The organism is Actinacidiphila oryziradicis (assembly GCF_005047355.1).
In the GTDB taxonomy this organism is placed as follows: domain Bacteria; phylum Actinomycetota; class Actinomycetes; order Streptomycetales; family Streptomycetaceae; genus Actinacidiphila; species Actinacidiphila oryziradicis.
Genome location: NZ_SUMC01000003.1, coordinates 1 through 223,708, shown reverse-complemented (window position 1 = coordinate 223,708; position 223,708 = coordinate 1). Strand labels below are relative to the sequence as shown.

The window sequence follows — 223,708 nt, the reverse complement described above, 5'->3', positions numbered from 1 at the left end:
CATGCGCACCCTGGACCGTCCGAACTTGCGCAGATGACCGCGGGGCCGGCCGTCGGCGCTGTCGCGGTTGCGTACCCGGGTGGCACTGGCGTTGCGCGGCTGGCGGCGTAGCTCCTGGAGAGCGGCCAGGCGTTCGGCCTCGGGGGTGGCGGCGCTGCGGATGATCTTCTTCAGTTCCGCGCGGCGTGCCGCGTACCGCTCGACGGTCGCCTTGCGCTTCTCGTTCTGTGCGATCTTGCTCTTCTTCGCCATCAGACCTTCCCTCCGCGCGCTCGGATCCGGGCCACGGCGGCCTCGATCCCGATGCTGTCGATGGTCTTGATCGCCTTCGCGCTGAGAGTCAGCCGTACGTAGCGGCCCTCACTGGGTACCCAGTAGCGCCTGCGCTGGATGTTGGGGTCGAAGCGGCGGGGGGTGCGCCGGTGGGAGTGGGAGATGGCGTTGCCGAAGCCGGGCTTGGTGCCGGTCAGTTGGCAGTGGGCGGACACGGGTGACCTGCCTTCGCTGTCAGGGATCGTATTGGAAACGGATGTCATTTCCAATATAGTGCCATCATGGCTCGCAACGAACTGCGCCCGATCATCAAGCTCCGGTCCACGGCGGGGACCGGCTACACGTACGTCACCCGCAAGAACCGCCGCAACGACCCTGACCGCCTGACCCTGCGCAAGTACGACCCGGTGGCCCGCCGGCACGTCGACTTCCGCGAAGAGCGCTGAGGAGGCCCCTGAATGAAGCCCGGAATCCACCCCGCGTACGGACCTGTCGTCTTCCGCGACAAGGCCGCCGACTACGCCTTCCTGACCCGGTCCACCGCCACGGGCGACAAGACGATCGACTGGGAGGACGGCAACACCTATCCGGTCATCGATGTCGAGATCTCCTCGGCGAGCCACCCCTTCTACACCGGCACGGCACGGGTCCTGGACACCGCCGGACGCGTTGAGCGCTTCGAACGGCGCTACGGCCGGCGCGAGGCCCGCTGATGGAGGCGACCGGGAAACTGCCCGTCGTCATCGTCGGCGGCCTGCATTCCGAGGCCCGCGGGGAGGTCGTAGAGCGGCTCCTGCGGAGCGTCCCCGGCAGCATGGCCCTGCACCACGACCTGTCCACGGCGGCCGAGGGCACAGTGCGGCGCACCGTGCGCGACGCCTCGGGCGAGCTGAGCGTCGGTGAGACCGAACTCGTCAACGACTGCGCCTGCTGCGCGCTGCGCGAGGACCTGGTCCCGGAGCTGGAGCGGCTTGCCGCCGACGGCTTTGCCAGGCTCGCCGTCGTCGAGCTGTGGGACTCCGTCGAGCCCCAGACAATGGCCGAGGTCATCACCGCCCACGGCGGTGACGCACTGGACCTCACCTGTGTGATGACGGCCGTCGACCCCGCACTGCTCCTGCCCTACCTCGGCAACGGCGACGACCTGGCGGAGGTCGGGCTCGCCACTGCCCGCATCGACCGGCGGACCGTCGCCGACACCTGGGCACGGCAGTTGGAGTACGCCCCCGTCCTGGCCCTCGTGGCCGGTGAGGAGGCGGACCAGGCGGACACCGCGCTGCTGGCGCAGCTGCATCCGACGGCCCGTCACGTGGCCGTCGGCTCGGGCGCACTGGCGGAGGCCGCCTTCGCCGGATTCGATGTCCAAGCCGCCGCCGGCCGGCAGGATCCGGCGTGCGCTCTCCTGCCGCAGGAGGCGGACGATTGCGGGGTCAGCACATTCGTCTGGCGGCGGCGCAGGCCCTTCCACCCGGAACGTCTCTATGCGGCGCTGGAGGATCTGGCCTGCGCCGCCGCCCGCAGCCGGGGCCGCTTCTGGCTGGCCGACCGCCCGGACACCCTGCTGTCCTGGGAGGCTGCGGGCGGGGCGCTGTGCGTGGAAAGCGCCGGCCCGTGGCTGGCCTCACTCCCGGACGCGGCCTGGGAGATGGTCCCGCCCCTGCGCCGGGCGGCAGCGGCACTGGACTGGCATCCCGAGCACGGGGACTGCTGCCAGCACCTCGTCTTCACTTCCCCCGGACTCGACCGCCAGGGCCTGGCCGAGCTCCTCGACTCGTGCCTCCTGACCGACGCCGAGTACGCCGGAGGACGCACGGCATGGCAGCACCTGCCGCCCGCCTTCGACTCCCTCCTCGACCCAGTCCCGTAAAGGCTCTCGTAAAGGCAAGGACCCCATGGCCCAACACGGCAACCGTTCCGTCAAGCCCCGTGCCACCAGGCCCAACCCGCTCGACGCGGCGAGGATCACCTATATCGACTACAAGGACATTGACCTGCTCAGGAAGTTCATCTCCGATCGCGGCAAGATCCGCAGCCGACGGGTGAGCCGCGTCACCGCCCAGCAGCAGCGGCAACTGGCCCGCGCTATCAAAAACGCCCGCGAGATGGCACTGCTGCCCTACTCCTCCGCGAAGTGAGCGTCCGATTACCACCCGGCAGGAGGTGGCACTCGGACCATGGCTCCCCGGGAACAGGAAGGCGACACAGCCAGGGCCCCAACGCGGGCTTCGACCGTCCGGGTCGCCGTCGTCCAGGAGTTCAACGACGGTGACCCGCCGAACCGGGCCGGTGGTGGCCAACGCCGGCCCGGCCGCGCTGCTCGCCAAAGACGGCCTGGTACCTGGTACCTGGCACCTTGCCGGCTTCTTCCGGCTGCAGCTACCGGCGTCAGTTGAGGCGAGCGACTGCTCGGGGCGGCGGGGCGGCCCGCAGTCGCTCGGGCAGGGTGCCGTCGTCCGGCAGGCCCGCGCGCAGCCAGGCCCCGACCGCCGCGGCGTCGGCGGGGCCGGTGATGGGGCCCAGCCGGGTGGGCATTCCATGGGGGCGGCGATCGGTGTCGCAGGGCTGCGCCACGGCGAAGAGTCCGCGGGCCCCGCGCCCGTACGGGCCGAAGGCGTCGCAGCGCAGGACACCGTGGAGGCACGAGGTGATGACCAGGACACCGTGGGGAGTGGTCCGCAGTGCGTCCCTGAGGGTTTCCATGACGGCCGAGGCGGCCGGTCCGTCGCATCCGGCGCGGCAGACGATCAGCGTGAAGGGACGGCTCATCAGTTGCGCCTCCTTGGGGGCGGCTCAGGGCTGCAGCGCGGCGGCTGCTGGGCGCGGACTGTGTTCGGACAGGTGATGTTCGTGCTCGCAGGTGTCGTCGATGCCGTAGTAGATGTACCGGTTGGTCATCTGCACCAGGCGCTCCTCGGTGGGCGACAGGGCTCCGGCGCCCCTGCGCACGAGCGCTGGATCGGTATTGACCGCGCTCAAGTCGTTGGCGATGACCGCGACACGCAGGCCCTCGCGGTTGCTGAGGAGATCGTTGAGCAGGTTGGTCTTGCCCGAGCCCAGGAAGCCGGACAGAACGGTGACGGGCAGACGGTCGACCATGGCGCAGTCAGCCCTCCGGGGCCAACAGGCCACGCTGATAGGCCTTCACGAGTCTGCGCGGCACCTGGTACACCGAGCCGTCGACGGCGATGGGGACCAGGGCGGGCGGGCTGGCCTTCCACTGCGCGCGGCGGTGCCGGGTGTTGCTGCGGGACATCTTCCGCTTGGGTACAGCCATGGCCTCGGGGCCTCCTCGGTTCGGGGAATCCCAGAGTATATGAAAACGGAATCCATTTCCATTGGGGCCGCGAGGAGTGGCTGCGGCTGCCCAAGGGGCCTGCCGGGCACGCCCCGCGTGCCGGGCGACTGGAGGAGTTCCGGACTTCGTTGCAGCACGACTTCCTGCATGCCGGGGGCTTCCTCGCCGTCGGGGCGGCAGCAGCGGCGACCTTCAATGTCACGGTGCCCCACTCGGCGCTGCGGACGTTCACCGACTCGCCGTGGCTGGCCGTGCCGGCACTGGCCGGGCTCGCGGTGATCCTCGCGATCTGTTCCGAGGCCGATGCCTTCGTCGCCGCTTCGCTCACCGGGTTCTCGCCCACCGCCCGGCTCGCCTTCATGGTGGTCGGGCCGATGATCGACCTCAAGCTCATCGCCCTGCAGTCCGGCACCTTCGGGCGGGGTTTCGCGCTGCGCTTCTCGACGGCCACCTGGTTCATGGCCGTGGGATGCAGCGTGCTGGTGGGGTGGTGGTTGCTGTGAAACGCAACTTCCAGGTGCTGCTGGCTCCTCCTCACCGGCGCCGGGCTGCTGCACATCGCCCTGTTCAGCGACCTCTATCTGCGCTACGTCAAGGCCGGCGTGCGGCCTCTGCTCATCGCCTCCGGCGTGCTGTTGGTCGTGCTCGGCGTGATCGCCGCCGCCCGTGACGGTTTCCCCTTCAGCCGCGACGAGCCCGGACACGGCGCGCACCCCGACCACGACGACCACGGGCACGACCACACCAAGGGCCCGCGTATCGCGTGGCTGCTCTACGTGCCCGCCCTCCTGCTGCTGCTCTTCGCCCCTCCCGCTCTCGGCTCGTACACCGCCTCCCGCGACGACACCGCGACCACCTCCGGCGCCGGGACCTTCCCCGCCCTGTCGGCCGAGGACCCCCTTGCCCTGTCGGTGAGCGAGTTCAGCTCCCGTGCCGACTGGGATACCGGCACGTCGCTTCGCGGCCGCACTGTACGGCTCACCGGCTTCGTCACCCCCGGCTCACACGGCACCTGGTACCTCACCCGGCTGATCGTCACCTGCTGCGCCGCCGACGCCACCGCTCTCAAGGTCGAGATGCACGGCGCCACCGCGCTGCCCTCCGACGCCTGGGTGACGGTCACCGGCACCTGGCGCCCCACCGGCAAGATCGGCACGGACTCCGCCCGCCCGGCCCTGGACACCGCCACCGTCGAGCGCATCGCCGAGCCCGGCGACCCCTACAAGGACCTCGCGAGAATTACGACGCCCTGATCCAGCCGGAGGCGCCCCGCTACTCCTGGGCGTGCCGGATCGCGTCGAGGACGATGTGGGCGACGTGGTCGTCGGTGAGGGAGTACTCGATCTCGCGCGCCTGGCGGCGGGCGGTGACGATCCGCGAGGCGCGCAGCACGCGCAGGTGCTGGGAGACCAGGGGCTGGCTCACGCCGAGGGCGGTGACGAGTTCATGGACATGCTTACCGCCCCCGGACAGCTCGCGGACTATGCCCAGCCGAACGGGCGAGGCCAGGGCCCGCAGCAGTTCACTGGCGGCATGCAGGGCCTGTATGGGTTCGTCCGGGGATGAAATCATCGTCACATGCGCACGTTAGCATGTGACAACGAATTTCACTTAGGGTTGAGGTGGTCAGTGGTCGTCCCAGTGACCCTCGTGGGACGCGTGGCGGTGCCCGTCGTGCACGTAATCCGTGTGGTCGTCGTGCGGCACGGCGACGTGCCCGCACTGCGGGCCGTGCTCATGGGCGTGCCGGTCGTGCACCGAGTGCTCCGACCCGGCACATTCGTCGACGTGGTCGGCGTGCGCGCGGTGGATGTGGCCGTCGTGCGCGTAGTCGGTGTGGTCGTCGTGCGGGATCGCGACGTGGCCGCAGCCGTCACCGTGGACGTGCTCATGGCCGGCATGGGGGCAGTGGTCAACGGCAGTGGACATCACTTAACTCCTCACTCGCACCGCCAGGAGAACTGGCGGTCGGTCAATTCATGGCGACATTAGCATATAGCGATTCCTGCATGTATTGCCACCGCGTAGCCCTCGAAGCACTTTCGGGTAGGTGGTCAAAAAACGGCAACGATTTTCATATCTACCAACTGATCTATGGTTTTGAAAGTCATTGCCATCTACCGTGGGAGGTGTCCCGAAGTGCCGGTATCGCTGTCGCGGCCCGGCTTGGTTGAGGAGATCCCGCTTCATGAGCGCTGCCCCGTCCCGTCCCGCTGTTCGCCGGTCGTCCCGGTTCGCCCTCGGTGGTGTCGCGGCCATAACCGCGATAGCGGCCACCGCCTGCTCCACCTCGTCCTCCTCGGGCAGTGCCTCTTCCACTGCCTCGTCCGCCGGCTCCGGAGGCGGGAAGACGATCCAGGTGGTGGCGGCGGAGAACTTCTGGGGCAGCATCGCCTCCCAGCTGGGCGGCAGCCATGTGAAGGTCACCAGCATCATCAACAACCCCGACGCGGACCCGCACAGCTACGAGCCGACCGCGTCCGACGCCCGCACCGTGGCCGGGGCCCAGTACACGATCGTCAACGGCATCGGCTACGACACCTGGGCCGACAAGCTGCTGGCCGCGAACCCCGTCAGCGGCCGCAACGACCTCAACGTCGGCGACCTGGTCGGCATCAAGCCCGGCGGCAACCCGCACCGCTGGTACTCCCCGGACAATGTCCACCAGGTCATCGAGAAGATCACCGCCGACTACAAGAAGATCGACCCGGCCGACGCCGCCGACTTCGACAAGCTGAAGAACACCTACGAGACCACCACCCTCGCCCCGTACAACCAGCTGATATCCGGCATCAAGGCCAAGTACGCGGGCACCCCGATCGGCGCCTCCGAATCGATCGTGTCGCCGCTCGCCGCCGGGCTGGGGCTGAAGATGCTCACCCCGGACACCTTCCTCACCGCGATCAGCGAGGGCACCGACCCCACCGCCAAGGACAAGGCGGCCATCGACCAGCAGATCGCCAACAAGAAGATCAAGGTCTACGTCTACAACAGCCAGAACGCCACCCCGGACGTGCAGGCCCAGGTGAAGGCCGCCCAGGCGAAGGGCATCGCGGTGGCCACCGTCACCGAGACCCTCACCCCGGCCGGCGCCAGCTTCCAGGCCTGGCAGGTCCGCCAGCTCCAGGGCATCCAGCAGGCCCTGGCCAAGGCCACCGGGAAGTGACCATGAACCCGATAGCGCGGGCCCGCGAGGCCGCCCTCCACCACCCGGCCCCGCGGTCCCCGGCGCCCGCCCCCGCGCAGCCCGCCGCCAACACGGTGGTGGCGCTGCGCGGCGCGGCGGTGCGGGTCGGCGGCCGCACCCTGTGGTCCGGGGTCGATCTGGACGTCGGCGCCGGGGAGTTCGTCGCCGTACTCGGCCCCAACGGAGTCGGCAAATCCACCCTGGTGAAGGTCCTGCTCGGGGTGCTGGCACCGGCCGACGGCGAGGTGCGAGTACTGGGCGAGCGGCCCGGCCAGGCCGGGCAGCGGGTCGGATACCTCCCGCAGCGCCGCAGCTTCGACGCCTCCCTGCGCATGCGCGGCACCGACATAGTGCGGCTCGGCTGGGACGGCGACCGCTGGGGCGTGCCGCTACCGGGGCGGTCCGGCGCCCGCCGCAAGGCCGCAGGGGAGCGGATCGCCGAGGTGATCGAGCTGGTCGGGGCGTCCGCGTACGCGAACCGGCCGATCGGACAGTGCTCCGGCGGCGAACAGCAGCGGCTGCTCATCGCCCAGGCCCTCGTACGCCGCCCGGAACTGCTGCTGCTCGACGAGCCGCTGGACAGCCTCGACCTGCCCAACCAGGCCGCCGTGGCCGCGCTCGTCGGCCGGATATGCCGGGAGGAAGGAGTGACCGTGATCATGGTCGCGCACGATGTCAACCCGATCCTGGCCCGCCTGGACCGGGTGGTGTACCTCGCCGAGGGCGGGGCCGTCGCCGGCCACCCCGAGCAGGTCATCACCTCCGAGACGCTGTCCCGGCTCTACGGCACACCCATCGAGGTACTGCGTACCTCCGACGGCCGCCTCGTGGTCGTAGGACAGCCCGAGGCCCCCGCCCTGCACACCGACCGGCACGCCGTGCCGGGGCAGGGAGGCCGCAGTGCTGCCGGCTGACCTGGCGAATCTCGCTGACGCCTACCCTGCCTGGTCCTGGAACCCGGTGACCGACCTGCAGCAGATGTGGGCGTACCCCTTCATGGTCAACGCCTTCCGGGCCGGCACGGTTGTCGCCGTCGCGGCCGGCGTCATGGGCTGGTTCATGGTGCTGCGGCGGCAGAGCTTCGCCGGGCACACCCTGGCCACCGTCGGTTTCCCCGGCGCCGCCGGCGCGACGCTGCTCGGCGTCAGCGCCACCTACGGCTACTTCGCCTTCTGCGTCACCGCGGCCCTGGTCATCGCCGCGATCCCGCGCGCCGGACGGGACGCCGAAGGGCACGAGTCGGCGCTCACCGGCACCGTCCAGGCGTTCCTGCTCGCCTGCGGCTTCCTGTTCGCCGCCCTGTACAAGGGGCTGCTGGGCGGCGTCACCTCACTGCTGTTCGGCAGCTTCCTGGGCATCACCACCACCCAGGTCTGGATACTGCTCGCCGTGGCGGCCGCCGTCCTGGCCGTGCTCGCCGCGATCGGGCGCCCGCTGCTGTTCGCCTCCGTCGACCCCGATGTCGCCGCCGCGCGCGGAGTGCCGGTGCGCCTGCTGTCCACGGCGTTCCTGGTCCTGCTGGGAGCGGCGGCCGCCGAGGCCAGCCAGATCACCGGCACCCTGCTGGTCTTCGCCCTGCTGGTGATACCCGCCGCCACCGCCCAGACCCTCACCGCCCGCCCCGCCGTGAGCCTCGCACTGTCGGTGCTGATCGCCCTCGCCGTGACCTGGCTCGGCCTGATCACCGCCTACTACTCGCCCTATCCCATCGGGTTCTACGTGACCACCTTCGCATTCGCCGCCTACGTCCTGGCCCGGCTCGGCCGGCTGGCCGCCCGGCGGCGCCCCCGCCTCGTACCGTCACCAGTGCCCGCAGGAGGCCAAGCATGAGCCCCGGCACGAGCCCCGGCATGAGCTCCGGCATGACGACGACCGTGCTGGCCGCCGCCCCCGGGTGGGCCGCCGCGTTCGGGCACCCCTTCTTCCAGCACGCACTGCTCGCCGGTACCGCCATCGCCGCGGCGGCAGGCCTGACCGGCTACTTCCTGGTGCTGCGCGCCCAGGTCTTCACCGGCGACGCGCTCAGCCATGTCGCCTTCACCGGCGCCCTGGCCGCCCTCGCCCTCGGCTACGACCTGCGCGTCGGCCTGTTCGCCGCCACCATCGTCATCGCCCTGCTGCTCGGTACCCTCGGCAGCCGGGGCCGGACCGACGACGTGGCCATCGGCAGCGTCTTCTCCTGGATCCTTGGCCTGGGAGCGTTCTTCCTCACCCTCTACACCACCTCCCGCAGCGCGGCCAACGGCAGCGCCGGCGTCAACGTACTCTTCGGATCGATCTTCGGCCTGTCCGCCGCCCAGGCCCTGACCGCCGCACTGGTGGCGGCCGGAATCTGCGTGGCGATACTGGCCATCGCCCGGCCGCTGCTGTTCGCCTCCGTCGACGAGGCCGTCGCCGCCGCCCGGGGCGTGCCCGTACGGATCCTCGGCTTCGGCTTCCTGGCCCTGGTCGGCGCCTGCGCGGCCGAGGCCACCCAGGCCGTCGGCTCCCTGCTGATCCTCGGCCTGCTCGCCGCCCCCGCCGGAGCCGCCGGGCGCCTCACCGACCGCCCCTACCGGGCCCTGGCCCTGTCCGCCGCCCTCGCGGTGGCCGAGATGTGGACCGGACTCGGCATCAGCTACGCGGTACCCAGCATGCCGCCCAGCTTCGGCATCCTGGCCGCCGCCACCGCCGTATACGCCGCGACCTTCGCCACCGGCCTCCGCAGGCGTACCCCTGCCCCGGCGGTCTGACATGAACGACGACCGCACCGCCGCGGACCTGATCGGACGCCGGACCCAACAGCGCGCCACCGTACTGACCGCCCTGATCCACAGCGACGACTTCGCCAGCGCCCAATCCCTGCACGCCCGGCTGGTGGCCGCCGGCAAACGAGTCGGGCTGAGCACCGTCTACCGCACCCTCACCGCACTCGCCGAGGCAGGCCGCGCCGACATGGTCCGCGACCCCAGCGGCGAACGGCTCTTCCGCTACCGCCCCAGCGAACAACACCAGCACTACCTGCTGTGCCGCACCTGCGGCCTCGGGCAGCCCGTCGACGCCACCCTCATCGAGTCATGGGCCGCCCAGATCACCGAGGCATCCGGCTACGCCGACGTCCAGCACACCGTCGAACTCACCGGCACCTGCCCCGACTGCACGCACGTCAGGCACACCACGCACACCGACAACACGACCTGACCAGACCACCCGCCCCCGCCCACCACCTCGCCGACGGACAAACGCTGCGGATGACCCACCCGCCTCGATGGGCCTGAGCCCCATACCGACAGTCCTTTGGCCGAACTGCCCACCGCCTGGCTGACAACAAGTGAGCTACCTCCAGGGTTCAGCCACAGCAGTCGCACCCGGGACGACAGCCGCATGCGTCGGTCCCGGTGGCCGGCGCGGACGCGGCGGTGCCGCCGGGTGCATATTGCGCGCCCGGCGGCACCGTCGGTGATCGTACGAGGTCAGATCAGGAGTTCCAGACCTGGAACTCCGAGAGCTGGCCGGCCGGCCAGCCCGAGTTGGCGGTGACGTTCACCCGCAAGTAGCGCCGGGTGGTCGCCGGGAAGGTGATGGTGACGGTGTTGTTGGTGGTCGGGTCGAAGGTGTAGCTCGCCGACGCCACGAGGGTGGTGAAGGTGCTGTTGTCGGTGCTGCCCAGGACGGACAGCGTCTGGCTGCGAGCGCCCCAGCCGGCGGGGAGCTGCAGGACGATCCGGCTGACGCTGTTCGAGGAGCCGAGGTCCACCTGCACCCACTGCGGAAGGGCGTTGTTGGCGCTCTCCCAGTAGGTACTCTGGTTGCCGTCCGTCACGTTCGACGAGACGTACGTCTGGGTGTAGCTGGACGCGCTGGTGGCCTTGCCCGCCGCCAGGTTGGTGTTCGTCGGGGCGCCGGTGCCGGTCAGCGCGACCGTGGTCGGGCTGTTCGACGCGTTGCTGGTGATGGTGAGGTTGCCGGTCCGGGTGCCGGACGCGGTCGGGGTGAAGGTGACGTTGACGGCGCAGGAGGAGCCCGCCGCGATCGACGTCCCGCAGTTGTTGGACTGCGCGAAGTCACCCGTGGTGGCGACACCGGAGACCGACGCGGACGCCGTGCCGGTGTTGCTCACCGTGATGGTCTGCGCGGTGCTCTTGGTGTTGACCGTCTGGCTGGCGAAGGTCAGCGAGCTCGGGCTGGTCGACAGGGTCGCCGACGACGTGCCGCCGCTAGCGGCGGGGTACACCGCGAAGTCCGACAACTGGCCCGCGTTCCAACCTGAGTTGGCGGTGATGTTGGCCCGGACGTACCGCGCGCCGGTCGCGTTGAAGGTGATGGTGACGGTGTTGTTGTTGGCGGCCGGGTCGAAGGTGTACCCGGCCGAGCCCACTATGGTGCTGAAGTTGGTGCCGTCCGTGGAACCCAGCAGGGACAGGGTCTCGGTACGGGCCGACCAGGACGTCGACGGCGGGAGCCTGAGGACGACCTTGCCCACGCTGTAGCTCTTGCCGAGGTCGACCTGCGCCCACTGCGGGAAGCCGGTCGCGCTCTCCCAGTACGTCGAGGCGTCCGCGTCGGTGAGGTTCGCGGGCACGTACGTGCCGTTGCTGGAGCTCGCCGACGTCGGCGTGCCGGCCGCGAGGTTGGTGGTGCTGTCGATGCCCGCGCCGGTGAGGGCAACGGTGGTGGGGCCGTTGTTGGCGTTGCTGGCAACGCTCAGGGAGCCGGTACGGGTCCCGCCCGAGGTCGGGGTGAAGGTGACGTTGACCGTGCAGGACGCGCCCACCGCGATGGTGGAGCAGTTGTTGGTCTGGCTGAAGTCACCGGTCACCGAGACGCCCGAGACGGTCGCCGAGGTGGTGCCGGTGTTGCTGATGGTCACCGCCTGCGCGGCGGCCGACGAGCCGACGACCGTACCGGCGAAGGACAGGCTCGCCGGGTTGGCGTTCAGTACCGGACCGGGCGCCGTGCCGGTGCCGGTGAGGCTGACGGGGTTGTTCGATCCGCCCGCGTTGACGGTCAGGGTGCCGGTACGGGTACCGCTCGCGGTCGGAGTGAAGGTGACACTGACCGTGCAGGAGCCGTTAGCCGGGATGGACGATCCGCAGTTGCTGGTCTGGGCGTAGTCACCGCTGACGGTGATGGAGGAGACGGGTACGGCCGAGCCGGTCGGGTTGTTGACCAGCACGTTCTGCGCGGCGCTGGTCGCACCCGTGGCGACGGCACCGAAGTCCAGTGCGGAGGGGCTGACGTTGACCGAGTCCTGGTAGGGCGGGTAGATCGGGGCCGGCCACGGGCCGCAGAACGAGCCGGTGAGGCCGGAGTTGCCGCCGCCATCGGTCACCACGAAGTTCGATCCTTCGCAGTTGTAGGCCGCGGACGACGACGTCGCCGACTCCGAGGATGTGGCGACGCCGGTCGCCGTGACGTTGTTGAACGTCGCCGCGCCGCCGGTCTGCTCCTGCAGGGCGAAGGTGCCGGTGCCGGAGATGGTGACGTTGCTGAGGTTGACGCCGCTGATCGTACCCTCGACCCACTGCACGGCCTCGTACGGGCTCTGCTGGATCACCATGTTGGTCACGTTGATCGGGCCGGTGATCGCGCCCTGGCTGGCGTCGAACCACAGCGAGCCCACGCCGAACTGCCAGTTCGGGTCGAGGCTGCCGTTGCGGATCAGCGTGTTGCCAGTGATGTTCGTGGTGCCGACCGGGGTGGAGTTGAAGCGCTGCCCGACGTGGATGCCGCCGCCCTGGGCGATACCGGTGTCCCGTACCAGGTTGCCGCTGACGGTGTTGTCGTGGCCGCCGTAGATCGCGATGCCGTTGGCCAGTATCTGCAGTTGCACGGTGTTGTTGGAGATCGTGTCGAAGGCGTCTGCGCCGAGGCTGGAGTCCGCCCAGGTCGCGATGCCGTCGTCACCGGTGTTGCGGAGATCGCTGTTGGTGACGGTGGAATTGGTGACGCCGCCGTGGAAGTTGATGCCGTCCGCGGTGGTGTCCCGGATGCGCACGCCGCTGAAGGTCAGTTTGTCCATCGGCCCGTCCATCCAGGCGCCGACCTTCATGTGCTCGATCCAGACGCTCGAGACGCTGGAGTTGCTCATCGCGCCGCCGATGCCGTTGACCTGCGCGCCGTCGTTGCGTTCCTGGACGTTGCCGGAGATCGCGAAGTTCTGCAGGTGCACGCCTGTGCTCGGCGACGGCGCGGAGTTGCCGTAGAAGCCCGGTGCCGTACCGGTGACCGTCGAGTACCACATGCCGGCGCCTGCCACCGTCACATTGTTGACGGCGATGTGGCCGGGGATGTTGAACGAGCCCGGCGGGATCCACACCGTGCCGCCGGGGCCGGCCGCACTGATCGCCGCGTTGAAAGCGCTGGTCGAGTCGGCCACACCGCTGGGGTCCGCGCCCTTGCTGGTCACCGACACCGAACCCGAGGGCTGCGGCAGCGCCGCGCCGACGTTCTCGAAGTCCGCGAAGTCGATGGTGTAGGAGGACGCGGTGTCCTCGGAGTCGACCTGCAGCTTGAAGGTGGTGCCGGCCGGATAGGTCGTGCTGAACAGCCGGTGCACCTCGTCGTAGAAGTGGTGCGGGTTGCTGCCCGGGGAGTTGGTAAACGGGTAGCTGCCGTAGTACCAGCTGTAAGCGTTGGTGAGGCTGAAGTTCGTCTGCTTGGTGCCGTTGACGTACAGCGACAGCGGGGCGCTGTAGACCGAGCCGTCCGCGGTGTCCGGGATGCTGTACCGGAAGTCGATCGAGTTCGTCGCCACCGGCGTGGTGAAAGTGACGTACTTGCCGGTGCCCTGCAGAGTCACCGCCTGGCGGCGCGACGCCTCGTCGGCGAGCTGGCCCTGGGTGTAACTCGGGCCGATGGCGGCGCCGTTGGTGGCGGAGTTCTCCGCCTGCACCTCGGCGTACGGCAGGCTCGCGCCGCTGCCGCCGGTGGCGGTGGAGGCGGCGGCAGCGGGCGTTGCCGTCAGGGCGAGTACGCCGGCGGAGGCCAGCAACGCACTGGCACCTCCCACGGCGACCGCTCGCCTCAGCCTTCTCATGGGTTGGAACACTTCTTGCTCCCTTCGGCACGGGATGCCGGATCTGCGTTTCCGGCGCCCCACGGTTGATGAGGGTGAGGAGTGACGCGGCGCACAACTGCGGTTCGGTGCGCGGTGGCGTGGTGACGCCGGGCACGCGAAACCTCCCACCGGCGGGTGTGCGGGCAGGCGACGACGCCTGGGGCGGCGCGACAGGTGTCCGCGGTATGGCCGTGCGGTGGGGCTCGTTGGGTGGGGGATCAGGTGAGGGGGTGGGGAACTGCGCTTCGCGACATGGGGAGTTCAGGGGACATCAGCGGAAGGCAACGTAACCCGTACGACTTGGGCCCGCAATATCTAGACGCATCTCTGTTAAAAGCGAATGGTTTTCTGCAAGATTCCATGTGAGAAGGCGAGGATTTCTGGCAACTCACGATCCCGGGAAGCGGACAGGGCGTTCCGGTGGCCGGACGCGCAACAGCCGGAACGGCCTCGGCAGGTGCACCGAGGCCATCGGCTGCGATGAGATGTGCGCCGAACTCCGGCCAGGCGCCGTAGCGGTCACTCCAGCGCGCCGCTGATCAGGCCCGCCGCCGCGCACTTGGCCGGCGCGGGCGTCACACCGGCAGGAGAGCCCGGAGTGCGTCCGGGTCCTGCTCGTGCCGTCGGCGCACCAGGCCGCGGAGGCCGCCGGAGTGCCGATTTCGCCCACCACACGCGACTTAGGGGAGAACCGCTCTGCCGACAGTGCCCATGCGGGCAGCAGGCTGCACCGGTGGTGTGCATCGCAGCGGTCGACTGGGACGCACCTGGACTATATGCCCTGCTTTGTGGGGCTGGTTGCGTTCAAGCCCTCGGGTCATCACACTGCAGCAGCCGTTCATCCGAAGGGCGAATTCTCATCGGATGGACGGCAGTTGCCGGTCGAGGCCAGCGGGTTCGGTACGTGTGGTCTCTGTGATGCCGCCAAGCTCCGGCGGCCCGGCCGAGGAAGTTGACCGTGTCGTTCTGGAACGCGGGATCGTCGTCGAAGGGCGCGGGCGTCGGTGCGGCCGCCCTTGTCCTCGGACTAGGGGTTGTCATGGCCTCTGTATATCCGGCATTCGCGATCAACTGGTACAACGCCACGCCCGCGCCCGAGCGGACCGAGGTGGGGCCCTGATCGCGCGGTGGGACGACGACGCGAACCCGGCGACGCCCGACCGGCTGGCAGCACCCACCTCACCACCGCCTCCAACAGGCACCGGCTGGGACGGCCCCACCGGCCTCGGCACCCCCAACGGCACCGGGGCCTTCTAACGCCCGGCTGAATTGCGGCCGGGCCGGAACCCCTTCCGGCCCGGCCGCCCCCAGGACGCGGACCGGATGGTTGGCGGGCTCGATGACGGCGAAAGATACACAGTCGCGCCATTCAGGGCCGCGGCGGCAAAGACACAGGCCAGGATCGCGTGGGCCTGGCCGAGCAGGAAAGAGGCCCAGGGCTGGAGGCCGCGATCTCAGGCGAACCGGTCCGGGAACGCCCCACGGCGCCCGGACCCATTGACCCATTGGTCCATACCAATTACGATCCCTGACACACGGTGACCGTGTCATGCCCAGGTCTTCTTCTGCCCCCATCCCGGCCGGACCCGACGTGAGGAATTCCCTTGAAACCTGACAGTCACAGATCACGGCATCGGCTGACCCTTCTTCGGCGCCTCGTCGCCGTCTGCGCGATCGGCGCACTCGCCGCCGTCGGGCTCACGGCCCAGGCGCACGCCGCGGACACGAACATCCTCACCAACCCCGGTTTCGAGTCCGGCCTTACCGGATGGACCTGCACGGCGGGCAGCGGCAGCACCGTGTCCAGCCCCGTGCACGGCGGGTCGTCCGCCCTCAAGGCGGTGCCGACCGATTCCGACAATGCCCAGTGCTCGCAGACGGTGGCCGTCCAGCCCGGCTCCGCGTACACCCTGAGCGGCTACGTCCAGGGCGCCTACGTCTACATCGGAGCCACCGGCACCGGCGGCACCGACCCGTCGAACTGGGTCACGACCACCTCGTACCAGCTGCTCAGCACCAGCTTCACCACGGGCGCGAGCACGACCTCGGTCACGATCTGGGTCCACGGCTGGTATTCCCAGGGGGCGTACTACGCCGACGACTTCTCCCTCGTCGGCCCATCGGGCGGCGGCACGACGGACAGCCCGCCATCGGCGCCCGGCACACCCAGCGCGAGCAACGTCACCAGTACCTCGCTGACCCTGAACTGGACTGCCGCCACCGACGACCACGGCGTCCAGAACTACGACGTCTACCGCGGCACCACCAAGATCGCCACGGTCACCGGCACCACCTACAACGACACCGGACTGACCGCCGCCACCACCTACACCTACAGCGTCAAAGCCCGTGACACCGCCAACCAGGTCGGCCCCTCCAGCGGCGTCCTGACCGTGACCACCGCAGGCAGCGGCACGGACAGCCCGCCCTCGGCGCCCGGCACACCCAGCGCGAGCAATGTCACCAGTACCTCGCTGACCCTGAACTGGACTGCCGCCACCGACGACCACGGCGTCCAGAACTACGACGTCTACCGCGGCACCACCAAGATCGCCACGGTCACCGGCACCACCTACAACGACACCGGACTGACCGCCGCCACCACCTACACCTACAGCGTCAAAGCCCGTGACACCGCCAACCAGGTCGGCCCCTCCAGCGGCGTCCTGACCGTGACCACCAGCGGAACCAGCAGTGGCGGCGGTGGCAGCACCGTGAAAATGGGCTACTTCGCCGACTGGGGCGTCTACGGCCGCCAGTACTTCCCCAAGAACATCGAGACCTCCGGCAGCGCGTCGAAGCTCACCACGATCAACTACGCCTTCGGCAACGTCACCAACGGCCAGTGCGCCATCGGCGACGCCTACGCCGACTACCAGATGACGTACACCGCCGCGAACAGCGTCGACGGCACCGCCGACACCTGGGACCAGCCGGTGGCCGGCGCGATCAACCAGCTCCGCGAACTGAAGAAGCTGCACCCGGGCCTCAAGATCATCTGGTCCTTCGGCGGCTGGTCATGGTCCGGCGGCTTCGCACAGGCCGCGGCGAACCCGGGCGCCTTCGCCACCTCCTGCTACAACCTGGTCGAGGACCCGCGCTGGGCGGATGTCTTCGACGGCATCGACATCGACTGGGAGTACCCGAACTCCTGTGGCCTGTCCTGTGACACCAGCGGCCCGGCGGCGTACACGAACCTGATGTCCGCGCTCCGCGGCAAGTTCGGCAGTGACCTGGTCACCTCTGCCATCACCGCCGACGGCTCCTCCGGCGGCAAGCTGGACGCCGCCGACTACGGGGGCGCCGCCCAGTACGTCGACTGGTACAACGTCATGTCGTACGACTACTTCGGCGCCTGGGCCGCACAGGGACCGACGGCCCCGCACTCCCCGCTGTACTCCTACAGCGGCATCCCGACCGCGGGCTTCTACTCCGACGCCGCCATCCAGAAGCTCAAGTCCAAGGGCGTCCCGGGAAGCAAGATGAACCTGGGCATCGGCTTCTACGGCAGAGGCTGGACAGGCGTCACCCAGGACGCGCCGGGCGGCACCGCGACCGGACCCGCGGCCGGCACCTATGAACAGGGCATCGAGGACTACAAGGTCCTCAAGACCAAGTGCCCAGCCACCGGCACCGTCGCCGGCACCGCATACGCCCATTGCGGCAGCGACTGGTGGAGCTATGACACTCCGTCCACCATCGCCGGCAAGATGACCTACGCCAAGAACCAGGGCCTCAGGGGCGCGTTCTTCTGGGAGTTCAGCGGCGATACGAGCAACGGCGAACTCGTGACCGCCCTCAGCAACGGTCTCGGCTAGGAAGCACTGAAGCCGTACCGGGCAGGCGGGGTCGCCCCCGCCTGCCCATCCGCCGCACCCAACTACTAGGCGGCCCCACCAACGACCACCGGCAAGTAGCCCAAGCAGTGGGCCTATGAGGCCCGCCTCACCACGGCCCAGACCGAGAGCCTGCGGCCGCGGCAGCCGAGGGACGTGCCCCGTGCGGTCGACGCCGCCAAGCAGGCGTTCCCCGGGCTCTGACAGCCACCGCACAGAAAGCACACAGATCACCACGCCCTGAGTTCATACCTGGTACAGCGTCATCAACGCGCAAGTTTTTGACCCAGAATCTGGGCCGTAGGCAAAGGTTCCGCCGCCAGTCTTGTTGGCGTGAGCCCGTCACCTCTAGGTTCTCGGCGAATCCCCTTCTCCCACCCAATCCGCCTACCCGGTACGGAAGTCACCCCGGCCCGCACCGGCCGCGCCCCCGCACGGCTTCTGAACCACCCACTTCTGGAGGCAGTACGTTGCGCAGATCCGTCCTCTCCTTCGCCGCCGCGGCCGCACTGGCGCTCTCCGGTTTCGCAGTCGCCACCCCCGCCAGCGCGCACTCCGCACCCGCGACCGCCCACCACGTGAGCACCGCCCGTGCCTGCGCCCTGCCGACCCAGCGGAACGTCATGGCGTGTAGCGCCCTACAGGTCACCAGCGGCCCTACGGTTGCAGCGAACACGACCAAGACCGCCGGCAAGCCCGTAACCCCCGCCGCCACACCCTCCGGACTGGGCCCGAGCGATCTGCAGAGCGCCTACGCCCTGCCGTCGTCCACCGCGGGATCCGGCCGCACCGTGGCGATCGTCGACGCCTACGACGACCCGAGCGCCGAGTCGGACCTCGCGGTATACCGCTCGCAGTACGGCCTCACAGCGTGCACCACCGCCAACGGCTGCTTCAAGAAGGTCGGACAAACCGGCAGCACCACCTCCCTGCCGCGCGGCAACTCCGGCTGGGCCGAGGAGATATCCCTCGACCTGGACATGGTCAGCGCGGCCTGCCCCCAGTGCCACATCCTGCTGGTCGAGGCCACCTCGGCGACCATGACCAACCTCGGCACCGCCGTGAACACCGCCGTCTCGCTCGGCGCTAAGTACGTCTCCAACAGCTACGGCGGCTCGGAGTCCACCTCCGACTCCACCTACGACAGCAGCTACTTCAACCACCCCGGCGTGGCGATCACCGTCAGCTCCGGTGACAACGGCTACGGCGTGGAGTACCCGGCCGCCTCCAAGTACGTCACCGCCGTCGGCGGCACCTCCCTCACCAAGGCCTCCAACACCCGCGGCTGGACCGAGACCGTCTGGAGCGGCGCCGGCTCCGGCTGCTCCTCCTACGACGCCAAGCCCACCTGGCAGACCGACAGCGGCTGCGCCAAGCGCACCGTCGCCGACGTCTCCGCTGTCGCCGACCCCAACACCGGCGTCGCGGTCTACGACACGTACGCGGCCGGCAGCGGCTGGATGGTCTTCGGCGGCACCAGCGTCTCCTCCCCCCTGATCGCCTCGGTCTACGCCCTGGCCGGCACCCCCTCCTCCGGCTCGACCCCGGCGTCCTTCCCGTACGCGCACACCTCCGCGCTCAACGACGTGGCCAGCGGCTCCAACGGCACCTGCTCGGTCACCTACCTCTGCACCGCCACCAGCGGCTACGACGGCCCCTCCGGACTCGGCACCCCGAACGGCGTCAGCGCCTTCACCGGCTGACAGCGCCGATCCGTCCGCAGGGCGGGCCGCCTGAGCACCATCCAGGCGGCCCGCCGTGGCGACCGCGCGCAGTACCGCCGCCCGCGCCGGATTGGTCCCGGACGACCCGCCGACCACCCCCCGGGTTCTCGTACGGATCCCGCGCATGCGAATCAGCATGGACTGATCGCATCCCCAGGCAGCCGGCCCGGCTGCGCTCCGTGAAAGCCGGGCCCGTACGTCAGGCCGTTGTCGGCGACAGAACAACGCATTCCAGCCCTCGCCATAACGCGCCTCGTCGGTCCACAGCTTCACCAGGGGCCGACCGGCCCTCGTCCCGGACGAGGAGGCCCACACGGGTGGACCGGGCCCGGTGCCACCGGGCGGCTACACCTCCGCCGCCATCATCCAGGCCGCCCGCGCGCAGGGCATTGACCTGGTCGGCCCGCTCCCACCTGCAAGCGATCGGCGGACCCGCGAGACCAGGGGCTTCGCGCTCACCGACTTCGCCACCGACTGGGACGCGAAGTCGGCAACCTGTCCGCGTTACTGGGGCATCACACGTATGAACGGGCACCCGCGCGTCGTGGTCATCTTCCCCGAGTACGGCTGCCGCATCTGCCTAGTCCGCCTCTCCTGCCCCACCGCCTTCACCCGGCGGCTGACCCTGCACCCCCATGAGGAACCGCAAGTGCGCTGGCGTCGAGGGAACATTCTTCCAAGCCGTCCACACCACCAACATCCGGCACAGCCGCTACCGCGCAGGCCAAGACCGGCCTCGCCCACGTGCTCAGCGCCGCCGCGATCAACCTCCACCGCATGGAAGCCCACCTGGGCGGCGGCCAGTTCGTCGTAGGTGCGCTGGTCGCTGGGGGTGATGAGGATCAGGCGGCCGTCGGTGGCGACCCGCCATTGCGGGTCGGCCTGCCCAGTGGCCGGGTCGAGGACCTGTCCACCTGCTATGTGCCACCCGGACGGGATCTCGTCGGCGCGGGGTGCGGGTACCAGTACCTGGTGGCCGTCGCGGACGACGACCACGGCCTTGCTGCGGTGCTCGGCCCTCCTCTCCAGGGCCTCCCGATACCTCGCCCGCTCGGCCACATGCCGGGCTTTGCGCGCGGCGGCGGTGCCCGTCGTGCCGCAGCGCTCGGCGATGTCGTCCCAGCTCTGTGGAGGCGTCTCGCTAGAGGGCGGGTCGGTCGTGGGCGACTGGCCGATGCCTTCCAAGGCGCGGGGCGCCAGGCTTCCCGATGAGCTTCCGTGAGGTCGAGGAGCTGCTGCTCGCCCGAGGGATCATCGTCTCCCATGAGACGATCCGGCAGTGGTGCGCCAGGTTCGGCCCCCAGTACGCGGCCGGACTGCGCCGCCTCAAGCCCCAGGCCGGCGACAAGTGGCACCTCGACGAGGTCTACCTGAAGATCAACGGCGTGCGGCAGTACCTGTGACGCGCCGTCGACCAGGACGGCAATGTCCTGGACATCCTCGTCCAGAGCAGGCGCAACGCCAAGGCCGCCAGACGGTTCATGGCCAAGCTGATGAAGAGGCAACGCCGAGTGCCCCGGGTGATGGTCACCGACAAGCTCAAGAGCTATGGCACCGCCCACCGCGCGCTGATGCCCTCGGTGGAGCACCGCTCCCACAAGGGCTTGAACAACCGCGCCGAGAACTCCCAGCAACCCACCCGCCAGCGAGAACGCGCCATGAAGGGCTTCCGCTCACCCCGGGCAGCCCAACAGTTCCTGTCGGCGCTCAGTCAGATCTCGCCACACTTCCGACCCCGACGCCACCTGCTTACCGCCACCGACTACCGCACCGAGATGCTCATCCGCTTCGCGATCTGGGACCGAATCACCGGCACTACCGCCCTGCCCACGGCGGCCTGACCCAAGACCGACACCGACCCCACCACCCCCCGACACACCCTCAACCAGCCACACCCCAGCCAACTTGACAACGCCTCTCCGCGTCCGGGTGCCCTCCCAACCAACCGTCACGCGTTGGATCCAGGCTTACTCCTTGTCCCGCCGTTCGCCGACAGACGGCCATCCGAGTGAAACCCTCCGGCCAAGGTGAACATGCCGAAAGTGTCCGTTAGATTCCTTAATGTTCGACGATGACTCAGGCGACCGACGCCAGGCGTCATCGATCACGCCTTCAAGAATGCGTGCCTGCAGTCGCAGGAGGTGGCCTCAGCACCGCGAAGGACAGGCGCTGCTCTCGCCAGCGGCCTTTGATAAACGCAGCGCCTTGTCCCTGTCGCAACCTCTTACGCCGCGCGGCGTAGCCGCCAAGCGCAGGAGGCAGCTCTCGACGCGGTCGTCTGCGGCCGCGACGTGACCACAAGGAGCGAGCATGCATGCAAAGTCCAGCTCAGCCGGCGCGTTCGTGGCGGCGGTCGTGTACGCGTCGATCGCGGGGTGCGCGACGACCGGGACGCACGAATCCATGACCTCCCACCCGGGTCCGGTGCCGAGAGCCGCGGTGGGGTTGAACGCCAGCTCCTCACCGCATGGCACGCTGATCCCAGCCCCGGCGCTGCCGGGGGCGCAGCCGATATCGGGGAACGACCGGGTGTACACCGCCGACCAGGCCTCCAACACGGTGAGTGTCATCAATCCGGCGACGAACACGGTGCTGGGCACCATACCCTTCGGCAAGCCGCGGCTGAGTCCCAGCGCGGACGTGCTGGGGGCGATGTACGACGGGCAGATCGACGTACACGGCCTAGGCTTCTCCCGGGACGGAAAGTGGCTCAACGTGATCGACGTGACCACCAACGCCGTCCACGTCATCGACACCGCAACCAACAAGGTGGTCCGTACCGTCTACGTCGGCCGGGCGCCGCACGAGGGATTCTTCTCGCCCGACGGCACCCGGATTTGGGTGGCGGTGCGCGGCCAGGACTACGTCTCGGTGATCGACTGGCGGGCCGGCAAGGAGGTCGACCGGATCCACACCGAGGACGCGCCGTCGAAGGTGGTCTTCAGCCCCGACGGCAAACTCGCCTACGTCAACCACCTGCGCACCCAGGTGCTCGACGTGATCGATGTGGCCTCCCGCCGCATCATCAGGCGCGTGCCGATCCCCGCCGAGGCTGGCGGGTCCTCCGACGAGGCCATCTCACCCGACGGCCGGGATGTCTGGCTCGGCATGCCCGAGAACGGCCGGACCACCGCTGTCGTCAACACAAACACCAGCCGCGTGGAAGCGGTGCTGTCCACCGGGCCGCGCACCAACCACCCCAACTTCGTCACGGTCGGCGGCGTCGACTACGCCTACCAGACCGTGGGCGGCCTCAACGAGACCCTGGTGTACCGCCGGTCGCACAACGGGACGCCGCCCACGCTGGTGAAGACCATCCACAACAACGGCTATGGTCCCCACGGCATCTGGCCGAGCCCCGACAACACCAGGATCTACGTCGCCCTGCAGAACTCCGACGCGGTCGACGTCATCGACACGCACACGAACTCGGTGATCAAGACCCTTCACATCGGCCAATCGCCGATGGCGCTGGTGTACGTGGCGCGCAGCACTCCGGCCACCAGCACATCCAACCTTAGCCGGCAAGGTCTGGACATGCGCACGCAGCACTTCGCCCTGCGCATCCTCGGTAGCTCGGGCCGGGGCACGGCCCTGATCCGGGCGCTCCCGGGCATCGACGAAGTCACCATCGGTGCCGACGGGTTGACGCCCAACCAGCAGGTCACCGCCTACGCCAGCGACGGCACCCGCACGACCGCGCTGATGACCATGAAGACCAACGAGTTCGGCAACATCGACGAAGGCCTGTCCTACTCGTACTTCTTCGCCAACCACTACACCTCCGTCACCCTCAAACCCGGAACTCCGCCCCAATCGGAGCCGACCGCTCGCGGGAGCGTGCTCGCACCGAAAAAACCGAAACCAGCCGGAGTTTCCCAGTCGAAGTGATCAAGCAGCCGACCAGCTTCGACAGGCGGCCCGCGTCTCCTCCGTCAACCTAACGGCGCGGGTCGCCGTCTCTGCCCTGAGGCCCGACGCGACCAGTTCCGGCCGGCATCAGCGCTTCCTTGTGACGCCGCCCGCCCGAGTGCGCCGTCGGTGCGCCCTCGCCACGAAGGCGGGCAGCGCGGTTCCATGAACTCGGTCCCGGCACCACGGACGCCGGGAAGCACCACCTCGGACCGCAGGAGGAACCACGGCCGAATCCCCCACGCCCCGCACAACCGATCCCCGGCAGGAGACCCCCACGCCAGCTGACAAAGCGGTCCACGACCGATGTGCAGGGCCTCAGCGTAGGAGTCTGCCCTCTGCGGGGTGTGGTCGTCGACGATCATGGCTTGCCGCCGTTGCCGGGCGGGGACTTCTCCTCGTTGGCGCGGGCCGCCCGGTGGATGCGGCGCAGCTTCAGCGCGAGGGCCAGCGCGAAGGCGCCGAATAGGACAGCGGTAATGATCAGCCAGCGGCCGAGATAGATGTCGTAGGAGAGTCCGGTGGCGCCCGGGTAGGGGCTCGGCAGCCGGAAGGCGAGGGGGAACCACACCAGCAGCAGCACGCCGGAAAGGAACGCCGGCACGCGCAGGTAGTTGATCAACGGAACGGCCGGCACGGCGTCACCACGATGTCGCAGGACGGAACGCGCCGAGAGGTCGGCGAGGGAGTAGAGGGGCAGCAGGATCAGGTCGTGGAGGATCGCCGCCCCCACGAACCAGATCGCCACTTCGAGGGGCCGCGTGGCGAACAGCCGCACGCCGGCGTACGCGGTGACCGCGAACGAGCAGACAAGGACCAGCAGGTGCAGGGGATTCGAGCCGTACCAGCGGGCGAGGCGGGCCATGGTCACGTCCTGAAGGTGAGCCGGTGCACCCACTTGGTGTTGTTCACACCGGGGTTGGCCGGGACCATGATGCGCGCCGGGAAGCCATGGTCGAGCGACAGGTCAGCCCCGTTGACTTGGAGGGCGAGCAGGGACCGCGGGTCGTGGATCTGGTTGCCCCGCAGCATGACCGAGCTGTAGGGGCCCGGCTGTTGCACCGACTCCACCAGGACGCTTCCGCCGTCCGGAAGGCCGGCCAGGGCGGCGAGGTCGGCGAGGCGCAGGCCGCTCCAGAGCTGGTCCTCGGTGGACCAGCCTTCCACGCAGGCGATCGGCAGCGCGGCCGCGTGCCGGGGCATCGCCAGCAGCTGCCCGCGGGTGAAGACCAGGGCCGGTCCTCGGCCGTGCACTTCCAGCCGCCAGACGGGGCCCACGAGGGCCGGGGTGACGCCGACGGAAGCGGCGGTCTTGTTGATCTGGAATCCGTTCGGCCCGCTGCCCGGATTGCGATTGTGCGGGGCGAGCAGAGCGGTGCTCCGCAGGCGGCCGCCGATGCTCTGGCCGACGGTGACCACGAGCAGGGCCAGCGATCCCGCCCCCACCAGGCCCACGGCGCCGCGCCGTGACATGGTCGGTGCCGCCGGTGAGGCCGGGACCAGACCGTCGGGGTCGGGCGGCTCGGGCCGGGTGTGGGCGAGGTCAGTGCGCAGCTCCGCGAGCAGGTTGCGGGAGCGCAGCGCTCGGGTCATCCGGCCGAGCTTGAGGCTCACATGGACGGCGAACGCGGCGATGAACACCCAGGCGCCGTAGAAGTGCAAGGTGTAGAAGGAGCCGGGGAAAATGTAGAAGAGCTGGATGTTGAAGATCCCGGTCACGAACTCGAAGATGGCCCCGCCCACGAGCAGCAGGAGGGAGAGCCGCTCAAGTCCGTGCGCGATCGACCGCACCGGCAGCCACTCGAAGAGTTTCGGGATGACCGACCACAGCTTGGCCAGCAGTACGGGTACGAGCACCGCGCCCAGCGTTACATGAACGCCCTGGGTCAGCCGGTAGAGCCAATACGGGTGGGTGGGCCAGTCGAACAGGTAGAAGCCCAGCAGGCCCTTGTCGGGGGTCTGGTCGTTGAGCGGGCCCAGATCGGGGTTGTAGGCGGCGTAGGACAGCGCGCCGGTCACGAAGAGCACCGGGATGCCGACCAGCAACACCAGGCCGAACACCGACGTCAGCCACGGACCGCGGATCGGACTGCGCCAGAACCCGCGCCGAAAGGGCCCCGGGGGCGGGGGCGTCTCGCTGATCCGCCCCACCGTCGTCTTCATCCGTGCTGCCGCGGCTGCGGCGATCTGCTGGAATCGCCGCCGTGAAGGCGTCTCGCCGTCTTTCGGGGGCTTCGGTGTCCCCGCTGAACCGGAGGCCGAAGGCCGTCCGCCGCTTCCCACCAACCGTCTCCTCCGCACAGAGCCGCGCCCTGAGCGGGATTCAGGCGGCCGCGATCACCCTGCTATTCATAGACCGGGGTGCCGGTCGGAGCTCTCAGCACCACCGGCGATCGCACTGCGTACCGCACAGATTGCACTCGTCCGGGCGCATCCCGGCGGCCGCGGGGTCGGTGATCGCCATGCCGGTACCGGCGTCCGGTCCGGCAAGGACGGTCGTGGATCGCTCGGCGGCGTCAGCGGCGTGTGACGCGTGTTCACCATGTTGGGCTACGCTGTCGTCTTTGGCCTGCCGGCCCGGGCGGCGAGCGCGGATACGCCGAGTGCCGCCTGAATTCCTTACGGACCGCTGACGACCGGGCACGGAACACTCTGCGAGGCGGCGCGGGTCCGTAATGTCGGCCTCATGCTGGTACTTGTCACTGGAGGGGCGGGCTTCATCGGCTCGCAGGTCGTCACCGCTCTCACCGCGGCGGGGCACGGCGTTCGGATCCTGGACGCGCTGCTGCCCGCTGCGCACCGTACGGCGCCGCCCGTTCCGGAGGGGATGGAATGGCGGCAGGCCGATGTCCGTGACCGGGCGGCGGTCGAGGAGGCCCTGAGGGATGTGGACGCGGTCTGCCATCAGGCCGCCATGGTTGGGCTGGGCAAGGACTTCGCCGATGCGCCCGACTATGTGGGGTGCAATGACCTCGGTACGGCGGTGCTTCTGGCGGGCATGGCGCGGGCGGGAGTGCGGCGGTTGGTGCTCGCCGGTTCGATGGTGGTGTACGGCGAGGGGCGGTACGAGTGCGCGCGGCACGGCATCGTGCGGCCGGGGCCGCGCCGGGGGGCCGAACTGGACGCCGGCCGCTTCGAGCCGCCGTGCCCGCGGTGCGGCGAGCCGTTGGCGCCGGGGCTGGTGGACGAGGACGCGCCTGCCGATCCACGCAATGTGTACGCGGCCACCAAACTCGCCCAGGAGCACCTGGCCGCCGCCTGGGCGCGTGCGGTGGGCGGGCACGCGGTGTCGTTGCGGTATCACAATGTCTACGGGCCCGGAATGCCCAGGGATACCCCGTACTCGGGGGTCGCGTCTCTGTTCCGTTCGGCGTTGGCGCGGGGAGAGGCACCGCGGGTGTTCGAGGACGGCGGGCAGCGGCGGGACTTCGTGCATGTGACGGACGTCGCCGCCGCGAACGTCCTGGCGCTGTCGGGTGCGGGCGAGGTCTCCGAGGGTTGCTTGCGCGCGTACAACGTGGGGAGCGGCGAGCCTCACACGGTCGGCGAACTGGCCGCCGCGCTGGCGCGTGCCTGCGGGGGCCACGCACCGGTGACGACCGGGGAGTACCGGTTGGGGGACGTCCGGCACATCACGGCGTCATCGCGGCGGCTCCGGGACGATCTGGGCTGGAAACCGGAGGTCCGGTTCGTGGACGGGGTGGCGGAGTTCGCGTCGGCGGCGCTGCGGGGCTGACCGCACCGCAGGCCGGCACCGGCCCTCACACCGCGACGGGGAGGGCCGCGCCAGCCGGTATCGAAGACCCGGGGCAGTTCCTCCGGCGGGATGCCGCCGCAGCCGTCGGACCACCGGAACGCCCTGTTCCTGCCGGATGCGGCGGCACACCTCGAACCCGTCCAAACCGGGCAGCATCAGATCCAGCACGACCAGGTCAGGCCGGATCGCGGCGGCCTGGGCCACGGCAAAGGGGCCGTCGGCGGCCCGGTCCACTGTGAAACCGGCACGGTCCAGGTAGGTGGCGACGACCTCCGAAACGGTCGGGTCGTCGTCCACCACAAGGACGCGGGCCTTGGGCTCTCCTGTCGTGGTGCTCACGGCGTCGAGTCTCGCACCGGGGTCGCGGCAGGACCGACGGGCGTTTGCGAATGTCCGCGTTTCGTAAGAGTCCGCTATCCGAAATGCCCGGTTCGCGTTCGTAAGGTGTCAAGGGTGATCGAGCCTTCCTCACCTCCGGCCGACGTTCCCGTCGGCTTTCCCGATCTTCCTGTCGATGTCGTGCTGCCGTGCCTGGACGAGGCCGCGGCCCTGCCCTGGGTGCTGGAACGCGTCCCTCGCGGCTGGCGCGCCATCGTGGTCGACAACGGCTCCACCGACGGCTCTGCGGAGGTGGCCGCATCGCTCGGCGCGTACGTCGTCCACGAGCCGCGCCGGGGTTTCGGCGCCGCCTGCCACGCGGGGTTGACCGCCGCAACGGCGAACGTGGTGTGCTTCTGCGACTGCGACGCCTCGCTGGACCCGGGCCTGCTGCCGTCCGTCGCACGGGCGGTGCTGGACGGCAGCGCCGACCTCGTGCTGGGACGCCGGCGGCCGACCGTGCGTGGGGCGTGGCCGGCGCACGCGCGGCTGGCCAACTGGGAGCTGGCCCGCATGATCCGCCGCCGTACCGGCCTGCGGCTGCACGACCTCGGTCCCATGCGCGTCGCCCGGCGCGAGGCCCTGCTCGGCCTTGGGCTGACGGACCGGCGCTCCGGTTACCCGCTGCAGATGCTGGTACGGGCCGCCGACGCGGGCTGGCGGGTACGTGAGCTGGACGTGCCTTACACGCCACGCATGGGCCGTTCCAAGGTCACCGGCACCTGGCGCGGCACCTGGCACGCGGTACGCGACATGCGGGCAGTGCTCGCCGAGCCGGTGCGGGGACAACAGCCGCAGCCGACGGCGCAATCCGCCGACGCGGCCGGAGCGGCACAATGAACCGGCCGCACCGGCGCCCCGCCCCGAGGCCGGACGGCGTCGGCCGCGCGACGCCCCCGCACGCCGGGCCGTCGGCCCCTTCGGCTTTCGCCTCCGCCGGACGTCCGCCGCCGGCCCAAGGCGCGGCCGCGGGTGACCCGACTGGCGGGGAGCACGCCATCGGCCACCGCGCTGCCGGTCCCGACGGCGCGACGAGCGGAGTCACCCTGCTGGTCATCGCCAAGGAGCCGGTTCCCGGCCGGGTCAAAACCCGGCTCACGCCCCCGTACGCCCCCTGGCAGGCCGCCGCCCTCGCCGAAGCGGCCCTGGCCGACACCCTGGACGCGGTGCTGCGGACCCCGGCCCGGCGCAGGGTGCTGGTGCTGGACGGCGCGCCCGGGCGCTGGCTGCCACCCGGCTTCGAGGTCGTACCGCAAGTGGCGGGGAGACTCGACGAACGGCTCGCGGCCGCCTTCGCCGGCTGTCACGACGGGCCCGCGCTGCTGATCGGCATGGACACTCCGCAGGTCACCCCGGAACTCCTTGCCCCCGCACTGGCGCCCGGCGGATGGGACGACTGCGACGCGTGGATCGGCCCCGCGGCCGACGGCGGATTCTGGGCACTGGGCCTGGCCGGCCCGACGCTGGCCCCCGGGCTCATCAGGGGCGTACCGATGTCCACCGACCGCACGGGTGAGATCCAGCGGCGCCGCCTGACAGACGCGGGCCTGCGGGTACGTGACCTGCAGACACTACGGGACGTCGACACCGCGGCCGACGCCGCCGAAGTCGCGTCGGCCGCACCGGACTCACACTTCGCGGCGGCCCTGGCCCGGTTCGCGGGCAGTGCCGGGCTGACGGACGCCGCGCGATGAGCAGTGCCGAACTGGCCGAGCCGACCGAGCTGCGGGACGAGCCCGCTGAGCCATGGGTCGACGACCCGTACGGGCGGGCGCTGCGCACCGGGCGCGGACCGCTGTTCCTGCGGCGATCCGACGGATGGCTGCTGCCGCTGGACGTGGAGCGGTGGTGCGCCGAACCGGACGCGGCCGACACCGCCTTGCTCGACCGCTGCCGGGGCCCCGTGCTGGACATCGGCTGCGGTCCGGGCCGACTGGTCGTCGCCCTCCCCAGGCACGGACTGAGCGCCCTCGGCGTGGACGTCAGCCCGGCCGCCGTCGCCCGTACCCGGGATGCGGGCGGACCGGCGCTGAGGCGCTCGGTCTTCGACCGGCTACCGGCCGAGGGACGCTGGGGCACCGCACTGCTCGTCGACGGCAACATAGGGATCGGCGGCGACCCGCACGCCCTGCTGACCCGGGTCCGGGCACTGGTCGCCCCCGGCGGACGCCTGCTCGCCGAGGCGGCCGCGCACGACGTCGACGAACGCCTCACCGTCCGGGTCCAGGACGCCCGGGGACGTCACGGCCGCGAGTTCCCTTGGGCCCGCCTCGGGCCTGCCGCCCTGGTGCGTACCGGCGCCGTCACCGGCTGGACCCCGGCCGACCAATGGACCGTCGACGGACGCACATTCATCGAGTTGCAGGCTGATGCCGGATCATCCTGGTCCGTCGCGCCCGGCGAGGGCGCCGCGGCAGGCCCGCAGGAGCCGCCTCAGGGCGTGCCAGGCCACGGTGAGGGCGGTGACGGCGCCGAGGGCGATCAGCAGGTTCCGTCCGTAGTCCAGGGGCAGGACGGAGGCGTTGGCCCGGGGCCCTGGGCGTAGCAGTACGGGGAGGGCCACTGCTGTGAGGCAGGCGGCGGTGACGAGTGCGCCACGGGCGGAACGCCGCAGCCGGGGCGGCAGGAGGGCACCGGCCGCGAGGGTGACGGGCACCAGTACGCCGTCGTGCAGGAGCACTGCGCCGCCGAGCCACCACAGCACGTCGAGCGGCTTGCCCACCTGCGGCGCCGTCAGGAACACGGCGCCCAGCGCCATCGCCGCGACCCCCGCCGCACCCGCCGCGAAGCGCAGCGTCTTCATCACAGCACCTCCAGCCGGGCGACCCACTTGGTCTGCAGGACGCCCGGCCGGTTCGGGGCGATGACGCGGGCCGGGAATCCGTGGTCGGCCGAGAGCGGCTCGCCGTTCAGCCGAAGGGCGAGCAGGGTGAGCGGATCGCGGGCGTACGAACTGCCCATCTCCGTGACCGCGTATGCACCGTGCCGCTGCAGTGAGGTCACCCGCACCCGTGCGGCACGCGGAGCGCCAGCCCGGTCCAGAAGATCCGTGATCCGTACGCCCGTCCAGTGCGCGCTCTTGCTCCAGCCCTCGACACACGCGATCGGCAGCACAGCCGAGTGCTGCCGCATCGCCCGCAGTTCCTCCAGCGTCAACTCGTACGGTCGGGGCCCGTCCACCCGCAGCCGCCAGCCCGCCAGGCGTTCGGCGGTGATTCCGGCGGCGACCGCGGTGCGGTTGACCGGCAGGCCCTGGGGTCCGTGGTCGGGGTGGCGGGGCGCGAACAGGTCGAGGTCCTTCAGCGGGGTGAAGGACTGCCCGACCGTCGTCAGCGTCACGGCCCCGACCGCCGCGCCCACCGCCGTGAAGAACGCCCGCCGGTCCGGCCCGTCGGCGTCCGGCGCGGGGCGCCGCCAGTGCGCGGCGATCTGCGGCGCCTTGACCGCGAGGTGCAGCAGCAGTGCCCCCACCGCCACCCAGGCCAGTGCCCAGTGGGCCTGCTTGAAGTCCCACGGCCACGGATACCACTGCACGGTGTTCAGCAGGCCGGTGACCAACTGCAGCAGCACGCTGCCCACCAGCACCCCGATCGAGGCCCGCTCCAGCGCGTGCACCACCGAGCGGACCGGCGGCCACTCGAACAGCCGGGGGTAGACCGTCCACAGCTTCGCGAACAGCAGCGGGATCGCCGCGATACCGCTCGCCACATGCACACCTTGGGTGACCCGGTAGCCCCACGACGGCCGGCTCGGCAGCAGATTCACCGCCCACCCGGGCGGCTGCTGAAGGCAGTGGCTGACCAGACCGGTCACGAAGGCCACGACGATGGCCACGCCGAGCAGCCGGCCGATCACCGTGGCCGTACGGGCGTCGTGCAGCCGCCCCCTGAACACGGGAAGCGGCGGGCGCGGAAGGCTTCTTCTCATACCTTCCATCACACCCCGCCACCCCCGCTGAACAGGGCCTTGAACTCCTTACGGAATGCGGACGAAGCGGCCGCGCATGATCCCGCCCAGGCCACTGGGATGTCACCGTGGCGGCGTGGGAATCCGTCTGCGCACCGCCGTCACCACCGCTCTGCTCACCGCGCTCACCACGTCCGTGGTGGCCGCCGTCCATACCGGCGGCGTGCTCGCCGACCCGGGCCGCATCCTCCTCTGGTACGGCGTCGCCTGGGCCCTGTTCGCGGCCGCCGCCTGGGCAGTGCGCAAGGTGCCGGTGCGCGCCGCCACCACGCTGGTTCTGGCCGGTGCCGCGGCTCTGGCCGTCGCCGCGCTGACCGCGCCGCCGAGCACCAGCAGCGACATGTACCGCTACGCCTGGGACGGGAAGGTGCAGGCCGCCGGGGTCTCCCCGTACACGTATGCGCCTGTCGCACCGGAACTGGCGCCGCTGCGCGAGAACTGGCTCTTCCCGCCGGAGGCCACCTGCCAGGACCCCACCCTGGTCCGGAAACGGGAACTGCACGCCGCGGGCGACGTCTGCACCCGGATCAACCGCCCCACCGTGCACACCATCTACCCGCCGGTCGCCGAAGGCTGGTTCCTCACCGTGCACGAACTGTCCCCGGGCGGCAGCCGCCACAAGGCCATCCAGACCGGCGGCGCCCTGCTGTCCATGGGCACCACCGTCGCGCTGCTCACCGTGCTGCGGCGGCGCGGCCGCGACCCGCGCACGGCCGCGCTGTGGGCCTGGTGCCCGGCCGTCCCCGTCGAGGCCGTCAACAACGCCCACATCGACACCCTCGGCGTGCTCCTGACCGTCCTCGCCCTCGGCACGGCCACCGCCGGCACCCGGCGCGGGGCACTGCTCGGTGCCGCCATCGCCGTGAAGTTGTACCCGGTGCTCGCGCTACCGGGCGCCCTGTCCGGGCTCCGGCCCCGCCGGGCCGCACGGGTGCTGCTGCCCGCAGTCGCGGTCATCGCGCTCGGCTACCTGCCGTACGTCTCGGCCTCGGGAGCCGGAGTACTCGGCTACCTGCCCGGCTACCTCCACGAAGAGGGCTACGAATCCGGCAGCGTCCACCGCTTCGCCCTGCTGCGCCTCATCCTGCCCGACCCGGCCGCCGGCCCCGCCGCCATCGCCCTGCTGCTCCTCGCGGTCCTGTGCGTGCTGCGCCGCGGCGACCCGGCCCGGCCCTGGAGCGGAGCCCTCCTCGTCACCGGTACCGCCCTGCTGATCACCTCGCCCGCCTACTCCTGGTATGCCCTCCTCGTCGCCGCCCTTGTCGCCCTGGACGGCCGCTGGGAATGGCTTTCCGTCCCGGCCGCCGGTGCGGCCCTCTACCTCGGCGGTGCACTGTGGGGGAAGGGCGTCGACCTGCAGTCACTGTCGTACGGCACCGCCACGCTGGCCGTGCTCGCCGGTGCGGCCCTGCGCGCCCGCCGCGCCCCGGTCGGCCCGGCGTCCGGCGGGCAGCCGCGTACGGAGCAGGCGACGACGCCCAGCCCACCGGCCATGCCTTCCCGACCCCTCTGATGCATCACCCGACGCCTGGCCCGCGACTACGAGACCTTCCCCGCCAGTTCCGAAGCCATGATCCACAGCGCCTCCATCGACAACCTCGCCAAGCACATAACAGACGAGACCACACCCACCTGGCGAGGAACCTACTAGGGCATACAGGGCGATCTACCTAAACCAAATGCTCTCTTAAGCCCCCACCTCGTCGGTCTTCGGGGCGCGATTGCCGGCTCTCCAGGTGCACCGACAGGCGTGCGAGCAGCGGAACGCAGGCTTCCAGCGTGTCCCGCTCTTCCGGTGTGAGTACCGCTGCGATCGCCGAGCCCAGCCAGTCCGCCCGTCGTTGACGCTCTTGCTGCAGCCGGAGCTGTCCGGCAGAGGTGAGGTGCAGCAGGGCCTTACGGCCATCGCTGGGATGTGGTTCGGTCCACAACAGGCCCTGCGCAAGGAGTTCCTTGACGGATTTCGCCGCCGACTGGTGGCTTACGCCCCGCTGTCCCGCAACGTCTGCGGTGGTCTGCGGGCCGTCGCGGTCCAAGTAGCCCAGCACGGCTGCTTCACCTGCGGGCATGGTGTCGGCCGCGCGAACCGCGCGGACCAGATGTCCCACGGTCAGGCGGAGCTCTTCGGCGAGTTCGCTGTCGTCCACGGCTCCTATCGTACCCGCATATCCACAGTTGAGTTGTACAATTTGATTGTATAGTTCGGTTGTACAGTTTGTTTGGGGAGTAGGGAGCCCGCCGCTGCGGCCGTGGTCAGGCGAAGTCGCCCGTTTCGAGCGTGAACGAGAAGGGGGCGGGGAGCTCGATCGGCTTGCCGAACGGCCGTCGGCAGTCCGCCTGGTAGTCGTCGCCCTCCGGTTCGGCGAAGAGAGTCACGGTCTCGTTCTCGCGGTCAATGAGCAGATACAGCGGGATGCCGCCCCGCGCGTAGCAGTGGCGCTTGGCCGTGCGGTCCCGTTCCGGCTGGCCCGATGTCACTTCGACAACCATGGCTACGCCGTCGCAGGGCATCCATGACTCATCGTCGTCGAAGAGGTCCAGCTCAAGCCGGGCAAAGACGACGTCCGGGATCACGTGGTTCTTGGGGCACAGCCCTCCGCGCGGCACCTCCAGGCCCCGATTGCCGGAGGCGTCCATGACCACTTCGGACTTGCGGGCCACTTGCAGGGCAATCCGGCTGAGCCAGCGCTCGTGCCTCCCAGACGGCGGCGGTGTCACGACGATTTCCCCCTCGATCAACTCGGCCCTGAACCCCTGGGGGGTTTCCAGGGCCAAGAAGCCCTCCAGCAGCGTTTCTTCCTGCGAGAGCGGCTCGTGTGCCATGGCGCTCATCTCACGCCCCTTCCTTGTCTGGTCGCGAGCATATGGATCAAGGGGGTCAGTACCGGCCGGACCGGAGGTTCCTCACTCGATCGTGGCACAGAACCGGTCGCCGTAGGCTGTCCCGGGCCGCTCGCCCCGCCGTACATACGAAGGAGAACCGCCGTGCTCGTCCTGCTTCCGCCGTCCGAGGGCAAGGCCACCGGGGGTGAGGGCCCGGCTGTGGACCTCGGGGCACTGTCGCTGCCGGGGCTGAGGGGGGCGCGGGAGGCGGTGCTGGAGGAGCTGGTCGGGCTGTGCGCGGGGGACGAGGAGAAGGCGGCGGGGGTGCTGGGGCTGAGCGCGGGGCTGCGGGGGGAAGTGGCGAAGAACGCGGGGCTGCGGGAGGCTCCGACCCGGCCTGTGGGGGAGATTTATACGGGGGTGCTGTACGACGCGCTGGGGCTGGCGACGCTGGGGGCGGCGGCGAGGATGCGGGCGGAGGAGTCGCTGCTGGTGTTCTCGGGGCTGTGGGGGGCGGTGCGGGTGAGGGACGCGATCCCGTCGTACCGGTGCTCGATGGGGGTGCGGCTGCCGGGGCTCGGCGGCCTGGGCGGGTACTGGCGGGGGCCGATGGCGGAGGTGCTGCCGGAGGCGGCCGGGGAAGGCCTGGTGCTGGACCTGCGGTCGGCGGCGTACGGGAGCGCGTGGCGGCCGAAGGGGGCGGTGGCGCGGCGTACGGCGACGGTCCGGGTGCTGCAGGCGGAGACCCGGAAGGTGGTGAGCCACTTCAACAAGGCCACGAAGGGACGGCTGGTGCGGGCGCTGCTGGAGGACGGGGCGCGGCCGCAGGATCCGGTGGAGTTGGCGGAGGCGCTGCGCGACCTGGGGTTTGTGGTGGAGGAACAGTCGCCGGGGAAGCTGGATGTGCTGGTGACGGAGGTGCATTGAGCTCCTCGACCGGGGTAGGTAAGGCAAGCCTTACCTACCTTCCCCTGGAATGCTTGTGCGTCCCATCTTCCGTCTGGTCTCCGCCCTCGCCGTGGCCGCCGCCCTCGCCGGGTGCTCGGCGTCCGCCACCGACCCGGCCGCCAAGCCCACGACATCCGCCCCGGCCAAGGTCGCCGGCCTCGGCACGCGACAGGCCAACGGCACATTCCCCCGTAGTGCACGTCCTGTCCGGGGCCGCTTCCGCCCGGTCGGACGGACGGAGGCGGGCCCGGACAGCCCTTGCGGACCTCAGCGGAGGTGGCTCGTGTCGTTGAACAGTCTCAACGACGCGTTCCCGTCCGCGTAGTAGGCCACCGCCGACAGCGCCGCCGCCGACAGCTCCATCCGGTACAGCGACTCCGGGGGCGCGCCCAGCGCGAGCCGGACCAGCAGCTTGACCGGGGTGACATGGCTGACCACCAGCACGGTCTTCCCGGCGTACCGGGCTAGCAGCTTGTCGCGGGAGAGGGCGACCCGGCGGGCGACCGCCGCGAAGCTCTCGCCGCCGGGCGGAGCGACCTTGGGGGAGCCCAACCACGCGTCCAGCTCGGCCGGGTAGCGCTCCTTCACCTCGGCGAAGGTGAGCCCTTCCCAGGCGCCGAAGTCGGTCTCGCGCACGCCTTCGTCGATGCGGACGTCGAGTCCGAGCCGCCGGCCCACCGTCTCGGCGGTCTCCCGGCAGCGCTTCAGCGGCGAGCTGACGACCGCCTGGATCGTGCCACGGGCAGCAAGCGACTCGGCGACGCGCTCCGCCTGCCAGCGGCCCTTCTCCGACAGCTCGGGATCGGTGCCACCGCTGCCGGAGAACCGTTTCTCGGGCGTGAGGAGGGTCTCGCCGTGCCGGAGCAGTACGAAGGTGGTGGGCGGCCCCATGTCGCCGCCCCACCCGGCGGCGGCGGTCTCCTTCGGCTCGTCGAGGAGCTCAGGATCAGGAACGGTGGCGGCAGCGGTCGCGCTGGCGAGAGCGGCGGTGGAGCGGCTGGGCTCCCACTTCTTGCCCTTCTTGCCGGCGTCCATGGCCTCGTTGGCGAGCCGGTCGGCGTGTTTGTTCCTCTCGCGCGGGATCCATTCGTAGGTCACCTGGTCCGCCGGGAAGACGGTCTTGGCCTCGGCAGCGAGCGGACGCATGTCCGGGTGCTTGATCTTCCAGCGGCCCGACATCTGCTCGACGACGAGCTTGGAGTCCATCCGCACCCGGATCCGCGCGTCCGGGTCCAGCGCGTGGGCCGCACGCAGCCCGGCGATGAGCCCCCGGTACTCGGCGACGTTGTTGGTCGCGGTGCCGATGTACTCGGCGGCCTCGGCCAGCGGCTCCCCCGACGCCGGGTCAAGGACGACAGCGCCGTAACCGGCGGGCCCCGGGTTGCCCCGGGAGCCGCCGTCCGCCTCGACGACAAACGTACGAGCCGCCATTACAGACCGGACTCCGGCGTGCGGACCAGGATGCGCCGGCAGTTCTCGCACCGGACGACCGAGTTCGCGGGGGCGGTCCGGACCTCGTTGAGCTCGGTGATGTTGAGCTCCAGACGGCAGCCCTCGCAGCGCTTCTGGTAGAGCCGGGCGGCACCGATGCCGCCGGACTGGGCGCGCAGCTTGTCGTAGAGCTTGAGCAGATCGGCGGGGACGGCGCCGGCGACGATCTCGCGCTCCTTGGCGGCGGTGAAACTCCCGGCGTCGAGTTCCTGGACGGCCTTGGCCTTGCGGATCTCGGCGTCGGCGGCCTTGGCCTCCACGGATCCGAGGCGGCCGCTCAGCTCGCCCACCCGCTCCTGCATGGACTCGCGGCGCTCCATGACCTCCAGTACGACGTCCTCCAGGTCGCTCTGCCGCTTGGCGAGGGAGACGATCTCGTGCTGGAGGTTCTCCAGGTCCTTCGGCGAGGTGACGGCGCCGGAGTCGAGCCGCTGCTGGTCGCGGACGGCGCGCTGGCGGACCAGGTCGACGTCCTGCTCGGCCTTGGTCTGCTCGCGGGCGGTGTCGCTCTCCTCCGTCTGGGCGGCGACCAGCAGGTCACGCAGCTGGGTGACATCGGCGTTGAGGCGCTCGAGCTCGGCGTGCTCGGGGAGATTCCTGCGCTTGTGGTCCAGCTGCCCGATGCGAGAGTCGAGGGCCTGGACTTCGAGAAGACGGATCTGGTCGGCGGGCTCGGCGTTCAGCGGGGGGCTCCTGGGTTTGAGTTCGTGAATTCGGTGGAGACGGCGTGCGCCGTCCAGGGATCGGTGACCGTGCGCGACACGTATGTGCGGAGGGCCCAGCCGTGCCGGTCGGAGATCTCGTCGAGCTGGCTCGCGGCCTGCTCGCACCAGGGCCATTCGGTGGCCCAGTGCGCGGCGTCGACGAGGGACGGCCTGCCCTCGTCGAACAGTCCCGCTTGCTGGGCCTCGGAGGCGGGGTGGTGCCGCAGGTCGGCGGTGAGGTAGACGTCCACACCCGCCCGCCTTACGTCGCCGAAGAGACTGTCGCCGGAGCCGCCGCACACGGCGACGGTACGGACCGCCTGCTCCGGGTCGCCCGCGACCCGCAGCCCGGTGGCGGTGTGCGGCAGGCCCTTCGCCGCCCGCTGTGCGAACTCCGCGAGGGTGAGCGGGGCGTCCAGTTCACCGATCCGGCCCAGGCCCCTGCGCCCCGCCGGGTCGGTCCGGTCGGGCACCAGCGGGCCGGTCACGCGCAGCCCCACGGCTGCCGCGAGGGCGTCGGAAACCCCCGGATCAGCCCGGTCGGCGTTGGTGTGGGCGACATGCAGCGCGACATTGTTCTTGATCAGGGAGTGCACGACCCGGCCCTTGAAGCCGGTGGCCGCGACCGTCGTCGTGCCGCGCAGATAGAGGGGGTGGTGGGTGACCAGCAGATCGGCTCCCGTCCGTACCGCCTCCTCCGCGACCTCGTGCACCGGATCCACGGCGAAGAGCACCCGCGACACCTCGGCGTCCGGATCGCCGCACACCAGGCCGACGGCATCCCACTCCTCGGCCCGCTCCGGGGGCCAGAGGGCTTCGAGCGCGGCAATGACAGCGGACAGTTTGGGCACGGGTCGAGATTACCCCGCTGGACTGGGGCTTACGGAATCACTCGGGCGGAGCACACCGGCTCGTCCGCCTCCCCCAGAAGGGGACAAGAGCCACCCTTACAGGTGAATCACATCCACTCGTGGCGATCGGTCGCAGTTGCGAAAACTAGCGTCTGCTGCCGGAGGTGACTCACACACCATGACAGCCTGCGCCACCGAGCCCACCGCAGACGCCACTGGCAGCACTGTGCGGCGGGCCGGGTTCACTATCGCGGCGGACGGCTCGTACGCCGCCTGCCTCGCCCAGGCCTCCGGCGGAGGCAACTGGTTCCCCGAGCGCTGGACCCTCGACAGCACCGAGCCGTACACCGTCCCCCTCCCCGGCAACCAGCCCGAGGAGCCCAGCTCCGAAGTGCTCCCGCTACCCGACGGCCGGGTCCTCATCCGCCGACGCGTCGCCTACCGGCACGACCTCTCCCTCCTCTACCCCACCGGCCCCGGCACCGGCGAGGTGTGGCTCGGGTCGCTCGACGGGGGCATCGACGACGTCAGGCTGCTGCCGCCCTCCGCCTCCGGGGACGCCCTCGCGCGCTCCTACGACGCCCAGGCCGACGTCACCGCCGTATGGCTCGTCCACGGCGGCAGCCAGCTCCGCCGGCTCGCCATGGTGAGCGGCCGCTGCACCGGCGGCGTCTGGCTGGACGATACGGGCCGGATGCTGGCCCTCGACCGCGAGGCGGACGGGCGGACGAAGGCCGTCGCCGTCGACCTGGAGCACGGCGACGTCAGCCCGCTCCTCCAGATCACCGATGACAGCAACGACCGCCTCCTCCTCGCCGACCCCGACAGCGGTCTGCTCGTCCTGCGCAGCGACGCCCCCGGCGAGGACCGGCTCGGCTGGGGCATCCTCGGCAGCCGGCTCCCCGTGCGCTTCCCCGAGGCCCTACGGGTGCCGGACGCCGTCCTCACCCCCTTCGCCGCCCAGCCCGGCCAGATGCTCGCGCCGGACGCCTGCGCGGTCGCCCTGCGCGCCGACGGCCCACAGGGCACCTGCATCGCTGTCTGGCGGCCCGGCGGCCGGCGCGCCCTCTGGCTCACCGGCCCGGACGGCTGGCTCCCCGGCACCGGCATGTGGACGGCACGCGGGGTGCTGCGGCTGCCCTACGCGTGCCCACACTGCCCCTGCGGCGTCGTCTCCTACGAGGCGGCCGTACCGCCCACCGAACCGGCGGCTCCCGCCCAGGAGCCGCCCACTCAGGGAGCCCCCGCCCAGGAGGCTCCCGCGCAGGAGCCGCCCCACAATCGCGTCCTTCCGCTGCAACAGGCGCCGCTGGGCGGGGTCTGAACACGCCGCCGCCCCAGGGGCGCTTTCACCAAGATCTCGCCCTTGGCTAGACTCCTGCCGGGGGCTGTGCTGCCGTGTGCCGGGGCACCGTCGGGGATGTATTGGCGTACGTGCACGGCGCGTTGGGCCACTCCGCCCGCTCCGCCCCCGCAAGCCTGTACGCGAACGACAGAGAGATCCCACCATGTCCGAAGCCCGGAACGACACTGCCGAGGCACGCCTCCAAGCCGATGCCGCCGCGGGCGCGGCCGAAGGACGCCACCGTGGTCCGGCCATGCCGGACGAGCACGAGACCCCGGCCCATGGCCGTCACCGCCGGGAGGGCTACCAAATGCCCCGCAGCCGCGACTGACCGCGCCCGTCGGGGTCAGTACGGCCGGCTCCGCTTGAGGCCGAGCACCTCCGTCGCCGCGAAACTCTCCGCCGGATCGCGGCCCGCGAAGTAGCCGGTGAGCAGTTCGTCCAGCTCGCCGTACGTGAAGGCGTCCTTGGCCGTGTCGAACTTCGCGGTCACCCGTGGCCGGTCCACCAATGCGACCATCCCGCCGTGCACCACGAAGACCTGGCCGTTGACCCGCTCGGCGGCGGGCGACGCCAGATAGCCGACGAGCGGCGCCACATGCTCCGGCGCGAGCGGATCCGGACTCCGGTCCACGGCGGGGCCGGCGGGCCCGAACACGTCGTCCGTCATACGGGTCCGGGCGCGGGGGCAGATCACGTTGGACCGCACCCCGTACTTGGCCAGCGCCGCTGCCGTGGAGGTCGTGAGCCCAACTATGCCGCCCTTGGCGGCGGCGTAGTTGGGCTGCCCCGCCGAACCGGCGAGGAACGCCTCGGACGAGGTGTTGACGATCCGCCCGAACACCGGACGGCCGTTGTCCGCCTTGGCGCGGTCGCGCCAGTGCGCGGCGGCGAAGCGGGTCATATTGAAGTGGCCTTTCAGATGGACGCGGATCACCGCGTCCCACTCCTCTTCCGTCATCGAGAAGACCATGCGGTCCCGGAGGATGCCCGCGTTGTTGACCAGGATGTCCAGCGATCCGAACGTCTCCAGGGCGAGCCCGGCCAGCTCCTGGGCCTGCTTGAAGTCAGCCACGTCTCCGTGGTGTGCCACGGCCCGGCCGCCGGCCGCCACGATCTCCGCGGCCACCTCTTCCGCCGGAGTCGCGGACGCCTCCCCCGAGCCGTCCCTGCCCGGCTGCCCGTAGTCGTTGACCACGACCGCCGCTCCCAGCCGGGCCAGCTCCAGTGCCTCCGCCCGCCCCAGGCCCCTTCCGGCGCCGGTGACGATGGCCGTCCGGCCCGCCAGCACGTCCATCCCCATGTCCCCTTCCCTCCCGGGCCGCGTCCTCAGACGGTCACGCAGGTGCGCAGCGCCTCGCCGCTCCGCATCTGGTCGACCGCGTCGTTGATCTCCTCCAGCCGCACCCGGTGTGTGATCAGCCCTTCCAGGTCGATCCGCCCGGCGCGCCAGAGCCGGATGACCCGGTCGTAGGACCTGAGCACATCCCCTCCCCCGTACAGGGAAGGCAGGATCCGCTTCTCGTCGAAGAACAGCTCGAACATGCTGATCTGGAGGTTGTCGTCCATCGCGCCCGCCCCGACGACGCACAGCGTGCCGCCGCGCCGGGTGGCTTCGTACGCCGTACGGGCGGTGCTGGACCTCCCGACGACCTCGAAGACGTAGTCGAAGCCCTCGCCGCCGGTGAGCCGCCCCTTCACATCGGCGAGCTCCTCCGGTGCGACGGCATCGGTCGCCCCGAGTCGCAGGGCGGCATCGCGCCGCGACTGCACCGGGTCGACGGCGACGATCTCGGCGGCGCCGGCCGCCCGTGCGCCCTGGATGGCGCTGATGCCGACGCCGCCGCAGCCGATGACGGCGACCGACGAACCGGCCTCGACCTTGGCGGTGTTGAGCGCGGCACCGATCCCGGTGGTGACGCCGCAGCCGATGAGAGCGGCGATCTCGAACGGAATGTCATCCGGGATCGGGACGGCGCAGGGCGCGGAGAGGACGACTTCCTCGGCGAAGGTGCCGGTGCCGGCGAAGCCGAAGATGTCCCCGCCCGGCCGGCGGTAGTTGGCGGTGCCGGCGTTGAGGAACCCGGCGAGGCACAGGTGCGACTGGCCGCGCTTGCAGGCGGGACAGGCCCCGCAGGCGGGCAGCCAGCAGACGAGTACCCGGTCGCCGACCGCGAGGCCGTCGACGCCCTCGCCGACCTCGGCGATCTCACCGGCGCCCTCGTGCCCGGGGATGAAGGGCGCGGGCTGCGGCAGGACGCCGCTCATCGCGGACAGGTCGGAGTGGCAGAGCCCGGTGGCACGGATGCGGACGCGCACCTTGCCGGGGCCGAAGCCCACCGCCTCGACATCGTCGAACACTTCGAGTTTGTCCTGGCCAATCTGGTGCTGTACGGCTGCGCGCATGGCGGGCTCCCCTTCTCATCCGTACTGACTCGTATTCGTACTCACTCGTACTCGACGGTCGTGTCCGCGAGGACGGCCGCGTCGTCCCGTTCGACGGCCGTCACAGCGACCCGGATACGGCCGGCGGCGGCCCACATCCGGATGCGCAGGGTCTCGCCGGGGAAAAAGATCCCGGCGAAGCGTGCGGAGTAGGCGCGCACCCGCGTCTCGTCGCCCTCGAGAAGCGTGTCGACGACGGCCTTGAGGACGATCCCGTAGGTGCACAGGCCGTGCAGGATCGGCCGGTCGAAGCCGGCCAGCTCGGCGAACTCGGGATCCGCGTGCAGCGGGTTCCAGTCGCCGGACAGCCGGTAGAGCAACGCCTGGTCGTCGCGGGTGGTTCGCAGGACCGTACGGTCCGGCTCGCCGGCCGGCGCCTCCGTACGCGCCGAAGGCCCCCGTTCGCCACCGAAACCGCCTTCGCCGCGTACGAAGATCTCGGTGTCGGAGGTCCACAGCGGGCCGTCGTGGTCGGCCACCTCGCTACGGAGCACGATCACCGCCGCCTTGCCCTTGTCATGAACGGCGGCGATCCGCGCGCTCTGGACAGCCTTCCCCTCGACGGGGATCGGCCGGTGCAGCCCGATCCGCTGCCCGCCGTGCAGGACGGCGGCGAGGTCGACATCGATTCCGGGCATGGACAGCCCACCGACCGCCTCGATCGCGCCGCCCGCGACGGTGGCGAAGGTGGGCAGGACGCGCAGCTGGGTCTCCAGGGCGTAGCGCAGCTCGGTGGCGCCGATGCCGAGGTGGTAGAGCTGGACGTCCTTGTGGCCCCAGGCCAGGTCGGCGACGCGAGGCTCGGCGGTGGTGGCCTTGGTGACGTCGATGGGCATGTAGCTCCTCGGGACTTCGGATTTCGGCGCCGGCAACCCCGGCCCGACCGGCCGCACCGTCGGCCGCGCCGGGGTCGATCACGTACGGCTAGAACGTGTTCTAGCGGTGGCCTCCTGTATAACGCATCACTCCGACCCCCGGAAGAGCTGACGCACAGTCAGACACCGCGACCGTGACAATTGTCCTGCCCAAGCCCGTACATTCGCCTCTGCCGCAGCCTGAGGACCACTCCGTACCGTCATGCATGATGAGCGACGGACACGGGGGAAGGGACGACCGACATGGCAAGCGGGGCCTAGGCCAAAACCACGGACTTCGGCGAGGAGATCGAGAATCTCTGCGCCCGCCCGCCGGGCGCTCCGCCCCGACGGACGGAGTCCGGCGCAGCCGTCCGAAGCCCGCGAAGCGGCGCGAGGGCGGCAAACAAGAGGTGCGCCCGTCCGGCGCTTGTAGGGGCACCTCCTGGGGGGGCACCTCCCGGCCGAAGGCTGGGGGAGGTAGCTGGGGGAGGATCGGCACCCCCGCCCGGCCAGGGCGAACGCACACCCGGCGCCCCCGGTGCAGGCAACCCCCGCCCCAACCACCGTGGGTGGGCAGCAGCCCGCCGCAGGCGGTACGGCACCATGGAGCCCATGACAGAGCCACGGCCCACCGACGCGATACTCGCGGCCTTCGAGGCCGCCAAGGGCTTCATGCCGCTGGACGAGGGCCTCGCCCTGTACGCGGCTGCCACCGACGCGGCCGGGCGGCTGGGTCTGCCGGTGCTGGAGGTGGGCACGTATTGCGGCCGGTCCACGATCCTGCTGGCGGCGGCGGCGCGGGAGGCGAAGACGGTGGCGGTCACCGTCGACCACCATCGCGGGAGCGAGGAGCAGCAGCCGGGCTGGGAGTATCACGACACGGGGCTGGTCGACCCGGAGGTCGGGCTGATGGACACGCTTCCGGCGTTCCGGCGGACGCTGCACGCCGCGGGGCTGGAGGGGCACACCGTCGCGGTCGTCGGCCGCTCACCGCAGGTGGCCGCGTTGTGGGGCAAGCCGCTCGCGCTGATCTTCATCGACGGCGGCCACACCGATGAGCACGCCACGAAGGACTACGAGGGCTGGGCCCCGCACCTCGCGCCGGACGGCCTCCTGGTGATCCACGATGTGTTCGCCGACCCGGCGGACGGCGGCCAGGCCCCGTACCGCGTGTACCGGCGGGCGCTGGACTCCGGGGCCTTCGCCGAGATCGCGGCGACGCGCTCGCTGCATGTCCTGAGGCGTACCGGGTCAGGGATCTGAGGCGGGGCGGATAGCATCGCTGACGTGTTCAGCACCAGTGCAGGTGAGACGCCAATGTCGGGCCGACGGGGCGGCGTGCTGTTGATCGCCGCCGCCGCGCTGATCGCGACGGCCTTCGCGGGCTGGCTCGTATGGGATTCGCTGCGCGACCCCGGGGGCGGGGGAACGCCTCAGCGGGCCCTGGCACTGCCGTCGGCGGCGGCGGCAGCATCGCAGCTGGACAGTGGCGACAGCAAGGCCGCCCTCCCGCTGACGGGCAAGGTCGTCGTTCTCGACCCCGGCCACAATGCGAACAACCACAACCACACCGCCGAGATCGCGAAGCTGGTCGACATGGGGACCGCCCGCAAGGCCTGCGACACCACGGGCACCGCCACCAACAGCGGCTATTCGGAGGCGGCCTACACTCTCGACGTGTCGCGCCGGGCGCGAGCCCTCCTCATTAAGCGCGGTGCGACCGTCAAACTCACTCAGAACGGTGATCGCGCTTTCGGCCCGTGCATCAACGAACGGGCCGGGATCGGCAATGCCGCCCACGCCGACGCCGCCGTCTCAATCCACGCCGACGGCTCGGCGACCGGCAACCGCGGCTTCCATGTCATCCTGCCCGCAGCCGTCCACCAGGGCATCGCGGACACCCGCGCGATCGTCATCCCCTCGCGCCGTCTCGGCACCGCCCTGAAGGCGCATTTTGCCGCCGCGACCAAATCCGCGCCCTCCAACTACATCGGGGGCGGCACGGGTCTGAAGGTCCGCGACGATCTCGGCGGGCTCAACCTCTCCACCGTCCCCAAGGTCTTCATCGAGTGCGGTAACATGCGCGACCCGCAGGACGCCGCGCACCTCACGGACCCCAAGTGGCGTCAGCGCGCGGCGCAGGGCATCGCCGACGGCATCACGGCCTTCCTGGAAGGCCGCGGCTGAGGCAGGCCCCGAGCCGGGCAGAAGCGCCCCGTGCGGGGAGTCGGTCCCGATCGTGCACCAGACTGCGCACCCGCCGTAGCAGTCCCTGGTTACACCCGTACGATGGTGGACCGTCCGCGCCCCCGTCACCGAGACGACTGACAAAGGACCTCCACAACGTGAACATCCGCTCCCTCACAAGAGGAGACGGCGCGGTGATCGTCGCAGCGGTGCTGCTGCTGATCGCCTCATTCCTGCCGTTCTTCACCTACCCCATCACCACAGGGCAGGACGAGTCGGTCAACGCGTGGGACGCGGCGCTGTTCCCATTGCTGCCCACCGTGCACCTCGCCGCCCTGATCGCCGCGGGGCTCTTTGTGGCCGCCCGCATGCTGCCCGAGGGCCGCAAGGTCGTGGGGCTCACCCTCTCCCAGTGGGGCATCGCGCTCGCCGTCTTCGTCGGCTGGTCGGCCCTCTGGTCGTCCTTCTCCAACCTCCTCCCCGCAGGCGGTGACGGCAACCGGGTCAGCCTCGGCGCCGGCGCCTGGCTCACCGTGATCTTCGGCCTCGCCCTCGCGGTGGTCGCGGTCCTGTCCACGACCCTCGCCGCGTTCAAGCCCCCGCTCCTGCCCGCTCCCCGCCCGCGGCAGCCGCAGGCCGCCCCGTACGGCCAGCAGCCCTACCCCGGCGCCCCGCAGCCCGGCGGCTACGGCTACCCGGGCGCCCCCTCCCCCGCCATGTCCTACGGCGGCCAGCCCCAGTCCGCCCCGTACGGTGCCCCGGCCCCCCAGGCCCCGCCGCAGCAACAGCAGCAACCCCAGCCCGCCGCCGCGGACTTCACGGCCTTCTGGTTCGCCGTCCCGGTCGCCCGCCCGCTCTTTCCGGAGGATGGTTCGCCCTCCCCCATCGCCGAACTCGCCCCCGGCACCTGGTACCTCGCCGTCGACCAGCGCGGCCCCTCCCTCATCGCCCAGACCCAGGACGGCCGCCGCGGCGTCCTCCAGGACACCAGCGGCATCCAGCGCGGCTAGGGCCTGTCCGGCCGATCTCCGCGGCGTCGCGGGGTCTGGCACCAGCGCTCGCGGCGTTGTCGTCAGTCGACGACTCCCCCAAGCTCTCGGCTCCGCTCGAGCAGGGGGGACCCCCATCGCGTCGCCTCCCTCCTCCGCCTTGCGATCACAGGCGCCAGACCCCCCTCCTTCTCCCACGGAGATCGGCCGGACAGGCCCTAGCGCGGCCGGCACAAGCCGCCTCCTCTTCCGGGCGAGGGGCTGTTGTCGTACAGTCCCGCCTGGCTGATGGTTCGTCAGCCAGGCGGGAGGACTCCATGCGGCTCGGACTGGCACTCGGATACTGGGGCCGCGGGCCCGACCCGGATCACGTCGCACTCGCGCGGGAAGCCGAACGGCTCGGCTACGACTCCGTATGGACCGCCGAGGCCTGGGGCTCGGACGCCTTTACGCCGCTGACCTGGCTCGCGGCGCACACCAGCCGTATCAAGCTCGGCACCGGCATCGCGCAGATGGCCGCCCGCACCCCTGCCGCCACCGCGATGCACGCGCTGACCCTGGACCACCTCTCCGGCGGCCGGGTGATGCTCGGACTCGGCCTGTCCGGACCGCAGGTGGTCGAGGGCTGGTACGGCCGCCCGTTCCCCAAGAGCCCGCTCACCGCGACCCGCGAGTACGTGGCGGACATCCGGCAGGTGCTGCGCCGCGAGCGCAGCCGCCCGTACGAGGGGCCCGACGGTACCGGCCTCGGCAAGCCACTGAGATCGATCACCCACCCGCTCCGCGCCGACCTGCCCATACTGCTGGGCGCGGAGGGCCCCAGGAACATCGCGCAGACCACCCGCATCGCGGACGGCTGGATGCCGCTGTACTGGTCGCCGCTGCGCACCGGCGTGTACGAGGCGTCGCTCGCCGACACGCCGAAGGACTTCGTCATCGCGCCCATGGTGCGGGCGAAGGTCTGCGACGACCCGGCGGAGGGGCTGCTGGCGGTGAAGGCGATGCTGGGCTTCTACATCGGCGGAATGGGGACGCGGGGCCGCAACTTCCACGCCGACCTGATGGCCCGGATGGGGTACGAGGAGGAAGCGCGGCACATTCAGGCACTCTTCCTGGACGGCCGCAAGGAAGAGGCGGTGCTGGCCGTCCCGGACGCTTTCGCGGACGAGATCTCCCTGGTCGGGCCGCGTGAGCGGATCGCCGAGCGGCTGGCGGCGTGGCGGGCGGGGCCGGTCACCGACCTCCTGGTGACCGCGCCCGACCGGCACACAATGCGCGTGCTCGCCGAACTCAACAGCTGAGCCGCGTATCGGCAGCCACCGGCGTACGCCGCTTCGTGGCGGTGAGCGCGGTGGTGCCAGTCGGCCCGGTGCCGGAGGGCGAGAGCTTTGCAAACCGCCGCATTGTGCTGCCGTCTTCAGTGCCCTGCTGCGGGACGCGTACGCGGACCTGGCCGCGATGGAGGACGAGATCCGGCGCAGCACCACGCAGTGCCGGCGGATACCGGAGCGTCGTCGGCGGGAATGTGCCGCGCGACTACTCGATCTCGCGCGCCGATACGGCCCATGCGATGCTCGCCGCGCTGGACGATCCGGCGACGCTCGGGCAGGCGGTCGCAGTCGCGTACTGACCGCACGGCTGGACAGCCGCAGCGGCAGCTATCAGCTATGCGCGGGCAGAGTTTCAAACACTTTATCGAGGCAAGACGCCAGGCATGTCCAGACGATACGGCGGGAACCATGCAGCAACCACCATCGCGATCATCGCCGACGCCGCGGCGCTCATCCTGGGTGTGTGGATCGTGATGTATCTCCTCGACGCCAACCAGGCCAACGAGCTGGTCAACTTCATCCATCGCGCCGCCAACTGGCTCTCGGGATGGTCCCGTGGCCTGTTCACACCGAATGAGGCCTGGCTGCGCACCGTCCTCAACTACGGCCTGCCCGCGGTGGTTTACCTGTTCATCGGCCATGTGCTGGCCGGCCGCGTCAACCGCGCCTAATACCCGCTCCCAGCGCGACAACACAGACACCACACCCGCCCGGCGACCGCGCCGGCGACTGCTGTCACGCCTGACAGCACCCCGCGGCGTCGGGCGCCAGCCCGACCGGCAGCCGTTCGCCGCCGAAGACGGCGGTGGTCGCCTCGTCCCCCCCGAGGGCGGCCACCGCAAGCAACAGCGCGGCGGCGGTCCAGGAGGTGCGCTCCCGGGGCCAGACGGCGTCGTCGTCGAAGACGTAGCCGGTCCAGTACATGCCGTCCTCGTCGGAACGCAGATGCTGGATGTCGGCGAGGATCTGGACGGCACGGTCCGACTCGCCCATGGCCCACAGGGCCAGGGCGAGTTCGGCGCTCTCGCCACCGGTGACCCAGGGGTTGGGCAGTACGCAGCGCACACCGAGGCCGGGGACGACGAAGCGGTCCCAGGACGCCTCTATGCGTTGCTTGGCCGCCGGGCCACGGAGGGCGCCCCCCAGCACCGGGTAGTACCAGTCCATGGAATAGCGGTCCTTGTCGAGGAACCGCTCGGGGTGGTACTGGACGGCGTGGCCGAGGGAACCGGTGGCGAGTTCCCAGTCCGGCTGGGGGTCCTCGCGGTGTTCGGCGATGGCGAGGGCGCAGCGCAGCGCCTGGTAGATGGAGGAGGAGCCGGTGAGGAGGGCCTCGGGGGGATACGTTCCGTCGTCGTCGCGCTTCCAGGCGATCTCGCCGCCGGGGAGCCGGAGTTCCAGGACGAACTCGACGGCGGAGTGGATCACCGGCCACATGTGTTCGAGGAAGGTGTCATCGCCGGTGGCGAGGTAGTGGTGCCAGATGCCTACGGCGATGTAGGCGCAGAAGTTGGTCTCGCGGGCGCGGTTGGTGGGCTCGCCGTCGTGGCCTTCGGCGTACGAGTAGGCGGCGTACCAGGAGCCGTCCGGGTTCTGGTGGTCGGCGAGCCAGCGGTAGGCGGCCTCGGCGCGCTCGTGCTCGTCCCCGGCGTCGAGCGCCATGGCGGCCTCGACGTGGTCCCAGGGGTCGAGGTGTCCGCCGTCGAACCAGGGTATGGCGCCGTCAGGGCGCTGGATGGCGGCGATCGCGGCAACGGTCCGGTCCGCCTGTTCGGCGGTGAGCACGCCGGGCAGGATGAGGTGCTCGGTGCGGTCGGGCCCGCGGCTGAACGCGGTCACTCTGCCTCGGCCTCCGCCTCGGGGGCGAGGGGCTTGGCGGTGTGCGGCTTGGCCGCGTAGGCGACGAAGCTCTTGCCGATGAGGGGGTTGAGAGCCTGTTCGGCGACCCGGGTGGCCAGCGGCTTCTTCATGATGTCCCACACGAGGAGCTGGTGGTAAAGCTTCACCGGCAGCGCCTGGTCGTTGTCGACGCCGACGGCGCATTTGATCCACCAGTACGGGGAGTGCAGGCCGTGCGCGTGGTGGGTGCCGTACGGGCGGAGCCCGGCCTCGCGGATCTTGCCGAGGAGTTCGTCGCCGCGGTAGATGCGGATGTGGCCGCCCTCGACCTCGTGGTACGCGTCGGAGAGCGCCCAGCAGATCTTCTCGGGAAGATATCGGGGCACGGTGATCGCGATGAGGCCGCCGGGGCGCAGCACCCGCACCATCTCGGCGAGGACGCCCTTGTCGTCGGGTATGTGTTCCATGACCTCGGAGATGATGACGCGGTCGAAGCTGTCGTCCGGGAACGGCAGACTGAGGGCGTCACCCTCCATGGCGGTGGCCGTGGCACCGGCCGGGGCCTCCCCCGCCTCCTCCATCGCGGCGAACCATCGGGCGACCTCGCGGATCTCGTCGCCGTTTCTGTCGAGGGCGACGACCTGGGCGCCTCGCCGGTAGCACTCGAAGGCGTGGCGGCCGGCGCCGCAGCCGAGGTCGAGCACCCGGTCACCTGGGGCGAGCGGGAACCGGGAGAAATCGACGGTCAGCACGGGGCCTCAGCTTTCGTCCGGAGGGTCGGGGCGGGGGTGGGGCCTTGCGCCTCGATCGCCGCGCGATAGCGCTCGACGGTGCCGATGGCGGCCTGCTCCCAGGTGAAGCGGCTCAGCACCCGCTCACGGCCGGCTGCGCCCAGCCGGCGGCGCAGCCCGGCGTCGTCGAGCAGCCGGCCGAGGGCGTCGGCCAGCGCCCCGGCGTCGCCGGGGGGCACCGCGAGGCAGGTCTCACCGTCGGGTCCGGCGACCTCGGGTATGGCGCCGCCGGTGGTGGCGACGAGCGGGGTGCCGGTGGCCATGGCCTCGGCGGCGGGCAGCGAGAACCCCTCGTACAGGGAAGGTACGCAGGCGATCTGGGCGCCGCGCACGAGGCCGACCAACTCGGCGTCGCTGATGCCCTTGACGAACTCGACGGCCCCCGCGAGCCCGTACCGCTCGATGGCGGCGGCGACCGGCCCGTCGTCCGCCCGCCGGCCGACCACGACGAGGTGTGCCTCGGGGTGCTCGGTACGGAGCTTGGCGAGGGCGTCGACGAGGTGGACCAGGCCCTTGAGCGGGACGTCGGCGCTGGAGGTGGTGACGATCCGCCCCGGTACCTCGGGTACGGACGGGTCCGGCGAGAAGAGCCGGGTGTCGGCGCCGATGTGGACGACGTGGATCCGGTCCTCGGGCACCGCCAGGTCGTCGATGATCTCCTGCCGGGACGAGCCGGAGACGGTGAGCACGGCCGGCAGCCGGCGGGCGACGCGCTTCTGCATCGCTGTGAAGCCGTACCAGCGGCGGACCGAGGCGCGGCGCTTCCAGCCGGCAGCGGCGTCGAGGTCCAGCCGCCGGTCGACGGTGATGGGGTGGTGGATGGTGGTGACCAGCGGGGCGCCTATGGCGCCGGTGCCGCCGAGCAGCCCGTAGCCGAGCGTCTGGTTGTCGTGGACGATGTCGAACTCGCCCCGGCGGGCGGCCAGATGGCGGCGGGCGCGCAGACTGAAGGTGAGCGGCTCGGGAAAGCCGCCGGTCCACATGGTGGCGACTTCGAGGGCGTCGATCCAGTCTCGGTACTCGCGCCATCCCGGCGTGCGGAACGGGTCCGGCTGCCGGTAGAGGTCGAGGCTGGCCAACTCGGTGAGGGTCACGCCGCCGTCCAGGCTCCCGCCCAGCGCTTCCGCGTCCAGGACGGGGTACGGTTGCGCGCCGATCACCTCGACGCTGTGGCCGAGCCGCGCGAGTTCCCGGGACAGATGGCGTACGTAGACGCCCTGGCCTCCGCAGAAAGGATTCCCTTTGTACGTGAGCAGCGCGATACGGAGCGGCTGCGCGGCGTGATGTGTGGCCCCAGCCGTCACTCCCGGCCCCCTTCTCGCTGCGCTTTCGCCGGAGCGTAACCGCTCACGCTAATCTAGAACAAGTTTCAGACCGCGCGGTCCAGACGTTGAATCTACCGGCAGCCGGTCGGCCCGAAACCGGCGGACCGGGTGATGCGCGCCACGGCGCGGGCCATACCGCATAAAGAGAACGAAACGGGGACAGATGGCTACAGAATCCAAACCATCCGCCCTTCCCCTGACGGAACGCCAGGCAGCCCGCCGCGGCCGCATCCTCCACACCAGTGCCCAGCTGGCCTGCCAGGGCGGCTTCGACGCCGTACAGATGCGGGAGGTCGCCGAGCAGTCGAATGTCGCCCTCGGCACGCTCTACCGCTACTTCCCCTCGAAGATCCATCTACTGGTCGCCACCATGCAGGACCAGCTCGACCATCTCCACGACGCGCTGCGCAAGCGGCCGCCGGTCTCCGCCTCCCCCGGGGACCGGGTCGCCGAGACCCTCATGCGGGCCTTCCGCGCGCTCCAGCGCGAGCCGCATCTCGCCGACGCGATGGTGCGGGCGCTCACCTTCGCCGACCGGTCCGTCAGCCCCGAGGTCGACTCGGTGTCCCGGTTGACGACCGCGATCATCCTCGACGCGATGGGCCTTCCCGGGCCGCCGACGGCGCAGCAGCTCTCCGCGGTCCGGGTCATCGAGCACACCTGGCACTCCGCGCTGGTGACCTGGCTGTCGGGACGGGCCTCCATCGCCCAGGTGAAGATCGACATCGAGACCGTCTGCAGATTGATAGACCTCACCGCCCCCCGCGACAGCACCGGCACCGGCTGAACGTCCCGCCGGGCCAGGGCCTGTCCGGCGGATCATGGGGCGCCCGCCGCGCTGGGGGCACCTCCCGGCCGAAGGCTGGGGGAGGCTGCTGGGACATCAGCTGCTCCGCACCGGGCACGCGGCCGCGAAGAGCCGTTCGTGATCCGCCGGACAGGCCCTACTCCTCCGGCGGGAACACCGGCTCCCCGGTATCGGCCAGCGTGATCGCGATCGCCTCCACCGGGCACCCCTCCGCCGCCGCCAGCACCGCCTCGCCGGCATCCGCGTCTGCGGCACGAGGATGCGACTGCCGGGCGGCGTCCAGCCGGAAGCCGAGCGGCGCGGCGTTGACGCACATGCCGGAGCCGATACAGACGGAGTGGTCGACCTCGATGTGCCAGCGGTCGCCCATCCGGCTAGGCCCCCGCCGGGAGGTGGATCATCTTGTGCTCCAGGTACTCGCCGTAGCCCTCGGGGCCGAACTCCCGCCCGAGCCCGGAGTTCTTGTAGCCTCCGAAGGGGCCGAGCATGTCGAGGCTGAAGGTGTTGACGGAGTACGTACCGGTGCGCACCCGGCGGGCGATGTCGATGCCGTGCTCCACATCCGCCGCCCAGACGCTCCCCGACAGTCCGTAGTCGGAGTCGTTGGCGATACGCACCGCCTCCGCCTCGTCCTCGTACGGGAGCAGGCAGATGACCGGCCCGAAGATCTCCTCGCGGGCGATCCGCATCGTATTGCTGACGTCGCCGAGGAGCGTCGGCTCGACATACCAGCCGGTCTCCAGGCCCGCCGGACGGCCGCCGCCCATAAGGACCTTGGCGCCTTCCTGCTGCCCGATGGCTATGTAGTCGAACGAGCGCTGCTGCTGGCGCCTGGCGACGAGCGGGCCGACCTGGGTGGCCGGGTCGAGGGGGTCCCCCACCACCAGAGCGGAAGCTGCGGCGGCGAAGCGCTCGGCGATCTCGTCGTAGTTGGCGCGAGGCGCGAGGATACGGGTCTGGGCGACGCAGGCCTGGCCGTTGTTCATCCAGGCGGCCTGGACGATGCCGGGGACGGCGGACTCCAGGTCCGCGTCCGGCAGGATCACCGCTGCGGACTTGCCGCCCAGCTCAAGGGTGACCCGTGTCAGGTGACGTGCCGCGACCTCCATGACGCGCTTGCCGGCCGCGACCGAACCGGTGAAGGAGATCTTGTCGACTCCGGGGTGGCCCACGAGGTACTCGCTGACCTCGCGGTCGGCGGGGAGGACCGAGAGAACCCCGTCCGGCAGCCCGGCCTCGCGGGTGATCTCGGCGAGGATGTACGCGTCGAGCGGGGACTCCGGGGACGGCTTGAGGATGACCGTGCACCCGCTGAGCAGCGCCGGCCCGAGCTTGGCCGCCGCCGTGAACTGCGGGACGTTCCAGGGGACGACGGCCGCGACGACGCCGACCGGCTCGCGGCGCACCAGGATCGGCCCGAGGGCGCCGGCCCGCCGCTCCTCGTAGACGAAGTCCCTGGCCACGGTGATGGCGGCGTCCCACACCATCACCGCGCCCAGCGCCTGGGCGAGGACGCTCCAGGAGTACGGAGAGCCGTTCTCACGGCTGATGAGGGTGCCGATCTCGTCGTAGCGGGCGGCGATGGCGTCCTTGATGCGGGTGACGACGGCGATCCGTTCGTCCAGAGGCGTACGGGGCCAGGGGCCGTCGTCGAAGGCGCGGCGCGCCTCGGCCACGGCGCGGTCCACATCCTCGCGGGAGGCGTGCGGTACGCGGCCGAAGATCTGCTCCGTATGGGGAGAGACGACCTCGATGGTGGCGGATGAGAGCGGGTCGACCAATCGCCCGCCGATGAACAGCTGTCCGTGCTCGATGAGGTCGGTCGTCATGGCCCGGCACCCTCCCTGACACCTTCTCTGACACGCCGTCAGGATAACGTCGCTTCAGAACTGATACCAGTTCTAGTTAGGGTGGGCAATGCGTACGACCGACCCGGCGAAGGGGAAGACCATGCGGCAGGTGACCGATCACGGTGACGGGGTCTGGAGCATCCCGGTCCCGATCCCCGACAACCCGCTCGGCCACACGCTGGTGCACCTGCTGGACACCGGTCGCGGGCCGGTCCTCATCGACACCGGCTGGGACGACCCGGCGTCGTACGACACGCTCCGGCGCGGGCTGGAGGAGATCGGCACAACCGTCGCCGACATCCACGGCATCCTCGTCACCCACCACCATCCCGACCACCACGGCCTGTCCGGCCAGGTCCGGGAAGCCTCCGGCGCCTGGATCGCGATGCACACGGCGGACACCGACGTCATCCGGCGCACCAGGGCCGCCGACCCCGCCACCTGGCTGCACTACCTCGCCGCCAAACTCGCCGCCGCCGGCGCACCGCCCGAACACCTCGCCCCACTCCAGGGCAGCGGCCTCCGCACCCTCCCCGGGCTGCACGCCGCCCTCCCCGACCGCGAGATCCTCCCCGGCGAACTGGTGGACCTCGCCGGGCGCCGGCTCCGCGCCATCTGGACGCCGGGCCACACACCCGGCCACGTATGCCTCTACCTCGAGGAGTCCCGCCGGCTCTTCTCCGGCGACCACCTGCTGCCGGAGATCTCCCCGCACATCGGCCTCTACGAGGACCCCGAAGACGCGACCGTCACCGACCCGCTCGGCGACTACCTCGACTCCCTGGAACGCATCGGACGCCTCGACCCGGCCGAAGTGCTCCCCGCCCACCAGTACGCGTTCGCGGACGCGGGTGGCCGGGTGCGCGAGCTCCTGGCACACCATGCCGCCCGGCTGGCCGGACTGCGGCAGTTGATCACCGGCACCGCCCGCACGCCCTGGCAGCTCGCCGAGGTGATGGAGTGGAACCGCCCCTGGGCGCAGATCCCCTTCGGCTCCCGCAACATCGCCGTCGCCGAAGCGGAGGCGCACCTGCGCCGCCTGGTCAAAGCAGGCCTCGCGGAGCCCGTCCCGGGCACGGACCCGGTGGCATACCGCGCCGCGTAGCCCTCGCCGGGCCGGCCGTGGCGGCGCCGGGCGCCCCCGGTACGGCCCCGCCTCCTCTGCCGGGGGTGCCGAGCCTCCCCCAGCTACCTCCCCCAGCCTTCGGCCGGGAGGTGCCCCCAGGAGGTGCCCCCACAAGCGCCGGACGGGCTGGGTTTGTCCTGCTGAGCCAGCGCGGTTGCGTCCCCTCTACCGGGGTTGCCGATCCTCCCCCAACGGTAGCTGGGGGAGGATCGGCAACCACCGCAGACGGGAAGGGCCCACGCCGGAGGCGCCCGGTGCAGTCAGACCCGCTGAATGATCGTGCCGGTCGCCAACGCGCCGCCCGCGCACATCGTGATCAGCGCGAACTCCTTGTCCGCACGCTCCAGTTCGTGCAGCGCCGTCGCGATCAACCGGGCGCCGGTGGCACCCACAGGATGCCCGAGGGCGATGGCGCCGCCATTGACGTTGACCTTGTCCAGGTCCTGGTCGAAGACCTGCGCCCACGACAGCACTACGGAGGCGAACGCCTCGTTGATCTCGACAAGATCGATGTCCTTCATGGACATCCCCGCCTTCCCCAACACCGTCCGGGTCGCGTCCACCGGCCCATCCAGGTGGTAATGCGGATCGGCTCCGACCAGCGCCTGCGCGACAATGCGGGCCCGGGGCCGCAGCTTGAGCGCCCGTGCCATCCGCTTGGAGGCCCACATCACCGCGGCGGCGCCGTCGGAAATCTGGGAGGAGTTGCCGGCGGTGTGCACAGCGGTGGGCATGATCGGCTTGAGCCCGGCAAGCGCGTCCATGCTGGTGTCGCGGAGCCCCTCGTCGCGGTCGACGAGGCGCCACATGCCCTGCCCGGAGAGCTGCTCGTCCTCGGTGGTCGGGACCTGCACGGCGAAGGTCTCGCGCTTGAAGCGCTCCTCGGCCCAGGCCTGGCCGGCCCGCTGCTGGGACAGCACCCCTAAGCGGTCCACGTCCGCACGGGAAAGCCCGCGCCGCCGGGCGATCCGCTCGGCGGCCTCGAACTGGTTGGGGAGGTCCACGTTCCACTCGTCGGGGAAGGGCTTGCCCGGCCCGTGCTTGGAGCCGCTGCCCAGCGGCACGCGGGACATCGCCTCGACCCCGCAGCCGATGCCGATGTCGATGACGCCGGCAGCGATCATGTTGGCGACCATGTGGTTGGCCTGCTGCGACGACCCGCACTGACAGTCCACGGTCGTCGCGGCCGTCTCGTACGGCAGGCCGACCGCCAGCCAGGCGTTGCGCGCGGGGTTCATCGACTGCTCCCCGGCGTGGGTGACCGTGCCGCCGACGATCTGCTCGACAGCGTCGGCCTTGATGCCGGTGCGGCCGAGCAGCTCGCGGTAGGTCTCGCCCAGCAGATAGGCGGGGTGCAGATTGGCGAGCGCGCCACCGCGCCTGCCGATGGGGGTGCGTACCGCTTCGACGATGACGGGTTCTGCGGCCATGACCTCGTCCTCTCGTAGGCCGCGGGGCGTCCCGGCGCCCACGGCAGAACTAGTACACGTTCTAGTTCCACCTGCAGTCTGCTTACCCGCGGTACGGGGGCGCAAGAGTCGTGCACGCATACCTCTTGCCACTTGTAGGTCCTGGAACTACCTTCCGCAACAGATCTGATGGACCGTCAGAGATGGAGCCGTCGATGCCCAGCTGCCCTGCCCTCCCCGAGGGCTTCGACTTCACCGACCCGGACATCTACCAGCAGCGGGTACCGCTCCCGGAACTCGCCCAGCTCCGCCGGACCGCCCCCGTCTGGTGGAACGCCCAGCCGCACGGCATCGCCGGCTTCGACGACGACGGGTACTGGGTCGTCACCCGGTACTCCGACGTCAAGGCCGTCTCCACGGCCCCCGAGGTCTTCTCGTCCCACACCAACACCGCGATCATCCGCTTCAACGAGCACATGACCCGCGACCAGATCAACGCCCAGCAGCTGATCATCCTCAACATGGACCCGCCCGAGCACACCCGGCTCCGCCAGATCGTCCAGCGCGGCTTCACCCCCCGCGCCATCCGCGCGCTGGAGGACGCCCTCCGATCGCGCGCCCAGCGCATCGTCTCCGGCGCCGCCGCCCGCAGCGAGGGCAACTTCGTCACCGAGATCGCCTCCGAACTGCCGTTGCAGGCGATCGCCGAACTCATCGGCATCCCCCAGGACGACCGCTCCAAGATCTTCGACTGGTCCAACAAGATGGTCGCCTACGACGACCCCGAGCTGGCCATCACCGAGGAAGTCGGCACCGAGTCCGCCATGGAACTCATCGCCTACGCCATGAACATGGCCGTCGACCGCAAGACCTGCCCCGCCCACGACATCGTCACCAAGCTTGTCGCCGCCTCCGACGAAGGCAACTTAACGACGGACGAATTCGGCTTCTTCGTCCTCGTACTGGCCGTCGCCGGCAACGAGACCACCCGCAACGCCATCACCCACGGCATGCACGCCTTCCTCACCCAGCCCGAGCAATGGGACCTCTTCAAAGCCCACCGCCCCGCCACCACCGCCGACGAAATCGTCCGCTGGGCCACCCCCATCTCCTCCTTCCAGCGCACCGCCACCAGCGACACCGAGCTCGGCGGCGCCAAGATCAAGAAGGGTGACCGGGTCGGCATCTTCTACTCCTCCGCCAACAACGACCCCGAGGTCTTCGACCACCCCGAGCTCTTCGACATCACCCGCGACCCCAACCCCCACCTCGGCTTCGGCGGCGGCGGCCCGCACTTCTGCCTGGGCGCCAACCTCGCCCGGATGGAGATCAACCTCATCTTCAACGCCATCGCCGACGTCATCCCCGACATCCGGCTCACCGGCGAACCCCGGCGGCTGCGATCCGCGTGGATCAACGGCGTCAAGGAGCTGCGGGTCGCGTACACGTAGGGTCAATGGGCGTCTACCACTTCGAGTTCCGCTCCAGCGGGCCAGGCCAGGGCCTGAAGCAGGTCATCAACCCAGGAATGCTGCAGTGGTCGTCACGAACCGGTCGGCGTCGTCGAGCCAGGGGTAGTGACCCGCCCCCAACTGAACCACGAGCGTGGCGTCAGGGAACAGCCCCGCGAACTCGGCTGCCGACTGAGGGGGGCTGTTCAAGTCGAACTCCCCGGCGAGCAGCAGGACGAGGGCCTCGCAAGCGGCGAGCGCCGCACGAGTGGTCTCCGGCTCGAAGGCACCCTCGGCCGCGAAGAGAGCGACAGCCTCCTTGTTGCTCGGCTGGCTGGCTGCATGGTGCTTCTGTGCTGCGGCGTCCCACCGGCCGCAGAAGAACGGAGTGATGACCTCCCAGTCACTGCCCGTGCCCTCAACGATCGCCTCCAAGGCGGCGAACGCAGTCGGGAACCACGGCTCGTTCTTCCGAAGCTGCGCGAGCTCGCGCCGCGTCTCCCCAGTGATCGCTATACCGACAGCTCGGGTACCCGGGCCGATCAAGGCGAGCTTGCTGACGTTCTTCGGATACCGGGCCGCGTATTGCGTCGCAATATTCGTGCCGGCGGAGTGGCTGAGCAAGTCCATCCGGGGGAGCCGGAGGTGTTCGCGCAGCGCCTCGACGTCGTCGACCAGGCGATCGCAGCGGTAGGAGGAGAGGTCTTCGGGAATCGCGGACCGTCCGGTGCCGCGAAGGTCCAAAACGATCAGCTGGCGGTGCGTGGACAGGCCGCCGAGGTCGCCGAGGTAGAGGGAGTCCGTTGGACCTCCCGGGATGCAGACGACCGGGTCGCCGTCTCCGTGTATGCGGTACGTGAGCAGGGTTCCGTCAGGTGCGGAGAAGGTAGGCATGACATAGATCCTGTCAGCCATAACTCGGTTATACAACCTGGTTATAATGGCGAGACTCGGGTGTATAACCGAGCTATGGCAGGCGAAGAGGACGCGCATCAGAACCCCGAGACGCTGACCGAGGAACAGGCCGAGCGGATGCTCGCCGACATGAACGACGTCATCCGTGCAGGCGAGGAGATGCGGAAGCTGCGCACGGAAATGATCAAGCTGTTCGCCGGCTTCGGCTGGACCCAGGACAGAATTGCCCAGCTCGCCGACATGAGTCAGCCCGCCGTGTCCAAGCAGGTGACGAAGTACAGGATTGGCGACCCACTGCCCCTGATGGGGCTCTCCCTCGACCAGCACGACGTGCCCTGGCTCGAAGGGCGCCTGTGGGGCCTCGCCGAGGAAATCTCCGACACCTTCTACGACACCGCCCGCTGTACGCGCTCCGTCAACGCCATCGCCCGGGGAAAAAAGCGCTTCACCCCTCAGAACGTCGACGAGCTGCGGCGCCTCGTCGAAGAGGACCTGATGCTGCATCAGGCAGAGATGCCCGGCAGCTATCGGGACGCGTACGACGAGATCAGCCGTGGTCTCGACGTCCCCTCGAAGGTCACCACCACCGCATCAGCCTCTGTGCGTCGCGCCCTCGCTTACCAGATCCAGCGCGACCGGCTCAGGAGCGACGCGTAAGCCTCTGGTCTTGGGTGCGTAGCTCGTCAGACAGCAGGTCAGCAGGCCGGAGCCTGTCCAGCCCGGTCACCTCTGCGCCGACCGTCTACTGGCTGAACCTCCCGCTCCGTACCCCCTGGACGAAGGACTGCCAAACAGCCCGTTCCATCAGCAGGGCCGGACCGGCCGGGTTCTTCGAGTCTCGGACCGCGTGCAGGCCACGGGGCAGGGCGGCGGCCTGGATGCAGTCATTGCCCCCACCGCTGTACGAGGAGGTGACCCACTGCGCTTCGAGGATCTCCGCGTTGGGGGCGTGTATCGTCATGTGAGTTCCTTGATCGCCTTCTTGAGCATGGTCACGGCCGTACGCGGTGACGCGGCCATCGCCGTAAGCCGATCAAAGGCCCACTGGTAGCGCCCCAGCTCGCGTTTGTCCTCGAAGTAGAGGCTACTGGTCAGGTTCTCCGCGAGCACAACATCCGGATCACCACCGGCCGCGAATCCCAGCACCGTGAACGGATCATTGAGGCCGGGATGCGCACCTGCGGCATGGGGCAGTACCTGCAACGTCACATTCGGCTGCCGCTCGACCTCAACCAGCCGCTGCAGTTGTGCCCGCATGGTCTCCCTGCTCCCGATGCATTGCTGGATCACCGACTCGCACAGGATGACCTTCAACTCGATCGGGTCGTCCCTGGTCAGGAGGCCCTGGCGCATCGTACGCACCTCCACCAGCCCAGGCACCGCCGAATCGAGGCATTGGAGCGGTACATTCCATGTGGTTACGAGCCGAGCTCTTGAACTCGGTGCGTTGGGGCTGGCACGTTCCCGCTCGAACAGGGTCTCCGCAAGGTGCGCGAGGAGTTGCTCGCGGCGGGCGGCCCTGCGGGGAATCGCGGTCAGCCGGCCCCGGGAGAAAAGCGCGGCCACTGAATGTGCGTCGACGTCGGACATGGCTCTCATACCTGTGTGGGAGGCATTGCCGCCTGAGCGTCCCACAAGGGGCGCGGCGTCCACACGCCATTTACCGCCGGCGGCGGGCCACCCCAGCCAGCGGCCTGTGTGGTGCTGCGGCAGGATGGACACATGAGTATCGTCAAGATCAACGCCCTGACCGTACCCCCGGAGCAGCGGGAAGTCCTTGAGAAGCGCTTCGCCTCGCGTGCAGGCGCCGTGGAAGGCTCCGATGGGTTCGAGTGGTTCGAGCTTCTTCGTCCGGTCGAGGGAACCGACAAGTACCTCGTCTATACCCGGTGGCGTAGCGAAGAGGACTTCCAGAACTGGATGTCCGGCCCCATGCAGGCTGCCCACCGTGGCGGGGGCGACGCTGGGGGCGAGCGTCCCAAGCCCGCTGCTGCCGACTCGGTCCTGTGGTCGTTCGAAGTCGTCCAGCAGGCGGCGCCGAAGCAAGGCTGACGCGCGAGGTGGAGCCCGACGGCGCCGGACCGGCCGCGTCGGGCTCCAGGGCCGTGACTCAGGCGTGCAGCAGTCGCTGCACGAGATCGCGGTAGTCGCGCAGGGCGATCCGCATTTCCTCGGTGCCGTTCTTGGCGGCGTCGCCCTCCCAGGCCGCGCGGAGGGCGCGGCGGCGGGCGGTGATGCCTTCGGTGAGGCGTGCGGCGGCCGCTTCGAGGACGGAGTCGGCCTCCTCGACCGCCTTGCGGGGCTGGTCGACAAAGCCGCCGACGGCCTGTTGCAGCCGCAGGCCGAGCTTGTCGCCCTCGCCCCGTTCGAGCAGGACATCGCTGTTGCGGGTGTTGGCGGCAGCGCCGTTGCTGGTGCTCGCGGCAGTGCCGTTACGGCTGCCGGTGCGGGCCGAGTCGTCCTGGCCGCTCTGGGGCGTGTACCGGGGCTTGTCGGGGCGGACTTCGCCTTCGCGGATCGAGGTCGAGGTGTCGGTCCGCGTGCCGGGCCGGGCGTCAGCAGTGGTGCCGGTGCGGCTGTCAGCCGTGGTGTCCTTGCGACCGTCCGCCGTGGTGCCCGTGCGGCTGTCGGGGCGCGCGTCGGGCCGGCTGAAGGCCACGGCCTGCCGGGCCTGGGGCTCCTGCTTGCCGGGGGCGCCGGGCGGGGGCGGGACCTGGGTGTCGCGCTTGCGCAGGCGGGAATCGGAAGCGGCCTGGGCGTCGGTGCCGTCGGTGTACGGCCGTTCCTGGTCTTGGTCTTGGCGCTCGGTCATGGGTACTCACTCCGTAGCTAGTCGTCCTGGGCAGCTCGTCGCTCGTCGCTCGCCCTGTTACGCGGTTACGCGCCACCGCGGTGCAGGGCACGCAGGTTGAGGCGGCCGGCGCCGTGCTTGGCGGTGTCCCGGCTGTTGGCAGGGTCCCCGTCGGGGTGGGGGCCGGCGGCGACCAGTTCCTCGAACAGGCTGCGGGCGTGGAGCAGCGAGGAGCGCAGCTCCTCGGTGGAGGTCTGGTCGTCGTCTGCGCGCCGCGCGATGGCGTGGGTGTCGCGGTAGGCCTCGACGTGCCGGGGCTGATGCACTGACAGGGCGGCGACCTGCTCGTCGTACTCCTCCACGGCCGGGTAGCCGCGCTCGCTCACGAGTCGGGCGAGCAGTTGGTCGGCCTCGGCCACCGCCTTTGCCGGCGATTCCACGAAGTGCTCCTGGATAACGGCCCATTGGGCCGTGTACTGCTCGCGGGCCCCGGCGGGCAGCGGACGGGGCTTCAGATCGCCGTGCCGCTGCAGCCGCTCCTGGAGCTCTTCCGTGGCCGCCGCTTTGTCGCCACCATGGCGGGCGACGGTCCGGTCGTACTCGGGGCCGAAATGACGGCGCATGTTACTGCCGCCGAGAGTGGGCCGCCGAGACAGGGCGACAATGACCGCGGCGATCACGAGGACGGCCGCGACGATAACGATGATGGTCGTGCCAATGGACATGGGCGTGCCTCCCGAAGGTTAATAGCCTTGGTGCGCACGTGCGTTCGGCTACTTGGTCGGCTTGCCGAATTCCGCGTGCCCAAACCGGTCCGGCCGGTCGGAGTCGTGGCCGCACAGCTCGCCGCTGAGCCGGTTGAGGAGCTCGGCCACTTCGGCGTAACGCTCGGGCTGCCAGTCACCGAGGAGCTCGGCGAGGACTTTGCGGCGTGCCGCGGCGAGCTGCGCGGCGACCTCGCGACCTCGGTCGGTGAGGACCAGCGGGTTGCCCTCGCGGACGGCGAGGCCGCGGGTCTCGATCTCGACGGCGGCCTTTTCGATGAGGCGGGAGGGCACGGTGGCGCGCCGGGCGAGCTCGACGGGATCGACGGGGCCGGTGCGGGCGAGCTTGAGGAGCAGCCAGCTGGAGGTCGGATGGAGGTCGAGGCCGGCCATGGCGGTGATGCGTGTGTAGAGGTCACGCCGTGCCTCGCGGGTGCCCAGGACGGACAGGCCGCGGGCGACCTCGTCGGCCGAGGACCGCTGGACGGGGTTGGTGCCGATCGTCTCACTGGCGTCAGGGACGGTGACCGATCCCCGTAGCGGCTGCTCCTTCAGGAACCAGGCCAGGACGAAGGCGAGGCACGCGACGGGCGCGGCCACCAGGAAGACGGTGGTGATGGAGGTGGAGTACGCGTGCAGCACGGGCCCCCGGATCGCGGCGGGCAGTTGGCCGATGGCACGCGGGTCGGCCTCCGCCCGGCCGGGATTGAATCCGGCGACCGCGCGCAGCGAACTCAGCTTGTCGGTCAGCAGGTGGTTGAAGATGGTGCCGAAGATGGACACGCCGAAGGACGCGCCGATCGACCGGAAGAAGGTCGCGCCGGAGGTGGCGGCGCCGAGGTTCTCGTAGCCGACGGCATTCTGCACGGCGAGGATCAGCACCTGCACGACCAGGCCCAGGCCGAAGCCGAAGACGAAGAGGTATGAGCTCATCACCCAGGTGCTGGTCGACGCGTCGAGCCGGTGCAGCAGCAGGAGCCCGATGGTGGTGATCGCGGTGCCGAGGACCGGGAAGATCTTGTAGTGGCCGGTACGGGCGACGATCTGGCCGGAGCCGGTGGACGCGATGAACAGGCCGATGACCATCGCGATCATATGGATACCGGACAGGGTCGGCGAGTAGCCGTGTACGACCTGCAGGAAGGTCGGCAAGTAGGTCAGCGCGCCGAACATCGCGAAGCCGATGATGAAGGAGATCATAGAGCAGAGCGCGAAGGTGCGGTTACGGAACAGCGCCAGCGGCAGCACCGGTTCGGCGGCGCGCCGCTCGATGGCGACGAAGACGGCGATGAGCAGCGCGCCCAGCACGGCGAGACCGGTGATCTGCCAGGAGTCCCAGGGCCACGTCGTACCGCCGAGTGAGGTCATCAGCACCAGTGAGGTCGCGGCCGCGGCGACGGCGGCCATGCCCCAGTAGTCGATGCGGTGGGTGGTGCGGCGGACGGGGATGTGCAGTACGGCGGCGATGACGGCGAGCGCGATCAGCCCGATGGGGAGGTTGATGTAGAAGACCCAGCGCCAGCTGAGCTGCTCGGTGAACACCCCGCCGAGCAGCGGCCCCAGCACACTGCTGGCGCCGAACGCCGCACCGAACACGCCCTGGTAGCGCCCCCGGTCACGGGGCGGCACGATGTCGCCGACGATCGCCATCGACAGCACGATCAGGCCACCGCCGCCAAGGCCCTGAAGGGCGCGGAAGGCGATCAGCTCGCCCATGTTCTGGGCGATGCCGCAGAGCGCGGAGCCGATCAGGAAGATCACGATGACGGACTGGAAGAGCTTCTTCCGGCCGTACATGTCGCCGAGCTTGCCCCACAGCGGGGTGGCGGCCGTCGAGGCGAGCAGATACGCGGTGACCACCCAGGACAGGTGCTGTATGCCGCCGAGGTCGCTGACGATGGTGGGCAGCGCGGTGGAGACGATCGTCTGGTCGAGCGAGGCAAGCAGCAGGCCCAGTGCGAGCGCGCCGACCGCCACGTTCACCGACCGCTTGCTGCTGAACTGCCCCGGCACCGCCGTGGGGGCCGTGGTGTGCTGCGCCATGGGGACCAATATTCCCCCTTTTCATACGCTCCGCGCGCCAAGGATATGAGAACAAGCGTTCCGGAAGCGGCTGGTTCTGGATAATCAGTGTGATCAGTAAGGAGGTTCCGTTGACGACTTGTGAAGTGTGCGGCGCACCGGAGGCGGACGATGAGGGCCGGCCGGGCTGCAGGTGCGCGACGCGCGCGGCGGAGCGGGAAGCGGCCATCGAGAGTGACCCCCAGTTGTGGGTACGGCCATACGTGACCGGGCCGGCCGGGCTCGTGGAGCCCGTGGAGCCCGCGGAGCCCGCCGGTTCGGTCGGGGACGCCGGGCATGCCGCGGACACGGAGCCGCTGCCGGCGTCCCCCCTGCCCGTCATGCTCGCCGTCGAACAGCTGCCGGAGGACGACCGCGAGCCGATACCCGGCGCCAACCGGTGGCGCCGCCCCGGGCGGATCGCCCTCGTCACGGTGACGGCAGGGGCCGCTGCGCTCGTCCTCGCGGGCGCGGCAGCGGTGACAAACGCGCTGGTCGCCGATGAGCACCGCAGCAGCGGCACATCCGCCGACGACATCCCCGGTCCGGAGGCCGTACTTCCCCATGCCAGCGCCTCCCCCTCCCACACCGGCACCGGTGCCTCCCACGGCTACTCCGCCGCTCCCGGCCGGGTCTCGCTGAGGCCCTCCTGGAGCCCCCTGCCCGCCGTCTCCCATGCCTCCCCCTCGCCGACAGCGACACCGACCGCGGTCGGTGTCGCCTCGGTGAGCCCCTCCGGCAGCGCCGGCACGAGTACGACGCCGCTGGTGCTGAGCGAGGGCGACTCCGGGCCCGAGGTCGTCGAGATGCAGGCGCGCCTGAAGCAGACCTGGGCCTACACGGGCGCGGCCGACGGCGACTTCGACGCCGATACGCGCGACGGCGTCGCCCGCTACCAGCTCTGGAACAACATCCAGGGCGACCCCAAGGGCGTCTACGGCGCGAACACCCGCCGCGTCCTGGAGGCCGCCACCAAGCAGCCGTAGGCGCGCCACCAGGCTGGATGCGTGGTCAGCGAGCCGCCACACGGCTCCCGGCCCGAAGGCACGGAGCCTCGCCCTGGTTGACTCGGCGGGGCTTCTCGCAGCCCGTCATGAGAGCGACGACGATCCCATGAGGTCACGGCCCGCTTCGGGCTGCCCGAAAACGACGCACGGGACAGGAGGCCGCGCGAATAGGTGGGGCGGCCTCCAAGTCTCAGGGCCGCCGCCGGATACGGTGCAGCAACACCCCCGGGGCCTGGCGGGTCCGGGTGTAACGGTCGAACTCCGTCGCCAGCCAGTGCGATCGTTTCTCGACGTCCAGTTCGTCCAGCAGCCGGTCGATGTTGGCCAGCAGGGCTCCGTGCAGTTCCCAGCGCTCGACGTCCCGGTCGGTTTCGGAGCGCAACAGCCGTGCGACGCGCGCCCGGGCGGCGCGCCCTTCGGTCAGGGCCCGGGCGAGTTGGGCCTCCGCGCGCTCGGCGCCCGCGGTGACCTGCGCGGTGATCAGGCGGCCGAAGTTGTCGACGGCGTCGGCCACGTGCCGCAGCACCTCCTGGAGGCCGGCGGCGATCTCCTCGTCGTACAGCGGCGGGTATCCCTCGCGGGGGCGGGCGAGGTCGCTCAGCGAGCGGCACAGGGTGCGCAGGACGACGGCGCAGATCTCGAGGGTGTCCAGGCCGCTGCGCAGCACGATCCGCACCTGCATGCCATGGCGGACCCGTGGGTTGAGCCGGGTGCTCTCCTCGGCCCGGGACAGCTCCGCGTCCACTCGGGCGATCTCGCTGTTGAGCCGGCGTGCCTCGTGCAGCCAGGACTCGGCCTGGTCCGCCGTCGCGCCCTGGCCGAGTTCCTCGCCGATACGTTCCAGCAGCAGGCGCATTTTGCAGGCCAGGTCCTCCACCGCCTCGCCTGCGGGCCGCAGGAAGACCGGCGGCGCGAACAGCGCGTTCAGCAGTACGCCGACAGCTGCGCCGATCAGCGTCTCCAGGACCCGGTCCCACGCGGCCGCGGCCTGGTGGGCCACTCCGAGCACCAGCATGGCGCTGATCGCGACCTCGGCCACGAACTCGTCGACCTTGAGAAAGTGGCCGGTGACCAGCGAGGCGAGGATGAGGATGCCCAGGCTCCACCACGTCAGTCCCACGAGCGCACCGAATCCGATGGCGATCAGCACTCCGCCGACCACGCTCACCGCTCTGCGTACCCCGGTGGTGAGCGTCGCGTAGAAGGTGACCTGTACGACGAGCAGCGCGGTCAGCGGGGCGGTGAGCGGGGCCGGCTCGTTGGTCAGCCACAGCGCCGCCTGGTACGCGATTGTCGCGCCGACCGCGGAGCGGACAGTCTGTACCACGACCGGATCGTGGCGCCGTTTGAGCAGAGGGATCAGCTGCGCGGGGACTGCTGGCATTGTGCACGTATCCCCAGCGGCGCCCGGATAACACCCGTGCCGGCCGCCACACGGGTGATACAGGGCCCCAGGCGTAAGCCGCGCCTCGGGCGCTGAGCGTGCTCCGGGCCGCCCGCGCGTTTACCTGCGGCGGGGGCGGGCACCCGGCGTACGGCGCGCCGGTCAGGCGCACCCGAGCCCGCAGCCGTGGGAGGAGCACCCGCGATGACCACCCAGCACGTCCACACCCATGTCGACGTCCTTCTCACCACTTCCGCGCGGCAGGATGTGGACGCCGTGTACGACGCTCTCGCCACCGCTTTCCCCGCTACGGCCGGCCGGGAGCCGGCGCAGGAGTCCTCGGCGGCGGCCGGGGGCGCGCCGGGGCATCCGAAGGTGTGGGCCATCGATGTCGATGCCATGACCCGTGCCGCGGCCGAGTCCCGGCCGTCTCCTCTCGCCGGTGCCGTCAGCGTTGGCCTCTCGGGCTGCCCCGTGTTCGTCCACCAGGTCAGGGACGTACTTGAGGATGTCTTCGAGGCGGAGGAGCTCGGCCATGTGTCGGGCGACCAGGAAGAAGAGGTACGCCTGCGTCTGATCCCGCGGGCGCAGTAGCGTGCGCCGGGACAGGACCTAGGATCGGGGGGTGCCGATTGACGGCTTCGGGCCGCTTGAGTTCCAGCTCGTGCTGCTGCGCCGGATGGCGGACCACCAGCCGGAGCTGGTCGGGGACGCGCTCCGAACGCTCGGGGCGACCCGGGCCGGGTTGCGTGAGGCGCACCGCCGCTGGCAGGCCTGGCAGCACTCGCGCACCTTCCCGCGCGGCGAACGCCGCTACCGCGTGATCCTCGGGCCGCCGGAGACCACGGCCGTCCGGCAGGTCGGCGATCTGTCGTGCCGGGCACTGCTGTGGCCCGTACCGCTCTGGCCCGGTCTGCGCTTCGAGGTGTTGGTCGCCCCGGGCGGCGGCGGGGCCGTCTGGAACGAGTGGCTCGTACGGGCCCCCGGCGCGTCCTCTCCCGAGCTGCGCACGGCCGCCGACCTCGCGCCCTGGTGCTGCGTGGTGGACGAGGTGGCCGCCGCCTTCCCGGCGGTCGTCCCGATGGAGGGCGACGCGCCCACCCGCTGGCGGCTGGCCTTCACCGACCCGGCGGACGGCGCGCGGCGGGTGGCGCACTTCACGTGGGGCCTCCTCCAGTACGTGGCGGACTGACAGCATCCGGAAGCCGCTGGCGCGAAGCGCCCCGGTTTTGTATCGTGTAGGAACAAAGTGGTTCCGCCCGCTTCCCCTGACCGGCGGGCGGGGCCACTGAGTACCTCCGAGGAGCATGCATGCCGTCCACGCTTACCGCCCGCGCTCTCCTGCTCGACATGGACGGCACCCTCGTCAATTCCGACGCGGTCGTGGAGCGCGTATGGCGCGCCTGGGCAGCGGAACACGGCCTGGACGGCGACGCGGTCATCGAGGTCGTACATGGCCGCCAGGGCTACGCCACCATGGCGCTGCTGCTCCCGGACCGTCCGGTCGAGCAGAATTACGCCGACAACCTCCGCCTCCTGGAGCAGGAGGTCACCGACACCGAGGGCGTCGTGCCGATAGCCGGGGCGCCCGCCTTCCTGGCCTCCCTGCGGAAACTGCCGCACGCCCTGGTGACGTCCGCCACCGAGACCCTGGCCCGGGTCCGGATGGGCGCGGCGGCGCTTCCGCTGCCGGAGGTGATGGTGACCGCGGAGTGGGTGAGCGCGAGCAAGCCGGACCCGGAGGGATTCTTGAAGGGCGCCGCGGAGCTGGGCTTCGAGCCGGCGGACTGCGTGGTGTTCGAGGACTCAGAGGCGGGCATCGCGGCCGGCCGGGCAGCGGGGATGCGGGTCGTGGGGGTCGGCTCCAGGGCGGCCGCGCACGCCCCGACCGCGCAGGTGCAGTCACTGGAGCAGGTACGGGTCGAGGCCGCCGCGGACGGCAGCCTCGTCCTGCACATCGCTTAGGGCCTGTCCGGCCGTCCGTGGAGGAAGGAGCGGCCCGCCGCGCTGTGAGATGCCCCCAGCGCCAGGGCACGCGACCCCGCGGCCACATCGCGTCAACGGCCTGTCAGCCGCAACGGCCGGACGGGCCCTGCGGCCTGTCCGGGCCCGAGCCCGCCGGAATGACACTGACCCGGCACCCCGGCCTCGCTGTGAGGTTTCGCTGACACGCCTTTATTCCGGATGACATCGATCGGTAACCGTATCTGGCTGAAGTAGTTCTCACGAGCAGCGGCGAAGTCCTCTCAAGACCTCGCCGCCCTGCCTGGAGGACCTGATGCCCGAAATGCATTTCCGGGTGCGCTGGCCGGACGGTGAAATCCAGCGTTGTTATTCCCCGTCAACCGTAATCGAGGATTTCTTCTCCCCGGGAACCGCCTATCCGCTGGCCGACTTCGTCGACCGGAGCAGGCAGGCGCTGGGTATCGCGAGTGAGAGGGTCAGGGCGAAGTACGGGTTCGTGTGCACCGGAGCGTCCGACCAGCTGGCCGCGATCGAGAGCACCGCCGCCGCGTACGCCGCCGTACCGGACGCGACAGTGACCGTGGAGGCCCTGCTCGCCGCCGACGGGAGCATCCGGTGACGGTGACCACGGAACTCGCCGGCGCCCACTACCCCGTGGCCGTCGTCGGCGGCGGTCAGGCGGGGCTGTCCGTCAGCTACTGCCTGCGCGAGCGCGGCATCGAGCACATCGTGATCGAGGCCAACCGGGCCGGGCACGAGTGGCGCGAGCGCCGCTGGGACTCCTTCTGCCTGGTCACCCCCAACTGGCAGTGCAAGCTGCCCGGTTTCCCCTACCGGGGCCCGGACCCGGACGGCTTCATGGTCCGGGACGAGATCCTGCGGTATCTGGAGGACTACGTGTCCTTCTTCCGCCCGCCGCTGGTGGAGGGGGTGAGCGTCACCAGGCTGCGGCGCGCCGCCACCGGCGTGTTCGAGCTCTCCACGACGGCCGGTGACCTGACCGCGGACCAGGTCGTGGTGGCCACGGGCCCCTACCACACGCCGTCGGTGCCCCGGATGGCCGAGCGGCTGCCGGCCGGGGTGACCCAGCTGCACTCCTCGCGGTACCGCCACCCCGGCCCGCTGCCGGAGGGCGCCGTCCTGGTGGTCGGCACCGGCCAGTCCGGCTGCCAGATCGCCGAGGACCTGCACCTCGCGGGCCGGCAGGTGCATCTGGCCGTCGGCAGCGCACCGCGCGTGGCCCGGTTCTACCGGGGGCGCGACTGCGTCGCCTGGCTGGACGAGATGGGCCACTACGCCAAGGGCATCGACAGGTTCGGCGATGCCGACGCCGTAAGGATGCGGGTGAATCACTACGTCACCGGCCGGGACGGCGGACGCGACATCGACCTGCGGGCCTTCGCACGGGACGGCATGCGGCTCTACGGCCGGCTGACCGGCGTCAATGGCGCGACGCTGGAGTTCGCCGACGATCTGAAGGCCGCCCTGGACCACGCCGACTCGGTGGCCGAGGGCATCAAGGACGCCATAGACGCCCACATCACCGCCCACGGCATCGACGCTCCGGAGGAGCCCAGGTACGTACCGGTGTGGGAGCCGTCCGAGCAGCCGCACGACGTCGATCTGGCAGCGGCCGGAATCACCTCGGTGATCTGGTCCACCGGCTTCGCCCGCGACCACCGCTGGATCGAGATACCCGTCTTCGACGGCCGTGGCTACCCGATGCACCGGCGCGGCGCCACCAGCTGCCCGGGGCTGCACTTCCTGGGCCTGCCCTGGCAGTACAGCTGGGGGTCCGGGCGCTTCGAGGCGGTGGGCCGGGACGCGGAATTCCTGGCCGGGCACATCGACGCCTCGCGCCGCCTCGCCGATGTCTGCGGCACGCTCACCGGTGCGCCCATGGCGCTGGCCGCCGCGCTTCCGGTGGGCTGAGGGGATGTACCAGTGACCGAACGCCAGATCTCCGACGCGCACCGCCACCTGGGTGTGCTGCCCGCGTATCCCTTCTACGGCGGCCCGGCCGTCCGCCCCGACAGCACCGCCCGCGCCACCGTCAAGCAGCTCATCGCCGACCTCGACGCCGAGGGCACCGAACGTGCCCTGGTCATCCCCAACTACGGGGTGCCCGACCCGGAGATCGCCTTCTCCTTCAACGAGCTGGTCATCGAGGCGGCCCAGAGCGACGACCGGATCCGCGCCGGACTGTGGGTCTCCCCGCGCCCCGAGGACGAGCACCGCACCGCGCGCGCCCTCGCGCTGGCCGGCGAGGACGGCGTACGGGCCCTGAAGCTCAGCTTCCTGCTCGGCGGCCGGGCCACCGACCCGGCCTGCCGCCCCCAGCTGGACCGGATCTTCCAGGAGGCCGAACGCCTCGGCCTGGTCGTCCATGTCCATACCTCCCCCGGTGCCGCCTCCGACATAGACGAGGTCGGCAACCTGGTGGAGTGGTACGCCGACCGTGTGCCGGTGCACCTGGTGCACTTCGGCGGCGGGATGAGCGGCCACATCAAGCTTGTCGGCTCCCGGTTCTTCGACTGGATCGCGGCCGGCAAGCGCGTCTACACCGACCTCTCCTGGGCCATCGGCTTCGCGCCGTACTGGCTGGCCCGGGAGATCGAGCGCCGCGGTATCGGCCACGACCGCGTGCTCTTCGCCAGCGACCAGCCGTGGGGCGACTTCAGCGGGGAGTTCGCCCGCCTCAGCGCCGCGGCCGGCGGTGGTGAGCTCGGCGAGCTCGTCTTCCGCGACACCTTCGCCACGCTCTACGACTGACTCCCCGTCAACCCTCAACCCATTCCCGCAGGAGGAGAACCAGCCATGACCGACACCGTGGAACTCAGCGACATCGAGAAGCAGAGCCTCACCGAGATCCCGCACCCCTCCCTCCCCGAGGGCTCCACCATCTACGGCAGCACCAAGGTCTTCCCGGACTACAAGGCCGAGGACGGCGAGACCTACTTCACCCTCGTCCACGGCATCGCCCACGAGTCCTCCGTCAGCTTCGTCGCCGTACTCCAGGCCACCCGCGCACTGCGCAAGGGCTTCGAGACCGCCATCTACTTCTACGGCCCCGGCTCTCTCAACTGCCTCGCCACCCGCGGCTTCCCCACCACCGGCAACTCCGCGTTCCCCGGCGAGCACAACATCAACAACCAGCTCAAGACCTTCATCGCCGAGGGCGGCAAGGTCTACTGCTGCCGATTCGGCCTCTCCCTGCACGGCGCCCGTGAGGAGGACCTGATCGAGGGCGTCATCCCGACCCACCCGCTGGACGTACAGGACGCCCTGATCCACTACGCCCGCAAGGGCGCGATCATCAACTCCACCTACCAGCTCTGAGGGGAACGACATGAGCGTTGGCACCGTCCCCCCCACCGGGGAGGCTCAGCAGGACACGCCCCGCGCCGGCAGCGGCTGCGCAAGCGGCGGCTCCGCGCCGGCCAGGACCGATGTCAGGATCCTCACCCGCGCCGAACTCGCCCTGCACGGCGTACGGATGGAAGCACCCGTACGGCGGCCGGAAGGCGCGGGACCGAGTGACGACGGCCACTTCGTCATGGGGAGCGGTTCCGCCGACGGTGCCAACGCCGCCCTCCCCACCAACCCCGACAGCCCCTACACCGTCCGCGACGGCAGGGTCTGGCTCGGCGAGGAGGACACCGGGCTCACCCTGCGGACCGTCCGCCGGCCGAAGTTCTACGACCTGACGACCGCCGACGGCGTCCGGTACGAGCAGATCGCCCGCCTGCACGGCGCCGACGTGCTCGCCACCACCGTCGTCCAGACCTGCATCCGCTACGCCGAGCCCGACCGCTGCCGCTTCTGCACCATCGAGGAGTCGCTGCGCTCCGGCGCGACGGTGGCCGCCAAGACCCCGGCACAGCTCGCCGAGGTCGCCGAGGCCGCGGTCCGCCTCGACGGCGTCAAGCAGATGGTGATGACCACCGGCACCACCACCGGCCCCGACCGGGGCGCCCGCGGCCTGGCCCGCGCCGTCCGCGCCGTACTGGCCGCCGTACCCGGCCTGCCGATCCAGGTGCAGTGCGAGCCGCCCGGTGACCTGTCCTGGATCCGCGAACTGCACGACGCCGGGGCGACCGCCATCGGCATCCATGCCGAGGCACTCGACGACGAGGTGCGCCGCCGCTGGATGCCGGGGAAATCCACCGTCCCGATGGCCGGCTACGAGGCGGCCTGGGACGAGGCCGTGCGGGTCTTCGGGCCCAACCGCGTCTCGACATACCTGCTGGTCGGCCTCGGTGAGGATCCCGACGAGCTGATCGCGGGGGCCGGACGGCTGATCGACCGCGGGGTGTACCCGTTCGTCGTGCCGTTCCGCCCGATGCGCGGCACCCTCGCCGCCCGCGACGGCATCGGCGCCCCGGACCCGGAGCTGCTGCGGTACGTCACCGAGCGGGTCGCCCTGAAGCTGCGCTCCGCCGGGATGTCCGGCGCCGACCAGAAGGCCGGCTGCGCGGCGTGCGGCGCATGCAGCGTGCTGCGGACGGCGGGCGGATGAGTACGATACCGGCTCCCCACGCCCAGACCGGGCTCGACGGAGGAGTCCTCGCCCCGGCGGGTCCTGCGCTCGGCGACATCCTCGCCCTGCTCGGCGACCGCAGCACCCTGGCGCGGCAGCCCCGCTTCCGCATCGAGGAGGCCGACGGTCCGGCCGCCCTGGACCCCTACCGCCGGCTGCGGCGGCAGGCGTTCGTCGAGGAGCAGGGGCTGTTCGACGGCCATGACCTCGACGACCGCGACGACGATCCCCGCACCCTCGTCCTGGTGGCCCGGGACCGCGACGGCTGCGTCGTCGGCGGCGTCCGGCTCGGCCCCGCCGACGACGGACCGGACATCGGCTGGTGGACGGGCGGCCGCCTCGTCGTCGCCCGCCACGCGCGCGGCCCGCAGGGGATCGGCGCGGCCCTCGTCCGCGCCGCCTGCGCCCGCGCCGAGTCGGAGGGCGCGCTGCGCTTCGAGGCGACGGTCCAGGCGTGCAACGAGCCGCTGTTCCAGCGGCTCGGCTGGCGGCGGGTACGGCCGGTCGCGGTCGCCGGCTCACCGCATGTGCTGATGCGCCGGCCGATCGGCCGGATCGGCGCCCAGGCCTCGGCCACCAAGGCCGCCCTGGGCCCGCTGCTGGCCGGGCTGGCCCCTGGCGGCAGCGGCTTCGTCGGGGACGACGGCGCCCCCGTGCCCGGCAGCGATCTCGTCGCCGCCTGCGACGCCATCGTCCCGTCCATGGTCGAACGGGACCCGGAGTGGGCCGGCTGGTGCTCGGTCCTGGTCAACGTCAACGACCTGTCGGCGATGGGCGCGACCCCGGTCGGGCTCCTCGACGCACTCGGCGCGCCCGACGCCTCGCACGCCGCCCGGGTACTGGCCGGACTGCGGCGCGCGGCCGTGGCATACGGGATACCGGTGCTCGGCGGCCACACCCAGCTCGGCGTGCCGGCCGCCCTGTCGGTGACCGCACTCGGCCGCACCGGCCACCCCGTGCCCGGCGGCGGCGGACGTCCCGGGCACCGGGTCCGGCTCACCGCCGACCTCGGCGGCGGCTGGCGGTCCGGATACCGGGGCCGCCAGTGGGACTCGACGACCCGGCGCCGTACGGACGAACTCCGGGCGATGCTCGGCGCGGTGGGCGCCACGAGGCCCGCCGCCGCGAAGGACGTGTCCATGGCAGGCATCGCCGGCACCCTCGGCATGCTCGCCGAGGCGAGCGGCTGCGCGGCGGTCCTGGACATCGCCGCCATGCCCCGGCCGCAGGACGCCGCCATGGGCGACTGGCTGACCTGCTTCCCCGGCTTCGCGATGCTCACCGCAGACATCCCGGGCCGGGCACCGCTGCCGGCCGGCCCCGCCACCGGTGCCGTCTGCGGGGAACTGGTCAGCGGGCAGGGCGTCGGGCTGCGCTGGCCCGACGGAGAGATCACGGAAGCTGTCACCGGCCCGGTGACCGGAATGGGGACGGCATGAGTATGGGTACGGTCCGCATGGCCGCCGTCGCGGCGGAGTTCGGCCGCGAACTCGAGGAGGACTTCGCGATCGTCGAACGGCTGGTGAAAGAGGCCCGCGCCGAAAACGTACAGCTCCTCGCCCTGCCCGAGGCCTGCCTCGGCGGATACCTGCTGAGCCTCGACACCGAAGAAGCGGCGCTGGACGCGGGGCCGCCCGCCCTCGCCCTCGACGGACCCGAGATCCGCCGCCTCGCCGCCCTCGCGGGCGGGATGACCGTCGTCGCGGGCTACTGCGAGGCGGGCCAGGACGGCCACCGCTACAACAGCGTGGTCTGCGTCAACGGCGACGGCGTCCTCGGCAACCACCGCAAGGTCCACCAGCCGCTCAGCGAGGACGCCAGCTACGCCTCCGGCGACCGCTTCCGCGCCTTCGACACACCGGTGGGCCGGATCGGCATGATGATCTGCTACGACAAGGCGTTCCCCGAGTCCGCCCGGGCGCTGGCCCTGGACGGCGCGCAGATCGGGGTGTGCGTCTCCGCCTGGCCCGGCTCCCGTACCAACGCGGCGGCCGACCTCGCCGAGGACCGCTGGAAGCGCCGCTTCGACCTGTTCGACCGGGCCAGGGCGCTGGAGAACCAGATCGTCTGGGTATCCGCCAACCAGTCAGGAACCTTTGGGTCGCTACGCTTCGTCGGCAGCGCCAAAGTCGTCGACCCCGGCGGCGACATCCTCGCCGACACCGGAGTCGACGCCGGAATCGCTGTCGCCGAACTCGACGTGACCAAAGCCCTGGAGACCGCCCGCCGCTCCATGGGCCACCTACGGGACCGCCGCCCCGACGCGTACCCGGCAGAAACCCGAAACCCCACCCCGTCCGGCGTCTGAGGACCCGCACCCACCCCGTCCCCCCAACTCCAGCCCTTCCGGCCCACTCCAGCCCGTCCCGCCCACCCCAGCCCGTCCGGCGTTCGAGGACCGGGATCTGGGGCGGAGCCCCAGCAACAAACCAGCCCGTCCGGCGTTCGAGGACCTGGGGGTCTGGGGGCGGAGCCCCCCCCACGCGGCGCCAGCCGCATATGGGACGCGGCCGGGAAGGGGCGGGGTGGGGAAGGCCAGCCGCAGGCGCCCCCGGACGCCCCCGGCACACCGAGAAAGGCAGAACGCACGTGACCCGCATAGCGGCCGCAGCCGCACACTTCGGCCGCGACCTCGAATTCGGCCTGGCCAGAATCGCCAAGCTGATCGCCGACGCCCGCGCCGAGGGAGCCGGCCTGCTGGTCCTGCCCGACGCCACCCTCGGCGGCTACCTCGCCGACCTCCGCCACCCGGACCCCGACGCGCTACCGCCCGCGCTCAAACCCGACGACCCGCTGATCATGCGCGTCGCCGCCCTCGCCGCCGAGATGGTCGTCTGCTTCGGCTACTGCGAGGCCGCCATCGACGGCGAGGACCCCGACCGCTACAACGCGGCCGTCTGCGTCAGCGGCGACGGCGTCCTCGGCCGGCACCGCAAGGTGCACCTGCCGGCCGGGGAGGTCGCGGCGTACTCCCCGGGCGACCGCTTCGACGCCTTCGACACCCCGGTCGGCCGGATCGGCATGCTCATCGACTACGACAAGACCTTCCCCGAGTCGGCCCGCAGCCTCGCCCTGGACGGAGCCGAGATCCTGGCCTGCCTGTCCGCCTGGCCGACCAGCATCACCAACCGCGCGCCACGGATGGCCCAGGACCGCCAGGCCAAGCTCTTCGACCTGTACGACCAGGCCCGCGCCGCCGAGAACCAGGTGTTCCTGGCCTCCTCCAACCAGACCGGCGCCATGGGCGGCATGCGCTTCCTCGGCCAGGCCAAGGTCGTCAGCCCCGGTGGTGACATCCTCGCCCGCACCTGGGCCAAGGCCGGGCTCGCCGTCGCCGAGGCCGACATCGCCGCAGAGATCGACCGCGCCCGCCGCGTCCTGCGCCACCTCCACGAACGCCGGCCCGACGCCTACCGGGGAAACGGGGGAACCGTATGACGCCGCCGCTGTCCATCGCCCTGCTCAGCTACTCCACCAAGCCGCGCGGCGGCGTCGTCCATACCCTCGCCCTCGCCGAGGCACTGGCCGCCGCCGGCCAGCACGTCACCGTATGGACCCTGGGGCGCGGCGGCGACAGCGGGTTCTTCCGCGAGGTCGCCCCGGCCGTCCGGCAGCGCGTCGTGCCCTTCCCCGACCGGGCCGGGGAGAGCGTCGGGGAGCGCGTGCTGCGTTCCATCGCGGCCCTTCGCGAGGCCTTCTGCCGGTCGGACACACCCCCGTACGACATCGTGCACGCCCAGGACTGCATCAGCGCCAACGCCGTCGGCCACTGCGTCCGTACCGTCCACCACATCGACCGCTTCACCACCCCCGAACTGGCCGCCTGCCACGAGCGGGCCATCACCGCGCCGTACGCGCACGTGTGCGTCTCCCGCTCCGTGGCCGATGAGCTCGCCACCGGCTGGGGCATCAAAGCCCAGGTCATCCCCAACGGCGTGGCATACGAACGGTTCGCCTCGGCCGCGGCGGACACCGGAGCCCAGGCGGAATGGAAGGCCCGGCTCGGCCGCTACATCCTCACCGTCGGCGGTATCGAGCCCCGCAAGGGATCGCTGGACCTGCTGGAGGCGTACGCGCTGCTCCGCGCCAACCGTCCCGGTGTACGCCTGGTCATCGCCGGGGGCGAGACGCTCTTCGACTACCGCGACTACCGGGCCCGTTGGGAGGCCCGTGCGGCGGAGCTGGGCGTGCAGCCCGTGGTCCTCGGGGCCGTTCCGGACAGCGATCTGCCCTCGCTGGTGGCGTCCGCCGCCGCCTTCGCCTTCCCCTCCGCCAAGGAGGGTTTCGGCCTCGCCGCCATGGAGGCCCTCGCCGCCGAAGTCCCCTTGGTGGTACGGGACCTGCCGGTGCTCCGCGAGGTATTCGGCCCCGCGGCCCTCTTCGCCACCGGCCCCGGCACGCTCGCCGCCCAGCTCGGCCGGGCCCTGGACGTGCCGGACCCCGATCGCCGGTCGGCGGGCCGGGCACTCGCGGCCCGCCACACCTGGGAGGCCGCGGCCCGGCAGCACCTCGATTTCTACCGGGCCCTCCATATGGCGGCTCAGCCGGCGAACGCCTCATAAAGGCTGAAACCGGCCAGCGCCAACATCACCGCCGCCGCGATCCGGGTGATCAGCCGGAGCGGCACCCGCTTCATCAGTGCCCGGCCGCCCACGATGCCTAGCCCGGCCACCGCCCAGAGGCCGAGCACCGCGCCGAGGCCGACCGCGATGGGGTCGTTGTAGCGGGCGGCGAGGTTGGCGGTCATGATCTGGGTGAGGTCGCCGAACTCGGCGACCAGGATGAGCATGAAGCCGGTGCCGGCGACCTTCCAGAAGCTCTGGTCGGCGGGCTCACGGACCGCTTCCTCGTGATCGTCGTGCTTGAACAGGAGCATGGCCGCGCCCGCCAGGAAGAGCAGGCCCACGACGCCTTGCACCCAGTGGCGCGGCAGCAGCGTGAGGACGCTGCCGGCCGCGATGGCGAGCGCGACATGGACGAGGAAGGCGGCCGCGACGCCGCAGAAGACGTAGGACGCGCGGTAGCGGGTGCCGAGCATCAGACCGGCGAGGGCCGTCTTGTCGGGGAGTTCGGCGAGGAAGATCACGCCGAAGACGATGGCGGCGACTGTGAGGCTGAACACGGGACTTGGGTTCCTCTTCGGGACGGGCGGCCGTACCGGGAACCTCGTAAAGGGGTCACTTCGGCACGGCAGCGTCGGACACTGCGGCCGAAGGTCTCGCTGGCTCAGCGCAAGACTCTGCGTTGGCCTCCGGGCGCCGGCTCAGACGAGCTGAGCAGTATGTCGACGGTCCGGCGAAGAGCTACTCCCCTTCTGCGTCATTCATCCTACAGGACGGGTTATCCGGCCCCTGGCGACGAGTTCGAGGACCACGGCCACCGACACCGCCTGCACCATCTGCAGCGCGACCAGTACGAAGAGCTGCACCACGCCCGCCGTCAGCGGTGACGCGCCGCCCAGCAGCATGCCGACGAAGGCCCCGGGGAGGGTGACCAGGCCGGCGGTCCGGGTCTGGTCGATGCCTGGGACAAGGGCGGTGGACGCGGCCGGGCGGGCGATCTCCAGGCGGGCCTCCCGGTCGAGGAGGCCGAGCGCCATCGCGGCCTCGACCTCGCCGCGCCGGGCGCGCAGCTCGTCCAGGGCGCGGCGGCCGGCGAGGACGGTCGAGCTGAGCGCGCCGCCGATGAGAATTCCGGCAACGGGGATCAGCGCGATGCCGTCGAGCGGGAGGAGCCCGGTCAGGACGAGCAGGGCGACGACGGGGAAGGCCCCGGCGGCCATCGGGACCGCCGCCCACCACCAGGTGCGGTCGGCGGTTATCCGGCGGCCCGCGGTACGCACCGCGACCGCATACATCAGGATGACGAAACCGAGCAGCGCGGCCTGGTGGCGGACCACCCAGCCGATGAGCAGCGCGACGGCGCCGAGCTGGACCGCCGCCCGCAGCCCGGCGGTGAGCATCGGACGCGCGTAGCTCTCCCGCTCCTCGGCGAGCCGGGCGTACGCTGCGACGCCCGCGGCCGCGACGAGCAGGGCGGCGAGGACGATGCCGAGCGTGCGGTTGACCGGGAGCAGGGTGGAGGCGACGATCACGCCTCTCACCCTAGGCCGGAAAACGGCCGGATTTGACCGTACCAAGACCTCGACATGACATGAACATGACGTCAACCTGTAACCCGGCAGCCCTCGCAAAGAAACGTTAAAGCGCCACGATTGCCAAGGACCCAAGGTGGTCCAACAACCCCCACAATTCAAGGAGTCCACATGCTCCGAATACGCACCGCCCTCGCGCGGCCCGGTATCTACGCGCGTCGACGACTGAGTGTGCTCGCCGCTCTCACCGGCCTGATGGCCATGCTCGGGATCATCGGCCCGGCCCCCACAGCCAACGCCGCGCTGCCCACCCCCGTCAGCGCGGCCACGGCCCGCACCTACCTCGCCTCGCTGACCGTCGCGACCGAGGACCGGACCGGCTACGACCGCGCCCTCTTCCCGCACTGGATCACCATCAGCGGCACCTGCAACACCCGCGAGACGGTCCTGAAGCGCGACGGCACGAACGTCGTCACCAGCTCCGCCTGCGCCGCCACCAGCGGCAGCTGGTACTCCGTCTACGACGGCGCCACCTGGACCGCGGCCTCCGACGTCGACATCGACCACCTCGTCCCGCTCGCCGAGGCCTGGGACTCCGGCGCCAGCGCCTGGACCACCGCCCAGCGCCAGGCCTTCGCCAACGACCTGGTCCGGCCGCAGCTCATCGCCGTCACGGACAACGTGAACCAGTCGAAGAGCGACCAGGACCCGGCCGAGTGGATGCCGCCGCTCACCGGCTACGCCTGCACCTACGTGCGCGCCTGGGTCCAGGTGAAGTACTACTACGACCTCTCGATCGACACCGCCGAGAAGACCAAGCTGACCAGCGTCCTCAGCGGCTGCTGAATGCCTTCCCGGCCGGCCCCACACGGCCGGGAACCCGGGCCTCCCCCTCCGTCGTCCGTAAGCTTGCGGGCCTGAGCCCGCGAGCCTGCGAGCCCGCGACGGAGGGGAGGCCGCAGCCATGGCCGGAGCAGAACTGCGGCTCGGACCACTACTGCGTTACGTGGACGAGCACACCGCCACCATATGGGTCGAGACCGACCGGCCCTGCGAGGCCCGGGTCGTGTGCGACGACGGCACCGCCACCGGCGCCGCCCGCAGCTGGCAGGTCGCCGGGCACCACTACGCCCTCGTCACCGTTACCGGACTGCGCCCCGGCACTGCCACCGGCTACCGGGTCACGCTCGACGGCCAGGACGTCTGGCCGCTCCCCGGCTCCCCCTTCCCGCCGAGCCTCATCCCTACGCCGTCCGCCGAGGACCACCCGCTACGGGTCGCCTTCGGCTCCTGCCACTGGGCAGCCCCCGGGCCGGACGGCGACGACCCCGCCGGACCGGACGCCCTCTGCGCCCTCGGCCGCCGGATCGCCGCCGAACCGGACGGCGCCGCCCGACCCGACGTCCTGCTGCTGCTCGGCGACCAGATCTACGCCGACGAGACCTCCGCCGCCACCCGCGCCTGGCTCGCGGGGCGCCGTGACACCAGCAAGCCCCCGGGGGACCAGGTCGCGGACTACGAGGAATACACCCACCTCTACGACGAGTCCTGGCTCGACCCCGAAGTGCGCTGGCTGCTCTCCACCGTCCCCAGCCTCATGATCTTCGACGACCACGATGTCATCGACGACTGGAACACCTCCCAGTCCTGGCGCGAGGACATCCGCGCCACCCCCTGGTGGCAGGAGCGCATCGTCAGCGGCCTCACCTCGTACTGGGTCTACCAGCACCTCGGCAACCTCTCCCCCGCCGAACTCGCCACCGACACGCTCTACGCCGCCGTCCGCGCCGCCGAGGACGGCACCGACGCCCTACGGGCTTTCGCCACCCGCGCCGACGCCGACCCGGCCCAGGCCCGCTGGAGCTACCGGCGCGACTTCGGCCGCGTACGCCTGCTCATGGTCGACTCGCGCGCCGCCCGCGTCCTGGACGAGGACCACCGCGCCATGCTCGACCGCGCCGAATTCGACTGGCTCCGCGACAACGCCCACGCCGACGGCAGCTTCGACCATCTCCTCATCGGCACCTCGCTCCCCTGGCTCCTCCCCCACTCCGTCCACAACGCCGAGGCCTGGAGCGCCGCCCTGACCCAAGGTGCCCGCGGCCCCCGCTGGGCGGCCCGCGGCGAACGCCTCCGCCGCGCCGCCGACCTCGAACACTGGGCGGCCTTCCCCGGCTCCTTCGCCGCCCTCGCCGACATCGTCGCCGCCGCCGGCACCGCCCCCGGCGCCCCCGCCACCGTCCTCGTCCTCTCCGGCGACGTCCACCACGCCTACGCCGTCGAGGCCGGCTTCCCCGGCCGCCCGCTCCGCTCCCGCGTCCTCCAGCTCACCTGCTCCCCCGTTCACAACGCCTTCCCCGCCCACCTCCGCGCCGCCTTCCGCTTCGCCTGGAGCCCCCCGGCCCGCCTTCTCGGCCGTCTCCTGGCCCGCCACGGCCGCACCACCCGCCCACCCGTGACCTGGCGCAAGCGCGGCGGCCCCTGGTTCGGCAACCAGCTCATGACCCTTGTGCTCCACAACCGCACCGCCCGGGCCCGCCTCGACCAGGCCCGCCCCGCACCCGGCGGGGCGCACCTGGTCACGGTGCTGGACACGGACCTGCTGGCCGACGGATAGCGAGTTGCCGAGCATGGCGTCCGGCACGGTATTCTGGCGTCTCATGTTCAGCGGGCGTGTAGCTCAGTGGTAGAGCGGTGCCCTTACAAGGCATAGGTCGGGGGTTCGAAACCCTCCGCGCCCACACGACACAACGGCCGGTCTTGAGTGAGCTCAGGAGCGGTTGACGAGATCCCGCCGGTCATCATGACCGGTCGGGATTTTTGTTGTCCCGGGACGGTGTGCGGTCGGTGGTCAGTGGTCACGTCGGGCCGTACCTGACGACCTGATGGCACCTCCCGCCAGTGTCCGAGCCGGGCCCCACCAGTTGCCGTACGCGGGGGCCGGTCGCCGGCTCATCGCCTCATCGGCCACCGACCAGCCCCAGGATCAGCACGCGGCAGAAGCGCCGGACCGGGCGGTCATCGCCGCAGCGGTCACCGGTGCGGTGACCTGTGTGTTGATGGAGTCCCACAGCCGGCGGTTGCCGAGAGCGCAACCGCCGTGGAGGCGGGGAGAGCTACGGACTCACTTGCCCGCGGCCGCCTTCAGCGCTGCCGCCGGGACCGGGATGTCCGTGCTGCTGATCGTCATCGGGGTGGGGGTGAAGACCCGTAGCCGGAGGCGCTTGCCGGGGTTGGCGATGAGGTAGCTTCGGCCCGGGGGCTGGAGGACGTAACGGGCTTTGCCGTGCGCGGGGATGGCGGTGGGGCCGTTGAGGACGGTCCAGAAAGCTGAGGTGCCCTGTCCGGTGCTGACGGCGAAGTGGGGGGTGAGAGCGGAGCCGGTGCTGTTGGCGGCGTAGAAGGTGAGGGTGCTGATCTTGCGGTGGGCGCGGTCCTTCGTGTGGACGGCGGTGATGTCGAGGTGAAGCGGCGGCCCGGAGAAGGCGGCGATGGCGACGCAGGCGGTGGCGGGGGTGAGGACGGCGGCGGTGACGGCGGCGAGCCGGGGGGTGCGGCCGCGGATGGCGGAGAGGCGGGGCTGCCAGGCCGAGGCGAAGGCGGACGAGGGGACGGTGGCGGCGGCCGCGACCCAGAGCGGCGTCATCATCAGGTAGTAGCCGTCCTGGGAGCGGGTGGCGAAGTAGAAGGCGCACCAGGGCAGGACGGTGGCGGCGGGGCCGAGCCGGCGGATGAAGAGGACGGAGAGGGCGATGAGCCCGAGCAGGAGCAGGGAGCTGCTGTAGGAGTAGAAGTCAAGACGGCCGCTGCCGTTGGTGAAGTAGAAGGAGATGTCGACAAGGCCCTGGCCGTGGATGAGGGCGCCCTGGGTGAGTGGCAGCGCTATGCCGCCGAGCCAGGTGCTGGGCTCGGTGACGATGAAGTAGGCGTTGATGGCCAGCCAGGTGGCGGCGGCGATGCCGGCGAGACGGGCGACGACGGCAAGGGCCGGGCGGGCACCGAGTTCACCGCGCCGGACGGCGTAGATGCCGACGAGCAGGAACGGCGTGAGGAACCAGGGGAGCTGCTGGGCGGCGCAAGCGGCGCCGAGGCAGATGGCGCGGGCGATGCCGGGGCGGCCGAGGCGGCCGCCGGCGCCGATGGCGGGCCAGCGGATGACGACGGGGATGAGAAAGGCGAGGGCGACGATAGCGGGGTAGCCCAGGCGGCCGTAGCTGGCGAGCGTGCCGAAGCCGAGGCAGACGGCGGGGGCCGCGGAGCGCCATGGGGCGGGCAGCATGACCCAGAGGGCGATGGTTGCGGCGATGATGGCGACGGTGCCGACCACGGTGGCGGACAGCATGCTGTGCGTCACCAGGTAGACGGGGGCGGTGAGCAGGGGGGCCAGCGGCGGGTAGCCGTAGGTGTAGTCGGTGCCGCCGGACATGGTGGGAGTGACGGCGATGATGTTCGGGTTGTTGAAGAGCCAGGGCCAGGGCTGACCGTAGACGGCGTGACCGCTCACGATTTCGCGGGCTGCCTGCGAGGTGAGCACGGATTCGTCGCTGCCGGTGTGGCTGAGGACGTACGCGCAGACGGCGAGGGTGATGGCGAGGATCAGTACGGCGAGGTCGACGCGCCCCAGTGACTTGCGGCTGCGGACGGTGAGGGTGAGGACGCCGAGGACCAGGATGGCGGCGTAGCAGACTGAGATGAGGCCGGCGACGAACGGGTTGATCGCCATGGCATGGGTCCACATGGACCGGGTGCCGATGAACATGCTGATGACAGCGAGCACCGTGATGCCGCGGTGCCATTGCGGGGGCGCGGCAGCCAGGGGTGGGGGGGCCTCCGTAGGCGGGGGCGCCTGGGGGGTGGTGGAGGCTTGGAGCATCTCTTCCATGCCGGAGCTCGTCCTTTCCTGATGGGCGGGCAACCTCATCGCCGTCGTCTACATCTATGTAGATGGCGGATCGATGGGTTCCGTTGCATGGGAGAGAGAGGTATCGCGCGGATGGGTAACCGGATTCTGGTGATCGTCCCCACATACAACGAGGCGGAGAACATAGCCTCGATCGCCGCCCGGCTCCGCACGTCGGTGCCGGATGCGGATCTGCTCATCGCCGATGACAACAGCCCCGATGGTACGGGTGCGATCGCCGATGAGTTGGCCGAACAGAACCGGGACGGCCGGGTGCATGTGCTGCACCGGGCGGGCAAGGACGGCCTGGGCGCGGCTTACCTGGCGGGTTTCCAGTGGGGCCTGGAGCGCGGTTACGACGTGCTGGTGGAGATGGACGCCGATGGTTCGCACCGGCCGGAGGAGCTGCCGCGGCTGCTGGACGCCCTGGACGAGGGGGCCGATCTGGTGCTGGGCTCGCGCTGGGTGCCTGGTGGACGGGTGGTGAACTGGCCGAAGTCGCGGGAGGTGCTGTCACGCGGCGGCAGCCTCTACGCGCGGATCATGCTCCGGCTGCCGGTGCGGGATGTCACCGGCGGCTACCGGGCCTTTCGGACCCGGACGCTGCTGGGGCTCGGCCTGGACGAGGTGGAGTCGCAGGGCTACTGCTTCCAGGTCGACCTGGCACGCCGGGCGGTACGGCGCGGCTTCAAGGTCACGGAGGTGCCGATCACCTTCGTGGAACGGGAGCACGGGGTGAGCAAGATGAGCCGGTCCATTGTCTTCGAGGCGTTGTGGCGGGTCACGGTATGGGGGTTGCGACCTGCCAGGTGAAACGCCCAGGTGCAGGGGACGGGTGGGGGTGGCTCTTGGTTGTGTCCCATGTGGCAAAATCTTGACCATGACTTCTACGCATCCGTAGAACTTCTACATGATGGTAGATGAGCAGGGGAGGAGAACCGCCATGGAATCGCAGACGCCCCGACGGGCACACGGAGTGCTCGAGTCGGAGATTCTCGCCGCCCTGTGGGCCGTGGGCCGGCCGCTCACACCCGGCGAGGTGCAGCAGCACATCGCGGGCGACCCCGCGTACTCGACGGTCGTGACCACGCTGTCACGGCTGTACGAGAAGGGCACCCTCAGCCGGGTGCGCAACGGCCGCGCCTACACCTACGAGCCCATAGCCGACGAGGCCGGACTCGCCGCGCGCCGCATGCGGCAGGTCCTGGACGCGGAGGCGGACCGCCGGACGGTCCTGGCCCGCTTCGTCTCCGACCTGTCGGCGGACGACGAGCGGGAGCTGCTGAGGCTGCTGCAGGAGGCGTAGGCCCTTGCGCCGCGGCGCAAGGGCCTGTCCGGCAGGTCAGAGCGCTTCAGCGACCGCCGCACGGTCGGTCGGCACGCCCTGGGCCGGGATGGCCACGGTGGCGAGGGCGCCGTCGGCGGCGTCGTAAGTACGGTTCTCGCGGCGGAATACGTACGCGGCGACGGAGCCGGAGACTATGAGGGCGGCGACCGAGATGCAGGTGCCGAGCCAGCTCGCACCGAGCCACTCACCGCCGACATAGCCGAGGCCCACGCTGTACGCGGCCCAGATCAGGCCGGCCAGGGCGGACCAGGGCAGGAACTCCTTGGCGCGGCGGTGTGTGGCCCCTGCGCTGAGGCTGACCACGGAGCGCCCGGCGGGGGCGAAGCGGGCGAGGACGACGAGGGCGCCGCCGCCGTGGGCGAGGACGGCGCCGAGGCGTTCCTGGGCGGTGGTGAGGCGGCGGGATTGAGCCAGCCGGTGGTCCAGCCAGTCTCCGCCGCGCCAGGCGAGCCGGTAGGCCGCGATGTCGCCGAGGATCGAGGCGGCAGCCGCGCATCCCAGCAGGATGATGACATCGAGCAGGTCGCCGGTGCCCGTCGTCCCGGCCGTCGCCGCCGAAATCAGCAGAACGCCGCTGGGCAGTACGGGAAGGAACACGTCGAGCACGACCGACGCGGCAACCAGCACAAGAATCCATGGCCAGTCGAACAAGGAGCCCAGCCCCTGGAGCACTGCGCCTCCTGTCCGCGGAATGCGCGGCGCCCCCTGGGGTTTGTGGCCTGCGCGCAGGAGACGGAGTCCTCATCCGCCCCACAGCCGTACAGCGTACGCCAGAGGCCGGACAGAGATCGGGCGGGGGCAGGTGACGTTCCACTCACGATTGGACCGGCATGGCCGGAATACTACGGCGGACGGCGGATCAGCCCGGGTGGGAGCCCGTCCCCACCCGTCGCGGAGCCGGCCGGTCGGGCCACGTCGGCCCCGTCCCGCTGGGCGTCATTCCGTCCGGCGCCCTTCCGCTCGGCATGGCGCGCCGCCAGGTTCCGGCCGTAACGGCTGCGGTCGAACAGACCCTCGACGGACCAGGCGCCGGGCCCGGTGACGACGAGCAGCAGGAAGGCCCAGGCGTAGAGCGCGGAGAGGTCTCCGTTGTTCTGGATCGGCCAGAGGGCCTGCGGCTGGTGCACGGTGAAGTACGCGTATGCCATCGAGCCGGAGCAGATCAGCGCGGCCACCCGGGTGCCCGCTCCGAGCACCACCAGGCCACCGCCGATGAGCTGGATCACGGCCGCGTACCAGCCGGGCCAGGTGCCGGGCGGAACGGTGCCGGTGATGACGGCTGGGACCCCGAAGAGCGAGGACACGCCGTGGACCGCGAAAAGCAGACCGACGACCATCCGGAACAGCGCGAGCACATGGGGTTCGATCGCTTTCCTGAAAGGCATGGGAATCTCCTTCGGTCGGCGTAGGAGACAGGCCGATTTGCCAATGCCACTTCGAACGTAGCCAGACCGAACTTGAAATACGCGACTTTCGAGCGTCAATTTCGAGCAAACGATCGAACATCCGAACCGACCCGTCCCACCATCGCCCGCAGCGCCGCCCGCGCCACCGCGTCCGTATCCGCCAGGGTTACCGAATTCACCCCCGGCCGGGCGCCCGCCGCCGTCGCCCAGCGCACCCCCTCCGTCGGCACCCCGACCGCGAACCGCCGGGCGTGCGGCCGCCCCAGCCGGTCGATCAGCCGGTACGGCGGCCCGGTCACCGCCAGTCCGCCGGTCTCGTAGTCCCCGACCCGGTGCGGCCGGCACGCTCCGCTCTCCAGCAGCCGCACCAGCAGTGGATCAGCCGTCCGGCGCAGATCCGGCTCCGGCAGCCGCGCCTCTATCAGGGTCCTGACCCGGACCCGCGACCCCGGCACCACCGGTGAGGCGGCGGCGAAAACGGCGTCCGGACCGGCCCCTTCCGTACAGACCTCCAGACGCGGACCGAGTATGTCCACGATGCCCGCCTCCACCAGGGCCACCAGCTCCTCGGTCCGGCGGCGCGGCGGACCGATGGAGAGAAAGGCGTTGAGCGGGGTGTACCAGCGGTCCAGGTGATCGCGGTGCGAGCCGCCCGACAGCCCGCCGTGGTCCACCACCTGCCGCAGCTCGTTGCGCAGATCCCGCAGCACGTCCAGCGCCGCCTTCAGCGGCCCCGTCGCATTGCCGGCGGCCGCCTGCTCCGCGTCCCGCCGCAAGTACGCCAGCAGCCATTCCCGGAAGGCCGGCTGCCCGCTGAACGCGGTGTCGCGGTACGGGTGGGCGAGCCGCTCCCAGTCCCACCGGTCGTCCGCCGGGATCCCGAACCCGTCCAGTACGGCGGTCTCCTCCCGGCTGCCGTAGGGGGCGAGCAGGTACCGGTCGCGGAAGCAGTCCGCCGACGCCGGAGCGAGGGACCGCAGGAGGGCGGTGTAGTAGACCGTCTCGGTCTCCTTCGCGACCAGCGGCCACACCTCCCGCAGAAAGTCCGGTCTGTCGCGGTCGTACTCCGGGTCCGGGTCCCGGTCGCGGTCACAGCCGTGTTCGGCCGGCTCCGCGCGCTTGCGGAATTGCTCGATCACATCCGGAGTGAGCAGCAGCGGCTCGTGCCGGCCGTGCGCGCCCTTCTCGTTGTCCCCGCGCGCCTGGTACGGGACCGCGCGCCGCGAGCCGGCGAGGATCCGCGGCTCCCGGCCCGACGGGCGGTAGACCAGACCTCCGCCGTCGCCCCGGCGGAACGTTCCGCCACGGCCGACGGTCAGCAGCGCCATGTGGTCGAAGAAGTTCAGGCCGAGCCCACGCAGCAGCACCGGCTCCCCCGGCGGGACCACCTCCGGGCCCAGCTCCAGGTCGGCGGGGTTCGCCGGCGGGAAGTACCGCAGGCCGTGGGCGGCCGCGTACGAGGCGAAACGGTCCTCCTGTGCCGTCGCCACCGCCGGAAGGTGCCCCTGGGCCAGCACCACCGCGTCCAGCCCGCGCAGCTCCCGGCCGTCGTCCAGGACGACCCGCTGACGGCCGCCCGCGTGGTCCTCCAGGCCGACCGCCCGCGCCTGGTGCACCCGTACGGTGACCTCGCCGGGGGCCGTCCACAGCGTCCGCCGGAACACCCACTCCAGGTAGTGGCCGTAGAACGCCCGGCTCGGATAGTCGTCCGGGCCCAGCGCCGCCGCCTCCGCCCGCACCCACGGCTCGTACGCGGCCGAGCCCCCGGAGAGATCCAGCTCCGCCGCCCACGCGTACAGGCTCGGGCCGGGGCATATCGGTCCCTCGCACTCCACACTCGCGTCCGTGAAGAGCGTCACCTGCGAGGCCACCGTGTTCATCAGCAGCTCGCGTGGCTGCGCCGTCCGCCACACCCGTCCCGGGCCGGGCGGCGACGGGTCTATCACGTGCACCGTCAGCGCCGCCCCGGGCGCCAGTTCGGGTGCCGCCGCGCAGATCCGCTCCAGCACGCTGGTGCCGCGGGGACCGGCGCCGACGATGGCCATGGCGTATTGCGGGACGTCTGGCGACACGTGTGGTCTCCCGGGGCAGGTGGAGGCTGCGGCTCAGCGCAACATCATCTCCTCCGCCGATGGGGTGTCGGCGCCGGGGGCAGAATCTTACTCTCCGGTGTGGGAGGGATCACCCTCAGGCCGGTGCGGACCCGGCGGCCGGCCGGGGAACTTCCTGCTCCGTTTTCCCATCTACAACTGCATAGAAGCTAAAAGGTTCTATGCAGTTGTAGCAGATGGCGGAAACCGATGAAGATCCCTTTTCTGATCGCGGATTGCGTGATCGAAACCTCCGGTGACATACGAGTGCGGGTCGCGCCGGAAGCCGGCATGCCCGTGCACAGCATGTTCCTCTCCGCGAAGGAGGACTCGGACGTGCAGGGCGGCAATGTGGTCCGGCTGCCGCTGACATCCGACGGCGCGGTGCTCCGGCGTACCTACGGACGGCTGACGGAGGGCCGCTGGAACCTGTTCGCGGAGTACCCGGGGGCGTCGGGGATGATCCAACGGCGGCTGCGGGCCGGCGTACAGGACCTGCGCAGGCTCCTCGATCCGCTGTGCCCGAGGCCGGCGCTGCCGCTGGTGTCCTGGATTCCGTACCGCACCGCGGACGGCTGGCTGGCCATACGGTCCTGGGAGCGGAGCGGACACGCGGAGGCCTCGGACATCGAGGTGGACGGCGACGACATCACCGTCGGGGGATGGCTGCTCGGGCCCTCCCCGGCAGCGGGGCCGGAGCTGGAACTGGAGCTGCGCAGCCGTGTCGACCCGGCGCGGACGATCACAGCGGTGGCGAAGCCCGCGCCGGCCCCGTACCCGGCCTGGGAGGGGACAGGGCAGGGCTTCCGGTGCACGTTCCCGGCCGGCGACCTGGCGCTGGGGAAGGCGCCGGGCGACGAGCTGTGGGACGTGTACGCGCGCCCGGGCGACGGCCGTGAACCGGTGCGGGTGGCCCGGCTGCTGGACGACATCGCGGACAAGAAGGAAGTGTGCACCTACCCGTCGACCGAGGTCCGGACCACCGCGCGCGGCCCGGTCCGGGTACGGCCGTTCTACACCCGCGACAACGCGCTGTCGGTCAGGGTCGCCGATATGGCGCCGTAGCCGCCGCCACAGGGCTCACACCTGGTGGGCGCCGGTGGCGGTGACGGTGGGAGTGGTCTCGGTGGCCTGCGCGGCTTCCGTGACGGGCGGCGCGGCGCTCTCCTCCTTCATGGCGCGGGCCTCGGACTTGAGGATGCGCATCGACTTGCCCAGGCCCCGGGCGGCGTCGGGCAGCTTCTTGGAGCCGAAGAGCAGCAGGAAGACCAGGACGGCCAGGGCCACGTGCCAGGGCTCGAGTCCGTTGCGCAGCATGAGGGCCTCATTCCGGGTGTGCGGGGGGCGGGGTGCGGGTTCCCGCGGATCAACTGTTGCATTGTCACTCGCTTCAGGGACCTATTCTGCCTCCGCGCTGTCAAAAGCTGGGCAAAACGTCGGACGGGGGGCTAGCCCTACCCCGGGTCCGGGTGCGGTCGGATTCCGGGACCTCTCCAGCGGCGACGCCCGGATCCTGGCGACGGGCGTGACGTCCGGGTGTCGGCGCAGACCGGGACGGCCATGTGTCGGTAAACGTGCCGCGTGGCGAGGCCGGCCCCCATACGGTGACGGTGCACACCGGCGACGGAGCGGTCAGGATCCGGACCGGCTCGGCGGACTGAGACAGCGGCCCGCGGCGGGCCCGGCCGGTGTATTCGACATCCCCGGGTGGGAGACTGGGGTCGATAAGTGGCACCGGCGGCGGACCTGCGGGAGAGACCGACTGTGACGACGGCACGCTCGTGGTGGCGGCGCGGCGACGACAATCTGCGTGCCGACGCCCAGGCTGCGAAGGATGCCGCCGCTCAGGCCTTCTACGAGCTCGACACCGCCCAGCGCGATCTGGTGATCTCGATAGAGACGATCACCGCGGTGGACAACTCCCCCGCCGCCCAGCGTGCCGCTGCGGACTTCCATGCCCTCGGGATACGTATCGACCAGGTCAGCGGCGCTTACATCGCCGCCGTCGATGCCCATGACCTGGACCGGGATGAGCTGGACGCCTCAGCGGCGGGGCGGGCCCGGACGGAGCTGACCCGGGCCAAGGACGACCTGGCCCGCGTCAAGGGCGAGCTGGACCGGTTCGCCGAGGGGCTCGGCCCCCTACTGGGCAAGGCGGAGACCCAGCTGGCCAAGCTGGCCCCAGCCGTGGAGCGGGCCCGGCAGGCGCTGCTCGGCGCGAGCAACGCGCTGGACGCCGTACGGGCGGCGGGGCTGCGGGCGGACGACCTCGCGGCCCGGCTGGCGGCCCTGGCGCCCGAGCTGACCAAGCTCAACCAGGGCGCGGGCACCCACGGCGTGCCGGAGACCCTGAAGCGGGCCGAAGAGGTCCTGCGCGGCGCCGAGGCGGTCCGCACCGAGGCGGAAAGACTGCCCGAACGGACCCAGGAGATCGACAAACGCCTGGCCTCCCTCCGCACCCGGGCCCAGGCCCTCTCGACCCGCGCCGAGGGCGTCGACCCGATCCTCAGCGAACTCCGGCGCCGCTTCAGCCTCGCCTGCTGGCAGGACCTGCAACACGTCCCCGCCCAGGCGGGCACCACCGTGGCCCAGGCCGAGGCCAAGCTCACCGAGGCCGCGAAGGCCCGCGACGAGCAGCGCTGGGCCGACGCCACATCCTTGCTGAGCGCCGCCCGTGCCCTCCTCGACGACCTCGACGGCACGGTCTCCGCCGCCGGCGACCGGCTCCGCAAGCTCAACGAGGTCCTCAAGGACCCCAAGGCCGAGATCGACAAGACCCGCTTCGCCATCCGCGACGCCCAGCGCCTGGCCATGCAGGGCCGCACCACCCCCGAGCCCCGCCACGCCCGCCCCCTCGACGACGCCGTCGGCCGCCTGGACCGGGCCATCGCCGCGCTCCACGGTCGGCACCCCGACTACTGGCACTTCCTCACCGAGACCGCCGCGGTACGCGAGACCGCGTCCCGCGTCGTCGCCAACATCCGCGAAGACCGCGCGGCGGGCCGATAGGCGCGACTCCGGCCGCGCCTACCCGCAGCACCCGCCGCCGCAGCAGCCACCGCCACCGCCGCTGGGTACCGGGGCCGCCGCGCTGCCGCCCACCGCGACGGTGGAAAGCAGCTTGACAGTGTCGTCGTGCCCTTCCGGGCACGCGGCGGGCGCGGCGGACTCGGCCATCGGCCGGTTCAGTTCGAAGGTGGTCCCACAGGAACGGCAGCGGTACTCGTATCGGGGCATGGCACCAGGTTAGCCATGACTTGAAGGCTGCGGCCCACGGGCGGATGCTGGAACGGGAGGGACGGGAAGCTAAGGGGACCTCTTATGCTGCGACTTCATGAACATCTGCCCGTCGATCACCCGCTGAACCATGTCTACCGGTTCGGTGCCGGTCTGATGGGCCTGGCGCTGCTGGCGTTCGGGATTCTGGGGCTGCTCGGCCACGTGGGTGCCTTCTCCGTACACGGCGACAAAGTGGCCGGGCTCAGTACGAACGGCGCGCTGAGCGTGCTGTCCATCGCCGTCGGACTGTTGCTCTTCGTCGGTATGGTGATCGGCGGGAATTTCGCCTCGAACCTGAACATGCTGCTCGGTGTGGCGTTCCTGCTGAGCGGCTTCGTAAATCTGGCCCTGCTGGACTCCTCGCGCAATTTCCTGGCGTTCCGGATGCCGAATGTGCTGTTCAGCTTCGTTGTGGGCCTGGTGCTGATGTTCTTCGGCATGTACGGGCGGGTGAGCGGCGGCCTGCCGCACGACAACCCGTACTGGCAGCAGCGGCACCCCGAGGCGGCGGAGCACGAGGCGGCGGTACGAGCGGCGCTGGCAGCCCGCGCGGACCAGCCCGGCGCACTGCCGCAGCACAGCGCTCAGCAGCGCCCGGCGCTCAGCGCTTCCGGGCCAGGGTCAGGCCGTCCGCGACGGTGAGGAGCACGGCCTCGACGCGCTCGTCGGACTGGACACGGTCGTTGAAGGCGCGGATGCCAGCCGTGGCGCCGTCGGCTGTGGGGTCGGTGACGCGCCCCTGCAGGAGGGTGTTGTCGGCGACGACGACCCCGCCGGGGAGCAGCCGGGGCACGAGCTCCTCCCAGTAGTTGACGTAGTTCTCCTTGTCCGCGTCGAGGAAGACGAAGTCGATCCAGGGGTCCGTCGGCAGCGCCCGGAGGGTGTCCAGGGCAGGGGCGATGCGCAGGTCGATGCGGTCGGCGACGCCGGCCTTGGCCCAGGCCTGGCGGCCGATGGCGGTCCACTCCTCGGAGATGTCACAGGCGATGATCCTGCCGTCGGCGGGCAGGGCCATGGCCATGGAGAGGGTGGACAGGCCGGTGAAGGTGCCGACCTCCACGATGTTCCGGGCGCCCAGGAGCCCTACCAGAAACGTGAGCAGCGGTGCCTGCTCCTCGGCGGTCTGCATACCCGCCTCGCCGGCGAGGCGGGTATGGGTGATGTCGACGAGTTCCCGCTGGACTGGGTCGAGCGGCGGATTGTGGGCCAGCACGTAAGCGTAGAGCTCGGGGGTGAGGGGCGGGTTCTTGGTCTCGTACACGTTTCGTCGTTCTCCTGGATCAGCACCTAAGGTGACGGACATGCTCGTCGATGACGCCATCGCTCTAGTACCCAGCATCTCAGGCCGCCGGATGCTGCTCGGGATTTCCGGGCCGCCCGCCGCCGGGAAATCCACGCTGGCCCGCACCCTGGTGGACGGCGTCAACGCGCGCCTGGGCGCGGATACGGCGGCGTACGTGCCGATGGACGGTTTTCACCTGTCCAACGCCCAGCTGGACCGGCTCGGCCTGCGCGGCCGCAAGGGCGCCCCCGACACCTTCGACGCCGACGGATACGTACACCTCCTGCGCCGGCTGCGCTCCGAGCACCACCGGCCGCTCTACGCCCCCGGGTTCGACCGCGCCCTGGACGAGCCCGTCGCCGCCGCGCTCGTCGTCCTCCCTGACACCCGGCTGGTCGTCACCGAGGGCAACTACCTCGCCGACGACGCCCTGGGCTGGGAGCCCGTACGCGACCTGCTCGACGAGCTCTGGTTCATCGACACCCCCGAAGCGGTGCGCGAGGCGCGCCTCCTGGACCGCCATGTCACTGGCGGCCGCACCAAGGAGGAAGCCCTCGCCTTCATCGCCGCCAGCGAGCGGCCCAACGCGGCACGCGTCGAGGCGGCGCGGGACGCCTGCACCCGCGCGGTGTTCGTCCCGTAGTCCTGCCCTCGCCGAGCGGGCCTGAGGACCGGCCCGGCGCACCCCCGCCGCATGTGGGTGGTCAGGGCTGGATGAAGTCGCCGGACTTGATGGCGCGTATGAAGGCGCTGAGCCGGGCGGGCGTGGTGGTGAGTATGAGCGTGGGGTCATCGCTCTCCCGGAGGTATGCCCCCGTCGGCGGAGGCGGCTAGCTCGACGCAGGCGTTGCCTTCGCCGCCGCCGGAGAACGACGACTTCTGCCAGCTCACGTCGCGACCTGCGACAAACCAACGACCGCGCATACCCGGGGCCGCCTGATCCGTCAGCGAGCGATTGCTGTCATCGGTCGAGGGCGCCGCAGCAGCCACTGCCAGAAGCTGCGGCGGGGTGGCCTGGGCGGTCGTACCGTGATGCTTCCGCTGCGCACCTTCCCCGTCACATGGACGCGCAGCCGGACCGGCGTCGCGGGGGCGGGTTGCGCCCGATTGTGCACGCTGCCGCTTTTCACCGCCACATCATCGACGTCCACGAAAACGTCCGGCGGAACGACCAGGGTCACCGACCCGCTGCGCACCGATGCCTCGATCTCCAACGTGGGCAACGCGATGATGGCACTGGTGAAATCAAGCACGACAGAGCCGCTCTTGGACTCGATCCCCATACGCTGCGGTACCACCCAAGGACCGTCTCGCTTCGCGCTCGCGCTGTCGACCACGATCCGCGACATGTCCTTCGGCGAAACGGCCGCGACACCGCCCGCCGGCGCCGGTCCATCCGCCGGCAGATCCACGAACAGCGCCTCAAGCTCCCCGTACGTACGGGCCTTCAGCGCCACATCAAGCCGTTCGTCCAGCTCGTCCAGGGTCAACCGGCCGTCTCCGGCAGCGACCCGTAGCCGCTCCACGGCCCAGTCTCGATCCTCGTGAGACGCGCGCAGCTCGCCGCGATCGGGCACCAATTCACCGGGCATGCCTTCACTTTAGTGGTTTGGGCGACTGCTCCGGTAGAGCCCTCTGATCGGCAAGCTTTGTCCCGATACGTTCCACGCTGCCGGACAGACCGTCCGCGACGCCACACCCGGGCCAAGCCCCGCCCCGGGCGCCTCAACTCACGGCTGCTCGAAGTCGCCGGACTTGACGGCGCGTATGAAGGCCCGGAGTTGGGCGGGTGTGGTGGTGAGTATGAGGGTGGGGTCGTCGCTCTCGCGGAGGTGGATGCCAACGCCACCGGGGGCGGCGGCCAGCTCGACGCAGGCGTTGTTGTCGCCCCCGGCGGAGAACGAGGACTTCTGCCAGTTGATGAGTGGTGTGGACATCTTGAGGCCTCTCATGTCTGCTGCGCCATGCGGTGAATGAAGTCCCTGGCCCCTTCGGCCGTAAGCGACATCTTCTCCATACGGTCGAGGAGGTTCCGGTACTTTGCGAGTTGAGCTTCGGCGTCCAGAAGAAGGATGTCGTGCACGGCGTCGAGTTGCACTGTGTCGAGTTGAGGAACGGGGCCGCCCACGTACATGAGCGGGTTTCCGGCTCCCATGAACCCTTCGGCGTCGTACGCGACCACCCGCACGGTCACGTTCTCGCGGTGCGACAGCTCCAGGACGCGGTCGAGTTGCGCGCGGGCGACCTTCCGGCCGCCGAAGCGCATGTGGAGCGCCGCTTCGTGGATGATCGCCAGGTGGGGAACCCGGACCTCCGGCTCGATGATCCGCTGGCGCCGCAGCCGGTGCTCGATCTGGGCGTCACGGTCAGCAGCAGAAAGCTGCGATGCCGAGAGGTTGAAGACGGCACGCATGTACTCCTCGGTCTGAAACAGCCCGGGGATGTGCACGACTTGATACGTGCGTACGAACGTGGCGTGATGTTCGAGCTCGGTGAGATCCAGAAGGCTCTGGGCCAGGATGCCCCGGGACTCCTCCCACCATCCCTTGCCCCGCTCGTTCGCCATGGCGGCCAAGGCATCGATGAGAGCGTCATCGTCACAGGAATAGACACCCGCGAGCCGTCGGATACGGTCCTCGCTCGTACCACTACGACCTGCTTCTTGATGGCTGAGCATCACGTGGTTCGAGCTGATCCGAATGGCCGCCTCCCGTGCGGTCATCCCGGCTCGCTCACGCATCTTGCGCAGCTCCGCGCCCAGTCGCGCCTGACGTGCCGTGGGGTTGTTCCTCGGCGGCATGGATCCCGGTCCTTGTCCTGCGGCGGAGTGTGACGGCTCGTGACAAGTGGATCCCGCAGTACGACGTGCGGGTCATGCCCGCCTGAACTGGCCCGGCGCCGCCCGGCGCGCCCGGGAACCCCCTCGCGCGCCGGTGCCGTGTTCGGCTGCGGCTCAGCGTTCGGACGCCGCCAGCATCCGGCGGAGGATCTCCTCGCCCGCCGCGACGCCGGCCGTGTCCAGGGCGTGGATGTGGGGGGCGGACCAGCCTGCGTCGGCGAGTTCGCCGTGGCCGGGGCGCCAGCCGGTGTGGGCGGCGAGGAGGAGATCGGCGTCGAGGAGCGAGTCGCCGGCGGCGAGGACGTGTTCGGCGCCGGTGCGGCGGACGACTTCGGCGAGGGCGGCGCTCTTGGTGAGGGGCTTGGGGACGGCGTAGATCTTGCGGCCCTGGAGGGAGACGCCCCAGCCGCGTTCGTCGGCCCAGTCGGCGAGCTCCTTGACCCAGCCTTCGGGCAGGAGGGAGCGTTCGACGACCAGGTAGACGAAGAGATCCTCTGCGATGCGCTCCTTGCGCAGCCAGAGAGGGTCGGCGGTGCGGGCGAGGTACTCCTGGATCTCGCCGAGGGGGGCGGAGCCTTCCGCCAGGCGGCGGCGCATCTCGGCGTGCCACTCGTGGTCGGTGCGGCCCTTGACGAGGATGTGGCCGCCGTTGGCGGTGATCGCGAAGCGGGGTACGGGGCCGGGGAGATTGATCCGGCGGTACTGCTTGCGGGTGCGGGTGGTCGCGGGCACGAACTCGGCCGCGGCGGCGAGCCGGGTGAGCAGCCAGGCCGCGGTCTCGGTCATGAAGGAGAGCGGTCTCGCCTCGTTCACCTCGACGCAGAGCAGGCGTGGGGCGTGCTCGTCGGGCATGGTGAGGGCGAGGGCGGACGGCGAGTAGATCAGCGTACGGTCGAGGTCGCTGGCGGCCAGGACGCGGGGCGGGACGGTGGTCACTTGGCCGCCACCGCCTTGCCGTCCGCACCCGTCGCGCCACGCGTACCGCCCTCTCCCGGGGGACGACCCCCGTACCCCCGCTCCGCCGCGAGCCCGTCCGCACCCGTCGCGCCACGCGTGAAGCGCGGGTGGATCAGGCCGACGCAGGAGTACGGAAGGCCGTCGACCTCGTCCACGGGGACGCCGCGCTGCTCGGCGAGGAGCCTGACGTGGTCGAGGTCGGCACCGGCGCCGCGCTGGGCGAGGATGCGCCAGGGGACGCGGCGGAGCAGCACGCGGGTGGTCTCGCCGACGCCGGGCTTGACGAGGTTGACGTCGCCGATCCCGTACTCCTCGCTGATCCGCTCGACGGCGGCCCAGCCCTCCCAGGTGGGGGTGCGGTCCTGCGACTGGAGTGCCTTGACGTCCAGCGCGACATCGGCGGCGACGGCGGCGAAACGGGCCGTCACGGTGTCCAGGAAGAGGCCGGACACATCGGCGTCGGTGAGCTCGCGGTAGAACTTGGCGCCGTGGAACTCGTCCGGGCCGATCAGGTCGGCGCGCAGCACGGTGCGGGAGACCAGGCCGGAGACGGTGGAGTTGAGGCAGGCGGAGGGGATGAGGAAGTCGTCCCGGGTGCCGTAGGTGCGGACGCAGCCGCCGGGGTCGGCGAGGACGGCGATCTCGGGGTCGAAGGCGCCGAAGGGCTTGACGGCCGCCGCGAGCTCCCGGGTGATGGCGCCCTTGCCCGTCCAGCCGTCGACGAACACCACGTTGGCCGGGTCGTGGTTGGCGGCCAGCCAGCGCAGGGCGGTGGGGTCGATGCCCCGGCCTCGCACGATGGAGACGGCGTAGTGGGAGAGGTCCAGGCCGTGGGCGTGCTGTGCCCAGCGGCGCATCAGGACGCCTACCGGGGTACCGGCGCGGGCCAGGGAGACCAGGACGGCGTCCGGGCCGCGTTCCGACAGCACAAGCTCTGTGACGGCCCCTACGGCGCGGGCGATGCGGTCCGCGGAGGTGTCGAGCGCGGCGCGGAACAGGGCCTGGTAATCGGCGCTGGGCTGGTATTCGACCGGCAGTGATTCGGCGTAGTGGGCGCCGCCGCTCTGGATCGCTTCCTCGCGCTCCTCGGTGGGTGCCTCCAGTTCGGTACCGGACAGGTCCTTGAGCAGCCAGCCGACCTCTTCCGGGGCGTACGAGGAGAACGTGGGTCCTCGGAGGGGGGCGGGTAGCGCGCGGGTCTGGGTCATGTGTTCAGGCCTGTCCGTTGTTCGGGGTGTACGCGGGTACGGGGGCGAGCAGCACCCGGCCGGTGTGCGCGGCGAGGCGGTCGAGCAGACCGCCGGGGGCGTGCAGCCCGGGGGTGTCCCCCGCCGAGTCCACGACGGCGACGACCGCGTCGAAGCCGGCGCCCGCGACGTTGTACGCGTAGCGCTCGCCGGGCGGTCCGTGGACGGGATCGTCGGCCGGGCTGTCGTGCGCGGGGAAGGAGATCCGGGTGCGGATCGCGTACCCGGGGTCGTCCACCGCGAGCACCGGCGACCGCGTTGTGGTTGAGAATCGCACGTCAGCGCCGTCCAGGACGCTCTCCAGGGCCCCGGCGAGCCGCAGTGGGGCGTACATCAGCTCCTCGTTGCCGAGGACGAGCACCCGGCCGCGGCGCGCCTCGGCCGGGAGGGCGGTGGCGATACGTTCCGCCATGCCCGGCAGCGCGGCCTCCAGCCGGTCCCGGTGCGCGGAAGTGAAGCCGTGCCGGCCGCCGTCGGGCAGCCCCTCGGGCCAGCCGAGGTCGACGCGTACAGCCTGCGGCGTCTCGGGGGCTGTGTCGCGGGCCCGGAGACCTCCCGGCATGCCGAGTTCGACCCGTGCGGCCTGCCGCGCCTCCAGTTCGTCGTCGTCATCGCGTGGGCCGTAGCCGGAGAACCGGCCGGTGGCCTCGGTGGCGGCGGCGGCGAGCTCGTAGACGGCGACCAGGCCCTTGCCCCGCTCCAGCACGTCCTCCGGCAGCGTCACCGTGCCTGTGGCGAGCGCCACCACGTCCACCCGGGCGCCCAGTTCGGCGGCGAGCTTGGCGAGCCGCTCACGATCGGCGGCGGACCGCATGTCGACCAGCGCGACCACCACGTAGCGGTCACGGCTGTGCCCGGTGTGCAGCGCCCGGATGGTGTTCAGGACGGTCTGCCCGGTGGAGAACTCGTCGTCGACGAGCACCAGCGGGCCGTCCCCGGCCAGCAGTCCCGCGTCCTCGGGCAGCAGCAGGTGCGAGGTGGCGTGGCTGTGTTCCTCCTCGAAGCCGCCGACGGGCTCGACGCCCGGCACGGGACGCCGGGTGGAGTGCAGGTAGGGCGCGAGGCCCGTCCCGTCGGCGACGCATTGGCCGAGGCCGGTCGCGGTCTCGGCGTACCCCAGCACCACGGCCCGGGCGGCCGCCTCCTCGCCCAGCAGTTCGCGCACCCGGCGGCCGAGGCCGTACCCGGCGTCGCGGACGACGTGGGGCCGCTGCGGCACATGCTTGCCGAGCACATTGGAGACCAGCAGGTGGGCGCGCTTGGGGTTACGGCGCAGGGCGAGGCCCAGCAGGTCGGTGAGGCCGTCGCCTTCGAGGCCGACGCCGAGCCGGTCCGAGACCCATTGGCCGGACCAGGGGCGTGTCGATGCCATGCGGTGGTGGTTTCCGTTCTGTCGGGTCTCTGTCGGGTCAGGACGCCGGTACGCAGGCGGCGAGGAGCTCCACGAAGCCGATCTCCTCGCGGGCGACGCCGAACACCTCGGCGCGGCGCAGGGTGCGCTCGGCCCAGGCGCGGTGCGGCTTCACCTCGTTCATCTTGTTGGTGTACGAGGACCTGAGCACCCCTCCCCCGCTCCGGTCCTCGTGGAGGATGTCGGCGGCGTCGCTGTACTCCTCGTGGGACACGACGTTCAGCGCGTGGACCGGCGCGACGTGCGAGGGGTGGATGCAGGTCTTGCCCTGCAGTCCGTTGGTGCGGTCGAGCGCGATCTCACGGAGCAGGCCGTCCATGTCGTGCTCGATGAGGGAGGTGCGCAGGTCGACGGCCTCGGGGACGAAGGGGCTTTGCCGCAGCAACGGCTTGAACATACGTTCGGCGTGCTTGAAATACTCCCATACCGGCCCGGTGATGGTGAAACCCGTTCCATCGGAGCGACCGAGAACATTCACGACATCCGCGATGACGGAGGCGACGATCCGGACGTCGTAGGCCGTCATGTCGGGCGCCCTGCGCAGCCCGTACGCGGAGCAGAAGTCGGTGACGCCGAGCCGGAGCGCGAGGACCCGCTCGCGGTACTTCTCAACGGTGCGGGAGATCCCGTAGAGGGTCTCGTTGCGGCTCTCCAGGTGGAGCAGGCACGGTGATTCGAGGACCGGCATGGCGAAGAGCCGGCGCCCGCAGCGGGCCTCGGCGTCGGTGAGGGCCTCCAGGAAGGGGACGCCCGTCTCCTCGGTGAATTTGGGAAGTACGAATCCGGACAGAAGTCGTATGCTGTCGCCGAGCCGGTGGGCCAGATCGGTGATCTGTCCGGGGGTACGGACCCGGATGAAGAGCAGCGGCGGGTCACCATCGGCGATGCGGGCGGCGAGCTCGCCGAACTGCCGGACGAGATTGGCCTCGGCGGCCTCCACATCACGGTCGTCGATGGAGTCCTCCAGGCAGAGGACCATGGACACCACGCCACGGCCGGCCTGCTTGATGACATCGCCGGCCAGGGTCGTCCGGGTGGCCGGGCTGTAGAGCGTGGCGCCGAGCGCCACGGCGAGCGTGGCGGCGGGCGATTCCGCGGTGAAGGCCTGCGGCTCGCGGTAGAAGAGATCATTCCGTACGTCTGGCGTGAGGTGTCCGAAGTGGCGCATGCGACTCCCCGTAGTGGTGTGGTGGAAGATGGCGGGGAGTCGGTTCCCGACGCCATCTGGCCGATTATCGTACGTGCGGGTATACAACACAGGTTCCTGTGCGCGTGAAAATCAGGTAACTCACGTGGGTCATCCCTGTGTCAGCCCCGCCCCTGCGTTGTGGCAGCGCCTTCCGGGAGGGCAGGATGACCGGTATGACGCGCACGATGGTGAAAGGCTCGAACATCCCCCTGGAAGCTTCCGGCGTACGGGCGGTACTGCGCTGGAGCCCCGGCGCGGGAGTGCCTGATGTCGACGCGTCGGCGCTGCTGCTCGGCCCGGACGGACGGGTCCGCACGGACGAGGATTTCGTCTTCTACAACCAGCCCCGGCACCCGTCGGGCCTGGCCCGCCATCTGCCGAAGCGGAGCGTGCCGGAAGGGCTGACCGACGCGGTCGAGGTGGACCTGGCGGGGCTGGACTCCGGCGCCGACGGCGTCGACAGGGTGGTGCTGGTCGCCTCGGCGGACGGCAGCCCCTTCGCGCTCGTACCGGATCTGCGGGTGATGCTGTACGACGCGGCGGGCGCGGTCGCGCAGCCGGTGGCGGTCTTCGACGTGGAGCCGGACACCGGTGACGAGACGGCGCTCATATGCGGGGAGCTCTACCGGCGGGGCGACCAGTGGAAGTTCCGGGCGCTGGGACAGGGGTACGCGGACGGGCTGATCGGCCTCGCCGCGGAGTTCGGGATCGCCGTGGAAGCCCCTGCCACCGGTCCGGAGACCACCTCGGCGCCGCAGCCGGTACCCGCGGCCGGGCCCGAGCCGGACCTCGGCTACCCGCTGCCGGCCCCCGCACCCGCCCCCGCACCCGCCACGACGGCGGCCCAGCCGGCCTACGGCTACCCGCAGCCCGCGTACGGCTACCCCCAGGAGGCGCCGACCCAGCCCGCCGCGGCGTACGGCTATCCCCAGGAGGCACAGCCCCAGGCTCAGCCGACCGCGGCCGCGGCGGCCACGGCCCAGGCCGCCTACGGGTACCCCCAGGCCGAGGCCTCGACAAGCTTCCGGCTGCCGCCGCAGGGCCCGCAGTTCCAGAACCGCTGAGGCTGAGGGCCGCCGCCGGACGGCTCTCAGACCTTGCTCTTGTAGCCGCGCCCCCACTGCAGGCCCCACCCGTAAAGCCGGTCCAGCTCGGACTGGAAGCCGTAGACGTACTTCACCTCGCGGCGCACCAGCAGTTCGCCCTTCCGGTTCTCGATCAGCACCACGGCGCAGGAGCGGGCCTGCGGCTCGCGCTCGCTCAGGGGTATTTCGATCCGCGGGCCGGAGGTGGGGAAGATCTCCACCTTGGCGTGGGTGCGATCGAAGGCGGGTGTGCCGTCGTAGATGTAGACGAAGATCAGCAGCCGTTTGAAGTGCTCCCGCTGATCGAAGTTAATGAAGATCGTCTCGCCGGAGGAGCCGCCGAACCGGTCATCACCGCTGAGCTTGATGTACGGCGGGTCGTCGAGGTCGCCCAGGAAGTTGCCCAGCGGCTGGACGACGCCCTTGGTGCCGTCCACCAGCTCGTACATGCAGGCGAGGTCGAGGTCGACATTGACCATGGCCGGTCCGGCGGCCTGCACCGGCTCGGGCCGGAAGAGCTTGAGCTGGCGCTGGAACCAGCTGCCGCCGCCCTGGGTCCAGCCGCCGGTGTCGGAGGTGCGCATCGACCAGGAGAGGTTGATCCGCAGATTGCCGGCGGCGGCGCCCTGCTTGGTCAGCGATACGACAGGGTGCCGTTTGGTGAGCTCGACGACATGCGCGTTGGCCACATCGAACTGCGCGGACCCGCTGGGCCGGAGGAACTTCCACATGACACCCTCCCCTTCTGGACATACGCCGCCCCCCGCAGGCGGCGGGGGGCGGCGTTGGACGGCTGGCCGGTCAGACCCCCGACGTGACTTCCGCCTTGTCGTTCGACTGCTCGGAGCTTTCCCCAAGACGGCGGTTTCGCACCACCGAGGACCAGTACGAAGTAGCGATCAGGACAACCCCGACGAGGCCGGTGATGACCTCGTTGATCTGGAACTTGATCGTGACGAGGAGGATGACGGCGAGGGCGCCGATCGCGTAGTGCGCGCCGTGCTCCAGGTACACGTAGTCGTCCAGGGTGCCCTTGCGGACCAGGAAGACGGTGAGGGAACGGATGTACATGGCGCCGATGCCGAGGCCGAGGGCCAGCTCGAAGATGTCGTTGGTGATGGCGAAGGCGCCGATGACCCCGTCGAAGGAGAACGACGCGTCGATGACCTCGAGGTAGAGGAACATGAAGAAGGCGGCCCGGCCGGCCAGGCCGACGGCCGACGCACCACTCGCGGCCTTGACCGGGGACACTCCGGCGCCGGCCTCGTCCGCGTCATCGGCCTCGTCCGCGTCATCGGCCTCGTCCTCCTCGTCGTCATCCTCCAGCCTGTCCTCGAAATAGCCGGAAACGCCTCCGACGACGAGGTAGGTGACAAGGCCGAGGACCCCGGAGAGCAGCACGGTGGCGCTCTTGTCACCGCCGTGGTGGGCCACATTGGTGGCCAGCGTGGTGGAGGTGACGACCAGCAGGGCCAGGCTGATGACCACCGAGAGCATGTCCAGCTTGCCGAGCTTGGCAAGCGGGCGCTCCAGCCAGGCGAGCCACTGGTGCTCGCGGGCCTCGAAGATGAAGTCGAGGAAGATCATCAACAGGAAGATGCCACCGAAGGCGGCGATCGCCGGGTGGGCGGCGGTGACCAGTGACTGGTAGCGGTTCGGGTCCTGGATCGCGACCTTCACCGCCTCGACCGGGCTGATCTTGGCTGTGATGGCGACGATGACGATCGGGAAGACCAGTCGCATGCCGAAGACAGCAATCAGTACGCCGACGGTCAGGAAGATCTTCTGCCAGAAGGCGTTCATCTTCCGCAGGATGCCGGCGTTGATGACGGCGTTGTCGAACGAGAGCGAGATCTCCAGGACGGAGAGGATGGCGACGATCGCCATCCCCTTCAAGCCCCAGAGGACGCCCGCCAGGGCCAGGCCGACGACTGTGATGCCGAACGACCAGCCGAATGTCTTCAGGAGCACTGGCTACCAATCCCTCTGATCTTTTTACGAAACGTTGACTCCGAAGTCTAGGGCGATACCCCGGAGTCCTGACGCGTACCCCTGACCTACGGCTCGGAACTTCCACTCGCCGTTGTAGCGGTACAACTCGCCAAAGATCATGGCCGTCTCGGTAGAGGCGTCCTCGGTCAGGTCGTAGCGGGCCAGCTCCGCCTGGTCGAATTGATTGACCACGCGGATGAACGCATTGCTGACCTGGCCGAACGTCTGGCCACGGCTGTCGGCGTCGTAGATCGACACCGGGAAGACGACTTTGTCGACATTGTCCGGGACCTTGGTGAGGTCGACCAGGATCGACTCGTCGTCACCCTCGCCCTCACCCGTGAGATTGTCACCGGTGTGCTCGACGGAGCCCTCGGGGCTCTTGAGGTTGTTGTAGAAGACGAAGTAATCATCGCCCAGCACCCGCCCGGAGGCACACAGCAATGCGCTGGCGTCGAGGTCGAACGGCGCTCCAGTGGTCGAACGCGCGTCCCAGCCGAGCCCGACGAGTACCTGGGTGAGATTGGGTGCGGCCTTGGTGAGGGAGACATTGCCCCCCTTGGCGAGAGTGACGCCCATGTGCTTCCTTCCTCCCCGGCAGGCGTACGGCACCGCGCCCCCGGCACGGCACCGTACGGGTGGATCAGACGTTGACGCCGAAGTCCTGCGCGATGCCGCGCAGGCCGGACGCATAGCCCTGGCCGATGGCCCGGAACTTCCACTCCGGGCCGTGCCGGTACAGCTCGCCGAAGACCATGGCGGTCTCGGTCGAGGCGTCCTCGGTGAGGTCGTAGCGGGCCAGCTCGTTATTGTCCGCCTGGTTGACCACGCGGATGAAGGCGTTGCGGACCTGGCCGAAACTCTGCTGCCGGGACTCGGCCTCGTAGATCGAGACCGGGAAGACGATCTTGGCGACATCAGCCGGGACACTGGCCAGATTGACCTTGATCGCCTCGTCGTCGCCCTCGCCCTCACCGGTCAGATTGTCGCCGGTGTGCTCGACCGAGCCGTCGGGGCTCTTGAGGTTGTTGAAGAACACAAAGTGCTGGTCGGACAGGACCTTGCCCTCGGTGTTCGTCAGCAGGGCGCTGGCGTCGAGGTCGAAGTCGCTGCCGGTCGTTGTCCGCGCATCCCAGCCCAGGCCGACGATGACGGCCGTCAGGTTGGGTGCCTCCTTGGTCAGCGAGACGTTTCCGCCCTTGTTGAGACTGACTCCCACGATTCCTCCCGTTTGTCGTACGTCGGGTATTCCGGGCCACCTGATCAACGTGTCCAGCCTAGTGAGGGGTTCCCGGCGATACAGCTCTTGACGATTACAGCGCTTCGAGCGCCTTGAGGTACTCGTTCAGGTCACGCGCCTCGGGCAGGCCGTTGACGATCGTCCACCGGACCACGCCCTCCTTGTCGATGACGAAGGTGCCGCGGACAGCGCAGCCCTTCTCCTCGTCGAAGACGCCGTAGGCGGTCGAGACGGCGCCGTGCGGCCAGAAGTCGGAGAGCAGCGGGTACTCCAGGCCCTCCTTCTCGGAGAAGACGCGCTGGGTGTGCATCGAGTCGTTGGAGACCGCGAGCAGCTGGATGCCCTCGTTCTGGAAGGCCGGCAGCTCGTCGCGGAGTGCGCTCAGCTCACCGGTGCACACACCGGTGAAGGAGAAGGGGTAGAAGACCAGCACGACGTTCTTCCCGCCGCGGAAGCCGGAGAGCCGCACGGTCTGGCCGTGCTGGTCCCTCAGCTCGAAGTCCGGGGCCTTGTCGCCTACGGCGATCGCCATGGATCACACCTCTCTGGTGACGGATCTGGTGACGGAACGTGTCCCGCGCTCAAGTCTGTCACTGCTGCCCCTGGCCGGGACAACGAGGCCGCGCGGCGCGGCCCGGCCGACGCGAGGCGCCCCCGCGACTGGTGTCGCGGGGGCGCATGGGGATCGATGGCGACCGTCGGATTCGGGTCACCCGGCCTCGGGGCTGCCCGGCCGGTCTCCGCGGCGTCGCGTCGGAGACCGGCTTGACAGGCCCTGGGGCCTACCGCTTGGCGGGGCGGGCGGACTTCGGAGTGACCAGGCGGCTGCCCGTCCAGTCCTTGCCCGCGTTGAAGCTGCTGGTCTGGGCCAGACCCGCGGTTTGGGCGGCCTCGTTGATGTCGCTGGGCTCGACGTATCCGTCACGGCCGGTCTTGGGCGTCAGGAGGATGATCGGGGCGCCGTCGTCGACGAGGGATGTGGCGTCCACCAGGGCGTCCGTCAGGTCGCCGTCGTCCTCGCGGAACCACAGCACCACGGCGTCCGGGACGTCGTCGTAATCTTCGTCAGCGAGCTCCGTGCCCGTGAGTTCCTCGATACTCTCCCTGAGATCTTGGTCAGAGTCGTCATCGTAACCAAGCTCCTGGACCACCTGTCCGGGCTGGAACCCCAACCGGTTCACCAGGTTGGTCCGCTCCTCCGCGTGGCCCGCGGTCGCGCTCACGGATTGCCTCCTGTCGTTCGGATGTCGCCCCGCACCAATGCGAGGTTATTGGCGGTAGTCCACACGGGCGCGGCGGATCGCGCAAGTACCCGGCTGTCGATACCGCCCAAACGTTGACGTGTTACCGCAAGCCGCACGCCTGATCGTGACGCCGCTCACGCCAGTTTGCCGGGTTTCCACCCGAATCCACAACGGGCCCGGGCAGGGGTCGGTCGTGCGTCCGACTGGGCGTAGAGTTGCGATTTGGCCGACCGGCCACCAGGTCACGTAGGGGTTCCGCAAGGGGCACGTCTTACTACGTGGCAGTTACCGCTCAGTAGAGATGACGTATTCAACGGTGCGGTACACGATGGAGGCGGCGCGACCCAGCAGAGCAAGACCTAGTAGCGAAGGAACAGCGTGGCTTCCGGATCCGATCGCAACCCGATCATCATTGGTGGCCTTCCCAGCCAGGTCCCGGACTTTGATCCCGAGGAAACGGCGGAATGGCTCGATTCGCTAGACGCGGCCATCGACGAACGCGGCCGTGAGCGTGCCCGCTACCTGATGCTCCGCCTCATCGAGCGCGCCCGCGAGAAGCGTGTCGCAGTCCCCGAGATGCGCAGCACGGACTACGTCAACACCATCGCGACCAAGGACGAGCCTTTCTTCCCCGGCAACGAGGAGATCGAGCGCAAGGTCCTGAACGCGACCCGCTGGAACGCGGCAGTCATGGTGTCGCGCGCCCAGCGTCCCGGTATCGGCGTCGGCGGCCATATCGCCACCTTCGCCTCCTCCGCCTCCCTCTACGACGTGGGCTTCAACCACTTCTTCCGGGGCAAGGACGGCGGCGACGGCGGCGACCAGATCTTCTTCCAGGGCCACGCCTCCCCCGGCGTCTACGCCCGCGCGTTTCTCCTGGACCGGCTGTCCGAGCAGCAGCTCGACGCCTTCCGTCAGGAGAAGTCCAAGGCCCCTTACGGCCTGTCCAGCTACCCGCACCCGCGGCTGATGCCGGACTTCTGGGAGTTCCCGACCGTCTCCATGGGCCTCGGCCCGCTCGGCGCGATCTACCAGGCCCGGATGAACCGCTATCTGCAGGCGCGCGGCATCGCCGACACCTCGCAGTCGCATGTGTGGGCCTTCCTCGGCGACGGCGAGATGGATGAGCCCGAGTCGCTCGGCCAGCTCTCCCTGGCCGCCCGTGAGGGTCTGGACAACCTCACCTTCGTGGTCAACTGCAACCTCCAGCGCCTCGACGGCCCGGTGCGCGGCAACGGCAAGATCATCCAGGAGCTGGAGTCGCAGTTCCGCGGCGCGGGCTGGAATGTCATCAAGCTGGTCTGGGACCGCAGCTGGGACCCGCTGCTCGCCCAGGACCGCGACGGCGTCCTGGTGAACAAGCTGAACACCACCCCCGACGGCCAGTTCCAGACGTACGCCACCGAGACCGGCTCGTACATCCGCGAGCACTTCTTCGGCGACGACCACCGGCTGCGCCGGATGGTCGAGGGCCTCACCGACGACCAGGTCCTGCACCTCGGGCGCGGCGGCCACGACCACAAGAAGATCTACGCGGCGTACAAGGCGGCCAAGGAGCACGAGGGCCAGCCGACCGTCATCCTCGCCCAGACCGTCAAGGGCTGGACCCTCGGCCCGAACTTCGAGGGCCGCAACGCGACCCACCAGATGAAGAAGCTGACGACCGAGGACCTCAAGCGGTTCCGTGACCGGCTGCACCTGCCGATCACCGACAAGCAGCTGGAAGAGGGCTACCCGCCCTACTACCACCCGGGCGCGAAGTCCGAGGAGATCCAGTACATGCACGACCGCCGCAGCTCGCTGGGCGGCTACGTGCCGACCCGCGTGGTGCGGGCCAAGCCGCTGAACCTCCCGGACGACAAGGCCTACGCCGTCACCCGGAAGGGTTCCGGCAACCAGGCCATCGCCACCACCATGGCCTTCGTCCGGCTCCTGAAGGACCTCATGCGGGACAAGGAGATCGGCAAGCGCTTCGTGCCGATCGCCCCCGACGAGTACCGCACCTTCGGCATGGACTCGCTCTTCCCGTCGGCCAAGATCTACAACCCGCTGGGCCAGATGTACGAGTCCGTCGACCGCGAGCTGCTCCTCGCCTACAAGGAGTCGCCGACCGGCCAGATGCTGCACGACGGCATCTCCGAGGCCGGTTGTACGGCCTCGCTGATCGCCGCCGGCTCCTCGTACGCCACGCACGGCGAGCCGCTGATCCCGGTCTACGTCTTCTACTCGATGTTCGGCTTCCAGCGCACCGGCGACCAGTTCTGGCAGATGGGCGACCAGCTCGCCCGCGGCTTCGTCCTGGGCGCCACCGCCGGCCGTACCACCCTGACGGGTGAGGGCCTCCAGCACGCCGACGGCCACTCGCACCTGCTCGCCTCGACCAACCCGGCAGCGGTCGCCTACGACCCCGCCTTCGGCTTCGAGATCGCACACATCGTCAAGGACGGCCTGCGCCGGATGTACGGCCAGCCCAACGCAGGTGAAGACCCGAACGTCTTCTACTACCTCACCGTCTACAACGAGCCGATCGTCCACCCCGCCGAGCCGGCCGACGTCGACGTCGAGGGCATCCTCAAGGGCCTGCACAGATACCGGGCCGGCACCGAGGGCGCCATCCCCGCACAGATCCTCGCCTCGGGCGTGGCGGTGCCGTGGGCCCTGGAGGCGCAGCAGATCCTCGCCGCCGAGTGGGACGTACGGGCCGACGTCTGGTCCGCCACCTCCTGGAACGAGCTCCGCCGCGACGCCGTGAGGGCCGAGGAGCACAATCTCCTCCACCCTGAGGAGGAGCAGCGCGTCCCGTACGTGACGCGCAAACTCACCGGCACCGAGGGCCCCGTGGTCGCTGTCTCCGACTGGATGCGCGCCGTCCCGGACCAGATCTCCCGCTGGGTCCCCAACCAGTACCAGTCCCTCGGGGCGGACGGCTTCGGTTTCGCCGACACCCGGGGCGCCGCACGCCGCTTCTTCCACATCGATGCCCAGTCGGTCGTCCTCGGCGTGCTCACCGAGCTCGCCAAGCAGGGCAAGATCGACCGGTCCGTCCTGAAGCAGGCCATCGACCGCTACCAGCTCCTGGACGTGACCGCTGCCGACCCCGGCGCGGCGGGCGGCGACGCCTGACGCCTCTCCGGTCCTCGCCGGTCCCACGGTGGTCCTGGTGGCCCGCATCACCTCGGTGGTGCGGGCCACCAGCCGTCTGCGCCGTAGGCGGCTACTGCATCGCGTAGAGCACCGAGACCACTGTGTCCAGTGCCCCCAGAAGCACCGCGCCCACTGCGGTTATGGGCTTGGAGCCGCGCCAACCGCGCCCCATCGCCAGCCAGCCGAGGACGACGGCGACCGGCCCCAGCACGATGCCGAGGGCCCAGAAGCCGATCACCGCGCTGATCAGGCCGACGATGCCCAGCGTGGACTTCTCCGTCTTCGCGGTCTTCTCGGCCATCGCGCCTCCCTGAGTCGTATTATCCATTTGCCCGGCGGCCGCGTGGCCATGCGCTCAGCGCTCCCAGATCTTGAACGCCCGTACTGTATACGGGGATTCGGGCACCAGGGTGCCCGACGGGTAGGTGTCGAACTCGGCCTCGGAGGCGCACGTCGCGCTCTGATAGGTCGTCACCGGGCGGCCGGTGCGGTTGACGAAGGAGCGGGCCGGCTCACTCTCCGGGAGGACGACACAACTTTCGATGGCAGTGCCGTCCAGCTCGTGAAGCTGGCGAGGGCCGCCGAAGTTGGTCCTGCCCCAGAGACAGAACTCACCGGCATTGCACTTGTCGGCGGCGGAGCCCGCGGCGGTGGCCGGCGCGGCGGCCACCGGAATGATGGCGGTCGCGGCGAGGGCGGCGGCGGTGAGGACCTTGCGCATATGGATCACTTCCCCGTGTGTGGTGCTCGGTAGGTACGTGATCAGCTTTGCCGCAAGAGCCGCCCGGCAAAAGGGGGTTCGGGCGCTTTCACCCTGATAGGGAGTTGACAGACCACGGCGCCTGTGACGCGTTCCCGGAACCGTCTTTTGACGTATGACACCAGCGGCGGCAACGGCGCCGCCCACCGCGAGAGTCGGGCCTATACCCGAAACGAGGGACGGCCGCCCGGTCAATGGGATGAGCGTCCGGTTTCGTCCGCTTCTAAACGTGACTTGAGTCACCAGTGGCATGGGAGGGCGTCTACGTCCCCTACGGTGGCTCGTGGTGAACCTTTTCGATGAGCGTTTCAGCTCCCCCTCCCTCCGCGCCCTGCTCGCGCTTTCGGTGGTCTTCATCATGCTGGGGACCACCGGCTGGACAGCGATGCGCAGCTACGCGTCGGCCCCCGATCCACGGGCCGCCGCGATGTCCGCATGGCTGCACGGGTCCGTGGGCGGACGAAGACTGCCCAACCCGGCACTCGGCAGCGACGCCGTGGCGCACTTCCTCGCCAGCCTCACCCCGGTCCAGCGCGAACGCCTCGCGGTCCGGTACCCGCTCGTCGTCGGCAATCTCAACGGCGCCCCGGTGCCCCTGCGGTTCGAGGCCAACCGCCTCTCGCTCGTCGCGGCCCGCGTCGCGGAGACCAAACGCTCACACAGCGCCCTGCTCACCCCAGCGGGACGCCAGCAGGCGTCCGACCGGGTCCAGACCTACGACTCGCTGCTCAGCGGCAAGCGCCAGATCCTCACCTTCGACCCGACCGGCAGCGGCCGGGTCGCCGAGGTGCTCGGCAACCTGGACACCGCCAGCCGGGTCGCGATCGTGGTCCCCGGTGTGGACACCGACCTCCTGCACTTCGAGCGGACCGACCAGCCCTACCGGGCCCCGCTCGGCATGGCGCAGGCCCTGTACGCCTCCGAGCGGGCTGCCGCACCGTCCGCCCATACCGCGGTCATCGCCTGGGCCGACTACACCACCCCCTCGGGCGTCGGCCTGGACGCGTCCACCGGCGAGCTCGCCGAACTGGGTGCGGCCCGGCTGAAGGCCCTGGTCAGCGCGCTGCCAGGACACGCTCCGGTCTCACTGTTCTGCCACTCCTACGGCTCCGTGCTGTGCGGAGTGGCCGCTCCCGGCCTCTCCGCCGGCAAGGTCGCCGACATCGCGGTCTTCGGCAGCCCCGGCATGCGGGTCGAACGCGCCGCGGATCTGCACACCCAGGCTCGGATCTGGGCCGCCCGGGACCGAACCGACTGGATCAGCGACGTACCGCACTTGGAAATCGCCGGCCTCGGCCACGGCGCCGACCCCGTCTCCAAGGCCTTCGGCGCCCGCGTCGTCACCTCCGCCGGGGCCGACGGCCACGCGGGGTACTTCGCCACCGGCACCGCGAGCCTGGCGAACTTCACCCGGATAGCCTTGGGCCGGTACGCCTCGGTGCATCTGGCCTAGGACGGTCCAGGACCCGTCCGGTCGAGTTGCGACCCGCAACGTCTGCGCAACCGGGTAAACATCGCCGGGGGGCACCACGCTGCGGATTTCCGGTTCAGGACAGTGGCGACGCGCGTAGCTCGGGAACGGGTCCTGTCGCTTGACCGACGCCTACGATGGCCCGTATGGGTGAGGAATTGGCCGGATCCAATGCCGTATGGGAGTTCGAGACCGATGCCGTGGTCATCCGGTACGAGCGGGGGATGCGCAATTCCCGGCTGCTGCAGGCGCTCGGCGAGCGGCGCATTCCGTACGCAGCGCTGGCGGGAGTGCAGCTCGGGTCCGGGCGTCGGGGCAGCGTCGTCCTGCGAACGGTGCCCAGGCAGGGGGCGGACCCCCTGATCGAGGCCGCGAACGGCCAGCTCAAGGAAGCCGCCGACCCGTACCGCCTGGTGCTGCCGGCCGACAGTCGGCTACTGGCCGAGTACTACGCCGACGAGCTGCGGACGGCGATCGGCAACCTCCCGGAGGAAGCCGCCGACCGCTATCTCGTCTCCGCGCCCGCCGCGCCGCAGTCCTTCAAGGCATACGACGCGAGGGCGTCCTTCGACGGCGAGACCGTGTCCTTCCGCTGGTCCCGGACCGGGGCCTCGTCGGCCAAATGGAAGGCCGGCGACCAGCACTTTCCGATCACCAGCCTCTACGGGGTCGAATGGCGCGCCCCGGAGAAGCTCGGCGGCTACCTACGGCTGCTCCCCCGTGACAACGTTGGTGGCGGGGCCGCCGGAGCCGTCAGCGCCGCCGGGGCTCCCGAGGACGACCCCACCGCCGTTGTGTTCGGGCTCGGCTACGGGCTGGTGCACGAGTCGCTGCCGCTGGCGGCTTCGGTACTCGGCGCTGTGCAGCGCGCCGTACGGAAATAACGGCCCGGGCCGCCCGGGGGCCGGGGTGCCTGCCGCGCTGTCCCCTCCCCGCCCCTCCCGGCCGCGTCCCATATGCGGCCGGCGCCGCGTGGGGGGCTCCGCCCCAGACCCGCCTCCCACGCCCTGGCGGGCGTGGCAGGGACCCGCCCCCTACGCCCTGCGGGCGTGGGGGGACCCGCCCCCTACGCCCTGGCGGGCGTGGGAGGGACCCCCAAGGTCCTCAAACGCCGGACGAGCTGGATTTACCCACGTTGTGGGCAGGCGTGCCGCAGGGCGAAGGGGGCACCTCCCATGCCCTTAAGGCTATGGGGAGGGTGGGCACAACACCGGCCACCGGCCCGGAGGGCTACTCGCGGGCGGCGGAGGTGGAGGACATGTCCGGGTAGCGGTCGCCGGCGACCTGCCCGGCGATGGGTTCCAGCTGCTCCAGCTCGGCCGGGCTCAGGGTGATCCGGGTCGCGGCGGCGTTCTCGCGGACGCGCTCGGCCTTGCGGGTGCCGGGGATCGGCACCACGGTGAGCCCGTGCTCCTGGGACCGCTGGTGCACCCAGGCCAGCGCGATCTGCCCGAGGGAGGCACCGTGTGCCTCGGCGATGGCACGGACCGGCTCCAGGAGATCGGCGTTGCGCTTGGCGTTCTCGCCGGTGAAGCGGGGCTGGAACCGCCGGAAGTCGCCGCCGGACAGATCGGCGGAGGCGTCGGTGAAGGCGCCGGTCAGGAAGCCCCGGCCGAGCGGCGAGTACGGTACGAGGGCCACGCCCAGGTCGGCGGCGGCGCCGACCGCGGACTTCTCCACGTCACGGCTGAACAGCGACCACTCCGACTGGAGCGCCGAGATCGGGTGTACGGCGTGCGCCTCGCGCAGCTCGGCGCCGGTCACCTCGGAGAGCCCCAGGTGCTTGACCTTGCCCTCCCGTATCAGCTCGGCCATCGCGCCGACCGACTCCTCGAAGGGCACCGCGGGATCGCGCCGGTGCATGTAGTACAGGTCGATCACATCGACGTCCAGCCGCCGCAGGCTGCGCTCCACGGCCGCGCGGATGTAGGCGCGGTCGTTGGCTATCCCCCGGTAGCTCGGGTCGTCGGCCTTCCGTACGAGCGCGAACTTCGTCGCCAGCGTGATCTCGTCGCGGTGCGCCTTCACGAACGGCGCCAGGAACTCCTCATTCGCGCCCTGGCCGTAGGCATCGGCGGTGTCGAAGAGAGTCACCCCCACGTCCAGTGCCGCGTCCAGCGTGGCCCGGGCCCCGGCCTCGTCGGTTTCCCCGTAGAACTCGCTGATGCCCATCGCACCGAAGCCCTGCACGCCGACCAGCGGGCCGTCCGTCCCGAGTACGACCTTGGCTATCTTCTCGTTGCTCATCAGGGTCATGCCCTCTCCGGCGTCAGACAGGCGCCAGCATAGAAGTCGATCTTGTAGTCGAGGACCGCGAGAGTGTCCTGGAGCTCGGCGATCCGGCGCCGCACATCCTCCCGGGTGGCGGCCAGCAGCGCCTGCCGCTCAGGCATGGTGTGCGCGCCCTCACGCGCCATCTCGGCGTAGCGCACCATGTCCGCGACCGGCATCCCGGTCAGCCGCAGCTTGCCGACGAAGACCAGCCAGTCCAGGTCCTTGTTGGTGTAGCGGCGCTGCCCGGTGTTCGAGCGGTCGACCTCCGGCATCAGCCCGATCCGCTCGTACCAGCGCAGCGTGTGCGCACTGAGCCCGGTGAAGCAGACCACCTCACTGATCGTGTAGTGATCTCGCCCGTCCGGCTTGCGCCGGCCCACCTGGCCCGCCTGGGCCACCTGCGTCACGGTCATAACATCGAGGCTAATTCCTTGGAGTGCACTCCAGGCAAGTGACTTCGGCGGCCGGCTTACGGCAGACCGCGCAGCCAGTCACCAATCCGCTCGCCCGCCCGGTCCACCAGGGCCCCTGGGCGCCCCGGACGCCAGTAGGTGCGACAGCGGGTGCTCGGGACCATGAAGCGCTGCAGGACGTCGACCTTGATCATCCCGCTCCTCCCAAGGGCCGTACGCCACCATGAACCAAGCGGTTCACGGACCGTAGGTCCGCTGCGTTTCCACGGCGTCGCCTGCCCTGAGCCACCCCGTTACACCCCGTCAACGGCAGGTAATGTGCTGGCCATGCCCGATTCCCCGGACCTGCCCGAACGCGACCGTCTGCTGCGGCTCACCGCCGACTACGTACTGGAGTACGGGGTCGCGGAGATGACCCTGCGCCGGCTGGGGCAGGCGATCGGCACCAACAACCGGATGCTGCTCTACTACTTCGGCTCCAAGGAGGAACTGATCTCGGCCGCGCTGGTCGAGGCGGGCGGCCGCTTTCCCATACTGGCGCGGGCGTTCGCCATCCTGGACGAGCAGGACCGCCCGCTGGCCGAGCGGATCATGGCGGCGTGGGACGCGGTGGCGGCGGCCGAGAATCTGCCGTTCCACCGGACCTTCTTCGAGGTGCTCGGCCTTGCCGCGCACCGACGTGGTCGCTTCGACGCCTTTCTGGGGTCCGTCGGCAGCGACTGGCGGGACCAGGTGGCGGCCTCGCTGCATGGCAGTGGGGTGCCGGAGCCGGCGGCGAGCGATCTGGCGCAGGAGTTGGTCGCGCTGTGGCGCGGTCTCCAGTTGGACCTGATCACATCGGGCGACCGGGCTGCGACCGACCGCGCGAATGCGGCGGCCGCGCGGTCGCTCGCGGAGCGGGCGCTGGCCGCCGCCGTCGGCTAGGCCCGTGCCGGGGGCGGGGTGTCGGCCGCCTGCGGCGCCGTCCCCTCCCCGCCCCTTCCCGGCTGCGTCCTATATGCGGCTGGCGCCGCGTGGGGGGCCAGCCGCCCCGGACCCGCCCCCTACGCCCTGGCGGGCGTGGGAGGGACCCCCAAGGTCCTCAAACGCCGGACGGGCTGGATTTACCGACGTTGTGGGCAGGCGGGCCGCAGGCGTGGGGCTCAGCTCGCGAGGGGGATCTTCGGCACGACGATGTCCAGCGGCCCATCGGGGACGGCGACCGCGTCCGTGCTCCAGCCCCAGATCGAACAGACCTTGCGCAGCGGGTCGTTGTAGCCGTCCCGGCCGTGGAGTACGCGGTAGTTGTCGACGCAGATCATCTCGCCCGCCTGGGCACGGAACATCGGCCCGGTGTCGCGGACCGCGTTGACCACGGTCTCCCAGCGGCGGACGAACGCCCAGTGTGCCGCCTCGGCGGCGCCTTCGACCGGCGCGAGGTAGGGGTGGTAGCGCCCTTGGAAGCGGCCGGAGGGGGTACGCCGGGCGATGGGGGCGTAGGTGCCCTGGGGGTAGTTGGGTTCGGAGTGGTCGATGTCGACGGTGCGGCAGAAGTGGGCGAGGTCGGCGCTGGCGGAGTCGGCGGCGAGCAGGTCGAGCAGCCGGGCGGTGTCGATGAGGAAGGAGTCCCCACCCCGTGCGGCAGGCCGTTCGCACCAGAGGAAAAGGTGGTCGGGGGCGTAGTCGCCGAAAGCGAAGCCGTCGTTGTGGGCGACCATGCGTTCCTCGGCGGAGCCGAAGTTGCGCTTGCGGCCGCGCGAGTCGGCGGGCTGGGCGTCGACCATCATGGCCTCGCGCCGGCCGCCCGCCTTGGTCGCCTCGAACTGGGTGCCGCAGCGCAGGGCCCGCTCTCCCATGATCCGCCGGCCGAGGGCCACCGCCGCCGCCTCGTCCGCCACCCCGGTCACAACGACCGCGCCCTCCGCCGCGACGACTTCTCGGGCCTCTTCGGCGCTGGTCACCTTACGGGGGATGAAGCTCGCGGAACTGACGTCCATCACTCTGCCTCCTCGCGATTGAACCGACCGGTTCAACCACCGTAGGAACCCAGTGTTTCACCGCCGTGTCCGGCCCGCACAACTTCCGTTACCTCGCCCCGGTGACGGCAAGCCCGGCGGAGAATGCCCCCGCAGCCCCGCCTGCCGCCGGGCCATCTAAGCTCGGCCGCATGCAGAGCCTGACCCTGATGCAGAACTGGCCGGTCCCCACTGCCGCGGCAGCCGTCGTCCGCCGTGACGGCACAGTGGCGGGCCGATACGGCCCGGACAGCCATCCTTTCCGGCTCGCCTCGGTCACCAAGCCGCTCTCCGCCTACGCCGCGCTCGTGGCCGTCGAGGAGGGCGCCGTTGAGCTCGACGAGCCCGCGGGGCCCGAGGGCTCGACCGTAGGGCACCTGCTGGCGCACACCTCGGGGCTCGCCTTCGACGAACACCGCACGGTGGCCGCGCCCGGCACCCGGCGGCTGTACTCCAACGCGGGCTTCGAGGTGCTGGGCGACCACATCGCCAAGGCCACGGAGATCCCCTTCCCCGAATACCTCCGCCAGGCCGTCCTGGAGCCGCTGGGCATGGGGTCGACGTCCCTGACCGGCTCCCCCGCGGCGGGCGGCATCTCGACCGTCGGCGACCTGGTGCGCTTCGCGGCGGAGTTGCAGGCACCGAAGCTGCTGGCCGCCGGGACGGTGGCCGAGGCGACGAGCGTCGTCTTCCCCGGGCTGAAGGGCGTGCTGCCCGGCTACGGCCATCAGAACCCCAACGACTGGGGCCTGGGCTTCGAGATCCGCGGCACCAAGTCCCCGCACTGGACGGGCTCGGCCTCCTCGCCGCGCACCTTCGGCCATTTCGGCCAGTCCGGCACGTTCTTGTGGGTCGACCCGGATGCCGGGGCGGCCTGCGTTGCGCTCACCGACCGCGACTTCGGCGAGTGGGCGCTCCCGCTCTGGCCGGCGTTCACGGACGCGGTGCTGGGGGAGCTGCGTTCGGCGTAGACCGCCTGCGGCGTTTCCCCTTCCCGCCCCTTCCCGGCTGCAGGACCGCAGCCGGGAAGGGGCGGGCCAGGGGAGAAGAAACCTCAGCCCGGCGCCGCCGTAACCAGCACCAGCGGGATCTCCCCGCACGGCACACCGGCCACCGGCCCCTTGAGCAGCGAGCCGGCCAGGCGCCGGGCGTCGGTCGAGGCGGCGACCCGGCCCCGGGCGTTCACCAGGCACGCCGGTCCGGGCAGCCGCCGCAGCAGCGGCATCACGACCGCCTCGAAGTGCCGCAGATAGACATCGGCGGCGGCCACTCCGAGGAAGCGGCCGTTGTCGTACACCGGGACGGAGAGCGTGAGGCTGTACTCGTCGGAGCAGAGGTAGTCCACGTACGGTCCGGCCACCGCCCGCTGCCCGTTGGCGCGGGGCAGTGCGAACCAGTCCCAGTGGGTGTAGTCGGAGTAGGCCGACGTAGCCGGGTCCAGGTCGAGCAGCAGCGGGCGCAGCTCACCGTCGCGGCCGGTCTGCCACCACTCCAGCCACGCGGGTACGTCGCCGAGCAGCCCCGGCTCGGCGATGAACCCGGCGCCGGAGATCAGGTCGCGGTGCGCGGACAGCTGGGCGTGCAGCAGCGGCCGTAGCGCCGCCAGGTCGGCGGTAATGAGGGCGCGTCCGGCGGTACGGGCCGTGGCCGCGAGCGGGGCGGTGCGGTCCCGGGCCGCGGCGACGGCCTCGAAGACGTCCTCCAGGGTGCGCCGGACGCCTTCGACCACGTCCGCCGCGGTCGTAGTCGTAGTGGTGGGCACGTGGGCTGCCTCCGGGGTAGGGACGGGCGCCTTCCGCCGGGGGCGGAGGGTCAGCCGGAGTCGCTGAGGCGCAGCTCGATCAGACGCCCCATCGCGTCCTGCACACGCCCCTCGGCCAGGGTCCTGGCCTGCTCGCCTTCGCCGTCCGCCACGGCGCGGAGCAACGCACGGTGCAGCGCCGCGACTTGAGTACGGTCGTCGGCCCCGCCGAGTGCGAGACAGATTAGCGCCCCGATCTCGGCCTGGATACTGACCTCTTCGCGGGTGAGCCGGGCGGACTGCGCGGCGGCGGCCAGCTCGACGTGGAAGCGGCCGTATATCCGGCCCCGGGCCGCGGGGTCGCCGGCCGCCTCGAACTCCTCCAGGGTGCGGTGCAGCGGGGCCAGGTCATCCGGTTCGGTGCGTTCGGCGGCGAGCCGGGCGGCGGCGCCGGAAACGGCGGCCCAGTGATCGGCGAGGTCGCGCAGTTCCTCCGTACTCCAGTCGGCGAGCCGGGTGCCGAGGCGGCCGGCGGCCGGCCGGTCGCCGCCCGGGGCGGTCACGAAGCTGCCGCCGCCACGGCCCCGGCGGGTGGTGACCAGGCCCTGCTGGCGCAGCGCCATGAGTGCTTCGCGCAGGGTCACGGTGGAGACGCCGAGCAGCGCGGCGAGGTCGCTCTCGCCGGGCAGCTGTTCGCCGTCGGCGAGCAGCCCCAGCGCGATGGCGTCGCCGAGGCGCCGTACGACGGCGTCGACGCGGCCCAGGCTGCCGCCGACAGGGGCGAAGACGGCATGTCGGGCACCGCTGGAGACTCTGCTCACCAGGTCACCTTCTCAGTTGACGAAAGCTTTACCTCAACCGGGCCTTGCTCATAGAACTATAGCTTCATAGGTTTACGGTCAACGTCCGACAGCGCCAGAAAGGTTCCGCCCATGCCCGGGGAAGGAACAGCCATCCGGCTGCAGAGCCTGCACAAGTCCTTCGGCCAGGTGGAAGCGATCTCCGGGGTGGACCTGGAGATCCGCGACGGGGAGTTCTTCTCCATGCTCGGCCCCTCGGGCTCCGGCAAGACCACGGTGCTGCGCATGATCGCCGGGTTCGAGCCCCCCACCGGAGGCACCATCGAGCTGGCGGGCAAGGACGTCACCCGCCTCGCGCCCTTCGAACGGGACGTCAACACCGTCTTCCAGGACTACGCGCTCTTCCCGCACATGACGCTCGAACAGAACGTCGCGTACGGCCTGAAAGTCCGCAAGGTCCCCAAGGCCGAACGCCTGGAACGCGCCCGCGAGGCGCTGGCAGGCGTACGCCTGGAAGGCTTCGGCAAGCGCCGCCCCTCGCAGCTCTCCGGCGGTCAGCGGCAGCGCGTCGCGCTCGCCCGCGCCCTGGTGGGGCGCCCCAGGGTGCTGCTGCTCGACGAGCCGCTGGGCGCCCTGGACCTCAAGCTCCGCGAGGAGATGCAGGTCGAGCTGAAGGAGCTGCAGCGCGGCGTCGGCATCACCTTCGTCTTCGTCACCCACGACCAGGAAGAGGCGCTGACCATGAGCGACCGGATCGCGGTCTTCAACCGCGGCCGGATCGAGCAGATCGGAACCCCCGCCGAGGTCTACGAGCGGCCCGCGACACCCTTTGTCGCGGGCTTCGTCGGCACGTCGAACCTGCTGACCGGCGAGGCCGCCGAGCAGATCGTCGGCGCGGCCGGGACCTACAGCGTCCGCCCCGAGAAGATCCGGCTGGTGGACGCCGCCGGGCCGGAGGCGGACGACGAACACCGCTCCGCCATCGGCACCGTCGCCGAGGTGGTCTATCTGGGCGACGCCACCCGCTTCATCGTCGACCTCGACTCGGGCGGCCGGCTCACCGCCCTCCAGCAGAACCTGGATTCCGGATCCGCCGAGGTCGGCGCACTGCGCGGCACCCGGATCCGGCTCCAGTGGCACCAACGCCACAACTTCCGCGTCGCGTAACCGAAGTCAAGTCCCCTGCTCCCGCGCTCACCACGGAGACATCGTGCGTCTGACTCGTACCCTCGGCTGTACCGCCGCGATCGGTGCCCTCGCCCTCGCCACCGCCTGCGGCGGCTCCTCCTCGACGTCCAGCGGCAACGGCACCTTCACCCCGCCCAAGCTGACCGCCCAGAAGACCCTCGGCAAGGGCGAGGGCCAAGTGAATCTGATCGCCTGGGCGGGCTACGCCGAGGACGGTAGCAACGACAAGTCCGTCGACTGGGTCCACCCGTTCGAGAAGCAGACCGGCTGCAAGGTCAACACCAAGACCGCCGGGACCTCCGACGAGATGGTCAGCCTGATGAAGACCGGCCAGTACGACGCGGTCTCCGCCTCCGGCGACGCCTCGCTGCGGCTGATCGCCTCCGGTGACGCCGCGCCCGTCAACACCGGCCTGGTGCCCAACTACAAGGACATCTTCTCCAGCCTGAAGACACAGAAGTGGAACTCGGTCAACGGGGTCGCCTACGGCATCCCGCACGGCCGGGGCGCCAACCTGCTGATGTACCGCACCGACAAGGTCTCCCCCGCCCCCACCTCCTGGTCGGCGGTGTTCGACAAGGCCGCCGCCTACAAGGGCCATGTCACCGCGTACGACTCCGCGATCTACATCGCCGACGCCGCCCTCTACCTCAGCAAGTCCAAGCCCTCGCTGGGCATCAAGGACCCCTACGCGCTCGACCAGAAGCAGTTCGATGCCGCCGTTGCCCTGCTGAAGGCGCAGAACGCCGACATCAGCGAGTACTGGAGCGACTACCTCAAGGAGATCTCCGCCTTCAAGAGCGGCGACTCGGTGATCGGCACCACCTGGCAGGTCATCGCCAACCTCGCCGAGTCCGAGAAGGCCAAGGTCAGCGCCATCCTGCCGACCGAGGGCGCGACCGGCTGGTCCGACACCTGGATGATCTCCGCCAAGGCCAAGCACCCCAACTGCGCCTACCAGTGGATGAACTGGATCGTCTCCCCCAAGGTCAACGCCCAGGTCGCCGAGTGGTTCGGCGAGGCCCCGGCCAACTCCAAGTCCTGCGCACTGACCTCCGACAAGAGCTTCTGCTCCACCTACCACGCGGCCGACGAGCCGTACTGGAAGAAGGTCCACTTCTGGACCACTCCGATCCAGCAGTGCCTGGACGGCCGCACCAACGTCAAGTGCGTGCCCTACGTCAAGTGGGTGCAGGCCTGGACCTCGATCAAGGGCTGAGCACCGATGACCCCCTCCGCGCCCGCCGCCGTCCCGGACCTGAAGACGGGTCCGGTCCGGCGGCTCGCCGGGACCCTGCACCGCCGCCCGAGGCTGCGGCTGTCCCTGCTCCTGACCGCACCGATGGCCTGGCTCGTCGTGGCCTACCTCGGCTCCCTGGCCGCCCTGTTCATGTCCGCGTTCTGGACGACCGACCCGTTCACCTCGGATGTCGTCAAGACCTGGACGCTGGACAACTTCACCACCCTGCTCACCACCGACGTCTACCGTACGGTCGCGCTGCGCAGCATCGGCGTCGCCCTCGCGGTCACCGCCGTCGACATCGTGATCGCCTTCCCCATCGCCTTCTACACCGCCCGGGTCGCCAAGCCCAGGTACCGCCCGCTGCTGGTGGTCGCGGTGCTCACCCCGCTGTGGGCCAGCTACCTGGTCAAGGCCTACGCCTGGCGGATCATCCTGTCCGAGGGCGGGTTGCTGGACTGGGCGCTGAAGCCCTTCGGCCTCACCGGTCCGGGGTACGGGCTCACCGCCGTGATCATGGTGCTGTCGTACCTCTGGCTGCCGTACATGATCCTGCCGATCCACGCGGGACTCGAACAGCTCCCGGCCAGTGTGCTGGACGCCTCTGCGGACCTCGGCGCCCGCACCTGGCGGACCTTCCGGTCGGTGGTGGTGCCGATGGTGCTGCCGTCGATCGCCGCCGGTTCGGTCTTCACCTTCTCGCTCAGCCTCGGCGACTACATCGCCGTACAGATCGTCGGCGGCAAGACCCAGCTCATCGGCAACCTCGTCTACTCCAACATCACGCTCGACCTGCCGCTGGCCGCCGCACTCGGCACCGTACCGGTCGCCGTCATCGTGCTCTATCTGCTCGCAGTGCGCCGCAGCGGCGCGCTCGCCGCGCTGTGAGCAAGGTATGGAACTCTCCCGTCCCGCACGGATAGCCCTGCGCTGCGCCGCCGCCCTCGGCTTCGCGATCATCTACATCCCGCTGCTGCTGGTCCTAATCAACTCCTTCAACCTCGACCGCACCTTCGGCTGGCCGCCCTCCGGCCTCACCCTGCGCTGGTGGGGCGACGCCTGGCACAGCTCCGGCGCCCGCGCCGCCCTGTGGACCTCGGTCCGGGCGGGTCTCGGCGCCACCGCTATCGCCCTGGGGCTGGGCACGCTGATCGCGTTCGCCGTGCAGCGCTACGAGTTCTTCGGCCGGGAGAGCGTCTCGTTCCTGGTGGTACTGCCCATCGCGCTGCCCGGCATCGTCACCGGTGTCGCCCTCAACACCGCCTTCCGTACGGTGCTGGAGCCGCTCGGTGTCGGCCTCGGGCTCTTCACCGTCATCGTCGGCCACGCCACCTTCTGCGTCGTCGTGGTCTTCAACAACGTGGTCGCGCGGCTGCGCAGGCTGTCGGGCTCGTACGAGGACGCCGCGGCGGACCTCGGCGCGGACACCTTCCAGACGTTCCGCGACATCACCTTCCCGCTGGTGCGTTCCGCCCTCGTGGCGGGCGGCCTGCTCGCCTTCGCGCTCTCCTTCGACGAGATCGTGGTCACCACCTTCACCGCCGGGCCCGGGATCCAGACCCTCCCCGTCTGGATCTTCTCCAACATGGCCCGGCCCCAGCAGGCCCCGGTGGTCAACGTCGTCGCGGCCGTCCTGGTGCTAATGTCCGTCGTCCCCGTCTACCTGGCCCAGCGGCTGTCGTCCGACACCGCGGCCGGCAGCAGGATTTAGAGCGCCCGGCAGTAGGCGGGGCGGGCCCGCGGCGGGCGGCGCCGAAGACGCCGTGACCAGTCTGAGAAGCTTGTCCTGTGCCTCAAGCCTCCCGGAACGCCTGCGACCCGAAACGCGACCACCCACACGCGGCGACGCTGCGACGACTGGAGAAGTCCGCTGGACGGCTCGCCCAGAACGCGATCACGCGGATGGACGCGCAGCTCCCGTGGTACCGGGCGATGCCCCCGGAGAACCGGTCATGGATCGGCCTGGTCGCCCAGGCCGGTATCGCCGCGTTCACCGAGTGGTTCCGGCACCCCGAGTCGACGCAGGCCATCAGCACCGACGTCTTCGGCACCGCGCCCCGCGAGCTGACCCGGGCGATCTCGCTCCGCCAGACCGTCGAGATGGTGCGCACCACCTTCCAGGTGGTCGAGTCCGAGATCGGCACGCTCGCCGCCCCCGGCGACGAGTCGGTACTGCGCGAGGCCCTGTTGGTCTACGTACGCGAGATCGCCTTCGCGACCGCGCAGGTCTACGCGCAGGCCGCCGAGGCGCGCGGCGCGTGGGACGCCCGGCTGGAGTCACTCGTCGTCAACGCGGTGCTCTCCGGCGAGACGGACGAGGGCGTACTGTCCCGGGCGGCGGCACTCGGCTGGACCAACCCGGACCGTATCGTCGTCCTCCTCGGCACCGCGCCGAACGGTGACAGCGAGCTGACCGTCGAGGCGATCCGGCGGGCGGCGCGTCACGCGAAGCTCCAGGTGCTGACCGGGGTGTTCGGCGACCGGCTGGTGGTGGTCGCCGGCGGCGAGGGCGACCCGATCCGGGTGGCGAAGGCGCTGATCGCACCGTTCGCTGCCGGCCCCGTGGTGGCCGGGCCGGTGGTCGGGGACCTGCTGTCGGCGACCCGTTCCGCGCAGGCCGCGGCGGCCGGGCTGAAGGCCTGCGCGGCCTGGCCCGACGCGCCGCGCCCGGTGCTCTCCGACGATCTGCTGCCGGAGCGGGCGATGGCGGGCGACCGGTACGCCCGTGAGCAACTGGTGGAGGAGATCTACAGCCCGCTGGCGGAAGCGGGTTCGGCCCTGCTGGAGACACTGTCCGTATACCTCGAACAGGCCTCCTCGCTCGAAGGGGCCGCGCGGATGTTGTTCGTTCACCCCAACACCGTCCGCTACCGGCTACGACGTGTGACGGACGTCACCGGTTGGTCACCGTCGGATGTACGCTCCGCGTTCACGCTGCGCATCGCTCTTATCCTGGGGCGACTCTCCGAAGCAGGCCAGACACCTTAGGTGTTTGTGGGACACCCACAAATCACCAGTCTGTTCTTGGTCCCTGTCCCCACCGGCGGGGACAACCCCGCACAAGAGAGAGTGAAAGCGTGCTCGTACTCGTAGCTCCCGGCCAAGGCGCCCAGACGCCCGGCTTCCTCACCCCCTGGCTCGAACTCCCCCGAGCCGCCGACCGCCTCGCCGACTGGTCCGATGCCGCGGGGATCGACCTCGTCCATTACGGCACCAAGGCCGACGCGGACGAGATCCGCGACACCGCCGTGGCCCAGCCGCTGCTGGTCGCCGCCGGTCTGCTGTCGGCGGGCGAGCTCGGCGCGACCGGCGCGGCGGGCGCGCTGGCCGGCCACAGCGTCGGGGAGTTCACCGCCGCCGCGCTGGCCGGGGTGCTGTCCGAGGAGGCGGCGCTGGGCTTCGTGGCCGCCCGTGGCCGCGCGATGGCCGAGGCGGCCGCCGTGACCGCGACCGGCATGTCGGCGATCCTCGGCGGCGAGCCGGAGGACGTGGTGGCGCGCCTCACCGAGCTCGGCCTGACCCCGGCGAACATCAACGGCGCCGGGCAGATCGTCGCGGCCGGCACGATCGAGCAGCTGGCGGCGCTGGCCGAGAACAAGCCCGAGACGGCCCGGCGGGTCACCCCGCTGAAGGTGGCGGGCGCCTTCCACACCCATCACATGGCCCCGGCGGTCGCCACACTGGAGGCCCTGGTGCCGGGCTTGGCCGTGAGCGATCCGGGTACCCGATATGTGTCGAACACCGACGGCCAGGTCGTCGGCAGCGGCGCCGAGATCGTCGGACGGCTCGTCACCCAGGTCTCCAACCCGGTCCGCTGGGACCTCTGCATGGAGACGTTCCAGAAGCTCGGCGTCACCGCGATCATCGAGGCCGCTCCGGGCGGCACGCTCGTCGGCCTCGCCAAGCGAGCTCTCCCAGGCATCAGGACACTGGCACTCAAGACCCCGGATGACCTCGAGGCGGCCCGCGCCATCGTCGCCGAGCACGCCAACCAGGCCGAATAGGAGCCCCGCAGACATGACCGCGCAAATCAAGCCCAGCAAGGGTGCCCCATACGCACGGATCATGGGCGTCGGCGGGTACCGCCCGGTCCGGGTGGTACCCAACGAGGTGATCCTGGAGCACATCGACTCCAGCGACGAGTGGATCCGCTCCCGCTCCGGGATCGCCACCCGGCACTGGGCGGGCCCGGAGGAGACCGTCGCCGAGATGTCAATAGCGGCCGCGGGCAAGGCCCTCGCGGACGCGGGCATCGCCGCCTCGGACATCGGCGGCGTCGTCGTAGCGACCGTCTCCCACTTCAAGCAGACCCCGGCGATCGCCACCGAGATCGCGCACCGGATCGGCGCGGGCAGGCCGGCCGCGTTCGACGTCTCCGCCGGCTGCGCGGGCTTCGGCTACGGCCTCACCCTCGCCAAGGGCATGGTCATCGAGGGCAGCGCCGAGTACGTCCTGGTCATCGGCGTCGAGCGGCTCAGCGACCTCACCGACCGCGAGGACCGCTCCACGGCGTTCCTCTTCGGCGACGGCGCGGGCGCGGTAGTCGTCGGCCCGTCCGACGTACCCGCCATGGGCCCCACCATCTGGGGCTCGGAGGGCGACAAGTCCGACACCATCACCCAGACGGTCTCCTGGGAGGCCTACCGCCACGCGAAGCCCGAAGAGGTCCGCTTCCCGGCCCTCACCCAGGAGGGCCAGGCGGTCTTCCGCTGGGCGGTCTTCGAGATGGCCAAGGTGGCCCAGCAGGCGCTGGACGCCGCGGGCGTCACCGCGGACGAACTCGACGCCTTCATCCCGCACCAGGCCAATATGCGCATCATCGACTCGATGATCAAGGCCCTCAAGCTGCCGGAGCACGTCGCCGTCGCCCGCGACGTCGAGACCACCGGCAACACCTCGGCCGCGTCCATTCCGCTCGCCATGGAGCGCATGCTCGCCAGCGGCCAGGCCAAGAGCGGGGACACGGCCCTGGTCATCGGCTTCGGGGCGGGTCTCGTCTACGCCGCGACAGTGGTTACCCTCCCCTAGTCACGTATCCGCGCGGCGTGGCACTCCCGCACCGCCGCACAATCCCCCGCTACACATCAAGGAGCGCCGCATGGCCGCCACCCAGGAAGAGATCACCACCGGTCTCGCTGAGATCGTCAACGAGATCGCCGGCATCCCGGCCGAGGACGTCCTTGCGGACAAGTCCTTCACCGACGACCTGGACGTCGACTCGCTGTCCATGGTCGAGGTCGTCGTCGCCGCCGAGGAGCGCTTCGACGTCAAGATCCCGGACGACGACGTCAAGAACCTCAAGACCGTCGGCGACGCCGTGGACTACATCCTCAAGAACCAGGGCTGATCTTCCAGCCCTGAGCGCCCCTTTGGGACGACGCGTCTGTCGCCCACCCTTCTAGACGTGGAGTGAATTCCTGTGAGCCCGACCAATCACACCGTGGTCGTCACCGGTATCGGAGCAACCACACCGCTGGGTGGCGACAGCGCGTCGACCTGGGAGGCCCTGGTCGCCGGGCGCTCCGGCGTCCGGCTGCTGCAACACGAGTGGGCCGCCGAGCTCCCGGTTCGTATCGCCGCCGAGATCGCCGTCGAACCCGGCGAGGTCATCCCCAAGCACCAGGCCCGCAAGCTCGACCGCTCCGCCCAGTTCGCCCTCATCGCCGCCCGCGAGGCGTGGGCCGACGCCGGTTTCACGGGCAGGGCCGGCGGGGCCTCCGGCACAGAGGGGCCGGTGGACCCCGACCGGCTCGGCTCCGTCGTCGCCTCCGGCATCGGCGGGGTTACGACGCTGCTCGGCCAGTACGACATCCTCAAGGAGCAGGGCGTCCGCAAGGTCTCCCCGCACACCGTGCCGATGCTCATGCCCAACAGCCCTTCGGCCAATGTCGGCATCGAGTTCAACGCCCGCGCGGGCGTCCACACCCCTGTCAGCGCGTGCGCCTCCGGTGCCGAGGCCATCGGTTACGCCATAGAGATGATCCGCACCGGTCGCGCGGACGTCGTTCTCGCCGGCGGCACCGAGGCCGCCATCCACCCGCTGCCCATCGTCGCCTTCGGCAACATGATGGCCATGTCCAAGAACAACGACGACCCCGCGGGTGCCTCGCGTCCCTACGACTCCGGCCGCGACGGCTTCGTCATGGGTGAGGGTGCGGGCGTCATCGTCCTGGAGTCCGCCGATCACGCCGCCCGGCGTGGCGCCCGGGTGTACGCCGAGGCTATCGGCCAGGGCATCTCCGCCGACGGCCACCACATCACCCAGCCCGAGCCGACAGGCCGCGGCATCGGCGCCGCCCTGAAGAACCTGCTGGACGGCAGCGACCTCAAGCCCGCCGAGATCGTGCATGTCAACGCGCACGCCACCTCGACCCCGCAGGGCGATGTCGCCGAGATCAAGGCGCTCCGCAATGTCTTCGGCGACGACGTGGACCACTTCGCGGTGTCCGCGACGAAGTCGATGACCGGTCACCTCCTCGGCGGCGCCGGCGGCATCGAAACGGTCGCCACTGTGCTGGCCCTGTACAACCGGCTCGCTCCGCCGACGATCAACCTCGACAACCCCGACCCCGAGGCGGACGCCGACATCGTCCGCGGCGAGGCCCGCGCCCTGCCGGACGGCACGATCGCCGCGCTCAACGACTCCTTCGGCTTCGGCGGCCACAACGTGGTGCTGGCCTTCCGCAGCGTCTGATCCGGCACAACTCAGGTGCGGGGCGGCCGTTTGGCCACCCCGCACCTTTTTGTCGCCTTTTTCTGTGTACGTTTCGTCAACGTTTTCTTCGGCAGCCGTGGGCGCTCTCCGAACGGTTCATCACTTCAGTACCATGGTCAACTCCAGCACCAGTGGGCCCAGGCGGCCGCACCTATACCCGCGCCCGTACACCTCCGGGTCGCTTCGCGTCGTGGCGATCCATCCCGTCGCACACCGGAAGTGCGGCGCCAGGGTGCCCCACTCCCTCCGACGCAGAACGCCCACGAGGACCTGATCAGATGTCAGCACACATAGCCGTACGCCCCTTGGCGGAGCGTCCGCCATTGTTCAGGACGCTGCTCGTTCCGCTGATCACGGTAGTTGTCACGGGTGGAGCCGCGCTGGGCGCGACCGCCGGGGCACCCGCCGGCGGACGGACCCTCATGGCTTGGTACAGCGGGGTCACGGCGGTACTGCTTTGCGCCGCGGTCGCAGTGGCGGCATACCTTACGCGTACGGTGCGCGGGCTGCGGGCACATATCGCGGCGACGGACGCCGACACCGCACAGCTGGCCGGTAACACGATACCCGATCTGGTGACGCGGCTGAGGGAGGGCACGTCGGCGGAAACCGCCCTCGCCGCCATCGACAAACCCGGCAATGAGCTGCACCGGCGCATTCTCGCCACCCTCGCCCAAGAGGTGGCCCGGAGCGAGCGGATGCGGTCCGCCGCGATGTCCGCGTGCGCCAACGCGGCGGGGCGTGTCCAGGCGCTGGCCACCAGCATGCTCGCCGACCTGCGCGAGATGGAGGACCGGTACGACGACGAGGACGTCCTCAGCGACCTCCTCCACCTGGACCACCGCACCGCACAGGCAGGCCGCCTCGCGGACAGCATCGCCGTACTGACCGGGGCCCGTTCGGGCCGGCGCTGGACCAAGCCGATCGTGATGGAGTCGATCCTGCGCGGTGCGATGGGACGGATCAGTGCCTACCAACGGGTGCGGCTGCACTCCGCCAGCACCTCGGCGGTCGCCGGGCACGCGGCGGAAGGCGTCATGCACGCCCTGGCCGAACTGATGGACAACGCCGCCAACTTCTCCCCGCCCACCGCCGAGGTGCACGTCTACGTCGAAGAGGTCCACACCGGCGTCGTCATCACGGTCGACGACGGCGGCCTGATCATGAGCGAGGCCGCCCTCGCCCGGGCCGAGAAGTCCGTGTCCGGCACACCGCTCGACCTCACCGCCCTGTCCGGCACCCGTCTCGGCCTCCCGGTCGTCGGTGTCCTGGCCCGCAAGCACGGGCTCACGGTCACCTTCCGCCCGTCGTCGCGCGGCGGCACAGGTGTGGTCATGATGATCCCTCAGCAAATCATCACCCAGCCCAAACAGGACGCCGGCCTGGTGATGTCGCTCCCGGTCGAGGCCCCGGCACCGTCCCGCCCCACCACCCTGGCCGGCGCCACCACCGCCACTCCCGCTGCCCCGGGCGGCCCCGCTGCCCGGTCCGGTGCCGCGCCCAAGGACGTCGGTTCCCGGGGACTGCCCAAGCGGCGCCGCGGACAGACCCTGGCAGCGGCTTCCAAGGCCGTGACCCCACCCAAGCCGGCACCCGCGCGCCCGCGCCCCGCCGATGCCGGAAGCCGCTTCGGCGCCTTCCGCCGAGCCAGCCGGGGCGATGACACCGGCACCGGCACCGATGCTCCCGCTCCGCCCCCGGTCCCCACGGCCGGGCCGGACAAGACCATAGGATCCTGATGAAAAGCACAGACCGAGACCTCGACTGGCTGCTCGACAACCTCCTGGACAAGACGCCGGGCGCCCGCCACGCCCTGGTGCTCTCCAGGGACGGCCTCAAGCTCTGCCACACCTCCGCGCTGACGGTGGACCAGGCCGACCAGCTGGCCGCCATTGCCTCGGGAATCCAGAGCCTCTCGCACGGCGCCTCAATGGAATTCGGCGACGGCACCGGAGGGGTGCGGCAGGCGATGACCGAGTTCTACGGCGGGATCCTGTTCATCGTCGAGGCGGGAGAGGGCGCCCACCTCGCCATAATCGCCGACGAGGAAGCCGATGTCGGCACCATCGGCCACAACATGAGCGAACTGGTCGAGCAGATCGGCGACTACCTGGTCTCCCCGCCGCGCCTGGACGGCAGGGGAGGCCTGCCGGAATGAGCCGTCGGCCAGTGGACAAGGAAGACCCCGACCGGCTGTACACCGTCACCCGGGGCCGCAGCCGGTGGGCCGGGAACGCCTTCGATCTGGTCACGCTCATCGTCAGCGAATCCGAGCCCACGCCCGGCATGCAGTCCGAGCATGCCAAGATCCTGCGAATGTGCCACCGGCCGTTGGCCGTCGTGGAGATCGCCTCGAATCTGGGCCTGCCGGTCAGCATCGCGAAGATCCTGCTGACCGATCTCCTCGACATGGGCAGCATCACCGCCCGCCATCCGCGTTCGGCACCGGAGAGGGCGCAACTGCCCGATCCCGACACCCTTAAGCAGGTGCTCCTTGGACTCCACCATCTCTGAACCGGCGCTCCTCCCGGAGCGCGCACCGCTGCTCAGCACCGCCAATGACGGCATGAAGATCGTGATCGTCGGCGGTTTCGGGGTGGGCAAGACAACCATGGTCCGCTCGGTCAGCGAAATACGCCCGCTGAACACCGAGGAGACCATGACGCAGGCGGGGGTCGGGATCGACGACGACGCCGGCGTGGAGAGCAAGACCACGACCACCGTGGCCTTCGACTTCGGCCGGATCAGCCTGAACGCGAGCATGGTGCTGTATCTGTTCGGCGCACCGGGCCAGGAGCGTTTCTGGTTCCTGTGGGACCGGCTCTTCTCCGGCACCCTGGGCGCGGTCGTCCTGGTGGACACCCGCAGGCTGGCCGATTCCTGGTACGCCATCGACCGTCTCGAACATCACGGAACACCGTTCATCGTGGCCCGGAACAACTTCGGCGAGCCCGATTTCTCGCTGGAGCAGGTGCGCGAGGCGCTCGATCTGTCCGCCGACATTCCGCTGATCGACTGCGACGCCCGGTCACGCGACTCCAGCAAAGCCGTGCTGATCGCCCTGCTCAACTATTTGTACGCTCTGTCCTCCGCCGCCCGGGAGACCACTCCGTGACGCAGACCCATCACTCCTCCGACGGCCCGGTACCGCCCCCCGGCTGCCCGGCACACTCCGGGCCGGCCGGCTCCGGGAAGGAGCCTGGAGCCGTCCCGCTGTACGGGCCGCGGTTCCGGCACAACCCGGCGCAGCTGTACCGGGACATCAGGCGGGAGCACGGTCCGGTCGCCCCCATCGTCCTGGAGGGCGGCGTACCCGCATGGCTGGTTCTCGGCTATCGCGAGGTCCACCAGGTCACCACGAACTCCCAGCTGTTCGCCCGTGATTCGCGCCGCTGGCACGCCTGGGACAACATCCCGGCGGACTGGCCGCTGATGCCGTACGTCGGCTACCAGCCCACCGTGCTCTTCGCGGAGGGGGCGGAGCACCAGCGACGCGCCGGGGCCATCAGCGATGCTCTCTCCGCCGTTGACCAGTTCGAGCTGCGGGCGCTGTGCGAGCGGGTCTGCGACGGGCTGATCGACACCTTCGCCGGCCGCGGCCAGGCCGACCTGATCGCCGAATACTCGCACCAGATCCCACTGCTGGTCGTCGCCCGGCTGTTCGGTCTCCCCGACTCGGATGTGCCGGCCCTCGTACAGGACATCGCCGCGTCGCTCGACGAGGGCGACGACGCCATCAACGCGCACATGCGCAATGTCCTGCGGATGCAGCAGCTGGTGGCGGAGAAGCGCAAGGAACCCGGACCGGACATCCCCTCGCGCATGCTGGCGCACCCCGCCGGGCTCACCGACGAGGAGACCGTCATCGACCTGCTCATGGTGATGGCCGCGGCCCAGCAGCCCACCGGCAACTGGATCGGCAACACCCTGCGGCTGATGCTGACCGACGACCGCTTCGCGGTGACGCTCGCGGGCGGCCGGCGCAGCATCGGCCAGGCCCTGAACGAGGTGCTCTGGGAGGACACTCCCACCCAGAACTACATCGGCCGCTGGGCCGCCCGGGACACCCAGCTGGCCGGCCGCCGCATCCGGGCGGGTGACCTGCTCGTGCTCAGCCTGGCCGCCGCGAACGCCGATCCCCAGGTGCGGCCCGACTCGCATGCCGACTCCGCCGGCAACCGCGCCCACATGTCCTTCAGCCACGGCGAGCACTCGTGCCCGTATCCGGCGCCGGAGATCGCCGAGGTGATCGCCCAGACGGCGGTGGAGGTGCTGCTGGACCGGCTCCCGGACGTGGATCTGGCGGTCGCCCCCGAGGCGCTGGTGTGGCGCCCCTCGGTGTGGATGCGGGGCCTGTTCTCGCTTCCGGTCGAGTTCATGCCCGGCTACAGCCACGCCGTATAGCAGTACAGCCGTACAAGCGGCCGGGCGGTGTCCTACGACGTACCTTCCCGTCGGGCACCGTCCAGATCAAGCCACGCCACGTCACACCGCCGGGGTGAACTCCACCGGCAGGGCGTCCGGTCCCCGGGTGAACACCCCTTGCTCGGCCGGGGTGAAGCCCTCCTGGAGCCTGAGGTCCGGCATCGCGTCCAGCAGTTGGCCGACGCCGGCCTCGACTTCGGCCTTGGCCAGCAGCGCTCCGACACAGAAGTGCCGGCCGAGCGCGAAAGCCAGATGGTCGGCCGCCGCCGAGAAGGCGGTGGTCGTCGCCAGGTCCTCGCGGAAGATGTCAAAAGTCTCCGGGTCGGCGTACCGCTGCCCATCCCGGTTGGCCGCGCCGATCAGGCAGGTGATGGTGGAGCCTGCCGGGACGACCCCGCCGCTGAGAGTGACGTCCTCGGACGGCTGACGCATGATCATGTGAACCGGGGGCGAGTAGCGCAGGGTCTCGGCGAACGCCCGCGGGATCAGGCCACGGTCGGCGCGCACCGCCGAGAGCTGCTCGGGGTGAGCCAGCAGGTTCTTGAAGATGCTGGCGATGGCCTTGTCGGTGGTCTCGCCACCGGCCGCGAGCAGCAGACTGCAGAACGCCTTGATGTCCTCGTCGCTCATCCGGGTGCCCTCGACCTCGGCGCGGCAGAGCGTGGAGAGCAGATCGCCGCCGGGGTTCTCCCGGCGCTCCCGGATGATCGGCAACATGTACGCGGCGAACTCCTCACGGGTCCGCAGACCGGCCTCCGCCACCTCCGCATCCTGGCTCAGGTTGCCGAGGAACGCGATGATCGACGTGTACCACCCGTGGAACTTCTCGAAGTCGCTCTTGTCCAGGCCGAGCATGTCCGCGATGACATTGACCGGAAACCGTGTCGCGAAGTCCGCGACCAGGTCGGCGGAGCCCGAGGCCCGGAAGCCGTCGATGAGTTCGCGGGCGTTGCGTTCGATGACGGGCAGGAACTGCTCGTCAAGTGTCCGGCCCCGGAAGGCCGGTGCCACCAGCGCTCGGCGGACGGAGTGCTCGCGCCCGCTCATCTGCAGAATCGTCCGGCCGTGCACCGGCTCCAGTTGCCAGTCGTAGTTGTCGCTGGTGAAGACCGGCTCGCGGAAAGCCCGTTCGACGTCCTCGTAGCGGGAGATCAGGTAACTCTGCATGGGTTCATGCCATATGAGCGGGAATTCATCCCTCATGATGCGGTATGCGGCATATGGATCGGCTGCGAATGTCGATGACAGGATGTCAGGTGCTTGGTGAGCCGTGGTCATGACACTCCATCAATGTCGGGATACCGATCAAGATTACGGAGCCCCCCACGCCCCGGTCCAGAGGCCCTCGGTGACTCGACCGGAACCGATCGTTCCCCCCCGGGCCATGACGCACCCCGGCCCATTGGCCGTCACACCCGCCAGGACGGGCATAAACGGATACATCAGTGTTTCGCTTGAAAATCATCCGATTGGGGGAATCTACTCATTCCGGCAAATGAAGGGGCCCTGACCGGCGCAGTCTGTTTGTCGTGAATCGATGGCTCACGGGAGGGCTGCGGGCGTGCCGGGCTGGGACCGTCGCAGCGATGGTGGCGGTGCTGTGCTCGGCGGGGACAGCGGCAGCGCGCGACAGGCCTGACGACGGCACGGGCGTCGCAGTGCAGGTGCACGGAGTGCAGGTGGAGGTGGAGGTACGGCTGCCATGGCTGTGGCTGTGGCCCTGGACCTGGACGTGCCCGCCGACGCCCACACCGACGCCGACACCGACGCCGACACCCACGCCGACACCCACGCCGACACCCACGCCAACGCCCACGCCTACGCCGTCTCCGGCTCCCAAGCCGCCTCCGAAGCCGGTACCACCGCCCCGGCCGGCACCCAAGCCCAAGCCGGCTCCCAAGCCACCCGTCCGGCAGCGCGCCGTACGACCGGTCGCGCCGCCACCGGCCCCACCGAGCACCCCGCCCCCGTCACCGACCCACCGGGCCCCGGCCCCGCCGCGTCCGGCGTACCCCCGGACCTATGCCAAAACCCTCGCCAAGAAGCGCGCCGGCGGCACCTCGCTGGTCACCCTGACCCTGACGATCATGGCTCCGGCCATCCTCGCCGCCGCCGCTCTGCGCCCGCGCGGCTCGAGCGGCGGCCAGCGGCGTCGGTGATGAACTCCCCTCGCCCACTGGCCCACTGGAGGTTCCTTTGTCGGAATGGCTCGTTCTCACCCTCGCCATGGTGGCGGCCTGCGCGGTCGTCCTCACCGTCACGGTGCTCAACCAGCGCCGGGTGGGCGCTGACGACGACCCCTCGGAGACGCCCGACGTCATCGAGTACATGACCATGATGATCGGGGTGGTCTACGCGATCGTGCTCGGCCTCGCCATCGCGGGCGTCTGGGAGGCACGCGGCGCCGCCCAGGACGACGTACGCCGCGAGGCCCAGGCTCTGCATGAGGTGAGCGAGCGGTCGCAGGTCTATCCGGCGGCGGTAAGGGACCGGATCCGCGCCGACATCACCACGTACACGCACTATGTGGTCATCAAGGAATGGCCGCACATGATCAAGCACGGCGACCTCACCGATCGCGGTACCGCCCTGCTCGAGAAGGTGCGGGCCGATGTCACCGGGTATGTGCCGGCCAACGACCACGAAGCACAGTCGTACCAGCCGCTGGTCGACCAGGTCGCCATCGCCGACGACGCCCGCAATGCCCGCGGCCAGAACGCCGGGGCGACCATGCCGGGAGTGGTGTGGTTCGGGCTGATCGGCGGCGCCCTGGTGGCGATCGGGTTGATCTTCACCCTGCAGATCCGCCGCTCGGGGCGCGAATTGCTGCTGGCGGGGCTCTACAGCGCGCTGATCGCCTTCCTGCTCTTCCTGATCTGGGACTTCGACTCGCCCTTCGGCCACAGCGGGAGCGATACGGCGTCGGTCTTCACCGACCTGTTCCCCGGGTCCGGCTGACCTGCGGTCAGCCTTTCACCTGCGGCGCGGTGCGGCACAGCCGGACCGCGCCGCCTCCTCCGGTCGGCCGGGGCCCAGCCGTCAGTCGTCGAAGCTGGCGAAGTACGTCGCCGCCATGTCCTCGTCGCCGTGCCCCTTCTCCACCGCCCGGCGGAACCGTTCGGCGCCCGCGGCGGCCACGTCGAGCCGTACGCCGACCGATTCTCCGGCCGAGACGATGAGGCGGGCGTCCTTCTCGGCCGTCTTGACCGAGAAGCTCGGCTCCAGGTTGCCGCTCAGGATCGCGGCGGACTTGGCGCGCATGTAGGCGTTGTCGAGGGGGCCGCCGTCAATGGCGTCCAGGAAGGCCTGGAAGTCGACCCCGAGTCCCTTGGCGAGGGCCACGGCCTCGGCGGTGCCATGGGTCAGGACCAGGACCCAGCTGTTGCAGACCAGCTTGAGGCGGGTGGCGGCGCCGGTGCTGCCGTCGTCGGCGACCCAGTTGGTGCGGCTGCCGATGGCGTCGAAGACCGGGGCCACGGCGGCGCGGGCCTCTTCCGGCCCGGCGGCCAGGATGACCAACTGACCATTCTCGGCGGGCTGCCGGGTGCCGAGGACGGGCGAGTCGAGGAAGATCAGATCGTGCTGGCGCGCGAAGTCGGCGAGGGGGCCGATGGCGTCCAGCCCGGCAGTGGTGGCCTGGGCCCAGACGGCGCCCGGGCGCAGCCCCGGGGCGGCGTCGCGCATGGTCTCCAGGACGGCCGGGCCGTCGTAGAGGATCGTCAGTACGACTTTGGCGTCGCGGACGGCCTCAGCGGGCGTGTCGACGACGCGGACGCCGTCTGCGGCGAGGGGTTCGGCTTTGGCGCGGGTGCGGTTCCAGGCGCGGACGTCGAGACCGGCCTTGGCGAGATTGCGCGCCATGGCGGCGCCCATGATGCCAGTACCGAGCACCGCTACGGATGTCGTTTCAGCCATGGATTCACGCTACCTCGCCACTCTGTCGGACGCCTTCCCGCCCTGCCTCCCTTTTGCGGGCGAGCGGCCCGGCAGCGCTGCCCTCGGAGTCAGACGACCTGGTGGAGCCAGCGGACGGGGGCGCCCTCTCCCGCGTACCGGAAGGGCTCCAGCTCGTCGTCCCAGGGTTTGCCGAGCAGCTTGGCCACCTCGGCCTCCAGGTCGGCCTCACCCTTGCGGGCGCGGGCCAGGGCGGCACGGAGCCGGTCCTCGGGGATGAGGATGTCGCCGTGCATGCCGGTGACGGCGTGGAAGATGCCGAGTTCCGGGGTAGAGCTGTACCGCTCGCCCTCGGCGGTGGCGCATGGCTCAGCGGTGACCTCGAACCGGAGCAGGTGCCAGCCACGCAGCGCCGAGGCGAGTCTGGACGCGGTGCCGACCTGGCCCTGCCAGGAGAACTCGGCGCGCCAGGTGCCGGGCGAGGCGGGTTGGCGGATCCAGTCGAGGCTGACGCGCACGCCAAGGACGCCCGCGACGGCCCACTCTACGTGTGGGCACAGCGCGCGCGGCGCGGAGTGCACGTAAAGAACTCCACGTGTCGTCACCGGGACCTCCAGTGTGGGACGAGGTTCGCCTTCCCCAGCGGCCTCACGCCCATATTGGTGCCATCCGGGACAGCAATGGACATTCTGCACCATTAACCACTTCGATCAACCACCGGCCTCTCTTCGCGGGGCTGTCAGGGAAAAGCTACCGCGCCGCGTCTTCTGACGAGTGACGTACTGTCGGGATCGATCCGATCTCACCCGCTCGTCGGAGAGGATTGTTGGATGCGCGATTCTCTCCGACGCCGGCTGGCCGGTACCGCCGTCGCCCTGTCCGCAGCGGCCTCGCTGGCCGGCTGCTTCGGCGGAGGCCAGCCCTCGCAGGCCAAGGCGGCCGCGAAGGAAGCGGCCGCCAAGCCTTCGCCCTCGGCGAAGCCCACTCCGAAGTGGGACACCCGCCCGGCGTCGCTCGCGGCGCTGGGCGATTCGATCACCCGGGGTTTCGACGCCTGCGGGGTGCTGAAGGACTGCCCGGACGTGTCATGGGCGACCGGCAGCAGCACGAGCGTGGACAGCGTGGCGTCGCGACTGCTGGCCAATCCGGCGGACAGCTGGAATCTGGCCGAGAGCGGTGCCCGGATGTCGGGCCTGACGGCGCAGGTGGAGCAGGCGGTCGCGAAACAGCCCGAACAGGTGACAATCCTGATGGGCGCCAATGACGCGTGCCGGCAGTCGGTCGCCGCCATGACGCCGGTGACGGACTACCGGCGCGAGTTCGAGGACGCGATGGCGGTGCTGCACCGCAGGCTGCCCAAGGCGCAGGTGCTGGTGGCGAGCGTGCCGGATCTGAAGCGGCTGTGGTCGGTGGGCCGGGAGAATCCGCTGGGCCGGGAAGTGTGGAAGCTCGGGATCTGCCAGTCGATGCTGGCCGACCCGGTTTCGGCGAGCGCGGCGGCGGATGCGCGGCGGAACGCGGTGCGGGACCAGGTGGTGGCGTACAACGCGGTGCTGAAGGACGTGTGCGGCCAGTACGCGAAGTGCCGGTACGACGGCGGGGCGGTCTTCGACTACAGCTTCACGATGGGCGAGCTGAGCGCCTGGGACTGGTTCCATCCCAGTGCCCAGGGACAGGCGCAGCTCGCCCGGATCGTCTACCGGGCGATCACCTCCAGCACGGTGACGGAGTAGGGCGGGAAGGTGTGCTGGACCAGGGGTCCGGGCCGCGGTGCTTTGCACAAGGGGTAGTGAGTTGTTGGCCGTTGAGTACGAATGCGTGTGTACGAGTTCCCTTGAGTGAGTGTGCTGGTATCGGGGTGTGTGATCGTGTCGCCCGGTCCATTGGCGCTGGGGGGACTCGTTCGGGTGAACGGGGTCGATTCCGTAGTGGGGTGTGGGGGTGACTTGCGGTCGGTGGCCGCCCCGTTCGCGGCACCGAGACCTTCCGGGGTCTCGATCCGCACCCGGCTGCGGCTGACCGCACTTCGCAAAGATACGTCCCTTTACGCCATGTTTTGCTCCTCAACTCGAAGTATGGTTCGAAATCTCGGACGTCGTACGGCATTTCGCATGGCGGAGCATGGCGACACTTTCGTAACTCCGTCAGCACCTCGGGGCAACAAGCATTGACACCCCCGGGCTGCGTGAATACGTTCCCTTCAGCATTTCGAACGGGCGACGAAATACCGAACGAACGATGTGAGAGGGTCAGCCTCCGTGCGTATTACCGGCATCTCCACCCATGTGGTCGGCACCCCATGGCGCAACCTCACCTACGTCCAGGTCCACACCGACGAGGGCATCACCGGCGTCGGCGAGACCCGGATGCTCGGCCACACCGACGCGCTCCTCGGCTATCTGCGCGAAGCGGCGGCCAACCACATCACCGGGTCCGACCCCTTCGCGATCGAGGATCTCGTCAAGCGGATGAAGTACGGCGACTACGGGCGGGCCGGCGAGATCGTCATGTCCGGGATCGCGGTCGTCGAGATGGCCTGCTGGGACATCAAGGGCAAGGCCCTCGGTGTCCCCGTCTGGCAGCTGCTCGGCGGCAAGGTCCATAACCGGATCAAGGCGTACGCCAACGGCTGGTACACCACCGAACGCACCCCTGAGGCCTACCACAAGGCCGCCACCAAGGTCGTCGAGCGCGGCTACCGCGCCCTGAAAATCGACCCCTTCGGCACCGGCCACTTCGAGCTGGACCACGCCGCGACCAACTACTCCATCTCCCTCATCGAGGCCGTACGGGACGCCATCGGCCCCGACGCCGAACTGCTGGTCGAGATGCACGGCCGCTTCAGCCCCGCCACCGCCATCCGCGTCGCCAAGGAGCTGGAGCCCTTCAAGCCCTCCTGGCTGGAGGAGCCGGTGCCGCCGGAGAACCTCAAGGCGCTCTCCAAGGTCGCCGCCCACACCGATCTGCCCATCGCCACCGGCGAACGGATCCACGACCGCTACGAGTTCCGTGAGCTCTTCGAGCTCCAGGCCGCCGACATCATCCAGCCCGACGTGGGCCACATCGGCGGCATCGGCGAGACCCGCAAGCTCGCGGCCACCGCCGAGACGCACTATGTGCTGATCGCCCCGCACAATGTGGGTGGCTCGGTGCTCACGGCGGCGAGCCTGCAACTCGCTTTCAGCACCCCGAACTTCAAGATCCTTGAGCATTTCAACGATTTCGCCGACTCCGAGATCAAGAGGGTCGTAAAGGGCGCTCCCCAGGTGGTCGACGGTTACTTCGACCTCTCCGACGCACCCGGCCTCGGCGTCGAGCTCGACACCGACGCCGCCGCCGAATTCCCCCAGCAGCAGGCCCGCTTCGATCTCTGGGCCGAAGGCTGGGAGCGACGCCAGCCGAAGGCAGCCCAGTGACCCGGAGTTGTGGGCAGGCATTCCGCAAGAGTTGTGGGCAGGCGTTCCGCAGGGCCGAGCGGAGCGAGACGGTGGCACCTCCTGGGGGCACCTCCCGGCCGAAGACTGGGGAAGGTAGCTGGGGGAGGGTGGGCACAACCCGACCACCGGCCCGCACATGGCCGGGGTCCAGGGGCTCAGCCCCTGGTTTCGGGAAGGGCCGGGCCTGGGGAACAACGCTGCCGTCCACCCGCCCCCGCCCCCGCACAAGAACGGAGCAACCGTGAGCGCCATCGTCCTCGACGGCCCCGGCCACCACCGCATCATCGGCACCGACCCGGCCGAACCCGAACCCGGCCCTGGCCAGGCCCGGATCCGGGTCTTCGCCTCCGGCATCTGCGGCAGCGACCGCGAGGTCTACCAGGGCACCCGGCCCGAGGGCTATGTCCGCTACCCGGTGACCCCCGGCCACGAGTGGTCCGGCACGGTCGAAGCGGTCGGCGCCGGGGTACCGGCCGGCCTCGTCGGCCGGAAGGTCGTCGGCGAGGGCTTCCGCAACTGCCAGGTGTGCGATCGTTGTCATGCCGGGGAGACGACCCTGTGCGCGGCACCGTACGAGGAGACCGGCTTCACCCAGCCTGGCGCCTTCGCCGACCATCTGACCCTCCCCGCACGCCTGTTGCACGTCCTGGACGACGCGGCCGACCTGCGCGACGCCGCCCTCCTGGAGCCCGCAGCCTGTATCGCCGCCGCGCTGTTGAAGGCCCCCGCCCTGCCGGGCGAGCGGGTCGCGGTCGTCGGCACCGGCACGCTCGGGATGCTGGCCGTGCAGTTCCTGGCCGCCGGTTCCCCGGCCGAGCTGCTGGTCGTCGGCTCCCGCCGGGACCGGGAAGAGCTGTCCCGGCAGTTCGGCGCGACCAACTTCCGTACCACCGACGATCTCCCGGAAGCCGACTTCGACCTGGTCGTCGAGACCGCCGGCTCCCCCTCCGCCGCCCAGACCTCCGCCGCCCTGCTCCGCCGGGGCGGCCGGCTCGCCCTCACCGGTATCCCGGCCGACGGCACGGCGCAGGGTCTGGACCCGACCGACCTGGTCGTCCGCCAGCTGACCGTGCACACTGTGTTCGGTGCGCCGCCGGCCGCCTGGGCGCACACCGTAAGGGCGTTCAACGCCGGGATCCTGGCCCCGGCCCCGCTGATCACGCACGAGCTGCCGCTCGCCGAGTACTCCACCGCCCTCGACCTGCTGGCGAGCCGGGACCCGAAGGTCGGCAAGGTCCTGCTGCGGCCCTAGACCCGGGTGGAGCCCGTTGGTTGCGCGCCCTCCCCCGGGGATCCCACCCGCACATACCGCCACGAACGTCGTCCGAGATATCGACCAAAGGACCAAGGAGCACCGTGTCTGCCCCTCACCATCCGCAGGATCCCCAAGCCGCCAACGGCCCCCGCCGCCCGGGCGAGTACGCCCTCGCGCTGCTCGGTCACGCCGCCCCCGCGGACGACCCGGCCGACGCCTCCCCGCACTCCTTCCCCGACGGCGGCACCTGGCGCACCGAGATCCCCTCCGTGGAGGGCCCTGAGGCGCTTCAGGCCGTCCTGGAGGAGAGCGAACGCCTTGCGGTGCCCGTCCACCGGATCAGTCAGGGCAGCGGCATCTGGATGCTCACCGACGCCGAGATCACCGAAATGGTCCAGGCCGCCGCAGAACGGGACATCGAACTCTGCCTGTTCACAGGGCCGCGCGGCACCTGGGACATCGGCGCCGCGACCCGCACGCTCTCCGGCGGCGGCGGCCTGCGCGCCCGTGGTCACGATCAGGTTGCAGGATGCGTAGAAGACGCCCTCCGGGCTACCGCGCTCGGCGTACGCTGCCTACTCGTCGCCGATGAAGGGGTGTTGTGGCTGCTGCATGGCCTACGTCAGCAAGGTGTGCTGCCGTCCGACACCACTTTCAAGGTATCCGCCCTGGTGGGCCCGGTGAACCCGGCTGCCTATGGGGTATGGGAGCGGCTCGGCGCGGATTCCATCAACATCCCCTCCGACCTAACTCTCCAGCAGATCACGGAAATCCGGCGTACCAGCCGTGCTCCGATCGACTTCTACGTCGAGGCACCCGACGACCTGGGCGGCTTCGTACGCATGTACGATGCGGCCGAGCTGATACGGCGTGGTGCCCCGATCTATCTGAAGTTCGGACTGAGCAAGGCTCCCGCCATCTACCCTTACGGTCGGCACCTGCGCGACGTAACCCTGGCAACGGCCCTGGAGAGGGTCCGGCGCGGTCGTCTCGTACTCGACCTGCTTGGCCGGCTCGGCGCGGACGGCGGTCTGTCGCCACTCGGTGCCCGGCTGCCAGGGCCGCTTAATCGATTCCCCCTTGACCCAACTGACGCAGTACTGAGCTTTACCCCTGAAAGGATCTGATCACCGAATGTCCCGCCCAAGAGCCGCCCGCCTGCGCGCCACCACCGCCCTCATAGCCGTCCTCGGCCTGGGCGCCACCGCCACCGCCTGCGGACAGAGCAGCAGCAAGTCCGACAGCAGTGGAAGCAGCAACAAGGGCGCCACTATTGGCATCTCCATGCCGACCAAGGTCTCCGCCCGGTGGATCGCCGACGGCGCCAACATGGTCAAGCAGTTCAAGGCGCTTGGCTACAAGGCGGACCTGCAGTACGCGGACAACGACACCAGCCAGCAGGTGTCGCAGATCCAGAACATGATCACCAAGGGTGACAAGGCGCTCGTCGTCGCCGCCATCGACGGCACGACCATGACGAGCGTCCTCGCTCAGGCGGCCACCTCGAAGATCCCGGTCATCTCCTACGACCGGCTGATTCTCGGCACCCCGAATGTCGACTACTACGCCACCTTCGACAACGCCAAGGTCGGTGAGCTCCAGGGCGGCTACATCGTCGACAAGCTGGGGCTGAAGAGCGGCAAGGGCCCCTTCAACATCGAGCTGTTCGCCGGTTCGTCCGATGACAACAACACCAAGTACTTCTTCAACGGCGCGATGAGCGTCCTGCAGCCGTACATCACGTCGGGCAAGCTGAAGGTGCTCAGCGGCCAGACCAAGCTCGACCAGGTCACCACCGCGCGCTGGGACGGCGCCACCGCACAGAAGCGCATGGACGACCTGCTGAGCGCGCACTACACCTCGAAGAAGGTCGACGCGGTGCTCTCGCCGTACGACGGCATCTCGATCGGCATCATCTCCTCGCTCAAGGGCGTCGGCTACGGCAAGGGCTCCAAGCCGCTGCCCGTCATCACCGGGCAGGACGCCGAGGTGCCGTCGGTGAAGTCGATCATCGCGGGTGAGCAGACCTCGACGATCTACAAGGACACCCGCAAGCTTGCCAAGGTCGCGGTCCAGATGACCAACGCCCTGCTCACCGGTGGCAAGCCCGAGGTGAACGACACCAAGCAGTACAACAACGGCAAGAAGGTCGTTCCGACCTACCTGCTGCCGCCGGTCCTGGTCGACAAGACCAACTATGAGAAGGTCCTCGTCGGCGGTGGCTACTACAAGGACAGCGACCTGAAGTAGCTCCTGCCCCATCCGGCCGGCGGGGCCGGCGGCGGACAACCTGACGTCCGCCGTCGGCCATGCCTGCGCCTTCCAACTTCCGTGCCGACCGAAGAACGGATGCAGCACCGTGACTCCTCCTCCTCGCGAGGGAGGCGGCTTCTCACTTGGCCGCCGTGGCGACCTCATGACGGGCAAGCCCTGACCGGCACCTAACGGTACAACACTGATAGTAGCGGAGCAATCACGCTCCGCGCCAACAAGTTGAGGGATCGCATCCCCCCGCTGGCTGAAGCCAGTGGATCCGTGCGAAGGAGTACTCATGGACGACCGTGCTCTGGACAGGCCCGTCCTCGAAATGCGCTCGATCAGCAAGACCTTCCCCGGGGTCAAGGCACTGTCCGACGTCACGCTCTCCGTGGCACAGGGCGAGGTCCACGCCATCTGCGGCGAGAACGGCGCCGGCAAGTCGACACTGATGAAGGTCCTCAGCGGTGTCTACCCGCATGGCTCCTACGAAGGGGACATCCTCTTCGAGGGCGAGCCCTGTGAGTTCAAGGACACCACCGCGAGCGAGAGCCGCGGCATTGTTATCATCCACCAGGAACTTGCCCTGGTGCCCTATCTCTCCATCGCCGAGAACATCTTCCTCGGGAACGAGAAGTCCCACCGGGGCGTCATCAGCTGGAACGAGACCCTCACTCACGCCAAGGCGCTGCTCAAGCGCGTCGGCCTGCCCGACCTGCCGACCACCCGAGTGGTTGACATCGGTGTCGGCAAGCAGCAGTTGGTGGAAATCGCCAAGGCGCTGTCCAAGGAGGTCAAGCTCCTCATCCTCGACGAGCCCACCGCGGCGCTCAACGACGAGGACAGCGCCAAACTCCTGGACCTTATTCTTGAGTTCAAGGAACACGGGATCTCCTGCATCATCATTTCCCACAAACTCAACGAGATAACCCGGGTCGCCGACTCGGTCACCATCCTGCGTGACGGGAAGACGATCGAGACGCTGAAGGTCAGCGGTGGCGAGCTGAACGAGGACCGGATCATCCGCGGCATGGTCGGCCGGGACCTCGAACACCGCTTCCCGGAGCGGGAGCCGTACACCGGCGAGAACGCCGGTGACGTCGCGCTCTCCGTCGAGGACTGGACCGTCCATCACCCGATCGACCAGCAGCGCAAGGTCGTCGACGGGGTGTCGGTCAATGTGCGGCGGGGCGAGATCGTCGGCCTCGCCGGACTGATGGGTGCCGGACGCACCGAGCTGGCGATGAGCGTCTTCGGACGCTCGTACGGGCGGAACATCAGCGGCAAGGTGGTCAAGGACGGCCAGGAGATCCGCACCCGTACGGTGCCGGAGGCGATCGGCCACGGCATCGCGTATGTCACCGAGGACCGCAAGCACTACGGCCTCAACCTCATCGACAACATCAACCGCAACATCTCGCTCGCGGCCCTGGAAAAGGTCACCCGGCGCGGCGTCATCAACGCGCACGAGGAGTCGAAGGTCGCGGAAAGCTTCCGCAAGAGCATGAACATCAAGGCCCCCACTGTCTTCGAGGGGGTCGGCAAGCTCAGCGGCGGCAACCAGCAGAAGGTCGTGCTGAGCAAGTGGATCTTCTCCGAACCTGAGATCCTCATCCTCGACGAGCCGACCCGCGGCATCGACATCGGGGCCAAGTACGAGATCTACACCGTCATCAACAAGCTCGCCGCCGAGGGCAAGGCGGTCGTCTTCATCTCCTCCGAGCTTCCGGAACTGCTCGGGATGTGCGACCGCATCTACACCATGTCCGCCGGCCGGCTGACCGGCGAGATCACCCGGCAGGACGCGACACAGGAACTACTGATGCGCCATATGACCATGGACAGGCCGAACCACGAGGAAGCAGGGGCGGGAGCATGAGCAGCCCGGTCAAGACCGACACAGAAGACACGGTGGCCGGCCCCCCGGCGGACGGAAACGGCAGCGGCACCTCAATAGCCGGTGTGCTGATGCAGGCGATGCGCAACAACGTACGCCAGTACGGCATGATCGTCGCGCTCGCCGTGATCGTCGTCCTGTTCCAGATATGGACCGGCGGCACCCTTCTCGAACCGCTTAACGTCACCAACCTGATCAGCCAGAACGGCTACATCCTGATCCTGGCGATCGGGATGATGATCGTCATCATCGCTGGGCACATCGACCTGTCCGTCGGTTCGCTGGCGGCCTTCGTCGGGGCCGTCGCCGCCGTACTGATGATCAATCACCACTGGCCATGGCCGCTCGCCCTGGTCGTCTCGCTGATCATCGGCGCCGCGTCCGGGGCCTGGCAGGGCTTCTGGATCGCCTATATCGGGGTCCCGGCCTTCATCGTCACCCTCGCGGGCATGCTGGTCTTCCGCGGTGCCACCCAGATCCTGCTCCAGGGGCAGTCCCTGGCGCCGTTCCCGGACGGCTTCACCAAGATCAGCAGCGGCTTCCTGCCCGCGGTGGGACCGAACACCAACTACCACAACCTGACACTTCTCCTGGGCCTGGCACTGATCGTCTTCATCCTGTTCCAGGAGTTCCGCAACAGGCGCCAGCAGGCGAACTACGACCTCGACGTCCTGCCGTTCGGCCTCTTCCTGGTGAAGTGCGCGGCGATCGTTGCCACCATCAGCGTCTTCACCATGCTGCTCGCCAGCTACCAGGGCTTCCCGATCGTGCTGCTCATCCTGGCCGCGCTGCTGATCATCTTCGGCTTCGTGATGCGCAACACCGTCATCGGACGGCATGTCTACGCCCTCGGCGGCAACCAGGCGGCGGCCAAGCTCTCCGGCGTCAAGAACAAGCGCGTCACCTTCCTTATCTTCGTCAACATGGGCCTCCTCTCCGCCCTCGCCGGTCTCATCGTCGCCGCCCGCCTCAACTCCGGCACCCCCAGCGCCGGCATCAACTTCGAGCTCGAGGCGATCTCCGCCGCGTTCATCGGCGGAGCCTCCGCCAGCGGCGGCGTCGGCACCGTCCTCGGCGCCATCATCGGTGGCCTCGTGCTGGGCGTGCTCAACAACGGCATGTCCATCCTCGGTGTCGGCAGCGACTGGCAGCAGGTCATCAAGGGCCTCGTGCTCCTGGCTGCCGTAGGCTTCGACGTCTACAACAAGCGCAAGGTCGGTTCCTGACACACGCCTGTCACCCGGGGGCTGCGGCTGATGCCGTGGCCCCCGAGTCATGACATGAAGAAGATGCGGAGGACGGTCATCATCAGCAAGGCGCACTTCGGCACCCTCGCCGACGGCACCGGGGTCGACGTCTGGACCGTCTCATGCGGCCCGCTCGTCCTCAAGGCGCTGTCCTACGGCGGCACCGTGCAGTCTCTGGAGGTCCCCGACCGCCACGGCCGGTCCGCGAACATCGCGCTGGGCTACGACTCCATCGAACGGTACGTCGCCGGCACGACCTACTTCGGAGCCCTCATCGGCCGCTACGGCAACCGCATCGCCGACGGCAGATTCACCCTGGACGGGATGACGTACCAACTCCCGGTGAACAACGGCCCGAACAGCCTGCACGGCGGCGACCGGGGCTTCGACAAGCGCGTCTGGGACATCGAGCCCTACGCGAAGGGCGAGGACACCGGCCTCACGCTCCGGTACGTCAGCGAGGACGGCGAGCAGGGCTACCCGGGCCGGCTCACCGTCAAGGTTGACTACATCCTCACCCGCGACGCCCAATGGCGCATCGACTACGCGGCCACAACCGACAAGCCCACCCTCGCCAACTTCACCCAGCACACCTACTTCAACCTCACCGGCGCCGCCTCCGGCGCCGCCGTCCACGACCACGAGCTCCGACTCGCCGCCTCCCGCTACACCCCGGTCGACGCCGACCTCATCCCCACCGGAGAGCTCGCCCCGGTGGACGGCACCCCCTTCGACTTCCGCGCCGGCAAGGCCCTCGGCCATGACATCCGCGACAGCCAGCAGTTGCTGAACGCCCATGGGATCGACCACAACTTCGTCCTCGACAAGGGCATCACAGCCGCCCCCGAGCCCATCGCCCGCTTCACCGACGGGACGTCGGGGCGGACCCTGACCGTCTCCACGACGGAGCCCGGCGTCCAGCTCTACACCGGCAACTTCCTCGACGGCAGCGGCTACCGCCAGGGTGCCGGCTTCGCCTTCGAGACCCAGCACTTCCCCGACTCCCCCAACCGCCCCGCCTTCCCGTCCACTGTGCTCCGGCCGGGCCAGACGTACCGTACGAGCACGGTGTACGCCTTCGGCGTCTTCTAGGCGGCGTTGTGGGCGGGCGTGCCGCAAAGCGGCACAGGGCCGGGTCGGCCGCTTCGACCTCGAACGCTTCAACGGCGCCTGGCGCGGCGGCTACCCCGACAACGAGAACCTCTCGGTTACCGGCCAGATCCCGGTGGCCGACCCTCCGGGCCCCCAGTGGACGCTCACCACCCTCCCGTACGGCACTGTCCTCGGCACCGGCACCGGCCCCTTCCCGGTGTACGACCACACCTCGGTCACCGAGATCCCGGCGGGCGCTACGGATCCCATCGTCCGGGACGACGGTCCGACCGACGGCTCCGCCGCCCGCAGCGGCGGGGGCGGCAACTACCTGTCGAACGAGATCGCCTACCGCGCCACACTGCTCCGGGACCGGACAGGGCTCCACGTCCCCGGCGGCCATGTCCACACCCCGGTCCTGCAATTCGCCGACGACAATACGGATCCGGCCACAGGCACGGTCACCGACCCGGTCTTCGTACAGAACCGGCTCGCCATCATCGCCCAGGCGCGGGCAATCCTCTCCGCAGCCGCGTCCACCCTCAGCTGATCGACGGACCGAGGCGAGGCCGCCGTCACTGTCACGTCGTCGGCCCTCGCCTCAGCCCGTCGATCAGCCGCCTGACCATGTCCTCGTTCAACGGCGCGAACTCGACATACGCCCGCCCTCCCATCGGCGGCGCCGCCATCACGTCGAGCGCGTATCCCTGCGCGGCGAACGTCTCGCGCAGCTCGTGCGCGAGCTGCGCCGCGATGCGCCGCACATCGGACTCGGCATCCCGGTGACTCACACACACAGAGGGCTCCCCGCCGCCGCCGGGATGTCCGCCCATACCAGCTTTCCCGCCAGGCCGAACACCTCCTCCCCCAGCACGCAGTAACCCCAGTCCTCCGCCAGGCCGTTCACCAGATGCAGGCCGCGTCCGCCTTCGGCGTCATCCGTCAGCGGCACGTACGCGGGCGGTTCCGGGCTGTTGTCCGACACCCCGAGCCGCAGGCTCCCGTCCCGGTGGCACATCCGGAAGTGGACGGGGCCGTCCGAGTGCCGACAACAATTGCGTCGAAGTGGCCGCATCCCCCGACGGCCGCCGCATCCACCTCCGCGAGAGTGAGGACCCCACGATCATCCTGACCGCCGCACCCGCCGTTCTCGGCACCTTCATACGCGCCATCAAGTCCGGCGAACTCCAGCAGCCGTCGTGACCACAGCCGTACTCACCTTCGCGCTCTTCTCCCTCCTCCTGGCCATCGCCCCGGGCCCGGACGTCCTCCTCGTCCTCCGCAACTGCCTGCGGGGCGGCCATCGCGTCGGCAGCGCCACCGCCCCGGGCGCCGCCACCCCGGTTCCCTCGCCTGGGCCGCCGCCCACGCGTCACCCGCAAAGCGCATCGCAGGCGCGGCCCTGATCGCCTTCGGCGTCGGCACCGCAGCCGAATCACTGTGCCCGCACCCCCCAGGCGGGTCAGCGCTCCGGTGGGGCCATTTCGGCGTGGGTGCGTGCGGGAGCGCTGGCTCCCTTCGGTCGCAAAGAAAAAGGCGCTCCTACGGGAAGGGGGAGGGGCGCTGTCGCTTGTCACCGGGCTTTCGGGTGAGTGGGCAGCGGGCGTCAAGGCGGCTTGTGCGGCATCGGTTCGGTGGGTGTCTGGGGTCTCGTTGCCGGATCCTGGTAGAGATGGTCGGTGGCGACGCCTGTTGCCCGTGGGTGGCTGGACCGCCGTAACCGGCGGCTGACAGGTGATTGGGGGCTTGGCTCCGTTGCCGGGGGGCGGACGGGGGCCCGGTGGTTTCCCGTCCGCCCGGTGGGCGCCTGGCGTCCAGGCGGGGGGCGCAGAAACGTTCCGGCGGGGCGCCGTACCGGGTTCATCATTCCCCCTGCGGCATTTTGCCCCACTTTGGGGCCACTTCTTGGGCCCATGCGGATTGTCAGTGCTGAAAGTGAAGAGAGTTCACCCCAGGGGCCACCCGGGGCCCACCAATCGGCGGCGGCCCATCAATGGCCCCACAACCTGCCCGCCTGCGCGTACTACGGTCCATGCCTGCGCACACCCCGGCGTGGCGGGGGTGTGCGCAGGCATGGACCGTAGTACGCGCAGACACAAGAGGAATTGCCCGATATGTCGGGTACGGGGAAGCCTCCCCGCTCCCGCTGAAAGGATTCTGCGGGGAGCGGATCCGTTAGGTGCCCGAATGGGACAACGACACGCCGAGTGGGGGCCGCGAGAGTGTCTCATTCCGGCACCTAACGCCCCAATCCCCCCGCAGAAACGTTCCTGCACCGAAGCCGGAGGGGAGCCACCCGCCCCTGCCAGAACGTTTCTGCACCCCCGCCCCCGCCCACCCGGTGGGACACGAGCCCGAAGCGGAGCCAAGCCCCCAATCAGCCGTCAGCCGCCGGTTACGGCGGTCCAGCCACCCACGGGCAACAGGCGTCGCCACCGACCATCTCTACCAGGATCCGGCAACGAGACCCCAGACACCCACCGAACCGATGCCGCACAAGCCGCCTTGACGCCCGCTGCCCACTCACCCGAAAGCCCGGTGACAAGCGACAGCACCCCTCCCCCTTCCCGTAGGAGCGCCTTTTTCTTTGCGACCGAAGGGAGCTAGCGCTCCCGCACGCACCCACGCCGAAATGGCCCCACCGGAGCACCCAAGGCACCGAATCCCGCAACGAAGCAATGGCGCCGAGGTCCGAGGTCAAGGCGGAGACCCTCACGCGGCTGAGCCTCCCGGCGTCGGCCGGGTCCGGCGTCGGCCGGGTCACTCGTCGGCCGGGTCACTCGTCGAACGCCCTGTCGCGGGCGACCTTTTCCCAGGCCGCGATCTCCTGGCGCACGCGGTCGAGGTGGCCGACAACGGCGTCGAACGCGTCGTCGCCGTGGGGGAGTCGCAGCGGGGTCCGGTCGGCGTCCAGGGCGGTGAGGATGGCGGCGGCGGCCTTGGCCGGGTCGCCGGGCTGCTTGCCGTCGGTGGCGTTGACCATCTCGCGGGTGGGGCCGACGGTGTCGGCGTATGCCTCGTTCTGCCGACTGGCGCTGGTGTTGCCCATGAGGCCGGTGCGAAAGGCACCGGGTTCGACGATCAGCACCTTGATGCTGTGCGGGGAGACCTCGCCGTCCAGGGCCTCGGACAGCCCTTCGAGGGCGAACTTGGTGGCGCTGTAGGCGGAGAATCCGGGGAAGGACATCTGGCCTCCCATACTGCTGAGCTGCACGATCGCGCCGGAGCGGCGGGCTCGCATGTGCGGCAGCACGGCGCGGACGAGGGCGGCGGGGCCGAAGACATGGACATCGAACAGCGCGCGGAGTTCGGCATCGGTGGTCTCCTCGGCCTCACCGACGTGCCCACGGCCCGCGTTGTTGACCGCGTCGGGGCCCTACGAAGCCCTCGTCGGCGGCCAAGGCGTCTGCTTCCTGGCCAGCGGCAACGCCCCCTTAGTCGCCCGCAGCGGCGTCATTACCCGCCCGGTCCACGGCGTCTCCCCCTGCCGGCTCGCCCTGGCCTGGCGCGCGGACGACCACCGCCCCCTCGTCCTCGGCTACGCCCGCGCCGCGCGCCGGCTCAGCGAGCGCCCCGCCGAGCCCGACGCCGAGCCCGGCCCCAAGCCCGACGGGGCGTGAAAACCCGGTTGAGAGAAATTAATTCTGATTTTCTCTCAGCTCCCGGAGTGCCCGGATCGATCCCGTGATATCCGCCCCTCGCGGTCACATTAATGAGCGACACCTGAGTAATTTTAATTCACTGGCTGAGAAATTCCCATAAATATCATCCTCGGGTGCCACACGGAGCGGATTCCTCATTTACCGCGTCCATGCCGACTCCTATTATGTGTTCGTAGCAAGTACCCCCCACGCATAAAGGGAGCTCAATCATGCGCGCAGTTTCGCTCAAAGCCATTGCCGTAGCCACCGTTGCCGCTTCCGCGCTCGTCACAGGTGCCGCCACCGCGCAGGCGGCAAACGGGCAGCAGGTCAGCAAGGCGTCGAAGAAGGGCCAGTCCGTCTCAGTGGTGCTGCCTAAGTTCAAGGGCGGCGACCTGGCGATCACCGTGGACGCCACGGGCCTCAGCAAGAGCACGCACACCCTGACGCTGTACGTCAACGGCAGGAAGTTCACCGCGAAGTCCTACACGGACAAGGACAAGGCAAAGACCTGGGCCGTCAACAACCTGCGGGCCGGTGACGTGAAGCTCGCCGCCCCGGCTTCCAAGGGCCAGGTCACGACCGTCACGATCGCAGTCAAGCACGAGAAGTAGCAATTCCGTCGCGACCCCGTCGCGACCCCCGGGCCGGGCCCGGGCGGACCGGAACTCCCCCGAGCCGGTCCGCCCGGGCCCTTCTGCTGAACAGCGGTCGTCAGCGCTGGGTGTAGATGAAACCGACCTTGTCGACCTCGTCACCCGACCGGCCGTGGAACCCGGCGATCTGCCAGCCGGACGGGGCGGTCCGGGTCACGCAGTCGGAGGTCGTCGTGCCGCCGGCCAGGGTGTTGCCGAGGTTGGTGGTGAACTTGGCGTAGAAGATCCTCGTGGTGCTGTTGTACTTGCCCTCACAGAGGTATGCGGAGGTCACGAATTCACCGCTGGCGAGCGTGCGTGACGAGGCGGTGCCGCCGGTGCCGCCGTGGGTCAGCGTCGTGCCATTGCTTAAAGTGATGCCGACCTGGTCGACCCGGGAGCCGGCGCGCAGCGAGATCGTCGTGGCCCGTGCGGCCGCCGGCACGCTGTCGATGTCCTGGTAGTAGTCGCCGTGCGGGCCGCCGAACTGGTCGCTGAGCTGGAAGGCCGCGTTCTTCGCCCAGCTGAACCTCACCGCGATCGGGTCGTGGTCGGAGAGCATGAGGCCCGCAGAGTCCAGGAAGTTGGCGTGGTCGTTGTTGTAGCTGGTGGCGTTGAGCGAGACGAGCTTGCTGCTTCGGTAGAGGACCTTGTCGACGACCTCGCAGGTGTTGGTGATCGCACTCTCGTCGCAGACCAGCGCGTCGCTGCCGGCGGCGGGAGGGGTGCCGCCGCGCTCCAGCTGTACCCAGGCGTCGGTCAGGCCGTTGTCGGAGACAAAGCCTCTGATGGTGTCAGCGGTCCTGGTGTAGCGGGTGTTGGTGTCGCCCATCACCACGACGGCATTGCCGACCGAGTGCGTCTTGATGAACGCGGTCAGCTGGGCGAGGTTGGACGCGCGTGACGTCTCGTCGCCGTCGTTGGTACCGGCGTTGGTGTGCAGGTTGTACAAGTCCACGTAGACGCCCTCGGCGAGGCGTTCCCGCATGAACGTGAACCCCTTGGGCGTCAGGCAGTCGCCCGAGTCGGTCTGGCAGGAGTCCCAGCCGACCCGCTCGAAGTCGTCGGTGTCGTAGGCGTAGTTCGACAGGGTGTTGAGGCCGCTGCCGATGCCCGCGCCTCCGCTCGTGGGGGTGCGGTAGGGGTGCGAGTCGGCGGCGTACAGGTTGGCGTGGTAGTTGAAGTCCTCCTGTACGTGAATGATGTCGTACGGGCTGAGCCGCTGGCCTATCGCGGTGGTGCTGGTGTCCCGGGGGGTCGGGGCGCTGGACAGTCCCTGGGGCAGGCCCGCGACGTTGTACGTAAGGACGTTGAGGGTGCCGGAGTCCGCTGCGGCGGCAGGGGTGGAGCCGGTGGCGGTCAGGCCGGTGAGCGCGAGCGCGCTCCCGGCGAGACAGGTGAGGAGCCTACGGAGCATCGGGGTGGGCCTTCCGTCGGGGGGTGACACCATGGGAATACGTGTTCGGGGCATGTCAACGCTAAGCAAACGCTTGCTGCCGCATCACCGCCATCGGCGAAACCACCGGTGTTCTGTTTTCGCGACCCGGGACACCCAGCCCCCGCTGTCCGGTTCGTCCTCGGGTGCGGGCCGGCCGACGGGGCACCGACCGCCGCCGTATGACTGCCCGTCACCAACCCATCGACTGTTGTTCATCTCCTTCACGGAATGTCTCTTCTGCCACACCAAGAGCAAGTAAAGAGCATCGAGGAGCTTGAGATGGGCCACGACCACGCTCACGGGCACGTACATCACCACCACGCCGACGACCAGCACGGCCATGACCACGCCGGGTCCCTGCCGGCCGCCCTCGACACCTCGGTGCCCGACGAGGCGCTCACTCCGGACCAGCTCTCCCGGCGCTCGATGCTCCGCCGCACCGGCCTGCTCGGTGCCGGGCTGGCGGCAGGCAGCGTGCTCGCCGGGACGGCCGGGGCGGCACCGGCGTTCGCGTCGGACGGCCGGAGCGGCAGCGGTTCCCGCAGCGGGGGCTTCCTGTGGCTGGCCGGCGACCACCACATCCACACCCAGTACAGCAATGACGGCAAGTACCGCGTGATCGACCAGGTCCGGCAGGGCTCCAGACACGGCCTGGACTGGATGGTCATCACCGACCACGGCAATGTCACCCACGCCAAAATCGGCGTCGAGAAGGTCAACCCCGACATCAGGGACGCCCGGGACAAGACCCCCGACACCCTGGTCTTCCAGGGCCTGGAGTGGAACATCCCGGGCGCCGAGCACGGCACCGTGTTCGTCCACCCGGGCAACAACGAGGTCGCGGTGCTGAAGGAGTTTGAGACCTCCTTCGACGGCAGCGTCAACAACACCAGCAGCAGCAGCCCGGCCAATGAGGCGCTGGCCATCTCCGGCCTCAACTTCCTCGCCGAGCAGGTCCAGCGCCGTAAGGTCAAGGACGCCCTGATGCTCGCCAACCACCCGGCGCGCAAGGGCATCGACTCCCCGCACGAGATCCGCAACTGGCGTGACGCCCAGCCCACCATCGCCGTCGGCTTCGAGGGCGCCCCCGGCCACCAGGGCGGCGGCATCGCCGCGCCGAAGGGCATGGGCCTGGCGCGTGGCCTGTACGACAACAGCCCGAGCGCGGACTCCTTCGCCGGGTACCCGCTGGAGAGCTACCGCACCTGGGGCGGCTTCGACTGGATGACGGCCACCGTCGGCGGCCTGTGGGACAGCCTGCTCGCCGAGGGCAAGCCCTGGTGGATCACCGCCAACTCCGACTCGCACCAGGTCTACGCCGACACCGCCAAGCGCGGCGGCCCGGACAGCGACTACCTCGCCAACGGCAAGTACACCGACCCGGTCTACTCGGGCGCCATCGACCAGACCCAGGGCGACTTCTGGCCCGGCCAGTACAGCCGCACCCATGTCGGCGCCGACGGCTTCAGCTACGCCGCCGTCATGGACGGCATCCGCGCCGGCCGCGTCTGGGTCGACCACGGCGGCCTCATCAGCGGCCTGGACGCAAAGCTCAAGGGCGGCAGCCGCTGGGCCACGCTCGGTGGCGCGCTGCACGTCAAGCGCGGTACGGAGGTGACGCTGACGCTCGACATCGCGGCCGCCAACGGCCCCAACTGGGCGCAGTACGTGCCGACGCTCGCCCGGGTCGACGTCGTCCAGGGCGAGGTCACCGGCGCGGTCTCGGACCGGGACACCTTCACGGCGCCGACGGCGAAGGTCGTCAAGTCCTTCGACATCAACAAGTCGACAGGCACGGTCCAGCTGACGTACAGCCTCGGCAAGGTCGACCGCCCGCTCTACGTCCGGCTGCGCGGCACCGACGGCAACCGCTCCGCCGTCGGGCTGAACGGCGCGGCCGTGGACCCGTCCGGGCCCGCGATCGACGTCCTGGCTGACGCGGACCCGTGGAAGGACCTCTGGTTCTACTCCAACCCGATCTGGGTGCTGCCCGCATGACACCCCACGTGGTGATCGGCGTCGACGCGGGGTCCGCGACCCTGCGCGACGCCGATCACCTCATCCAGCGCCTCGCGGCCGAACTCGCCCTCTCTGAGGGCGTGTTCGGCTGTACGCACCTGATCCGCACCGGACAGCCCCGGGTCGCCCTCTCCCTCGCCCTGCCGGACGAGACGGCTGCCGCCCGCACCCGGGAGCACCTGGCCCGGGAGTACCCCGGCACCGGTACCGACGCCGCCCGCGCGGCCGCCGCCGGGCACCGCGCCCGCACCGCCGGGCGCGCAGTGCTCTTCCCAGGCGCCCAGGCCATGGCCGCCGCCACCCCGACGGTCGCCGAACTGCTGGCACACTCGGCCATTGACGCGGTTTCGGTACTCGGCTCCCCCGGCCCGCCCGACGGCGCCCTGCGGCTCGTCACCCGAGGCCATATCCGGCCCGAATGGCGCTCCGGCCGCCTCGTCCTCGCCGCGGTGCCCGCTGCAGGCGGCGCCCTCGCGCCCTTCGAAGTGCCGAACCCCACCCCGTGCTGCGGGGATCACGGTCAGTGACCCCCTGCCGTACGTGAAGATCACTCAATGAGGCGCAAGTCGGTACGCATTAGCCCACATTCAAGCCCGGAGGCGGCATCTTAGTCGAAACGAGATACTCATGTCCCACAAACGCCACACAGGCCCCACACACGGGCTACATAGGGCACCATTTGAGGGCGAGGGGAAGCCACGGAACGCGGAGACGCGGTCCACGTGACCGAGGAGGTCCCGACGTGACTGTCGCAACTGTCGGTAATGCCGGTAACGGCAATGCCGCGGAGCTCTTTCGCTCGAGCACCGCGCACAGCCCGTCAATTTTTGCCTTGGAGCGCGCAGGCGGCGGCACGGGCAAGAGCGTCGACTTCGGCATCCCCTGCAACCCGTACTTCCCGACCCCCGCCATGTTCGACCAGTTGGGTAGCAGGCTGCGCGACATACTCACGCATTACCCAAGCAGCGCGGACACAATCATTACGGAGCTCTGCTCGACCCTCGGCCTGAATCCGCAGACGGTGGCGATGGGCAACGGCTCCACCGAACTGATCACATGGATCGACCACCTGCTGATCCGGGAAAGCATGGCCACGCCCATCCCCACCTTCGGCCGCTGGACCGACCAGCCGATGGAGACGGGCAAGCGGGTCGATATGTTCCTGCTGCCGGAGGCGAACGGTTTTGGGCTCGACCCGGCCGCGTTCGTCTCCTTCGTACGTGCCAGAGGCTCGCGCACCGCGGTGATCTGCAACCCCAACAACCCCGACGGGGGCTATCTGCACAAGCACCAGGTCGTGCAGATGATGGACGCGCTCGCGGATCTGGACCTGGTGGTGATCGACGAGTCGTTCCTCGACTTCGTGGACGCCGAGGCCAACCCCAGCGTCGTACATGAGGCCGCGGTGCGCCCCAACGTCATCGTCCTGAAGAGCCTCGGCAAGAACTTCGGCCTGCACGGCGTGCGCTTCGGCTACCTCGTCGCCAACCCGGCACTCGCGGGCAAGATCCGCAAGGCGGTGCCGAAGTGGAACCTCAATTCCTTCGCCGAGGTCGTCGTCTTCATGCTCAAGGAGTACCGGCAGGAGTACGCCGAGAGCCTGCGCAAGCTCTCGCGCGACCGCCAGGAGATGTCATGGCAGCTCGCGGCGCTGCCCGGCGTGACCGTCTACCCCTCCCAGGGAAACTTCATCTTCATCAAGCTGCCGGACGGCGTCGACGGGCGCGTGCTGCGCGACCGGCTCTTCGCCGAGCACGGGGTGGTCATCCGCGAGTGCGGCAACAAGCTGGGCAGCAGCAGCAGTTTCGTCAGACTCGTGGTCCGCTCCCAGGCGGACGTGCAGCAGCTGCTGGTCGCGCTGAGCAATGTGCTCTACGGGGGCAGCTGGTACGCGGCACCGCAGTCCGGCGGGGAGTGGCAGGTCCAGCAGGCCCAGCCCCAGCAGGTGCAGCAGGCCCAGCAGCAGGCCGCTCCGGTGCAGCAGCAGCCCGCGGCTCCGGTACCGCAGCTGATGCCCGCCCAGCCGCCCGTCGAGTCCTTCGTCATGCCGCAGGCACCGCAGCCGCAGGCGCCGCAGCCCGCCTCCGCGGCGGCGCTGATGCCCGTAGAGGCGTATCCGCAACAGCAGCGCGAGTCGTACCCGATGCAGCAGCAGCGCGAGGCCTACCCGGCGCAACAGCAGCGTGAGGCCTATCCCGCGCAACAGCAGCAGCGTGAGGCGTATCCGGCCCAGCAGCAGCGTGAGGCCTACCCCGCCCAGCAGCAGCGTGACCTCTACGCCGCCCAGCAGCCCACTCCCACAACGCTGATACCGGCCGTGCCCGCCGCCGATCTGTATGCCGCCGCACCGGCGCCCCAGCAGCAGCCGCTCTACTCCGCCCCCTCGCAGTCCCAGACCCAGGTGCAGCCGCAGCCCTCACCCGACTGGTACGCCGCCCCGGCGCAGCTGGCCCCCGACCGGTACGCGTCGGCGCCGCCGCAGCCGCCGACCACCGAGTGGAACGGCACGCCGCTTCCCACCATGAGTGGCGTACTGGCGCCGGCCAAACGGGGGTAGGCGTCGGGGGATCCGGTGCGTTTCCGGCCAACCTGCCGCACATATGAAACGCACAGTCCGCTGAGACGGTACCCACAGCAACCGACCCTAGTTTCCGTGTTCATGACACTACCCCCCACGAACCAGCAGCCCTCGGCGCACAGCCGCCGCAGTGTCCTCGCCGCCGGAACCACAGCGGCCGCCGCGTTAGGTCTCGGCGCCGCCGGGCTCGCCACGATCGGCGCCGGACCGGCTTCCGCCGCGCCTGCGACACACTCGGGCGGCGCCCCCAACGCCGCCGTGGACGCCGCCGCTGTGTGCACCCTCTTCGCAGAGGTCACCGAGGGCCCGTACTACCTCTCCGTCGGCCTCGTACGTGCCGACGTCACCGAAGGCAAGGCGGGCATCCCGCTCAAGCTCGCGCTCACCGTCGTGAACAGCACCACCTGCGTGGTGCTGCCCAACGCGCTGGTCGAGATCTGGCACTGCGACGCGCTCGGCGAGTACTCCGGCTTCGTCGGCGCCAACGGCCACAGCGAGGCCGACGACGGTACCTTCCTGCGCGGCGGAGTCCTCACCGACTCGGCCGGCCTGGCCTCCATCACCACGATCTACCCCGGCTGGTACCGCGGCCGGGCCATCCACATCCACATCAAGGTGCACACCGGCGTCACCGTCTCAAACGGCACGTACACCGGCGGCACCGTCGTCAACACCGGCCAGCTCTTCTTCAGCGAGACGGTGACCACGGCCGTGGCCAAGTTGTCCCCGTACTCCACCAACACCGTCACCCGCACCACCCTCAGCCAGGACAGCATCTACGGCGGCGGAGGCGCGCAGGACGGCCTGCTCACGCTCGCCGCGCTGGGCAGCTCGGCCTCGTCCGGCTACTCGGGCACGCTCACGCTCGGCGTCGCGTCCTGACCCTCGTCCCCGTCATCCCCGGCGCCACTTTCCTCGTAGGGCATCAGATCCCGTACGAGGAAAGTGGCGCCCGCTACTGCCCCCGGCATCAGGAAGACCGCGACCAGCGGTACGAGAAAGGCCAGCGCCAGCGGCACGCCGAAGCCCAGCGCCAGCCCCATCCGCCCGCGCAGCAGCCGCAGCCGGTCGCGCAGCGGCACCGACCGCCGCTGAAAGGGGACGCCGGTGAGCTCCAGTGCGAGGAAGAAGCCGGAGACGGCGAAGCCGACGACCGGGACGACGGTCTGGCCGATGACCGGAATGAAGCCCGCCGCGAAGAGCACGACCGCGAACGCGGCGACGCGCAGCAGCACCCGTAGGCTGTCGCGCGCCGACCGGAACAGCTCACGCCAGAGCGGCAGTCCGGGGGCGGGCGGGGCGCCGCCCTCGGATTCGTCGACGCGCCCGGAGATGGCCTCGTAGAACGGATCGCCGACCAGCAGCGTGACCGCGGTGAAGGACAGCACCGCGAGCAGCAGTCCGCCGCCGAAGAGCACGGCCGTGAGCAACCCCCGGAACAGCCCCTGCCAGGGTGAGCCCCAGCCGTCGGCGAAGGGCGTGGCCCAGGCCGTGAGGTCGCCGGCCCAGAAGGCGAGGGCGACGAGCGCGGCCACGTAACCGACGAAGGTGATCAGGGCGGGTAGCAGCCCGATTCCGTAGGCTCCGCCATTGCGTGCCACCCATCGCTGGCCATGGGCCAAGTGCCGTATACCGGCCGCAAGATCTCGCATGGGGCGCAGCGTAGCCAATCGCGGGGCGCGCCCCTCCCCGGGCGGGAGCCGACCGGGCTCGCTTTCGCCGACTGGACGGCGAAAGCGAGCCCGGGCCCGATGGAGTCCTGTTAGACCACCGTTTCGCAGCTCACCGTGCCCGAGGAGCCGGAATCGAGGAGGCAGACGTCCTGGCCGGCGTCGCCGCGGACCGTGCCGGTGTTGGCGGCGCCGGCCTTGGCGGTGCGGGTGCTGCCGCTGCGGGTGTTGATGCCGAGGCCGATGCCGGCGTTGACGCCCACACCGGCATTGATACCCACACCAGCGTTGATACCCACACCGGCGTTGATACCGACACCGGCGTTAACGCCCACACCGGGACTGACCACGCCGATAACCGGACTGACGCCCACACCAGGACTCACCACCCCGACACCGGGACTCACCACCCCGATAACCGGACTGACGCCCACACCAGGGCTCACCACGCCAATACCCGGACTGACACTCACACCAGGACTCACCACCCCGACACCGGGACTCACCACCCCGATAACCGGACTGACACTCACACCAGGACTCACCACCCCGATACCCGGACTCACGCCCACACCAGGACTCACCACCCCGATACCCGGGCCGATGCCCACACCGGCGTTGATGCCGATGCCGAGGTCGTTGGCGTCATCGCTGCCCACGAAGATGACATCGGCCGCGTCGCCACCGCTGATGGTGCCGGTGTTGTAGCCCTCGACGTCGATGATGTCGGCGCCTCCGGCGCCGTAGATGGTGCCGGCGTTACCGCCCTCGACATCGATCAGGTCGCCGGCGTCGCCGCCGTAGATGATGCCGGCGTTGCCGCCCTTGACGTCGATCAGGTCGACGCCGCCGAAACCGTTGATGATGACACCGGCCGGCACGCCGTGCTCACATTCGATGAAGTCCGCTCCGGCTGTGCCGTTGATGACGGTGCCGTGGGTGACGACGCCATTGACCGTGCAGGTGGCAACGAGCTCCTGAGCCTGGGCGGCGGTACCTGAGGCCAGTACGTAGCCGGCGACGAGGGCGATCGCGGCGCCGGCCGGGGCGAGGCGGGGCGATACATGGACACGGACCATGGTCTCTGCTCCTTCCGGGCGAGCACTGAGGTAGGTCCGGCCGCCCGAGATAAAAGGCGCCTTTGTGACGCCATATATGAGGAGCGTTACGCCCTGACTGGCCGTCCGCAATCACAGCGGATCAACCAGGTGAATCCCTGATTCCGCTGTGCGTGAGGTAAACCCCACCCCCTGACCGACTCTTGATGCGGCAAAGCGGTGGTCTGGCTTCCGCAAGGCCCCTTGTTGTTGCGGACACCTCAAGCCATGTTCATCTGCGGGCCCTAAAGGCCCGGCCTTACCCGGCAGCTACCCGGCCGTACCTGTCACCTCCACCGCGCCCACCCACTCACCTGCCCGCCCCGGCCACCCTCGCCGACGCGGCAGCGCACCCGCACCGCCCCTGTCCCAACACTTCCAGGAGGCAGTACGTTGCGCATCACACCCCCCACCAGATGGCGCCGCATAGCCGCGGCCGCTACCGCCACCGCAGCGCTCGTCTTCACCGGCCTCGGCGCCGCATCGGCCGCCGACGCCAGGACCACCGTGGCAAAGGTGACCCCCAAGGTCACCTGGACCAAGGCGTGTTCCGCGCCCAAGGCAGGCGCTGCCGCCTGCAACGCCAAACGGGTGACCGGCGGCACCACCGAGTACATGGCCGAGCAGGCCGCCAGGAAGGGCGTCACGCCCGCGGCCGCAAACGCCGCTACCCCCTCCGGCTTCGGGCCGACCGACCTCTGGTCCGCCTACGGGCTCACCTCGGCCGCCGCGTCCAACGGATCCGGCGAGACCATCGCCATCGTCGACGCCTATGACGACCCCAACGCCGAAGCGGATCTGGCCACTTACCGCTCGTACTACGGCCTCTCCGCCTGCACCACCGCCAACGGCTGCTTCAAGAAGGTGAGCCAGACCGGCTCCACCACCTCGCTGCCGGCGGGCAACACCGGCTGGGCCGAGGAGATCTCACTCGACGTCGACATGGCCAGCGCCATCTGCCCCAAGTGCAACATCCTGCTCGTCGAGGCGAGTTCCGCCAGCTACGCCAACCTCGGTACCGCGGTCAATAGGGCCGTCACCCTGGGCGCCAAGTACGTCTCCAACAGCTACGGCGGCTCCGACTCCTCCTCGGACTCCACGTACGACAGCCTGTACTACAACCACCCCGGTGTCGCCGTCACCGTCAGCTCGGGGGACGCCGCCTACGGCGTTGAATATCCGGCCTCCTCCCAGTACGTCACCGCCGTCGGCGGCACCGCACTGACCAAGGCGACCTCCACCACCCGGGGCTGGACCGAGTCGGTCTGGAAGACCAGCAGCACTGAGGGCGCGGGCTCCGGCTGCTCCTCGTACGAGACCAAGCCCACCTGGCAGACCGACACCGGCTGCACCAAGCGCATCGTCGCCGATGTCTCTGCCGTCGCCGACCCCGCCACCGGCGTCTCGGTCTACGACTCCTACGGCATCACCGCCGGCTGGTACACCTTCGGCGGCACCAGCGTCTCCTCCCCGATCATTGCCAGCGTCTACGCTCTCGCCGGCACCCCCTCCACCGGCTCCTACCCGGCCAAGTTCCCCTACAGCCACGCCGGCACGTCCGCCCTCAACGACGTGACGACCGGCAACAACGGCACCTGCACCACCTCGTACTTCTGCACCGCCACCACCGGCTACGACGGTCCGACCGGCTGGGGCACCCCGGAAGGAGTGACGGCCTTCGCGGGCTGACGCGGGATACGGATCCGCACGGATGGGGCCCGCCTCCTTCAGGGAGGCGGGCCCCCCTTGTCGTGCCTCGCCGGGGCATGGGCGGGGCATGGTCGGCCTTTGCCGGCGCCGTCGGGCCGCGGGAACTCCCCGTCGCCCGGCGGCGCTGACCGCCCGGCTCACGCCAGCCGGATGACGTTCCAGCTGAGCGGCTCCAGGACGGCGCGCAGCGCACCGTCCTGGACCACCGTGCCGGCGGCCGTGCGCGGGATGACGCGCTCGGGCTCGGCGGCGGTGTTGACGGCCTCGGGGTCGCTGTCGGCCAGGACGCTGTGCTCGACGACGCCCGTCGCCGCGATGCCCCGCAGGTCTATCTCCAGCGGCAGCGCGTCGGTCTGGCTGCGGTTGACGGCGAAGACGGTGACGGCGCCCGTCGAGTCGTCGATGACGGCGGTGGCATGGAGGACGTCGACATCGCCGAAGCGCTCGGTCTCGTACTTCGGACTGTCGACGTTGACCTGCAAGACCCGGCCGCGCCCGTACTTCGACGCCTGGGCGAAGGGGTAGAAGGTGGTCTGCTTCCAGGCCGCGCCGCCCGGCTCGGTCATGATGGGGGCGATGACGTTGACGAGCTGGGCGAGGCACGCGATCGTGACGCGGTCGGCATGCCGGAGCAGCGCGATGAGCAAGGACCCGAAGACGACGGCGTCGGTGACGGAGTAGACGTCCTCCAGGATGCGGGGGGCCTCCTGCCAGTCCTCGACCTGGTGGGGGCTGGGCCGCTTCTGGTACCAGACGTTCCATTCGTCGAAGGAGAGGTTGATCCGCTTCTTCGACTTCAGCCGCGCGCCGACGTGGTCACAGGTCGCGACGACGTTCTCGATGAAGGACTCCATGTCCACGGCCGAGGCCAGGAAGGAGTCGCGGTCGCCGTCGTGCTCCTCGTAGTAGGCGTGCAGGGAGATGTAGTCGACCAGGTCATAGGTGTGCTGGAGGACGGTGGACTCCCAGGCCGCGAAGGTGTCCAAGCCCTGGCTGGAGCTGCCGCAGGCGACGAACTTCAGGTCCTCGCTCCAGTCCTGCTGGCGCATGGCGCGGGCGGTCTCGGCGGCGAGCCGTCCGTACTCCTCGGCGGTCTTGTGGCCGGTCTGCCAGTCGCCGTCGACCTCGTTGCCGAGGCACCACAGACGGATCCCGAAGGGCTCCTTGTCGCCGTGCGCGATGCGCTGGTCGGACCTGGCGGTGCCCGAGGGGTGGTTGGCGTACTCCTGGAGCTCCAGGGCCTCCTGGACGCCCCTGGTGCCGAGGTTGACGGCGAGCAGCGGTTCGCCGCCGACCTTGCGGAGGAAGTGGATGTACTCGCTCAGCCCGAACCGGTTGGTCTCCGTGGAGCGCCAGGCGAGGTCGAGGCGGCGCGGGCGCTCGTCCTTCGGGCCGACGCTGTCCTCCCACTTGTAGCCGGAGACGAAGTTGCCCCCGGGGTAGCGGATCACGGTCGTACCGAGTTCGCGGACGAGGTCCAGGACGTCCTGGCGCAGGCCCTTGGCGTCGGCGGTGGGGTGGCCGGGCTCGTAGATGCCGGTGTAGACGCAGCGGCCGAGGTGTTCGACGAACGAGCCGAAGAGCCGGGGGTCGACCTTGCCGACGGCGAAGGCTGGGTCGATGGTGAAGCGGGCGGGTAGGGCGGGAGAAGAGGCGCCGGGTAGGGCGGGAGAAGAGGCGCCGGGTAGGGCGGGAGAAGAGGCGCCGGGTAGGGCGGGAGAAGAGGCGCCGGGTAGGGCGGGAGAAGAGGCGCCGGGTAGGGCGGGAGAAGACGGGGCGGTGCTGGACATGGGGTCCTTTCTCGGGGGAGCGTCGCGGGTGCGGGGAGAATGCTCCATTGCGCCTCCCGTTGTTCGAAATATCGAATTCTGCTCGTAACTTCGAACGGGAAAATAGAGTTGAAGTTGTTGCACGTCAACGCCTCTGACCGATTTCGACCGCACTTCATTCACTTGCGTGCATGGTCATTGACGTGACGATAGAAAGCCCTTACTGTCGTCGCGCCAGGATCTCCTACGGCAGACGATACTTCGGACACTGCGGGAGCGATGCGTGTACGCATACGTACTGGATGACTTGACCGTCCACTACTCCGGCGATTTCACCGGCGACCCGGCGACCGGGACCCTCGGCCTGGAAATCCTCCCCACCACCCTCGCGGACGCCGCCGCCGGGCCCCGCGACCGGATCGACGAGGCCGCCGCCCGCCACCACCCCGACACCGGCCCCGCCCGCACCGTGGAGCCGCTCGCGGCAGCCGCGCGACCGGGTGACGCGGTGCACGAGCCGTTCGCGGGCGGTCACACCCTGCGCCGCAGCGAGACGGCGGCGGGACTGCGGGTGCGTCGCCACGAGCCGTCGGCCGCGAGCAGCATCACCACCACGGACGCCGCGCCCATCACCACCATCACCATCACCACTGAGCTCGCCACCGGCGACGGTCTGGCGCTGGTGCACCGCCTCAGCCATCGCGCGGGCGACCCCTTCGTCCGCGTACGCACCAGCGCGGTGAACGAGGGCACCGAGCCGGTGGTGCTGGACCTTCTGACCTCCTTCACCCTCACCGGCCTCACCCCCTTCGCCGCCGGCGACGCCCCCGGCCGGCTCGTCGTCCACCGCATCCGGTCGGCCTGGAGCGCCGAGGCCCGGCTCGTCTCCGAGTCCGTCGAGCAGCTGGGCCTGGAGCGCCCGTACGTCAACATCGGCACAGTCGCCGAACGCTTCGGCGTCACCGGCACCATGCCCTCCGCCGGCTGGATGCCCTTCCTCGCCATCGAGGACACGGCGATCGGCGTCCTGTGGGGCGTCCAGCTCGCCGCCGGAGGCCCCTGGCAGCTGGAACTGGTCCGCTCCCGCGACGCCCTCGCCATCGGCGGCGGCCCCGCCGACCACGACTTCGGCCACTGGCGGCACACCCTCGCCCCCGGCGAGACCTACGACGCCCCGGAGGCGGTGCTCACCGCTGTCCACGGCGACCTCGACGCCCTCTGCGCCCGCCTCACCGCCGCCCAGGCCGGCCATCCGCGCCCGGCGCTGGAGCCCGAGCTCCCCATCCAGTTCAACGAGTACGCCACCACCTGGGGCAACCCCACCCATGAGCGCGTCCTCGGCCTCGCCGACCGCCTCCAGGGCAGCGGCGTCCGCTACTTCACCATCGACTGCGGCTGGTTCAGCGACCCCGGCACCAACTGGGGCCGCAGCCACGGCGACTGGGAGCCGAGCACGGTCCGCTTCCCCGGCGGCCTCGCCGCCACCGCCCGCGCCCTGCGGACACGCGGCTTCGTGCCGGGCCTGTGGTGGGAGCCCGAGACCGCCGGCGAGCTGTCCAAGGCATACGCCGACCCCGACCTCCACCTCCCGCAGCACGTCGCCGCCCGGCACTTCCTGGACCTGCGCCGCCCGGAGGTCGCCGGGCTGTTGCTCGACCGGATGACCGCGCTGCTGCGCGACGGCGACTTCGGCTACCTCAAGATCGACTACAACGCGAACCTCACCGGACCCGACGGCACGACCGTCCGCCAACTCACGGACGCGTCCAGGCGATTCATCCAGGACCTCTCCGCCCGCCTCCCCGACCTCGTCATCGAGAACTGCTCCGGCGGCGGCCACCGCATCGACCCCGCCTACGCCGGTATCACCGCCGTCTCCTCCGGCTCCGACGCCTTCGAGGCCCGCGAGGCACCGGTCATCGCGGCCAACCTGCACCGGGTGCTGCTCCCCCGCCAGTCACTGGTCTGGGTCACCCTTCGCGCCGAAGATCCCGAGCCCGCGCTCATCTCCAAGCTCGCCGCCGGCTTCCTCGGCCGCATGTGCCTCTCCGGCGACCCCGACCGGCTCGACGAGGAGCAATGGCGCGTCGTGCGGCGTGCCCTGGCCCTCTACGAGGAGGCCGCCCCCCTCATCGCCGACGGCACCAGTCTGCAAGGCGGCACCCGCCCACCCCACGCCATGCGCAACCCCACCGGCTGGCAGTCCGTCCTCCGCCTCTCCCCCGACCGCCGCCAAGCCCTCGCCGTCCTCCACACCTTCGACGCCCCCGGCGACTCCGCCACCGTCGCCCTCCCGGCCGGTGCCTGGACCGCCTCCGCCACCCTCACGCCCTCCGGCACCCCCCTCACCATCGCCGGGCCGCGCCTGCGCTGGCACCACCCGGCCCCCTGGTCCGGGGCGGTGGCTCTGCTGAGCCGAGCGGGCTGAAGTCCCGACCGTCCCGGTCACGGGCCCGGAGCCGCGTTTTCGTCAACCTAGGGTTGACGATCCAGGAGGCGTCAACCTATGGTTGACGCATGACGAATCCAACCCGCATGACGAATCCGGTGCGGCTCGACGACTTGATCGAGGCCATCAAGAAGGTTCACTCCGACGCTCTGGAACAGCTCTCCGACGCGGTCATCGCCGCCGATCACCTCGGGGAGGTGGCTGACCATCTGATCGGCCACTTCGTGGATCAGGCGAGGCGCTCTGGCGCGTCCTGGACGGACATCGGCAGGAGCATGGGGGTCACCAAACAGGCAGCTCAGAAACGGTTCGTTCCGAAGGCCCCCGGTGAACCGTCGGATCTCGATCCCAGCCAGGGATTCGGCCGGTTCACCGAGCGGGCGAGGAACGTCATCATGGCGGCGCAGAACGAGGCCCATGCGGCAGGCAATGACGAGATCGGCCCCGAACACCTGGTGCTTGGGCTCCTGAGCGAGCCGGAAGCGCTCGCCGCAGCGGCGATCGTCGCGCAAGGCGTGACGCTGGAAGCCGTCCGGCAGAGCGTAACCACGGCGCTGCCGCCGTCGGCCGACCAGGTCCCCGAGCTCATCCCGTATGACGCACGGGGGCGAAAGGTGCTGGAACTCACATTCCGGGAGGCCCTGAGGATGGGCCACAACTACATCGGGACCGAGCACATCCTGCTCGCGCTGCTGGAACTCGAAGACGGCACGGGCGTGCTCACCGGCCTCGGCATCGACAAGGCGACCGCCGAAGCGAACATCGCCCACGCCCTGGCCGCCATCCTCGCCGCGCGCGAACAGAATTGACTCGCAGCAGTCAACCGGCGGAAGCGCGGTGAGGCGATGCCGGCTTGCGGACCAGGATCTGGATCCCCGCTGACTCGTGGCCATTCATCGTGGCCACCGTGATACGCCGGGTGTCGATGGGCTCGAAACCGGCGAGCAGGGAGGAGAACCACTCGCTCGAGTGGTGTCGGCAGACCGCTCCGTCGCCGGTCTCGAACACGCCATAGGTGCCATAGCGTTCGGCGAACTGCTCGTACCGATCGCGATTGCGCCCGTCATCCTGCAAGAGCAGGTCGCTGACGTACAGCAGCCCTCCGGGCTTCAGGACGCGAGCCAGCTCGCCGACCAATGCGCGTTGCGCGTCATCGCCGGGAACGCAGGTCAGCACCGCGAAGAGCAGGGTTACGTCGACGCCGGCATCCGGGACGGTCAAGGTCGGCGGCGCATCCAGCACATCAAAGCGCATCGCGGGGTGCAGGTCGCGGGCCCGGGCGATCATCCCTGATGAGGCATCGACGCCCGCCAGGTTGTCGAATCCGCGCTGTTCGAGCACAGCCATGGTCCGGCCGTATCCGCAGCCGTAGTCAAGGACTGCGGCATGCCGGCTCACGCCGTCCAGCCACGGCAGATGCACCGGATGGGTGAACGCCTTGGTCGCGGCTGCGGCATCCCAATAGGCGACCTGGGTGTCGAGGTCGGCGTCGGACATGGCGTATGTCTCCCTGCGATCGCCGCGCACTCACCGGGCGCCGCCTGTCGGGTTGTCTTCGGGTACAGGAATCAGGTTACGGCGGTCACGACGGTTGCGACGTATCCGTTGCGGGCCGCACACGCGGGGGACGCAGAGTGGGAGCGAGGTGCGCGCGCTCCGGCGCCGACGCTCCGGTGGGGCCATTTCGGCGTGACCGGCTGACTACTCGGCCGGTATCCCGGCGGCGAGCCCGGTCGCTTACGGCCGGGTCAAGTTGACAGGTCATAGCTCCCCTGCGCTCGATCAACTTGGCGGAATCCCTTGGCATGAGCGGTGCTGTGAGGATCCTGCGCCCGTGACCCCATACACAGGTAAGGACCGCACCCCACACGGCGCGGTCCTTACCCGGTGTCAGCCGACCTTCACGATCATCTTGCCGGTGTTCTCACCGCGCAGCATGCCGAGGAAGGCCTCCAGGTTGTTCTCGATGCCCTCGACAACGGTCTCGCGGTAGTGCAACTTGCCCTCGCGGAGCCAGCTGCCGACCTCGGCGACGAACTGCGGCTGGAGGTCGAAGTGGTCACGGACGAGCATGCCGCGCAGGGTGAGCCGCTTGCCGATGATCTGCCCCATGTTGCGCGGGCCGGGAGTGGGCTCGGTGTCGTTGTATGTGGCGATGGCGCCGCACAGGGTGGCGCGGCCGTGTACACGCAGCGCGCCGATCGCGGCTTCCAGGTGTTCGCCGCCGACGTTGTCGAAGTAGACGTCGATGCCTTCGGGGGCGGCGGCCGCGAGCTGCTCGGCGACGGGGCCGTGCTTGTAGTTGAAGGCGGCGTCGAATCCGTACTCCTCGACAAGGAGCTTGACCTTCTCGTCCGAGCCGGCGCTGCCGACGACCCGCGAGGCACCCTTGAGCTTGGCGATCTGGCCGGCCTCGCTGCCGACCGCGCCCGCCGCGCCGGAGACGAAGACGGCGTCGCCCTCCTTGAACTCCGCCGTCCGCAGCAGACCCGCGTAGGCGGTCAGGCCCGTCATGCCGAGCACGCCGAGGTACGCGCTGAGCGGCGCCTGCTCGGGGTCGACCTTCACGGCCTGCTTGGCGTCGACGACGGCGTACTCGCGCCAGCCGAAGGAGTGCAGCACATGGTCACCGACGGCGAAACCCTCGGCGTTGGACGCGACGACCTGTCCGACGGCGCCGCCCTGCATCGGCTGGTTGAGCTCGAAGGGCGGCAGGTACGACTTGGCGTCGTTCATCCGGCCACGCATGTAGGGGTCCACGGAGAGATACAGATTGCGCACCAGGATCTGGCCGGGGCCAGGCTCAGGGATCTCGGTCTCGACGAGGGCGAAGTCCTCGGGCTTGGGCCAGCCGTGGGGGCGGGCGACGAGGTGCCATTCACGGTTCTTCGGCATGAGTGTTGCCTCCTTCCGCCACAGCTTGACCATGGCAAAGGTCGATGTCCTTAAATAACCATGCTCATGGATGTTTCATGTTGTCAAGTAAGTCGCTACCCTCGTGTCATGGCCAGTCGCAGCGATCCGCTCACCCTGGAGGTCGTTGACCTCATCGCGACCGTCGTCGCGCGCTATCACGAGGAGTACGAGGATGCCGCTTCCCAGCACAGGCTCACGGGAGCCCAGGCGCGCGTCCTGGCACTACTTTCCCGTGAGCCGATACCCATGCGGCGGATCGCCCAACTGCTGAAGTGCGAGCCGTCGAACGTCACCGGGATCGTGGACCGGCTTGAGGTCCGTGGCCTCGCCGAACGCCGCCCCGACCCCACGGACCGCCGGATCAAGCTGGCCGCCGCGACCGCCGAGGGCCGCGAGACCGCCCAGCGTCTGCGTGGGTCGCTGAACTTCGCCAAGGAGCCGCTGGCCGGGCTGACGGAGGAGCAGCGCACTGTGCTGCGGGATCTGCTCCGCAGGATGCTGAACCTGCCGGACCAGCCGGATCTGCCTTAGCTGCGGATTACACCCGAGCCTCCGCGTTTATGGCGGCGCACACTCATCTCACGTCGTGGTGAAGGCATCGACCCCGGTGAGCTCGGCCGACAGCTTCCACAGCCGTGCGGCCCGCTCCGGATCAGTGGCCCAGCCGCTCACTCCGCTGCCCAGGACGGTGTCCTTCGCGGCGGGCTCGGCGATGTCGCAATCTTCGCAGTACACGCCGCCCATGCCTTCCAGCTGGGGTGAGGTCGCCGCCCACACCTGTGTCGCCGCGCCCTGTTCGGGCGTCTTCCAGCCGCTGTTCGTCGGGCTGGCGCCAATCGTCGCCGCCAGCTCTGCCAGCTCCTCCTGGGACATGTGGCGGGCCAGCTGTGTGGAGATGGTGCCAGGGTGCAGCGAGAACGCCCGTACCCCGGCGTCACGGCCCAGCGCGTCCAGATGCAGGGCGAACAAGGCGTTGGCCGTCTTCGCCTGCCCGTAAGCCTGCCACTTGTCGTATCCGTGCTCGAAGTGCACGTCGTCCCAGCGGATGTCCGAGAGCTGGTGTCCGTTGGAGGACACCGAAACCACCCGTGCGCCCCCTCGCGCGATCGCCGGCCACAGCCGGTTCACCAGCGCGAAGTGACCGAGGTGATTGGTGGCGAACTGGGCCTCCCAGCCGGGGCCGACACGCGTTTCCGGAGCGGCCATGATCCCGGCGTTGTTGATCACGATGTCGATCCCGCGGTCCGAGGCGAGGAAGCGCTCGGCGAGCGACCGCACGCTGTCGAGGTCTGTCAGGTCCAGCTCCTCCACCTCCACGCCGTCGATCCCGTTCACCGCCTCCTGGGCGGTGCCGCGGCGCCGGGCGGGGACGACGACGTGGGCTCCCGCGCCGGCGAGGGCCCGCGTCGTCTCCAAGCCCAGTCCCGAATAGCCACCGGTCACGATGGCGAGCTTGCCGGACAGGTCGATGCCCCGCAGAACATCACTCGCGGTGCTTCGAACTCCGAATCCAGTGTTGATCTTGCGCTGTTCAGTGGTCATGCACCGAACCTACGGATTAGAGCGCGCTCCAGCACAAACCCGGGTACCGAGGGCACCGAGGGTGGCGCGACTGCTCTACCCGCACCACCACAGGACGCGCTTGCAGGTGTTGCTGGGCGACGGGCTTGCCTTCGAGGGGGCCGGGGACGGCGATGCGGAGGTCCGCCCCGACGCGGACGCGGACGCCCTGCCGGAGGAGGCGGAGATGGCCGAGACGGGAACGGGCGAGGCCGGGACGGCGCCCGAGGCGGTGGCCGTGCCGCTGGCCGAGGCTTTGGGCGACTTCTTCGGCTTGGGACTGCCCGATGCGCTCGTCGAAGCGTCCGAGCCCGATATCGGGCTGTCGCTGCCGGCGCTGCCGCTCGGGCCGCTGCTTGCGCCGCCCGCCGCGGCCGGATCCGACGTGGCTGCGTCGGAGGAGGCCGTGCCGCCGGAGTAGGAGCGCACGATGGGCAGTTCGCTGACGCTCACACCGACCAGCACGATGCCCGCGCCGATCAGGCTGCCGACGAGCAGCCGGGACCTGCGCCGCGTCCTGATGCTGCGGGTACGGCGGTTACGGTTCCGGCCGCCCCGCTGCTGCTGGGCGGCGGCCAGCCGGGCTGCCCGGCGGCCCCCGGCCGGCGGGGCAGGGGCCGGGGCCGGGGTCTCCTCTGCACCCGCCTCGGCCGGTTCCGGGGCAGCCTCGGGTACGGCACTCGCGTTGAGTTCATGGGCGGGAGTGCCGCAACCCGGGCAGGAGAGGGCGCCATTGATGTGCCGTCGGCACGAAGAGCAGTAGTCCATCGCCACGGCAGGTTATGTGATCAATGCGTGAGCCGTACACATGAGCGGTGAATGAGAGACGTGAAAAGTTGGTGAAAACACCATCAATGACCGTCACCCTGCAAAGGTTTTACCAGGGAGCCCGATCCCGGCGCCTGACACCACCAGCACCGATCCCGCGAGCGGCTGGGCCGCCAGCGCCCGCGCGTCCAGCCCGGTCGTCGCTGTGGTGATGTAGAGCTCGGTGAGGTCAGGGCCACCGAAGACGCACGCCGTCGCCCGCGCGGCCGGCAGTTCCACCACTCGGTCGAGCTTTCCTTCCGGCGTATAGCGGCGCACCGCTCCGCCGTCCCAGAGGGCGACCCATACACAGCCGTCCGCGTCCACGGTCAGGCCGTCCGGGAAGCCGGCGCCGTCCTCGATCACCGCGAGCGGCCGCCGGTCCCGGAGCAGCCCGGTGCCGCTGTCCACGTCGAAGACGTCGACACGCCCGGTGGGACTGTCCACGTAGTACATAAGGGTGCCGTCCGGGCTCCATCCCGTGCCGTTGCTGACGGCCACGTCGTCCAGCACCGGTGTCACCGTGCCGTCCGGTGCGATCCGCCGCAGGGTGCCGCCGCCGGGTGCCTCGTCGTAGCGCATCGTGCCCGCCCACAGGTGCCCGGCGGCGTCCACCGCAGCGTCGTTCGCCCTGCGCCCGGGGATGGCCTCCCGGTGCAGCCAGCGGAAGGCACCGTCTGCGTCGTACAGTCCGACCCCGTCGCGCAGATTGACCACCAGGCCGCCGCCCGAGCGGGGTTTGGCGGCGCCGACGTGCTGTTCGGTGGCGAGGACGCTGCTGTGGCCGGTCGCCGGGTCGAAGGAGTGCACCCGGGAGGCGAGGATGTCCACCCATATCAGCCGGTCCGAGGCCGGGTCCCAAGTGGGCCCCTCGCCGAGCCGGGCCTTCGCGGGGAAAGCGAGTTCCACCTCGCCCGGTCGTCCGCTCACAGCTCACGCCCCCGGTGCCCGAGCCGCTCGGAGAGCTGTCGGGCGCCCTTGGCCACCAGCTCCTCCAGTTCGGCCTGCCGCTCCTCGTTCCACCGGATCATCGGTACGGAGATGCTCAGCGCGGCCACCACCTGACTCGCCGAATCCCGCACCGGGGCGGCGACACAGGTGACGTCCGGATTGGACTCCCGCCGCTCGACCGCGACGCCGCGCTCGCGGATCGCGGCCAGCTGGCGGCGCAGCTCATGGGGTGAGGTGATGCTGTGCGGGGTCATCGCGGGCAGCGGCCGGTCCTCCGGCAGCCGCGCGTCGAGCGCCGGGGCCGAGAGTGACGCGAGCAGCATCTTTCCGACCGAGGTGCAGTGCGCCGGCAGCCGCCGCCCGGCGGCGGAGACCATCCGCACGGCGTGGGTGCTGTCCACCTTGGCGATGTAGATCACATCGGTGCCTTCGAGTATCGCCACGTGCACCGTCTCGTCGCAGGTCTCGGCGACGGTACGCGCGACCTGCTGCCCCTCGGCTGCGAGGTCGAGTTGCTCGGCGTAGCGGCTGCCCAGCTGGTACGGGCGCACTCCGAGCCGGTACCGGCCGGGCTGGTCCGGCAGCGTCACGAGATAGTTGCGGGCGGCGAGTGTGGTCACCAGTTCATGCACGGTGGTGCGAGGCAGCGCGAGCTTGCGGGTTATCTCTGGGGCGGACAATGTGCCGTCGCCTTCGAGGAAGAGCTCCAGGATGTCCAGGGCTCGGGTCACGGCAGGTACCAGGCGTCCCATCTCTGCTCTCTTCTCCTCTCTCCGAGGACTTTGTTCGAGATTCCGGAAGGTGATCGGTATCGCGAACAGAGCGTATCGGCCAGTCGCCGCGTCCAGCAATGGCCTTGCACGTGATGCGTTTGGGTGCCGCGGCGCCCGCTTCACCCCGACGCCACGCCGACAATCAGCCTGTCACGTAATCCGCTAGGCGTTTTGTTAGCTTCTGATTAGCGATCACATAATCTGCACCAGTTTGCGCCTACGGGGGTCTCGTGACGATCACACCGAGCAGCGCCCGGCCGGCAACCGGCCAACAGCCGGCACTCGTGCCCGCCCCCACCTCCCCCGAGGCCGGCCCGCCCCTCGCCACGGGTTACGACTACGAACGGTTCAGCCGGCTCGCCGGCCCGCTCACCGAACCACCGGCCGGCCGCCCGTACCGCGTCAGATATCGCAGCCTCCTCACCGCCGGGCGGCACCGCGTGCGGACCGCGCTGCTGCTGTCGGCCGCGCCTGTGCTGTCCCTTGTGCTGCTGGTTTGGCTGATGCAGCCGCGGCACTGGGTGCACCGCCAGTACATGCCCGCCTGGGCGACCGCCGCCGACACGGTGATGCTGGTGTCGATCGGCCTGATCGAGCTCTTCCGGGTGATCATCGTCGCGTCCAACGCCCACGCCACCCTCGTCGCCCGCGACCCGGTCCCCGTAACCGCCGAACCAGGCACCAGGGTGGCGTTTCTCACCAGCTTCGTGCCCGCCAGGGAGCCGCTGGCGATGCTCAGGGCGACCCTCGAAGGCGCGGTACGGGTCCGCCACGACGGCCCGCTGCACATCTGGCTGCTCGACGAGGGGAACGACCCCGACGTCCGCCGGCTCTGCGACACGCTCGGCGTGCGCCATTTCAGCCGCAAAGGTGTCCGGCGATGGAACCAGCACAAGGGTGCCTTCCGGGCCCGCACCAAGCACGGCAACTACAACTCATGGCTGGAGGCCTACGGCGAGGACTACGACTTCATGGCCTGCGTGGACACCGACCACATCCCGCTCCCGAACTTCCTGGAGCGGATGCTCGGCTACTTCCGCGACCCCGACATCGCCTTCGTCGTCGGCCCGCAGGTCTACGGCAACTACGACACCGCCGTCACCAAGGCCGCCGAGAGCCAGCAGTTCCTCTTCCACGCCCTCATCCAACGAGCCGGGAACGCCTACGGCTCCCCCATGTTCGTCGGCACCAACAACGTCGTACGGGTCAGCGCCCTCAAGGGCATCGGCGGCCTCTACGACTCCATCACCGAGGACATGGCCACCGGCCTCGAACTCCACCGCCACCGCAACCCCGCCACCCGCCGCAAATGGCGCTCCGTCTACACCCCCGACGTCCTCGCCGTCGGCGAAGGCCCCAGCTCCTGGACCGACTTCTTCACCCAGCAGCTCCGCTGGAGCCGCGGCACCTACGAAACCCTGATCAAACAGTTCTGGAAGGTGCCGTTCACGCTGTCGCCGGGCAAGTTCCTCAACTACGCCTTCCTGATGACGTACTACCCGATGACGGCGGTCAACTGGTTCCTCGGCGGCCTCTCCTGCGCCCTCTTCCTCGGCCTCGGTGCCTCCGGCGTCCACATCGACTCCCAGGTGTGGATGATGCTCTACAGCGACGCCGCCGCCCTCCAGATCGGCCTCTACATCTGGAACCGCCGCCACAACGTCAGCCCGCACGAACCCAAAGGCTCCTCCGGCGCGGCCGGCATGATGATGTCGGCGCTCTCCGCGCCGATCTACGCCCGGTCGCTCGCCGAGGCACTGCTGCGCCGCCGCTCGCGCTTCGTCGTGACTCCGAAGGGTGATTCCGCCAGTCCCGACCGGCTCGCGACCTTCCGTACCCACCTGCTGTGGGCGACGTTCTTCGGCGCCTCGCTGGGCGGATCGTTCTTCCTCGGCCACAGCCACGTCGCCATGCGTACGTGGGCCGCGGTGGCGCTGCTCATCTCCATCGCCCCGCCGCTGGCCTGGCAGGTCACCCAGCTCCGTGCCCGCCGTGGCAGCACCGCGGCCAAGGCCGTCGTCGCGCCGCCCCGCCCCGCTCGCTCGAACAGCAGCACTGCCTCGCGCGAACCCGTACGAACCCGTATGAGCCCGCGTGAAGAGCACAAATCCGCGTAAAGGAAGGCCCTTGTGAGGTACCGTCCCAGCCCGCAGTTCCGCAAGACGGCGCTCGGAGCGACGGCGCTCGTCGCACTCGCCGGGATGAACGCCCCCGCAACCGTCGGCTTCGCCGAGCGCACCTACCACCAGTACCGGATCAACCAGCCGCGCTACATGGCGGCCTACGGCCACTGGGACCTGGTCAGCGTCCCCCGGCGCTACCGGATCAACGCCATCCACGCCGCTCTTCTGCACACCGGCAAGGTCCTGCTGATCGCCGGATCCGGCAACGACCAGAAGAAGTTCGACTCCGGCACCTTCCAGAGCGTCCTGTGGGACCCGTCGGACAACTCCTTCAAGGAGATCGACACCCCCAAGGACATGTTCTGCTCCGGCCACGCCCAGCTCCCCGACGGCAGACTTCTCGTCGCCGGCGGCACCGCCCGCTACGAGAAGCTCACCGGCGACATCAACCGGGCCGGCGGCGCGATGCTCATCAAGAACGAGGACCCCGACAAGCCCCGCTTCTTCGCCAAAGGCACCCTCTTCCGCGGGACCTCCGGCAAGGAGTACCGCTCCCAGATCGACGTCCTTGTCCCCCGCGCCAAGAAGACCGAGACCGGCAATGACAAGGACAAGGACAAGAAGGTCACCGTCACCGCGAGCGAGGCCCGCGTCTACGTCGAGGCGGTGATCCGGGGCGAGAGCGGCATCAGCAACACCGCCGACCAGTACGCGATCGTCGGCCTCCGGGGCAAGGACGCCGACAATCTCTACGGCCTGGCCGCGAAGCTCGGGCTCGACAAGAAGGACTTCCAGGGGCTCCGTGCGGCCTACGAGTTCGACCCCGTCGCCGAGAGGTACATCTCCGTCGACTCCATGGCCGAGGCCCGCTGGTACCCGACGCTGGTCACCCTCCGGGACGGCCGGGTACTCGCCGTCTCCGGCCTGGACGACATGGGCGAGATCATCCCCGGCAAGAACGAGATCTTCGACCCCGCCACCCGTAAGTGGTCCGCCGGGCCCACCCGCTACTTCCCCACCTACCCGGCCCTCTTCCTCACCCAGGGCGGCAGCCTCTTCTACTCCGGCTCCAACGCGGGTTACGGCCCGGCGGAGGAAGGCCGCCACCCCGGCCTGTGGGACCTGGACAAGAACGCCTTCACCCCCGTCCCCGGCCTCGCCGCCACCGACCAGACCGAGACCTCCGCGTCCGTCCTGCTGCCGCCCGCCCAGCTGCAGCGCTTCATGATCCTCGGCGGGGGCGGCGTCGGCGAGTCGCACCGCTCCACCGCGCGCACCGCCCTGGTCGACCTCAAGGCCAAGGACCCCCGCTACCGGAGCGGCCCCGACCTACCCCAAGGCACTCGCTACCTCAACGCCGTCCTCACCCCCGACGACAACGTCTTCACCACCGGCGGCTCCGCCGACTACCGCGGCAAGCGCGCCAGCGACATCCTTCGAGCCCAGTTCTACGACCCCGCCCAGGACGCCTTCCACACCGCCGCCGCCCCCACGGTCGGCCGCGACTACCACTCCGAGGCGCTCCTCCTGCCCGACGGGCGTATCGCCGTCTTCGGCTCCAACCCGCTCTTCGCCGACACGGACGACACCCAGTCCGGCGTCTTCGAGCAGCGCATCGAGGTCTACACCCCGCCGTACCTCTACCGGACCGCCAAGCCGCTCCTAGGCGCCGGCCCCGCCGAGGTGTACCGCGGGGACACCGCCTCCTTCCTGACTCCGGACCCCGATGCCGTCCGCACCGCCCGCCTCATGCGGCCCAGCGCCGTCACCCACGCCACCGATGTCGAGCAGCGCTCGATCGGGCTGTCCGTCGAGCGCCGCGCCGGGGCGGTCGCCGTCACGATCCCGCGGGATCCGACGCTTGTGCCGAGCGGCTGGTACATGCTTTTCGTCCGCGACGGGCGGGGCACGCCTTCCACGGCCCGGTGGCTGCACGTGAAGTGAAAGCGCCCGGGACCGGGCGTGCCGGTTCCGTCCTCAACCGGACGGAACCGGCACCCGGGCCTGCGCCGCACGCGCCAGGCGCAAGGCGTAGTCGGACCACCACTGCCCCGCCGGCGGAGCCCCACGGCAGGAGCCGTCGGATTCGCCGGGCCGCTTGACCCACAGGTAGGCGTCGACGAGCGGGTTGCCGGTCGCGGTGGTGGGCGGCTGCCCGAGCGCGCGGCCCGGCGGATTGCACCAGGTCTCGGCGTCCTCGTACGCGTCGCCGCCCTCGTAGGGTCCATTGCCGTTGCGGCTGGTGTCGATCACGAAGTGCGTGCCGCCCAGCGCGGCGGAGAGCTTCTCGCCGTATGCCTCGCTCACCCGAGTGGTCTGGAAGTTGGACACATTGAGCGCGAAGCCGTCCGCTTCGCGGACGCCGGCCTGCTGCAACGCCTCCACGAGGACCTTCTGATCGGCGATCCACCCCGCGTTGCCCGCGTCGAGGTACACCTTGACGCCCGGACGGGCCTTCAGCGTCCTGATCGCGTCGGCCAGCAACGCGAGCCTTTCGTCGTTCCGTTCGGCTCCCCTGCAGCCAGCGACGAGCTGGGGGACGGCATCGGGTTCCAGCACCACCACGGCCTTGCGGTCCTCGATGCCGGCCGCGACCCGGGCGATCCAGGCGCGGTAGGCGTCCGGGCCCTCGGCGCCGCCCTCGGAGTAGAGGCCGCAGTCGCGATGCGGGATGTCGTAGGCCACCAGGACCGGGACGCGGTCCTGGTAGGCGGCGGCGCTGGTGATGTCGCGGACCTGGTCCTCGGCGGCGGGGCCGGTGTCGTGGATCCAGGTGGCCATGGGCTGTTCGGCGATACGCCGGAGCAGCGCGGCGTCCTCGGTACGGCCATGGGCCTCCCAGAACCGTGCCTGGAGGGCGGCGCGGCTGTCGGGGTTAGCCCAGAAGGACTGGCCCACGGGGCTCCTCGGGGCCGGGGGGGCCGCATCGGCCCCGGCGCAGCACCAGACGGCGGCGAGGACCGTCCCGGCGACGGCGAGCAGGCGGTTCATATGATCCAGGATCAGGCAAATCCGGCCATGTTGCCGGTTGGGTTGCGCCGAACGTGAATTGAGGCTCCGTCATCAGGGTTACGAGGCGACTCCGTCCACAGGCGTATTCGTTGATCAGACGCAAGGCTCTGATCCAAAGAAAGGAAACGCTCATGAGCCGCTTTCGAAGACCGCGCGCCGTCGCCCACGACGGCGACGTTCGTCAACACGTGCGACAACACGGCCACCGTTACGCCCGGCGCCTTGAACCCGGCCGTCGGCGACACCCGGATCAGCAGGAGAGGAACAGACACATGAACCGTATTCTCCAGGCCGCCGCGCTGACCGTCGCGGCGGGCGCCGCCCTTCTCGCCGCCGCCGGCGGAGCCGTCGCGCACGACGGCCACGACGGCGCCTCGGCAAAGGCCACCGGTTTCCTCAGCGGCAACGTGATCCAGATCCCGGTCACCACGAAGATCAATGTATGCGGCAACACCCTCACCCCGCTGGGTGGCGTGGGAAAGACGACCGCCCACGTCATTTGCGTCAACAGGTAACGCGGCCCAGCTTTCCGCCTCGGACGCCGATCCCCAATCGCCGGACGGCCTTTCTCAAGCGCCCCCAGCTACCTCCCCCAGCCTTCGGCCGGGAGGTGCCCCCAGGAGGTGCCCCAGTCCGGCGTTTGAGGACACGGAACTCGGCGGCGCCGCGAAGATCGCACGAGAGGGCCATCCGGGTGGCATGGCGCACCCGGCAAAGGTGCCCATCGTTAATCAATTTGCCCAGGCAGTGATCAACGAAAGGATTAGATTCATGAAGCGTATCTCCCAGGCCGCAGTGCTGGCCTTCGCGGCCGGTGCCGCTGTTGTCGGTGCGGCCGGCGGAGCTGTCGCGAGCGACGGTGGCCACGGCGGCTTCGACGGGCTCGTGGCGAAGTCCGTCGGCGGTTTGTTCAGCAACGTCGAGCAGGAGCAGACCACGACGCTTTTCAACGTGTGCGGCAACCCTATTCACGGCTTCGCTCTGGGGTCCTTCATCGCGTCGGAAACCACCTGCGTCAACAAGAACTGACCCGCGTCGACAGTGGGGCCATCGGAGGAGCAATTCTTCCGGCGGCCCCGACTATGAACACCCTTCGCGAGAAAAGCTCCCCGTGCCGAAGAAGGCAGTCGTCATCGCGACATTCGGCGCCACAGCCGACGCCTTTTGCGCCCGCCCGGCACCGGGCGAGGCTGAATTCGGGGCCCTGCACGCCCTTGGTCGGACCCAGATCGTCTGACACGACAGCGCACGCGGGCGGGTGACAAAAGAGAAGCCTGGCCCCCCACGGATTCCGTGAGGGGCCAGGCTTCTCTTGACAGCGCCCTGGGCCCTGTCTGACAAACCCGTCGCGGGGCAGGCGGGATTTGTCAGACAGGCCCTAGCCCACCGCCCCGAGCACCACCGCGCTGTTGAAGCCGCCGGTGCCGCGGGCCACCACCAGCGCCGTACGCGGCGGGGCGGACGCCGGCCTCGAGCATCGCGGACATGATGGCCTCGCCGAGTTCGTAGCCGTCGGGGCGGAGGCCGGTCATGTGGAAGGCGTTGGCCCGGTTGTCGTAACCGCGCACCTCGCAGTAGATGTGCGCGCCCCGGGCGATCGCGCGCTCCAGCTCTTGGACCACCAGGACCGCGCTGCCCTCGCCGAGGACGAACCCGGCACGTGTCGCGTCGAAGGGCGTTGACGCCTGTTCCGGGTCCGGGCCGCCGATGGTGGTGGCCCGGATGGCGTCGAAGCAGGCGACGGTGATCGGGGAGATGGGGGCGTCGGCGGCTCCGGCGAACATCACATCGGCTTCGCCGTCCTTGATGATCTGGAAGGCGTAGCCGATGGCGTCGATGCCGGAGGTGCAGCCGGTGGACACGACACTGGAGGGCCCGTGCACTCCGCAGCGCAGGGATATCTCCGCGGCGGCGGACGAGGGCAGCATCGCCCGGTAGAGGAACGGCGTCCCGTGGTCGGCGTCGACCTCCCAGCGGGCGCCACCGTCGCTGGCGACGACGTACTCGTCCTCCAGCGTGATGGTGGGCCCACCGCGGTGCCGAGGCTGACGCCGATGCGGTCGGTGGCGAGGGCGAACTGGGCGAAGCGGTCGTTGCGGCGTACCTCCTGGGGGGTCAGGCCTGACTCGGCCGGTCGAAGTCGCACTCGGTGGCGATCCGCGAGCGGTACTCGGAGGGGTCGAAGCGGCTGATCCGCCTGACGGCGGGGCGGCCGCCGGTGATGCGTTCCCAGAACGCCTCACGGCCGACCCCGCCGGGTGCGATGACGCCGATACCCGTCACCACGGCTCTACGGTTGCCGCTGGTCACCGCTCGGCCAGCTCTCGGGCCACCAGGGCGGCAGCCTCCTCGCGGGTCTCGGTGTCCACATGGCCCATGTGGGGGCGCGGGGCGAGCGGGCTGATGAAGAAGACGGCACGGGCCGGGGCGTCGGAGGCGTTGACGACACGGTGCGGGACTTCGCGGGGGATGAGCAGACCGTGGTGCGTTCGAACCACGGTAGGCCGGTTTTCGAGGTCCACCCGGAGCTCGCCCTCGGTTACGACGATGTACTCCTGGGAGTACGGGTGGTAGTGCTCAGCGACCGCCTCGCCGGGGGCGAGCTGGACGATGCCGCTGAAGCCGTTGGTGCAGCCGGTGGTGGAGGGCGAGAGCAGGATCCGCAGTTCGCCGCCGCGCCGGGTGTCGGCCGGGACATCGGCGTGGGAGACGGGGAGGGTAAGGCGGGCCTCCAGGCGCTCCTTGATGAGGTCGAGCTGCACCTTTGAGTTGCCGTTGATGCGGTCGCGCATTCCGGCGTCGTCGATGGGCGCCTCGGGCTTCATCCGGAAGTCCTGGATCCACCGCATCCGGGTGGATTCGGGGCCCACTTCCTCGTACTGCCAGAGGATGTTCATGAAGTCGAACGGCCCGGTCTCGACCCGCCGGGCGCGGACCGTCTTTGTCTCCAGGTCGGCGGTGCGCTCCGAGACCCAGGACCAGACCTTGCCCTGCTCATCGGGGTGCAGGGTGAGCCGGAAGGTGACGGTGGTGCCGTCCTGGCTGAGGATCTCGGCGGAGGCGTACTCGCTGAAGAGGTCCGGCCAGGAGGCGACGTCATTGGTACGGGCCCAGACGTAGGCGAGGGGCGCGTCGATGACGATCTCGTTCTCGGTGTGCTCGCTCATCGCTCGTTCACCGCCCGCAGGGCAAGGCGGCGAACCTCGGCGGGGGTCGTGTCGGGGGTCAGCTGGTCCTCGATGTCCACGCCCCAGCGCGCCGCGACGCGCGTCGCGATCTCGGTACGGGCGAGTGAGTCGAGGTCGAGCTGCCCGAACGAGTCGTCGAACATCCCGGGGTCGGCGGGGGACTCGGCGCCCACGGCGGGCAACAACCCGGACAGATCGCTGTCGGTGAATGGAATTTCGGTCACAGACGTCATAGGTGCGTGCCTCCAACAGTAGGGACCAAGTAATCACACAAACGGTCCCCACGGTTACGGAACGTGTCACGCCGACAGGGCGGGGACCACTCGGACGGAGGCACCGATCCCACGGACGCTCAGCCCGCCGGGGTGGAGGCATCGGGCAGCACCGTCTCAGGTCGCGCCGTCCGCCGACGCCGCCTAGGCTTGATCGGGACATCGCCGACAGGCGGTGACCACACGGGGATTCCGCCGACGCGAACCCGGGCGTCCATCACCTGACAGATCATGGGCCGTCCCGAATGCGCAGGCGTCTTCCGTACGCCGTCCATCCGCATGACGGCCGGATCCGGGGCCCGTCGACATCTGGCCGTGCTGTTCATCACAAAGGCAGGTGCCATGAGTTTCTTCTCCGACAACCCGCGTGATGCCGAACGGCCCGACCATCCGGCCGAAGACAGCCCGTATGGCGGTGCGCTGGGCGCCCTGGCCAATGTCGCCTGGCAGGTTCTCCTGGCCGCCGGCGTGGCCGCGATCGCACTGGGCGTCCTCGTCCTGGCGTGGCCGGGCGAAACCCTGGCCGTTGTCGGCGTCCTCTTCGGCATCTACCTGCTGGTCAGCGGGGTCTTCCAGCTGGCCGGTGCCTTCGGCACCCACGTACCGGGACATATGCGCGCCCTGAGCTTCATCACCGGCGCACTGAGCGTGCTGCTGGGCCTGATCTGCTTCCGCGGGGCAGCGGAGTCGATCCTGCTGCTCGCCCTGTGGATCGGGTTCGGCTGGCTGCTGCGGGGCATCCTGCAGACCGCGGTGGCGATCTCCACCGAAGGTCTGCCGGCCCGGGGCTGGCAGCTGTTCCTCGGCATCATCACCGCTCTGGCCGGTGTGGTGCTGATCGTGTCGCCCTTCGGCTCGATCGCCGCGCTCACCCTGGTGGCCGGCATCTGGCTCATTGTCCTGGGTCTGACCGAGGTGATCCACGGCGTCCAGTTGCGCGTCCGTGCCGGGCGTCTCACCGACCGCCCGGCGGCCGGCGGCGCGGGCATCCGTAGCCACCTTCACCTTCATCGGCACGCGTAGCCGCGATCTACAGCAGGCCTTCGCGAGGCCGCCCCGTGCCTGCGGCACCTCGCGGCCTCTTATCCGGGCGTTCCGAAGTCCTGCGTCCAGTAGCTGCCGGGCTGGGCGAGGCCGACGCCGATCTCCTTGAAGGAGCAGTCCAATATGTTGCGCCTGTGGCCGGGGCTGGCCATCCACACGGCCATGACGCTCTCGGGAGTGGCGTAGCCGTAGGCGATGTTCTCGCCGTAGGAGCTCCAGCGGTAACCGGCGCTGGTGATCCGGCCGTCCGGGGATGACCCGTCGGAGCCCGTGTGCGACATGTTGCTGTAGTCCGCCATGTCCTCGCTGTGATCCTGAGCGGCCATGGTCAGCTTCGCGTTCACGGTGAGGTTCGGGCACCCAGCCCTGCTGCGCACGCTGTTGACCAGCTCCACGACACGGGCCGCAGCGCCGGAAACCTTGACGGTGGCGGAGGCGGTGGCGGTGGCGGAGCCCGAGGCGCTCGGGGTCGTGGTGGCCTTCGTCCAACGCTGGGCGTAGGACGCGTTCTGCCAGTGACCGTAGGACTCGTTGCCCGTGTTGTCCTGCCGGTCCACGCACGCCAGAGCGACCGAAGGCACGCCGACGGCGGCTGTGGCGATGGCGGCGATGGCTATCTTCCGGTAATGCGTATTCCTGCGGTGCTTCCTCATGCGCGACCTCACTCGGTAGTTCGGCGTCGGTGTTCAGCTCCCGATCCGGTTTGCACGGCACCCGGGAATTGAGCACGGCAATTCCTCTGTCCCGGATACGGCCGGCTCTGCACGGAATCTGCGCCTGAGCTGCCATAACGCCTTGCGGGCTCGGTCATTCTCAGGACTGCCGCGCGCACCGGGCAACGACCGTGCGCTACTACGTCGGGTCGTAGCGAGGATGACGTTTGTCTTCGGACCCATCGGCGTGCTGTCCTGCTCCAGGAGCTTCCCCAGCCGAACCTGTGGTGATGTCAGAAGTCCTTCCCCGCCGCACATGCGGGCTAAAACACCGAACGGACTCAGCATCCCTGCAATCCTGTGAGAGATATGTCCACTGCGGGGAGGAAACTTCTCATATGCCGGGGCGCACCATCTACTATCCGGCCTCGTTAGCGGCTCTCCCAGCGTGAGCGATGTCACAGATATCCGGGTTTACGGACTCCGATCAGCCGTTGGCGCATGCCCTCCGCCGACCGGCGACACTGGAGGCATGAAAGACGACCAACTCCGGCCAACGCCGTCCGCCCGGGACCGGGACCCGGGCGGCCGGGCCCGCAACGCCCGCCCCCGCGACGGGCTGGGCCGGCCCCTCCCCCACGGCGCACAGGGTGTCGCCCGCCAGCCCGAGGGCGTACCCCGGACACCGGTACAGGCTCTGGACGAGGCCCAGCATCTGCTCGACACCGGCCTGCCCTTCCACGCGCACGAAGTGCTTGAGGACGCCTGGAAAGCGGCTCCCGAACCGGAACGGGAAGTATGGCGGAGCCTGGCGCAGCTAGCCGTCGGCCTCACCCACGCCGCACGCGGAAACCCGGCCGGCGCCACCGCGCTGCTGCGCAGAGCCGCAGCCGGGCTGACCCCCTACGAGCCGCGGCCCCCGCACGGCATCGACGCCACCGGCCTCGCGCGCTGGGCGCGACACCACGCGGACCTGCTCTCCGTCGGCGACAGCGCCGCCCCGCTGCCCGCACCACACCTGCGCCACGCCCCGCCGTCCTGAAAAGTCCCGCCACAGGGAGCGCGCGGGCGGCACAACCACCCGCCCGCGTGGGCAGTCTGGAAGGAGGACCGTCGAACCGACGGCGAGCGCTGTACGGAGAGGGGCATGATGAGAGCAGCCGGGATATGGGGGCGCCGGGTGGGCGCCGCACTCGCAGTGACGGGGATGGCGCTGCCGCTGTCGGTCGCATTCGGCGCGCCGGCGCAGGCCGCGTCGTGCACGACCAAGGCCGGGCCCGACCAGAAGAAGGTCGAGAAGTTCCTGGGGCGGCCGGTGGACGGAAAGCAGTCGACGGGCGACTGCCACGCCATACGCAACTTCCAGACCAGTCACGGCATCAGCCCCGCCATCGGCTACGCCGGGCCTGTCACCTGGGGCGTAATGGATTTGATAAACCATCAGAAAGCCGCCGGCAGCAATCCCAACAAAGCCAAGAACTGCCCGACGAACAAGGGACGCATCGCCTGCGTCGACCTGACCCGCCAGCTGAGCTGGATCCAGGACGGCTCCAAACTGAAATTCGGCCCGGTGCCGGTACGGACCGGCCGCAACGGCTACGAGACACGCACCGGTTCGAAGAAGATCTACTGGCGTGACATCAACCATGTGTCGAGCGTCTACAACGTCGCGATGCCGTACAGCCAGTTCTTCGACGGCGGCGAGGCGTTCCATTCCATCGCCGGCAGTGTGTGGTCACCTCCGGGCTCCCACGGCTGCGTCAATATGCGCAAGAGCGACGCCAAGAAGTACTGGAGCCTGTTGCGGAACGGCGACGACGTCTACGTCTACGGCCGAAAGCCCGGCACCTGATCCCCTTCCCGGACCGTACGTGGGAAAGGTCCCTCGGGCCCTCGCTCCGGCAGGTGCCGCAAGCGTTGAACCGGGCCCGGGGACCTTCCCCTCATTCCGTGGAACTCCTGCGCGGATCTCGTCAGCCGAGGGTCGCCAGGGCCTCGTTGAAGATCTTCGACGGACGCATGACGGCCGACGCCTTGGCCGCGTCGGGCCGGTAGTAGCCGCCGATGTCAGTCGGCGAGCCCTGCACCGCGATCAGCTCGTCGACGATGGTCTGCTCCTGCTCGGCGAGCGTCTTGGCGAGGTCGGCGAACGCCCCCGCGAGCTGGGCGTCGTCGCTCTGCTTGGCCAGCTCCTGCGCCCAGTACAGCGCCAGGTAGAAGTGGCTTCCGCGGTTGTCGATGCCGCCCACCCGGCGGCTGGGCGACTTGTCCTCGTTGAGGAACGTGGCGGTGGCGCGGTCGAGGGTGTCGGCGAGCACCTGGGCGCGCGCGTTGCCCCTGGTCTGGGCGAGGTGCTCGAAGCTGACCGCGAGCGCCAGGAACTCGCCCAGGCTGTCCCAGCGCAGGTAGCCCTCCTTGACGAGCTGCTGGACGTGCTTGGGGGCGGAGCCGCCGGCGCCGGTCTCGAACAGTCCGCCGCCGTTCATGAGCGGGACGACGGAGAGCATCTTGGCGCTCGTGCCGAGCTCCAGGATCGGGAACAGGTCGGTCAGGTAGTCACGCAGTACGTTGCCGGTGACCGAGATCGTGTTCGCGCCCCGGCGGATGCGCTCCAGGGAGAACGCGGTCGCGTCGACCGGCGGCATGATCTCGATCTGCAGGCCCTCGGTGTCATGCTCGGCGAGGTAGGCCTTGACCTTCTCGATGAGGGTCGCGTCGTGCGCGCGCCCCTCATCGAGCCAGAACACCGCCGGGTCGCCGGTCGCGCGGGCGCGGGTGACGGCGAGCTTGACCCAGTCCTGGATCGGCAGGTCCTTGGTCTGGCACATGCGGAAGATGTCGCCTGCGCCCACCGCCTGCTCGAGTACGACGTTGCCGCTGCCGTCGACGACCCGGACCGTGCCCGGGTTGAGGACCTCGAAGGTCTTGTCGTGGCTGCCGTACTCCTCGGCCTTCTGCGCCATGAGGCCGACGTTGGACACCGAGCCCATCGTCGACGGGTCGTAGGCGCCGTGTGCGCGGCAGTCATCGAGGACGACCTGGTAGACGCCGGAGTAGCTGCTGTCGGGCAGGACGGCGAGGGTGTCGGCCTCCTGGCCGTCCGGGCCCCACATGTGGCCGGAGGTGCGGATCATGGCCGGCATGGAGGCGTCGACGATGACGTCGCTCGGTACGTGCAGGTTGGTGATGCCGCGGTCGGAGTCGACCATCGCCAGGGCGGGGCCGTCGGCGATCTCGGCCTCGAAGGACGCCTTTATCGCCGCGCCTTCGGGCAGCGTCTCCAGGCCCTTGAGGATGCCGCCGAGGCCGTCGTTCGGGCTCAGGCCGGCCGCGGCGAGCTTCTCGCCGTACTCGGCGAACGTCCTCGGGAAGAAGACCCGCACCACGTGGCCGAAGACGATCGGGTCGGAGACCTTCATCATCGTGGCCTTCAGGTGCACCGAGAACAGCACGCCCTCGGCCTTGGCCCGGGCGACCTGCGCCGCCAGGAACTCGCGCAGAGCCGCCACCCGCATCACCGAGGCGTCCACGACCTCGCCCGCCAGCACGGGCACCGACTCGCGCAGAACGCTGGTGCTCCCGTCGTCCCCCACCAGCTCGATACGCAGCGAGCCGGCCTCGGCGATGACCGCGGTCTTCTCGGTGGAGCGGAAGTCGTCGGCGTCCATGGTCGCGACATTGGTCCTGGAGTCGGCGCTCCAGGCACCCATGCGGTGCGGGTGCGCCTTGGCGTAGTTCTTCACCGAGGCGGGGGCACGGCGGTCGGAGTTACCCTCGCGCAGGACCGGGTTCACGGCACTGCCCTTGACCTTGTCGTAACGGGCGCGGACGTCCCGCTCCTCGTCGGTCTTCGGGTCGTCCGGGTAGTCCGGCAGCGCGTAGCCCTGCTGCTGGAGCTCGGCGACCGCGGCCTTCAGCTGCGGGATCGAGGCCGAGATGTTCGGCAGCTTGATGATGTTCGCCCCGGGGGTCTTGGCCAGCTCACCGAGCTCGGCGAGGGCGTCGTCGATCCGCTGCCCCTCCTCGAGCCGCTCGGGGAAGCTCGCGATGATCCGCCCCGACAGGGAGATGTCGCGGCTCTCGACGCTGACCCCGGCCGTTGAGGCGTAGGCCTGGACCACAGGCAGGAACGAATACGTCGCCAGGGCCGGGGCCTCGTCGGTGTGCGTGTAGATGATGGTCGAGTCAGTCACCGATACTCCGCTTCACGTCTACATTCGTCTCGATATCAAGATATCTCGTGGCCACCCCTCCCTGACACCAGCCCCCGGTTCGAGGTCGTCGGAGGCCTGACCTGGCACAGCGGATCGTCCTAGAATGGTTACGCCGCAACCACATAGCGTGAGGGGTCTGATGAGCCAGGGCAGTGAGCCGTTGTCCATCGGGATCGATGTCAACGTTCCGAGCGTAGCTCGGATGTACGACTACTACTTGGGTGGCAAGGACAACTACGCCGTCGACCGTGTGGCCTCGGAGGACCTGCTCAAGGTCGTACCGAGCACAAAGGCTCTGGCGCTCAACAACCGGCAGTTCCTGCGACGTGTGGTGCGCCGCCTGGCTCACGACTACGGGATCCGGCAGTTCATCGACCACGGGTCCGGCCTGCCGACGCAGGACAACGTCCACGAGGTCGCCCAGCGCGTGGACCCGGCCTCGCGCGTGGTCTACGTGGACAATGACCCGATAGTCCTGGCGCACGGGCGCGCGCTGCTGGAGGAGAACGACAACACCGTCGTCATCCAGGCGGACATGCGCGACACCGATGGCATCTTCGGACACCCCGAGATCACCCGGCTGATCGACCTCGACCAGCCGGCCGCCGCACTCTTCGTCTCGGTGATGCACTGCATACCGGACTCCGACGACCCGGCCGCACTGGTCCGCCGAGTGGCGGACCGGCTCGCCCCGGGCAGCTTCCTCGTGGTCTGCCAGCTGGTCAGCGAGGACGCCGCGACGCGCAAGTTCGTCACCGACTTCATGGAGACCGCCACCCACGGCAACTGGGGACGAGTGCGCCAGGAGCACGAGGTCCTGCCCTACTTCGACGGTCTGGAGATCCTCGAACCCGGCCTTGTGGAGGTCTCCACATGGCGGCCGGACTCCGATCTCGGCCCGAAGCAGCTCACCCAGGAGTGGATCGAGTACGGAGGCGTCGGCCGTAAGAGCTGACACGGATTGGGCGTCCGGTGCGCCGGGCGCCCGTCGGATCGCTCAGCCGAACTGGCTGATGATCTCCTTCAGGAACTGCCTGGTGCTCCTGGGTGGTTGGGCTTCCGCACACAGCCGGTCCATGACCGCCAGGTAGTTGTCGACGTCGTCCCGCTTGTCCAGATAGAGCGCGCTGGTCAGCTGCTCCAGGTAGACGATGTCGGGCAGGTCCGGCTCCAGGAACCGCAGTATGGTGACCGGGCCGCCCGCCGCGGCAAGGCCGCCGACGCTGAAGGGCGCGATCTGCAGGGTGACGTTCGGGAGCCGGGTGATGTCGATCAGGTGCTGGAGCTGGGCGCGCATCACGTCCACGCCGCCGATCGGGCGCCGCAGTGCCGCCTCGTCCAGGACGGCCCACAGCCTGGGCGGATCGCTGCGGGTGAGCAACGACTGGCGTGCCATGCGCAGGCTGACCCGGCGGCCGATCTCCCGGGCCGGGGCCCGGGGGTGGCCCAGCATCGTGACAGCGCGGGCGTACTCCTTGGTCTGCAGCAGACCCGGCACGAACTGGACCTCGTAGGTGCGGATGACCGAGGCCGCTTCCTCGAGCCCGATATGCGTCTCGAACCAGCTCGGCAGAACATCCCCGTACTTGTGCCACCAGCCCGGGGTGCTGGCCTGGCGGGCAAGGGTGAGGAAGTCCGCCCGTTCGGTCTCGTCATTGACCTCATAGAGGGTGAGCAGATCGGAGACGTCACGTTCCTTGTAGCCGGTGCGTCCCAGCTCCAGGCGGCTGATCTTCGCATGTGACCCGCGGATCCACTCGCCGGCAGCTTCGCGGCTGATGCCACGCGCCTCGCGCAACCTGCGCAGCTGGGTGCCGAGCACGATCCGCAGAACTGTGGGGCCGCCTCGCGGGTGTTCGAGGTAGCGCTTTATCGACGGTTCGCGACTCGGCTGAGCGGCGGTCATGCGGGCTCCCCCTGAGCGACGACGAACACCCAGTGTCCCATTGCGGGACCTCCTTCGTACAGTCGCTCACGTTCTGCTCGCGTGTCGTCAGCGGGTCACTCCTCGCCCAGCATGCTGTCGAAGTCGCCGTCCCTCGCTCCCTGGACGAACGCGGTGATCTCGGCCGTGGTGTAGATCAGCGCAGGTCCCGCAGGGTGACGGGAGTTGCGGACCGCGATGTCACCGCCGGGCAGCCGGGCGAGCTCAACACAATTTCCACTGGGGTTGCTACTGCGGCTCTTCCGCCAGACCACGCCTTCGATGCTGGTGGCCTGCGTGCCGTTGACGATTTCCTGCATTTCCGCCTCTCCCTTGCCACCACGCGCTGCACGTGCAGATGCACGTGCAGCTGTTCTTGCGGCTGTACTTACGAATGTAATTGCAGATGTGCTTGCAGAGGTAGGTGGCTGACGAGGATAGTAGCCCGTGCAGCGGACGTTCATGCCAACTGCCACCAGGCTTCGCGGAGATTGTGATGACATCAGACCCAGCGTGTTCACCAGGCGATGTCGCACCTGACAGCGCCGGCAGTCACTGGCTGGCCCTGACGCTCCAAAGCGGGCTCGGAGCAAGGGGATTCGCGGCGCGCGCACTCACTGGCGACCTGCAGGAAGCGGGTGCCGCCCGGCACTTCGCGCGCTGCACCCTCTTCGACTGGGACATGGGACCTCTCGTCGAAGACGCCGCGGTGATCGTGTCCGAGCTGGTGACCAACGCGATGCGCTACGGGCTCGGCTGCCCGCTCAGCCCGCCCGCCACCTCCCGGCCTGTCTGGCTGGGGCTGCTCCTGCAGGAAACGACCGTGCTCTGCGCCGTCTCCGACCCCAGTCCCGAGATCCCGGTCGTCAAGGAACCCGACTATCTCGCCGAGTCCGGGCGCGGACTGCACATCATCGACTCCCTCAGCGACGCGTGGGGCTGGACTTCGCCCGACCACGCGGGCAAGACCGTCTGGGCGGAGGTTGGACTGCCTGCGCCGTCTCTGCCATAGGGCGGCCTCCGCAGGCGCAAACGAACGCCGACCGACGGGGGGCCGGCGTTCGTTTGCGTTCCCGCGCGCGGCGTTACCCTGCGGCTCCTGCGGCCAGATGTCATCTCCCATACCCGGCCAGGACAGCGGCCACCGATACGACGACGAGGACGGTGTGGTCTTCAAGCACACCTTCCGCCGAGTACGGGAGCCGTTCTACGTCCGGCTGCGCGGCACCGACGGCAAGCGCCACGCGGCCGGCGGCATCGAGCCGCTGATGGATGTGCACGGTGACGCCGATCCGTGGGCCGACCTCCTGCCGTCCGGCGGTTCGGCGCTCGCAGTCCAGGCTCTTCGGGTCGGCCGACTTCGCGCAGGGAGATCCTTCAGGCACCCCTGCGACCTGGCGGATCCGCCAGGTCCCGCCCGCGTACCTGGGCGGACAGCCGAGTCAGGCCCAGCAGCGCGTCGATGTTCGGCGTCCGCACACCGACCGCGGCCCCTATCTCCCGGACCGCGCCGACCAGTGCGTCCAGTTCCAGGCCGCGTCCGGCCTCGGCGTCCTGCAGCATCGACGACTTGAAGGCGCCGAGCTCGCGGGTCACCCTGTTGCGGTCTTCCGGGCTCTCCTCGATCGGGCAGCCGATGCGCGCGCCAATCTCTGGATTTCGGAGGGCCGCGCCGGGCCGCCAGGGCCTGACGGCCGGCCCGGAACGCCGGTTCCGGGCCCCACCGTTTCGGGCCGCTGTGTGGGCGATCAGCGGGACGCGGCGGGGAAGCGTACGCGGGTACCTGTCCGCTCGCGGATCTCGCCCGCCGGGACGCCGGGCGCCGCCCGGACCAGCGCGACGCGGTCGCCACCTGGCCGTCGGGCCCGTAGCGCCAGGGCAGGCCGCCGTCGGCCACCTGGGTTCCCACCCCTGCGGGGGTGCAGAAGGCGGGGATGGCGCAGTCTCCGGCCCGCAGCCGCTCCGCCAGGGTTCCCCGGAAGACGAGGTCGAGTTCGATCTGCCCTGTCAGGTACTGGCGGGCAAATTCCCGTACTCCCCCACGTAGCTGCTGGTGGCCCGGCTGATCAGCGGCACGGTGGTCAGGACCGGCGGGATGCCGGTCGGCGCCCGCGTCGGCCGCCGAGGACACGCTCTTGTCCGGCGGTCAGTCCTTTCCTGACGAGGGCACAATGCGGCCCGTCACCTCTCCGAAGCCGATCCGCGTGCCGTCCGGGCCCGGCGCGGTGGCCGTGATGACGACTTCGTCGCCGTCCTCCAGGAATGTGCGGGTGGAGCCGTCGGCCAGCTTGACGGGGCGTTCGCCGTTCCAGGTCAGCTCGATGAACGCACCCTCGGTGCCGCGGTCGGGGCCGCTGACCGTGCCCGAGGCGAACAGGTCCCCCGCGCGCAGGCTCGCGCCGTTCACGGTCATGTGGGCGAGCTGCTGTGCGGCCGTCCAGTACATGGCGGCGAACGGCGGCCGTGAGACCACCTCGCCGTTGAGCCGGACCTCCAGCGTCAGGTCCAGGCCCCACGGGTCGCGCCCGTCGCGGTCGTCGAGGTAGGGCAGCAGGTCGACGTCGCGGGCGGGCGGCGCGACGCGGGCGGCGGCCAGAGCGTCGAGCGGGACCACCCAGGGCGAGAGTGAGGTGGCGAAGGACTTGCCGAGGAAGGGGCCGAGCGGCACGTACTCCCAGGCCTGGATGTCGCGGGCGGACCAGTCATTGACCAGCAGGACGCCGAAGACATGGTCGGCGAAGCCGTCCAGCGGCACCGGCGTGCCGAGCGGCGACGGCGCTCCGACGACAAAGCCGACCTCGGCCTCGATGTCGAGCCTGCCGCTCGGCCCGAAGCCCGGTGCGGCATCGGCCGGCGCCTTGCGCTGGCCGTGCGGGCGGACGATCGGGGTACCGGAGACGACAACGGTGCCGGAGCGGCCGTGGTAGCCGATGGGCAGATGCTTCCAGTTCGGCGTCAGCGGCGGCGTGCCGGGCCGGAACAGCGTGCCGAGGTTGGTCGCGTGGTGCTCGGAGGCGTAGAAGTCCACGTAGTCGCCGACCTCGAACGGCAGGTGCAAGGCCACCTCGGCGCGCGGCAGCAGGCATGGCTCGACCGCGGCGCGGTGCGCCGGGTCGGTCAGCCAATCGGTCAGCGCGGCACGGACTTGCGTCCAGGCGGTGCGCCCGGCCGCCAGCAGCGGGTTGAGGACGGGCGCGTCCAGCAGCTCCGCGAGCGCGGCGTCGAGCCCGGTCGCACGGGCCGCTGCGGCGGCGTCGAGGATGTGATCACCGACCGCCACCGCGATACGGCGGCGGTCGGGAGCGTCGGGCGCGGTGAAGACCCCGTAGGGGAGGTTGTGCACGCCGAACGGCGAGTCGACGGGCAGCGCCAGCCAGGAGACGGTCATCGGCGGTCCATAACGGTGTCGGAAAGGGTGATCAGGCCGAGTGAGGCGAGATCCTGGAGCGGCTCGGTGATGCTGCAGGTGCCGTAGGCGGTGAACAGGGTCCGCGTCCGGGCTGCCTGGCGATCGGTCATACCCGTGAGGCAGGAGGCAAGTTCGTGACCGTCGCGCAGCTCAAGCACAGTAATGAGCGCCGCACGGGAGGCACCCGACAGCGCCTCGCCCGTGGCGGCGAGGATGTTCAGGAATCCGTGGTGTTCAAAACCGGTGACCGCGGCGGTATGGCGCACGGCCTGGTGCAGTCCGGCCGTGCACTTGAACGAGAGCCCGCGGTCAGCGCATCCCGTGATGAAGGCAGCCACCTCGGCCGCCGGCGGGAAGGCCTCGGCGATCGTGCCGCCGGTCCGCAGCTTCGCGCGGTAACCCGTACCAGCCATGACGTCGAGGGCGGCGGCCATCTCGGCGGGACTTGCGCGCCGCACCTCGACCACACCGCCCGCCCGGGGCGGCAGATGCCGGTCGAGTGCGGCGCGGGCGGCCTGAGCCGCCTGCGCCGGTGTCCCGGTCGCGGCGCAGGCCAGCTCCACGCCGACCACCGGCAGCCCGCGGCTGCGGGCAGCGGCCAGGGCAGGCACCAGCCGGTCCGGCCCGCCGGGCACGACCAGCACCGCGTCCGGGCAGTCATGACCGTGCTGGAGCGCGCCGGCGACGGCGTCCAGGTGGCCGGTGCCGATCAAAAACGGCCCCACCAGCGGCTCGAACCAGGCTTCCCGGTAGCGGGCGTGGGCCGGCAGCGCGTCCTCGGCGGTGGCGTTGCCCGGCGGGAACATCGCCGCGTCGTCGCAGAGCCCGGCGAACAGCGGCGGTATCCCCGTGTCGGAGGTGCCGGAGGCGTCGGTGGGGCTCATTGGTCCGGCCCCCGACCGCTCCAGCTCCAGGCGTAGCGGCCGTCGTCAGTCGCCCGGCCGCCCTCGGCGATCTCCAGCGGACGGAAAGTGTCCACCATGACGGCGAGTTCGTCGAAGAACTCCGCGCCGATGCTGCGCTCGTAGGCGCCCGGCTGCGGCCCGTGCGCGTGTCCGCCCGGATGCAGCGAGATGGAGCCCTGGCCGATCCCGGAGCCCTTGCGAGCCTCGTAGTCGCCGCCGCAGTAGAACATCACCTCGTCGCTGTCCACGTTGGAGTGGTAGTACGGCACCGGGATCGACAGCGGGTGGTAGTCGACCTTGCGCGGCACGAAGTTGCAGATCACGAAGTTGGTCCCCTCGAAGACCTGGTGCGCCGGCGGCGGCTGGTGCACCCGCCCGGTGATCGGCTCGTAGTCGGCGATGTTGAACGCGTACGGGTACAGGCAGCCGTCCCAGCCCACCACGTCGAACGGGTGGGCGGGCACCACGAAGACCGTGCCGCCGATCCCGCCGGAGACACGGTGCTTGACGTAGATCTCGATGTCGCCGTCCGCGTCGGCCAGCAGCGGCCCGGCCGGTCCGCGCAGGTCGCGTTCGCAGAACGGCGCGTGTTCCAGCAGCTGCCCGTACTTGGAGAGGTAGCGCCCGGCCGGTCCGATGTGGCTGTTGGCCTCGATCACGTACAGCCGCAGCGGCGCCCCGTCCGCCGGAAGCCAGCGGTGGGTGGTGCCGCGCGGGACTATCACGTAGTCCCCCTCGCCGGCCTGCAGGCTGCCGAAGACGCTCTCCATCACCCCGGAGCCGGACTCCACGTAGACGCACTCGTCCCCGATCGCGTTGCGGTACAGGGGCGAGGGGAGGGCCGCGGCCACATAGGCGATCCGCACGTCCGCGTTGCCGAGGATCACCCGGCGGTCGCGGACGGGGTCGGCGTGGCGCCAGGCCTCGCCGGGAAAGAGCCCGTGGAGCTTGAAGTGGTACGGCTTGAGGGGGTGGTTGGGCTCGGGCTTGCCGCCGTCGATGCTCCAGATCCGGCTGTCGACCAGGGCCGAGGGGATGGCGCGGTGGTACAGAAGCGAGGAGTGGGAGGAGAAGCCCTCCTCCCCCATCAGTTCCTCGTAGTACAGGTCGCCCTCGGAGCTGCGGTGCTGGGTGTGACGCTTGGGTGGGATCGCGCCCGCACTGCGGTAATAGACCATGGCCCCGGCTCCTCAGAGGTTCCCGCGGCGGGCCTGCTCACGTTCGATGGCCTCGAACAGTGCCTTGAAGTTGCCCTTGCCGAAGCCCAGCGAGCCGTGCCGCTCGATCAGCTCGAAGAAGACGGTCGGCCGGTCCTGCAGCGGCTTGGTGAAGATCTGCAGCAGGTAGCCGTCCTCGTCGCGGTCGGCGAGGATCTTCAGCTCCCGCAGGGTGTCCACCGGGACGCGGGTGTCGCCCACCCACTCGCCGAGGGTGTCGTAGTAGGTGTCCGGCGTGTCGAGGAACTCCACCCCCATCTCCCGCATCGCGCGGACGCTGGCCACGATGTCGCCCGTGGCCAGCGCCAGGTGCTGCACGCCTGGGCCGCCGTAGAACTCCAGGTACTCGTCGATCTGCGACTTCCGCGTGCCCGCGGCGGGCTCGTTGATGGGGAACTTCACCCGGTGGTTGCCGCTGGCCACCACCTTGGACATCAGCGCGGAGTACTCGGTGGCGATGTCATCACCGATGAACTCCTTCATGTTGGTGAAACCCATGACGCGGTTGTAGAAGCCGACCCACTCCTCCATGCGCTCCACGTTGCCCACGCAGTGGTCGACGGCCTGGAAGTAGCGCTTGGGGTGGCCGGCCGGCTTGGCGTGGAACAGCGGGCCGTGCTCGGTGAAGCCGGGCAGGAACGGGCCGGTGTAGCGGGAGCGGTCGACCAGGGTGTGCCGGGTCTGCCCGTAGGTGGCCAGCGCGGCGACGCGGACGGTGCCGTACTCGTCGGTCAGGTCGTGCGGCTCGCTGAGTACCGTCGCGCCCTGTTCGCGGGCATGGGCGACGGCGCGGTCGACGTCGGGGACCTCGATGGCCAGGTCGGTCACGCCGTCACCGTGCGCGACCACCGACTGGCCGGCCTCGGTACCGGCGTGCACCTCGCCGGTGATCAGGAACCGGGCCTTGCCGGAGGTGAGGACGTACTCGGCCACGTCGCGGCTGCCGTTCTCCGGACCGCGGTAGGCCACGCAGGTCATGCCGAACGCGGTGGAGTAGTAGTGCGCGGCCTGCTTGGCGTTTCCGACGTAGAACCGGATGTGGTCCATGCCGATCACGGGAAAGGGGTCGGTGGTGTCATCGTGCTCCACAGCTCCGATGAGCCGAGTGAGGTCGACATCGGCAACGGAATGCGTCATGGCGTGCTCCTGGGTCCGGGGCGGTGGGGTGCTTACAGAAGGCAGTAGACGGCTCAGCAAGACCTGGTGACAACATCTCTTCGATAAGCTAGACAATCTGCTAAGTAAAGCGCTGTATAAGGAGCATGTGGTGGAAGAACAGCGCATCTCCCTCGACCAGCTCGACACCCTGCTGGTCCGCACGATGAGCGAGCATCCGCGCACGGGTTTCCTGGAAATCTCCCGGCTGACCGGCGTCTCCCGCGCCACCGTCCAGGCCCGCGTACAGCGCCTGGAGCAAGCAGGCGTGATCACCGGGTACGGGCCCGACATCGATCTGCCCGCCGCCGGCTATCCGGTGCTCGCCTTCGTCAGCCTGGAGATCGCCCAGGGCGGCCTGCAGGAGATCGCCGAAGAGCTCGGCCGCATCCCGGAGGTACTGGAGGCGTACGGTATGACGGGCCCGGCCGACGTCAACTGCCATGTGGCCGCAAGTTCGAACGAGCATCTGCAGCAGACGCTGATCCGGATCAACCGCATCCCCACGGTCGTCCGCTCCACCAGCGTGATCGCCCTGTCCCGTGTGGTCGCCCCCCGTCGGCTGCCGCTCCTGGAGTCCGAACAACGACCCCGCCCGAGCCGGGTGCCGAACTACCGGGGCACATGACCGGCTTCCCGCCCAGCACGTCGGGCCCAGCCGCCGCGACAGCGGCCGTGAGTTGTCAGACCGCTGCGCTACGTTTCCACCACGAGCGAATTCGTACTGGTGGCGGGCGCGTGGCTTGGATCGTGGGCGTGGGAGAGGTGGTGCCGGAGTTGCGTGCGGCCGGGCACGGCACCCACCCTTTGACGCTGTCCGGCCTCGCCGACAAGCAGAGTGTGCCGGCCGGGCAGCAGACCCATGTACAGGACATCGTCAGCGAGGTCGAACGCCTCGATCTGCGCGACGTCGTCCTGGTCGGGCACAGCTACTCGGGCATCCCGGTCGGTCAGGCCGCCGAGCGGATCGGCGACCGGCTGGCCCGCGTGGTGTTCGTCGACTCCAACGTTCCGGCCGACGGCGAGTCGTTCGTTTCGGGCTGGCCGGACGGCCGGGCGATGGTGGAGGCATCGATAGCCGGGAACGGGGGCTTCTGGGCGCCCCTGACCACAGCCGACTACGACGGCCAGGGTCTCACCGGCGAGCAGGTCGCACGGATCGCGGGCGGCTCGACGCCGCACCCGGGCGCCACCCTGACCGAGCCGGCCGTGCTGGCGCGCCCGCTCGGCGAGCTTCCGGCGACCTACATCAAATGCCTGCTCGACGGCGCCGAGCCGAATGACGACGTGGCCGAGCTGCTGAAGAGCGAGCGCTGGCGGTTGGTGGAGATGGACACCGGCCACTGGCCGATGTTCTCCCAGCCACGCGAGCTGGCAGGGATTCTGCACCGGTCAGGCACGGAATCCTGAAAGGCGCCCCGGCTGCCCCGGCTCCTACGGCTACGACCGGGCGACGGCCTGCACGGTGAGTGTCAGGCCCGCCTCCCGCGCGAGGCGTACGCACACCCCGACGTCGCCCGCGCCCGCGACCGCGACCGTGGCGACCGCTACGGGCCTCTGAGCACCGGCGGCGGTGATGGGCGAGGGCGGCCGAGACGCGCGGCCTCCTGGGACTGGCGGGCACCGCCCCGGGGTGGGCCGGCTCACCCGTCCGCCCGGCTCGCCGGCTCGTACCTGCGCGCGGTGGATTTCGTCGCCGGCCCGCGCCGGGGCCGGCGCTGCCCGGCGGGGGCCCGTCAGCCGATCAGGGCGGCGGAGCGACGGCCGCTCTTGCTCTCCTGGACCTGACGCAGCAGCGCGGCCGCGGCCGCGCTTGTCGGATCACCCGTCACGGTGATGGTCTCCCAGGCCGGTACCGTCCCGGTGAGCCCGATGAAACGCACCTGGTCGGTCTTGGCCGCGAACGACTGCGGCACGAGCGCCACACCGAGCCCGAACGTCACCAGATCGAGCAGCGAGTGCACATCGGTCACCTCCAGCGAGACATGGCGGTCCACGCCTGCGGCGGCGAGCGCGTTGTCGACCAGGTCCCGGGTGCCCCAGTCCGGCAGGAAGTCCACGAATTGCTCCGACCGCAGCTCCGCCAACCCGACCCGCGCCCGCGTGGCGAACGGATGGCCGGGCGCACAGGCCAGCACGAGCGGTTCGCTGGCGAGCGGCCCGACCAGGACATCGTCCGGGCACCGGGCCGGGCGCGAGACGAACGCCACGTCCAGCCGCCCCGCGCGCACCTGCTCGATCAGCTCGCCGGACCCGCCCTGCCGCAACCGGATCTCCAGACCGGGGTATGCGGCCAGGAAGCGGCCGAGCACAGCCGGCATATGCACCACGTGCAGGCACTGCAGCGACCCGATGGCCAGGCTGCCGCGGAGCAGCCCCTGCACCGCCGCGACCGCGTCCTTGGCGGCGTCGGTCGCCGACAGCGCCCGCCGGGCCTCGACCAGCAGGACCCGCCCGGCAGGGGTCAGCTCCACCTGCCGGGTGCTGCGGAGGAACAGCGGGGCGCCCAGCTCATGTTCCAGCAGGCTGATCGAGGCCGACAGCCCGGACTGAGCGATATGCAGACGCTTGGCCGCCCGGGTGAAGTGGCACTCCTCCGCGACGGCGACGAAGTACTTGAGTTGCCGGAGTTCCATGATTCATCACCAGAGCTGCTCAAAGGGATCAGTTTCTCCTGTTGGACAGCTTAATCACCGGAGCGCAGGCTGGGGAGGCACCAACCGATTTCCCAGGAGGAAACCCCCATGCAGACTCGCCGCATCGGTGACGCCCAGGTCAGCGCGATCGGTCTCGGCGGAATGCCGATGTCGATCGAGGGACGCCCCGACGAGCAGCGTTCGGTCGCGGCGATCCACGCCGCGCTGGAGGCGGGCGTGACGCTGATCGACACCGCCGACGCCTACCACCGAGACGCGAACGAAGTCGGCCACAACGAATCCCTGATCGCCCGCGCGGTGGCCAGCTACGGCGGCGACACATCCGACGTGCTGATCGCGACCAAGGGCGGTCACCTGCGTCCGGGCGACGGCAGCTGGACCGTGAACGGCTCACCGGAGTACCTGAAGAAGGCCTGCGAGGCATCGCTCAAGCGACTCGGCGTCGAGGCCATCGGGCTCTACCAGTTCCACCGGCCGGACCCGGAGGTCCCCTACGCCGACTCGGTCGGGGCGATCCGCGACCTGCTGGACGCGGGCAAAATCCGCTTCGCCGGCATCTCGAACGCCACCCCGGAGCGGATCCGGCTGTCCAACGAGATCCTCGGCGGCCGGCTCGTGAGCGTACAGAACCAGTTCTCCCCGGCCTTCCGCTCCAGCGAACCGGAGCTGGAGCTGTGCGCTGAGCTGGGCATCGCCTTCCTGCCGTGGAGCCCGCTCGGCGGGATCTCCCAGGCCGGTGAGCTGGGCTCACGGTTCGACGCCTTCGCGGAGGTCGCGCAGGCACACGGCGTGAGCCCGCAGCAGGTCTCCCTGGCCTGGGAGCTTGCCAAGGCGCCCGTGGTGATCCCCATCCCGGGCTCCTCGCGCCCCGAGACCATCCGCGACTCGGTCGCGGCGGCCGACCTCAAGCTGTCCGCCGAGGAGCTGGACCGCCTCGACGCCGCCTGACATAGCGCGCACCCCGCCGTGGGGCCGGCCCTCCGCAGGGCCGGCCCCACGCGTCGTCGCGCAGCCCGGGGCGGGTTTGGCTCCACCGCCATATCGTGCCCTCCCCTGGCAATGCGACTGATCTCCGCGGTGGCGGACGGACACCCGCTCTGCCCCGCCGGCGATTGGCGGCACCGGCCGATGCCATCGTCCCCGGGACGAGCGCCTGGACGTGTACTACGGCGGCGGTATGCCCGCGTACCGTGCGCGGATGATGCCGCCCTGCTCCCGGGCTCGTACGGTGAGGGGATGGGAGTGATCGAAGCCTGGCGTCGCTGGGCGCGTGCTCGGCCGCGGTGGGCAGATGCCGTCCGAGTGGTCGTGCCTGGCGGCGGCGGTGGTGCTGTTCCTGGCCTTCGGCTCGCTGTTCGCGATGTTGCTGCCCATCCTCACCGCGATCGCCGGGGTCGGCACATCCATACTCGCCATGGGCCTGCTCAGCCACACCATGAGCATCGCGGATCTCGCGCCAACGCTCGGCGCGCTGATCGGCCTGGGCGTCGGTATCGACTACGCGCTGTTCATCGTCACCCGGCACCGACGCGGCCTGGAGTCCGGCCTCGACGTCGAGCAATCGATCGTCAAGGCAGTCGACACCTCCGGCCGGGCGGTGTTGTTCGCGGGCGCCACGGTCTGCATCGCGCTGCTGGGCATGCTGGTGCTGCGCATCAGTTTCCTCAATGGCGTGGCGATCGCCGCTTCACTGACCGTCGTATGCACCGTGCTGGCGGCGCTCACCCTGCTGCCCGCGATGCTTGCCGTCCTGAAATTGAGGGTCCTGGGCCGCAAGCACCGTCGCGTCGTCATCGCGGCGGACGGCAAGCCCGTCCCCGCGCCCGCCAAGCCCGGGCTCTGGACCCGCTGGGCCGGCACCGTCCAGCGCCGTCCCAAGATTCTTGCGGCTGTCGCCCTCGTCGTGATGGCAGTGCTCGCCCTGCCTACCCTGTCGTTGCGCCTGGGCTCCTCCGACCAGGGCAACAACCCGGCCTCATCCACCACCCGTAAGGCCTACGACCTGCTCGCCGGCGGTTTTGGAGCCGGCTTCAACGGTCCGCTGCAACTGGTCGCCCAGACGCCTTCGAGCTCCGACAAGACGGCCCTGAAGGGCTCGTCACCACGATCCGCGCCACCAAGGGCGTGGCGAGCGTCACCGCCCTGCCCATGCAGCCCGGCAGCGGCATCGGCCTGGTCCAGGTGACCCCCACCACTTCGCCGCAGTCCCAGCAGTCCTCCGACCTGATCACGCAGCTGCGCGACAACGTCATTCCCAAGGCCGAACAGGGCACCACCCTCAAGGTCTACGTAGGCGGGCAGACCGCGACCTTCGACGACTTCGCGTCCGTCATCAGCAGCAAGTTGCCACTGTTCATCGCCGTCATCGTCGGTCTGGGCTTCCTGCTGCTGGTCCTCGCCTTCCGCAGCCTGGTCGTCCCGGCCACCGCGGCGGTGATGAATCTGCTCGCCGCAGCCGCGGCCTTCGGCGTGATCACCGCCTTCTTCGTCTGGGGCTGGGGCTCCGACGCGCTCGGCATGGGCAAGGCCGGGCCCGTGGAGGCGTTCCTGCCGGTGATGATGCTGGCCATCTTGTTCGGCCTGTCCATGGACTATCAGGTCTTGCTGGTCAGCCGGATGCACGAGGAATGGGTCCACACCCGCGACAACGCCCGGGCGGTCAAGGTCGGCCAGATCGAGACCTCACGGGTCATCACCGCGGCCGCCCTGATCATGGTCTCGGTGTTCCTCGCCTTCGCCTTCGGCGGCCAGCGCGTCATCGGCGAGTTCGGCATCGGCCTGGGCGCGGCGGTCCTGCTGGACGCCTTCGTGCTGCGCACGGTCCTGGTCCCGGCGGCGATGCACCTGTTCGGCAACGCCAACTGGTGGCTGCCGGCCTGGCTGGACAAGCGCCTGCCCCACCTCTCGATCGACCCCCCGGAGGACCCGCCCGCGCCTGTGCCACTGCCGGAACCCCGCTCCGGACGCCAGCACGCGCCCGCGCACCGTTCGTGACGCTCCCGGCGCGTCCGGGGGGAGCGGGCACTGCCCGCGCCCCCCGGGCCCCCGGGCCCCCGCGCCCGCCCGGCACGACGGCGAAGTGTCGGCTGAGCAGAACCCGAGGATGCTTCAGCGCGTCCGGATGGGACAGGCCAGGGTGGCCGCCATGAGAAGGGCCGCAACGCTGAGGCCGGCCATGAGGGCAGCCATCGGGATGGCCGTGGTACGGCCGCCGAGGCCGACCGGAGGAGCCATGGTGGCGCGGAAAGCGAAGTCCTTTCGATTGGAGCCGCTACAGGCACGGGGCGCATCTCGAAACGGCCGGTGCGGGGCTAGGGCCTGTCCGGCCGATCTCCGTGGGAGAAGGAGCGGGGTCTGGCGCCTGTGATCGCAAGGCGGAGGAGGAAGGCGACGCGATGGGGGTCCCCCCTGCTCGAGCGGAGCCGAGAGCTTGGTGGGGGCACCTCCCGGACGGAGTCTGGGGGAGAGTCGTCGACTGACGACAACGCCGCGAGCTCCCCCAGCTACCGCTGGGAGGTGCCCCCAGTGCCAGGGCACGCGACGCCGCGGAGATCGGCCGGACAGGCCCTAGGCCGCGCCAGGGTGAGGACGCGCCGGACGCCCGCTCATCGCGCAGCCGCTCCGGGGACGCAGCGCCCGTCGCGAACTCACCGTGCGCAGGACGCCTGCGCGTGGAGGACCTTCCCCACCGGACGACTCGGCAAATCCTTCTCGCGGCGCAACCGGATTCCGTGGCGCCTGGCTGTTGTTTGCCGGAAGTATTGACACGATTCAATCTCGGGACGACAGTGAACGACGCCGCCCTCCGGGGTGTCTGACTGCCGCTTATATTCGCGATTTTCCACCGGGCCCACCCTTCGTTGCGCGTCCCGGACAGACAATTGCACCCAAATAATGAATCGTTTCATCCATGGTGGAGGCAAAATGACGAGACCGGTCGGAGAAGGACCGCAACGGCGCACCGTCATCGGTGCCGGTCTGGGTACAGCGGCAGCGCTGGCGGCGGGGCTCTCCGCCGCACCCCCCGCGGACGCCGCTCCGGCGGCCGGCACCGGCCGGGTGCCGGACTGGCACCGCTATGTGCAGGGCCCGCCGGGGCGAGCGGTGCGCCCGGTGGCGGTGGCCGCGTCCGGCGGAGATGTGACCCGGCCGGAGGCACTGCTGGCCCGGGGCGGAGCGGTCACCGTGCTCAGGCGCCCCGGGCCGACGCCGCCGCCCGCCTGGCCCGCGGGCACGACAGCCGCCGCGTCCTCCAGCCACGCGCCCAACAACGGCAGCGACGGCAGCCCCCGCAGCTACGAGGCTGACAACGCTGTCGACGGCGATACCGGCACCTTCTGGAACGACGACACCTTCGGCGCCTACCCGGACACCCTGACCGTCACCGCACCCGCCGCCGTCACCCTCTCCGGCGTCACCGTCCTGTCCAACAGCGATGGCGTTCCGGTCGACTTCACCGTCGAGACCTGGGACGGAGCCGCCTGGCACACTGCGGCGACGGTCACCGGCAACAGCGCCGTGCAGCGGCCGGTGCCGTTCACCGAGCCGGTCAGCACGACAAGCGTCCGCGTCAATGTCACGGCCGACCAGGGCACCCCGCAGGGCGAGTTCACCCGGATCAATGAACTGTGGCCCGGGCTGGTGGCAACGGTCGAAGCCCCGACGGTCACGGTGGACTTCGGCAAGGTTGTCGTCGGATACCCGAGGGTCCGCTTCGCATGGGCGTCGGACAACTCCCCGGGGGTGCGGCTGGCGTTCTCCGAGACGCGCCAGTACCTCAGCGATCGTTCCGACTTCGCCCGCTCCGACCTGTCCGGCGGCGGTCCGGGAACCGACCAGTACGCCGTACCCGCCGGGGGCGCCGACTGGACGGACACCGATGGCTTCCAGGCGGACGGGAAGGTGCACGCCGAGGGGCTGCACGGCTTCCGGTATCTCAAGATCACGCTCGACGCCCTGCCGGGCGACGCACCCGCCGCCCAGGCCCACGGCGAGGTCGCCATCGACTCGGTGGAGCTGGAATTCACCGCTTACCTCGGTAGGCCGGAAACCTTTGCGGGCTGGTTCCTGTCCTCCGACGACGACCTCAACCGCTACTGGTACGCGGCGGCCTACACCAACGAACTGGCCACCGACACCTTCCGCGCGAGCGACGTCGATCCGCGAAACGCCGACACCGCCACCCTCGAAGGCAAACTCGTCCTGCACGACGGCGCGAAGCGCGACCGCGATCCCTACGTCGGCGATATCGCGGTCTCCGGGCGCACCACCTACCTCACACATCACGACGCCTCCGCCGCCGCCCGCAATGTGCTCGCCGACCTCGCGGACCACCAGCGCGCGGACGGCTGGATCCCCCCGGCCTCCATCGTCAACTACACGCTGCCGCTGTTCGACTATCCCCTCTGGTGGGTGACCTGCAGCTGGGACTACGTCCTCTACACCGGTGACCTGGACTACGCGGCCCGCTACTACCCGAACCTCCTCAAGGTCCTGGACACCTGGTACCCGAGCGTCACCGACAGCCAGGGGCTGCTGAGCAAGGGCCTCAACTCCACCGGCAACTACGGCGACTACGCCTTCCTCCCCAGGACCGGGCAGGTCACCTATTACAACGTCAACTACGTCCAGGCACTGAGCGACGCCGCCCGCATCGCCCGGTCGCTCGGCCACCCGGCCGACGCGGACCGCTGGACCTTGCGCGCCGCGGCGGTCACAGAGGCGGTCAACACCCATCTGTGGGATCCCTCGGCAGGCGCCTATCTGGACTCCACCACCGGTGCCGTACGCCACGGCCAGGACGGCAATTCCATCGCCGTCACCTCGGGCGTCGCCGGACCCGAGCGCGCGGGGGCGGCGCTGGACTATCTGGAATCCGCGACGAGGCGTCCGTACGGGAACGCCTTCATGGACAACGACACGATTTTCGACGGAGCGTCCCAGCGGGTCTACGCGTTCACCTCCTACCCCGAGCTGGTGGCACGCTTCGAGACCGGGCGGGCCGAATCCGCCATCGACGAGATCAAGCGGCTCTACGGATGGATGGACCAGCACGATCCCGGCACCACCCACTGGGAGGGCATCGGACCGGACGGCTCCCCCTACGAGGGTGCCTTTACGAGCATGGCGCACGGCTGGTCCACCGGGGTGCTGCCCGTCCTGACCAACCAACTGCTCGGCGCCAGGCCGGAGTCACCGGGGTTCGCCACCTGGTCCGTACGCCCGCATCCCGGGACCGTGGCATGGGCCGCCGGCCGGCTTCCCACGCCGCACGGCCCGCTCGGCGTGAGCTGGCGGGCAGGCGCGGACGCATTCGCCCTGACGGTGGCCGCGCCGCGGGGCACCCGTGGCGAGATCACGGTACCCACCGGCGGCCGTACGGTCACGGTCCGCGTCGATGGTCGCACCGCCTGGACCGGCACCCGGGCCAAGGCTTACCGGGCTCGCTCGGAGGACGGCTATGTGGTCCTGTCCGACGTCGGGTCCGGCACGCACACCATCACGGTCCGCCCGCTCGACTGAGCGCCTGCCGGCGGCCTTTCCCCAGGCACAACGGAGCCACCGGCCCGCACAGGACCGGAGTCCGGGGCGAAGCCCCAGCTGCGGCAAGCCATGCCCAAAAGCCCTCCGCATCAGGGAGACGCGCATGATCAGCAGAAGAACACTCCTCGGCACAGCGGCCGCCACCGGCCCGGCCCTCGCAGGCGTGGCACCGCCGGCCAAGGCGCAAGCCCAAGGCCAAGGCCAAGGCCAAGGCCAAGGCCAAGGAACCGCGCCCGGTGCCCTGCGGGTCGAGCGGACGACGGTCGAGTACGCCACGCATCCGCTCGGCCTCGACGCCACCCGCCCTCGGCTGAGCTGGACCCTCGTCTCCGACCAACACGACCAGCGCCAGAGCGCGTACCAGCTCCGCGTAACGACGACCGCCGGGGCCGACGTCTGGGACAGCGGCAAGGTCGCCTCGCGCCAGTCGGTCCTGGTGCCGTACGACGGCCCGGCGCCGCTGCCCCGGACGCGCTACCACTGGGCCGTCCGCGTCTGGGACGCCGACGGCCGCCCGTCGTCCTGGAGCGCGCCCTCCTGGTGGGAGACCGGCCTGATCGACTCCGCCGAATGGAAGGCCGGTTGGATCGCAGCGCCGGATACGGTGACCCGCGGTCCCGACCTGGCCGGTTCCCCGAGGGCGACCCGGCCGCCGGCGCGCCCGCCGCCACCCGGTACTTCCGGGGTTCCGTCGACGTAGCGGGCGCTACGCAACTCGCCCGCCTGGCGATGACCGCCGACGACGGGTTCACCGCCTGGATCAACGGAGTCGAAATCGGCGGGCGCGACCCCGTCGGGGAGAACTGGCGCCACCCGATCGTCGTCGATGTGACCACCCTCGTGCGCGAGGGGGCCAATACGATCGCCGTCTCCGCGGTCAACGCCTCGCCGAGCCCGGCCGGCCTGCTGGGCACGCTGGAGCTGACCACCGCCGACGGCGTCCGCTCCTTCACCACCTCCGGGGGCTGGAAGGCCACCGACCAGGAGCCCGCCGGTGACTGGAAGGCGCCCGGATACGACGACAGCGCCTGGCCCGCCGCCAAGGAGCTCGCCCGGTGGGGCGGCGGCCCGTGGGGCAGCGTACTGGCCTCGCAGCGGCCGGCCAGGCTGCGCCGCGACTTCCGCCTCGCCGGGAAGCCGATCGCGCGGGCGCGGCTGTACTCGACAGCGCTGGGCCTGTACGAAGCCGAGGTCAACGGGCACCGGGTCGGCCACGACCAGCTGGCACCCGGCTGGACCGACTACCGCAAGCGCGTGCAGTACCAGACGTATGACGTCACCGACCTGCTGCGACGCGGAGCCAACGCGATCGGCGTGAGTGTCGCGTCGGGCTGGTACTCCGGGAGCATCGCCTCGTTCGGACAGCAGCTGTACGGCGAACGGCCAGCGCTGCTCGCCCAGTTGGAGGTCACGTACACCGACGGCAGTACGGCCTCCGTCACCACCGGCACGGACTGGCGCAGCGCCACGGGCCCGATCCTGTCCGCCGACCTGATGGCCGGCGAGGAGTACGACGCCCGGCTGGAGACGCCCGGCTGGTCCTCCCCCGCCTTCGACGACTCCCTATGGCAGCCCGCTGATGCCGTGTCCGGCGTCACCGTGTCGGTGGCGGCCCAGCTGGAAGCCCCGACCAGGATCGAACGGGAGCTCGCCGCCGTCGGCGTCAGCGAGCCGCAGCCCGGGGTGTACGTCTTCGACCTGGGCCAGAACATGGTGGGCTCGGTGCGGCTGCGGGTCTCCGGCGAGGCGGGACGGAGCGTGCGGCTGCGCCACGCCGAAGTGCTGGACCGGAGCGGCATGCTCTACACGGCCAATCTGCGCACCGCCCAGGCGACGGACACGTACACCCTCAAGGGTGCCGGTGCGGAAATCTATGAGCCGCGTTTCACCTCGCACGGCTTCCGATACGTCGAGGTCACCGGCTACCCCGGCGTCCCGGCCAGGAGCGCGGTCACCGGCCGGGTGATGCACACCTCGGCGCCGTTCACCATGTCCTTCAGGACCGACGCGCCCATGCTCAACCAGCTGCACAGCAACATCACCTGGGGCCAGCGGGGCAACTTCCTGGCCGTCCCCACCGACACTCCCGCGCGCGACGAACGGCTCGGGTGGACGGGGGACATCAATGTGTTCTCCAGCACCGCCGCCTACAACATGGAATCGGCCCGGTTTCTCACCAAGTGGCTGCGGGACCTGCGGGACGGCCAGTCCGGCGCCGGGGCGTTCCCCGATGTCGCGCCTCGTATCGGCCCCACCGGGGAGGGCACGGCGGGCTGGGGCGACGCGGGCGTCACCGTGCCCTGGAACCTCTACCAGGCATACGGGGACCGGCAGGTGCTGGAGGACAGCTTCCCGGCGATGCAGGCATGGATCGCGTACCTGGAGGCGCGCAGCACCGGTTGTCTGCGGCCCGCCGAAGGCTTCGGCGACTGGCTCAACATCGCCGACGAGACACCCAAGGACGTCATCGCCACCGCGTACTTCGCGTACAGCACCGATCTCGTCGCCCGGAGCGCGCGTGCAATCGGCCAGGACCCCGGGCCGTACGACGCGCTCTCCGCCAAGATCCGCGCAGCCTTCCAATCGGCCTACGTCTCCGCCGACGGCACGGTGAAGGGCGACACACAGACGGCGTACGTGCTGGCGCTGTCCATGGATCTGCTGCCCGACAGCCTGCGGACGCCCGCCGCCGACCGGCTCGTCGATCTGATCAAGGCGAAGGACTGGCATCTGTCCACCGGCTTCCTCGGCACCCCCCGTCTGCTGCCCACGCTCACCGCCACCGGCCACACGGACCTGGCCTACCGCCTGCTGGAGCAGAGTACGTTCCCCTCGTGGGGCTACCAGATCGGCAGGGGCGCGACAACGATGTGGGAGCGCTGGGACTCCATCGAGCCCGACGGGAGCTTCGAGGACCCCGCGATGAATTCCTTCAACCACTACGCCTACGGATCCGTCGGCGAGTGGATGTACCAGAACATCACCGGCATCGGCATCGGCAGCCCCGGCTTCCAGAACATCGTCATCCGGCCACGCCCCGGCGGTTCCGTACACGAAGCGACCGGGCGGTACGACTCCCTCTACGGTCCGATCACCACCCACTGGACACTGCGCGCGGGCGCGTTCACCCTCGACCTGTCGGTACCGGTCAACGCGACCGCCGAGGTGTGGGTCCCCGCCCGCAGCGCGGCCGATGTCACCAAAACCGGGACCGGGGCGACATTCCTGCGCCTGGCCGAGGGCTGCGCCGTCTACGCCGCAGGCTCCGGCCACCACCGCTTCACCGCGCCGGATCCCCTCGCCTCCTGAGCCCACGGCACGTCGCCCCGCCGCCTCAGAGTCTGTCTGGTGACCTCCGATCGAAGGTCACCCGACAGGCTCTCAGTGCCCTCGCCACCCCGATCGCCGGGGTGGCGAGGGTTCCCGGACTACCGGAATAACCGGAATAAGCAGATCACGCGCTTTGTTGTATTTTGTCGTGGAAGATCGCATAGAAGGCACCGGACCCTCACCAGCGCAACGGAGGGCCGCAACAGAGCTGATCAACGAGGCTCGGGCCAGTAGTGTGCGGCTGATCGACTCGTTGACGCGCCTGTGGGACGGCATCGTCGAAGCGTCGGCCCTGACTGCCAACGACGATGAGCACGACCCGGAGGGAGCCACGGTCGCGTACGAGCGAGCCCAGCTGCGGGACGTGCTGAAGCAAGCACGCGCCGACCTGGACGACCTCGATCAAGCTGCCCAACGGGTACTTACCGATGAGTACTGGGTCTGCGAGCGCTGCGGAGGCCCGATCTCCGCGGCGCGGCTTACCGCCCGCCCCGCGACGAGGATCTGCATTACCTGCGCGGCCTCCAAGGTCGCCGGATGACGAGCCATCGACGGGCACTGTCGGCCACAACGTCACGGCGCATACCAGGTCGGGGTGGAAGGTGACTCGGAGCGTGCGCTCGGCGGCCTTGATGTCTGTCTGCAGCGCCGACGGCGCAGCCGGGCGTGGCTGATGGGGGCGTGCCCGGCCAGCCAGGCATCGATGCGGGCCCATGACGCCTCAACGGCGGGAATGCTCCTGGCCGGACCTTACGGCCCGCCACTGACAAGACCCCTGGGTGCGAGCAGTGGCGGCGCAGGGTCGTCCCGGCCGTGAGCTCTACGAAGGTTGGTCGGGCCGCGTTTTCAGCTTTCGTACGGATCGTTCGGGGCCGGGACCGTTCTGGCCCGGCTGACGTTGATGTACGGGATGACGCCGTCGTTGACGGGGTCTTTGGTCTGTTTGCTGGTGTAGGTGCCGATGACTTCGACCCAGGTGTCGGGTGCCAGGACGGGAGGAATCTGTCCGGACAGGCCGATCTTGATGGGTTGGGCGTCGGCGGCGCAGCAGTTGAGGATCATGCGGGTGAGGTAGGGTGCGCCGCTGCGGTCGAGGGTGATGAAGCCGGTGATTTTGATCCGCCGGTCGCCGAGGGAGCGTCCGTGGTCGTAGGCCGCGCGGCCGCCGTAGTCGACGACGGTGAGCTGGAGGGGGTCGCTTGGGGGGAGGGCGGGGAAGCCGAAGGGTGGTTGCAGGGCCGTGCCGGCGCGCAGGGCGCTGTAGGAGCCCAGCGCGGGTGGGGCGACCAGGATGAGAGCGAACAGGGGCAGAACGAGGAGCCAGGAGATTCGTGGTTCGCGGTGGGCGTGGCCGTGCTGGTCGTGCTGGTCGTGCTGGTCGTGGTTCTCACGCTCGGGCTGGTTCTCCTGGGTCGCACGCGGCTGTCGCAGTTCGTACCAGACGGTGGCGATGGCGGCGACGATCAGGACGATGCCGGCCGCGATCAGCAACGGGCGCAACCCGGCCTTGACGTAACGCAGGTAGAGGCCGGTGAAGCTGGCGTGCAACACCGCGACGCCGACGAGGAACAGCACGACTGCTTGCGCCTGCCGGTTCACAGCAGCACCGCCCCGACCAGGACCGACATGAGGATGGCCAGCACGAAGGTGGCGGGGGCGAACCGCAACGCGAACCCGCGGCCGAACGTGGCGGTCTGCATGGCGAACAGTTTCAGGTCGATCATCGGTCCGACGACGAGGAATGCCAGCCGGGCGGTGAGCGAGAACTGGGACAGGGAAGCGACCACGAACGCGTCGGCCTCGGAACAGATCGACAACAGCACCGCGAGGATCGCCAGGGCGAGGATCGACACCGCCTGGTTACTGGCCGCGGCGTGCAGCCAGCTTGCCGGTACCACGGATTTGAGGGTGGCCGCGCCCATCGCGCCGACGACGAGGAAGCCCCCGGCGTGCATCACGTCGTGCCGTACGGATCCCCAGAACGCCGCCCCGTTGCTGAGGCCGTCGGACGACGGATGGGCCGGTGGGCGCAGCCAGTCGGTGCGGCCCAGCCGCTGCCACAACCAGCCCATCACGCACGCCGCGAGCAGACTCGCCACGAACCGGGCGATGACCATCTGCGGGTTGCGGGGAAACGCGACGGCGGTGGCGGTCAGCACGATCGGGTTGATCGCCGGGGCGGACAGCAGGAACGCCAACGCCGCCGCGGGGGTGACGCCCCGGCGCACAAGCGCCCCGGCCACCGGCACGGAGGCGCACTCGCAGCCGGGTAGGACCACCCCGGCCATCCCGGCGACGGGCACCGCCAGGGCGGGGTGTTTCGGCAGCGCGCGGGCGAAAAACGTTGGTGGGACGAACACCGCGATGATCGCCGACAGCAGCACGCCGAGGACGAGGAAGGGCAGGGCCTGGACGACCACCGCGACGAACACGGTCATCCAGCTCTGCATCACCGGCGCGGACAACAGCCGGCGGATCGGCGCCTGCAGCACTACCACCAGGAGCAGCAGTAGCACGGTCAGACCGAGGGATGAGTTGAACTGCCAACCCTGCGGATCGTCCGCCTCGCGGTGGTCAACCCCGGTCGGGGCTGATTCGGTGGTGGTCACGGGTGAGGTACCTCCGATATGGCGGGGCTTCGTGGCTTGGTTCCCCTCCACCTCCAATACGCCGGTTCAGGCACAACGTCTCATCTTGAGTGCTGACCAACCACCGTGTGCCGGCTTGTGGGGGGGCAGCAGTCGGGTGGGCAGGCGGGAGATGTGAATGGGCGCAGGTCTTCCCTGTCACACCGGGGACTCCGCCTGCCACCCGCCGAGGCGCGCGCCGACCCGTCCGGGGGATGACCCGAACGTATCCTGGGGCGGTCCGTCCAGCCCATCAGATCCTGACAGGATCTCAGAAGCCGGGTACGTGCCGACCGTCCAGATTCCACAACGCGGCCGTATACCAGAGCACCGCGATCGCGGCGACGAGCAGGCCGCCGGCGGTGGGCAGGGCCCAGCCGGGAAGCCGGCGGCTGCGGACCACCAGGACCTTGGCGACGAAGGCGCCGTACAGCACGCAGCCGGTGATGGAGTGCACCGCCACCCGGGTGGTGGTGAGCCGGACCCCGTAGGCGGTGATGCAGTGGTAGGCGATGGGCAGCGACAGCAGAAAGGCGAGCAGGCCGTCGATCCGGTGCACGGTGGGGACCGGGCGCGGGGCTGGGCCGGCACCCGGCAGGCGGTGGTAGATCCACAGCGCCAGCAGGAGCTGGACGAGTGCCAGGCCGAGCAGGGCAGTTCCAAGCTGGGCCTTGAGGCCGTTGGCGTCACGGTAGTGGAGGCCGAAGAGGCCGCTCTCGTAGTCGGGTGTATGCGAGCGGCCGTACCAGTACAGGGCCAGGGTGACAGCCACCGGCAGCAGGATGGCCGTGAGTGCCTGCGGGGTGCTCCGGGTCGGACGCTGCATGGCGGGTCAGTCGCTTTCGAGCTGGTTGCCGGAGGCGCTCAGCACATACCGCGCGGCGCCGGACTGGCTCGGATCCTCGCCGTTGGTATCACCGGCCGTCGCGTCGCCCGCGTAGTGGTGGAGCGAATGGTCGTTGCAGGTGACCTGCGTGGTGTTGTCGGCGCGCTTGGAGGTGTCGAGCGGAATCGTCTTCACGCCCTTCCGGCCCGCGGGGCACCGGCGGCGGTCAGCGGAGGCCGGGCAGCCGTGGCCGCTGTGCCTGAGGACGGTCCGCTGGAGGCGGGCGCGCTGCCCGACGGCGCGGCCGCCATCCATGTGATCGCCGCCGCGCCGGTCGGCTTCACGAGACCTCCTGCGGGTAGGAGTCGGCCCGTCCGGATGCGCGGACCGCATGGTGCCAGTTGGCCCTGGGCGGCCGGGTGTGTCCACTGCGACGGGCCGTCCGTCCGCCAGCCGGGGACCGAAAATGCCCCGGACGGCCCACGGACCTTCTGGAGATCTACTGCGGCGTGCAGCACCAATAGGGTCTAACTCGCGACCGTGGAAGCCGCCCCACGGCCTCGAGCGTGCTTCAGGTAGGTGGCCGTCTCGGTGAATCCCAGGCGGCTGTAGAACCCTGCCGCTCGGCGGGTGGGCACAGTCACCTCTACGTCGTCGGCCTGTTCGGCTCTGGCGATAACGGCCTGGACCAGGAGTGATCCCGTGCCTTGGCCTCGATATGAAGCATCGACGGTCAGCTCCAGGATGTCCAGGACGGTTCCCCCTGCGAAGCGGGTGGGCTGCCGGGCGGCCAGAATGTAGCCGACCATGGTTCCGTTCAGCTCAGCGACCAGGAACTCGGCCCGGCCGTCCGCGGCGGCCTCCAGCGCGCGCGGAAACGTGCGGTGATCGAAGACCGCGCGTTCAGGCTGGTAACTGGTGGCGAAGTCGCAGAGCAGACGGTAGATGCCCGCCGAATCTTCGCGTGTAGCAACGCGAACCCTCATCGCCGCCCCCGTCCCCACCGCGTGGCAATGCCAGTGCCTGCGCATAGTTGGGGAGGAAATTTCTCACAGGTCGTCGTCTTCAGTCGAAGGATCGGCACGAGCTGAGTGCGTCCTTCGGCTGCTGATAGGCGCGTTGGGCGCCTTTCCCGTCGTAGGACGCCAGCGTGGAGCCTCCCGGAAAGATGTTGTTCTTCCAGTTGAACAGCTGGTCGGCCAACGCAGAAGCGCCGTCCGCACCCGTGATGTCCGAGACCCGTCGGCACGAGGCATCGGAGACCGGCGGGAACGACGGGGCATCGGTCGCCGTGGACGTACCGCGCACGGTTGCGTGGGCGTCGTAGGCATGCGGCACCTCACTGCCCTTCAGAATGAGGGCCATCAACTGGTCTGCTGACAGCGCCGGTCGTGTCGGCGACGAGGAGGCCGATAGCTGTGACGGTCTCTTGGGTACGCTTTGCGAGGTGCCTTCCGTCGCATGATGCGAGCAGCCGACGACCAAGAGAGCGGCGGTTCGGCGGTATCCGGCGGACTGTGTCAGACGAGGCCGTGCTGGTGGGCGAGTACGACTGCTTGAACGCGGTCGCGGAGCGCGAGTTTGGCCAGGACCCTGGAAACGTGGGTTTTGACGGTGGCCTCGCTGAGCACGAGTGCGGTGGCGATCTCGGCGTTGGACAGGCCTTGGGCAATCATGCGCAGGACCTGGCTTTCGCGGTTGCTGAGGATATCGAAGCGCGGAGGGGTGAGGGGAACGGCCAGGGCCGGCAGTGCGGTTTGGATGAGTGACCGGGTGACCGCTGGATCGAGGAGGGCGTCTCCGGCGGCGATGACACGTACGGCGTGGACGAGCTGGTCGGGTGTGACGTCCTTGAGGAGGAATCCACTGGCACCGGCACACAGTGCTTCGGCGACGTAGTCCTGGCGTCCGAAAGTGGTGAGGATGAGGATGCGGGTGCCGCGGAGTTCGCGGGTGGCGGCGATCCCGTCGAGTCCGGGCATCTGTATGTCCATCAGGACCACATCCGGGGAGAGAGCTTGGGCCTTTTCGATCGCGGCGTACCCCGTGCCGGCCTCTCCGACGACCTCGATGTCGCCTTGCGCGGACAAGATCATGGCGAATCCCTGACGCATCAGCGGCTGGTCGTCCGCGATGAGGACCCGGATTTTTGGGGCGGAGCCGGATGGCTGGGGCGGTGTGGCAGTGGTCATGGACGCTCCTGGAGGGGAAGGGTGGCGCGCAGCGCGTAGCCACCGCCGGGCACGGGACCGGCGAACAGTTCGCCGCCGAACAGGTCCACACGGTGCCGCATTCCGGCCAGGCCGTGGCCGCCCGACCCCAGCCCGTGCAGTTGGGGTCCGGTGAGCGGCGCCGTCGTTGCGGAAGGCGGCGCCGCGCTGTTGGTGACACGTAGTTCCAGGCCAGTGGCATCCCGTCGGATCTGGACGCGTGTCGGCACGTGCCCGGCGTGCTTGAGCACGTTGGTGAGGGCCTCCTGGACGATCCGGTACGCGGTGACGGAGTGGGCACGCGGGAGGGGGACGCTCACCTGAAAATCCAGGTCGACGGGCAGGCCGGTGGTGCGCAGACGCCGGCACAATCCGGTGAGATCGGTCAGATCCGGAGCCGGGCCGCGCCCTGGTACGTCGTGGTCTGTGGCCTGGGCGACGGGGCGCAGTACATCGACCAGCCGGCGCATCTCCGTCATGGCCTCACGGCCGCCCTCGATCATGCTGTCCAGTACGCCGCCGGTGGGATGGTCGGCGGGCAGGGTGCTGCGCACCGCTCCCGCCTGAACCACCAGAAGGCTGACGTGGTGGCCGATGACGTCGTGCAGTTCCTGGGCTATCCAGACGCGTTCGGCAAGGATCGCCTGGGCGGTGAGGAGTTGCCGTTCGCGTTGCAGATGTTCGGCTCGTTCAGTGAGCACCGCCATGACCTGCTGTCGTTGGCCGACGTACAGGCCGAGTGTCCCGCCGATGACCAGCAGGGCCAGGACCTGGGCTGCCGCTGGGCCGGGACTTGCGTCACCGCCGGTGGCGTGCCCGGCGAGTACCCCGGCGAAGTAACAGGCCGAAGCGGCCGAGGCCGCCGTAGCCACGGTCCGCCAGGTCGAGACGGTGGCGAGCGTGTAGAGGGCGACGGCGACCGGTAGTGGCCCGATGACCGGCCGGTCGGCCGCGGCGGCCGCTACAGCGCCGCCCACGGCAGTCACCCCCAGCACCGTCTTGGGGAGCGCGGAGCGCCATGACAGGGCCACGGCCGTGACCAGCAGCCCGGCGAACACGGTCGCGGTACGCGGCGGGGAGCCCCCGTGCCGGTTGGCCAGCACCACGTCGGCGATGGCGAGGACAGCGAACACACCGGCGACAGTGAGGTCGCCGGCGCGTCCGAGCAGGGTCCTTTTCATCGGTTCAGGCGTCCCGGCGGATCGTCCGCCATGCCCCGGCCACACTGAAGACCACCACCCAGGCCAGCAGCACCGCGCACGCGGTCCCCACCGACATCGGGACGAGCCACTGTCCGATCACCGGTAGCGGCGTGAGCCGTTCCACGGCGGCGCCGGGGAGCAGGACGCGTAGAGCGCCGAAGCTGGTCGCGTGCTCCAGCACCCGGGAGGCGGCCAGATTCCAGCACAGCAGCAGTCCGATGGCCAGGCTGCGCGAGGTCAGCAGCGAGGACAGGCCGACGGCGAGCACGGCAGTGACCGCCACAGCGGCCGCCAAGGCCACGTCGGTGCTCAGCAGCACCGACGCCGCGGGTGCCTGCCCCGGGCCGGCCAGCAGCACCGATCCGGCGGCGCCGACAGCGAAGGCGGCCTCGCAAAGCAGCAGGCTCACCGCGAGGGCCGCGGGGAGCCGGACCGCGAACAGGGCCAGACGGGACCGGCCGGTGGAGACCAGGTCCCGGAACACTCCGGCGGCGGCGTCGCCGCCCCCCGCCGCGGTACCGATCATCACTGCGGCAACGCCTCCCATGTAGAGCACCAGCATCATCGCGTGAGACAGGCCGATCATGCCACCGGCCGGCGCGTAGTGCCGGGGGTCGGCCGCGTGCCGGACGCCACCGATCCCCAGCGCGGCCGCGGGCGGGGCGGCGAACAGCACGGCCGACCAGATCATCAGGCCACGGCGTTTGCGGAGCTTCAGCAGCTCCGCTGCCATCATCCGGACAGCCAACCCGGCATTGGCGCCAATCCGTCGTCCTGGGCCGACCCCGCCGTCGGTCCGGGCGGCGGAAGCGGTGGTGATGGTGATGGTGGTGTTCATCGGGCCTCCCCCAGCCGTGAGGTGATCTCCAGGAATCGGTCTTCCAGGGTGGCGCGGACCGGCTCAAGACGGTTCACCCGCACACCGTCCTCCACCAGCCACCGGTTCAGGTCCGACACCGGCACCGCGTCGGCCGGGGTCACCCGCAGCACGCCCGGGCTGTCGGTGACGGCATTGGTGACCGCCGCACGCCCCAGCAGGACCGCCGCCGCCCGGGCCGGGTCGTCAGAACCGACCAGGACGTCATTGGTGCCGGAAGCGATCTCGCTCATCGTGCCTGCGGCGATCAGCTCGCCCCGGTCGATGATGGCCAGTGCGTCGCAGGTCTTCTCCACCTCGTCCAGCAGGTGGGACGAGATCATCACGCTACGGCCTTCGTCGACCAGGGAACGGATCATGCCCCGCATCTCCTGGATCCCGGCTGGGTCCAGACCGTTCATCGGCTCGTCCAGGATGAGCAGGCGGGGGTCGGACAGCAGGCAGCGTCCGATTCCCAGCCGTTGCCGCATACCCAGCGAGTAAGAGCCGGCCTTGTCATCGGCCCGGTCGCTCAAACCGACCCGGCCCAGGACCGCGTCGATCCGTCCGTTCGCGCCCCGGTTCCGCACCGCGGCCGCCACCCGCAGGTTCTCCCGCCCCGTCAGGTATGGGTGGAACCGCGGCTCTTCCACGATCGCCCCCACCCCGGCCAAAGCCGCGGCGCGGGAGGCGGGCATCTGGTGGCCCAGCAGAGTGATTTCGCCGCTGGTCGCGGGGATCAACCCGAGCACCATCCGGATCAAGGTCGTCTTGCCCGCGCCATTCGGGCCGAGCAGACCGAATGCGCATCCGCCCGGTACCTGGAAATCCAGCGGCGCGATCGCCACCCGATCACCGAACCGCTTGGTCAATCCCGCAGTCTGTATGACCGCCTGCCCCTGTGCCGCCCTCGTGGGCGCCGCCCTGGTGTTCATACACAGAAAGCTAGGCTCACCGCGGTCGGTGGCCATCAGCCCGCGGATTCAACCCCACTGTCATCCTCGGATGTAATCGCACGCGCTCTACATCCCGAGGATGACACCGCGGTGAGGGGATTCCCAGGGTCGTCAGCCCTGCTGACCCCACCGTGCGGTCCGCCTTGCACTGTGCCCGATTGTGAACCGGTTGCGGGCGGTCGCCGGGGTGGCCGTCGGTGTGGCCGGTGACGTTTCCGTAGAGGTCGTAGGCTTAGGCACCTGCTACAACTCCGACAAGCAGGCTGGTGACGCCCAGCGCCCCCGCTTCCTGGCTGCCCTCGCGCGCACCACGCAGCGCCTCCCGGCGTCTCCGGCCGCAGCTCCTCGTCACCCCGCGCTATCCGGCCGGGGCCGGGCGGGGCCTTTCCACGTCGGGCAGCGCGTCGATGACACTGCACAGGTGCTTTCTCATGGCGGCCTCGGCGGCTTCGGGGTCTGTGGCGCAAAGTGCTTCGATGATGTCGAGGTGCTGAGGCAGGGACACGTGGGGCCGGCCGGGCTGCATGGCCAGCCTGAACTGGTGGCGGACGTTCTGTCCGCGGAGGCGCTCGAGCACGGAGCAGGCGGTGCTCTGCCCGCTGATGGCCAGAATCAGAGCGTGGAGCTGCTTGTTGAGGTCGGAGTACCCGAGCACGTCCCCGGCTGCTACCGCGTCCTGCATCCTCCCGCCGATCTCCCGCAGCCCGCGGCGGTCGTCCTCGGTGGCGCGTTCGGCCGCCTTCGCGGCGCACAGGCCCTCCAGGGCCATGCGGACCTCGGTGATCTCGATGGCTTCATGGAGCGATACCGCGCGGACGCGGGCGCCGCGGTTCTGGATCCGCTCGACCAGTCCCTCGGTGGCCAGCTGCACGAGCGCGTTCCTCACGGCGCTGGTTCACCATCGTCGACGACCACTTCGACGGACCCATCGGCCGCGATCTCCCCCGGGCACGTGCGCTCATCAGCCACCTGCTGGACGTCATGCATGCGCCCGGCCAACCGAAACGCCCCACGCGCCCGCCCGCCGACTGGGCCGGTAGTGTCTGCCGCGCCTGGGACGACCTGGCGCCGCCAGCGCCGCGTCTTTGGCGCGGTCGATCAGGCACTGTGAACCCCTCGTAACGCACTTGCGTGCGGCATCGAAGGCCGCGCGCTGGAAAGGGTCTCGCGGCCCGCGTGCTCGACACGCCGTACCGCGCGATGGCGCCGGCTCCCCGGGCTTTCGCCCGGGGAGCCGGCGCCGTCATCCTTATCGTCGAGCCGTACGACGCGCTTTCACTGGCCGAAACCGTACGCGAACAGGTGGTCCGAGCCCGTCGCGCCCGTCACCGGGAGCGTGATCGACGCGACCTGCTTCGACGAGTCCAACGGGACCTTCGTGGCGAAGACGTACGCCTTCACCGTGTCCTTTCCGCCGCTGCCCGTGTTCCGGTAGCCCGTCGTGACGGCCGTCGTGTCGCCCGCGAGCGGCTTGCTGAAGCCGCCGTTGAGCGTCCAGTCCGAGAAGCCGATCGTCGCCTGCATCGACGTGCCGTCCGTGTACGTGACGGTCAGCGACCCCGAGACGCCACTGCCGTCCGTCGGAGCGTTGGTCGCCGAACCAAGCAGGCCGAGCGATGAGCCCGTCGTACCCGCCGGCACCGGGATGGTCTGACCGGCCATCTCCAGGTTGTCCAGCTGACCGGACGTCACCGTCGGCCAGGTGTAGGAAACCCCGTCCACGGTGAGCGCGGAACCGCTCGTCACGCCCGCCGCCGACAGGGCGCTCTGCGAGAACGCCCAGCCGTCGTCGTCGAAGCCGCCCGAGAAGGTGGCGCCGTCCGGGTAGATACCCTCGTTCGTGGCATACGGCCACAGCTCGCCCGGCTTCGCGACCGCCACGCGGAGGGACGCCCCGCTCAACGCCGCGCCGCTGCTGTGGTCGGTCAGCGCGAAGGTCACGGGGTACGTGCCCTCCGTGCTGCCCGCCGTCACCTGGACCTTGGCCTCCGCGCTGCCCGACGCGGGCACGGACACCGAGCCCGACGCGGTGTCGAGAGTGACCCCGGAAGGCGCTGTCGCGTTCCAGTCGACCGTGACCGCCTTGCTTCCCAGGTTGGTCAGGTTCAGCGTGCCGTCACCGGACGCGCCCGGTGCCAGGACCAGGCCGTCGCTGGTCGGACCCGTCGCGGCCAGCACGCGGCCGCCTCCGGTCGTGTCGGACGGCGGAACCGAACTCGACGAGGACGCCCACGCCTTGTTCGGCGACTCGCCGAGCGTGTAGTCGAGCGCGCCGGCGCCCACGAACTGGTCGTACGTCAGCCAGGAGTTGTCCGACGCCTTGCCCTTGACGTCCAGGGACTGCACGTACGGCGCCGTCGGCGCGGCCTGCGGGGCATTGATCTGCACCGTCTTGCCGGTGACCGTGCCGTTCGCCTTCACCGTGCCGAAGTTGACCTTGGCGACCGGGAACGCCGGGCTGCCGAGCGCGAGGGTGTTCGTGCCCGGGGTCTCCGGGTACATGCCGAGCTCGGACCAGACGTACCAGGAGCTCATCGCGCCGAGGTCGTCGTTGCCGAACGAGCCCACCGGAGCGTTGAAGTACAGGGACTGCTGCGCCTCGCGCACAGCCTCCTGCGCCTTCCACGGCTGCCCGGTGTAGTTGTACTCCCAGGGGATCTCAAGGCTGGGCTCGTTGCTGAGGTTGGCGTTGGTGTTGCCGGGGTCCGTGATGTTGCTGAGCAGGCTGTCCAGGAAGGACGAGTATGCGGCGTTGCCGCCCCGCGCCTGGATCAGCTGCTGGAGGTTGAACGGCACCATCGGCGTGTACTGCGCCGACGTACCCTCCACGAACCCGTTCGACGTGCCGGGCGTGAAGCCGCCCACGAACTGGCCGTCCATGTTCTTGCCCTGGATGTAGCCGCTCTGCGGGTTGAAGACGTTCATCCAGTCCTGCGCGCGGGTGGCGTACTTCTCGTAGTCCGCCGTCTTGCCCAGCGACTTCGCGAACGAGGCGACGGCGTAGTCGGCGCTGTCGTACTCCAGCTGCGTGGACACCGGGCCGTAGAAGTTGCAGCAGCTGTAGTCCTTCTCGTCCAGCGGGAGGTAGCCCTTGGCGTCGCGGACGTTCTCGCCGGGTCTGTCCTGGTTGGGGGTGGTGGCCTCGTGCTCCAGCGCGTCGAGGGCGTGCGCGGTGTCGAAGTCGCGCGCGCCGAAGGCGTACGCGTCGGCGATGATGCCGGCGGCCGGGTCACCGACCATCACGTAGCTCTCGCCGTTGTTCGACGCCCACTTGGGGAGCAGGCCCGTCTGGTCGTACCCGTTGAGCATGGAGGTCACGACGTCACTGGTGACCTTGGGCTCGACCATCGCCATCAGCTGCGTCTGGGAGCGGTAGGTGTCCCAGCCGGAGTAGTTGGCGTACTGGGCGTCCTGGCCCTTGGCGAGCTTTTGGACCTGGTTGTCCATGCCCATGTACTGGCCGTTGTCGTCCGAGAAGACGTTCGGGTGCAGCAGCGAGTGGTAAAGCGCCGTGTAGAACTGCACCTGCTGGTCCGCGGAGCCGCCGCCGACCTGGATCTTGCCGAGCACCGAGTTCCAGGCAGCGTGGTTCGCCTGCTCCATGGCGTCGAAGTTCCAGTTCTTGGCCTCGGTGGAGAGATTGGAGGCGGCGTTGGCGTCACTGGTGTACGAGATGCCGACCTTGGCCGTCACGGTCGGGTTTGTGGCCGTGTCGAAGGTCAGGTACATGCCGTTGGCGCCGGTGGTGGGGGGCTGGGCGGCGTTGCTCTTCACGCCGGTGCTGGGGGCGGCAGACGCCGACGGGGAAGAGGTCTGCGTCCCGGACGCCTTGCCGCTGCTGCTCCCGTGAATCGTCGGGGACGGCGCCGCGGGCACGGTGAAGTGCTTCTCGTGCAGCGGGGCCGACGGGTGCGCCCGCAGGGTCTGCTGGACCTTGCCCGCCGTCAGGGAGGTGGCGTTGGGGTTGATCGTGCTGCCGACCCAGGTGCCGCTGCCCGTGAACGACTGGTTGAACTTGATGTCGAAGTGCAGCGTGTACGTGTTCTTCGCACCGCAGAAGTGACCGCTGGAAACCGAGCCGCTGATCTCCTTGTCGCTGACCACCTGGACGCGGGTGCCGTCGACTTGGGTGGCGCTGCCGCTGAGCTTGAACAGCAGGTTGGACTGCTGGCCGGCGGGGAAGGTGAACTTGCCGAGCCCGGCGCGGGTGGAGTCGGTCAGCTCGGTCTTGACTCCGGAGGCGTCGGTCACCCCGTAGTAGCCGGTGTTCGTCTGCTCGTTGTCATGGCTGAACTGGGCAGAGGTGCTGCTGAGGTTGCCCGAGAGCGCGCCGGTGACGGGCAGGATGGGCAGGTCACCCGCCACGTCGCAGCCGGGGCCCGAGACATGGGTCAGGCTGAAGCCGGAGATCTTGTTGTCGTTGTACTCGTAGCCACCACCGGACGGCCGGTCGGGGGTCGTGTCGGGGCCCCACTGCATCATGCCGGCCGGCATGTCGGGACCGGGGAAGGTGTCCACGGCACCGGACGTGCCGATGAGCGGGTTGACGAGGGACGCGGGGTCCTGCACGAATGCCGGCGTCGAGCCGGCGGCGTTCGCGGCGTACGTGCCGCCGATCGCCTGGAGCGGGAGTACGGCGATGCCCAGAACGGACACCACGGCCAAGCGTTGACGGAATGTCTTCTGTTTACGTGGCGCACCTGTACGTCGAGGTATAACCATCGGTTGCCTCCACAGCAGTTCGTGCTTCGCACATGACGTGCTGACGTGCCGAAAACGGAAAACGTCAGCGATAGGCAACGTTGTCAGGCCACTCCGACGGCCTGACAACGTTGCCATGCACGAGTGTTGAGTGAAACGTGGTTACTCAGGCATGTCAACGAGGACAACAGGGGCTTCTGTGATCAGAGTTCGCACCTGGGTATATATGTTGCCGCGAATATAACGGTGCATTAGGTATCAAAGGGCCCAGAGCAGATGAGACCCGTGGCCCTGAGCCGGACAGATGCGGATCAGCCTTGGCGGGCCTTGACGCGGGGGTCCTTCGGGTTCACGATTCAGAGGCCGCGCGAATAGGTGGGGCGGGTGAAGGAGCGGGGCGAGGGGCAAGTCTGGCAAGGCGGAGGAGGGAGGCGACGCGGAGCGTCGTTGACCGACGACAA

Annotated in this window: 210 protein-coding genes, 1 tRNA gene and 17 pseudogenes (1 of these 228 cut by a window edge); 118 read left to right on the top strand and 110 right to left on the bottom strand. The window is 70.0% G+C overall.

What is annotated here, in order from left to right; translation table 11 throughout:
• A protein-coding gene (rpsN, locus tag FCI23_RS05045; protein ID WP_136722205.1) for a 30S ribosomal protein S14 crosses the window boundary here: on the bottom strand, nt 1-252 show its 5' portion. 54 nt of this gene lie to the left of the window's left edge; only the first 252 of its 306 coding nucleotides appear in the window; its start codon is at nt 250-252; the stop codon falls past the left edge of the window.
• Nucleotides 252-488, bottom strand: a complete 237-nt coding sequence (gene rpmB, locus FCI23_RS05040; protein WP_136722311.1) for a 50S ribosomal protein L28 — start codon at nt 486-488, stop codon at nt 252-254. The genes rpsN and rpmB overlap by 1 nt, the downstream gene beginning before the upstream one ends.
• Nucleotides 489-554: 66 nt before the next feature.
• Between rpmB and rpmG the strand changes: the two genes are divergently transcribed.
• From rpmG to rpsR, 4 genes are read left to right on the top strand one after another with little or no spacing between them, the layout of a single operon-like run.
• A complete protein-coding gene (gene rpmG, locus FCI23_RS05035; protein ID WP_127355271.1) occupies nt 555-719 on the top strand; it encodes a 50S ribosomal protein L33 in 165 nt (54 codons plus the stop codon).
• 12 nt (nt 720-731) lie between these two features.
• Nucleotides 732-986 carry a type B 50S ribosomal protein L31 gene (locus tag FCI23_RS05030; RefSeq protein WP_136722204.1) on the top strand — a complete coding sequence of 85 codons (255 nt, stop codon included), beginning with the start codon at nt 732-734 and terminating at the stop codon, nt 984-986.
• Complete coding sequence (locus tag FCI23_RS05025; RefSeq protein WP_136722203.1) at nt 986-2,140, top strand: CobW family GTP-binding protein; 1,155 nt, start codon at nt 986-988, stop codon at nt 2,138-2,140. The genes FCI23_RS05030 and FCI23_RS05025 overlap by 1 nt, the downstream gene beginning before the upstream one ends.
• A 25-nt stretch (nt 2,141-2,165) precedes the next feature.
• Nucleotides 2,166-2,408, top strand: a complete 243-nt coding sequence (rpsR, locus tag FCI23_RS05020) for a 30S ribosomal protein S18 (protein ID WP_136722202.1) — start codon at nt 2,166-2,168, stop codon at nt 2,406-2,408.
• Nucleotides 2,409-2,658: 250 nt separating this feature from the next.
• Here the strand turns inward: rpsR and FCI23_RS05015 are convergent, their stop codons facing one another.
• The 3 genes and pseudogenes from FCI23_RS05015 to rpmF form a co-directional block, all read right to left on the bottom strand.
• On the bottom strand, nt 2,659-3,039 hold the full coding sequence (locus tag FCI23_RS05015) for a hypothetical protein (protein WP_136722201.1): 381 nt from the start codon (nt 3,037-3,039) through the stop codon (nt 2,659-2,661).
• 66 nt (nt 3,040-3,105) lie between these two features.
• A pseudogene (locus tag FCI23_RS05010) lies at nt 3,106-3,369 on the bottom strand (GTP-binding protein); the annotation flags it as partial.
• Between the two features lie 7 nt (nt 3,370-3,376).
• The gene (gene rpmF, locus FCI23_RS05005) at nt 3,377-3,547 is read right to left on the bottom strand and encodes a 50S ribosomal protein L32 (RefSeq protein ID WP_136722199.1); all 171 of its coding nucleotides are present in this window, start codon (nt 3,545-3,547) and stop codon (nt 3,377-3,379) included.
• A 65-nt stretch (nt 3,548-3,612) separates the two neighbouring features.
• On the opposite strand from rpmF, the pseudogene FCI23_RS05000 reads away from it, so the two are divergent.
• Nucleotides 3,613-4,071: pseudogene (locus FCI23_RS05000) on the top strand (permease); the annotation flags it as partial.
• Nucleotides 4,072-4,170: 99 nt separating this feature from the next.
• The gene (locus FCI23_RS04995) at nt 4,171-4,821 is read left to right on the top strand and encodes a TIGR03943 family putative permease subunit (protein WP_246143356.1); all 651 of its coding nucleotides are present in this window, start codon (nt 4,171-4,173) and stop codon (nt 4,819-4,821) included.
• Between the two features lie 19 nt (nt 4,822-4,840).
• Here the strand turns inward: FCI23_RS04995 and FCI23_RS04990 are convergent, their stop codons facing one another.
• Both FCI23_RS04990 and FCI23_RS04985 read right to left on the bottom strand, forming a co-directional pair.
• On the bottom strand, nt 4,841-5,140 hold the full coding sequence (locus tag FCI23_RS04990) for an ArsR/SmtB family transcription factor (protein ID WP_136722310.1): 300 nt from the start codon (nt 5,138-5,140) through the stop codon (nt 4,841-4,843).
• Nucleotides 5,141-5,194: 54 nt separating this feature from the next.
• Complete coding sequence (locus FCI23_RS04985) at nt 5,195-5,497, bottom strand: hypothetical protein (RefSeq protein ID WP_136722197.1); 303 nt, start codon at nt 5,495-5,497, stop codon at nt 5,195-5,197.
• A gap of 259 nt (nt 5,498-5,756) precedes the next feature.
• Here FCI23_RS04985 and FCI23_RS04980 point away from each other — a divergent pair, with 259 nt between their 5' ends.
• The 5 genes from FCI23_RS04980 to FCI23_RS04960 are packed head-to-tail and all read left to right on the top strand — an operon-like array spanning nt 5,757 to nt 9,935.
• The gene (locus FCI23_RS04980) at nt 5,757-6,734 is read left to right on the top strand and encodes a metal ABC transporter solute-binding protein, Zn/Mn family (RefSeq protein ID WP_136722196.1); all 978 of its coding nucleotides are present in this window, start codon (nt 5,757-5,759) and stop codon (nt 6,732-6,734) included.
• 2 nt (nt 6,735-6,736) lie between these two features.
• Nucleotides 6,737-7,669, top strand: coding sequence for a metal ABC transporter ATP-binding protein (locus FCI23_RS04975; RefSeq protein WP_136722195.1), 933 nt, complete (start codon nt 6,737-6,739; stop codon nt 7,667-7,669).
• Nucleotides 7,656-8,585, top strand: coding sequence for a metal ABC transporter permease (locus tag FCI23_RS04970; RefSeq protein ID WP_246143354.1), 930 nt, complete (start codon nt 7,656-7,658; stop codon nt 8,583-8,585). The genes FCI23_RS04975 and FCI23_RS04970 overlap by 14 nt, the downstream gene beginning before the upstream one ends.
• Entirely contained in the window at nt 8,582-9,487 is a 906-nt protein-coding gene (locus FCI23_RS04965) for a metal ABC transporter permease (protein ID WP_246143351.1), read from the top strand. The genes FCI23_RS04970 and FCI23_RS04965 overlap by 4 nt, the downstream gene beginning before the upstream one ends.
• Before the next feature lies 1 nt (nt 9,488).
• Nucleotides 9,489-9,935, top strand: coding sequence for a Fur family transcriptional regulator (locus tag FCI23_RS04960; protein ID WP_136722194.1), 447 nt, complete (start codon nt 9,489-9,491; stop codon nt 9,933-9,935).
• A gap of 277 nt (nt 9,936-10,212) precedes the next feature.
• Here the strand turns inward: FCI23_RS04960 and FCI23_RS04955 are convergent, their stop codons facing one another.
• The gene (locus tag FCI23_RS04955; RefSeq protein ID WP_246143349.1) at nt 10,213-13,728 is read right to left on the bottom strand and encodes a choice-of-anchor D domain-containing protein; all 3,516 of its coding nucleotides are present in this window, start codon (nt 13,726-13,728) and stop codon (nt 10,213-10,215) included.
• Between the two features lie 1,024 nt (nt 13,729-14,752).
• Between FCI23_RS04955 and FCI23_RS56150 the strand changes: the two genes are divergently transcribed.
• From FCI23_RS56150 to FCI23_RS04945, 3 genes are all read left to right on the top strand, one after another.
• Nucleotides 14,753-14,914: a hypothetical protein gene (locus FCI23_RS56150; protein WP_169316676.1), complete on the top strand. Its 162-nt coding sequence runs from the start codon at nt 14,753-14,755 to the stop codon at nt 14,912-14,914.
• 484 nt (nt 14,915-15,398) lie between these two features.
• Entirely contained in the window at nt 15,399-17,612 is a 2,214-nt protein-coding gene (locus FCI23_RS04950; RefSeq protein ID WP_246143347.1) for a glycosyl hydrolase family 18 protein, read from the top strand.
• A 488-nt stretch (nt 17,613-18,100) separates the two neighbouring features.
• Nucleotides 18,101-19,333: a S53 family peptidase gene (locus FCI23_RS04945; RefSeq protein ID WP_136722192.1), complete on the top strand. Its 1,233-nt coding sequence runs from the start codon at nt 18,101-18,103 to the stop codon at nt 19,331-19,333.
• A gap of 525 nt (nt 19,334-19,858) precedes the next feature.
• Here FCI23_RS04945 and FCI23_RS58140 read toward each other — a convergent pair.
• Nucleotides 19,859-20,539 (bottom strand): hypothetical protein, encoded by a 681-nt coding sequence (locus tag FCI23_RS58140; protein WP_211265208.1) that lies wholly within the window; start codon nt 20,537-20,539, stop codon nt 19,859-19,861.
• 17 nt (nt 20,540-20,556) lie between these two features.
• Here FCI23_RS58140 and FCI23_RS04935 point away from each other — a divergent pair.
• Both FCI23_RS04935 and FCI23_RS04930 read left to right on the top strand, forming a co-directional pair.
• Nucleotides 20,557-21,195, top strand: a pseudogene (locus FCI23_RS04935) (IS6 family transposase); the annotation flags it as partial.
• A 469-nt stretch (nt 21,196-21,664) separates the two neighbouring features.
• A complete protein-coding gene (locus FCI23_RS04930) occupies nt 21,665-23,245 on the top strand; it encodes a YncE family protein (protein WP_136722191.1) in 1,581 nt (526 codons plus the stop codon).
• A gap of 382 nt (nt 23,246-23,627) precedes the next feature.
• Here the strand turns inward: FCI23_RS04930 and FCI23_RS04925 are convergent, their stop codons facing one another.
• Together FCI23_RS04925 and FCI23_RS04920 are read right to left on the bottom strand one after the other, a co-directional pair.
• Entirely contained in the window at nt 23,628-24,131 is a 504-nt protein-coding gene (locus tag FCI23_RS04925; protein ID WP_136722306.1) for a hypothetical protein, read from the bottom strand.
• A gap of 2 nt (nt 24,132-24,133) precedes the next feature.
• Entirely contained in the window at nt 24,134-25,429 is a 1,296-nt protein-coding gene (locus FCI23_RS04920; RefSeq protein WP_136722190.1) for a molybdopterin-dependent oxidoreductase, read from the bottom strand.
• 523 nt (nt 25,430-25,952) lie between these two features.
• Here FCI23_RS04920 and FCI23_RS04915 point away from each other — a divergent pair.
• On the top strand, nt 25,953-27,002 hold the full coding sequence (locus tag FCI23_RS04915) for an NAD-dependent epimerase/dehydratase family protein (RefSeq protein ID WP_136722189.1): 1,050 nt from the start codon (nt 25,953-25,955) through the stop codon (nt 27,000-27,002).
• Nucleotides 27,003-27,006: 4 nt separating this feature from the next.
• On the opposite strand, the pseudogene FCI23_RS59270 reads toward FCI23_RS04915, so the two are convergent.
• A pseudogene (locus FCI23_RS59270) lies at nt 27,007-27,112 on the bottom strand (ATP-binding protein); the annotation flags it as partial.
• Nucleotides 27,111-27,362, bottom strand: a pseudogene (locus tag FCI23_RS59265) (response regulator); the annotation flags it as partial. The pseudogenes FCI23_RS59265 and FCI23_RS59270, both read right to left, overlap by 2 nt.
• Before the next feature lie 114 nt (nt 27,363-27,476).
• Between FCI23_RS59265 and FCI23_RS04905 the strand changes: the two are divergent.
• The 3 genes from FCI23_RS04905 (at nt 27,477) to FCI23_RS04895 (ending at nt 29,946) form a co-directional block, all read left to right on the top strand.
• The gene (locus FCI23_RS04905) at nt 27,477-28,241 is read left to right on the top strand and encodes a glycosyltransferase family 2 protein (protein WP_265737719.1); all 765 of its coding nucleotides are present in this window, start codon (nt 27,477-27,479) and stop codon (nt 28,239-28,241) included.
• Nucleotides 28,242-28,447: 206 nt separating this feature from the next.
• Nucleotides 28,448-29,095: a TIGR04282 family arsenosugar biosynthesis glycosyltransferase gene (locus FCI23_RS04900; RefSeq protein WP_136722303.1), complete on the top strand. Its 648-nt coding sequence runs from the start codon at nt 28,448-28,450 to the stop codon at nt 29,093-29,095.
• On the top strand, nt 29,092-29,946 hold the full coding sequence (locus FCI23_RS04895; RefSeq protein ID WP_246143345.1) for a class I SAM-dependent methyltransferase: 855 nt from the start codon (nt 29,092-29,094) through the stop codon (nt 29,944-29,946). The genes FCI23_RS04900 and FCI23_RS04895 overlap by 4 nt, the downstream gene beginning before the upstream one ends.
• Before the next feature lie 257 nt (nt 29,947-30,203).
• Here FCI23_RS04895 and FCI23_RS04885 read toward each other — a convergent pair whose 3' ends face one another.
• Nucleotides 30,204-31,337, bottom strand: a complete 1,134-nt coding sequence (locus FCI23_RS04885; protein ID WP_136722187.1) for a molybdopterin-dependent oxidoreductase — start codon at nt 31,335-31,337, stop codon at nt 30,204-30,206.
• 106 nt (nt 31,338-31,443) lie between these two features.
• Between FCI23_RS04885 and FCI23_RS04880 the strand changes: the two genes are divergently transcribed.
• A complete protein-coding gene (locus FCI23_RS04880; protein WP_246143343.1) occupies nt 31,444-32,880 on the top strand; it encodes a glycosyltransferase 87 family protein in 1,437 nt (478 codons plus the stop codon).
• 9 nt (nt 32,881-32,889) lie between these two features.
• Nucleotides 32,890-33,018: pseudogene (locus FCI23_RS04875) on the top strand (IS5/IS1182 family transposase); the annotation flags it as partial.
• Nucleotides 33,019-33,037: 19 nt separating this feature from the next.
• On the opposite strand, the gene FCI23_RS04870 reads toward FCI23_RS04875, so the two are convergent.
• Both FCI23_RS04870 and FCI23_RS04865 read right to left on the bottom strand, forming a co-directional pair.
• A complete protein-coding gene (locus FCI23_RS04870; protein WP_136722185.1) occupies nt 33,038-33,514 on the bottom strand; it encodes a MarR family winged helix-turn-helix transcriptional regulator in 477 nt (158 codons plus the stop codon).
• A 106-nt stretch (nt 33,515-33,620) separates the two neighbouring features.
• Nucleotides 33,621-34,199, bottom strand: coding sequence for a Uma2 family endonuclease (locus FCI23_RS04865; protein WP_136722184.1), 579 nt, complete (start codon nt 34,197-34,199; stop codon nt 33,621-33,623).
• A 153-nt stretch (nt 34,200-34,352) separates the two neighbouring features.
• Here FCI23_RS04865 and yaaA point away from each other — a divergent pair, with 153 nt between their 5' ends.
• Nucleotides 34,353-35,117: a peroxide stress protein YaaA gene (yaaA, locus tag FCI23_RS04860; protein ID WP_136722183.1), complete on the top strand. Its 765-nt coding sequence runs from the start codon at nt 34,353-34,355 to the stop codon at nt 35,115-35,117.
• 288 nt (nt 35,118-35,405) lie between these two features.
• On the opposite strand, the gene FCI23_RS04855 is transcribed toward yaaA, so the two are convergent.
• Genes FCI23_RS04855 through FCI23_RS04845 form a run of 3 tightly spaced genes read right to left on the bottom strand, consistent with a single transcriptional unit; the run spans nt 35,406 to nt 38,184 of the window.
• The gene (locus tag FCI23_RS04855) at nt 35,406-36,569 is read right to left on the bottom strand and encodes a bifunctional RNase H/acid phosphatase (protein ID WP_136722182.1); all 1,164 of its coding nucleotides are present in this window, start codon (nt 36,567-36,569) and stop codon (nt 35,406-35,408) included.
• Entirely contained in the window at nt 36,569-37,312 is a 744-nt protein-coding gene (locus FCI23_RS04850; protein ID WP_211265219.1) for a zinc ribbon domain-containing protein, read from the bottom strand. The genes FCI23_RS04855 and FCI23_RS04850 overlap by 1 nt, the downstream gene beginning before the upstream one ends.
• The gene (locus FCI23_RS04845) at nt 37,309-38,184 is read right to left on the bottom strand and encodes a Nif3-like dinuclear metal center hexameric protein (protein WP_136722181.1); all 876 of its coding nucleotides are present in this window, start codon (nt 38,182-38,184) and stop codon (nt 37,309-37,311) included. The genes FCI23_RS04850 and FCI23_RS04845 overlap by 4 nt, the downstream gene beginning before the upstream one ends.
• A gap of 178 nt (nt 38,185-38,362) precedes the next feature.
• Between FCI23_RS04845 and FCI23_RS04840 the strand changes: the two genes are divergently transcribed.
• Nucleotides 38,363-39,508, top strand: a complete 1,146-nt coding sequence (locus FCI23_RS04840) for a hypothetical protein (protein ID WP_136722180.1) — start codon at nt 38,363-38,365, stop codon at nt 39,506-39,508.
• A 184-nt stretch (nt 39,509-39,692) separates the two neighbouring features.
• Nucleotides 39,693-39,860 (top strand): hypothetical protein, encoded by a 168-nt coding sequence (locus tag FCI23_RS56145; protein ID WP_169316681.1) that lies wholly within the window; start codon nt 39,693-39,695, stop codon nt 39,858-39,860.
• Nucleotides 39,861-39,875: 15 nt separating this feature from the next.
• Here the strand turns inward: FCI23_RS56145 and FCI23_RS04835 are convergent, their stop codons facing one another.
• The 3 genes from FCI23_RS04835 to FCI23_RS04825 are packed head-to-tail and all read right to left on the bottom strand — an operon-like array spanning nt 39,876 to nt 42,810.
• On the bottom strand, nt 39,876-40,832 hold the full coding sequence (locus FCI23_RS04835) for a 3-oxoacyl-ACP reductase (RefSeq protein ID WP_136722179.1): 957 nt from the start codon (nt 40,830-40,832) through the stop codon (nt 39,876-39,878).
• Between the two features lie 26 nt (nt 40,833-40,858).
• Nucleotides 40,859-41,935 (bottom strand): Zn-dependent alcohol dehydrogenase, encoded by a 1,077-nt coding sequence (locus FCI23_RS04830; protein WP_136722178.1) that lies wholly within the window; start codon nt 41,933-41,935, stop codon nt 40,859-40,861.
• A 41-nt stretch (nt 41,936-41,976) separates the two neighbouring features.
• On the bottom strand, nt 41,977-42,810 hold the full coding sequence (locus FCI23_RS04825; RefSeq protein WP_136722177.1) for a MaoC/PaaZ C-terminal domain-containing protein: 834 nt from the start codon (nt 42,808-42,810) through the stop codon (nt 41,977-41,979).
• Nucleotides 42,811-43,443: 633 nt separating this feature from the next.
• Between FCI23_RS04825 and FCI23_RS04820 the strand changes: the two genes are divergently transcribed.
• The 5 genes from FCI23_RS04820 to FCI23_RS04800 all read left to right on the top strand — a co-directional run bounded on the left by FCI23_RS04820 (nt 43,444) and on the right by FCI23_RS04800 (nt 48,009).
• Complete coding sequence (locus tag FCI23_RS04820; RefSeq protein WP_136722176.1) at nt 43,444-44,094, top strand: class I SAM-dependent methyltransferase; 651 nt, start codon at nt 43,444-43,446, stop codon at nt 44,092-44,094.
• 54 nt (nt 44,095-44,148) lie between these two features.
• Nucleotides 44,149-45,018, top strand: coding sequence for an N-acetylmuramoyl-L-alanine amidase (locus FCI23_RS04815; RefSeq protein ID WP_246143342.1), 870 nt, complete (start codon nt 44,149-44,151; stop codon nt 45,016-45,018).
• A gap of 158 nt (nt 45,019-45,176) precedes the next feature.
• Nucleotides 45,177-46,028 carry a DUF5336 domain-containing protein gene (locus FCI23_RS04810; RefSeq protein ID WP_136722175.1) on the top strand — a complete coding sequence of 284 codons (852 nt, stop codon included), beginning with the start codon at nt 45,177-45,179 and terminating at the stop codon, nt 46,026-46,028.
• Nucleotides 46,029-46,324: 296 nt separating this feature from the next.
• Nucleotides 46,325-47,308 (top strand): LLM class F420-dependent oxidoreductase, encoded by a 984-nt coding sequence (locus FCI23_RS04805; protein ID WP_136722174.1) that lies wholly within the window; start codon nt 46,325-46,327, stop codon nt 47,306-47,308.
• Between the two features lie 413 nt (nt 47,309-47,721).
• Nucleotides 47,722-48,009 (top strand): hypothetical protein, encoded by a 288-nt coding sequence (locus FCI23_RS04800; RefSeq protein ID WP_136722173.1) that lies wholly within the window; start codon nt 47,722-47,724, stop codon nt 48,007-48,009.
• Nucleotides 48,010-48,073: 64 nt separating this feature from the next.
• On the opposite strand, the gene FCI23_RS04795 is transcribed toward FCI23_RS04800, so the two are convergent.
• The 3 genes from FCI23_RS04795 to FCI23_RS04785 are packed head-to-tail and all read right to left on the bottom strand — an operon-like array spanning nt 48,074 to nt 51,272.
• Entirely contained in the window at nt 48,074-49,177 is a 1,104-nt protein-coding gene (locus FCI23_RS04795) for a prenyltransferase/squalene oxidase repeat-containing protein (protein ID WP_246143341.1), read from the bottom strand.
• Nucleotides 49,174-49,929 (bottom strand): class I SAM-dependent methyltransferase, encoded by a 756-nt coding sequence (locus tag FCI23_RS04790; protein WP_136722172.1) that lies wholly within the window; start codon nt 49,927-49,929, stop codon nt 49,174-49,176. Before FCI23_RS04790 ends, FCI23_RS04795 begins: the two co-directional genes overlap by 4 nt.
• Entirely contained in the window at nt 49,923-51,272 is a 1,350-nt protein-coding gene (locus tag FCI23_RS04785; protein ID WP_136722171.1) for a glycosyltransferase family 4 protein, read from the bottom strand. Before FCI23_RS04785 ends, FCI23_RS04790 begins: the two co-directional genes overlap by 7 nt.
• 184 nt (nt 51,273-51,456) lie before the next feature.
• On the opposite strand from FCI23_RS04785, the gene FCI23_RS04780 reads away from it, so the two are divergent.
• Complete coding sequence (locus FCI23_RS04780; protein ID WP_136722170.1) at nt 51,457-52,080, top strand: TetR family transcriptional regulator; 624 nt, start codon at nt 51,457-51,459, stop codon at nt 52,078-52,080.
• A 157-nt stretch (nt 52,081-52,237) separates the two neighbouring features.
• On the opposite strand, the gene FCI23_RS04775 is transcribed toward FCI23_RS04780, so the two are convergent.
• Together FCI23_RS04775 and FCI23_RS04770 are read right to left on the bottom strand one after the other, a co-directional pair.
• A complete protein-coding gene (locus FCI23_RS04775) occupies nt 52,238-52,471 on the bottom strand; it encodes a ferredoxin (RefSeq protein ID WP_136722169.1) in 234 nt (77 codons plus the stop codon).
• A gap of 4 nt (nt 52,472-52,475) precedes the next feature.
• On the bottom strand, nt 52,476-53,930 hold the full coding sequence (locus FCI23_RS04770) for an aldehyde dehydrogenase (protein ID WP_136722168.1): 1,455 nt from the start codon (nt 53,928-53,930) through the stop codon (nt 52,476-52,478).
• 121 nt (nt 53,931-54,051) lie between these two features.
• On the opposite strand from FCI23_RS04770, the gene FCI23_RS04765 reads away from it, so the two are divergent.
• The gene (locus FCI23_RS04765) at nt 54,052-55,056 is read left to right on the top strand and encodes an MBL fold metallo-hydrolase (protein ID WP_136722299.1); all 1,005 of its coding nucleotides are present in this window, start codon (nt 54,052-54,054) and stop codon (nt 55,054-55,056) included.
• 281 nt (nt 55,057-55,337) lie between these two features.
• Here FCI23_RS04765 and FCI23_RS04760 read toward each other — a convergent pair whose 3' ends face one another.
• Nucleotides 55,338-56,507, bottom strand: coding sequence for a steroid 3-ketoacyl-CoA thiolase (locus tag FCI23_RS04760; protein WP_136722167.1), 1,170 nt, complete (start codon nt 56,505-56,507; stop codon nt 55,338-55,340).
• Between the two features lie 194 nt (nt 56,508-56,701).
• On the opposite strand from FCI23_RS04760, the gene FCI23_RS04755 reads away from it, so the two are divergent.
• Complete coding sequence (locus tag FCI23_RS04755; protein ID WP_136722166.1) at nt 56,702-57,937, top strand: cytochrome P450; 1,236 nt, start codon at nt 56,702-56,704, stop codon at nt 57,935-57,937.
• Nucleotides 57,938-58,003: 66 nt separating this feature from the next.
• Here the strand turns inward: FCI23_RS04755 and FCI23_RS04750 are convergent, their stop codons facing one another.
• Nucleotides 58,004-58,831 (bottom strand): alpha/beta fold hydrolase, encoded by an 828-nt coding sequence (locus FCI23_RS04750; protein WP_136722298.1) that lies wholly within the window; start codon nt 58,829-58,831, stop codon nt 58,004-58,006.
• Nucleotides 58,832-58,906: 75 nt separating this feature from the next.
• Here FCI23_RS04750 and FCI23_RS04745 point away from each other — a divergent pair, with 75 nt between their 5' ends.
• The gene (locus tag FCI23_RS04745) at nt 58,907-59,509 is read left to right on the top strand and encodes a sigma-70 family RNA polymerase sigma factor (protein ID WP_136722165.1); all 603 of its coding nucleotides are present in this window, start codon (nt 58,907-58,909) and stop codon (nt 59,507-59,509) included.
• 85 nt (nt 59,510-59,594) lie between these two features.
• Here FCI23_RS04745 and FCI23_RS04740 read toward each other — a convergent pair whose 3' ends face one another.
• Complete coding sequence (locus FCI23_RS04740) at nt 59,595-59,813, bottom strand: DUF397 domain-containing protein (RefSeq protein WP_136722164.1); 219 nt, start codon at nt 59,811-59,813, stop codon at nt 59,595-59,597.
• Nucleotides 59,810-60,442 (bottom strand): DUF5753 domain-containing protein, encoded by a 633-nt coding sequence (locus tag FCI23_RS04735; RefSeq protein WP_136722163.1) that lies wholly within the window; start codon nt 60,440-60,442, stop codon nt 59,810-59,812. Before FCI23_RS04735 ends, FCI23_RS04740 begins: the two co-directional genes overlap by 4 nt.
• 132 nt (nt 60,443-60,574) lie before the next feature.
• On the opposite strand from FCI23_RS04735, the gene FCI23_RS04730 reads away from it, so the two are divergent.
• The gene (locus FCI23_RS04730; RefSeq protein ID WP_136722162.1) at nt 60,575-60,904 is read left to right on the top strand and encodes an antibiotic biosynthesis monooxygenase family protein; all 330 of its coding nucleotides are present in this window, start codon (nt 60,575-60,577) and stop codon (nt 60,902-60,904) included.
• Nucleotides 60,905-60,962: 58 nt separating this feature from the next.
• Here the strand turns inward: FCI23_RS04730 and FCI23_RS04725 are convergent, their stop codons facing one another.
• The 3 genes from FCI23_RS04725 to FCI23_RS04715 form a co-directional block, all read right to left on the bottom strand.
• Entirely contained in the window at nt 60,963-61,664 is a 702-nt protein-coding gene (locus FCI23_RS04725) for a hypothetical protein (RefSeq protein ID WP_136722161.1), read from the bottom strand.
• 65 nt (nt 61,665-61,729) lie between these two features.
• Entirely contained in the window at nt 61,730-62,368 is a 639-nt protein-coding gene (locus FCI23_RS04720) for a hypothetical protein (RefSeq protein WP_211265207.1), read from the bottom strand.
• Between the two features lie 48 nt (nt 62,369-62,416).
• Entirely contained in the window at nt 62,417-64,450 is a 2,034-nt protein-coding gene (locus FCI23_RS04715; protein WP_136722160.1) for an MFS transporter, read from the bottom strand.
• Nucleotides 64,451-64,560: 110 nt separating this feature from the next.
• Between FCI23_RS04715 and FCI23_RS04710 the strand changes: the two genes are divergently transcribed.
• Nucleotides 64,561-65,454, top strand: coding sequence for a peptidoglycan-binding domain-containing protein (locus FCI23_RS04710; RefSeq protein ID WP_136722159.1), 894 nt, complete (start codon nt 64,561-64,563; stop codon nt 65,452-65,454).
• Nucleotides 65,455-65,665: 211 nt separating this feature from the next.
• Here FCI23_RS04710 and FCI23_RS04705 read toward each other — a convergent pair whose 3' ends face one another.
• Nucleotides 65,666-66,802 (bottom strand): aromatic acid exporter family protein, encoded by a 1,137-nt coding sequence (locus FCI23_RS04705; protein WP_322973801.1) that lies wholly within the window; start codon nt 66,800-66,802, stop codon nt 65,666-65,668.
• 261 nt (nt 66,803-67,063) lie between these two features.
• Between FCI23_RS04705 and FCI23_RS04700 the strand changes: the two genes are divergently transcribed.
• The 12 genes from FCI23_RS04700 (at nt 67,064) to FCI23_RS04645 (ending at nt 77,926) form a co-directional block, all read left to right on the top strand.
• The gene (locus tag FCI23_RS04700) at nt 67,064-67,453 is read left to right on the top strand and encodes a hypothetical protein (protein ID WP_136722157.1); all 390 of its coding nucleotides are present in this window, start codon (nt 67,064-67,066) and stop codon (nt 67,451-67,453) included.
• A gap of 85 nt (nt 67,454-67,538) precedes the next feature.
• Nucleotides 67,539-68,051 carry a hypothetical protein gene (locus FCI23_RS04695; protein WP_136722297.1) on the top strand — a complete coding sequence of 171 codons (513 nt, stop codon included), beginning with the start codon at nt 67,539-67,541 and terminating at the stop codon, nt 68,049-68,051.
• A gap of 119 nt (nt 68,052-68,170) precedes the next feature.
• Nucleotides 68,171-68,824 carry an HAD-IA family hydrolase gene (locus FCI23_RS04690; RefSeq protein WP_136722156.1) on the top strand — a complete coding sequence of 218 codons (654 nt, stop codon included), beginning with the start codon at nt 68,171-68,173 and terminating at the stop codon, nt 68,822-68,824.
• A gap of 313 nt (nt 68,825-69,137) precedes the next feature.
• On the top strand, nt 69,138-69,443 hold the full coding sequence (locus tag FCI23_RS04685; protein WP_136722155.1) for an MSMEG_0570 family nitrogen starvation response protein: 306 nt from the start codon (nt 69,138-69,140) through the stop codon (nt 69,441-69,443).
• On the top strand, nt 69,440-70,756 hold the full coding sequence (locus FCI23_RS04680) for an MSMEG_0569 family flavin-dependent oxidoreductase (protein ID WP_136722154.1): 1,317 nt from the start codon (nt 69,440-69,442) through the stop codon (nt 70,754-70,756). The genes FCI23_RS04685 and FCI23_RS04680 overlap by 4 nt, the downstream gene beginning before the upstream one ends.
• A gap of 12 nt (nt 70,757-70,768) precedes the next feature.
• The gene (locus tag FCI23_RS04675; RefSeq protein ID WP_246143334.1) at nt 70,769-71,596 is read left to right on the top strand and encodes an amidohydrolase family protein; all 828 of its coding nucleotides are present in this window, start codon (nt 70,769-70,771) and stop codon (nt 71,594-71,596) included.
• A 45-nt stretch (nt 71,597-71,641) separates the two neighbouring features.
• Complete coding sequence (locus FCI23_RS04670) at nt 71,642-72,163, top strand: MSMEG_0572/Sll0783 family nitrogen starvation response protein (protein WP_136722153.1); 522 nt, start codon at nt 71,642-71,644, stop codon at nt 72,161-72,163.
• A gap of 10 nt (nt 72,164-72,173) precedes the next feature.
• A complete protein-coding gene (locus tag FCI23_RS04665) occupies nt 72,174-73,343 on the top strand; it encodes an MSMEG_0568 family radical SAM protein (RefSeq protein ID WP_136722152.1) in 1,170 nt (389 codons plus the stop codon).
• A complete protein-coding gene (locus tag FCI23_RS04660) occupies nt 73,340-74,803 on the top strand; it encodes an MSMEG_0567/sll0787 family protein (RefSeq protein WP_136722151.1) in 1,464 nt (487 codons plus the stop codon). The genes FCI23_RS04665 and FCI23_RS04660 overlap by 4 nt, the downstream gene beginning before the upstream one ends.
• Entirely contained in the window at nt 74,800-75,672 is an 873-nt protein-coding gene (locus tag FCI23_RS04655; protein WP_322973799.1) for a carbon-nitrogen hydrolase family protein, read from the top strand. Before FCI23_RS04660 ends, FCI23_RS04655 begins: the two co-directional genes overlap by 4 nt.
• 281 nt (nt 75,673-75,953) lie before the next feature.
• Nucleotides 75,954-76,802, top strand: a complete 849-nt coding sequence (locus tag FCI23_RS04650; RefSeq protein ID WP_136722150.1) for a carbon-nitrogen hydrolase family protein — start codon at nt 75,954-75,956, stop codon at nt 76,800-76,802.
• Complete coding sequence (locus FCI23_RS04645; protein ID WP_246143332.1) at nt 76,799-77,926, top strand: MSMEG_0565 family glycosyltransferase; 1,128 nt, start codon at nt 76,799-76,801, stop codon at nt 77,924-77,926. The genes FCI23_RS04650 and FCI23_RS04645 overlap by 4 nt, the downstream gene beginning before the upstream one ends.
• Here FCI23_RS04645 and FCI23_RS04640 read toward each other — a convergent pair.
• Entirely contained in the window at nt 77,905-78,486 is a 582-nt protein-coding gene (locus FCI23_RS04640; protein ID WP_136722149.1) for a TMEM165/GDT1 family protein, read from the bottom strand. The two genes, FCI23_RS04645 and FCI23_RS04640, sit on opposite strands and share 22 nt — an antisense overlap.
• Before the next feature lie 201 nt (nt 78,487-78,687).
• Complete coding sequence (locus FCI23_RS04635; RefSeq protein WP_246143330.1) at nt 78,688-79,458, bottom strand: ABC transporter permease; 771 nt, start codon at nt 79,456-79,458, stop codon at nt 78,688-78,690.
• A gap of 171 nt (nt 79,459-79,629) precedes the next feature.
• Here FCI23_RS04635 and FCI23_RS04630 point away from each other — a divergent pair, with 171 nt between their 5' ends.
• The 3 genes from FCI23_RS04630 (at nt 79,630) to FCI23_RS04620 (ending at nt 82,199) form a co-directional block, all read left to right on the top strand.
• Nucleotides 79,630-80,304 carry an HNH endonuclease family protein gene (locus tag FCI23_RS04630; protein ID WP_136722148.1) on the top strand — a complete coding sequence of 225 codons (675 nt, stop codon included), beginning with the start codon at nt 79,630-79,632 and terminating at the stop codon, nt 80,302-80,304.
• 118 nt (nt 80,305-80,422) lie between these two features.
• Complete coding sequence (locus FCI23_RS04625) at nt 80,423-82,075, top strand: alkaline phosphatase D family protein (protein ID WP_136722147.1); 1,653 nt, start codon at nt 80,423-80,425, stop codon at nt 82,073-82,075.
• A gap of 52 nt (nt 82,076-82,127) precedes the next feature.
• Nucleotides 82,128-82,199, top strand: a tRNA-Val gene (locus FCI23_RS04620).
• 383 nt (nt 82,200-82,582) lie between these two features.
• Here the strand turns inward: FCI23_RS04620 and FCI23_RS04615 are convergent.
• The gene (locus tag FCI23_RS04615; RefSeq protein WP_211265205.1) at nt 82,583-84,340 is read right to left on the bottom strand and encodes a hypothetical protein; all 1,758 of its coding nucleotides are present in this window, start codon (nt 84,338-84,340) and stop codon (nt 82,583-82,585) included.
• 111 nt (nt 84,341-84,451) lie between these two features.
• Between FCI23_RS04615 and FCI23_RS04610 the strand changes: the two genes are divergently transcribed.
• Both FCI23_RS04610 and FCI23_RS04605 read left to right on the top strand, forming a co-directional pair.
• Nucleotides 84,452-85,171, top strand: a complete 720-nt coding sequence (locus FCI23_RS04610) for a polyprenol monophosphomannose synthase (protein WP_246143329.1) — start codon at nt 84,452-84,454, stop codon at nt 85,169-85,171.
• Between the two features lie 130 nt (nt 85,172-85,301).
• Nucleotides 85,302-85,664, top strand: coding sequence for a BlaI/MecI/CopY family transcriptional regulator (locus tag FCI23_RS04605; protein WP_136722145.1), 363 nt, complete (start codon nt 85,302-85,304; stop codon nt 85,662-85,664).
• A gap of 36 nt (nt 85,665-85,700) precedes the next feature.
• Here FCI23_RS04605 and FCI23_RS04600 read toward each other — a convergent pair whose 3' ends face one another.
• The 3 genes and pseudogenes from FCI23_RS04600 to FCI23_RS04590 all read right to left on the bottom strand — a co-directional run bounded on the left by FCI23_RS04600 (nt 85,701) and on the right by FCI23_RS04590 (nt 89,157).
• A complete protein-coding gene (locus FCI23_RS04600) occupies nt 85,701-86,378 on the bottom strand; it encodes a DedA family protein (RefSeq protein WP_136722144.1) in 678 nt (225 codons plus the stop codon).
• A gap of 326 nt (nt 86,379-86,704) precedes the next feature.
• Nucleotides 86,705-87,091 (bottom strand): annotated as a pseudogene (locus FCI23_RS04595) (DoxX family protein); the annotation flags it as partial.
• Between the two features lie 95 nt (nt 87,092-87,186).
• Entirely contained in the window at nt 87,187-89,157 is a 1,971-nt protein-coding gene (locus FCI23_RS04590) for an FAD/NAD(P)-binding protein (RefSeq protein WP_136722291.1), read from the bottom strand.
• A 255-nt stretch (nt 89,158-89,412) separates the two neighbouring features.
• On the opposite strand from FCI23_RS04590, the gene FCI23_RS04585 reads away from it, so the two are divergent.
• Complete coding sequence (locus FCI23_RS04585) at nt 89,413-90,267, top strand: hypothetical protein (protein WP_136722142.1); 855 nt, start codon at nt 89,413-89,415, stop codon at nt 90,265-90,267.
• A gap of 15 nt (nt 90,268-90,282) precedes the next feature.
• On the opposite strand, the gene tatA is transcribed toward FCI23_RS04585, so the two are convergent.
• Complete coding sequence (gene tatA, locus FCI23_RS04580; RefSeq protein ID WP_136722141.1) at nt 90,283-90,519, bottom strand: Sec-independent protein translocase subunit TatA; 237 nt, start codon at nt 90,517-90,519, stop codon at nt 90,283-90,285.
• Between the two features lie 447 nt (nt 90,520-90,966).
• On the opposite strand from tatA, the gene FCI23_RS04575 reads away from it, so the two are divergent.
• Nucleotides 90,967-92,211 (top strand): hypothetical protein, encoded by a 1,245-nt coding sequence (locus FCI23_RS04575; protein WP_136722140.1) that lies wholly within the window; start codon nt 90,967-90,969, stop codon nt 92,209-92,211.
• Between the two features lie 18 nt (nt 92,212-92,229).
• Here FCI23_RS04575 and FCI23_RS04570 read toward each other — a convergent pair whose 3' ends face one another.
• Nucleotides 92,230-92,439: an FmdB family zinc ribbon protein gene (locus FCI23_RS04570; RefSeq protein WP_136722139.1), complete on the bottom strand. Its 210-nt coding sequence runs from the start codon at nt 92,437-92,439 to the stop codon at nt 92,230-92,232.
• 84 nt (nt 92,440-92,523) lie between these two features.
• Here FCI23_RS04570 and FCI23_RS04565 point away from each other — a divergent pair, with 84 nt between their 5' ends.
• Nucleotides 92,524-93,123 (top strand): DUF4383 domain-containing protein, encoded by a 600-nt coding sequence (locus FCI23_RS04565; protein WP_136722138.1) that lies wholly within the window; start codon nt 92,524-92,526, stop codon nt 93,121-93,123.
• Here FCI23_RS04565 and FCI23_RS04560 read toward each other — a convergent pair.
• Nucleotides 93,083-93,742, bottom strand: coding sequence for an O-methyltransferase (locus FCI23_RS04560; protein WP_246143322.1), 660 nt, complete (start codon nt 93,740-93,742; stop codon nt 93,083-93,085). The genes FCI23_RS04565 and FCI23_RS04560 overlap by 41 nt on opposite strands.
• On the opposite strand from FCI23_RS04560, the gene FCI23_RS04555 reads away from it, so the two are divergent.
• Complete coding sequence (locus tag FCI23_RS04555; protein WP_322973798.1) at nt 93,714-94,406, top strand: nucleoside/nucleotide kinase family protein; 693 nt, start codon at nt 93,714-93,716, stop codon at nt 94,404-94,406. The genes FCI23_RS04560 and FCI23_RS04555 overlap by 29 nt on opposite strands.
• A 146-nt stretch (nt 94,407-94,552) precedes the next feature.
• On the opposite strand, the gene FCI23_RS63570 is transcribed toward FCI23_RS04555, so the two are convergent.
• The 7 genes and pseudogenes from FCI23_RS63570 to FCI23_RS04520 form a co-directional block, all read right to left on the bottom strand.
• Nucleotides 94,553-94,687, bottom strand: a complete 135-nt coding sequence (locus FCI23_RS63570; RefSeq protein WP_407645931.1) for a DUF397 domain-containing protein — start codon at nt 94,685-94,687, stop codon at nt 94,553-94,555.
• A 20-nt stretch (nt 94,688-94,707) separates the two neighbouring features.
• Nucleotides 94,708-95,355, bottom strand: a complete 648-nt coding sequence (locus tag FCI23_RS04545) for a DUF1707 SHOCT-like domain-containing protein (protein WP_136722135.1) — start codon at nt 95,353-95,355, stop codon at nt 94,708-94,710.
• Between the two features lie 138 nt (nt 95,356-95,493).
• Complete coding sequence (locus FCI23_RS04540; protein WP_136722134.1) at nt 95,494-95,700, bottom strand: DUF397 domain-containing protein; 207 nt, start codon at nt 95,698-95,700, stop codon at nt 95,494-95,496.
• Between the two features lie 11 nt (nt 95,701-95,711).
• Nucleotides 95,712-96,563, bottom strand: a complete 852-nt coding sequence (locus tag FCI23_RS04535) for a helix-turn-helix domain-containing protein (protein ID WP_136722133.1) — start codon at nt 96,561-96,563, stop codon at nt 95,712-95,714.
• Between the two features lie 153 nt (nt 96,564-96,716).
• A complete protein-coding gene (locus FCI23_RS04530; RefSeq protein ID WP_136722132.1) occupies nt 96,717-97,538 on the bottom strand; it encodes an HAD family hydrolase in 822 nt (273 codons plus the stop codon).
• A pseudogene (locus FCI23_RS04525) lies at nt 97,535-100,178 on the bottom strand (phosphoribosyltransferase). Before FCI23_RS04525 ends, FCI23_RS04530 begins: the two are co-directional and overlap by 4 nt.
• Before the next feature lie 37 nt (nt 100,179-100,215).
• Nucleotides 100,216-101,385, bottom strand: a complete 1,170-nt coding sequence (locus FCI23_RS04520; protein ID WP_136722131.1) for an HpcH/HpaI aldolase/citrate lyase family protein — start codon at nt 101,383-101,385, stop codon at nt 100,216-100,218.
• A gap of 185 nt (nt 101,386-101,570) precedes the next feature.
• On the opposite strand from FCI23_RS04520, the gene FCI23_RS04515 reads away from it, so the two are divergent.
• On the top strand, nt 101,571-102,470 hold the full coding sequence (locus tag FCI23_RS04515) for a TerD family protein (RefSeq protein WP_136722130.1): 900 nt from the start codon (nt 101,571-101,573) through the stop codon (nt 102,468-102,470).
• Between the two features lie 26 nt (nt 102,471-102,496).
• Here the strand turns inward: FCI23_RS04515 and FCI23_RS04510 are convergent, their stop codons facing one another.
• From FCI23_RS04510 to FCI23_RS04485, 6 genes are all read right to left on the bottom strand, one after another.
• Nucleotides 102,497-103,222, bottom strand: a complete 726-nt coding sequence (locus FCI23_RS04510; protein ID WP_136722129.1) for a TerD family protein — start codon at nt 103,220-103,222, stop codon at nt 102,497-102,499.
• Between the two features lie 70 nt (nt 103,223-103,292).
• Nucleotides 103,293-104,462, bottom strand: coding sequence for a DUF475 domain-containing protein (locus tag FCI23_RS04505; RefSeq protein WP_136722128.1), 1,170 nt, complete (start codon nt 104,460-104,462; stop codon nt 103,293-103,295).
• Between the two features lie 24 nt (nt 104,463-104,486).
• On the bottom strand, nt 104,487-105,062 hold the full coding sequence (locus FCI23_RS04500; protein WP_136722127.1) for a TerD family protein: 576 nt from the start codon (nt 105,060-105,062) through the stop codon (nt 104,487-104,489).
• A 64-nt stretch (nt 105,063-105,126) separates the two neighbouring features.
• On the bottom strand, nt 105,127-105,702 hold the full coding sequence (locus FCI23_RS04495; RefSeq protein ID WP_136722126.1) for a TerD family protein: 576 nt from the start codon (nt 105,700-105,702) through the stop codon (nt 105,127-105,129).
• A gap of 94 nt (nt 105,703-105,796) precedes the next feature.
• Nucleotides 105,797-106,255, bottom strand: coding sequence for a peroxiredoxin (locus FCI23_RS04490; protein WP_136722125.1), 459 nt, complete (start codon nt 106,253-106,255; stop codon nt 105,797-105,799).
• A 250-nt stretch (nt 106,256-106,505) separates the two neighbouring features.
• A complete protein-coding gene (locus FCI23_RS04485) occupies nt 106,506-106,946 on the bottom strand; it encodes a DUF3052 domain-containing protein (RefSeq protein WP_136722124.1) in 441 nt (146 codons plus the stop codon).
• Nucleotides 106,947-107,345: 399 nt separating this feature from the next.
• Here FCI23_RS04485 and aceE point away from each other — a divergent pair, with 399 nt between their 5' ends.
• Nucleotides 107,346-110,090 carry a pyruvate dehydrogenase (acetyl-transferring), homodimeric type gene (aceE, locus tag FCI23_RS04480; RefSeq protein WP_136722123.1) on the top strand — a complete coding sequence of 915 codons (2,745 nt, stop codon included), beginning with the start codon at nt 107,346-107,348 and terminating at the stop codon, nt 110,088-110,090.
• A 91-nt stretch (nt 110,091-110,181) separates the two neighbouring features.
• Here aceE and FCI23_RS04475 read toward each other — a convergent pair whose 3' ends face one another.
• Together FCI23_RS04475 and FCI23_RS04470 are read right to left on the bottom strand one after the other, a co-directional pair.
• Nucleotides 110,182-110,412 (bottom strand): hypothetical protein, encoded by a 231-nt coding sequence (locus FCI23_RS04475; RefSeq protein ID WP_246143321.1) that lies wholly within the window; start codon nt 110,410-110,412, stop codon nt 110,182-110,184.
• Between the two features lie 54 nt (nt 110,413-110,466).
• Nucleotides 110,467-110,832, bottom strand: a complete 366-nt coding sequence (locus tag FCI23_RS04470; RefSeq protein ID WP_136722290.1) for a peptidase inhibitor family I36 protein — start codon at nt 110,830-110,832, stop codon at nt 110,467-110,469.
• Between the two features lie 325 nt (nt 110,833-111,157).
• Between FCI23_RS04470 and FCI23_RS04465 the strand changes: the two genes are divergently transcribed.
• Both FCI23_RS04465 and FCI23_RS04460 read left to right on the top strand, forming a co-directional pair.
• Entirely contained in the window at nt 111,158-112,324 is a 1,167-nt protein-coding gene (locus tag FCI23_RS04465; RefSeq protein ID WP_246143319.1) for an alpha/beta hydrolase, read from the top strand.
• 164 nt (nt 112,325-112,488) lie between these two features.
• Nucleotides 112,489-113,211, top strand: a pseudogene (locus FCI23_RS04460) (DUF4429 domain-containing protein); the annotation flags it as partial.
• A 361-nt stretch (nt 113,212-113,572) separates the two neighbouring features.
• Here the strand turns inward: FCI23_RS04460 and FCI23_RS04455 are convergent.
• From FCI23_RS04455 to FCI23_RS56140, 3 genes are read right to left on the bottom strand one after another with little or no spacing between them, the layout of a single operon-like run.
• Complete coding sequence (locus FCI23_RS04455; protein ID WP_136722289.1) at nt 113,573-114,589, bottom strand: aldo/keto reductase; 1,017 nt, start codon at nt 114,587-114,589, stop codon at nt 113,573-113,575.
• Between the two features lie 5 nt (nt 114,590-114,594).
• The gene (locus FCI23_RS04450; protein ID WP_136722119.1) at nt 114,595-115,029 is read right to left on the bottom strand and encodes a MerR family transcriptional regulator; all 435 of its coding nucleotides are present in this window, start codon (nt 115,027-115,029) and stop codon (nt 114,595-114,597) included.
• A 56-nt stretch (nt 115,030-115,085) separates the two neighbouring features.
• The gene (locus FCI23_RS56140; RefSeq protein WP_169316680.1) at nt 115,086-115,223 is read right to left on the bottom strand and encodes a hypothetical protein; all 138 of its coding nucleotides are present in this window, start codon (nt 115,221-115,223) and stop codon (nt 115,086-115,088) included.
• 133 nt (nt 115,224-115,356) lie between these two features.
• On the opposite strand from FCI23_RS56140, the gene FCI23_RS04445 reads away from it, so the two are divergent.
• Complete coding sequence (locus FCI23_RS04445; RefSeq protein WP_169316679.1) at nt 115,357-115,953, top strand: TetR/AcrR family transcriptional regulator; 597 nt, start codon at nt 115,357-115,359, stop codon at nt 115,951-115,953.
• Between the two features lie 218 nt (nt 115,954-116,171).
• Here FCI23_RS04445 and FCI23_RS04440 read toward each other — a convergent pair whose 3' ends face one another.
• A complete protein-coding gene (locus tag FCI23_RS04440) occupies nt 116,172-117,005 on the bottom strand; it encodes a TauD/TfdA family dioxygenase (RefSeq protein ID WP_136722117.1) in 834 nt (277 codons plus the stop codon).
• Nucleotides 117,006-117,175: 170 nt separating this feature from the next.
• Between FCI23_RS04440 and FCI23_RS04435 the strand changes: the two genes are divergently transcribed.
• Nucleotides 117,176-117,994: a serine hydrolase domain-containing protein gene (locus FCI23_RS04435; RefSeq protein WP_136722116.1), complete on the top strand. Its 819-nt coding sequence runs from the start codon at nt 117,176-117,178 to the stop codon at nt 117,992-117,994.
• Nucleotides 117,995-118,077: 83 nt separating this feature from the next.
• On the opposite strand, the gene FCI23_RS04430 is transcribed toward FCI23_RS04435, so the two are convergent.
• Both FCI23_RS04430 and FCI23_RS04425 read right to left on the bottom strand, forming a co-directional pair.
• A complete protein-coding gene (locus FCI23_RS04430; protein ID WP_136722115.1) occupies nt 118,078-118,785 on the bottom strand; it encodes a cache domain-containing protein in 708 nt (235 codons plus the stop codon).
• A gap of 50 nt (nt 118,786-118,835) precedes the next feature.
• Nucleotides 118,836-119,585, bottom strand: coding sequence for a FadR/GntR family transcriptional regulator (locus tag FCI23_RS04425; RefSeq protein ID WP_136722114.1), 750 nt, complete (start codon nt 119,583-119,585; stop codon nt 118,836-118,838).
• Nucleotides 119,586-119,696: 111 nt separating this feature from the next.
• Here FCI23_RS04425 and FCI23_RS04420 point away from each other — a divergent pair, with 111 nt between their 5' ends.
• The 14 genes from FCI23_RS04420 to FCI23_RS04355 all read left to right on the top strand — a co-directional run bounded on the left by FCI23_RS04420 (nt 119,697) and on the right by FCI23_RS04355 (nt 133,111).
• On the top strand, nt 119,697-120,731 hold the full coding sequence (locus FCI23_RS04420) for an ABC transporter ATP-binding protein (protein ID WP_136722113.1): 1,035 nt from the start codon (nt 119,697-119,699) through the stop codon (nt 120,729-120,731).
• Nucleotides 120,732-120,774: 43 nt separating this feature from the next.
• Nucleotides 120,775-121,971 carry an ABC transporter substrate-binding protein gene (locus FCI23_RS04415; protein ID WP_136722112.1) on the top strand — a complete coding sequence of 399 codons (1,197 nt, stop codon included), beginning with the start codon at nt 120,775-120,777 and terminating at the stop codon, nt 121,969-121,971.
• A gap of 6 nt (nt 121,972-121,977) precedes the next feature.
• Complete coding sequence (locus tag FCI23_RS04410; protein ID WP_136722111.1) at nt 121,978-122,880, top strand: ABC transporter permease; 903 nt, start codon at nt 121,978-121,980, stop codon at nt 122,878-122,880.
• 7 nt (nt 122,881-122,887) lie between these two features.
• Nucleotides 122,888-123,703, top strand: coding sequence for an ABC transporter permease (locus tag FCI23_RS04405; RefSeq protein ID WP_136722110.1), 816 nt, complete (start codon nt 122,888-122,890; stop codon nt 123,701-123,703).
• A gap of 77 nt (nt 123,704-123,780) precedes the next feature.
• On the top strand, nt 123,781-124,980 hold the full coding sequence (locus tag FCI23_RS04400; protein ID WP_136722109.1) for a PucR family transcriptional regulator: 1,200 nt from the start codon (nt 123,781-123,783) through the stop codon (nt 124,978-124,980).
• An 89-nt stretch (nt 124,981-125,069) separates the two neighbouring features.
• The gene (locus FCI23_RS04395; protein ID WP_136722108.1) at nt 125,070-125,996 is read left to right on the top strand and encodes an ACP S-malonyltransferase; all 927 of its coding nucleotides are present in this window, start codon (nt 125,070-125,072) and stop codon (nt 125,994-125,996) included.
• 13 nt (nt 125,997-126,009) lie between these two features.
• Nucleotides 126,010-127,020: a ketoacyl-ACP synthase III gene (locus FCI23_RS04390; protein ID WP_136722107.1), complete on the top strand. Its 1,011-nt coding sequence runs from the start codon at nt 126,010-126,012 to the stop codon at nt 127,018-127,020.
• Between the two features lie 70 nt (nt 127,021-127,090).
• Nucleotides 127,091-127,339, top strand: a complete 249-nt coding sequence (locus tag FCI23_RS04385) for an acyl carrier protein (protein WP_136722106.1) — start codon at nt 127,091-127,093, stop codon at nt 127,337-127,339.
• A gap of 72 nt (nt 127,340-127,411) precedes the next feature.
• Nucleotides 127,412-128,686 carry a beta-ketoacyl-[acyl-carrier-protein] synthase family protein gene (locus FCI23_RS04380; protein WP_136722105.1) on the top strand — a complete coding sequence of 425 codons (1,275 nt, stop codon included), beginning with the start codon at nt 127,412-127,414 and terminating at the stop codon, nt 128,684-128,686.
• A 299-nt stretch (nt 128,687-128,985) separates the two neighbouring features.
• Complete coding sequence (locus FCI23_RS04375) at nt 128,986-130,446, top strand: sensor histidine kinase (RefSeq protein ID WP_136722104.1); 1,461 nt, start codon at nt 128,986-128,988, stop codon at nt 130,444-130,446.
• Nucleotides 130,446-130,865: a roadblock/LC7 domain-containing protein gene (locus FCI23_RS04370; protein WP_136722103.1), complete on the top strand. Its 420-nt coding sequence runs from the start codon at nt 130,446-130,448 to the stop codon at nt 130,863-130,865. The genes FCI23_RS04375 and FCI23_RS04370 overlap by 1 nt, the downstream gene beginning before the upstream one ends.
• The gene (locus tag FCI23_RS04365; protein ID WP_136722102.1) at nt 130,862-131,221 is read left to right on the top strand and encodes a DUF742 domain-containing protein; all 360 of its coding nucleotides are present in this window, start codon (nt 130,862-130,864) and stop codon (nt 131,219-131,221) included. Before FCI23_RS04370 ends, FCI23_RS04365 begins: the two co-directional genes overlap by 4 nt.
• The gene (locus FCI23_RS04360) at nt 131,202-131,822 is read left to right on the top strand and encodes a GTP-binding protein (RefSeq protein ID WP_246143317.1); all 621 of its coding nucleotides are present in this window, start codon (nt 131,202-131,204) and stop codon (nt 131,820-131,822) included. The genes FCI23_RS04365 and FCI23_RS04360 overlap by 20 nt, the downstream gene beginning before the upstream one ends.
• The gene (locus FCI23_RS04355; protein ID WP_211265202.1) at nt 131,819-133,111 is read left to right on the top strand and encodes a cytochrome P450; all 1,293 of its coding nucleotides are present in this window, start codon (nt 131,819-131,821) and stop codon (nt 133,109-133,111) included. Before FCI23_RS04360 ends, FCI23_RS04355 begins: the two co-directional genes overlap by 4 nt.
• 81 nt (nt 133,112-133,192) lie before the next feature.
• Here the strand turns inward: FCI23_RS04355 and FCI23_RS04350 are convergent, their stop codons facing one another.
• Complete coding sequence (locus FCI23_RS04350) at nt 133,193-134,410, bottom strand: cytochrome P450 (RefSeq protein WP_136722101.1); 1,218 nt, start codon at nt 134,408-134,410, stop codon at nt 133,193-133,195.
• Nucleotides 134,411-134,718: 308 nt separating this feature from the next.
• On the opposite strand from FCI23_RS04350, the gene FCI23_RS58135 reads away from it, so the two are divergent.
• Nucleotides 134,719-135,291, top strand: coding sequence for a hypothetical protein (locus FCI23_RS58135; RefSeq protein WP_211265201.1), 573 nt, complete (start codon nt 134,719-134,721; stop codon nt 135,289-135,291).
• A gap of 37 nt (nt 135,292-135,328) precedes the next feature.
• Nucleotides 135,329-136,090: a bestrophin-like domain gene (locus tag FCI23_RS04340; RefSeq protein WP_136722100.1), complete on the top strand. Its 762-nt coding sequence runs from the start codon at nt 135,329-135,331 to the stop codon at nt 136,088-136,090.
• An 81-nt stretch (nt 136,091-136,171) separates the two neighbouring features.
• On the opposite strand, the gene FCI23_RS04335 is transcribed toward FCI23_RS04340, so the two are convergent.
• Both FCI23_RS04335 and FCI23_RS04330 read right to left on the bottom strand, forming a co-directional pair.
• Nucleotides 136,172-137,047, bottom strand: coding sequence for an NAD(P)-dependent oxidoreductase (locus FCI23_RS04335; protein ID WP_136722099.1), 876 nt, complete (start codon nt 137,045-137,047; stop codon nt 136,172-136,174).
• Between the two features lie 89 nt (nt 137,048-137,136).
• On the bottom strand, nt 137,137-137,631 hold the full coding sequence (locus FCI23_RS04330; protein WP_136722098.1) for a DUF3145 domain-containing protein: 495 nt from the start codon (nt 137,629-137,631) through the stop codon (nt 137,137-137,139).
• A gap of 225 nt (nt 137,632-137,856) precedes the next feature.
• On the opposite strand from FCI23_RS04330, the gene FCI23_RS04325 reads away from it, so the two are divergent.
• The 9 genes and pseudogenes from FCI23_RS04325 to FCI23_RS04285 form a co-directional block, all read left to right on the top strand.
• Nucleotides 137,857-138,759 (top strand): SGNH/GDSL hydrolase family protein, encoded by a 903-nt coding sequence (locus FCI23_RS04325; protein ID WP_211265200.1) that lies wholly within the window; start codon nt 137,857-137,859, stop codon nt 138,757-138,759.
• Nucleotides 138,760-139,284: 525 nt separating this feature from the next.
• Nucleotides 139,285-140,442, top strand: coding sequence for a mandelate racemase/muconate lactonizing enzyme family protein (locus tag FCI23_RS04320; protein WP_136722097.1), 1,158 nt, complete (start codon nt 139,285-139,287; stop codon nt 140,440-140,442).
• A gap of 262 nt (nt 140,443-140,704) precedes the next feature.
• Nucleotides 140,705-141,715: a zinc-dependent alcohol dehydrogenase gene (locus tag FCI23_RS04315; RefSeq protein ID WP_246143315.1), complete on the top strand. Its 1,011-nt coding sequence runs from the start codon at nt 140,705-140,707 to the stop codon at nt 141,713-141,715.
• A gap of 104 nt (nt 141,716-141,819) precedes the next feature.
• Entirely contained in the window at nt 141,820-142,845 is a 1,026-nt protein-coding gene (locus tag FCI23_RS04310) for a hypothetical protein (RefSeq protein WP_136722095.1), read from the top strand.
• A 7-nt stretch (nt 142,846-142,852) separates the two neighbouring features.
• Entirely contained in the window at nt 142,853-143,968 is a 1,116-nt protein-coding gene (chvE, locus tag FCI23_RS04305; protein WP_136722094.1) for a multiple monosaccharide ABC transporter substrate-binding protein, read from the top strand.
• Nucleotides 143,969-144,284: 316 nt separating this feature from the next.
• Entirely contained in the window at nt 144,285-145,853 is a 1,569-nt protein-coding gene (mmsA, locus tag FCI23_RS04300) for a multiple monosaccharide ABC transporter ATP-binding protein (protein WP_136722285.1), read from the top strand.
• On the top strand, nt 145,850-147,097 hold the full coding sequence (mmsB, locus tag FCI23_RS04295; RefSeq protein ID WP_136722093.1) for a multiple monosaccharide ABC transporter permease: 1,248 nt from the start codon (nt 145,850-145,852) through the stop codon (nt 147,095-147,097). Before mmsA ends, mmsB begins: the two co-directional genes overlap by 4 nt.
• Before the next feature lie 54 nt (nt 147,098-147,151).
• A complete protein-coding gene (locus FCI23_RS04290) occupies nt 147,152-148,210 on the top strand; it encodes an aldose epimerase family protein (RefSeq protein WP_246143314.1) in 1,059 nt (352 codons plus the stop codon).
• Between the two features lie 31 nt (nt 148,211-148,241).
• Nucleotides 148,242-148,760 (top strand): annotated as a pseudogene (locus FCI23_RS04285) (pyroglutamyl peptidase); the annotation flags it as partial.
• Nucleotides 148,761-148,791: 31 nt separating this feature from the next.
• On the opposite strand, the gene FCI23_RS04280 reads toward FCI23_RS04285, so the two are convergent.
• Together FCI23_RS04280 and FCI23_RS59255 are read right to left on the bottom strand one after the other, a co-directional pair.
• On the bottom strand, nt 148,792-149,001 hold the full coding sequence (locus tag FCI23_RS04280; protein ID WP_136722091.1) for a hypothetical protein: 210 nt from the start codon (nt 148,999-149,001) through the stop codon (nt 148,792-148,794).
• Nucleotides 148,998-149,285, bottom strand: a complete 288-nt coding sequence (locus tag FCI23_RS59255; protein WP_407645930.1) for an ATP-binding protein — start codon at nt 149,283-149,285, stop codon at nt 148,998-149,000. The genes FCI23_RS04280 and FCI23_RS59255 overlap by 4 nt, the downstream gene beginning before the upstream one ends.
• Between FCI23_RS59255 and FCI23_RS59250 the strand changes: the two are divergent.
• Together FCI23_RS59250 and FCI23_RS04270 are read left to right on the top strand one after the other, a co-directional pair.
• Nucleotides 149,267-149,413 (top strand): annotated as a pseudogene (locus tag FCI23_RS59250) (DUF397 domain-containing protein); the annotation flags it as partial. The gene FCI23_RS59255 and the pseudogene FCI23_RS59250 sit on opposite strands and share 19 nt — an antisense overlap.
• Nucleotides 149,410-149,616, top strand: a complete 207-nt coding sequence (locus FCI23_RS04270; RefSeq protein WP_211265199.1) for a hypothetical protein — start codon at nt 149,410-149,412, stop codon at nt 149,614-149,616. The pseudogene FCI23_RS59250 and the gene FCI23_RS04270, both read left to right, overlap by 4 nt.
• Before the next feature lie 1,370 nt (nt 149,617-150,986).
• On the opposite strand, the pseudogene FCI23_RS04265 reads toward FCI23_RS04270, so the two are convergent.
• Nucleotides 150,987-151,574: pseudogene (locus tag FCI23_RS04265) on the bottom strand (SDR family NAD(P)-dependent oxidoreductase); the annotation flags it as partial.
• Here FCI23_RS04265 and FCI23_RS04260 point away from each other — a divergent pair.
• Complete coding sequence (locus FCI23_RS04260) at nt 151,570-151,830, top strand: type 2 periplasmic-binding domain-containing protein (protein WP_407645929.1); 261 nt, start codon at nt 151,570-151,572, stop codon at nt 151,828-151,830. The pseudogene FCI23_RS04265 and the gene FCI23_RS04260 overlap by 5 nt on opposite strands.
• Before the next feature lie 251 nt (nt 151,831-152,081).
• Complete coding sequence (locus FCI23_RS04255; RefSeq protein WP_136722089.1) at nt 152,082-152,465, top strand: hypothetical protein; 384 nt, start codon at nt 152,082-152,084, stop codon at nt 152,463-152,465.
• Between the two features lie 100 nt (nt 152,466-152,565).
• Here FCI23_RS04255 and FCI23_RS04250 read toward each other — a convergent pair whose 3' ends face one another.
• Complete coding sequence (locus FCI23_RS04250; protein WP_136722088.1) at nt 152,566-153,903, bottom strand: jacalin-like lectin; 1,338 nt, start codon at nt 153,901-153,903, stop codon at nt 152,566-152,568.
• A 300-nt stretch (nt 153,904-154,203) separates the two neighbouring features.
• Between FCI23_RS04250 and FCI23_RS04245 the strand changes: the two genes are divergently transcribed.
• From FCI23_RS04245 to FCI23_RS04230, 4 genes are all read left to right on the top strand, one after another.
• On the top strand, nt 154,204-155,922 hold the full coding sequence (locus tag FCI23_RS04245) for a PHP domain-containing protein (RefSeq protein ID WP_136722087.1): 1,719 nt from the start codon (nt 154,204-154,206) through the stop codon (nt 155,920-155,922).
• Nucleotides 155,919-156,470: a hypothetical protein gene (locus tag FCI23_RS04240; protein ID WP_136722086.1), complete on the top strand. Its 552-nt coding sequence runs from the start codon at nt 155,919-155,921 to the stop codon at nt 156,468-156,470. Before FCI23_RS04245 ends, FCI23_RS04240 begins: the two co-directional genes overlap by 4 nt.
• Nucleotides 156,471-156,685: 215 nt before the next feature.
• Entirely contained in the window at nt 156,686-158,500 is a 1,815-nt protein-coding gene (locus FCI23_RS04235) for a pyridoxal phosphate-dependent aminotransferase (RefSeq protein WP_136722085.1), read from the top strand.
• A gap of 102 nt (nt 158,501-158,602) precedes the next feature.
• Complete coding sequence (locus FCI23_RS04230) at nt 158,603-159,403, top strand: intradiol ring-cleavage dioxygenase (protein WP_136722084.1); 801 nt, start codon at nt 158,603-158,605, stop codon at nt 159,401-159,403.
• On the opposite strand, the gene FCI23_RS04225 is transcribed toward FCI23_RS04230, so the two are convergent.
• A complete protein-coding gene (locus FCI23_RS04225) occupies nt 159,367-160,173 on the bottom strand; it encodes an EI24 domain-containing protein (RefSeq protein ID WP_136722083.1) in 807 nt (268 codons plus the stop codon). The genes FCI23_RS04230 and FCI23_RS04225 overlap by 37 nt on opposite strands.
• A gap of 110 nt (nt 160,174-160,283) precedes the next feature.
• Entirely contained in the window at nt 160,284-161,270 is a 987-nt protein-coding gene (locus FCI23_RS04220) for a hypothetical protein (RefSeq protein WP_136722082.1), read from the bottom strand.
• Between the two features lie 411 nt (nt 161,271-161,681).
• On the opposite strand from FCI23_RS04220, the gene FCI23_RS04215 reads away from it, so the two are divergent.
• Nucleotides 161,682-162,977 carry a S53 family peptidase gene (locus tag FCI23_RS04215; protein WP_136722081.1) on the top strand — a complete coding sequence of 432 codons (1,296 nt, stop codon included), beginning with the start codon at nt 161,682-161,684 and terminating at the stop codon, nt 162,975-162,977.
• Nucleotides 162,978-163,135: 158 nt separating this feature from the next.
• On the opposite strand, the gene arfA is transcribed toward FCI23_RS04215, so the two are convergent.
• On the bottom strand, nt 163,136-164,788 hold the full coding sequence (gene arfA, locus FCI23_RS04210) for an arabinosylfuranosidase ArfA (RefSeq protein WP_136722080.1): 1,653 nt from the start codon (nt 164,786-164,788) through the stop codon (nt 163,136-163,138).
• 262 nt (nt 164,789-165,050) lie between these two features.
• On the opposite strand from arfA, the gene FCI23_RS04205 reads away from it, so the two are divergent.
• Both FCI23_RS04205 and FCI23_RS04200 read left to right on the top strand, forming a co-directional pair.
• On the top strand, nt 165,051-167,195 hold the full coding sequence (locus FCI23_RS04205) for a glycoside hydrolase family 36 protein (protein WP_136722079.1): 2,145 nt from the start codon (nt 165,051-165,053) through the stop codon (nt 167,193-167,195).
• A gap of 89 nt (nt 167,196-167,284) precedes the next feature.
• A complete protein-coding gene (locus FCI23_RS04200) occupies nt 167,285-168,025 on the top strand; it encodes a Clp protease N-terminal domain-containing protein (RefSeq protein ID WP_136722078.1) in 741 nt (246 codons plus the stop codon).
• 10 nt (nt 168,026-168,035) lie between these two features.
• Here the strand turns inward: FCI23_RS04200 and FCI23_RS04195 are convergent, their stop codons facing one another.
• Both FCI23_RS04195 and FCI23_RS04190 read right to left on the bottom strand, forming a co-directional pair.
• Nucleotides 168,036-168,713, bottom strand: coding sequence for a class I SAM-dependent methyltransferase (locus FCI23_RS04195; protein ID WP_136722077.1), 678 nt, complete (start codon nt 168,711-168,713; stop codon nt 168,036-168,038).
• 393 nt (nt 168,714-169,106) lie between these two features.
• Nucleotides 169,107-170,111 (bottom strand): NADP-dependent oxidoreductase, encoded by a 1,005-nt coding sequence (locus FCI23_RS04190; RefSeq protein WP_136722076.1) that lies wholly within the window; start codon nt 170,109-170,111, stop codon nt 169,107-169,109.
• A gap of 108 nt (nt 170,112-170,219) precedes the next feature.
• On the opposite strand from FCI23_RS04190, the gene FCI23_RS04185 reads away from it, so the two are divergent.
• On the top strand, nt 170,220-170,663 hold the full coding sequence (locus FCI23_RS04185) for a MarR family winged helix-turn-helix transcriptional regulator (protein WP_136722075.1): 444 nt from the start codon (nt 170,220-170,222) through the stop codon (nt 170,661-170,663).
• A gap of 48 nt (nt 170,664-170,711) precedes the next feature.
• On the opposite strand, the gene FCI23_RS04180 is transcribed toward FCI23_RS04185, so the two are convergent.
• On the bottom strand, nt 170,712-171,674 hold the full coding sequence (locus tag FCI23_RS04180) for an SDR family NAD(P)-dependent oxidoreductase (protein ID WP_136722074.1): 963 nt from the start codon (nt 171,672-171,674) through the stop codon (nt 170,712-170,714).
• A gap of 100 nt (nt 171,675-171,774) precedes the next feature.
• On the opposite strand from FCI23_RS04180, the gene FCI23_RS04175 reads away from it, so the two are divergent.
• Entirely contained in the window at nt 171,775-172,113 is a 339-nt protein-coding gene (locus tag FCI23_RS04175; protein ID WP_136722073.1) for a hypothetical protein, read from the top strand.
• Between the two features lie 41 nt (nt 172,114-172,154).
• Here the strand turns inward: FCI23_RS04175 and FCI23_RS64600 are convergent.
• From FCI23_RS64600 to FCI23_RS04165, 3 genes and pseudogenes are all read right to left on the bottom strand, one after another.
• Nucleotides 172,155-172,460 (bottom strand): annotated as a pseudogene (locus FCI23_RS64600) (SCO2400 family protein); the annotation flags it as partial.
• 93 nt (nt 172,461-172,553) lie between these two features.
• Nucleotides 172,554-173,429: an SMP-30/gluconolactonase/LRE family protein gene (locus FCI23_RS04170; RefSeq protein WP_136722072.1), complete on the bottom strand. Its 876-nt coding sequence runs from the start codon at nt 173,427-173,429 to the stop codon at nt 172,554-172,556.
• On the bottom strand, nt 173,426-174,202 hold the full coding sequence (locus tag FCI23_RS04165; RefSeq protein WP_136722071.1) for an IclR family transcriptional regulator: 777 nt from the start codon (nt 174,200-174,202) through the stop codon (nt 173,426-173,428). The genes FCI23_RS04170 and FCI23_RS04165 overlap by 4 nt, the downstream gene beginning before the upstream one ends.
• A gap of 305 nt (nt 174,203-174,507) precedes the next feature.
• On the opposite strand from FCI23_RS04165, the gene FCI23_RS04160 reads away from it, so the two are divergent.
• Together FCI23_RS04160 and glxA are read left to right on the top strand one after the other, a co-directional pair.
• Nucleotides 174,508-176,340: a glycosyltransferase family 2 protein gene (locus tag FCI23_RS04160; RefSeq protein ID WP_246143381.1), complete on the top strand. Its 1,833-nt coding sequence runs from the start codon at nt 174,508-174,510 to the stop codon at nt 176,338-176,340.
• A 12-nt stretch (nt 176,341-176,352) separates the two neighbouring features.
• A complete protein-coding gene (gene glxA / locus FCI23_RS04155) occupies nt 176,353-178,290 on the top strand; it encodes a radical copper oxidase GlxA (protein WP_136722069.1) in 1,938 nt (645 codons plus the stop codon).
• A gap of 33 nt (nt 178,291-178,323) precedes the next feature.
• On the opposite strand, the gene FCI23_RS04150 is transcribed toward glxA, so the two are convergent.
• On the bottom strand, nt 178,324-179,337 hold the full coding sequence (locus FCI23_RS04150) for a glycoside hydrolase family 6 protein (RefSeq protein ID WP_136722068.1): 1,014 nt from the start codon (nt 179,335-179,337) through the stop codon (nt 178,324-178,326).
• Nucleotides 179,338-179,630: 293 nt separating this feature from the next.
• Between FCI23_RS04150 and FCI23_RS04145 the strand changes: the two genes are divergently transcribed.
• From FCI23_RS04145 to FCI23_RS62275, 3 genes are all read left to right on the top strand, one after another.
• Nucleotides 179,631-179,873 (top strand): chaplin, encoded by a 243-nt coding sequence (locus FCI23_RS04145; RefSeq protein ID WP_136722067.1) that lies wholly within the window; start codon nt 179,631-179,633, stop codon nt 179,871-179,873.
• A 256-nt stretch (nt 179,874-180,129) separates the two neighbouring features.
• Entirely contained in the window at nt 180,130-180,387 is a 258-nt protein-coding gene (locus tag FCI23_RS04140; protein WP_136722066.1) for a chaplin, read from the top strand.
• An 82-nt stretch (nt 180,388-180,469) separates the two neighbouring features.
• Nucleotides 180,470-180,595 (top strand): hypothetical protein, encoded by a 126-nt coding sequence (locus FCI23_RS62275; RefSeq protein WP_265737718.1) that lies wholly within the window; start codon nt 180,470-180,472, stop codon nt 180,593-180,595.
• A 130-nt stretch (nt 180,596-180,725) separates the two neighbouring features.
• On the opposite strand, the gene FCI23_RS63565 is transcribed toward FCI23_RS62275, so the two are convergent.
• From FCI23_RS63565 to FCI23_RS04125, 4 genes are all read right to left on the bottom strand, one after another.
• Entirely contained in the window at nt 180,726-181,286 is a 561-nt protein-coding gene (locus FCI23_RS63565; RefSeq protein ID WP_407645928.1) for a beta-ketoacyl synthase N-terminal-like domain-containing protein, read from the bottom strand.
• 187 nt (nt 181,287-181,473) lie between these two features.
• Complete coding sequence (locus FCI23_RS63560) at nt 181,474-181,644, bottom strand: beta-ketoacyl synthase N-terminal-like domain-containing protein (RefSeq protein ID WP_407645927.1); 171 nt, start codon at nt 181,642-181,644, stop codon at nt 181,474-181,476.
• 20 nt (nt 181,645-181,664) lie between these two features.
• On the bottom strand, nt 181,665-182,525 hold the full coding sequence (locus FCI23_RS04130; protein WP_136722065.1) for a cupin domain-containing protein: 861 nt from the start codon (nt 182,523-182,525) through the stop codon (nt 181,665-181,667).
• Entirely contained in the window at nt 182,522-182,770 is a 249-nt protein-coding gene (locus FCI23_RS04125; protein WP_246143308.1) for an acyl carrier protein, read from the bottom strand. The genes FCI23_RS04130 and FCI23_RS04125 overlap by 4 nt, the downstream gene beginning before the upstream one ends.
• 390 nt (nt 182,771-183,160) lie before the next feature.
• Here FCI23_RS04125 and FCI23_RS04120 point away from each other — a divergent pair, with 390 nt between their 5' ends.
• Nucleotides 183,161-183,841 (top strand): HdeD family acid-resistance protein, encoded by a 681-nt coding sequence (locus FCI23_RS04120; protein ID WP_136722063.1) that lies wholly within the window; start codon nt 183,161-183,163, stop codon nt 183,839-183,841.
• A 59-nt stretch (nt 183,842-183,900) separates the two neighbouring features.
• Here FCI23_RS04120 and FCI23_RS04115 read toward each other — a convergent pair whose 3' ends face one another.
• Complete coding sequence (locus FCI23_RS04115) at nt 183,901-184,515, bottom strand: CAP domain-containing protein (RefSeq protein WP_136722062.1); 615 nt, start codon at nt 184,513-184,515, stop codon at nt 183,901-183,903.
• A gap of 532 nt (nt 184,516-185,047) precedes the next feature.
• Here FCI23_RS04115 and FCI23_RS04110 point away from each other — a divergent pair.
• Nucleotides 185,048-185,557: a DUF309 domain-containing protein gene (locus FCI23_RS04110; protein WP_136722061.1), complete on the top strand. Its 510-nt coding sequence runs from the start codon at nt 185,048-185,050 to the stop codon at nt 185,555-185,557.
• Between the two features lie 165 nt (nt 185,558-185,722).
• On the top strand, nt 185,723-186,367 hold the full coding sequence (locus FCI23_RS04105; protein ID WP_407645926.1) for a L,D-transpeptidase family protein: 645 nt from the start codon (nt 185,723-185,725) through the stop codon (nt 186,365-186,367).
• 121 nt (nt 186,368-186,488) lie between these two features.
• On the opposite strand, the gene FCI23_RS04100 is transcribed toward FCI23_RS04105, so the two are convergent.
• Nucleotides 186,489-188,708 carry an NADP-dependent isocitrate dehydrogenase gene (locus FCI23_RS04100; RefSeq protein ID WP_136722059.1) on the bottom strand — a complete coding sequence of 740 codons (2,220 nt, stop codon included), beginning with the start codon at nt 188,706-188,708 and terminating at the stop codon, nt 186,489-186,491.
• Nucleotides 188,709-188,868: 160 nt separating this feature from the next.
• On the opposite strand from FCI23_RS04100, the gene FCI23_RS04095 reads away from it, so the two are divergent.
• Nucleotides 188,869-189,684, top strand: coding sequence for an SAM-dependent methyltransferase (locus FCI23_RS04095; protein ID WP_136722058.1), 816 nt, complete (start codon nt 188,869-188,871; stop codon nt 189,682-189,684).
• 42 nt (nt 189,685-189,726) lie between these two features.
• Here the strand turns inward: FCI23_RS04095 and FCI23_RS04090 are convergent, their stop codons facing one another.
• Both FCI23_RS04090 and FCI23_RS04085 read right to left on the bottom strand, forming a co-directional pair.
• Nucleotides 189,727-190,635: a helix-turn-helix domain-containing protein gene (locus FCI23_RS04090; RefSeq protein WP_136722057.1), complete on the bottom strand. Its 909-nt coding sequence runs from the start codon at nt 190,633-190,635 to the stop codon at nt 189,727-189,729.
• 95 nt (nt 190,636-190,730) lie between these two features.
• Entirely contained in the window at nt 190,731-190,973 is a 243-nt protein-coding gene (locus FCI23_RS04085) for a DUF397 domain-containing protein (RefSeq protein ID WP_136722056.1), read from the bottom strand.
• Between the two features lie 176 nt (nt 190,974-191,149).
• On the opposite strand from FCI23_RS04085, the gene FCI23_RS04080 reads away from it, so the two are divergent.
• Nucleotides 191,150-191,665: an ATP-binding protein gene (locus FCI23_RS04080; RefSeq protein WP_136722055.1), complete on the top strand. Its 516-nt coding sequence runs from the start codon at nt 191,150-191,152 to the stop codon at nt 191,663-191,665.
• 100 nt (nt 191,666-191,765) lie between these two features.
• On the opposite strand, the gene FCI23_RS56135 is transcribed toward FCI23_RS04080, so the two are convergent.
• The 7 genes and pseudogenes from FCI23_RS56135 to hppD form a co-directional block, all read right to left on the bottom strand.
• Nucleotides 191,766-192,038, bottom strand: coding sequence for a hypothetical protein (locus tag FCI23_RS56135; RefSeq protein ID WP_169316675.1), 273 nt, complete (start codon nt 192,036-192,038; stop codon nt 191,766-191,768).
• Nucleotides 192,031-192,279, bottom strand: a complete 249-nt coding sequence (locus FCI23_RS59245) for a ketopantoate reductase C-terminal domain-containing protein (protein ID WP_265737722.1) — start codon at nt 192,277-192,279, stop codon at nt 192,031-192,033. Before FCI23_RS59245 ends, FCI23_RS56135 begins: the two co-directional genes overlap by 8 nt.
• 211 nt (nt 192,280-192,490) lie before the next feature.
• Nucleotides 192,491-192,720 (bottom strand): annotated as a pseudogene (locus tag FCI23_RS04070) (CoA-transferase); the annotation flags it as partial.
• Between the two features lie 79 nt (nt 192,721-192,799).
• Nucleotides 192,800-194,041 carry a fumarylacetoacetase gene (gene fahA / locus FCI23_RS04065; RefSeq protein ID WP_136722054.1) on the bottom strand — a complete coding sequence of 414 codons (1,242 nt, stop codon included), beginning with the start codon at nt 194,039-194,041 and terminating at the stop codon, nt 192,800-192,802.
• On the bottom strand, nt 194,038-194,946 hold the full coding sequence (locus tag FCI23_RS04060; protein ID WP_136722053.1) for a hypothetical protein: 909 nt from the start codon (nt 194,944-194,946) through the stop codon (nt 194,038-194,040). The genes fahA and FCI23_RS04060 overlap by 4 nt, the downstream gene beginning before the upstream one ends.
• Nucleotides 194,943-196,145, bottom strand: coding sequence for a homogentisate 1,2-dioxygenase (locus FCI23_RS04055; protein ID WP_136722052.1), 1,203 nt, complete (start codon nt 196,143-196,145; stop codon nt 194,943-194,945). Before FCI23_RS04055 ends, FCI23_RS04060 begins: the two co-directional genes overlap by 4 nt.
• A 12-nt stretch (nt 196,146-196,157) precedes the next feature.
• Nucleotides 196,158-197,231, bottom strand: coding sequence for a 4-hydroxyphenylpyruvate dioxygenase (gene hppD / locus FCI23_RS04050; RefSeq protein ID WP_246143379.1), 1,074 nt, complete (start codon nt 197,229-197,231; stop codon nt 196,158-196,160).
• Nucleotides 197,232-197,451: 220 nt separating this feature from the next.
• On the opposite strand from hppD, the gene FCI23_RS04045 reads away from it, so the two are divergent.
• The gene (locus tag FCI23_RS04045) at nt 197,452-197,967 is read left to right on the top strand and encodes an Lrp/AsnC family transcriptional regulator (RefSeq protein ID WP_136722050.1); all 516 of its coding nucleotides are present in this window, start codon (nt 197,452-197,454) and stop codon (nt 197,965-197,967) included.
• A 63-nt stretch (nt 197,968-198,030) separates the two neighbouring features.
• Nucleotides 198,031-198,749: pseudogene (locus FCI23_RS04040) on the top strand (alpha/beta fold hydrolase).
• 326 nt (nt 198,750-199,075) lie between these two features.
• On the opposite strand, the gene FCI23_RS04035 reads toward FCI23_RS04040, so the two are convergent.
• Complete coding sequence (locus FCI23_RS04035) at nt 199,076-199,975, bottom strand: LysR family transcriptional regulator (protein ID WP_136722049.1); 900 nt, start codon at nt 199,973-199,975, stop codon at nt 199,076-199,078.
• A 108-nt stretch (nt 199,976-200,083) separates the two neighbouring features.
• On the opposite strand from FCI23_RS04035, the gene FCI23_RS04030 reads away from it, so the two are divergent.
• From FCI23_RS04030 to FCI23_RS04010, 5 genes and pseudogenes are all read left to right on the top strand, one after another.
• Nucleotides 200,084-200,944, top strand: coding sequence for an aldo/keto reductase (locus tag FCI23_RS04030; protein WP_136722048.1), 861 nt, complete (start codon nt 200,084-200,086; stop codon nt 200,942-200,944).
• Nucleotides 200,945-201,278: 334 nt separating this feature from the next.
• Nucleotides 201,279-202,990: pseudogene (locus tag FCI23_RS04025) on the top strand (MMPL family transporter); the annotation flags it as partial.
• Between the two features lie 930 nt (nt 202,991-203,920).
• The gene (locus tag FCI23_RS04020) at nt 203,921-206,518 is read left to right on the top strand and encodes an alpha-L-rhamnosidase-related protein (RefSeq protein WP_136722047.1); all 2,598 of its coding nucleotides are present in this window, start codon (nt 203,921-203,923) and stop codon (nt 206,516-206,518) included.
• Nucleotides 206,519-206,642: 124 nt separating this feature from the next.
• Nucleotides 206,643-209,848 (top strand): annotated as a pseudogene (locus FCI23_RS04015) (alpha-L-rhamnosidase).
• A 169-nt stretch (nt 209,849-210,017) separates the two neighbouring features.
• A complete protein-coding gene (locus FCI23_RS04010) occupies nt 210,018-210,410 on the top strand; it encodes a TraR/DksA family transcriptional regulator (protein ID WP_246143303.1) in 393 nt (130 codons plus the stop codon).
• A gap of 305 nt (nt 210,411-210,715) precedes the next feature.
• On the opposite strand, the gene FCI23_RS04005 is transcribed toward FCI23_RS04010, so the two are convergent.
• The 12 genes from FCI23_RS04005 to FCI23_RS03950 all read right to left on the bottom strand — a co-directional run bounded on the left by FCI23_RS04005 (nt 210,716) and on the right by FCI23_RS03950 (nt 223,205).
• Nucleotides 210,716-211,468 (bottom strand): TIGR03943 family putative permease subunit, encoded by a 753-nt coding sequence (locus FCI23_RS04005; RefSeq protein ID WP_136722046.1) that lies wholly within the window; start codon nt 211,466-211,468, stop codon nt 210,716-210,718.
• A complete protein-coding gene (locus FCI23_RS04000; RefSeq protein ID WP_136722045.1) occupies nt 211,465-212,478 on the bottom strand; it encodes a permease in 1,014 nt (337 codons plus the stop codon). Before FCI23_RS04000 ends, FCI23_RS04005 begins: the two co-directional genes overlap by 4 nt.
• A gap of 289 nt (nt 212,479-212,767) precedes the next feature.
• Nucleotides 212,768-213,322, bottom strand: a complete 555-nt coding sequence (locus tag FCI23_RS03995) for a DUF6529 family protein (RefSeq protein WP_136722044.1) — start codon at nt 213,320-213,322, stop codon at nt 212,768-212,770.
• Nucleotides 213,323-213,328: 6 nt separating this feature from the next.
• Nucleotides 213,329-213,637, bottom strand: a complete 309-nt coding sequence (locus FCI23_RS03990) for a COG4315 family predicted lipoprotein (protein ID WP_136722043.1) — start codon at nt 213,635-213,637, stop codon at nt 213,329-213,331.
• 212 nt (nt 213,638-213,849) lie between these two features.
• The gene (locus tag FCI23_RS03985; RefSeq protein ID WP_169316678.1) at nt 213,850-214,308 is read right to left on the bottom strand and encodes a GNAT family N-acetyltransferase; all 459 of its coding nucleotides are present in this window, start codon (nt 214,306-214,308) and stop codon (nt 213,850-213,852) included.
• 79 nt (nt 214,309-214,387) lie between these two features.
• On the bottom strand, nt 214,388-214,687 hold the full coding sequence (locus FCI23_RS03980; protein ID WP_136722041.1) for a hypothetical protein: 300 nt from the start codon (nt 214,685-214,687) through the stop codon (nt 214,388-214,390).
• A 155-nt stretch (nt 214,688-214,842) separates the two neighbouring features.
• Entirely contained in the window at nt 214,843-215,514 is a 672-nt protein-coding gene (locus FCI23_RS03975; protein ID WP_136722040.1) for a response regulator, read from the bottom strand.
• On the bottom strand, nt 215,511-216,713 hold the full coding sequence (locus tag FCI23_RS03970) for a sensor histidine kinase (RefSeq protein WP_136722039.1): 1,203 nt from the start codon (nt 216,711-216,713) through the stop codon (nt 215,511-215,513). The genes FCI23_RS03975 and FCI23_RS03970 overlap by 4 nt, the downstream gene beginning before the upstream one ends.
• Nucleotides 216,714-216,717: 4 nt before the next feature.
• A complete protein-coding gene (locus tag FCI23_RS03965) occupies nt 216,718-217,572 on the bottom strand; it encodes a hypothetical protein (RefSeq protein WP_136722038.1) in 855 nt (284 codons plus the stop codon).
• Nucleotides 217,569-218,462 (bottom strand): ABC transporter ATP-binding protein, encoded by an 894-nt coding sequence (locus FCI23_RS03960; RefSeq protein WP_211265198.1) that lies wholly within the window; start codon nt 218,460-218,462, stop codon nt 217,569-217,571. Before FCI23_RS03960 ends, FCI23_RS03965 begins: the two co-directional genes overlap by 4 nt.
• A 442-nt stretch (nt 218,463-218,904) precedes the next feature.
• Nucleotides 218,905-219,432 carry a GntR family transcriptional regulator gene (locus FCI23_RS03955; protein ID WP_136722036.1) on the bottom strand — a complete coding sequence of 176 codons (528 nt, stop codon included), beginning with the start codon at nt 219,430-219,432 and terminating at the stop codon, nt 218,905-218,907.
• A gap of 389 nt (nt 219,433-219,821) precedes the next feature.
• Nucleotides 219,822-223,205, bottom strand: coding sequence for a GH92 family glycosyl hydrolase (locus FCI23_RS03950; protein WP_246143301.1), 3,384 nt, complete (start codon nt 223,203-223,205; stop codon nt 219,822-219,824).
• Nucleotides 223,206-223,708 lie beyond the last annotated feature (503 nt).

What these genes read in the sequence shown, in the direction of transcription:
- rpmG (WP_127355271.1), top strand. Translation starts at nt 555, where the DNA reads ATGGCTCGCAACGAACTGCGCCCGATCATCAAGCTCCGGTCCACGGCG.
- FCI23_RS05030 (WP_136722204.1), top strand. Translation starts at nt 732, where the DNA reads ATGAAGCCCGGAATCCACCCCGCGTACGGACCTGTCGTCTTCCGCGAC.
- FCI23_RS05025 (WP_136722203.1), top strand. Translation starts at nt 986, where the DNA reads ATGGAGGCGACCGGGAAACTGCCCGTCGTCATCGTCGGCGGCCTGCAT.
- rpsR (WP_136722202.1), top strand. Translation starts at nt 2,166, where the DNA reads ATGGCCCAACACGGCAACCGTTCCGTCAAGCCCCGTGCCACCAGGCCC.
- FCI23_RS05015 (WP_136722201.1), bottom strand. Translation starts at nt 3,039, where the DNA reads ATGAGCCGTCCCTTCACGCTGATCGTCTGCCGCGCCGGATGCGACGGA.
- rpmF (WP_136722199.1), bottom strand. Translation starts at nt 3,547, where the DNA reads ATGGCTGTACCCAAGCGGAAGATGTCCCGCAGCAACACCCGGCACCGC.
- FCI23_RS04990 (WP_136722310.1), bottom strand. Translation starts at nt 5,140, where the DNA reads ATGATTTCATCCCCGGACGAACCCATACAGGCCCTGCATGCCGCCAGT.
- FCI23_RS04985 (WP_136722197.1), bottom strand. Translation starts at nt 5,497, where the DNA reads ATGTCCACTGCCGTTGACCACTGCCCCCATGCCGGCCATGAGCACGTC.
- FCI23_RS04980 (WP_136722196.1), top strand. Translation starts at nt 5,757, where the DNA reads ATGAGCGCTGCCCCGTCCCGTCCCGCTGTTCGCCGGTCGTCCCGGTTC.
- FCI23_RS04975 (WP_136722195.1), top strand. Translation starts at nt 6,737, where the DNA reads ATGAACCCGATAGCGCGGGCCCGCGAGGCCGCCCTCCACCACCCGGCC.
- FCI23_RS04965 (WP_246143351.1), top strand. Translation starts at nt 8,582, where the DNA reads ATGAGCCCCGGCACGAGCCCCGGCATGAGCTCCGGCATGACGACGACC.
- FCI23_RS04960 (WP_136722194.1), top strand. Translation starts at nt 9,489, where the DNA reads ATGAACGACGACCGCACCGCCGCGGACCTGATCGGACGCCGGACCCAA.
- FCI23_RS04930 (WP_136722191.1), top strand. Translation starts at nt 21,665, where the DNA reads ATGCATGCAAAGTCCAGCTCAGCCGGCGCGTTCGTGGCGGCGGTCGTG.
- FCI23_RS04925 (WP_136722306.1), bottom strand. Translation starts at nt 24,131, where the DNA reads ATGGCCCGCCTCGCCCGCTGGTACGGCTCGAATCCCCTGCACCTGCTG.
- FCI23_RS04920 (WP_136722190.1), bottom strand. Translation starts at nt 25,429, where the DNA reads ATGAAGACGACGGTGGGGCGGATCAGCGAGACGCCCCCGCCCCCGGGG.
- FCI23_RS04915 (WP_136722189.1), top strand. Translation starts at nt 25,953, where the DNA reads ATGCTGGTACTTGTCACTGGAGGGGCGGGCTTCATCGGCTCGCAGGTC.
- FCI23_RS04895 (WP_246143345.1), top strand. Translation starts at nt 29,092, where the DNA reads ATGAGCAGTGCCGAACTGGCCGAGCCGACCGAGCTGCGGGACGAGCCC.
- FCI23_RS04885 (WP_136722187.1), bottom strand. Translation starts at nt 31,337, where the DNA reads ATGGAAGGTATGAGAAGAAGCCTTCCGCGCCCGCCGCTTCCCGTGTTC.
- FCI23_RS04865 (WP_136722184.1), bottom strand. Translation starts at nt 34,199, where the DNA reads ATGAGCGCCATGGCACACGAGCCGCTCTCGCAGGAAGAAACGCTGCTG.
- FCI23_RS04855 (WP_136722182.1), bottom strand. Translation starts at nt 36,569, where the DNA reads ATGGCGGCTCGTACGTTTGTCGTCGAGGCGGACGGCGGCTCCCGGGGC.
- FCI23_RS04840 (WP_136722180.1), top strand. Translation starts at nt 38,363, where the DNA reads ATGACAGCCTGCGCCACCGAGCCCACCGCAGACGCCACTGGCAGCACT.
- FCI23_RS56145 (WP_169316681.1), top strand. Translation starts at nt 39,693, where the DNA reads ATGTCCGAAGCCCGGAACGACACTGCCGAGGCACGCCTCCAAGCCGAT.
- FCI23_RS04835 (WP_136722179.1), bottom strand. Translation starts at nt 40,832, where the DNA reads ATGGGGATGGACGTGCTGGCGGGCCGGACGGCCATCGTCACCGGCGCC.
- FCI23_RS04830 (WP_136722178.1), bottom strand. Translation starts at nt 41,935, where the DNA reads ATGCGCGCAGCCGTACAGCACCAGATTGGCCAGGACAAACTCGAAGTG.
- FCI23_RS04825 (WP_136722177.1), bottom strand. Translation starts at nt 42,810, where the DNA reads ATGCCCATCGACGTCACCAAGGCCACCACCGCCGAGCCTCGCGTCGCC.
- FCI23_RS04820 (WP_136722176.1), top strand. Translation starts at nt 43,444, where the DNA reads ATGACAGAGCCACGGCCCACCGACGCGATACTCGCGGCCTTCGAGGCC.
- FCI23_RS04815 (WP_246143342.1), top strand. Translation starts at nt 44,149, where the DNA reads ATGTCGGGCCGACGGGGCGGCGTGCTGTTGATCGCCGCCGCCGCGCTG.
- FCI23_RS04805 (WP_136722174.1), top strand. Translation starts at nt 46,325, where the DNA reads ATGCGGCTCGGACTGGCACTCGGATACTGGGGCCGCGGGCCCGACCCG.
- FCI23_RS04800 (WP_136722173.1), top strand. Translation starts at nt 47,722, where the DNA reads ATGTCCAGACGATACGGCGGGAACCATGCAGCAACCACCATCGCGATC.
- FCI23_RS04780 (WP_136722170.1), top strand. Translation starts at nt 51,457, where the DNA reads ATGGCTACAGAATCCAAACCATCCGCCCTTCCCCTGACGGAACGCCAG.
- FCI23_RS04775 (WP_136722169.1), bottom strand. Translation starts at nt 52,471, where the DNA reads ATGGGCGACCGCTGGCACATCGAGGTCGACCACTCCGTCTGTATCGGC.
- FCI23_RS04770 (WP_136722168.1), bottom strand. Translation starts at nt 53,930, where the DNA reads ATGACGACCGACCTCATCGAGCACGGACAGCTGTTCATCGGCGGGCGA.
- FCI23_RS04765 (WP_136722299.1), top strand. Translation starts at nt 54,052, where the DNA reads ATGCGGCAGGTGACCGATCACGGTGACGGGGTCTGGAGCATCCCGGTC.
- FCI23_RS04760 (WP_136722167.1), bottom strand. Translation starts at nt 56,507, where the DNA reads ATGGCCGCAGAACCCGTCATCGTCGAAGCGGTACGCACCCCCATCGGC.
- FCI23_RS04755 (WP_136722166.1), top strand. Translation starts at nt 56,702, where the DNA reads ATGCCCAGCTGCCCTGCCCTCCCCGAGGGCTTCGACTTCACCGACCCG.
- FCI23_RS04750 (WP_136722298.1), bottom strand. Translation starts at nt 58,831, where the DNA reads ATGCCTACCTTCTCCGCACCTGACGGAACCCTGCTCACGTACCGCATA.
- FCI23_RS04745 (WP_136722165.1), top strand. Translation starts at nt 58,907, where the DNA reads ATGGCAGGCGAAGAGGACGCGCATCAGAACCCCGAGACGCTGACCGAG.
- FCI23_RS04740 (WP_136722164.1), bottom strand. Translation starts at nt 59,813, where the DNA reads ATGACGATACACGCCCCCAACGCGGAGATCCTCGAAGCGCAGTGGGTC.
- FCI23_RS04735 (WP_136722163.1), bottom strand. Translation starts at nt 60,442, where the DNA reads ATGTCCGACGTCGACGCACATTCAGTGGCCGCGCTTTTCTCCCGGGGC.
- FCI23_RS04730 (WP_136722162.1), top strand. Translation starts at nt 60,575, where the DNA reads ATGAGTATCGTCAAGATCAACGCCCTGACCGTACCCCCGGAGCAGCGG.
- FCI23_RS04725 (WP_136722161.1), bottom strand. Translation starts at nt 61,664, where the DNA reads ATGACCGAGCGCCAAGACCAAGACCAGGAACGGCCGTACACCGACGGC.
- FCI23_RS04720 (WP_211265207.1), bottom strand. Translation starts at nt 62,368, where the DNA reads ATGTCCATTGGCACGACCATCATCGTTATCGTCGCGGCCGTCCTCGTG.
- FCI23_RS04715 (WP_136722160.1), bottom strand. Translation starts at nt 64,450, where the DNA reads ATGGCGCAGCACACCACGGCCCCCACGGCGGTGCCGGGGCAGTTCAGC.
- FCI23_RS04700 (WP_136722157.1), top strand. Translation starts at nt 67,064, where the DNA reads ATGACCACCCAGCACGTCCACACCCATGTCGACGTCCTTCTCACCACT.
- FCI23_RS04695 (WP_136722297.1), top strand. Translation starts at nt 67,539, where the DNA reads ATGGCGGACCACCAGCCGGAGCTGGTCGGGGACGCGCTCCGAACGCTC.
- FCI23_RS04690 (WP_136722156.1), top strand. Translation starts at nt 68,171, where the DNA reads ATGCCGTCCACGCTTACCGCCCGCGCTCTCCTGCTCGACATGGACGGC.
- FCI23_RS04685 (WP_136722155.1), top strand. Translation starts at nt 69,138, where the DNA reads ATGCCCGAAATGCATTTCCGGGTGCGCTGGCCGGACGGTGAAATCCAG.
- FCI23_RS04670 (WP_136722153.1), top strand. Translation starts at nt 71,642, where the DNA reads ATGACCGACACCGTGGAACTCAGCGACATCGAGAAGCAGAGCCTCACC.
- FCI23_RS04665 (WP_136722152.1), top strand. Translation starts at nt 72,174, where the DNA reads ATGAGCGTTGGCACCGTCCCCCCCACCGGGGAGGCTCAGCAGGACACG.
- FCI23_RS04660 (WP_136722151.1), top strand. Translation starts at nt 73,340, where the DNA reads ATGAGTACGATACCGGCTCCCCACGCCCAGACCGGGCTCGACGGAGGA.
- FCI23_RS04655 (WP_322973799.1), top strand. Translation starts at nt 74,800, where the DNA reads ATGAGTATGGGTACGGTCCGCATGGCCGCCGTCGCGGCGGAGTTCGGC.
- FCI23_RS04645 (WP_246143332.1), top strand. Translation starts at nt 76,799, where the DNA reads ATGACGCCGCCGCTGTCCATCGCCCTGCTCAGCTACTCCACCAAGCCG.
- FCI23_RS04630 (WP_136722148.1), top strand. Translation starts at nt 79,630, where the DNA reads ATGCTCCGAATACGCACCGCCCTCGCGCGGCCCGGTATCTACGCGCGT.
- FCI23_RS04625 (WP_136722147.1), top strand. Translation starts at nt 80,423, where the DNA reads ATGGCCGGAGCAGAACTGCGGCTCGGACCACTACTGCGTTACGTGGAC.
- FCI23_RS04615 (WP_211265205.1), bottom strand. Translation starts at nt 84,340, where the DNA reads ATGGAAGAGATGCTCCAAGCCTCCACCACCCCCCAGGCGCCCCCGCCT.
- FCI23_RS04610 (WP_246143329.1), top strand. Translation starts at nt 84,452, where the DNA reads ATGGGTAACCGGATTCTGGTGATCGTCCCCACATACAACGAGGCGGAG.
- FCI23_RS04605 (WP_136722145.1), top strand. Translation starts at nt 85,302, where the DNA reads ATGGAATCGCAGACGCCCCGACGGGCACACGGAGTGCTCGAGTCGGAG.
- FCI23_RS04590 (WP_136722291.1), bottom strand. Translation starts at nt 89,157, where the DNA reads ATGGCCATCGTCGGCGCCGGTCCCCGCGGCACCAGCGTGCTGGAGCGG.
- FCI23_RS04585 (WP_136722142.1), top strand. Translation starts at nt 89,413, where the DNA reads ATGAAGATCCCTTTTCTGATCGCGGATTGCGTGATCGAAACCTCCGGT.
- tatA (WP_136722141.1), bottom strand. Translation starts at nt 90,519, where the DNA reads ATGCTGCGCAACGGACTCGAGCCCTGGCACGTGGCCCTGGCCGTCCTG.
- FCI23_RS04570 (WP_136722139.1), bottom strand. Translation starts at nt 92,439, where the DNA reads ATGCCCCGATACGAGTACCGCTGCCGTTCCTGTGGGACCACCTTCGAA.
- FCI23_RS04565 (WP_136722138.1), top strand. Translation starts at nt 92,524, where the DNA reads ATGCTGCGACTTCATGAACATCTGCCCGTCGATCACCCGCTGAACCAT.
- FCI23_RS63570 (WP_407645931.1), bottom strand. Translation starts at nt 94,687, where the DNA reads ATGCGCGGTCGTTGGTTTGTCGCAGGTCGCGACGTGAGCTGGCAGAAG.
- FCI23_RS04545 (WP_136722135.1), bottom strand. Translation starts at nt 95,355, where the DNA reads ATGCCCGGTGAATTGGTGCCCGATCGCGGCGAGCTGCGCGCGTCTCAC.
- FCI23_RS04540 (WP_136722134.1), bottom strand. Translation starts at nt 95,700, where the DNA reads ATGTCCACACCACTCATCAACTGGCAGAAGTCCTCGTTCTCCGCCGGG.
- FCI23_RS04535 (WP_136722133.1), bottom strand. Translation starts at nt 96,563, where the DNA reads ATGCCGCCGAGGAACAACCCCACGGCACGTCAGGCGCGACTGGGCGCG.
- FCI23_RS04520 (WP_136722131.1), bottom strand. Translation starts at nt 101,385, where the DNA reads ATGCGCCACTTCGGACACCTCACGCCAGACGTACGGAATGATCTCTTC.
- FCI23_RS04515 (WP_136722130.1), top strand. Translation starts at nt 101,571, where the DNA reads ATGACCGGTATGACGCGCACGATGGTGAAAGGCTCGAACATCCCCCTG.
- FCI23_RS04510 (WP_136722129.1), bottom strand. Translation starts at nt 103,222, where the DNA reads ATGTGGAAGTTCCTCCGGCCCAGCGGGTCCGCGCAGTTCGATGTGGCC.
- FCI23_RS04500 (WP_136722127.1), bottom strand. Translation starts at nt 105,062, where the DNA reads ATGGGCGTCACTCTCGCCAAGGGGGGCAATGTCTCCCTCACCAAGGCC.
- FCI23_RS04490 (WP_136722125.1), bottom strand. Translation starts at nt 106,255, where the DNA reads ATGGCGATCGCCGTAGGCGACAAGGCCCCGGACTTCGAGCTGAGGGAC.
- FCI23_RS04475 (WP_246143321.1), bottom strand. Translation starts at nt 110,412, where the DNA reads ATGGCCGAGAAGACCGCGAAGACGGAGAAGTCCACGCTGGGCATCGTC.
- FCI23_RS04470 (WP_136722290.1), bottom strand. Translation starts at nt 110,832, where the DNA reads ATGCGCAAGGTCCTCACCGCCGCCGCCCTCGCCGCGACCGCCATCATT.
- FCI23_RS04455 (WP_136722289.1), bottom strand. Translation starts at nt 114,589, where the DNA reads ATGAGCAACGAGAAGATAGCCAAGGTCGTACTCGGGACGGACGGCCCG.
- FCI23_RS04450 (WP_136722119.1), bottom strand. Translation starts at nt 115,029, where the DNA reads ATGACCGTGACGCAGGTGGCCCAGGCGGGCCAGGTGGGCCGGCGCAAG.
- FCI23_RS56140 (WP_169316680.1), bottom strand. Translation starts at nt 115,223, where the DNA reads ATGATCAAGGTCGACGTCCTGCAGCGCTTCATGGTCCCGAGCACCCGC.
- FCI23_RS04445 (WP_169316679.1), top strand. Translation starts at nt 115,357, where the DNA reads ATGCCCGATTCCCCGGACCTGCCCGAACGCGACCGTCTGCTGCGGCTC.
- FCI23_RS04440 (WP_136722117.1), bottom strand. Translation starts at nt 117,005, where the DNA reads ATGGACGTCAGTTCCGCGAGCTTCATCCCCCGTAAGGTGACCAGCGCC.
- FCI23_RS04435 (WP_136722116.1), top strand. Translation starts at nt 117,176, where the DNA reads ATGCAGAGCCTGACCCTGATGCAGAACTGGCCGGTCCCCACTGCCGCG.
- FCI23_RS04420 (WP_136722113.1), top strand. Translation starts at nt 119,697, where the DNA reads ATGCCCGGGGAAGGAACAGCCATCCGGCTGCAGAGCCTGCACAAGTCC.
- FCI23_RS04410 (WP_136722111.1), top strand. Translation starts at nt 121,978, where the DNA reads ATGACCCCCTCCGCGCCCGCCGCCGTCCCGGACCTGAAGACGGGTCCG.
- FCI23_RS04405 (WP_136722110.1), top strand. Translation starts at nt 122,888, where the DNA reads ATGGAACTCTCCCGTCCCGCACGGATAGCCCTGCGCTGCGCCGCCGCC.
- FCI23_RS04390 (WP_136722107.1), top strand. Translation starts at nt 126,010, where the DNA reads ATGACCGCGCAAATCAAGCCCAGCAAGGGTGCCCCATACGCACGGATC.
- FCI23_RS04385 (WP_136722106.1), top strand. Translation starts at nt 127,091, where the DNA reads ATGGCCGCCACCCAGGAAGAGATCACCACCGGTCTCGCTGAGATCGTC.
- FCI23_RS04375 (WP_136722104.1), top strand. Translation starts at nt 128,986, where the DNA reads ATGTCAGCACACATAGCCGTACGCCCCTTGGCGGAGCGTCCGCCATTG.
- FCI23_RS04370 (WP_136722103.1), top strand. Translation starts at nt 130,446, where the DNA reads ATGAAAAGCACAGACCGAGACCTCGACTGGCTGCTCGACAACCTCCTG.
- FCI23_RS04365 (WP_136722102.1), top strand. Translation starts at nt 130,862, where the DNA reads ATGAGCCGTCGGCCAGTGGACAAGGAAGACCCCGACCGGCTGTACACC.
- FCI23_RS04350 (WP_136722101.1), bottom strand. Translation starts at nt 134,410, where the DNA reads ATGACCACGGCTCACCAAGCACCTGACATCCTGTCATCGACATTCGCA.
- FCI23_RS58135 (WP_211265201.1), top strand. Translation starts at nt 134,719, where the DNA reads ATGGTGGCGGTGCTGTGCTCGGCGGGGACAGCGGCAGCGCGCGACAGG.
- FCI23_RS04335 (WP_136722099.1), bottom strand. Translation starts at nt 137,047, where the DNA reads ATGGCTGAAACGACATCCGTAGCGGTGCTCGGTACTGGCATCATGGGC.
- FCI23_RS04325 (WP_211265200.1), top strand. Translation starts at nt 137,857, where the DNA reads ATGCGCGATTCTCTCCGACGCCGGCTGGCCGGTACCGCCGTCGCCCTG.
- chvE (WP_136722094.1), top strand. Translation starts at nt 142,853, where the DNA reads ATGTCCCGCCCAAGAGCCGCCCGCCTGCGCGCCACCACCGCCCTCATA.
- mmsB (WP_136722093.1), top strand. Translation starts at nt 145,850, where the DNA reads ATGAGCAGCCCGGTCAAGACCGACACAGAAGACACGGTGGCCGGCCCC.
- FCI23_RS04290 (WP_246143314.1), top strand. Translation starts at nt 147,152, where the DNA reads ATGAAGAAGATGCGGAGGACGGTCATCATCAGCAAGGCGCACTTCGGC.
- FCI23_RS59255 (WP_407645930.1), bottom strand. Translation starts at nt 149,285, where the DNA reads ATGCGGCCACTTCGACGCAATTGTTGTCGGCACTCGGACGGCCCCGTC.
- FCI23_RS04255 (WP_136722089.1), top strand. Translation starts at nt 152,082, where the DNA reads ATGCGCGCAGTTTCGCTCAAAGCCATTGCCGTAGCCACCGTTGCCGCT.
- FCI23_RS04250 (WP_136722088.1), bottom strand. Translation starts at nt 153,903, where the DNA reads ATGCTCCGTAGGCTCCTCACCTGTCTCGCCGGGAGCGCGCTCGCGCTC.
- FCI23_RS04245 (WP_136722087.1), top strand. Translation starts at nt 154,204, where the DNA reads ATGGGCCACGACCACGCTCACGGGCACGTACATCACCACCACGCCGAC.
- FCI23_RS04240 (WP_136722086.1), top strand. Translation starts at nt 155,919, where the DNA reads ATGACACCCCACGTGGTGATCGGCGTCGACGCGGGGTCCGCGACCCTG.
- FCI23_RS04230 (WP_136722084.1), top strand. Translation starts at nt 158,603, where the DNA reads ATGACACTACCCCCCACGAACCAGCAGCCCTCGGCGCACAGCCGCCGC.
- FCI23_RS04225 (WP_136722083.1), bottom strand. Translation starts at nt 160,173, where the DNA reads ATGCGAGATCTTGCGGCCGGTATACGGCACTTGGCCCATGGCCAGCGA.
- FCI23_RS04220 (WP_136722082.1), bottom strand. Translation starts at nt 161,270, where the DNA reads ATGGTCCGTGTCCATGTATCGCCCCGCCTCGCCCCGGCCGGCGCCGCG.
- arfA (WP_136722080.1), bottom strand. Translation starts at nt 164,788, where the DNA reads ATGTCCAGCACCGCCCCGTCTTCTCCCGCCCTACCCGGCGCCTCTTCT.
- FCI23_RS04200 (WP_136722078.1), top strand. Translation starts at nt 167,285, where the DNA reads ATGACGAATCCAACCCGCATGACGAATCCGGTGCGGCTCGACGACTTG.
- FCI23_RS04195 (WP_136722077.1), bottom strand. Translation starts at nt 168,713, where the DNA reads ATGTCCGACGCCGACCTCGACACCCAGGTCGCCTATTGGGATGCCGCA.
- FCI23_RS04190 (WP_136722076.1), bottom strand. Translation starts at nt 170,111, where the DNA reads ATGCCGAAGAACCGTGAATGGCACCTCGTCGCCCGCCCCCACGGCTGG.
- FCI23_RS04185 (WP_136722075.1), top strand. Translation starts at nt 170,220, where the DNA reads ATGGCCAGTCGCAGCGATCCGCTCACCCTGGAGGTCGTTGACCTCATC.
- FCI23_RS04180 (WP_136722074.1), bottom strand. Translation starts at nt 171,674, where the DNA reads ATGACCACTGAACAGCGCAAGATCAACACTGGATTCGGAGTTCGAAGC.
- FCI23_RS04165 (WP_136722071.1), bottom strand. Translation starts at nt 174,202, where the DNA reads ATGGGACGCCTGGTACCTGCCGTGACCCGAGCCCTGGACATCCTGGAG.
- FCI23_RS04150 (WP_136722068.1), bottom strand. Translation starts at nt 179,337, where the DNA reads ATGAACCGCCTGCTCGCCGTCGCCGGGACGGTCCTCGCCGCCGTCTGG.
- FCI23_RS04145 (WP_136722067.1), top strand. Translation starts at nt 179,631, where the DNA reads ATGAACCGTATTCTCCAGGCCGCCGCGCTGACCGTCGCGGCGGGCGCC.
- FCI23_RS04140 (WP_136722066.1), top strand. Translation starts at nt 180,130, where the DNA reads ATGAAGCGTATCTCCCAGGCCGCAGTGCTGGCCTTCGCGGCCGGTGCC.
- FCI23_RS63565 (WP_407645928.1), bottom strand. Translation starts at nt 181,286, where the DNA reads ATGCTGCCCTCGTCCGCCGCCGCGGAGATATCCCTGCGCTGCGGAGTG.
- FCI23_RS04130 (WP_136722065.1), bottom strand. Translation starts at nt 182,525, where the DNA reads ATGAGCGAGCACACCGAGAACGAGATCGTCATCGACGCGCCCCTCGCC.
- FCI23_RS04120 (WP_136722063.1), top strand. Translation starts at nt 183,161, where the DNA reads ATGAGTTTCTTCTCCGACAACCCGCGTGATGCCGAACGGCCCGACCAT.
- FCI23_RS04115 (WP_136722062.1), bottom strand. Translation starts at nt 184,515, where the DNA reads ATGAGGAAGCACCGCAGGAATACGCATTACCGGAAGATAGCCATCGCC.
- FCI23_RS04110 (WP_136722061.1), top strand. Translation starts at nt 185,048, where the DNA reads ATGAAAGACGACCAACTCCGGCCAACGCCGTCCGCCCGGGACCGGGAC.
- FCI23_RS04105 (WP_407645926.1), top strand. Translation starts at nt 185,723, where the DNA reads ATGGCGCTGCCGCTGTCGGTCGCATTCGGCGCGCCGGCGCAGGCCGCG.
- FCI23_RS04095 (WP_136722058.1), top strand. Translation starts at nt 188,869, where the DNA reads ATGAGCCAGGGCAGTGAGCCGTTGTCCATCGGGATCGATGTCAACGTT.
- FCI23_RS04090 (WP_136722057.1), bottom strand. Translation starts at nt 190,635, where the DNA reads ATGACCGCCGCTCAGCCGAGTCGCGAACCGTCGATAAAGCGCTACCTC.
- FCI23_RS04085 (WP_136722056.1), bottom strand. Translation starts at nt 190,973, where the DNA reads ATGCAGGAAATCGTCAACGGCACGCAGGCCACCAGCATCGAAGGCGTG.
- FCI23_RS04080 (WP_136722055.1), top strand. Translation starts at nt 191,150, where the DNA reads ATGACATCAGACCCAGCGTGTTCACCAGGCGATGTCGCACCTGACAGC.
- fahA (WP_136722054.1), bottom strand. Translation starts at nt 194,041, where the DNA reads ATGACCGTCTCCTGGCTGGCGCTGCCCGTCGACTCGCCGTTCGGCGTG.
- FCI23_RS04060 (WP_136722053.1), bottom strand. Translation starts at nt 194,946, where the DNA reads ATGAGCCCCACCGACGCCTCCGGCACCTCCGACACGGGGATACCGCCG.
- FCI23_RS04055 (WP_136722052.1), bottom strand. Translation starts at nt 196,145, where the DNA reads ATGGTCTATTACCGCAGTGCGGGCGCGATCCCACCCAAGCGTCACACC.
- hppD (WP_246143379.1), bottom strand. Translation starts at nt 197,231, where the DNA reads ATGGACCACATCCGGTTCTACGTCGGAAACGCCAAGCAGGCCGCGCAC.
- FCI23_RS04035 (WP_136722049.1), bottom strand. Translation starts at nt 199,975, where the DNA reads ATGGAACTCCGGCAACTCAAGTACTTCGTCGCCGTCGCGGAGGAGTGC.
- FCI23_RS04030 (WP_136722048.1), top strand. Translation starts at nt 200,084, where the DNA reads ATGCAGACTCGCCGCATCGGTGACGCCCAGGTCAGCGCGATCGGTCTC.
- FCI23_RS04020 (WP_136722047.1), top strand. Translation starts at nt 203,921, where the DNA reads ATGACGAGACCGGTCGGAGAAGGACCGCAACGGCGCACCGTCATCGGT.
- FCI23_RS03995 (WP_136722044.1), bottom strand. Translation starts at nt 213,322, where the DNA reads ATGCAGCGTCCGACCCGGAGCACCCCGCAGGCACTCACGGCCATCCTG.
- FCI23_RS03990 (WP_136722043.1), bottom strand. Translation starts at nt 213,637, where the DNA reads ATGGATGGCGGCCGCGCCGTCGGGCAGCGCGCCCGCCTCCAGCGGACC.
- FCI23_RS03985 (WP_169316678.1), bottom strand. Translation starts at nt 214,308, where the DNA reads ATGAGGGTTCGCGTTGCTACACGCGAAGATTCGGCGGGCATCTACCGT.
- FCI23_RS03980 (WP_136722041.1), bottom strand. Translation starts at nt 214,687, where the DNA reads ATGGCCCTCATTCTGAAGGGCAGTGAGGTGCCGCATGCCTACGACGCC.
- FCI23_RS03975 (WP_136722040.1), bottom strand. Translation starts at nt 215,514, where the DNA reads ATGACCACTGCCACACCGCCCCAGCCATCCGGCTCCGCCCCAAAAATC.
- FCI23_RS03970 (WP_136722039.1), bottom strand. Translation starts at nt 216,713, where the DNA reads ATGAAAAGGACCCTGCTCGGACGCGCCGGCGACCTCACTGTCGCCGGT.
- FCI23_RS03965 (WP_136722038.1), bottom strand. Translation starts at nt 217,572, where the DNA reads ATGAACACCACCATCACCATCACCACCGCTTCCGCCGCCCGGACCGAC.